Origin of the sequence: Calidifontibacter indicus, assembly GCF_003386865.1 — a bacterium.
In the GTDB taxonomy this organism is placed as follows: domain Bacteria; phylum Actinomycetota; class Actinomycetes; order Actinomycetales; family Dermatophilaceae; genus Yimella; species Yimella indica.
In genome coordinates this window covers 2,612,613-2,843,298 of sequence record NZ_QTUA01000001.1, presented here as the reverse complement: position 1 = coordinate 2,843,298, position 230,686 = coordinate 2,612,613, and the positions used below count along the sequence as shown (strand labels likewise).

The 230,686-nt window shown below is 68.7% G+C and carries 201 protein-coding genes, 1 tRNA gene, 2 pseudogenes and 3 riboswitches (2 of these 207 only partly in view); of the genes and pseudogenes, 126 read left to right on the top strand and 78 right to left on the bottom strand.

Features of this window, described 5'->3' with window-relative positions:
• The 6 genes and pseudogenes from DFJ65_RS13480 to DFJ65_RS13455 form a co-directional block, all read left to right on the top strand.
• On the top strand, positions 1-161 hold the final stretch of the coding sequence (locus DFJ65_RS13480; RefSeq protein WP_147301400.1) for a hypothetical protein. The gene continues 910 nt to the left of window position 1, outside the view; the window shows 161 of its 1,071 coding nt (coding positions 911-1,071); its start codon lies off the left edge, out of view; its stop codon occupies positions 159-161.
• 239 nt (positions 162-400) lie between these two features.
• A pseudogene (locus tag DFJ65_RS13475) lies at positions 401-685 on the top strand (heavy metal translocating P-type ATPase); the annotation flags it as partial.
• A gap of 127 nt (positions 686-812) precedes the next feature.
• Positions 813-2,459, top strand: a complete 1,647-nt coding sequence (locus DFJ65_RS13470) for an alkaline phosphatase D family protein (RefSeq protein ID WP_115923458.1) — start codon at positions 813-815, stop codon at positions 2,457-2,459.
• A gap of 21 nt (positions 2,460-2,480) precedes the next feature.
• Positions 2,481-3,431: a methyltransferase domain-containing protein gene (locus DFJ65_RS13465; RefSeq protein WP_115923457.1), complete on the top strand. Its 951-nt coding sequence runs from the start codon at positions 2,481-2,483 to the stop codon at positions 3,429-3,431.
• 22 nt (positions 3,432-3,453) lie between these two features.
• The gene (locus DFJ65_RS13460) at positions 3,454-4,098 is read left to right on the top strand and encodes a NeuD/PglB/VioB family sugar acetyltransferase (RefSeq protein WP_115923456.1); all 645 of its coding nucleotides are present in this window, start codon (positions 3,454-3,456) and stop codon (positions 4,096-4,098) included.
• A gap of 163 nt (positions 4,099-4,261) precedes the next feature.
• A complete protein-coding gene (locus DFJ65_RS13455) occupies positions 4,262-8,992 on the top strand; it encodes a DUF4082 domain-containing protein (RefSeq protein WP_211308448.1) in 4,731 nt (1,576 codons plus the stop codon).
• Between the two features lie 37 nt (positions 8,993-9,029).
• On the opposite strand, the gene DFJ65_RS13450 is transcribed toward DFJ65_RS13455, so the two are convergent.
• Entirely contained in the window at positions 9,030-10,031 is a 1,002-nt protein-coding gene (locus DFJ65_RS13450) for a TolB-like translocation protein (protein WP_147301399.1), read from the bottom strand.
• 5 nt (positions 10,032-10,036) lie between these two features.
• Positions 10,037-10,705 carry a hypothetical protein gene (locus DFJ65_RS13445; protein ID WP_211308447.1) on the bottom strand — a complete coding sequence of 223 codons (669 nt, stop codon included), beginning with the start codon at positions 10,703-10,705 and terminating at the stop codon, positions 10,037-10,039.
• Positions 10,706-10,982: 277 nt separating this feature from the next.
• On the opposite strand from DFJ65_RS13445, the gene DFJ65_RS13440 reads away from it, so the two are divergent.
• The 10 genes from DFJ65_RS13440 (at position 10,983) to DFJ65_RS13395 (ending at position 22,620) form a co-directional block, all read left to right on the top strand.
• Positions 10,983-12,032: a Gfo/Idh/MocA family protein gene (locus DFJ65_RS13440; RefSeq protein WP_211308532.1), complete on the top strand. Its 1,050-nt coding sequence runs from the start codon at positions 10,983-10,985 to the stop codon at positions 12,030-12,032.
• Positions 12,029-13,024, top strand: coding sequence for an SDR family NAD(P)-dependent oxidoreductase (locus tag DFJ65_RS13435; RefSeq protein ID WP_115923452.1), 996 nt, complete (start codon positions 12,029-12,031; stop codon positions 13,022-13,024). Before DFJ65_RS13440 ends, DFJ65_RS13435 begins: the two co-directional genes overlap by 4 nt.
• Positions 13,025-13,027: 3 nt before the next feature.
• Positions 13,028-14,173: a DegT/DnrJ/EryC1/StrS family aminotransferase gene (locus tag DFJ65_RS13430; RefSeq protein WP_115923451.1), complete on the top strand. Its 1,146-nt coding sequence runs from the start codon at positions 13,028-13,030 to the stop codon at positions 14,171-14,173.
• Positions 14,170-15,285, top strand: coding sequence for a DegT/DnrJ/EryC1/StrS family aminotransferase (locus DFJ65_RS13425; protein WP_115923450.1), 1,116 nt, complete (start codon positions 14,170-14,172; stop codon positions 15,283-15,285). The genes DFJ65_RS13430 and DFJ65_RS13425 overlap by 4 nt, the downstream gene beginning before the upstream one ends.
• Before the next feature lie 32 nt (positions 15,286-15,317).
• Positions 15,318-16,484, top strand: coding sequence for a glycosyltransferase family protein (locus DFJ65_RS13420; RefSeq protein WP_147301398.1), 1,167 nt, complete (start codon positions 15,318-15,320; stop codon positions 16,482-16,484).
• The gene (locus DFJ65_RS13415) at positions 16,481-18,004 is read left to right on the top strand and encodes a lipopolysaccharide biosynthesis protein (RefSeq protein WP_115923448.1); all 1,524 of its coding nucleotides are present in this window, start codon (positions 16,481-16,483) and stop codon (positions 18,002-18,004) included. Before DFJ65_RS13420 ends, DFJ65_RS13415 begins: the two co-directional genes overlap by 4 nt.
• A gap of 121 nt (positions 18,005-18,125) precedes the next feature.
• The gene (locus DFJ65_RS13410; RefSeq protein ID WP_245950264.1) at positions 18,126-19,526 is read left to right on the top strand and encodes a glycosyltransferase family 4 protein; all 1,401 of its coding nucleotides are present in this window, start codon (positions 18,126-18,128) and stop codon (positions 19,524-19,526) included.
• The gene (locus DFJ65_RS13405; RefSeq protein WP_115923446.1) at positions 19,514-21,103 is read left to right on the top strand and encodes an acyl-CoA ligase (AMP-forming), exosortase A system-associated; all 1,590 of its coding nucleotides are present in this window, start codon (positions 19,514-19,516) and stop codon (positions 21,101-21,103) included. Before DFJ65_RS13410 ends, DFJ65_RS13405 begins: the two co-directional genes overlap by 13 nt.
• On the top strand, positions 21,100-22,335 hold the full coding sequence (locus DFJ65_RS13400) for a pyridoxal-dependent decarboxylase, exosortase A system-associated (RefSeq protein ID WP_115923445.1): 1,236 nt from the start codon (positions 21,100-21,102) through the stop codon (positions 22,333-22,335). The genes DFJ65_RS13405 and DFJ65_RS13400 overlap by 4 nt, the downstream gene beginning before the upstream one ends.
• 51 nt (positions 22,336-22,386) lie before the next feature.
• Positions 22,387-22,620 (top strand): acyl carrier protein, encoded by a 234-nt coding sequence (locus DFJ65_RS13395; protein ID WP_211308446.1) that lies wholly within the window; start codon positions 22,387-22,389, stop codon positions 22,618-22,620.
• An 11-nt stretch (positions 22,621-22,631) separates the two neighbouring features.
• On the opposite strand, the gene DFJ65_RS17220 is transcribed toward DFJ65_RS13395, so the two are convergent.
• Positions 22,632-23,315, bottom strand: a complete 684-nt coding sequence (locus DFJ65_RS17220) for a hypothetical protein (RefSeq protein WP_147301397.1) — start codon at positions 23,313-23,315, stop codon at positions 22,632-22,634.
• Between the two features lie 60 nt (positions 23,316-23,375).
• Between DFJ65_RS17220 and DFJ65_RS17215 the strand changes: the two genes are divergently transcribed.
• Both DFJ65_RS17215 and DFJ65_RS13380 read left to right on the top strand, forming a co-directional pair.
• Entirely contained in the window at positions 23,376-24,191 is an 816-nt protein-coding gene (locus tag DFJ65_RS17215) for a hypothetical protein (protein WP_147301396.1), read from the top strand.
• 38 nt (positions 24,192-24,229) lie between these two features.
• Positions 24,230-25,573, top strand: a complete 1,344-nt coding sequence (locus tag DFJ65_RS13380; RefSeq protein WP_147301395.1) for an O-antigen ligase family protein — start codon at positions 24,230-24,232, stop codon at positions 25,571-25,573.
• On the opposite strand, the gene DFJ65_RS13375 is transcribed toward DFJ65_RS13380, so the two are convergent.
• Positions 25,529-26,410, bottom strand: a complete 882-nt coding sequence (locus tag DFJ65_RS13375; RefSeq protein ID WP_245950262.1) for a glycosyltransferase — start codon at positions 26,408-26,410, stop codon at positions 25,529-25,531. The genes DFJ65_RS13380 and DFJ65_RS13375 overlap by 45 nt on opposite strands.
• Positions 26,411-26,508: 98 nt before the next feature.
• Between DFJ65_RS13375 and DFJ65_RS13370 the strand changes: the two genes are divergently transcribed.
• Entirely contained in the window at positions 26,509-27,495 is a 987-nt protein-coding gene (locus tag DFJ65_RS13370) for a glycosyltransferase family 2 protein (protein ID WP_211308445.1), read from the top strand.
• Positions 27,496-27,578: 83 nt separating this feature from the next.
• Here the strand turns inward: DFJ65_RS13370 and DFJ65_RS18135 are convergent, their stop codons facing one another.
• Entirely contained in the window at positions 27,579-28,415 is an 837-nt protein-coding gene (locus DFJ65_RS18135; RefSeq protein WP_245950261.1) for a hypothetical protein, read from the bottom strand.
• A gap of 121 nt (positions 28,416-28,536) precedes the next feature.
• Between DFJ65_RS18135 and DFJ65_RS18130 the strand changes: the two genes are divergently transcribed.
• The gene (locus DFJ65_RS18130; RefSeq protein WP_245950259.1) at positions 28,537-28,737 is read left to right on the top strand and encodes a hypothetical protein; all 201 of its coding nucleotides are present in this window, start codon (positions 28,537-28,539) and stop codon (positions 28,735-28,737) included.
• 50 nt (positions 28,738-28,787) lie between these two features.
• Here the strand turns inward: DFJ65_RS18130 and DFJ65_RS18500 are convergent.
• The 4 genes and pseudogenes from DFJ65_RS18500 to DFJ65_RS13350 all read right to left on the bottom strand — a co-directional run.
• A pseudogene (locus tag DFJ65_RS18500) lies at positions 28,788-29,165 on the bottom strand (DUF4082 domain-containing protein); the annotation flags it as partial.
• 363 nt (positions 29,166-29,528) lie between these two features.
• Positions 29,529-30,182: a polysaccharide deacetylase family protein gene (locus DFJ65_RS13360; RefSeq protein WP_211308444.1), complete on the bottom strand. Its 654-nt coding sequence runs from the start codon at positions 30,180-30,182 to the stop codon at positions 29,529-29,531.
• Positions 30,179-31,024 (bottom strand): glycosyltransferase family 2 protein, encoded by an 846-nt coding sequence (locus DFJ65_RS13355; protein WP_115924314.1) that lies wholly within the window; start codon positions 31,022-31,024, stop codon positions 30,179-30,181. The genes DFJ65_RS13360 and DFJ65_RS13355 overlap by 4 nt, the downstream gene beginning before the upstream one ends.
• A 58-nt stretch (positions 31,025-31,082) precedes the next feature.
• Positions 31,083-32,018: an endonuclease/exonuclease/phosphatase family protein gene (locus tag DFJ65_RS13350; RefSeq protein ID WP_170144093.1), complete on the bottom strand. Its 936-nt coding sequence runs from the start codon at positions 32,016-32,018 to the stop codon at positions 31,083-31,085.
• Between the two features lie 142 nt (positions 32,019-32,160).
• Here DFJ65_RS13350 and DFJ65_RS13345 point away from each other — a divergent pair, with 142 nt between their 5' ends.
• Both DFJ65_RS13345 and DFJ65_RS13340 read left to right on the top strand, forming a co-directional pair.
• Complete coding sequence (locus DFJ65_RS13345; protein ID WP_115923438.1) at positions 32,161-32,811, top strand: acyltransferase; 651 nt, start codon at positions 32,161-32,163, stop codon at positions 32,809-32,811.
• Positions 32,812-33,209: 398 nt separating this feature from the next.
• Complete coding sequence (locus DFJ65_RS13340; RefSeq protein ID WP_342767522.1) at positions 33,210-34,031, top strand: hypothetical protein; 822 nt, start codon at positions 33,210-33,212, stop codon at positions 34,029-34,031.
• On the opposite strand, the gene DFJ65_RS13335 is transcribed toward DFJ65_RS13340, so the two are convergent.
• The 3 genes from DFJ65_RS13335 to mobA all read right to left on the bottom strand — a co-directional run bounded on the left by DFJ65_RS13335 (position 34,028) and on the right by mobA (position 36,309).
• Positions 34,028-35,164 (bottom strand): glycosyltransferase family 4 protein, encoded by a 1,137-nt coding sequence (locus DFJ65_RS13335; protein ID WP_115923436.1) that lies wholly within the window; start codon positions 35,162-35,164, stop codon positions 34,028-34,030. The genes DFJ65_RS13340 and DFJ65_RS13335 overlap by 4 nt on opposite strands.
• Positions 35,165-35,351: 187 nt before the next feature.
• On the bottom strand, positions 35,352-35,630 hold the full coding sequence (locus DFJ65_RS13330) for a DUF6457 domain-containing protein (protein WP_115923435.1): 279 nt from the start codon (positions 35,628-35,630) through the stop codon (positions 35,352-35,354).
• Positions 35,623-36,309: a molybdenum cofactor guanylyltransferase gene (mobA, locus tag DFJ65_RS13325; RefSeq protein WP_115923434.1), complete on the bottom strand. Its 687-nt coding sequence runs from the start codon at positions 36,307-36,309 to the stop codon at positions 35,623-35,625. The genes DFJ65_RS13330 and mobA overlap by 8 nt, the downstream gene beginning before the upstream one ends.
• Positions 36,310-36,380: 71 nt before the next feature.
• Between mobA and dapB the strand changes: the two genes are divergently transcribed.
• Both dapB and DFJ65_RS13315 read left to right on the top strand, forming a co-directional pair.
• A complete protein-coding gene (dapB, locus tag DFJ65_RS13320; RefSeq protein ID WP_115923433.1) occupies positions 36,381-37,127 on the top strand; it encodes a 4-hydroxy-tetrahydrodipicolinate reductase in 747 nt (248 codons plus the stop codon).
• Between the two features lie 65 nt (positions 37,128-37,192).
• Positions 37,193-37,939: a DedA family protein gene (locus DFJ65_RS13315; protein WP_115923432.1), complete on the top strand. Its 747-nt coding sequence runs from the start codon at positions 37,193-37,195 to the stop codon at positions 37,937-37,939.
• Here DFJ65_RS13315 and DFJ65_RS13310 read toward each other — a convergent pair.
• The 4 genes from DFJ65_RS13310 to DFJ65_RS13295 are packed head-to-tail and all read right to left on the bottom strand — an operon-like array spanning position 37,923 to position 42,476.
• Entirely contained in the window at positions 37,923-38,549 is a 627-nt protein-coding gene (locus tag DFJ65_RS13310; protein ID WP_115923431.1) for a LutC/YkgG family protein, read from the bottom strand. The two genes, DFJ65_RS13315 and DFJ65_RS13310, sit on opposite strands and share 17 nt — an antisense overlap.
• The gene (locus tag DFJ65_RS13305; protein ID WP_115923430.1) at positions 38,546-40,021 is read right to left on the bottom strand and encodes a LutB/LldF family L-lactate oxidation iron-sulfur protein; all 1,476 of its coding nucleotides are present in this window, start codon (positions 40,019-40,021) and stop codon (positions 38,546-38,548) included. Before DFJ65_RS13305 ends, DFJ65_RS13310 begins: the two co-directional genes overlap by 4 nt.
• On the bottom strand, positions 40,018-40,758 hold the full coding sequence (locus DFJ65_RS13300; protein ID WP_115924313.1) for a (Fe-S)-binding protein: 741 nt from the start codon (positions 40,756-40,758) through the stop codon (positions 40,018-40,020). Before DFJ65_RS13300 ends, DFJ65_RS13305 begins: the two co-directional genes overlap by 4 nt.
• Positions 40,755-42,476 (bottom strand): L-lactate permease, encoded by a 1,722-nt coding sequence (locus DFJ65_RS13295; RefSeq protein ID WP_115923429.1) that lies wholly within the window; start codon positions 42,474-42,476, stop codon positions 40,755-40,757. The genes DFJ65_RS13300 and DFJ65_RS13295 overlap by 4 nt, the downstream gene beginning before the upstream one ends.
• Before the next feature lie 155 nt (positions 42,477-42,631).
• On the opposite strand from DFJ65_RS13295, the gene DFJ65_RS13290 reads away from it, so the two are divergent.
• The gene (locus DFJ65_RS13290) at positions 42,632-43,363 is read left to right on the top strand and encodes a FadR/GntR family transcriptional regulator (protein WP_115923428.1); all 732 of its coding nucleotides are present in this window, start codon (positions 42,632-42,634) and stop codon (positions 43,361-43,363) included.
• A 34-nt stretch (positions 43,364-43,397) separates the two neighbouring features.
• Here the strand turns inward: DFJ65_RS13290 and DFJ65_RS13285 are convergent, their stop codons facing one another.
• Genes DFJ65_RS13285 through DFJ65_RS13275 form a run of 3 tightly spaced genes read right to left on the bottom strand, consistent with a single transcriptional unit; the run spans position 43,398 to position 45,068 of the window.
• The gene (locus DFJ65_RS13285; protein ID WP_342767521.1) at positions 43,398-43,706 is read right to left on the bottom strand and encodes an AzlD domain-containing protein; all 309 of its coding nucleotides are present in this window, start codon (positions 43,704-43,706) and stop codon (positions 43,398-43,400) included.
• Between the two features lie 2 nt (positions 43,707-43,708).
• Positions 43,709-44,482 (bottom strand): AzlC family ABC transporter permease, encoded by a 774-nt coding sequence (locus tag DFJ65_RS13280; protein WP_115923427.1) that lies wholly within the window; start codon positions 44,480-44,482, stop codon positions 43,709-43,711.
• Between the two features lie 25 nt (positions 44,483-44,507).
• Complete coding sequence (locus DFJ65_RS13275) at positions 44,508-45,068, bottom strand: GNAT family N-acetyltransferase (RefSeq protein WP_245950257.1); 561 nt, start codon at positions 45,066-45,068, stop codon at positions 44,508-44,510.
• Positions 45,069-45,133: 65 nt separating this feature from the next.
• Here DFJ65_RS13275 and fdh point away from each other — a divergent pair, with 65 nt between their 5' ends.
• The 3 genes from fdh to nrfD are packed head-to-tail and all read left to right on the top strand — an operon-like array spanning position 45,134 to position 50,522.
• Positions 45,134-48,448 (top strand): formate dehydrogenase, encoded by a 3,315-nt coding sequence (gene fdh / locus DFJ65_RS13265; protein ID WP_245950255.1) that lies wholly within the window; start codon positions 45,134-45,136, stop codon positions 48,446-48,448.
• Entirely contained in the window at positions 48,448-49,440 is a 993-nt protein-coding gene (locus DFJ65_RS13260) for a 4Fe-4S dicluster domain-containing protein (protein WP_115923423.1), read from the top strand. Before fdh ends, DFJ65_RS13260 begins: the two co-directional genes overlap by 1 nt.
• Positions 49,437-50,522, top strand: coding sequence for an NrfD/PsrC family molybdoenzyme membrane anchor subunit (gene nrfD, locus DFJ65_RS13255; RefSeq protein ID WP_115923422.1), 1,086 nt, complete (start codon positions 49,437-49,439; stop codon positions 50,520-50,522). Before DFJ65_RS13260 ends, nrfD begins: the two co-directional genes overlap by 4 nt.
• 10 nt (positions 50,523-50,532) lie before the next feature.
• Here nrfD and selD read toward each other — a convergent pair whose 3' ends face one another.
• Positions 50,533-51,522, bottom strand: coding sequence for a selenide, water dikinase SelD (gene selD, locus DFJ65_RS13250; RefSeq protein WP_115923421.1), 990 nt, complete (start codon positions 51,520-51,522; stop codon positions 50,533-50,535).
• A 64-nt stretch (positions 51,523-51,586) separates the two neighbouring features.
• Here selD and DFJ65_RS13245 point away from each other — a divergent pair.
• The 8 genes from DFJ65_RS13245 to paaE all read left to right on the top strand — a co-directional run bounded on the left by DFJ65_RS13245 (position 51,587) and on the right by paaE (position 58,782).
• Positions 51,587-51,682 (top strand) — tRNA-Sec (locus DFJ65_RS13245).
• A gap of 55 nt (positions 51,683-51,737) precedes the next feature.
• Positions 51,738-53,027, top strand: a complete 1,290-nt coding sequence (gene selA / locus DFJ65_RS13240) for an L-seryl-tRNA(Sec) selenium transferase (RefSeq protein ID WP_115923420.1) — start codon at positions 51,738-51,740, stop codon at positions 53,025-53,027.
• Complete coding sequence (gene selB / locus DFJ65_RS13235; protein ID WP_211308442.1) at positions 53,027-54,787, top strand: selenocysteine-specific translation elongation factor; 1,761 nt, start codon at positions 53,027-53,029, stop codon at positions 54,785-54,787. Before selA ends, selB begins: the two co-directional genes overlap by 1 nt.
• Before the next feature lie 193 nt (positions 54,788-54,980).
• Positions 54,981-56,021 carry a 1,2-phenylacetyl-CoA epoxidase subunit PaaA gene (paaA, locus tag DFJ65_RS13230; RefSeq protein ID WP_115923418.1) on the top strand — a complete coding sequence of 347 codons (1,041 nt, stop codon included), beginning with the start codon at positions 54,981-54,983 and terminating at the stop codon, positions 56,019-56,021.
• Positions 56,018-56,314: a 1,2-phenylacetyl-CoA epoxidase subunit PaaB gene (gene paaB, locus DFJ65_RS13225; RefSeq protein ID WP_115923417.1), complete on the top strand. Its 297-nt coding sequence runs from the start codon at positions 56,018-56,020 to the stop codon at positions 56,312-56,314. The genes paaA and paaB overlap by 4 nt, the downstream gene beginning before the upstream one ends.
• Positions 56,311-57,114 carry a 1,2-phenylacetyl-CoA epoxidase subunit PaaC gene (gene paaC / locus DFJ65_RS13220; RefSeq protein WP_115923416.1) on the top strand — a complete coding sequence of 268 codons (804 nt, stop codon included), beginning with the start codon at positions 56,311-56,313 and terminating at the stop codon, positions 57,112-57,114. Before paaB ends, paaC begins: the two co-directional genes overlap by 4 nt.
• Before the next feature lie 16 nt (positions 57,115-57,130).
• Entirely contained in the window at positions 57,131-57,667 is a 537-nt protein-coding gene (paaD, locus tag DFJ65_RS13215; RefSeq protein ID WP_115923415.1) for a 1,2-phenylacetyl-CoA epoxidase subunit PaaD, read from the top strand.
• Complete coding sequence (gene paaE / locus DFJ65_RS13210) at positions 57,664-58,782, top strand: 1,2-phenylacetyl-CoA epoxidase subunit PaaE (protein ID WP_115923414.1); 1,119 nt, start codon at positions 57,664-57,666, stop codon at positions 58,780-58,782. The genes paaD and paaE overlap by 4 nt, the downstream gene beginning before the upstream one ends.
• Positions 58,783-58,979: 197 nt before the next feature.
• On the opposite strand, the gene DFJ65_RS13205 is transcribed toward paaE, so the two are convergent.
• The 4 genes from DFJ65_RS13205 to DFJ65_RS13190 form a co-directional block, all read right to left on the bottom strand.
• Positions 58,980-60,944, bottom strand: coding sequence for an HNH endonuclease signature motif containing protein (locus DFJ65_RS13205; protein WP_115923413.1), 1,965 nt, complete (start codon positions 60,942-60,944; stop codon positions 58,980-58,982).
• A gap of 349 nt (positions 60,945-61,293) precedes the next feature.
• Positions 61,294-62,562 carry an LURP-one-related family protein gene (locus DFJ65_RS18285; RefSeq protein ID WP_115923412.1) on the bottom strand — a complete coding sequence of 423 codons (1,269 nt, stop codon included), beginning with the start codon at positions 62,560-62,562 and terminating at the stop codon, positions 61,294-61,296.
• A gap of 46 nt (positions 62,563-62,608) precedes the next feature.
• Positions 62,609-63,538 (bottom strand): dihydrofolate reductase, encoded by a 930-nt coding sequence (locus DFJ65_RS17540; protein ID WP_170144091.1) that lies wholly within the window; start codon positions 63,536-63,538, stop codon positions 62,609-62,611.
• Complete coding sequence (locus tag DFJ65_RS13190) at positions 63,535-64,347, bottom strand: thymidylate synthase (protein ID WP_115923411.1); 813 nt, start codon at positions 64,345-64,347, stop codon at positions 63,535-63,537. Before DFJ65_RS13190 ends, DFJ65_RS17540 begins: the two co-directional genes overlap by 4 nt.
• A gap of 188 nt (positions 64,348-64,535) precedes the next feature.
• Here DFJ65_RS13190 and dapA point away from each other — a divergent pair, with 188 nt between their 5' ends.
• Positions 64,536-65,423, top strand: a complete 888-nt coding sequence (gene dapA / locus DFJ65_RS13185) for a 4-hydroxy-tetrahydrodipicolinate synthase (RefSeq protein WP_115923410.1) — start codon at positions 64,536-64,538, stop codon at positions 65,421-65,423.
• Complete coding sequence (locus tag DFJ65_RS13180) at positions 65,420-67,102, top strand: ribonuclease J (protein ID WP_115923409.1); 1,683 nt, start codon at positions 65,420-65,422, stop codon at positions 67,100-67,102. Before dapA ends, DFJ65_RS13180 begins: the two co-directional genes overlap by 4 nt.
• A gap of 9 nt (positions 67,103-67,111) precedes the next feature.
• Here DFJ65_RS13180 and DFJ65_RS13175 read toward each other — a convergent pair whose 3' ends face one another.
• Complete coding sequence (locus tag DFJ65_RS13175) at positions 67,112-68,542, bottom strand: aminotransferase class V-fold PLP-dependent enzyme (protein WP_115923408.1); 1,431 nt, start codon at positions 68,540-68,542, stop codon at positions 67,112-67,114.
• A gap of 70 nt (positions 68,543-68,612) precedes the next feature.
• A riboswitch (SAM riboswitch) is annotated at positions 68,613-68,727 on the bottom strand.
• Positions 68,728-69,174: 447 nt separating this feature from the next.
• Here DFJ65_RS13175 and DFJ65_RS13170 point away from each other — a divergent pair.
• Both DFJ65_RS13170 and DFJ65_RS13165 read left to right on the top strand, forming a co-directional pair.
• Positions 69,175-71,715, top strand: a complete 2,541-nt coding sequence (locus DFJ65_RS13170; protein ID WP_115924311.1) for a DNA translocase FtsK — start codon at positions 69,175-69,177, stop codon at positions 71,713-71,715.
• Positions 71,716-71,967: 252 nt separating this feature from the next.
• The gene (locus DFJ65_RS13165; RefSeq protein WP_115923407.1) at positions 71,968-72,810 is read left to right on the top strand and encodes a hypothetical protein; all 843 of its coding nucleotides are present in this window, start codon (positions 71,968-71,970) and stop codon (positions 72,808-72,810) included.
• Here the strand turns inward: DFJ65_RS13165 and DFJ65_RS13160 are convergent.
• Complete coding sequence (locus DFJ65_RS13160) at positions 72,792-73,838, bottom strand: TlpA family protein disulfide reductase (RefSeq protein WP_115923406.1); 1,047 nt, start codon at positions 73,836-73,838, stop codon at positions 72,792-72,794. The two genes, DFJ65_RS13165 and DFJ65_RS13160, sit on opposite strands and share 19 nt — an antisense overlap.
• Before the next feature lie 20 nt (positions 73,839-73,858).
• The gene (locus tag DFJ65_RS13155) at positions 73,859-75,055 is read right to left on the bottom strand and encodes a dipeptidase (RefSeq protein ID WP_115923405.1); all 1,197 of its coding nucleotides are present in this window, start codon (positions 75,053-75,055) and stop codon (positions 73,859-73,861) included.
• A 72-nt stretch (positions 75,056-75,127) separates the two neighbouring features.
• Between DFJ65_RS13155 and rimO the strand changes: the two genes are divergently transcribed.
• From rimO to DFJ65_RS13135, 4 genes are all read left to right on the top strand, one after another.
• Positions 75,128-76,588 (top strand): 30S ribosomal protein S12 methylthiotransferase RimO, encoded by a 1,461-nt coding sequence (gene rimO, locus DFJ65_RS13150; RefSeq protein WP_115923404.1) that lies wholly within the window; start codon positions 75,128-75,130, stop codon positions 76,586-76,588.
• A complete protein-coding gene (gene pgsA, locus DFJ65_RS13145) occupies positions 76,585-77,349 on the top strand; it encodes a CDP-diacylglycerol--glycerol-3-phosphate 3-phosphatidyltransferase (RefSeq protein ID WP_115923403.1) in 765 nt (254 codons plus the stop codon). Before rimO ends, pgsA begins: the two co-directional genes overlap by 4 nt.
• A complete protein-coding gene (locus DFJ65_RS13140; protein ID WP_115923402.1) occupies positions 77,349-77,912 on the top strand; it encodes a CinA family protein in 564 nt (187 codons plus the stop codon). The genes pgsA and DFJ65_RS13140 overlap by 1 nt, the downstream gene beginning before the upstream one ends.
• A 197-nt stretch (positions 77,913-78,109) precedes the next feature.
• A complete protein-coding gene (locus tag DFJ65_RS13135) occupies positions 78,110-78,406 on the top strand; it encodes a helix-turn-helix domain-containing protein (RefSeq protein WP_115923401.1) in 297 nt (98 codons plus the stop codon).
• A 39-nt stretch (positions 78,407-78,445) separates the two neighbouring features.
• Here the strand turns inward: DFJ65_RS13135 and DFJ65_RS13130 are convergent, their stop codons facing one another.
• The 6 genes from DFJ65_RS13130 to DFJ65_RS13105 form a co-directional block, all read right to left on the bottom strand.
• Positions 78,446-79,210, bottom strand: coding sequence for an Fpg/Nei family DNA glycosylase (locus DFJ65_RS13130; RefSeq protein WP_115923400.1), 765 nt, complete (start codon positions 79,208-79,210; stop codon positions 78,446-78,448).
• 12 nt (positions 79,211-79,222) lie between these two features.
• Positions 79,223-83,926 carry an ATP-dependent helicase gene (locus tag DFJ65_RS13125; protein ID WP_115923399.1) on the bottom strand — a complete coding sequence of 1,568 codons (4,704 nt, stop codon included), beginning with the start codon at positions 83,924-83,926 and terminating at the stop codon, positions 79,223-79,225.
• A gap of 138 nt (positions 83,927-84,064) precedes the next feature.
• Positions 84,065-84,346: a carboxymuconolactone decarboxylase family protein gene (locus tag DFJ65_RS13120; protein ID WP_211308441.1), complete on the bottom strand. Its 282-nt coding sequence runs from the start codon at positions 84,344-84,346 to the stop codon at positions 84,065-84,067.
• The gene (locus DFJ65_RS13115) at positions 84,343-85,191 is read right to left on the bottom strand and encodes an SDR family NAD(P)-dependent oxidoreductase (protein WP_115923398.1); all 849 of its coding nucleotides are present in this window, start codon (positions 85,189-85,191) and stop codon (positions 84,343-84,345) included. Before DFJ65_RS13115 ends, DFJ65_RS13120 begins: the two co-directional genes overlap by 4 nt.
• Positions 85,192-85,287: 96 nt before the next feature.
• Positions 85,288-86,325, bottom strand: coding sequence for an agmatine deiminase family protein (locus DFJ65_RS13110; protein ID WP_245950252.1), 1,038 nt, complete (start codon positions 86,323-86,325; stop codon positions 85,288-85,290).
• Positions 86,318-87,283 (bottom strand): nitrilase-related carbon-nitrogen hydrolase, encoded by a 966-nt coding sequence (locus DFJ65_RS13105; RefSeq protein WP_115923397.1) that lies wholly within the window; start codon positions 87,281-87,283, stop codon positions 86,318-86,320. Before DFJ65_RS13105 ends, DFJ65_RS13110 begins: the two co-directional genes overlap by 8 nt.
• Before the next feature lie 67 nt (positions 87,284-87,350).
• Between DFJ65_RS13105 and DFJ65_RS13100 the strand changes: the two genes are divergently transcribed.
• The 3 genes from DFJ65_RS13100 to DFJ65_RS13090 all read left to right on the top strand — a co-directional run bounded on the left by DFJ65_RS13100 (position 87,351) and on the right by DFJ65_RS13090 (position 89,600).
• Complete coding sequence (locus DFJ65_RS13100; RefSeq protein ID WP_425452994.1) at positions 87,351-87,581, top strand: DUF3046 domain-containing protein; 231 nt, start codon at positions 87,351-87,353, stop codon at positions 87,579-87,581.
• 309 nt (positions 87,582-87,890) lie between these two features.
• Complete coding sequence (gene recA / locus DFJ65_RS13095) at positions 87,891-88,937, top strand: recombinase RecA (protein WP_425453028.1); 1,047 nt, start codon at positions 87,891-87,893, stop codon at positions 88,935-88,937.
• 117 nt (positions 88,938-89,054) lie between these two features.
• Positions 89,055-89,600, top strand: coding sequence for a regulatory protein RecX (locus tag DFJ65_RS13090; RefSeq protein WP_245950251.1), 546 nt, complete (start codon positions 89,055-89,057; stop codon positions 89,598-89,600).
• 22 nt (positions 89,601-89,622) lie between these two features.
• On the opposite strand, the gene DFJ65_RS13085 is transcribed toward DFJ65_RS13090, so the two are convergent.
• On the bottom strand, positions 89,623-90,027 hold the full coding sequence (locus tag DFJ65_RS13085; RefSeq protein WP_115924308.1) for a YccF domain-containing protein: 405 nt from the start codon (positions 90,025-90,027) through the stop codon (positions 89,623-89,625).
• Between the two features lie 219 nt (positions 90,028-90,246).
• Here DFJ65_RS13085 and miaB point away from each other — a divergent pair, with 219 nt between their 5' ends.
• The gene (miaB, locus tag DFJ65_RS13080) at positions 90,247-91,788 is read left to right on the top strand and encodes a tRNA (N6-isopentenyl adenosine(37)-C2)-methylthiotransferase MiaB (RefSeq protein ID WP_115923394.1); all 1,542 of its coding nucleotides are present in this window, start codon (positions 90,247-90,249) and stop codon (positions 91,786-91,788) included.
• A 37-nt stretch (positions 91,789-91,825) separates the two neighbouring features.
• Here the strand turns inward: miaB and DFJ65_RS13075 are convergent, their stop codons facing one another.
• Complete coding sequence (locus DFJ65_RS13075) at positions 91,826-92,686, bottom strand: LysR family transcriptional regulator (protein ID WP_115923393.1); 861 nt, start codon at positions 92,684-92,686, stop codon at positions 91,826-91,828.
• Between the two features lie 86 nt (positions 92,687-92,772).
• On the opposite strand from DFJ65_RS13075, the gene DFJ65_RS13070 reads away from it, so the two are divergent.
• On the top strand, positions 92,773-94,023 hold the full coding sequence (locus DFJ65_RS13070) for an MFS transporter (protein ID WP_115923392.1): 1,251 nt from the start codon (positions 92,773-92,775) through the stop codon (positions 94,021-94,023).
• Positions 94,024-94,054: 31 nt separating this feature from the next.
• Here the strand turns inward: DFJ65_RS13070 and DFJ65_RS13065 are convergent, their stop codons facing one another.
• The 3 genes from DFJ65_RS13065 to DFJ65_RS13055 are packed head-to-tail and all read right to left on the bottom strand — an operon-like array spanning position 94,055 to position 97,088.
• Entirely contained in the window at positions 94,055-95,896 is a 1,842-nt protein-coding gene (locus DFJ65_RS13065) for an FtsX-like permease family protein (protein WP_115923391.1), read from the bottom strand.
• Positions 95,893-96,573, bottom strand: coding sequence for an ABC transporter ATP-binding protein (locus DFJ65_RS13060; RefSeq protein WP_115923390.1), 681 nt, complete (start codon positions 96,571-96,573; stop codon positions 95,893-95,895). The genes DFJ65_RS13065 and DFJ65_RS13060 overlap by 4 nt, the downstream gene beginning before the upstream one ends.
• Entirely contained in the window at positions 96,570-97,088 is a 519-nt protein-coding gene (locus tag DFJ65_RS13055) for a PadR family transcriptional regulator (RefSeq protein WP_115923389.1), read from the bottom strand. Before DFJ65_RS13055 ends, DFJ65_RS13060 begins: the two co-directional genes overlap by 4 nt.
• A gap of 242 nt (positions 97,089-97,330) precedes the next feature.
• Here DFJ65_RS13055 and trpS point away from each other — a divergent pair, with 242 nt between their 5' ends.
• Both trpS and DFJ65_RS13045 read left to right on the top strand, forming a co-directional pair.
• Positions 97,331-98,479: a tryptophan--tRNA ligase gene (trpS, locus tag DFJ65_RS13050; protein WP_115923388.1), complete on the top strand. Its 1,149-nt coding sequence runs from the start codon at positions 97,331-97,333 to the stop codon at positions 98,477-98,479.
• Between the two features lie 35 nt (positions 98,480-98,514).
• A complete protein-coding gene (locus tag DFJ65_RS13045) occupies positions 98,515-99,186 on the top strand; it encodes a YdeI/OmpD-associated family protein (RefSeq protein ID WP_115923387.1) in 672 nt (223 codons plus the stop codon).
• Between the two features lie 10 nt (positions 99,187-99,196).
• On the opposite strand, the gene DFJ65_RS13040 is transcribed toward DFJ65_RS13045, so the two are convergent.
• Positions 99,197-100,366, bottom strand: a complete 1,170-nt coding sequence (locus DFJ65_RS13040) for an RtcB family protein (protein ID WP_115923386.1) — start codon at positions 100,364-100,366, stop codon at positions 99,197-99,199.
• Between the two features lie 309 nt (positions 100,367-100,675).
• Between DFJ65_RS13040 and DFJ65_RS13035 the strand changes: the two genes are divergently transcribed.
• Positions 100,676-100,960, top strand: coding sequence for an acylphosphatase (locus DFJ65_RS13035; RefSeq protein ID WP_115923385.1), 285 nt, complete (start codon positions 100,676-100,678; stop codon positions 100,958-100,960).
• Here DFJ65_RS13035 and DFJ65_RS13030 read toward each other — a convergent pair.
• The 3 genes from DFJ65_RS13030 to DFJ65_RS13020 form a co-directional block, all read right to left on the bottom strand.
• Positions 100,954-101,274, bottom strand: a complete 321-nt coding sequence (locus DFJ65_RS13030; RefSeq protein ID WP_115923384.1) for a hypothetical protein — start codon at positions 101,272-101,274, stop codon at positions 100,954-100,956. The two genes, DFJ65_RS13035 and DFJ65_RS13030, sit on opposite strands and share 7 nt — an antisense overlap.
• Positions 101,271-102,227 carry a DNA polymerase III subunit beta family protein gene (locus DFJ65_RS13025; protein ID WP_147301393.1) on the bottom strand — a complete coding sequence of 319 codons (957 nt, stop codon included), beginning with the start codon at positions 102,225-102,227 and terminating at the stop codon, positions 101,271-101,273. The genes DFJ65_RS13030 and DFJ65_RS13025 overlap by 4 nt, the downstream gene beginning before the upstream one ends.
• Positions 102,228-102,311: 84 nt before the next feature.
• Entirely contained in the window at positions 102,312-103,010 is a 699-nt protein-coding gene (locus tag DFJ65_RS13020) for a response regulator (protein WP_245950249.1), read from the bottom strand.
• Positions 103,011-103,167: 157 nt separating this feature from the next.
• Between DFJ65_RS13020 and DFJ65_RS13015 the strand changes: the two genes are divergently transcribed.
• The 5 genes from DFJ65_RS13015 to dapF all read left to right on the top strand — a co-directional run bounded on the left by DFJ65_RS13015 (position 103,168) and on the right by dapF (position 108,007).
• Positions 103,168-103,707, top strand: a complete 540-nt coding sequence (locus tag DFJ65_RS13015; RefSeq protein WP_147301392.1) for a hypothetical protein — start codon at positions 103,168-103,170, stop codon at positions 103,705-103,707.
• A 76-nt stretch (positions 103,708-103,783) separates the two neighbouring features.
• Positions 103,784-104,911 carry a sensor histidine kinase gene (locus DFJ65_RS13010; RefSeq protein WP_147301391.1) on the top strand — a complete coding sequence of 376 codons (1,128 nt, stop codon included), beginning with the start codon at positions 103,784-103,786 and terminating at the stop codon, positions 104,909-104,911.
• Positions 104,912-104,916: 5 nt separating this feature from the next.
• On the top strand, positions 104,917-106,047 hold the full coding sequence (locus DFJ65_RS18115) for a sensor histidine kinase (RefSeq protein WP_147301390.1): 1,131 nt from the start codon (positions 104,917-104,919) through the stop codon (positions 106,045-106,047).
• A gap of 37 nt (positions 106,048-106,084) precedes the next feature.
• Positions 106,085-106,993 (top strand): tRNA (adenosine(37)-N6)-dimethylallyltransferase MiaA, encoded by a 909-nt coding sequence (miaA, locus tag DFJ65_RS13000; protein ID WP_245950247.1) that lies wholly within the window; start codon positions 106,085-106,087, stop codon positions 106,991-106,993.
• Positions 106,994-107,143: 150 nt separating this feature from the next.
• Positions 107,144-108,007, top strand: a complete 864-nt coding sequence (gene dapF / locus DFJ65_RS12995) for a diaminopimelate epimerase (RefSeq protein ID WP_115923377.1) — start codon at positions 107,144-107,146, stop codon at positions 108,005-108,007.
• Here the strand turns inward: dapF and DFJ65_RS12990 are convergent.
• From DFJ65_RS12990 to DFJ65_RS12980, 3 genes are all read right to left on the bottom strand, one after another.
• The gene (locus tag DFJ65_RS12990) at positions 107,991-108,602 is read right to left on the bottom strand and encodes a class I SAM-dependent methyltransferase (RefSeq protein WP_245950245.1); all 612 of its coding nucleotides are present in this window, start codon (positions 108,600-108,602) and stop codon (positions 107,991-107,993) included. The genes dapF and DFJ65_RS12990 overlap by 17 nt on opposite strands.
• A 145-nt stretch (positions 108,603-108,747) precedes the next feature.
• A complete protein-coding gene (locus DFJ65_RS12985) occupies positions 108,748-109,386 on the bottom strand; it encodes a hypothetical protein (RefSeq protein WP_147301389.1) in 639 nt (212 codons plus the stop codon).
• 233 nt (positions 109,387-109,619) lie between these two features.
• Positions 109,620-110,117: a SigE family RNA polymerase sigma factor gene (locus DFJ65_RS12980; RefSeq protein ID WP_115923374.1), complete on the bottom strand. Its 498-nt coding sequence runs from the start codon at positions 110,115-110,117 to the stop codon at positions 109,620-109,622.
• A gap of 242 nt (positions 110,118-110,359) precedes the next feature.
• Here DFJ65_RS12980 and hflX point away from each other — a divergent pair, with 242 nt between their 5' ends.
• Positions 110,360-111,832, top strand: coding sequence for a GTPase HflX (hflX, locus tag DFJ65_RS12975; protein WP_115923373.1), 1,473 nt, complete (start codon positions 110,360-110,362; stop codon positions 111,830-111,832).
• A 64-nt stretch (positions 111,833-111,896) separates the two neighbouring features.
• Positions 111,897-112,322 (top strand): aspartate 1-decarboxylase, encoded by a 426-nt coding sequence (gene panD / locus DFJ65_RS12970; RefSeq protein WP_115923372.1) that lies wholly within the window; start codon positions 111,897-111,899, stop codon positions 112,320-112,322.
• A gap of 100 nt (positions 112,323-112,422) precedes the next feature.
• Here panD and DFJ65_RS12965 read toward each other — a convergent pair whose 3' ends face one another.
• Positions 112,423-112,998, bottom strand: coding sequence for a hypothetical protein (locus DFJ65_RS12965; RefSeq protein ID WP_211308440.1), 576 nt, complete (start codon positions 112,996-112,998; stop codon positions 112,423-112,425).
• Positions 112,999-113,067: 69 nt separating this feature from the next.
• Between DFJ65_RS12965 and DFJ65_RS12960 the strand changes: the two genes are divergently transcribed.
• Together DFJ65_RS12960 and DFJ65_RS17535 are read left to right on the top strand one after the other, a co-directional pair.
• Entirely contained in the window at positions 113,068-115,449 is a 2,382-nt protein-coding gene (locus tag DFJ65_RS12960; protein ID WP_115923370.1) for an ATP-dependent DNA helicase, read from the top strand.
• On the top strand, positions 115,446-115,619 hold the full coding sequence (locus DFJ65_RS17535; RefSeq protein WP_170144090.1) for a hypothetical protein: 174 nt from the start codon (positions 115,446-115,448) through the stop codon (positions 115,617-115,619). Before DFJ65_RS12960 ends, DFJ65_RS17535 begins: the two co-directional genes overlap by 4 nt.
• 39 nt (positions 115,620-115,658) lie before the next feature.
• Here DFJ65_RS17535 and purU read toward each other — a convergent pair whose 3' ends face one another.
• A complete protein-coding gene (gene purU / locus DFJ65_RS12955; protein WP_115923369.1) occupies positions 115,659-116,516 on the bottom strand; it encodes a formyltetrahydrofolate deformylase in 858 nt (285 codons plus the stop codon).
• Between the two features lie 162 nt (positions 116,517-116,678).
• Here purU and holA point away from each other — a divergent pair, with 162 nt between their 5' ends.
• Positions 116,679-117,635 carry a DNA polymerase III subunit delta gene (holA, locus tag DFJ65_RS12950; protein WP_115923368.1) on the top strand — a complete coding sequence of 319 codons (957 nt, stop codon included), beginning with the start codon at positions 116,679-116,681 and terminating at the stop codon, positions 117,633-117,635.
• Positions 117,636-117,834: 199 nt separating this feature from the next.
• Positions 117,835-118,098, top strand: coding sequence for a 30S ribosomal protein S20 (rpsT, locus tag DFJ65_RS12945; RefSeq protein WP_115923367.1), 264 nt, complete (start codon positions 117,835-117,837; stop codon positions 118,096-118,098).
• A 76-nt stretch (positions 118,099-118,174) separates the two neighbouring features.
• Here the strand turns inward: rpsT and DFJ65_RS12940 are convergent, their stop codons facing one another.
• Complete coding sequence (locus tag DFJ65_RS12940) at positions 118,175-119,413, bottom strand: geranylgeranyl reductase family protein (RefSeq protein WP_115923366.1); 1,239 nt, start codon at positions 119,411-119,413, stop codon at positions 118,175-118,177.
• 260 nt (positions 119,414-119,673) lie between these two features.
• Between DFJ65_RS12940 and leuS the strand changes: the two genes are divergently transcribed.
• The 4 genes from leuS (at position 119,674) to DFJ65_RS12920 (ending at position 127,003) form a co-directional block, all read left to right on the top strand.
• Positions 119,674-122,574, top strand: a complete 2,901-nt coding sequence (gene leuS, locus DFJ65_RS12935; protein ID WP_245950243.1) for a leucine--tRNA ligase — start codon at positions 119,674-119,676, stop codon at positions 122,572-122,574.
• Positions 122,571-123,455, top strand: a complete 885-nt coding sequence (locus DFJ65_RS12930; RefSeq protein WP_115923365.1) for a DegV family protein — start codon at positions 122,571-122,573, stop codon at positions 123,453-123,455. Before leuS ends, DFJ65_RS12930 begins: the two co-directional genes overlap by 4 nt.
• Before the next feature lie 95 nt (positions 123,456-123,550).
• Positions 123,551-124,666, top strand: a complete 1,116-nt coding sequence (locus tag DFJ65_RS17850) for a ComEA family DNA-binding protein (RefSeq protein ID WP_211308439.1) — start codon at positions 123,551-123,553, stop codon at positions 124,664-124,666.
• A gap of 6 nt (positions 124,667-124,672) precedes the next feature.
• Positions 124,673-127,003 (top strand): DNA internalization-related competence protein ComEC/Rec2, encoded by a 2,331-nt coding sequence (locus DFJ65_RS12920; RefSeq protein WP_115923364.1) that lies wholly within the window; start codon positions 124,673-124,675, stop codon positions 127,001-127,003.
• On the opposite strand, the gene DFJ65_RS12915 is transcribed toward DFJ65_RS12920, so the two are convergent.
• Entirely contained in the window at positions 127,000-128,136 is a 1,137-nt protein-coding gene (locus tag DFJ65_RS12915) for a winged helix DNA-binding domain-containing protein (RefSeq protein ID WP_115923363.1), read from the bottom strand. The genes DFJ65_RS12920 and DFJ65_RS12915 overlap by 4 nt on opposite strands.
• Positions 128,137-128,194: 58 nt before the next feature.
• On the bottom strand, positions 128,195-129,118 hold the full coding sequence (locus DFJ65_RS12910; protein ID WP_115923362.1) for a LysR family transcriptional regulator: 924 nt from the start codon (positions 129,116-129,118) through the stop codon (positions 128,195-128,197).
• A 47-nt stretch (positions 129,119-129,165) separates the two neighbouring features.
• On the opposite strand from DFJ65_RS12910, the gene DFJ65_RS12905 reads away from it, so the two are divergent.
• Complete coding sequence (locus DFJ65_RS12905; RefSeq protein ID WP_147301388.1) at positions 129,166-130,041, top strand: Sir2 family NAD-dependent protein deacetylase; 876 nt, start codon at positions 129,166-129,168, stop codon at positions 130,039-130,041.
• Between the two features lie 10 nt (positions 130,042-130,051).
• Here DFJ65_RS12905 and lexA read toward each other — a convergent pair whose 3' ends face one another.
• Positions 130,052-130,774, bottom strand: coding sequence for a transcriptional repressor LexA (gene lexA, locus DFJ65_RS12900; RefSeq protein ID WP_115923360.1), 723 nt, complete (start codon positions 130,772-130,774; stop codon positions 130,052-130,054).
• Positions 130,775-131,073: 299 nt separating this feature from the next.
• On the opposite strand from lexA, the gene DFJ65_RS12895 reads away from it, so the two are divergent.
• The 3 genes from DFJ65_RS12895 to DFJ65_RS12885 all read left to right on the top strand — a co-directional run bounded on the left by DFJ65_RS12895 (position 131,074) and on the right by DFJ65_RS12885 (position 135,395).
• Positions 131,074-131,454: a LysM peptidoglycan-binding domain-containing protein gene (locus DFJ65_RS12895; protein WP_147301387.1), complete on the top strand. Its 381-nt coding sequence runs from the start codon at positions 131,074-131,076 to the stop codon at positions 131,452-131,454.
• Between the two features lie 397 nt (positions 131,455-131,851).
• The gene (nrdR, locus tag DFJ65_RS12890; RefSeq protein WP_115924305.1) at positions 131,852-132,418 is read left to right on the top strand and encodes a transcriptional regulator NrdR; all 567 of its coding nucleotides are present in this window, start codon (positions 131,852-131,854) and stop codon (positions 132,416-132,418) included.
• A gap of 100 nt (positions 132,419-132,518) precedes the next feature.
• Positions 132,519-135,395 (top strand): vitamin B12-dependent ribonucleotide reductase, encoded by a 2,877-nt coding sequence (locus DFJ65_RS12885; protein ID WP_115923358.1) that lies wholly within the window; start codon positions 132,519-132,521, stop codon positions 135,393-135,395.
• A 170-nt stretch (positions 135,396-135,565) separates the two neighbouring features.
• Here the strand turns inward: DFJ65_RS12885 and DFJ65_RS12880 are convergent, their stop codons facing one another.
• A complete protein-coding gene (locus tag DFJ65_RS12880; RefSeq protein WP_170144089.1) occupies positions 135,566-136,681 on the bottom strand; it encodes a serine hydrolase in 1,116 nt (371 codons plus the stop codon).
• Between the two features lie 113 nt (positions 136,682-136,794).
• On the opposite strand from DFJ65_RS12880, the gene DFJ65_RS12875 reads away from it, so the two are divergent.
• The 6 genes from DFJ65_RS12875 (at position 136,795) to DFJ65_RS12850 (ending at position 144,640) form a co-directional block, all read left to right on the top strand.
• Positions 136,795-138,063 (top strand): esterase/lipase family protein, encoded by a 1,269-nt coding sequence (locus DFJ65_RS12875; protein ID WP_115923356.1) that lies wholly within the window; start codon positions 136,795-136,797, stop codon positions 138,061-138,063.
• Positions 138,064-138,072: 9 nt separating this feature from the next.
• On the top strand, positions 138,073-139,746 hold the full coding sequence (locus tag DFJ65_RS12870; protein WP_211308438.1) for an HAD-IB family hydrolase: 1,674 nt from the start codon (positions 138,073-138,075) through the stop codon (positions 139,744-139,746).
• Complete coding sequence (locus DFJ65_RS12865; protein WP_115923355.1) at positions 139,743-140,993, top strand: cytochrome P450; 1,251 nt, start codon at positions 139,743-139,745, stop codon at positions 140,991-140,993. Before DFJ65_RS12870 ends, DFJ65_RS12865 begins: the two co-directional genes overlap by 4 nt.
• Before the next feature lie 28 nt (positions 140,994-141,021).
• Entirely contained in the window at positions 141,022-142,221 is a 1,200-nt protein-coding gene (serA, locus tag DFJ65_RS12860) for a phosphoglycerate dehydrogenase (protein ID WP_115923354.1), read from the top strand.
• 266 nt (positions 142,222-142,487) lie between these two features.
• Entirely contained in the window at positions 142,488-143,234 is a 747-nt protein-coding gene (locus DFJ65_RS12855) for a DUF4352 domain-containing protein (RefSeq protein ID WP_115923353.1), read from the top strand.
• Positions 143,235-143,404: 170 nt separating this feature from the next.
• Positions 143,405-144,640: a DUF445 domain-containing protein gene (locus DFJ65_RS12850; RefSeq protein WP_342767519.1), complete on the top strand. Its 1,236-nt coding sequence runs from the start codon at positions 143,405-143,407 to the stop codon at positions 144,638-144,640.
• A gap of 58 nt (positions 144,641-144,698) precedes the next feature.
• On the opposite strand, the gene DFJ65_RS12845 is transcribed toward DFJ65_RS12850, so the two are convergent.
• The gene (locus tag DFJ65_RS12845; RefSeq protein ID WP_115923352.1) at positions 144,699-146,078 is read right to left on the bottom strand and encodes a bifunctional o-acetylhomoserine/o-acetylserine sulfhydrylase; all 1,380 of its coding nucleotides are present in this window, start codon (positions 146,076-146,078) and stop codon (positions 144,699-144,701) included.
• Between the two features lie 63 nt (positions 146,079-146,141).
• Positions 146,142-146,255, bottom strand: a riboswitch (SAM riboswitch).
• 242 nt (positions 146,256-146,497) lie between these two features.
• Between DFJ65_RS12845 and DFJ65_RS12840 the strand changes: the two genes are divergently transcribed.
• From DFJ65_RS12840 to DFJ65_RS12825, 4 genes are all read left to right on the top strand, one after another.
• Positions 146,498-147,364 (top strand): serine protein kinase RIO, encoded by an 867-nt coding sequence (locus tag DFJ65_RS12840; RefSeq protein ID WP_245950241.1) that lies wholly within the window; start codon positions 146,498-146,500, stop codon positions 147,362-147,364.
• 30 nt (positions 147,365-147,394) lie between these two features.
• Positions 147,395-151,324: an ATP-dependent RNA helicase HrpA gene (gene hrpA, locus DFJ65_RS12835; protein WP_115923350.1), complete on the top strand. Its 3,930-nt coding sequence runs from the start codon at positions 147,395-147,397 to the stop codon at positions 151,322-151,324.
• 31 nt (positions 151,325-151,355) lie between these two features.
• Positions 151,356-151,781 carry an HIT family protein gene (locus DFJ65_RS12830; RefSeq protein ID WP_115923349.1) on the top strand — a complete coding sequence of 142 codons (426 nt, stop codon included), beginning with the start codon at positions 151,356-151,358 and terminating at the stop codon, positions 151,779-151,781.
• 86 nt (positions 151,782-151,867) lie between these two features.
• Positions 151,868-152,779: a PAC2 family protein gene (locus DFJ65_RS12825; RefSeq protein ID WP_115923348.1), complete on the top strand. Its 912-nt coding sequence runs from the start codon at positions 151,868-151,870 to the stop codon at positions 152,777-152,779.
• A 2-nt stretch (positions 152,780-152,781) separates the two neighbouring features.
• On the opposite strand, the gene DFJ65_RS12820 is transcribed toward DFJ65_RS12825, so the two are convergent.
• The 3 genes from DFJ65_RS12820 to DFJ65_RS12810 all read right to left on the bottom strand — a co-directional run bounded on the left by DFJ65_RS12820 (position 152,782) and on the right by DFJ65_RS12810 (position 156,076).
• On the bottom strand, positions 152,782-154,404 hold the full coding sequence (locus DFJ65_RS12820) for a DNA polymerase (protein WP_245950238.1): 1,623 nt from the start codon (positions 154,402-154,404) through the stop codon (positions 152,782-152,784).
• An 89-nt stretch (positions 154,405-154,493) separates the two neighbouring features.
• Positions 154,494-155,582, bottom strand: a complete 1,089-nt coding sequence (locus DFJ65_RS17845) for a hypothetical protein (protein ID WP_211308437.1) — start codon at positions 155,580-155,582, stop codon at positions 154,494-154,496.
• An 83-nt stretch (positions 155,583-155,665) separates the two neighbouring features.
• Positions 155,666-156,076 carry a SufE family protein gene (locus tag DFJ65_RS12810; protein ID WP_115923347.1) on the bottom strand — a complete coding sequence of 137 codons (411 nt, stop codon included), beginning with the start codon at positions 156,074-156,076 and terminating at the stop codon, positions 155,666-155,668.
• Between the two features lie 99 nt (positions 156,077-156,175).
• Here DFJ65_RS12810 and DFJ65_RS12805 point away from each other — a divergent pair, with 99 nt between their 5' ends.
• Together DFJ65_RS12805 and DFJ65_RS12800 are read left to right on the top strand one after the other, a co-directional pair.
• Entirely contained in the window at positions 156,176-156,853 is a 678-nt protein-coding gene (locus tag DFJ65_RS12805) for an EcsC family protein (protein WP_115923346.1), read from the top strand.
• Positions 156,854-156,950: 97 nt separating this feature from the next.
• Positions 156,951-157,952, top strand: coding sequence for a DUF4192 domain-containing protein (locus DFJ65_RS12800; protein WP_115923345.1), 1,002 nt, complete (start codon positions 156,951-156,953; stop codon positions 157,950-157,952).
• On the opposite strand, the gene DFJ65_RS18360 is transcribed toward DFJ65_RS12800, so the two are convergent.
• A complete protein-coding gene (locus DFJ65_RS18360; protein ID WP_342767537.1) occupies positions 157,874-158,164 on the bottom strand; it encodes an acyl-CoA thioesterase domain-containing protein in 291 nt (96 codons plus the stop codon). The genes DFJ65_RS12800 and DFJ65_RS18360 overlap by 79 nt on opposite strands.
• Positions 158,165-158,300: 136 nt before the next feature.
• A riboswitch (SAM riboswitch) is annotated at positions 158,301-158,416 on the top strand.
• Between the two features lie 28 nt (positions 158,417-158,444).
• Between DFJ65_RS18360 and metX the strand changes: the two genes are divergently transcribed.
• The 3 genes from metX (at position 158,445) to DFJ65_RS12780 (ending at position 161,972) form a co-directional block, all read left to right on the top strand.
• The gene (metX, locus tag DFJ65_RS12790; RefSeq protein ID WP_115923344.1) at positions 158,445-159,605 is read left to right on the top strand and encodes a homoserine O-acetyltransferase MetX; all 1,161 of its coding nucleotides are present in this window, start codon (positions 158,445-158,447) and stop codon (positions 159,603-159,605) included.
• A 64-nt stretch (positions 159,606-159,669) separates the two neighbouring features.
• Positions 159,670-160,047 (top strand): universal stress protein, encoded by a 378-nt coding sequence (locus DFJ65_RS12785; protein WP_115923343.1) that lies wholly within the window; start codon positions 159,670-159,672, stop codon positions 160,045-160,047.
• 272 nt (positions 160,048-160,319) lie between these two features.
• Entirely contained in the window at positions 160,320-161,972 is a 1,653-nt protein-coding gene (locus tag DFJ65_RS12780) for an RNA polymerase sigma factor (RefSeq protein WP_115923342.1), read from the top strand.
• Between the two features lie 87 nt (positions 161,973-162,059).
• Here DFJ65_RS12780 and DFJ65_RS12775 read toward each other — a convergent pair whose 3' ends face one another.
• The 3 genes from DFJ65_RS12775 to DFJ65_RS12765 are packed head-to-tail and all read right to left on the bottom strand — an operon-like array spanning position 162,060 to position 166,510.
• Positions 162,060-164,318 (bottom strand): transglutaminase TgpA family protein, encoded by a 2,259-nt coding sequence (locus DFJ65_RS12775; RefSeq protein ID WP_115923341.1) that lies wholly within the window; start codon positions 164,316-164,318, stop codon positions 162,060-162,062.
• On the bottom strand, positions 164,315-165,547 hold the full coding sequence (locus tag DFJ65_RS12770; RefSeq protein WP_115923340.1) for a DUF58 domain-containing protein: 1,233 nt from the start codon (positions 165,545-165,547) through the stop codon (positions 164,315-164,317). The genes DFJ65_RS12775 and DFJ65_RS12770 overlap by 4 nt, the downstream gene beginning before the upstream one ends.
• Positions 165,548-165,556: 9 nt before the next feature.
• Positions 165,557-166,510: an AAA family ATPase gene (locus DFJ65_RS12765; protein ID WP_245950236.1), complete on the bottom strand. Its 954-nt coding sequence runs from the start codon at positions 166,508-166,510 to the stop codon at positions 165,557-165,559.
• Between the two features lie 500 nt (positions 166,511-167,010).
• Here DFJ65_RS12765 and mraZ point away from each other — a divergent pair, with 500 nt between their 5' ends.
• The 22 genes from mraZ (at position 167,011) to DFJ65_RS12655 (ending at position 194,327) form a co-directional block, all read left to right on the top strand.
• Positions 167,011-167,445 carry a division/cell wall cluster transcriptional repressor MraZ gene (gene mraZ / locus DFJ65_RS12760; RefSeq protein ID WP_115924302.1) on the top strand — a complete coding sequence of 145 codons (435 nt, stop codon included), beginning with the start codon at positions 167,011-167,013 and terminating at the stop codon, positions 167,443-167,445.
• Positions 167,446-167,634: 189 nt separating this feature from the next.
• Positions 167,635-168,648: a 16S rRNA (cytosine(1402)-N(4))-methyltransferase RsmH gene (gene rsmH / locus DFJ65_RS12755; protein WP_245950234.1), complete on the top strand. Its 1,014-nt coding sequence runs from the start codon at positions 167,635-167,637 to the stop codon at positions 168,646-168,648.
• Positions 168,645-169,385: a cell division protein FtsL gene (gene ftsL, locus DFJ65_RS12750; protein WP_115923338.1), complete on the top strand. Its 741-nt coding sequence runs from the start codon at positions 168,645-168,647 to the stop codon at positions 169,383-169,385. The genes rsmH and ftsL overlap by 4 nt, the downstream gene beginning before the upstream one ends.
• Before the next feature lie 211 nt (positions 169,386-169,596).
• Positions 169,597-171,537 (top strand): peptidoglycan D,D-transpeptidase FtsI family protein, encoded by a 1,941-nt coding sequence (locus tag DFJ65_RS12745; protein ID WP_245950232.1) that lies wholly within the window; start codon positions 169,597-169,599, stop codon positions 171,535-171,537.
• Positions 171,534-172,925 carry a UDP-N-acetylmuramoyl-tripeptide--D-alanyl-D-alanine ligase gene (locus DFJ65_RS12740; RefSeq protein WP_115923337.1) on the top strand — a complete coding sequence of 464 codons (1,392 nt, stop codon included), beginning with the start codon at positions 171,534-171,536 and terminating at the stop codon, positions 172,923-172,925. Before DFJ65_RS12745 ends, DFJ65_RS12740 begins: the two co-directional genes overlap by 4 nt.
• Positions 172,922-173,998 (top strand): phospho-N-acetylmuramoyl-pentapeptide-transferase, encoded by a 1,077-nt coding sequence (gene mraY, locus DFJ65_RS12735; RefSeq protein ID WP_115923336.1) that lies wholly within the window; start codon positions 172,922-172,924, stop codon positions 173,996-173,998. The genes DFJ65_RS12740 and mraY overlap by 4 nt, the downstream gene beginning before the upstream one ends.
• A complete protein-coding gene (gene murD, locus DFJ65_RS12730) occupies positions 173,995-175,500 on the top strand; it encodes a UDP-N-acetylmuramoyl-L-alanine--D-glutamate ligase (RefSeq protein WP_115923335.1) in 1,506 nt (501 codons plus the stop codon). Before mraY ends, murD begins: the two co-directional genes overlap by 4 nt.
• 2 nt (positions 175,501-175,502) lie before the next feature.
• Complete coding sequence (ftsW, locus tag DFJ65_RS12725) at positions 175,503-176,741, top strand: putative lipid II flippase FtsW (protein WP_115923334.1); 1,239 nt, start codon at positions 175,503-175,505, stop codon at positions 176,739-176,741.
• 4 nt (positions 176,742-176,745) lie between these two features.
• The gene (murG, locus tag DFJ65_RS12720; protein WP_115923333.1) at positions 176,746-177,834 is read left to right on the top strand and encodes an undecaprenyldiphospho-muramoylpentapeptide beta-N-acetylglucosaminyltransferase; all 1,089 of its coding nucleotides are present in this window, start codon (positions 176,746-176,748) and stop codon (positions 177,832-177,834) included.
• Positions 177,831-179,261, top strand: coding sequence for a UDP-N-acetylmuramate--L-alanine ligase (murC, locus tag DFJ65_RS12715; RefSeq protein WP_245950230.1), 1,431 nt, complete (start codon positions 177,831-177,833; stop codon positions 179,259-179,261). The genes murG and murC overlap by 4 nt, the downstream gene beginning before the upstream one ends.
• Before the next feature lie 160 nt (positions 179,262-179,421).
• Complete coding sequence (gene ftsZ, locus DFJ65_RS12710; RefSeq protein ID WP_115923332.1) at positions 179,422-180,771, top strand: cell division protein FtsZ; 1,350 nt, start codon at positions 179,422-179,424, stop codon at positions 180,769-180,771.
• An 18-nt stretch (positions 180,772-180,789) separates the two neighbouring features.
• Entirely contained in the window at positions 180,790-181,524 is a 735-nt protein-coding gene (gene pgeF, locus DFJ65_RS17840; protein ID WP_115923331.1) for a peptidoglycan editing factor PgeF, read from the top strand.
• 1 nt (position 181,525) lies between these two features.
• On the top strand, positions 181,526-182,251 hold the full coding sequence (locus tag DFJ65_RS12700) for a YggS family pyridoxal phosphate-dependent enzyme (protein WP_115923330.1): 726 nt from the start codon (positions 181,526-181,528) through the stop codon (positions 182,249-182,251).
• A 134-nt stretch (positions 182,252-182,385) separates the two neighbouring features.
• Positions 182,386-182,901 (top strand): cell division protein SepF, encoded by a 516-nt coding sequence (locus DFJ65_RS12695; protein ID WP_115923329.1) that lies wholly within the window; start codon positions 182,386-182,388, stop codon positions 182,899-182,901.
• Positions 182,902-182,959: 58 nt separating this feature from the next.
• Positions 182,960-183,238: a YggT family protein gene (locus DFJ65_RS12690; RefSeq protein WP_115923328.1), complete on the top strand. Its 279-nt coding sequence runs from the start codon at positions 182,960-182,962 to the stop codon at positions 183,236-183,238.
• A gap of 84 nt (positions 183,239-183,322) precedes the next feature.
• On the top strand, positions 183,323-184,426 hold the full coding sequence (locus DFJ65_RS12685; RefSeq protein WP_115923327.1) for a DivIVA domain-containing protein: 1,104 nt from the start codon (positions 183,323-183,325) through the stop codon (positions 184,424-184,426).
• Positions 184,427-184,664: 238 nt separating this feature from the next.
• Positions 184,665-185,600 carry a TraR/DksA family transcriptional regulator gene (locus DFJ65_RS12680; RefSeq protein ID WP_115923326.1) on the top strand — a complete coding sequence of 312 codons (936 nt, stop codon included), beginning with the start codon at positions 184,665-184,667 and terminating at the stop codon, positions 185,598-185,600.
• On the top strand, positions 185,573-186,184 hold the full coding sequence (gene lspA, locus DFJ65_RS12675; protein ID WP_115923325.1) for a signal peptidase II: 612 nt from the start codon (positions 185,573-185,575) through the stop codon (positions 186,182-186,184). The genes DFJ65_RS12680 and lspA overlap by 28 nt, the downstream gene beginning before the upstream one ends.
• On the top strand, positions 186,177-187,106 hold the full coding sequence (locus DFJ65_RS12670) for an RluA family pseudouridine synthase (RefSeq protein WP_115923324.1): 930 nt from the start codon (positions 186,177-186,179) through the stop codon (positions 187,104-187,106). The genes lspA and DFJ65_RS12670 overlap by 8 nt, the downstream gene beginning before the upstream one ends.
• A 7-nt stretch (positions 187,107-187,113) precedes the next feature.
• Complete coding sequence (locus tag DFJ65_RS12665) at positions 187,114-188,541, top strand: hypothetical protein (RefSeq protein WP_115923323.1); 1,428 nt, start codon at positions 187,114-187,116, stop codon at positions 188,539-188,541.
• Positions 188,542-188,613: 72 nt separating this feature from the next.
• Positions 188,614-192,186, top strand: a complete 3,573-nt coding sequence (gene dnaE / locus DFJ65_RS12660) for a DNA polymerase III subunit alpha (RefSeq protein ID WP_115923322.1) — start codon at positions 188,614-188,616, stop codon at positions 192,184-192,186.
• Complete coding sequence (locus DFJ65_RS12655) at positions 192,183-194,327, top strand: S9 family peptidase (RefSeq protein WP_245950228.1); 2,145 nt, start codon at positions 192,183-192,185, stop codon at positions 194,325-194,327. The genes dnaE and DFJ65_RS12655 overlap by 4 nt, the downstream gene beginning before the upstream one ends.
• Here the strand turns inward: DFJ65_RS12655 and DFJ65_RS12650 are convergent.
• Positions 194,299-194,760, bottom strand: coding sequence for an SRPBCC family protein (locus tag DFJ65_RS12650; protein ID WP_115923321.1), 462 nt, complete (start codon positions 194,758-194,760; stop codon positions 194,299-194,301). The two genes, DFJ65_RS12655 and DFJ65_RS12650, sit on opposite strands and share 29 nt — an antisense overlap.
• Before the next feature lie 291 nt (positions 194,761-195,051).
• Here DFJ65_RS12650 and DFJ65_RS12645 point away from each other — a divergent pair, with 291 nt between their 5' ends.
• A complete protein-coding gene (locus DFJ65_RS12645) occupies positions 195,052-195,294 on the top strand; it encodes a hypothetical protein (protein WP_115923320.1) in 243 nt (80 codons plus the stop codon).
• Between the two features lies 1 nt (position 195,295).
• Here DFJ65_RS12645 and DFJ65_RS12640 read toward each other — a convergent pair whose 3' ends face one another.
• Genes DFJ65_RS12640 through DFJ65_RS12630 form a run of 3 tightly spaced genes read right to left on the bottom strand, consistent with a single transcriptional unit; the run spans position 195,296 to position 196,475 of the window.
• Complete coding sequence (locus DFJ65_RS12640; protein ID WP_115923319.1) at positions 195,296-195,562, bottom strand: DUF4031 domain-containing protein; 267 nt, start codon at positions 195,560-195,562, stop codon at positions 195,296-195,298.
• Entirely contained in the window at positions 195,559-196,026 is a 468-nt protein-coding gene (locus DFJ65_RS12635; protein WP_281269875.1) for an HIT family protein, read from the bottom strand. Before DFJ65_RS12635 ends, DFJ65_RS12640 begins: the two co-directional genes overlap by 4 nt.
• A complete protein-coding gene (locus tag DFJ65_RS12630) occupies positions 195,987-196,475 on the bottom strand; it encodes a DUF4395 domain-containing protein (RefSeq protein ID WP_115923317.1) in 489 nt (162 codons plus the stop codon). The genes DFJ65_RS12635 and DFJ65_RS12630 overlap by 40 nt, the downstream gene beginning before the upstream one ends.
• A 91-nt stretch (positions 196,476-196,566) precedes the next feature.
• Here DFJ65_RS12630 and DFJ65_RS12625 point away from each other — a divergent pair, with 91 nt between their 5' ends.
• Together DFJ65_RS12625 and phoA are read left to right on the top strand one after the other, a co-directional pair.
• Positions 196,567-197,376 carry a DUF1206 domain-containing protein gene (locus DFJ65_RS12625; RefSeq protein WP_115924297.1) on the top strand — a complete coding sequence of 270 codons (810 nt, stop codon included), beginning with the start codon at positions 196,567-196,569 and terminating at the stop codon, positions 197,374-197,376.
• Between the two features lie 271 nt (positions 197,377-197,647).
• On the top strand, positions 197,648-199,090 hold the full coding sequence (gene phoA, locus DFJ65_RS12620) for an alkaline phosphatase (protein WP_115923316.1): 1,443 nt from the start codon (positions 197,648-197,650) through the stop codon (positions 199,088-199,090).
• A 128-nt stretch (positions 199,091-199,218) separates the two neighbouring features.
• Here the strand turns inward: phoA and glnA are convergent, their stop codons facing one another.
• Positions 199,219-200,643, bottom strand: coding sequence for a type I glutamate--ammonia ligase (gene glnA / locus DFJ65_RS12615; RefSeq protein WP_115923315.1), 1,425 nt, complete (start codon positions 200,641-200,643; stop codon positions 199,219-199,221).
• 156 nt (positions 200,644-200,799) lie between these two features.
• On the opposite strand from glnA, the gene DFJ65_RS12610 reads away from it, so the two are divergent.
• A complete protein-coding gene (locus DFJ65_RS12610; RefSeq protein WP_115923314.1) occupies positions 200,800-201,270 on the top strand; it encodes an RDD family protein in 471 nt (156 codons plus the stop codon).
• A gap of 116 nt (positions 201,271-201,386) precedes the next feature.
• Here the strand turns inward: DFJ65_RS12610 and DFJ65_RS12605 are convergent, their stop codons facing one another.
• The gene (locus DFJ65_RS12605) at positions 201,387-202,163 is read right to left on the bottom strand and encodes a DUF4191 domain-containing protein (protein ID WP_115923313.1); all 777 of its coding nucleotides are present in this window, start codon (positions 202,161-202,163) and stop codon (positions 201,387-201,389) included.
• 5 nt (positions 202,164-202,168) lie between these two features.
• Positions 202,169-203,194, bottom strand: a complete 1,026-nt coding sequence (gene lipA / locus DFJ65_RS12600) for a lipoyl synthase (protein WP_115923312.1) — start codon at positions 203,192-203,194, stop codon at positions 202,169-202,171.
• Between the two features lie 131 nt (positions 203,195-203,325).
• Here lipA and DFJ65_RS12595 point away from each other — a divergent pair, with 131 nt between their 5' ends.
• Entirely contained in the window at positions 203,326-203,679 is a 354-nt protein-coding gene (locus DFJ65_RS12595; protein ID WP_115923311.1) for a hypothetical protein, read from the top strand.
• Positions 203,680-203,717: 38 nt separating this feature from the next.
• On the opposite strand, the gene lipB is transcribed toward DFJ65_RS12595, so the two are convergent.
• On the bottom strand, positions 203,718-204,350 hold the full coding sequence (gene lipB, locus DFJ65_RS12590; RefSeq protein ID WP_115923310.1) for a lipoyl(octanoyl) transferase LipB: 633 nt from the start codon (positions 204,348-204,350) through the stop codon (positions 203,718-203,720).
• A gap of 146 nt (positions 204,351-204,496) precedes the next feature.
• Here lipB and DFJ65_RS12585 point away from each other — a divergent pair, with 146 nt between their 5' ends.
• The gene (locus DFJ65_RS12585; RefSeq protein ID WP_115923309.1) at positions 204,497-205,657 is read left to right on the top strand and encodes a citrate/2-methylcitrate synthase; all 1,161 of its coding nucleotides are present in this window, start codon (positions 204,497-204,499) and stop codon (positions 205,655-205,657) included.
• A 15-nt stretch (positions 205,658-205,672) separates the two neighbouring features.
• On the opposite strand, the gene DFJ65_RS12580 is transcribed toward DFJ65_RS12585, so the two are convergent.
• Complete coding sequence (locus DFJ65_RS12580) at positions 205,673-206,830, bottom strand: citrate synthase (protein ID WP_115923308.1); 1,158 nt, start codon at positions 206,828-206,830, stop codon at positions 205,673-205,675.
• Positions 206,831-206,869: 39 nt separating this feature from the next.
• Between DFJ65_RS12580 and DFJ65_RS12575 the strand changes: the two genes are divergently transcribed.
• Positions 206,870-207,901, top strand: coding sequence for a Gfo/Idh/MocA family protein (locus tag DFJ65_RS12575; RefSeq protein WP_115923307.1), 1,032 nt, complete (start codon positions 206,870-206,872; stop codon positions 207,899-207,901).
• Positions 207,902-207,939: 38 nt separating this feature from the next.
• Entirely contained in the window at positions 207,940-209,460 is a 1,521-nt protein-coding gene (locus DFJ65_RS12570) for a serine/threonine-protein kinase (protein ID WP_170144087.1), read from the top strand.
• Between the two features lie 128 nt (positions 209,461-209,588).
• Here DFJ65_RS12570 and sucB read toward each other — a convergent pair whose 3' ends face one another.
• Positions 209,589-211,472 carry a 2-oxoglutarate dehydrogenase, E2 component, dihydrolipoamide succinyltransferase gene (sucB, locus tag DFJ65_RS12565; RefSeq protein ID WP_115923305.1) on the bottom strand — a complete coding sequence of 628 codons (1,884 nt, stop codon included), beginning with the start codon at positions 211,470-211,472 and terminating at the stop codon, positions 209,589-209,591.
• A gap of 45 nt (positions 211,473-211,517) precedes the next feature.
• Positions 211,518-212,897, bottom strand: coding sequence for a dihydrolipoyl dehydrogenase (lpdA, locus tag DFJ65_RS12560; RefSeq protein ID WP_115923304.1), 1,380 nt, complete (start codon positions 212,895-212,897; stop codon positions 211,518-211,520).
• Between the two features lie 194 nt (positions 212,898-213,091).
• Between lpdA and DFJ65_RS12555 the strand changes: the two genes are divergently transcribed.
• Positions 213,092-213,274 carry a DUF5302 domain-containing protein gene (locus DFJ65_RS12555; RefSeq protein ID WP_115924296.1) on the top strand — a complete coding sequence of 61 codons (183 nt, stop codon included), beginning with the start codon at positions 213,092-213,094 and terminating at the stop codon, positions 213,272-213,274.
• 78 nt (positions 213,275-213,352) lie between these two features.
• Here the strand turns inward: DFJ65_RS12555 and DFJ65_RS12550 are convergent, their stop codons facing one another.
• Positions 213,353-214,849, bottom strand: coding sequence for a leucyl aminopeptidase (locus DFJ65_RS12550; protein ID WP_115923303.1), 1,497 nt, complete (start codon positions 214,847-214,849; stop codon positions 213,353-213,355).
• A gap of 94 nt (positions 214,850-214,943) precedes the next feature.
• On the opposite strand from DFJ65_RS12550, the gene gcvT reads away from it, so the two are divergent.
• On the top strand, positions 214,944-216,050 hold the full coding sequence (gene gcvT, locus DFJ65_RS12545; protein WP_115923302.1) for a glycine cleavage system aminomethyltransferase GcvT: 1,107 nt from the start codon (positions 214,944-214,946) through the stop codon (positions 216,048-216,050).
• Between the two features lie 33 nt (positions 216,051-216,083).
• Here the strand turns inward: gcvT and DFJ65_RS12540 are convergent, their stop codons facing one another.
• Positions 216,084-216,623: a bifunctional adenosylcobinamide kinase/adenosylcobinamide-phosphate guanylyltransferase gene (locus tag DFJ65_RS12540; RefSeq protein ID WP_170144086.1), complete on the bottom strand. Its 540-nt coding sequence runs from the start codon at positions 216,621-216,623 to the stop codon at positions 216,084-216,086.
• Positions 216,624-216,917: 294 nt separating this feature from the next.
• On the opposite strand from DFJ65_RS12540, the gene DFJ65_RS12535 reads away from it, so the two are divergent.
• Complete coding sequence (locus DFJ65_RS12535) at positions 216,918-218,066, top strand: NAD(P)-dependent malic enzyme (protein WP_115923300.1); 1,149 nt, start codon at positions 216,918-216,920, stop codon at positions 218,064-218,066.
• A gap of 77 nt (positions 218,067-218,143) precedes the next feature.
• On the opposite strand, the gene DFJ65_RS12530 is transcribed toward DFJ65_RS12535, so the two are convergent.
• The gene (locus DFJ65_RS12530; protein ID WP_115923299.1) at positions 218,144-218,764 is read right to left on the bottom strand and encodes a DUF937 domain-containing protein; all 621 of its coding nucleotides are present in this window, start codon (positions 218,762-218,764) and stop codon (positions 218,144-218,146) included.
• Positions 218,765-218,861: 97 nt separating this feature from the next.
• On the opposite strand from DFJ65_RS12530, the gene DFJ65_RS12525 reads away from it, so the two are divergent.
• Positions 218,862-219,050: a hypothetical protein gene (locus DFJ65_RS12525; protein ID WP_115923298.1), complete on the top strand. Its 189-nt coding sequence runs from the start codon at positions 218,862-218,864 to the stop codon at positions 219,048-219,050.
• On the opposite strand, the gene DFJ65_RS12520 is transcribed toward DFJ65_RS12525, so the two are convergent.
• Both DFJ65_RS12520 and DFJ65_RS12515 read right to left on the bottom strand, forming a co-directional pair.
• Positions 219,039-220,664 (bottom strand): class I adenylate-forming enzyme family protein, encoded by a 1,626-nt coding sequence (locus tag DFJ65_RS12520; protein WP_115923297.1) that lies wholly within the window; start codon positions 220,662-220,664, stop codon positions 219,039-219,041. The genes DFJ65_RS12525 and DFJ65_RS12520 overlap by 12 nt on opposite strands.
• Positions 220,665-220,694: 30 nt before the next feature.
• Entirely contained in the window at positions 220,695-221,837 is a 1,143-nt protein-coding gene (locus DFJ65_RS12515) for an acyl-CoA dehydrogenase family protein (RefSeq protein WP_115923296.1), read from the bottom strand.
• Between the two features lie 77 nt (positions 221,838-221,914).
• Between DFJ65_RS12515 and DFJ65_RS12510 the strand changes: the two genes are divergently transcribed.
• From DFJ65_RS12510 to DFJ65_RS12485, 6 genes are all read left to right on the top strand, one after another.
• Positions 221,915-223,639, top strand: a complete 1,725-nt coding sequence (locus DFJ65_RS12510) for an acyclic terpene utilization AtuA family protein (protein ID WP_115923295.1) — start codon at positions 221,915-221,917, stop codon at positions 223,637-223,639.
• Complete coding sequence (locus DFJ65_RS12505) at positions 223,636-225,234, top strand: acyl-CoA carboxylase subunit beta (RefSeq protein WP_115923294.1); 1,599 nt, start codon at positions 223,636-223,638, stop codon at positions 225,232-225,234. Before DFJ65_RS12510 ends, DFJ65_RS12505 begins: the two co-directional genes overlap by 4 nt.
• A gap of 8 nt (positions 225,235-225,242) precedes the next feature.
• Positions 225,243-227,255 (top strand): ATP-binding protein, encoded by a 2,013-nt coding sequence (locus DFJ65_RS12500; protein WP_115923293.1) that lies wholly within the window; start codon positions 225,243-225,245, stop codon positions 227,253-227,255.
• The gene (locus DFJ65_RS12495) at positions 227,252-228,040 is read left to right on the top strand and encodes an enoyl-CoA hydratase family protein (RefSeq protein WP_115923292.1); all 789 of its coding nucleotides are present in this window, start codon (positions 227,252-227,254) and stop codon (positions 228,038-228,040) included. Before DFJ65_RS12500 ends, DFJ65_RS12495 begins: the two co-directional genes overlap by 4 nt.
• 28 nt (positions 228,041-228,068) lie before the next feature.
• The gene (locus DFJ65_RS12490; protein ID WP_115923291.1) at positions 228,069-228,677 is read left to right on the top strand and encodes a TetR/AcrR family transcriptional regulator; all 609 of its coding nucleotides are present in this window, start codon (positions 228,069-228,071) and stop codon (positions 228,675-228,677) included.
• Between the two features lie 76 nt (positions 228,678-228,753).
• Complete coding sequence (locus tag DFJ65_RS12485; protein ID WP_115923290.1) at positions 228,754-230,190, top strand: HNH endonuclease; 1,437 nt, start codon at positions 228,754-228,756, stop codon at positions 230,188-230,190.
• Positions 230,191-230,202: 12 nt separating this feature from the next.
• Here DFJ65_RS12485 and DFJ65_RS12480 read toward each other — a convergent pair whose 3' ends face one another.
• Positions 230,203-230,421: a hypothetical protein gene (locus DFJ65_RS12480; protein WP_342767517.1), complete on the bottom strand. Its 219-nt coding sequence runs from the start codon at positions 230,419-230,421 to the stop codon at positions 230,203-230,205.
• Positions 230,422-230,524: 103 nt separating this feature from the next.
• Positions 230,525-230,686 carry the 3' portion of an acyl-CoA synthetase gene (locus tag DFJ65_RS12475; RefSeq protein WP_115923288.1) on the bottom strand. 1,398 nt of this gene lie beyond the right edge of the window, so only the last 162 of its 1,560 coding nucleotides appear in the window; its start codon lies beyond the right edge, outside the window — the gene reads right to left on this strand; the stop codon is at positions 230,525-230,527.

Here is a 230,686-nt window from a genome sequence, read left to right as displayed (position 1 = left end):
ACGTCGATGTGCCGGAGCCGCTGGCGAAGGTGACCGGGTTGTCGCCCGGGGAACACCGGTCGGTGCGGACCGCATCGGCGGTGCAGTTCGCGCTGGTCCTCCCCGACCGGGGCAAGCCGAGCATTGCCGGTTGGGACCTCAGGTGGCAGCTTCCGCGCTGATCGAGGGCCGGGGCGACGCCGTCCACAGGGGCCCCGGGAAGTACCGGTCAGGTCAGACTTGCCTTATGTTGCCGGGTTCATCGTGTGGACCGCGATCGACATGATCCGAGCGGTGCTGCGCGGCAACTTCGGGCTCGACATCCTGGCGGTGGTCGCCATGACGGACACCCTGCTCGTCGGGGAGTACGTCGCGGCGCTCGACGTGGTGCTGATGCTGTCGGGCGGGCAGGCGCTGGAGGACCAAGGTGGTCGATGCGGTGCGGATCGTCCGGCACACCCTGAAGGTGGCACAGACCGCGATCTGGATCGGCATCGCGCTGAGCGTCGGGTTGATGCTGACCGCGACCACCGGTGCCGTCCCGGCCGTCGCCGGGGCGCTCACCCAGGAGATCGTCGATCTGGCCACGATCCGCTACGCGCTGCGGGCGCTCGGCGCACCCAAGGGTGACGGGGTGAGCTCGGCCGGCGCGTTGTCAGCGCCGGCCGAGCTGGGGACCCCGGATTCGCTCCGGGTGGGTTCCTGAACGACGTCGCAGGTCAGTCGCCGCACCACTGCAGGCGGTTCTGGGCGACCTTGGAGGTCATCGGTCCGAAGCTGCCGTCGACGGGCCCGGGCGGTTGGCCCCGTACTGCGTCGGTGAAGATGGGTGCATGGCAGAACTCGTGCTCGGACCGCTGCTGCGCTACGTCGGCGAGACCCGTGCCACCATCTTCGTCGAGACCGACGCGTTCACCGCGGTCACCGTCCGTGTCGGCGAACATAATTGGACCGCACCGACATTCGCCGCTCACGGTCACCATTACGCGATCGTGATCGTCGACGGGCTCCAGCCGGCGAGCGTGCAGGAGTACACCGTCGACCTCGATGACCGCCGGGTGTGGCCCGAGGCCGACAGTGAGTTTCCGCCGAGTCGGATCGCGACGCTCGACCCCGACAAGGATGCGTCGTTCCTGTTCGGGTCGTGCCGCACGTCGGTGTCGCACGACAAGCAGGGCAACGACCTGCACGGTGTCGACGCGCTGCGTGCGTACGCCTACGAGATGGCGCGCAACCCCGACCATTGGCCCGATTTCGTGCTCTTCCTCGGCGACCAGTTGTACGCGGACGAAACCTCGGCCGCGATGCGCGACTTCATCGAACGACGTCGAGGGCTGGACGAACCTCCGGGGGAGGAGGTCAAGGACTTCGTCGAGTATGCCGAGCTGTATCGACTCGCCTGGACCGACCCGGCGAACCGTTGGCTGCTGTCGACCTTGTCGAGCGCGATGATCTTCGACGACCACGACGTGCGCGACGACTGGAACACCTCGGCGAGTTGGCACGAGGAAATGAACGCAACGCCGTGGTGGCACGACCGGATCGTCGGCGCACTCGGGTCGTACTGGATCTACCAGCACGCCGGCAACCTCGATCACGACACGCTGGCGCAGGATCAGATCTGGAAGATCATTGCCGCGCACCAGGATTCGACGGAGCTTGATCTGACGACCGTGATCGATCGGTTCGCCGAACAGGTCGACGACGACCCGACGACATACCGCTTCTCGTTCGTGCGCGAACTCGGTGGCACCCGTCTGGTCGTGATCGACTCCAGAGCCGCCCGCGACCTGCGACCCGACCACCGGGCGATGCTCGACGCCGACGAACTCGCCTGGGTCGACGAGCAGTTGCGCGGCGACACCGAGCACCTGTTCATCGGCACCTCCCTGCCGTTCCTGCTACCGACGGGAATCCACGACCTGGAGTCGCTCAACGAGACGATGGCCCAATCGGGCAAGCGGATCACCGGTGCGCTGGGTGAGAAGATCCGGCAGGCGGTCGACCTCGAGCACTGGGCCGCGTTCGAGAAGTCCTTCCGCGACGTGTCCAGGATGGTGTTCGAAGTGGCGCGCGGCGAGCGTGGCAGGGCGCCGGCCACGATCACGTTCCTGTCCGGAGACGTGCACAACTCCTACGTCAACGAGGTCACCGCGACGCCGATGCCGGTCGAGTCGCGCATCGTGCAGGCCGTGTGCTCGCCGATCCGCAACCCGCTGCCGCGCCACGTCCGCATGCTGCAGGGAACGCTGTCGGGCTGGATGGGCGCACCGATGCGCTCGCTGGTCAACCGGATGCCGAAGGTCAAGAAGCCCGATTTCGACTGGGCGACGACGCACGGCCCGTGGTTCGACAACAACTTGGCGCGGGTGGAGGTGCTCGGCTCCCGGCTACTGCTCACCTGGGCACGCGGCGACGTCCAGGGCGACAACTACGATGACCCGAAGCTGGTGCGGGTCGAAACCGTGCTGATCGACTGACCGTTTCGTTCTGAGGAATCCATGCGCCTGATCGTCACCTGCGCCGTCGGCCTGGAAGACCTGCTGCGCGGCGATCTGGCGCACGACGGCGCTCAGGTGACCGTCGGCGGCGACGGGGAGTTGCTCGTCGACGGAGCTGAGCCGGACGCTTTGCGCACCAACCCGATGGTCGATCGCGTGGCACTCCCGTGGGCCGTGGGTGACGATCTGTCCGGTGCCGAGTCTCTGTGTCGCGCAGGCGGTTTCGAGGAGCCGATCGCCTTTCGGGTGCACGAGCGGGATGCCTCCCGACGCGAGGTACTCGTCGAATCGGTCGAGGCAGCAACAGGATGGACCAACGACCCGTCGGGATGGCAGGTGAACCTCGTTCCGCAGGCGGGGCGGGCGGAGATCGGCCCGCTGGCCTGGGCGTCTCGCTTCGGCGCGATGGAGCGGTTGCCGGCAACGACGCCGCCCGCGGTCGCGGCCGGTGTGCTGCGGCTGGCGAAGCTGCGGCCGGGGATGCGCTTGCTGGATCCGTGCGGGGGAGTGGGCACCATCCCGATCGTCGATGCCCTCGTGCGGCCCGGGTCAGGGCTTGTGGTCGATCTGTCCACGGAGTCGATCGAGTTGGCACAGAACAATATTCGCTCGCTCTCGCTGGAGGATCGCGTATTCGCGGAGGTGGGCGACGCCACCGACCTCGACCTCGCCGACGGGTGCGTCGACCGGGTGGTGTCCGACGTCCCCTTCGGCAAGAAGATCGGCTCCACGAAAGCCAACGACACGCTCTACCCCGGACTCGTCGCGGAGCTGGCACGGGTGCTCGCCGACGACGGTCGAGCCATCCTCATCACCGACGACAAGCGTCGCTTCGCCGACGTCGTCGCTCGCAACCGGTCGCTCAAGATCGTCAAGGAGACACCGCTGCGCTACAACGGTGTGACCCCGACGGCTTTCTCGATCAGTCGCGTTCGCGCTCGGCGGCGCTGAGGTCGCCACTACCCTCGACAGGGTGAGCAGCAAGCTTGTTCTTCTGGCCGCGAGCGGGCTCGCGCTCGAGGCGGCGCAGGCCGCTCGGGCGGCCGGACGCGAGGTGCTCGGCTGCCTTGACGACGATCGGTACCTCTGGGGCACCGCGCTGCGCGGCTGGTTGCCGGTGCTGCCCGGGGGGATCAACGCGTTGGGAGCGCTGCGTGCTGAGCACGAGGTCGAGCAGGTGGTCTGTGCCGGACGCGGGCAGGTGCGGCGCGCGATCGTGCAGCGCCTCGCTGCCGCTGGCGTCCAGGACGGCTACGCGTCGGTTGTTCATCCGTCGGTGGCGGTTCCCCCGTCGTGCGACGTCGGCGGTGGCTCAATTCTGCTGGCGGGATGTGTGCTGACGGCTCAGGTGACCGTGGGTGCGCATGTCGTCTGTATGCCGAACGTCGTGCTCACCCACGACGATGCGATCGACGACTATGCAACGTTGTGCGCCGGCGTTGTGCTCGGCGGCTCGGTGCAGGTCGGCGAGGCCGCGTACGTGGGCATGGGAGCGAGCGTACGAGAGAACCGAGTCGTCGGCGCCGGCTCGACGCTCGGCATGGGGAGTGTCCTCGTGCGCGATCTGCCCGCCGGGCAGACATGGGCCGGTGTACCAGCACGTCTGATGGAAGTCTGAGAGCTTTTCCGATTTTGCTGCGCGGTTCACGCCCACGGCGGGACACTTCCAATCGGGGCGGCTGAGTCGGCCAGTTCCCGTGGGGGCAGTTGCAGAGTGGGGTCGGAACATGCGTGGTGTGTGGCGTTCTCTCGGTACGTCTGTGCGGCGACGCATGTTGGCGATGGGAGTTGTGCTTGCCCTGATGCTGACGGCGGTTGCAAGCGCAGCTCCAGCACCGGCGGCGGCCGGGCCATGTGATGGCACGTACAACAAGATCGCCTGCGAGAACAGCAAACCGGGCAGCCCAGAGAGCGAGTGGGACATCCAAGGATCCGGGGATACGACGATCCAGGGTTTCTCGACCGACATCAGTGTGAATATCGGGCAGCGGATCGACTTCAAGGTCGACACCACGGCGTCGGCCTACACCGTGACCATCTACCGCATCGGCTACTACCAGGGCAACGGCGCGCGCAAGATCGCGACGGTCACGCCGTCGGCCAGCCTGCCGCAGAAACAACCGCAATGCATCACCGACGTCACCACCGAGCTCTACGACTGTGGCAACTGGGGAGTCTCGGCGTCCTGGAATGTGCCCAGTGATGCTGTTTCCGGTGTGTACATCGCGCTCCTGAAGCGCACGGACAACGGCGACTCCAGCCACATCACTTTCGTTGTTCGCGACGACTCAAGCCACTCCGACATCACCTTCCAGACCTCTGATCCGACCTGGCAGGCGTACAACACCTACGGTGGCTCGGGCTTCTACCAGGGTGCCGCGAACGGTCGCGCCTACAAGATCAGCTACAACCGTCCGGTGTTGACGCGAAGCTGGGTCAGCGGACGCGACTTCTTCATGGCCAACGAGTACCCGGCAGTTCGATTCCTTGAGCGCAACGGCTACGACGTCAGCTACCAGTCCGGGGTCGACACCGACCGCTACGGCAGCCTGTTGGTCAACCACAAGGTGTTCCTGTCGGTCGGTCACGACGAGTATTGGAGTGGTGCGCAGCGAGCCAATGTCGAGGCCGCCCGCGATGCCGGCGTGAACCTGCAGTTCCTCAGCGGCAACGAGATCTACTGGCGCACCCGGTACGAACCGTCCGCGGACACGAGCCACACCGCCTACCGCACGTTGGTGTCGTACAAGGAGACCTGGGCAAACGCCAAGATCGACCCGTCGAGTGAATGGACCGGCACCTACCGCGATCCGCGGTTCGCGCCGACGAGTCAAGGTGGTGGCAAACCGGAGAACGCACTTTCTGGAACGATCTTCATGTCCAACTACACAGACGCTCCTGTGACCGTGACGAAGGCCCAGGGAACCCTGCGGCTTTGGCGCAACAGCGGGTTGGCATCCATGACGGGCACCAGCACGCCGTTGGCGCCGCACACGGTGGGGTATGAATCCGACGAGGATCAGGACAACGGAGCCAGGCCGCCGGGTCTCATCCGGTTGTCAACCACGACGGCGGCCAGCGATTCGTATATGCAGGACTTCGGATCGGCGGCGACATTGGCTGGAACGACCACCCACAGCGTGACGCTGTACCGGGCTCAGAGTGGCGCTTTGGTCTTCGGCGCGGGAAGCGTGCAGTGGACCTGGGGCCTTGATTCGAACCATGACTCAGCGTTCGCTCCGTCTGCCGCGGATGCACGAATGCAGCAGGCGCAGGTCAACCTGCTGGCGGACATGGGTGCGCAGCCGACGACGCTGATGGCAGGAATGGTGCCCGCGACGAAGTCGACCGACACCGTCGGCCCCACCGTCTCGATCACGAGCCCCGGGGCGGGGTCGAGCCAGGCGAACGGCGCGTCGGTGACAGTGACCGGCACCGCCGCCGACACCGGCGGTGGGGTTGTCGCTGCCGTCGAGTACTCCGCAGACGGCGGCGCCACCTGGCATCCCGCAGCCGGCACCACCTCGTGGGCTTTCACGTACACCCAGCACGGCAGCGGCACCCAGACGATCAGGGTGCGCGGGGTCGACGACAGTGCGAACATCGGCGCAGTCGCGACGCGTGACTTCGCGGTCAGCTGTCCTTGCAACGTCTTCGGCACAGCCACCCCGTCGACGGCACCGATCTCGACCGCGGGCGTAACCAGCCTTGCAACGACCGACCCGTCCGCGGTCGAACTCGGCATGCGGTTCACCCCGACCACCGACACCTTCGCGACGGGCGTCCGCTTCTACAAGGGCACGGGAAACACCGGCACCCACATCGGACGTCTGTGGAGCTCGTCCGGGCAGTTGCTCGCCTCCGTCACCTTCACCGGCGAGACGGCAACCGGGTGGCAGACCGCGCAGTTCTCCTCGATCGTGCCGATCACGGCGGGCTCGACCTACGTCGTCTCCTACACCGCACCGAACGGGCACTACGCCGCCCAGCCCGATGCCTTCTCCTCTGCTGGTCTGGTCGCACCACCGTTGAAGGTCGACGGTGGGTACGGCGCGATTCCAGCGGGGGTGTACAGCAACCCGGGATCGTTCCCGAACCAGAGCTACCAGAACACCAATTACTTCGTCGACGTGCTGGTCAACGGCACGGACACCACACCTCTCACGGTCACGAACCAGTGGCCGCTGCCTGGGTCGACGAGCGTCGCCGGCACGACCCCGATCACCGCCAGCTACAGCAAGTCGATCGCTGCCGGAAGTCAGAAGGTCGTGGTCACGGACCAGCTGGGCAACACCGTGACCGGCACGACCACGTACGACACCTCCACCCGCACCGTCACGTTCCAGCCGAGTCAGGTGCTCAACGGTTTCGTGAAATACACGGTGACCGTGACGGGAACGGACGCCCTCGGTAACCCGGTGAGTTCGGGTGGTTCATGGTCGTTCACGAGTGCGAAGCCGGACGCTGTCGTGGGCACCTGCCCGTGCTCGCTGTTCAACGACTCCACGGTGCCGTCGATCATCGATACCGGTGCGACACAGCCAGTTTCGGTGGGTGTGCGGTTCGCGCCGACGCAGGACGGAACGATCACCGGCATGCAGTTCTACAAGGGCCCGGGCAACACGGGCACCCACACCGGCACGCTGTGGTCGGACAGCGGGACGGTGCTGGCGACCGGCACCTTCGCCGGGGAGTCGACCGCGGGGTGGCAGACCCTGACCTTCACCCAGCCGGTCGCCGTGACGGCTGGATCCAACTACGTGGTGTCGTATCGGTCGTCGACGGGGTCGTACCCGGTGACGCCCGGCGATTTCGCGACCGCCGACAGGTCTCGCGGGCCGCTCAGCGTGACGTCGACCGCCGGCCGATACACCTACAGTGACGCGTTCCCGACCCAGGCGACGTCGACGAACTACTTCGTCGACCCGATCTTCGTCAAGCAGGCGCCCAGCATCGCCGTCACCGCGATGAGCCCGGCGTCCGGCGCCACCGACGTGCCGACGAGTTCCAATGTCACGGCTTGGTTCTCGTCGTCGATCATCCCCGGTGCGACCTTCACGGTGGCGCAGGGTGCGACGTCGATCGCCGGATCGACTGTGCTGAGCGCCGACGGCACTCAGCTGACCTTCACACCGTCGGCCGCGCTGCCGGCCGACAAGGACATCACCGTGACCCTGAGCGGCGTGGTCTCCACCCAAGGTGCCAGCCTGCCGACCCAGACGTGGACCTTCCACACCTCGGCACCGGGCAACACCGTGACCCAGTCGCTGTTCAGCAACCAGACACCGACCGAGGTTTCGTCCTCGGACAACGCGGCGGTCGAACTCGGCACCGTGTGGACGCCGGGCGTCGACGGCACGGTCACCGGGGTCCGCTTCTACAAGGGCACCGGCAACGGCGGCACTCACACCGGTTCGCTGTGGTCCATGTCCGGGCAACGGTTGGCGACCGTCACCTTCGCAGGTGAGACGCCGACCGGGTGGCAGACGGCGAGCTTCAGCTCACCGGTGCAGGTGTCGGCCGACACGTCGTACGTCGTGAGTTACCTTGCGCCGCAGGGGCATTACTCCGACACCCCGGGATTCTTCAACAGTCCGTTGGTCAACGGCGACCTCTCGGCGCCAGCTGGCCAGAACGGGCGGTACCTCTACGGTGCCGCCGGCGGATTCCCGCTGTACACGTTCAACTCGACCAGCTACTTCGTGGATGTCGTGTTCGCTGCGCCGACCCCGGTCATGGCCGTCACCAGTCAGACACCGGCGCCCGGAGCGACCGGTGTGTCGACCGCGACGAAACCGTCGATCACCTTCTCGGCGCCGCTGACGACAGGATGGGCGATGTCGGTGAAGGCCGGGGCCACCCCCGTCCCGGGCAGCGCGAGCTTGTCGACTGATGGTCGAACGCTGACGTTCACGCCGACGGCGGCGTTGCCGACCACCACCGCGCTGACCGTGACCGTCACCGGCATCAACTCGACGACGGCCGGAGCGTTGGCCGATCAGACCTGGTCCTTCCAGACCGGGTCGGCCACAACGGCGCTCGTCTCGATGTTCCCCACCCAGACACCGGTGACACCCTCCGACTCGGACACGACCGGCATCGAACTCGGCACCGCATTCACACCGTCCGTCGCAGGCTCGGTGACCGCCATCAAGTTCTACAAGGGCAGCGGAAACACGGGCACCCACACCGGCAGTCTCTGGACGTCGACCGGCACGAAACTGGCGTCCGTCACCTTCACCGGGGAGAGCGCGAGTGGCTGGCAGACAGCACAATTGGCGACTCCTGTCGACCTCACAGCCGGCCAGACCTATGTGGTGTCGTACTTCGCGCCGAAGGGTCATTACTCGTCGACGGGTGCGTTCTTCAACACCCCCGTCACCAACGGTCCGTTGACCGCCGTGTCGACGAACAACGGCCGATACCGGTACGGCAGCACGAGCGGTTTCCCGACGAGTTCGTGGAACGCGACGAACTACTTCGTCGACGTGGTGTTCCGGTACGCACCCTGATCCCGAGGTCGTCAGCCGGACGGGTCGACGCGTCGGCTCAGCGGACGACCGCCGGCGACCACGCGTTCTCGATCAGCAGTCGCGGCGACGACTGGGCATCGACGGAGAGCGCCCAGACGTCGTCGACGCCGGCCAGGTCGGCGCGGGGAAGGCCATACAGAATGGTCGTGTGGTCGAGCCATTCGATCTGGTCGTCGACGCTGCGGGGCTCGCCAGTGAGGACGGTTTGACGCCCGCTCGCGAGATCCAGCACGGCGGGCGTCCAGTGTTTGGCCGTGCCGTCGTCGCTCACCACGACCTTGTACGCCACCTTCCGGCCGTTCGGTGACAGCGACGGACACTCGGCGTTCGTGCGGATCGAGGTGAGGGTCTTCGTCTGCAGGTCGCCCTTCACCAGATAGGTGCGGCCGCCGGTCGCTGCGGTGGCGAAGAAGGTGCGATCGTCGGCCGCGAAGGTGACGCCCCAGATGTTGCGGTCGGTGGCGGTGGAGGTGCGGCCGTCGATCACCAATGTGAAGGTCTCGAGATTTCCGTGCGAGTTTCCACCGACGTCTCGGATCTCGGTCACGGTAGAGAACGCCGTCTGCTGGTAGGAGTGCCCGGTGACGAAAACGGTCGAGGCGACCAGTTTGCCGTCAGGGGAGAGCCGGGTGCGGTTGGGCACCCCGCCGAGCGGCACCTGCTGAATCTGGTGCCACGAGTTGTCGGTCTCCACCCACCGGTAGCTGGTCGTGGCGCCGCGGACCGTCTGCAGGCAGGACACTCGGGTGCGGGTGGCGTCGACCCTGTCGCAGGCCAGGTCGGTGAACGTGCGTGCGCCGTGTGGTGCACTGAGCGAGACAATCGCGACTGTCCCGTAGTGGTCGTCAAGACCTGTGTGTCGGAACATGATTCGCGGCGCATCGCCGGTGACGGTCGGGTCGGGCGTCGATGTCTTGGACGGCGCGTTGCAACCGACCAGCGCCGACGAGACCGCGAGACCGACGGCGATGCCGGCCGCCAGGCGAGAACCCGCCGGCCGCACTCCGGAGCGGAACAAGCCGATCAACCGGTTGTGTGCAGCAAGCCGAAGACGGCGTAGTCGGTCTGCTTCCCGGCGCTCTTCGCGCTCACCGTCACCACGTCGTCGTCGCGGGTGAACCGCACCGCCGATGCACCCTCCGCCGCGTGTACGGTGCGCTCGGTGAAGCCCAACGGAGCGAGCTTCGCCCGGTAGGCGGCAAGCACATCGGTCGCCGATCCCGCACCGACCGCGCTGAGGCCGACCTGTAGCTCATTGCCGGCCGGGCTCACCGAACTGACGATGACGGTCGATCCGGTCAATTGGCCGAGCAGTGTGGGGTGACCCGCCGCAAGCCGGCCCTTGGCGCTCGCCTGCTTCGGCAACGGAGATCGCACGAGCGGGGTCCTTGCGGTCGACGATGCGTTCGCCTTCGCAGCGCTCGCGGAGGCGGTGGCGCTGCTGAGGCCCGGAAGGCGAGTTGCCTTCGCACCGGTGACGGGGTGAACCCTGACACCGCCCTTCACCGTGGCACGGGTTCCCGCCGGGTCGAGATTTGCCTTCGGCAGCGTTTCCTTGCCCGGCGAGCCTTCTGCCGTGCTTGCCGCGCCGTTCGCGGCACCCGGCGCCCCCACCAGGTTCGGCTGCGACGCCGTCGTGCCGGCACAACCGGTCAAGCAGATCACCGTGAACGCAGCGATCGAGAACCCCACGATTTTCATGCGATGCCCCCATCTGCCGACCCGAGAGGGCCGGACAGATTCATGCTAGTGCCGCGGAATCACGCCGGTACGGGGTTTGCCGAATGCGGATCGGTGCGGTTCAGGCGGCGTCCCATCTCACCGGAACGACGGATTTTCCGAATCTCCTGCGGGATGTGTCCTGGACCGAAACAATCTTCGATGGGGGCGGCCGACTGGCCGTTTGAAGAATGTGGTACAAGCACTGGTTCATTCCGGTGGTGCCACGAAGCGGGGAGGCATTGTGCCGATCGGAATTGCAGTAGTGGGGGCGGGTTACTGGGGGCCGAATCTGGTCCGGAACCTGTACGCGAGCCAGGACTTCGACCTCAGATGGTTGTGTGACCTGGACCAGGAGCGGGCCCACCGGGTTGCGGATCGGTACTCCGGGGTGCGGGTGACGACTGAGTTCGAGGAGGTCCTCGCCGACGAAGGTGTGGAGGCGGTAGCGATCGCGACGCCCGCCTCCACCCACGCACCGATCGGGCGTGCCGCCCTTCACGCGGGGCGGCACGTCCTACTGGAGAAGCCGCTCGCCGCAAGCACGGAGGAAGCAGCCGAACTGGTCCGGCTCGCCGACGAGTACGGCCGCACCCTGATGTGCGACCACACCTTCTGTTACACCCCGGCGGTGCAGTACCTGCGTGACCTGGTCGCCGGCGGCGACCTCGGGGACGTGCTGTTCGTCGACTCCGTGCGGATCAACCTCGGTCTGGTGCAACCCGACGTCGACGTGTTCTGGGACCTTGCACCGCACGACCTGTCGATCCTCGACTTCGTGCTGCCCGGCGGGCTGCGACCCATCGGCGTTGCTGCTCACGGGGCCGATCCGATCGGCGCAGGCGTTGCCTGCCTGGGCTATCTGAGCCTGCCGCTGCCCGGTGGCGCGATTGCGGGGGTTCACGTGAACTGGTTGAGCCCCACCAAGATTCGCCACATGGTGATCGGTGGGAGTCGCCGCACCGTCGTGTGGGACGACCTGAACCCACAGCAGCGGATCTCGGTCTACGACCGTGGCGTGGACCTCTCGCCGATGGGCGGCGTGAGTGCTGACACCAAACGCAAGGTCAACGTCAGCTACCGACTGGGGGACATGCACGCTCCAGCCCTCCCGGAACGGGAGGCGCTGATGGGCATGGTCACCGAGTTCGCCGCCGCGATCAGGGAGAACCGTCCACCGTTGACCGATGGACGCGGCGGCCAGCGGGTGCTCGAGGTGCTCAGCGCAGCGAGCCGAAGTCAGCAAGCCGGTGGCGCGTTCATCGACATGGGCACCCGGCCGATGGCGGTGGCGCAGTGAGCCGGTTCGAAGGCGCCACCGCGCTGGTGACCGGCGGTGCCGGCACGATCGGTTCGACCATCGTCGACCAGCTGCTCGATGCCGGCGCGGCACGTGTCGTGGTGCTCGACAACCTGGTGCGCGGGCGACGGGCGAACCTCGACGACGCGATGGCCACCGGCAAGGTGGAACTGGTCGAGGGCGATATTCGCAGTCGCGACACCGTCAACGACCTCGTCGCCGGCACCGACCTCGTCTTCCACCAGGCAGCGATTCGCATCACGCAGTGTGCCGAGGAACCACGCCTGGCGCTCGAGGTGTTGGTGGACGGTGCTTTCAACGTGATCGAAGCGGCCGCCGACCACAAGGTCGAGAAACTGATCTTCGCGTCGTCCGCGTCTGTCTACGGCATGGCCGAGCAGTTCCCGACGGACGAGCAGCATCACCACCACAACAACGACACCTTCTACGGTGCGGCGAAGTCGTTCAACGAAGGCATGGCACGCAGCTTCCGTGCGATGCACGGCCTCGACTACGTCGGCCTGCGTTACTTCAACGTCTACGGACCGAGGATGGACGTCCACGGCCTCTACACCGAGGTGCTCGTGCGATGGATGGAACGCATCGCCGATGGGCAACCGCCGCTCATCTTCGGCGACGGTCAGCAGACGATGGACTTCGTCGTCGCCGGTGACGTCGCCAGAGCCAACATCCTCGCCGCAGCGAGCGACGTGCGCGAAGGAATCTACAACGTTGCGAGCGGCACCGAGACCAGCCTGCTCGAACTCGCTCAGGCCCTGTTGTCGGTGATGGGCTCCGATCTGGGCGTAGAGCACGGACCGGAGCGTGCGGTCAACGGGGTGGTGCGCCGCCTGGCCGACACCCGTGCGGCCGAGCGCGACCTGGGGTTCCGCACCGAGATCGGACTCCAAGAGGGGCTGCGCCAATTGGTCGAGTGGTGGCAACCGCTGCGCGCGGAGATCTCTGCCGGGCGCAGCGTGGGGGCGGTCTGAGCGATGTCTCGCATCAACGTCATGCAGCCGTGGATGGGTGCGGACGAGATCGCCGCGGTCACTGCCGTCATCGAGTCCGGGTGGGTGGCGCAGGGGCCGAAGGTTGCCGAGTTCGAGACCGAGTTCTCCGCCCGCATGCAGGCGGAGCACGCGGTCGCCACGTCGAGTTGCACGACCGCGTTGCACCTCGCGTTGATCGTCGCGGGGGTGCAGGCGGGCGACGAGGTGGTCGTTCCGTCGTTCTCGTTCATCGCCACCAGTAACGCGCCGACCTACGTCGGTGCCAGGCCGGTGTTCGCCGACGTCGATCCGTGCACGGGCAACCTGACGGGTGACACGGTCAAGGCAGCGATCGGGCCGCACACGACGGCTGTCATCGCCGTCGACCAGGGCGGGGTTCCGGTCGACCTCGACGGCATCCGCCAGGTGTGTGACCCGCTGGGCATCGTCGTGGTCGAGGACGCCGCGTGCGGGGCCGGTTCCACCTATCGGGGGCGACCGGTCGGCGCGGGCGCCGAGGTGGCGGCGTGGTCGTTCCACCCGCGCAAGATCGTCACCACCGGCGAGGGCGGGATGCTGACGACCTCCCGGCCGCAGTGGGCAGAACGTGCGAAACGGCTTCGCGAACACGCGATGAGTGTGAGTGCGGCACAACGGCACGGACGGGTGCTCGCGCCTGCCGAGGAGTATCTCGAGATCGGCTACAACTACCGCATGACCGACCTGCAGGCGGCGGTCGGGATCGTGCAACTGGGCCGGCTCGACGAGGTCGTGGCACGACGGCGCGGGCTCGCTGCCCGCTACGCGGCGGCGTTGTCCGATCTGGCCGGGGTGCGGTGTGTGCACGACCCTGAGTGGGGGACGAGCAACTTCCAGTCGTTCTGGATCGAGCTGCTGCCGGATGCGCGGGTCGATCGGGACGCCTTGCTCGCGGCGTTGGCCGACACCGACATCTCGGCACGTCGGGGAATCATGTCCGCTCATCGCCAGCCCGCCTACGCGGGCATGGCGCACGCCCAACTTCCGGTGAGCGAACGGCTCACGGGCAACACCCTCATTCTTCCGCTCTTCCACCAGATGACCGACGCGTCGCAGGACCGGGTCATCAGTGCCATCCGCACTGCACTCACGACGGAGACCGATCGATGACAACCAGCACGTCCACGACCGTCCCGTTCCTCGACCTCGTCGCGCAGCACGCCGAAGTCGCAGAGGCGGTCAACGCCGACCTCGCGCAGGTCTTCGCAACCGCCGGTTTCGTCGGCGGTCCGCATGTCGCGGCGTTCGAGCAGGCGTATGCACGGTTCTGCGGCGTCGACCACTGCGTGGGTGTCGGCAACGGAACCGACGCGGTGGAACTCGCGCTGCGCGCCCTCGGCATAGGCCAGGGGGACGAGGTGATCACCGCAGCGAACACCTTCGTCGCCACGGTTGAGGCCATTGTCCGAGCCGGGGCAACACCGGTGCTGGTTGACGTCGACGACGAGACCCTGCTCATCGATCCGCAGGCCGTCGCGGCGGCGATCACCCCTCGGACCGCTGCCGTCGTGCCGGTGCACCTTTATGGTCAGATCGCACCGGTGGAGCAGATCGCCACGGCTGCACCGGGGATCGCGATCGTCGAGGACGCGGCGCAGTCACAGGGTGCGACGCGTTTCGGAGCGGTGTCGGGCGGCCTGGGCACGATTGCCGCGACGAGCTTCTATCCGGGTAAGAACCTCGGGGCGGCCGGCGACGCGGGGGCGGTCACGACGAACGACGCCGAACTTGCCCGGCGGGTGCGGATGATCGGCAACCACGGGTCGGAGCGCAAGTATGAGCACGACGTCTTCGGAGTGAACTCCAGGCTCGACGCGATCCAGTCAATCGTGTTGCGGCACAAGCTCGCTCGCCTCTCCGACTGGAACGACGCGCGGCGGGACGCAGCAGCGCTCTACGCAGAGTTGCTCGGCGACGTCGACGAGGTGCGTCTCCCGGTCGTGGCTGATGGCAACGAGCACGTCTGGCATCTGTACGTGATCCGCGTCGACGAGCGGGATCGGGTGTTGGAGCAGCTCCACCAGACGGGAATCGGCGCCGCACTGCATTACCCCCGTCCGGTTCATCTCTCGGCGGCCTTCGCCGGCCTCGGTTACGGCCCGGGTGCCTTCCCGGTCACCGAACGCGCAGCAGACCAGATCCTGTCTCTGCCGATGCATCCGCATTTGAATGCGGGGCAGCAGGAGCGGGTATGTGCCGCCCTTGAGGATTCGGTTAGGTGACGCCTATGCGGGTTGCCCGCCAGCGAGTCCTCGTGCACCTCAACAGTCTTGAGTTGGGCGGCACTCAACTGAACGCGCTCGATTTGGCCCGCGAGGTTGCCAACCACGGGTTCGAGTCGGTGCTGATCGGCGATTCCAAGACGCTACCGTCGGGGCCGAGTCTCTTGGATGTTGCGCGCAAGCACGGGACGCGGATCCACGTTTACGATGCGAGTGACTCGATGGTGGTCCGAGCGCGCCAGTTGGATCGGCTTGCGCAGGAGCACTCGGTAGACATTGTCCACGTTTACGGTACGTGGGACAGCGGGGCGCGATCCACCTACTGGGGTCCCGCGCGGTTTGGGCGCCGTCCTTGGCTGCAAACCGTGTACGAGATGGAAGTGCACCCCACCGTCAAATGCCACATGCCGCTCGTGATCGGGACGGAGTATCTGCGCGACGAGCTGCAGGCTCGGCCGGGAGGCACGGTTCTGGTTCGCCCGCCGGTTGACATGGCGGCTGACCGGCCATGCACACGGGCCGGAAACCGGTTCCGGCATGAGCAACGGCTCTCCGGGTTGTTGATTGGTGTGGTGTCTCGCCTTGATCCGGTGATGAAGGCGGTACCCATCGAGGTGGCGATGCAGACGGTCGAGCAACTCAATGTCGAGGCGACCTTGGTCGTCGTCGGCACAGGCCGAGACGCCACCAGACTGGAGCGGCTCGGCGATGCCGTGAACCACCGCGTCGGGCGCCGCGCGGTCGTCTTTGTAGGTGCGATGGCCGATCCACGACCCGCCTACCAGGCGGCGGACATCATGCTCGGGATGGGCGGTTCGGCTGCCCGATCATTGGCCTTCCACAAGCCGCTCGTCGTCCAAGGTGAGTCCGGTTGGTCGTGCCGGTTCGACGAGAGCAGTGCTGCGATGCTCGCCCGCAACAGCTACTGGAGCTCGACCGTCGTGACCGACGCAGTTGGCATGCTGGCGAGTCAGCTTCAGCCGCTGATCGACAGGCAGGAGTATCGCGCACGCTTGGGTGACTTCGGCCGCCGCTTCGCTGAGGAAACCTTCGGGCTCACCGCGATGGGTCAGCGCTTGGCAGAGACTTACCGCGCAGCGGGGCGATATGGGGTGCTTGATTGGGCCAGTGATATCGGGCCCGAACTGCGTTCCGTGGTGCGCAAAGTGGTTGGTCATCGCGGCCAGGACGCCCGATGACAGAGGTCCGGCCGCCCCAGGAGGCGACGCGGGAGACACCCGCGCCGCCAGAAACCGATGTGGTGGGCGCGGCTGCTTCCGGCGTCCTGTGGCTCACTGCGCAGAAGTGGATCATTCGACTCACCGGATTCGTCACCATTGCATTCCTCACCCGACTGCTGGTGCCTGAGGACTTCGGAACAGTGGCTGCAGCAGGCACCTTGCTGCCTTTCTTCTATCTTTTCGCCGATCTGGGGTTCTCCGCCTATATCGTGCAAGCCGATCGAGCCGACGACCGGATGCTGAGCACGGCAGTGTGGTTCTCGTGCCTCGCCGGAATCATCCTGTGCGGCGGTCTCTGGATATTCGCCCCGTTCATGGGTGGTGTGTTCAAAGCTCCTGGAGTTGTCGATGTCCTTCGGGCACTGTCGATGTGGGTCGTGATCACCTCTGCTGGCGCCGTCCCCCTCGCGATTCTTCGCCGTAGAATGCAGTTCAGGGTCATTGCCCTGCAAGCGACGGTCGCAGCGTTCGGTGCGCAGGTTGCAGCGATTGTTCTCGCGCTGCGGGGCGCCGGCGTCTGGGCGCTTGTCGCCCAGGTGTTGGTTTCTGCGTTGCTCACGACTGCGATGTCATGGGTAACCGTCCGCTGGCGTCCACGTTTTCAGTTCGACTACCGCGAACTCGCAAGCATGACAAGGTTCGGTGGTTTCGTTGTTGCCGTCGAAGTGGTCGCTCTTGGACGAGCATGGGGTGAGGCAGCAGTCACTGCGGCAGTTCTTGGAACCGCTGCGCTAGGTCTTATGACCGTCGCGCAGCGTCTCGTACAAATGGTGCAAGACCTGAGCGGAAGCGCGATTGTTCCGGTGACGAATGTTGCTTTCGCCGCTGTTAGGTCCGACTCCGAGCGGCTGCGTGCGGCGTACTTGCGGTCATTGCGGATGGTCATCTTGGCACTGTCGCTCCCGCTCACGGTTGTCGCCGTTGCAGCCCCGGTCCTCGTGCCGCTCATGTTCGGACCGGGCTGGACCGGAAGTATCGGTGTCACTCAGATCCTTGCTCTCGCGGGCACTCTCACGACCGCTGCGTGGCTCGATCACGGCCTGTTCTACGGTCTAGGTCGCCCTGGCACATGGCTGTGGTACGCGGTCGTCACCGATGCGGTGACGCTTGCGACGACGATGGCACTGGCCAGCCACGGGTTGACTGCGATCGCCTTGGGTTTCCTCGTCGTTGCGATAGTCGCGACCGTCGGCAGAACGGCGATGGTCCGGGCTGTCATGTGTGTTGGGTGGCGCTCGCTCGCCGGTCCTTACTGTGCGGTCGTGCTCGTCGTCATGCTGTCTGGGACTGCAGGCTGGCTCACTTTGCGGTGGATCACCGGCTCCATGTGGTTGACCCTCATGACCACGGCAGCCGTGGTGACGGCGGCCCACTTGGTCGTTAGTTCGCTGGTCGCGCGGGAGACACTTACCGATTTCGTCGGTGTCGTCCGTCGCGCGATCAGATCCCTACGCTCACGGCAGGCGATCGCGCGATGAACATCACGAGGTGGCCAGATAATCGCTCGGTCGGTCAACAGCTTCGCGAAGAAGCTGTTCGGTCGCAATGCGTGGATTCGGGTCGCAGCAGTCAAAGAAACAACAGGGGAATGGGGGCAGCGTGACCACTGAAGTGGATAACCACTATCGACGTTCGATGGAAGAGCCATCGGTGCACCGTGACGACCAAGATGATCGTGCGACGGGACCACATGTGCTGATTGTGGTGCAGAATCTGCCGGTGCCGCTGGACCGTCGGGTGTGGCTGGAATGTGCGGCGCTGACTAACCGAGGCTACACAGTGAGCGTCATCTGTCCCAAAGGCCCGCACGACCCGTCGTACGAACAGCTCGAGGGTGTGCACATCTACAGGTACAAGCCCGCGCCTGAAGCGGAGGGTCTGGCCGGATATGCGTGGGAATTCGGTTATAGCTGGGTCCGTACGGCCGCACTGTCGGTGAAGGTGTGGCGACGCGACCGATTTGACGTGTTCCAAGCGTGCAACCCGCCGGACACCTATTGGTTGCTTGCTCAGTTGTGGCGACTTCGACGGGTGCTGTTTGTCTTCGATCACCATGACCTCAATGTCGAACTTTTCGTATCGCGCTTTGGTGAACCGCACGGGCTCCTGAAGAAACTCGAGTACCGTGGTCTCCAGTGGTTGGAGCGGCGGACACTGCGGTCCGCCGACCGTGTCATTTCGACCAATGACTCGTACCGGTCGATTGCGATGGAACGCGGGGGCCGTCGACCGTGGGAAGTCACCGTCGTTCGTAGCGGACCTGATACTGATCAGATGCGCCCGATCTATCCGGTCAGTCCACGCCGTCCAGATCAGATTCGGTTGGTCTACCTCGGCATCATGGGCCCACAAGACGGGGTCGACCAAGTGCTGCTCGTGATGGACGAACTGGTGCACCGGCGTGGAAGAAGCGATATTCGGGCGACGCTCATGGGCTTTGGCGACTGCCTTCAGCAACTCCGGGCTCAGGCCACGGAGCTTCGGCTCGACCCATACGTCACCTTCACCGGGCGCGTCGACAAGGTCGCAATTGCCGAGCACCTCAGCGGCGCAGACATCGGTCTTGGCCCTGACCTCTGCACGCCGCTGAACGACCTGTCGACCATGAACAAGACCATGGAGTACATGGCGTACGGCTTGCCGTCAGTTTCCTATGACCTCACCGAGACGAGGATCTCCGGCGGAGAGGCAGTGTCTTACGTGCCATCGGGAGACATTCTTTCGTTCGCCGACGCAGTTGAAAAACTTGCGGACGATCATGTGTTGCGTCGGCAGATGGGCCGGACCGCACGCCTACGGGTGGTCACGTCGTTGGACTGGCGCCCGTCGGCCGAGGCGTACGTTCACGTTTTTGACGAACTGACCGGGTTCTGCCGACCGGGGCCGGCGGTTCCCATGAGCCGGCGTCTTCCGGACCGTGACCCCCACGGACGCGAGTTCGTCTCTCTCGATGACAAAGCGGAGTTCAACAGGTACCTGTCCGAACGGTGCGCACCGTGATACGGATTGGTTTCCATGACCTGCTCAGGACAACGGCTGCGGCAACGCCTTCGGCCCCTGCACTGAGCTACAAGCAGGAGACACTTCACTACGGTGAAGTGTGGAATGCGGCACAGGCGATCGCTCGTGACCTGCAGGATGCAGGGCTCCGCCGCGGCGACCGGGTCGCAATCTACCTCGAGAAGCGGCTCGAGACGGTGATCGCGATGTTCGCGGTCTCAGCTGCCGGTGGTGTGTTCGTGCCGGTCAACCACGTGTTGAAAGTGGCACAGGTTGAGCACATCCTCGCCGACAGTGGCGCTCGCGTGCTGTTCACGTCCCCGGAACGGTTGAGCCTGCTTGCACCCGCAATGGCCCGATGCGCAGTTGAGCGAGCTGTGCTTGTCGGACGGCACTCAGACGCGGCGATCGGGGCAGACGCCGGCCTCGACGTGCGCCCGTGGAAGGTGGGCTTGGGGCAGCAGACAGAGGCCTTCGGGGCGGTGCCGGTGATCGACAACGACCCGGCCGCGATCCTCTACACCTCCGGCAGCACCGGTCGACCTAAGGGCGTGGTGCTCAGTCATCGCAACCTCATTGTCGGAGCGGAAAGCGTCAGCTCCTATCTGGGCAACACAGCGGACGATGTGATACTCAGCGTGCTGCCCCTGAGTTTCGACGCCGGGCTGAGTCAGATCACGACGGCGTTTGCTGTCGGGGCGCACTGCGTCCTGATGAACTTCCTGCTTCCGGCCGAAGTGCCGAAACTATGTGAACAATATGGCGTCACGGGCCTCACCTGCGTCCCCCCACTGTGGGTGCAACTTGCCGATGTGGCATGGCCTGCCCAGACCGCTGCCCGATTGCGCTACTTCGCCAACACGGGCGGGCGGATGCCGCGGCCACTTCTGGAACGGCTGCGCGCCGAATTCAGTTGCGCCAGCCCATATCTGATGTACGGGCTGACTGAAGCCTTCCGGTCGACCTTCCTTGACCCGGCACAGGTCGACATACGACCGGACTCGATCGGTAAAGCGATTCCGAACGCAGAGGTGCTCGTGCTTCGCCCGGACGGGACGCAGTGCGAGCCCGGCGAAGAGGGTGAGCTCGTCCATCGTGGGCCACTCGTCGCACTCGGGTACTGGAATGACCCAGCCCGCACAGCCGAGAGATATCGACCGATCATGCGCCCGGGCCAGGAATGGCGCGCACACGAGCTGGCAGTGTGGTCGGGCGACACCGTCGTCGCCGACAGCGAGGGATACCTCTACTTCGTCGGTCGGGCAGACGAAATGATCAAGACATCTGGGTACCGAGTGAGTCCGACTGAGATCGAGGAAGCGGCATATGCCAGCGGTTTGGTTCGCGACGCAGTGGCCTTGGGGATCCCGGACGACACCCTCGGCCAGCGCATCGCGTTGGTCGTGGCTCCGGTGGCTGGTGCCCTCGACCCGGACGATCTCGTGGCTGCATTGCGCAGGCGTGTGCCGCTCTACATGGTGCCAGGGCGGGTAGACGTGCGTGCCGACCTCCCACGATCTCCGAACGGCAAGTTTGACCGCGCACTCATCCGGTTGGAGCTCGGGGAGCGAACATGATGCCCTTGGAACACGTCGCAGCCTTCGGCACTGTCGACGGACAGCTCCGAGTCGGGGGTATGCCGCTCGACCGGCTGGCCGCACGGGTCGGAACGACTCCGTTCTTCGCCTACGACCGAGGGCTCCTCGACGCCCGACTTACGTTGCTCCGGGCCACGCTTCCGCCCACCGTGCAGCTCAGTTACGCGATGAAGGCCAACCCGATGCCTGCGGTCGTGCAGCATGTTGCGCGCCTCGTCGATCGGCTCGATGTTGCGAGTGGGCTTGAGCTTCGAACCGCACTCGATACGGTCGTGAAACCCGGACGCATAAGTTTCGCGGGCCCTGGAAAAACCGAAGCCGAGGTGCGGCAGGCTGTCGCAGCGGGCGTGCTCATCGAGGTCGAATCCCGGACAGAGATGATTCGCGTCATTGCGGCTGGGGACGAACTCGGGTTGATCCCGGCTGTTGCTCTCCGGGTGAACCCAGACTTTGCCGTCAAGGGCTCGGGGATGCGGATGGGAGGAGGACCCCAGCAGTTCGGAGTCGACTCTGAGATCGTCGGCGATTTGCTCTCGGAGTTCTCGACCTCCGGCGTCGATGTGATTGGCTTCCATGTGTTCGCCGGTTCGCAGAACCTGCACGCTGAGGTCATTGCCGCGGCACAACGGAGCACAGTGGAACTGCTCGCGGGATTTGCTGACGCGCTCCCTCAGCCAGTGCGATATCTGAACTTGGGCGGCGGCTTCGGAATTCCGTACGTCGAGCGCGACCGTCCCTTGGATCTCAACGTCGTCGGCGAAGCGCTCACCGCCTTGGTCGACGGGTCCATTGCCGAACGCTTCCCGGAAGCGGTCCCGGTGATCGAACTCGGTCGCTATATCGTTGGCGAGTGCGGCGTCTACGTGACTCGAGTGGTCGACGTGAAGTGGTCACGGGGTCGAAAATATGTGGTCGTCGATGGGGGTATGCATCATCAGCTTGCGGCATCGGGTAACTTCGGTCAGGCGATTCGCCGAAACTACCCACTTGTGGTCGCCGACCGCCTCGACACGGATTCGCTTGCGGGGGCGGAGAAGGCGACCGTCGTCGGCTGCCTGTGCACCCCACTCGACATGCTTGGTAACGATGTGACGATCCCAGAGGCGAGAATTGGCGACATGATCGCAATATTCCAAGCCGGCGCCTATGGGCTCACGGCCAGCCCTACTGCTTTCCTCGGTCATCCGGCGCCCGCCGAGATCCTTGCCTGATTCACGAACGGAGCACCAATGAACCACCCATCAGCCTCGACTCTCGACGCCGTGCGAGACGTCGTCGTGCAAGCCCTTGAGCTGGATGTTCACCCCAGTGAGTTGACCGCCCAAACCATAATGTTCGGCGCCATGCCGGAGCTCGACTCGCTTGGTGTGGTCGCCTTGGTAGCAGCTCTGGAGGACCATTTCGGGATTCTTGTCGAAGACTCGGAGTTCGGCGAGGATATCTTCGAAACAGTTGGCGCCCTCGCTGAGTTCGTGGACCAGCACATTCCGGAATGAGCGGGCGCGGTCTAAGTTCTCGCTTGAACGGACCTGTGCACGGCTCTGCGTTTCGAGGTGGTGCGGATCATGATGTTTTCCGTGACCACGACAGCACACAAGGTCGCGCTGCCGCCGAGGAGCGCGAGCACGGCAAGGGTCCGGTGACGATCGCCTGTGACGGGATATGTGACAGCGTCGTCGGGAGCTTCGATGACAGATATGCGGTTGACGCCGGAGACACCGAAGCTGTCCTCCAGACTCGTCAGTTCGGTGCGAATCCGCGTTACCAGCGCCTCCTGGCGGAGTTTCACGGCATGCGACGTCGGGGCAACCACTTCGAGGATCAGGAGTTGCGATGTGAAGTTCGGCCGCCACTGTCCTCCGGTGTCGGGTAGGCGAAGCCACCATCCGTCACGCGTCCCCAGACCGACGAGCGTCGCGTCCGGTGAGGCCAATTTCGGGGGCGGAGCGGGCCCATTCACGCGGCGTGCGACCACACCGGCCGCCATGATGACCGAACTGGATCTCGTTCGGATCGCGTTCGGGTTGATTGAGCTGCTGGGCGCCAAGAACACAAGCTCGGTCCTGCTGTAGACCACAGAATCGCTGCGGAGTGGCCCTCTCGCGAGCGCTGCTGTCACGGCCACGCCGACGAGGACTACCAGCCAGCGTCGGCGCAGCATGCGCACGATCTCCCAAACGGTCAACAGCATCGCCTCCGAGAGCTACAGTACGAGACGTGGGCAGTGGGGACCCCGCCGAAGGAGAAATCCGTGGTTGTTGACGTAGTTCGTGCACTAGTTCGAAGGTGGTACATCTTCCTTCTAGGCCTCGCCATCACGGTGGGGCTGGTCTTCGGCGCGCAGGCCGCCAGCCCGCCGAAGTACGAAGTTCATGGATCGGTGCTCATGCTGCCATCCAAGGTCGCGGTCGGCAAGGGCGGAAATCCACTGCTCCAACTCGACGGCTTGGAACAACCGGCGAGCATTGTGGTCGCCTATTTTGTCAGCACTCCAGCCCACGAGGCGGTGGCAAAGATCTCGCCGACGGCGCAATTCACCGTTCGCCGAGACGACACGATCATCGGCCCTGTCATTGCTGTATCGGTGGAAGACGCGTCGCCCGAGGCTGCCATCGCGGTACTCAAGCATCTGGTGGCGGAACTCCCGAAGCAACTGAAGCTGTTACAACGACAGGTGCAGGCGCGCAGTGATTCCTACATGTGGTCAACTACGCTCGGAGTTGATGCGGTTGCCAAAAAGAATATTTCAGCCACGCGTCGCCTGATGGTCGTCGCCTTCATTCTCGGCGTGATTGGAACAATCATGGCGACACTTGCTGCGGACACCTTCCTGCAGGGTAGGAAGGAAAGGCGTGCAGGCAAGGGGCCCGCCGATCCGGGTCCAGATGATCATGAACCAATCGATCGACTGCCGGATGCCGATTCGACGCTCGGGAACTCACCGGAGGGTGTCGGCGACAGCTCGGCCGTTCGGTCGACATCGAGCCGGCGGACTCGTCGAGGGGGAGCGCGGCAAGTTGACGATGAGAGGACCGTGGGCGAGCAGGTAGTGGCCGGATCGTCGTGACGATCGGAGTGCGGCGGGCCATCAGGGACGCGGACGCGGTGGCGTGGATCACGCTCTACATTACTATGCTGTTGCTTATACCCGCGAGGCTCACCATCGACTCCCTTGGAAGCGCTGGCGCCCCGTCGATGTTGGTCGGTCTTGTCAGCTTGTTTTTTTGGGTCTTGCTGCACTTCAGGCCGCGACCTGCAGCGCTTAACCGTCGGCGCCCGGTCAGAATTGCAGTCTTCGTGTTCCTTTTCAGTGCGGGCATTTCCTACGTGCACGCAATGTCGAGGCCATTGCTGGGGGATGAGCGCAGTCCCGCAGACGTTGCGATTCTCACGTTGCTCTCGTGGGCGGGTGCGTTCTTGCTGACTCAGGACGCCGTCGACGCCCGCAGCCGATTGGAGTTGCTCGTCTGGCGACTCGCACTGTGTGGTGGAGCCATCGCGGTACTGGGCTTGGTCCAGATCATCACGCGCAGACTATGGGTGGATGAGATCGCGATTCCCGGGCTCAGTGGAGGTCCAACTTTCGGGCTCGGATCGCGAAGTGGTTTTCCACGCCCCGCTGGCACTGCGACCCATCCAATTGAGTACGGTGTGATCCTTGCGATGTTGTTTCCCCTCACTTGGCATGTCGCGTTCTTCCACGTCGAACGGTCAAAGTGGTTGCGCTTCGCTCCGGCGGTGGCACTCAGCGCAGTGATTCCGCTGACGTCGTCCCGATCAGCCTACTTGGGCTGTGCGATCGCGCTTGTCGTCTGCATGATCGGATGGCCACAGCGACGTCGATTTGCGATGCTGGGTTTCATCGCCCTGGGGGTCATGTTCATGATGGTCGCGACGCCACACTTCGTAACCTCGGTCACAGAGCTCTTCACAGGAGCACAGAACGACCCGAGTATCCAGTCCCGTACGGATAGCTATGGGGTGGCGGCGGAATTCATTCGGGTGAATCCCTGGTTTGGGCGAGGCTTGGGTACGTTCCTGCCAAAGTATTGGATATTTGACAATCAATATCTGGTGCTCTTGGTTACGGTCGGCGTGGTCGGCGCGGTCGCTTTTCTCATGCTAGGAGTCACTGCCGTCGTCGTTGCGGCAGGTGTCCGGAGGAGGTGCGATCCGGAAGGTCGAGACCTGGCAATGTCACTGCTGGCGGCCGTGCTGGCCGGATTCGTATGCTTGTTCATGTTTGATGCCTTTGCCTTCCCGATGACGATGGGAACACTGTTTCTGCTTCTCGGAATGGTTGGTTGTCTACATCGTGTCGAGAGTGCGACCCGGGTTATAGGAGGGTGCGACGGCCAAGCGGCGGGTCTGCCGATCCCCGAATTGTCTCCAGTTGTCCCGTCCTCAGGCGGTGGAGCGATGGCGGAGCCGGGATCTGGCCGCGTGTAGTGCGGCCTTCGACGCACCGTAGCGTTCCTTCCCAAGAACGCGGAGCGCTGCGCTGCGAGCAACTGCCCGCCCTCTGTCTCGCCCCACCCGCAGCGGAGACTTCAATGCACGATCGATCAGCAGGGCCTTGCGGTTCGGTGTCGGCACGTCGAGCCGTACGGCGAAAGCAGCGCGATATGCGGCAGGGGAAACCATCACCCCCCGTATCCGATTGCTCACGTTGTTGCCGTGGACGACTTGCAACCAGCCAGGTGCCCCGCCGAGTTCGATCGTCGGCATCACCCTGTGCAACTCGTTGTGGTACTCCGACCAGCTGGTCACCGGAGAGTCCCAGGACTCCCGCACCGAGCAGAAGGCATTGCGGCGATCACGGATCCGGAACAGTGAGTCCCCGGCCAGAACGAGCCCGTTGGTCACATAGACGGCGGCTCGCGGGTGCTCCGTCGTGACGGCAGTCAATCGGCTGCAGAAGTCGACGGCTAGACCATCGTCATTGTCGAGGTTCGTCGTAAGCAGCACTTCTCCGCGGTTGGTCACGACGGAGGCGAGATCCTCCCGCAGCTCGCGAAGGCCGACCTTCTCGCGCAGGATGGGGTGGAGCAAGCCGCTGTCGGCATGTGTCTTCATCCGATCGAGGAGCCATTGCGGGCTTGCCGGATCGAGGTACACGATCCAGGTCACGCGCGCACCCTCCTGGGCCGCAACCGATGGCGCGCAATACCGATCGAACAGCTCCGTCCGCTCGCGCAGCCAACCCTCGCGTGCACGGACCAAGCTTTCGACTCCGGCGGTCGGCAGGTTGAAACGGGTGAGGATCACGTGGTCGACGCTGGACACAGAACCGAGCATGTCAGGAGGCGCGTCCGTGCACATGGCATTCGAAAGAAGTCGGAAAATCGGCGCGAACGGGCTGGAAACCTGCGACGCTGACTCCCGTGGCCGGGACCGAGCTCAGCGGTGGTGTGATGCGGCGCGTCGCGGTTGTCGTGGTCACGTTCAACAGCGCCCCGCTGCTAGAAGAACTGATCGCTTCTCTGCCGGACGGTTTGGCGGGTCTTGAGTGGGAGCTCGTCATCGCTGACAACGGATCCTCCGATGGAACCATCGACTGTGCCCGCGCGCTGTTCCCGGCAGTGACCGTGGTTGAGACAGGCGGAAACCTTGGCTACTCCGCCGGCATCAACGCAGGAGTCGCCGCAGCCGCACGCCACGACGCGGTGCTCGTGCTGAATCCAGATGTGCGACTGGCGGCGGGCTGCGGCGTTGCCCTCATGGATGCCCTCGACGGTCAGGGGGTAGGGGTCGCTGTGCCGCAGCTCACCGACGGAGCCGGTCGGTTGATCTGGTCGATGCGTCGGGAGCCGACACTCTTGCGAGGCCTTGGCGAAGCGCTGGCTGGCGCCACCCGAGCCGGGCGGAGCGCAGTGTTCGGTGAAGTGGTGAGCTCCGCGGTCGACTACGAGTCGGTGCGCGATGTCGACTGGGCAGAAGGTTCGACCCAGCTCATCAGCACGCGCTGCTGGGCTGAAGTCGGAGAGTGGGATCCTTCGTGGTTCCTTTTCTCCGAGGAGACGGATTTTGGACTTCGGGTCCGTGACGCGGGCTTACGGACGAGGTTCGTGCCAACAGCGCGAGCTGTCCACTTGGAAGGTCCGTCCGGAACGCATCCCGGTCTCCGTGCACTTTTGCTCTGCAACCGCGTTCGGCTGGTGGCAATGAGACGTGGACGACCTGCCGGTTGCGCGTTCTGGGTGCTTACTGTCACGCGGGAGACGATCCGGATAGTGACGGGTCGTGCCGGCACGGTACTGGCGCTACGCGCGCTGGTCACCCCCGGGCTCCTTTTCGGAGCTCGTGGGCCCGAATGGGTTGCCGCGGCGGCCCGAGGCGCTCGGGGCGGAAGCAGGACTCGGCGAATATGACACAGCGGAACCCCCGGGCACAGTGGCTCCGGGGGTTCCGCTGTCGACCAATCAACGGCGGTACGGATCGCTCGCTGGGTCGGTCACTGCTCGACTCGGGAGATGACCTGACCGTCGTTGTAGGTGTTGTTGGTCCAGACGTTCCCGTTCGGGACGCCGACCTTGTTGAGGCTGTTCGTCGGGCCGAAGACGCCGCACTTGCCGCTTCCGCCTCGGGCGAACACGTTGTCGGTCACCGTGAGATTGCGAGTGTCCGGATAAGGCTTTCCGGGGTAGTGGCCAGGATTGAGACAGTATCCCGCCTGGCGGTTGATGCCCGCCGACGACACATCGAACGTTGAGGCGAGATAGTTGCGGTTGATCGTGATGTTCTGAATCGGCCCGAAGTCACCGTAGAAGCCGATGACAGCCGAGCATCCCGCGTCACCACCCGGGTTGGACGTCGCCGACCAATCGCCGCAGGTCGCGTAGTTGTGATCAATGCGGAAGTTGTCGGTGCCGTTCCCACCAAATGCGTTGTAGTGGTACTGCCCACCAAGGTTCATCCCGTGAACCCAGTTGTCCTTTGCCTCGCAGTTCGTGTCGCACTTGATGACGCCTTGGCCGCCGTGCGAGTTCACCCGATACGCGAACACGTTGGCGCGGCCGATGTTCTCCCACCACGGAAGTTCCGGGGGCGCAACCTCGGTGTCCTCGATAAGTGTGGGGCCGTAGGTTGACTTCTCGGAGTAGATGACCCCCTTGACAAGCGAGTTACGGATCGTCACGCAGGGCGTCGCCTTCGACTTGGTTCCGTTTCCCGCCTCGATGATGATCGTCTCGTTCACGACCTTGGAGTCGATGACGACCCCGCAGTTGCGAATGGTCGTGGGACCGGTGTAGGCGGTCAGGGTAACCGGCTTGCGGGTGTCGCCGGGCAATCCATGCGGGTAGCCGGTGTTCTGAGGTCCGGGCCAGCAGCCACCCCACGGGTCAGCGCCACCCGGCGTGTTGGCAGCGCCGACGCACTGGGCTGCACCGACTGGCGTCGTCGGGCTCGCCGTGGGCTTCGCAGCGGTCGTGGTCGTCGTCGTGGTGGTCGGCTTCACCGTGGTTGTCGACGACGCGGTGGGCTGCACCGTGGTGGTCGAGGTCGTGGTCGGCTTCGCAGTAGCGGTCGTCGTGGTCGATGGCCTCACCGTGCTCGTGCCCGTCGTCGCGGCCGAGGTCGTCGACGGCGAGTACACCACGTCAACCAGGTAGTTCGTGCCCTTGTAGGTCGATATGGGGAACCCACCGGTCGGGGCGTACCTGTAGACACCGGCACCTGCCGGCAGTTGGAACCCCGCAACCGTCTTCGTGGTCGTGAGGTTGTTCTCGATCGTCGGGTATCCACCCTTCGGTGCGAAGTACGACGCCACATAGGTCTGGCCGGCGGTGAGCTTCACGGGCGTGCTGAGTGGAATGGTTCGCCAGCCGGTCTTGGTTGTGACGGGGAAGGTGACCTGGGCGATCGCCTTTCCGGTGGAGGACCACACGGTGGCGCGGTTCACGCCGGTTGCCTGAGCACTCTGGTAGTACTGCACGGCCGTCAGCGCACCGGACTGCCGCGGGGTGAACTTCACGCCGAGTTCGACGGGGACACGGTCGGTGTCGGCGACGATGCTCGGTGCGAGGTTGTCGGGGAACATGCCGATCGGCGCGACAGCCGTGGCGGCGCCTGCGGACCCGCCCGACAGAGTCTGAACGGCTGCGAATCCGAGAACACCGACAGCCGCTGCCAGGGGAAGCGCGAGCCGTCGACTTGATCGGGATTTGGTCGGGGGAGGGGCGTAGTTCTGGATCATAACACATTTCCGTCGGGAGGGGGCCCTTGAGAGTGTGCCGGTGAACACGCGTTCAACCAAATTCGCGGGTCGAACAAATGGTAAAAACCAGGCAAAACTATCGGAGATCTGCTATGTGATCTAGAACTGTGTCAGGACGCGATCAATTGTGCACCACAACAATTCCAGTACAACGGAAATTGCGTGCCGCAACAATAGGGGAGTTGGTCAGCGCATTCGCTTGACCGAAGATGAGATGACGTTGCGCATCTCGCGCGCGCCGGCGTGATTCGTCAGAATCCGCCGCACCGAGCCGACGTCGTCGCCGGCTCCCACGCTGTAGCGCGCGCTCAGCCACGCCCGGTCGCGAGCCGGGTGTCGGTCGCTGCTGTAGACCGTGCGGTAACCCTCGTGACGTAGACGTTTCAGCGTACGACGGTCGTACTGACCGAGCGGCAAGGCAACCGTGGTGATGGGTGCACCGGCCGCTTCCTCCAGGACGTTGCGTGACTCGACGAACTCCCGGTGAGCGTCTGCCGGGCTCAGCCGGCGCCATGGGACGTGGTCCCACCCGTGATTGCCGATGGTCATCCCCTCGTCACGCAGTAGGCGAAGGTCATCCGACGCAAGGCTCAGCGGGTCGAGGAGACGGCCCGCTAGTGGGAAGAAGGTTGCGGTCAGGCCGCGCTCCTTGAGCGCGGGGAGCGCCACGTCGACGTCCGAGCGATTCCCGTCGTCGAAGCTCAGCGCGACTCCGCCGTGGCTCGCGACGTCGTCCAGGATGCGCAGGAACTCGTCGCGGGCTACCCAATAGCCGGACTCTCCGGGTTCGCGCTCGCGCGCGCACCGGCCGATCCCGTGGAAGCACAGATGGACGTTCACACCCTCGCCCCCGCGCTGCTCCTGGTGCTCCCATCGCGACCCCAGTCGATGGAGTTTCGCCGGGCCAGCACAGCTGCCAACATGGTGATCACGACATAGGGGACTGCGGCCGGGGCAAGTTCTGGGTTCGGGCGCACGACAGACCTCCACCAGGCCCAACGGTCGGTCGCGCGCAGCGAGCTACCGGCGAATTCTGCGTTGGCACGTAACTCGGAGTTTCCTCGGCGCACCCGCACCAGTCTGTTCAGCAGCTCCTTGGTGCTGTGTGGTGCTGCGATGAGCACTTCGACTTCGGGCACCACCACGCGCTCGGACGCTGTGAAGAGGGAGTCGAGAAAGAGGTCGTCCGCGATCACAGTCGGAAAGCGGTCGAACCGGGCCCGTGCGGGGGCAGACAGACAGATCGTCCCGCGCCCGAACAACGCATCTCGAAAGATCGGAAGCCGGGAGTTCACTGCGAAGTACGACCGCACGAGGATTGGCCGCCCGCGGGTGTCGATCCGCCTGGACGGCACTGCAACGATGCCCCCGGGTGAGTCGTTCAATGATCCCACCAGCCGATTGACGGCATCCGGAGCCAGCACGATGTCAGCGTCCAGATAGATCCGAGGGAAGGTGGAGACGGCATCCTCTGCTGCGTTGAGCGCGCCGGTCTTGCCGGGTTCGGGCAGATCAAGGACCTTGACCCCGTAACTGCGAGCCACTGCTGCGGTCCGATCAGCACAGCCGTTCGCACAGACCACGATCTCAAGAGGATGGACATGGCGCTGCTCCAGCAGTGCCCGCAGGCACTGCCCGATGACGGCTTCTTCTTCGTGCGCGGCAATGACGACGCTGACCATTGATCCCCCCAGTGCCTTCAAGGAATTGTCCCTCAACGCATGCTGTTGCGCCCACGTTTCACGGATTCCGCCGACCAATCGTGGTGACCAGGCCGCGGTGATCGGCGCCAGCCAGACTGATGGTTCGCAGCTGCGTCACGGCCAGGTCCTTGGACGTCAGCACGTGGTCGAGTGTGAAGACCGGCGGGACGCGCAGGCCGGCGACGGACCGGTTGTCCGCGGGCCACGTGAACTGCAGCCCTGACCTGACCTGCGTCGCTGCGTCGGCATAGCCGTTGGAGATGAGTCGGCGTAGCGGGGCGTTGTCGGCAGTGGCGTTCAGGTCGCCGGCGATGATCGAGTTCCGCGCAGGCGCGGCCCCGATGACTGCGTTGATCTGGCGGTAGTCCGCGCCCCATTTTGACGCGTTGTACCCAGGCGTGGGGTGAAGTGCGTACACGGTCAGATCTCCGATGGGAGTGTCGCGAACCAGAACGGTCCGGGAACTACCTCCGGCGGAGATGCGAGTGGTTTCAACGATCGGGAAGCGGGAGAAGACGGCCGAGCCGCCATCGGTGACCTGGTAACGCAGGCCGGCTCGATCGGCCAAGCGTGTCGCGGCTGCCCGCTGGGAGGATCCGGTGTCGCATATGACGAGAATGTCGACGACCTGCGCCCGCACAGTGCGCTCCAAAGCTGCAGCGTTGCCCGTCTCGAAATTCTGTGTCATCAGCACGATCCGTCCGGTGCCGACACCCTGAGCACGTTGTCCGATGTAGAGCGGTGCCAGCCAGGCCAGATGCAGAGCAAGCATCGCCCCGGCTGCCAGACAGATTGCCTGCGCCGCGTTCCCGGCGTACCCGGCGCGTCGAACCAGCGGCGCAGTCGCGGCCAGGGTAAGCAGCGCAGTGACTACGCCGAATGGCGCGAGTGCCGCGAGGAACACGCCGTACGCCGTGTCGGTGTCGAGCAGGCGAGGGACGGTGAGCACCAGCGTGGTGAGGGCGAGAACCATCGCCGGAAGCGTGGTCCACCCGGGTGCACTCGCCCGTTCGCGGTTCGAACCCGGCACAGGCGCAGCGGGTTCCTGCAAAACCGTCTCCACCTGTGCCCACCCCCGCTTAGCATCGATGTACGCCTTGGACGAGGAGCTGTGAATGTCCGCAACTGCAGTCGAATCTAGCGAGCCGAACGCACCGCTGATCGCCGAATCGGCAGATGTCGATTCCCGTGCCACCCTCGGATTGAGCACCCGCATCTGGCACTTGGCGCAGGTGCGTGAGGATGCTGTGATCGGCGATCGCTGCATTATCGGTCGCGGTGCCTACATCGGACCGGGTGTCCGAATGGGTGACGACTGCAAGGTGCAGAACCATGCACTCGTCTATGAACCCGCTGTGGTCGAGGACGGTGCGTTCATCGGCCCAGCGGTGGTGTTCACCAACGACCAGTTCCCACGGGCTGTCACCCCGGCAGGGCTGCTGAAAAGCTCCCACGACTGGGATGCAGTCGGCGTGACCGTCCGCTATGGAGCGGCAGTCGGCGCTCGGGCAGTGTGCATCGCCCCCGTGACAATCGGTCGGTGGGCAGTGGTAGCTGCGGGCGCGGTGGTCACCAAGGATGTCCCCGATTTTGCGTTGGTTGCAGGTGTTCCGGCGCGGCGGATCAGATGGGTAGGCCGCGCGGGCGTGCCATTGCACCCCGCGGGTGGTGGAGAATTTCGGTGCCCCCGGACCGGAAGCCTCTACATCGAGCGAGACGGTGTGCTGTCCGAGGCGGACGGCACGGGCTTGCCTGAGGACCGTTGATCGTGCGCCAAGCGACCGACGGCACGCCGAGCGCTGGAAACCCGAGTCTTTCGTTGGTTTGTGTCTACAACGACATCGCGGTCCGTCGCCACTGTCTGGATCGATCACTCGGGGAATACAGCGGAACAGTCGATGTCGAGTACATCCCCATGGACAATCGCGAGCATCGATACGTCTCGGCTGGGGCCGCCCTTAACGCTGGCGCTCGCCGAGCGCACAACGAGGTCGTCGTCCTCGTCCATCAAGACGTGTACCTGCACTCGCTGGACAGGTTGGCCGAAGCAGCGCGTGCGCTCCTCGAAAGCCCTTCGGACGGTGGACCACGTTGGGGTCTGCTCGGGGCGAGTGGGGTGACTCACGCAGACCGAGCAGTCGGTCGTATCCGAGACCGTGTTCGCTTGAACGGTGACGCGGCGGTCGTGCCGATCGAGGTGGATAGCGTCGACGAGGTGCTGTTCATGATCCGTCGCGACACCCTGCTGGAGTACCCCCTCACCGAAGACCCAGACCTGGCGTGGCATGCGTATGCCGTTGAGTTGGGGCTTCGACTACGCCGCAACGGTTATCGGGTAGGTGCTACGGATTCGGCGCTCACGCACAACAGCATGAGCACCAACATGCGGGGTCTTGCGGCGGCACATCAAAAGGTCCGTTCGATGTACCCAGAGTTCGAGGATGTTCGGACGACGTGCGGAATTCTGGGCTCGAGGAGCCGTCGGTGGCGGCGTTTACCTCTGGTCAGCGACCATGGCTGGCGGTTGCGCTGGTTACGCGAGTCACGTCGTGCACGTGCGCTTCGACGATTGGTGGATCGTCAAGTGGTGCTCAGCGAACTCATCGAAGAGGTCGATCATCTCGCATTCAGTCCCACGCAGCCTCTCCACCTGTTCAATCTTGACCGTGCTGGCGACTTTGCCGGGCACACGCCAACACCGACGACCCTCGAGCGCGGTGGCCGTCCAGTGATCATGTCGACATGCGGGTCTGTCGATGACCTTTGTCGACGACTGGCGAGCCTCGACGCTGGGTCGAACATCGTGATCGAGGATCTCGACGACGACGGCCTTCTCCAACTGCGGTCAGCGTTTTCGGTAGAGCACCCGTGGATCGTCGGCGTTCAACCGAGCGACACTTGGGTTGTCGCAGGCCCCAATGCGGTTGAGTTGCCTGACCACTGGAGGCGCCGTCGGGCACGCCCGTTGGGATTCACTCCGATCTAGAGGGCCATGTTGGCTTGGTCGCGAGTAGCGGTCGGCGTGGGACGCAGTACTTGCAGCAACTTTGTGCTGAACGCAGACCGCGTATAAAGGACTTCGGCTCTTTCCGCTGCGGCACGGCCGAGTTCGTCACGTCGCGTCGGATCCTCGACCAAGCTGACGACCGCTCCTACCAAAGCGTCGACGTCGCTCGCCGGCACGACTACACCCGCGTCGCCCAACTGATCGCGTACGCCGCCGACGTCGAAGGCCACGATGGGTCGAGCGAGCAGCATGGCTTCCATCACCACCAGTGGAAACGGGTCATCGCGCGACGGCAGCACCATCACATCGAAGCTTCGCAGGACAGGGTAGGGGTCTGACCGGACGCCCATGAAGTCGATCGGGGAACCCGCCTCCCAGCGGGCGCGATCGGCGCTGTCCACCGAGCCGACCCACGGGAACGACAACCGGCGTTCAGGCAATGCGGCTTGGATTCGCGTTGCCGCATCCACCCAGAGGTCGACACCTTTTCGAAGCTCTGCGGTGCCGCAGCATCCGATCGTCAAGACATCGACGTCATCGGCCGCCCCCGGCGGGAGCGGCTGGCTGCGTCGCACCTCGCGGTCATCCGGCACGGAGAGCAACAGGTGGATTGAGCTTTCCGGGACCTCGAGAAGCACGCCGAGTTCTTTTCGAACGCTGGGCGAACACGCCACCAGCCGAATATCGCCAGACGTCAGGGTCAGGCCAGCTCTTCGGATGAAGAAGTCACTGTTCGTGCCGGACTCGTGCACATGAAGGATATTCGTCGGTCGTTTGGTGAGTCTCGCCGCACGTGAGTAGATCGCGGCTGACGTCGAGTTGACGTACACGATGTCGGGGCGGTGCCTGAGCATGGTCGCGGTGGCGAGGATCAGGTCGACTGTGAGGGCGACCCTGCGCGGTGCATAGCTCCACAGCCGCCTTCGCCAACGGTGGGCGAACTCGAGACGGGTCCTCGATTCAGAGGCGAATTCTTGGAGCATTGGACCATCGGTCCGGCTCACGACATCGACATCGTGCCCCACATCGCGAAGTACCCGGGCGACGAGTAGTGCCACCCTCGGCGCGCCGCTCAGGGTCGCCTCGTGGGTCACGAGCAGAACCCGGCTCATCCGATGGCCCGTTGCGTGCACGCATCGTCGGGCCCCGTTGCACCGTCAAACATCACCCACCCACCCCCTCGGCACCATTCTGGACGACCTACCACGCCCCGTCTGCCATTCGTCGAAAGTAGGGCTTTCGGGCCGGACGATCGAGGCATACCTTCGCCCAAGGCGATCGATCGTCTTGTAGATGAGATCAATCCTTCTGCGGCGGAAGGGTTTCCACAATCCGCTCCACCAGCGCACGCTGGTCGACCGGCCCTTCTGCAGCCGCCGAGAGACCCACTGCGACACCCAACGCGTACGCCGACACCGGCGCCATCGGGCGCACGAATCGGTGCGCCACCTGCTTGGTCAGCTCGAGCACGAGAGAAACGTCGAGCAGCGAGTAGTCGACACCGATGGCCGCGCAGGCCTCCTGGAGCCAGGCTTCCTGTTCCGTACGGGTCGGCTCCGCCATGTTCTTGTCACTCATTCGCGCTGCGCTCCTCGGGTTCGTCGTCCGCGGACGACTCGTCGGCGTCCTCGCCGTCGATGAAGTAGTCGTTCCATTCCGACACCTGGTCCCACGTGTCCACGTCGTCACCGACGCGTCCCGGTGCCGCGAGCGCTCGGGTGGACAGGCGTCCGAGCAGGGCGCGCAGCGGACGGTCGGTGGCGTCGCCCAGCGACTCGGCCGCCGCCACGAGCGCGGATGTCGAGTAGACCCCGGCGACCCACTGGGCGTGGCCCTCGCCATCGGCGAGCACGCACCCTTCGCCGCGGCGTGTGGCCAGCAAGAGCGGCACCGCTTGGCGCGCGAGTGGCAGGTCGCACCCGAGCACGATCGTCCAGGGTGCGGCGCCGTCCGCGCCGGATTCGGTTGGCAATGCGTGCAAGCCGGTGACCACGGCGGCAGCTGGGCCGCCGAACACGGGTTCCTCCCGCACCTGGTGGATGTGGGCGGGCAGGTCACGTGGGGGCCCGACCACCACGACGTGGCGCGCAGCGGCGACCGCCTCGAGCACCCCGGCCAGCAGCGGTCCGTCACCGACGTCGAGCGTCGCCTTGTCGACCAGTCCGAGCCGCGACCCGCGTCCGCCGGCCAGCACGATCGCGTCGTACGGATCGTCGGCGGCTGCCCCTTGCAGCTCGGTGTCACCCTCGACCATCATCGCCTTCCCCTTGGACCACGGAAGTGGACAGTCTTGCAGATGCGGCCCCGCCTCGGCCTAGGGTTGGCCGGGTGACTGAGCGGATCAAAGTGGCAGTGATCGGGGCCTCGGGCCGGATGGGCTCGCAGGCCGTGCAGGCGGTGCAGGAGGCAGACGATCTGGAACTCGTCGGCACCTTCGACGACGGCGACGACCTCGGCGATCTCGCCGGCGCGCAGGTGGCGATCGAGCTCACCGTGCCGTCGGCGTCGCCGCAGAACATCGCCCACTGCGTCGAGCAGGGCGTGCACGCCGTCGTCGGCACCACCGGGTGGGACGACGATCGCCTCGCGACCCTGGAGAAGCAACTCGCGCAGCGTCCGGAGGTGGGCGTGCTCATCGCCCCGAACTTCGCCATCGGGGCCTTGCTGATGATGTCCTTCGCGCAGCAGGCGGCCCGCTTCTACGAGTCGGTCGAGGTCGTCGAGACCCACCACCCCGACAAGGTCGACGCGCCGTCCGGCACGGCCGCGCGCACCGCGCGACTCATCGGCGAGGCCCGGCGCGACGCCGGTCTCGGCGCTGTGCCCGACGCCACCGAGCACGACCCGGACGGCGCCCGCGGGGCGCTCGTCGACGGTGTGCCCGTGCACGCCATGCGGCTGCGCGGACGCGTTGCCCACCAGGAGGTCAACTTCGGGGGAGTCGGCGAGGCACTCACCATCCGGCACGACTCGTTCGACCGCATCAGCTTCATGCCGGGCGTGCTCGCCGGGGTGCGCGGTGTGTCCGACCACCCGGGGCTCACGGTGGGCCTGGAGCGTTACCTGGGGTTGTAACTCCCGTCACAGTTCGTTCAGCGTCAGGTCGCCTGCGCCGGTTACCGTCCGCGCATGGGAGCACGATGTTCGACGGGCTGCTGACGTCCCTCGGCGAGCTCATGGACTCGCCGTGGATCTACCCGCTCATCGCCGTCATCTCCCTGGTCGACGCCGTCGTGCCGGTCTTTCCCAGCGAGGCCCCGCTGATCATGGCGGGCGTCTATGCCGGGTCGACCGGTTCGCCCAACCTGCTGCTGATCCTTCTCGCCGCGGGAGCGGGAGCGATGGCCGGCGACCACCTTGCGTATCTGATCGGGCGCAGCGCGGCCGGTCGCATCGAGGCGATCCCCCCCGACTCCCGGCGGGGACGCGCGATCGCCGGCGCCAAACGGTTACTTGAGACCCGCGGCGGGATGGCGCTGGTCATCGGCCGGTTCATCCCGTGGGGGCGCATCGCGACCACGATCGTCTTCGGCGCCATGCGCTACCCGCGGGCGCGGTTCACGGTGTTCGACGCGATCGGTGTCAGTGCTTGGGCGCTGCACGGCACGTTGATGGGCTACATCGGCGGGCATGCCTTCGAGCAGGACCCGCTGAAGGGCCTGGCGCTCGGGTTGGGGTTGGCGATCCTCGCCTCGGCGCTCATCGAACTCGTCCGGTGGTTGATCGCCCGCAGGCGCGGTTCGGGCCGAGTGGAGGTAGCCGCCGAAGCTGGGGCGGATGAAGAGGCCGACGAAGATGCCGACGACACGACCGACGGCGCCGTGCGCGAAACCGCACACGACGCCGTCGACGAACCCGATCAGGACCGGCTCAACGCACGAGGATGACCTCGAGATTGCGGGGGCCGTGCACCCCCTCCACCCGGTTCAGTTCGATGTCGGAGGTGGCGCTCGGGCCACTGATCCAGGTGAGCGGGCGCCCCTGCTCGACCGACGGCCGCAGCACCGCGGTGGCCTGGGGCACCGACGTCACCACCTGGTCGGCCCTGATGACGCACACGTGCACGTCGGGCACCAGGGACAGGGCACGCCGCGCCTGACCGTCGGTGTGATCGAGCACGATCGTGCCGGTGCGCGCGATACCGACCGCGCTGGTGGTGACCACCGCGTCGAGCTTGTCCAGGTCGTACGCGGACAGCCCGTCGTCGACGGTGGGGTCGAGTTCACCGGGGCGGACGTCGTCAGGCAGGTCAGGCGAAATCACCACGCTGCGGCAGTCGTGGTTGCGCAGGATCTCGTCGACCTTGCCCGCGACCTCGCCGGCACCGACCTGGTGCACGACCGCCCGGTAGTCGACGAGGTTCTCCACGAACAACTCGAGCATCGGCTGCGTGTCGAGGGTTTCGGGAGCCGGCGCCTCGTGCACCGAAACCGTTGCGGCGGAGTCGGTCTGGGCGCGCCGGATGCGGTCGAGGATCTCCTCGCGGGCGGTGCTCATTCGTTGCCTCCGTTCGTGCGGTCCCACCATTGCCGGAAGGTCTCCTTGGGCGGCACCGGCACGTCGCGTGCTCCGCTCCACGCCGCCGCCGGACCGGGGATGGCCCCGAGCGCGGTGCGTTTGCCGAGCAGCTTCGACCCGAGGGTCGCCGCCTTCTGCGCCTTGGTCAGGTGGCTGCTGTCGGAGAACATCCAGGCCGCGGCCTTCATCGCGCGCGCCTCCACCGACGGCCGTCCGTCGCGATGCTCGTCGACCACCTGCGTCCGCAGTTTGACCAGCAACGTCGGGATGTCGATGCGCACCGGGCAGACCTCGTAACACGCACCGCACAGGCTGGACGCGTAGGGCAAGGACTGATCGATCGCGCTGGAGGTGCCGCGCAGTTGCGGGGTGAGCACCGCACCGATCGGGCCCGGGTAGACCGACCCGTACGCGTGCCCACCGGCGCGTTCGTACACCGGGCACACATTGAGGCAGGCCGAGCAGCGGATGCACCGCAGCGCCTGCCGCCCGACCGGGTCGGCGAGCACGTGCGTGCGGCCGTTGTCGACGAGCACGACATGAACGTTCTGCGGCCCGTCGTCGGCGGCAGGACCTGTCCACATCGTCGTGTACGGGTTCATCCGCTCGCCGGTGCTCGACCGGGGGAGCAGTTGCATGAACGTGCCGAGGTCTTCCCACTTCGGCAGCACCTTCTCGATGCCCACGACCGAGATGAGGGTCTCGGGCAGGGTCAGGCACATGCGTCCGTTGCCCTCCGACTCCAGCACCACGAGGGTGCCGGTGTCGGCGACTGCGAAGTTGGCACCGGAGATCGCGACCTTGGCCCGCAGGAATTTCTCCCGCAGGTGCAGACGCGCGGCTTCGGCGAGTTCGCGGGGTTCGTCGGTCATGTTGTCCGGCGCCGGCCGGCCGACTTGCCCCATCCGGGTGCGGAAGATCTCGCGGATCTCCGCGCGTCCGCGGTGGATCGCGGGCACGAGGATATGGGAGGAGCGGTCGTCACCCAGTTGCACGATGAGCTCGGCGAGGTCGGTCTCCCAGGCGTGGATGCCGGCGGCCTCCAATGCCTCGTTGAGCTCGATCTCCTGGGTGGCCATCGATTTGACCTTCACCACCTCGTCGACGCCCTGGGCCTTCACCAGATCGAGCACGATCCGGTTCGCCTCCTCGGCGTCGCGCGCCCAGTGCACCGTCGCGCCCTGCTCGGTGAGCTTCTGCTCGAGTTGCACGAGGTACTGCTCCAGGTTGGCGAGCACCTCGTCCTTGGTGTCGGCACCGTTGCGGCGCAGGTCCTGCCACTCGGGCACCTCGTCGACCACCGCGGCGCGCTTGGCCCGGATGGTGTGTGTGGCGTGCAGCAGGTTGCGTCGCTGGCGGGTGTTGGCCAGGGCATCCTTGGCCATCGTCGGAAACTTCGGCATGCCGACGAAGGTGGCCGTGGTGGTACCCAGCGGGTTCGGGTTGCTCATGTCGTGCTCCCGTCGGTCGAGGCGAGCACCTCGGCGAGGTGCATGGTGCGGACGCCGGACCGTTGCCGGCCGAGCACCCCACCGATCTGTGCGAGGCAGGAGTTGTCGCCGGCGACGACGACCTCTGCCTCGGTCTCGCGGATGTGGCGGGCCTTGTCGCTGCCCATGGCCACCGAGATGTCGGCGTTCTTCATCGCGAAGGTGCCACCGAACCCGCAGCATTCGTCGGCCGCGGGCAGCTCGACGAGGTCGATGCCGCGCACCGCCCGCAACAACTGCAGCGGCCGGTCACCCACCTTGAGCATCCGCAACGAGTGGCAGGTGGGGTGATAGGTGACGCGGTGCGGGAAGTAGGCACCGACGTTCGTCGTGCCGAGCACATCGACGATGAACTCCGACAGCTCGTACGTCTTGGGAGCGACCTTCGTGACCCCGTCGACGAGGGCGCCGTCGCCGGAGCGACGGGCCAACTCGTCGTACTGCTCGCGCACCGAACCGGTGCACGAACCACTAACCGACACCACGGCGTCGTACGGCTCGAACACGTCGACGAACTTGCGCGCCAACGGAATTGCCTCATCGGCGTAGCCCGTGTTGGTGAACATCTGACCGCAGCAGGTCTGCTCCGGCGGGAACTCGACGTCGACACCGAGGCGGCGCAGCAGGCGCACCGTCGCCTTGGGGGTCTCCGGCCACATCGTGTCGTTGAAACAGGTGGCGAACAGCGCGACTCTCATGACGGCAGCATCCACGAGAGCACGGTGGCCTGCAAGCCGACGAGCAGACACATGACGGCCAGCAGTCCGATCGACCACAGCACGACCTTGCGGAAGATGTCCGACTCGCGGCCGAGCAGACCGACCGAGGTGGCGGCGATGGTGAGGTTCTGCGGGCTGACCATCTTGCCGACGACGCCGCCTGAGGAGTTCGAGGCAACGAGCAGGGTCGGGTCGATGCCGGCGTTGTGCGCCGCGGTCTGCTGCAGCGTCGCGAACAGCGCGTTGGCGCTGGTGTCGGAACCGGTGACCGCGGTGCCCAACCAACCGAGGATCGGCGACAGGAACGCGAACGCGGTGCCGGCCCCGGCGATCCAGGTGCCGATGGTGATCGTCTGGCCCGACAGGTTCATCACATAAGCCAGGGCGAGAACCGATGCGACCGTCAGGAAGGCGAACCGCAACTTGACTGCGCTGGAGGTGAACTCGTGCAGCCACTTGCCCGGTGACACCTTGTAGACGAGCGCGACGATCAGTGAGCAGATGAGCAGCAGCGTGCCGGGAGAGGAGAGCCACTGGAAGTTGTAGATCGTGGTCGACGACACCTTGCCGGCGGCGTTGACCACCTCGCCGTGCAGGCCAGGCCATTCGATCTTGCGGTCGGTGTCGGCGAGGGCGTTCTTGATCGGGTCGATGAGCTTCGCGGCAGCGAAGACGACGATGATCAGCAGGTAGGGGAACAACGCCATTCCGATGCGTCCCGGGGAGAGCGAGCGCGCGTGGGCGTCGAGTTCCTCGGCGCTCTGGGCGGTGTCGGCCTCGTCGGTGCCGACATCACCGGCGTCACCGGAGCCACCGACGGTGGCCAGCTCGCGCTTACGGGCGAGGGCGAGGTCGGCGAGGGCTTCGTCGCGTCCGACCGGCTTCCAGAAGCGCAGCATGATGACGGCCACGGCGAGGGCGGCGAGAGAAGCGATGACGTCGGTCAGCTCGACCGAGATCCAGGTGGCCGAAACCCACTGGGCGACGCCGAACGCAAGGCCGACGACGATCGCGATCGGCCAGGTCTGCTTGATGCCGCGCTTGCCGTCGACCAGGGCGACGAGCATCAGCGGCACGAAGATGGCGAGTACGGGGGTCTGGTGACCGACATAGGCGCCGATCTCGTTGTAGTCGATCTTGGTGAGCGTGCCCGCCGTGATGATTGGGGTGCCGACGGCGCCGAAGGCGACCGGCGCGGTGTTGGCGAGCAGCGCGACCGCGGCCGCGCGCAGCGGGGAGAACCCGACTGCCATCAACATCACGCCGGTGATCGCGACGGGCGCGCCGAATCCGGCGAGTGCCTCCAGCATCGCGCCGAAACAGAAGGCGATGATGATGGCCTGGATGCGCGGGTCGTCGGAGACCAGGTGGAAGGTGGCGCGCAGGTCGTCGAAGCGTCCACTCACCACCGTGATCTGGTAGAGCACGATCGCGCAGAACACGATCCACATGATCGGGAAGAGCCCGAAGACGGCGCCCTCGGTGGCGGACAGCACGGCGAGGTTGGCCGGCATGTCGAACGCCATCACGGCGACGACGATCGAGACGGCGAGAGCGGTGAGGCCGGCCCAGTGCGCCTTCCAGCGCAGCGCGCCGAGGGTCACGAACACGGTCAGCAACGGGAGCATCGCGACGATCGCCGACAACCAGAGGCTGTCGGCCACCGGCGCGAGCGGTGGGGTGTAGGTGGTCGTCATCGGGGGGCCTTTCGAGGAGGTGTCGAATGGTCAGACCATAATTGTGATGCACACCATAGTGGTAATCCGCGGGTTACCGGCGAGTTCACCTCTCGGGTCTGCGCGTGTCGGCCGGTGCTGTCGTGCCAGCACGCGGTGGGCCTAGAGTTCGAGGGGTGAGCGAAGACGTCGAACGGGCGGCCGGAACCAAGGCGTGGGAGCTCGTTGTCGCCTGGATCGAACAAGGGATCCTGGACGGCCGACTGGTACGCGGTTCGACCCTGCCCGCCGAGCGTGACCTGGCCGCTCAACTCGGGGTGAGTCGGGCGGTCGTTCGCGAGGCCGTGCGCACCTTGCAGGCGAACGGAGTGCTGCGCTCGAACGTCGGCGCCGGAGCCACCGGGGGCACGATCGTGGAGGGGGAGCCGCACGTCGCGCTCACCCGGATGCTGCGCATGCACGTGGCGCTTGCCAACTTTCCCGGACGCGATGTCACCGAGGTGCGGGTCGTGCTCGAGCGACTCTCGGTGGCGTTGGCCTGCGCCCACGCCGACGACGACGCCCGCGCGGCGATGCGTGCGGCCCTGGAGCTGATGGACGACGACGACCTCACCCGCGAGGAGTTCAGCAGGTTCGACACCGAGTTCCACGTCGCGATCGCCCGGTCGGCGGGCAACCGTCTGGTGACCGATCTGACGGTCGCGATCCGGGAGGCGATGAACCTACCGATCGGCTGGGGCTTCGGCGAGCTTGCCGAGTGGACGCAGGTGCGCACCCAGTTGCGCGCGCATCACCACGCGATCATGGCGGCGATCGAGGCCCGGTCGGCCGACGAGGCGGCCGAGTTGGTCGACCAGCACATCTGGTGGGCCTACGAGGCGATCCCGCGGCTGCAGCGGGCGCAGTAGCGCCCGACGGATCGGTCCCGAATCTTGTTGTCTCTCAGCCGATCCCGAACGCCCGCAGGATTGCGGCGGTTGCTGCAGCCACGATGATGACCACCAGGAAGGGCGCCCGCAGGCAGAGGGCGACGACCGCCGCCGCGAGCCCGGCCGCTCGCGCATCGATTGTCACCGATCCGCCCGAGCCACCGAAGGTCTGCACCGCCACCAAGGCGGCGAGCAGCGCGATCGGCAGATACTTCATGATCCGGCTGACGAGTGGGCCGTCGAGCCATTCCTGCGGCACGACGAATCCGGCCAGCTTGGTCAGCAGGGAGAGCACACCGGCCAGCAGCACTGTCGTCCACATGCTCACGGCGTGGGCCAATCGCTGTGCCTGCCGCGTTCATGATGCGGGAGATCTTCGTCGATGATGTGCGTGCCGTTGTTGCCTTCGCTCTTGTCCGGCAGCGCGCCGGCGACGACCGCCGCCAGCGCGGCGATGAGAATGGGGGTGCCAGCCGGCGCATGGGGTGAGGCGATCAGCGCGATAGCGCCGGCCGCGACGGCGCTCGATCGAGTGCGGATCGTCGTCAATCGCGGCCACAGCAACGCGATGAAGGCGCCGGAAGCAGCGGCGTCCAGACCCCACTGCTTCGGGTCGCCGAGGGCGTTGCCGACGAGTACGCCGAGGACGGTGAACGCGTTCCAGAAGATGAACACCGCGATGCCCGTCCACCAGAAGCCGACCGTTGTGCGCTCGCGATCGGGCTGCGCGACAGCGACGGCGGTCGACTCGTCGATGGTGAGGTGTGCCGCGAGCAGTTTGCGCCATCCCCTCGCCTGCAGCAGCCGGGAGACCTGGAGTCCGTAGAAGCCGTTTCGCAAGCCGAGCAACGTGCTGGTGGTGACCGCGGCGGCACCCGTGCCGCCCGACGCGATCACGCCGACGAGCGCGAACGGCGAGCCGCCGCTGAACAACAGCGCAGACAGCAGCACTGCCTGCCAGAGGTTCAGGCCGGCGGCGGACGCCAGGGCTCCGAAACTGATCGCATAGAGGCCGGTGGCGATGCCGATCCAGAGGCCCTGCAGAGCAACGGGTTTCGCGTTGTCCGCGAGGCCCGGTGCGAGACGGTCGATGAACATGGCAGTGGTCGACCAGGGGTCGTGATCAGTGGTGGTGGTTGTGGTCGTGGTCTTCCTGCTCGGCGGACGCGCTGGAGTCGGTGTGCAACTCGATCTCCCGCACCGTGCCGCCGGTGGAGGTGACGACCCGGTCGGCGTAGCCGCCGGTGGCCGCGAACCCGGCGACGGCCAGGAAGCGCACCAACGGGGTGTCGCTTTCGACGATGCGCACGCGCACGTGGTGGACGTCGTTGGCGGCGAGGGTGTCGATCGCAGCGTTCAGCAGACGCGACCCGTGGCCGCGACCGCGGCGGTCCGGGTGTACTCCACCGGAGAGGATCTCGCCGCCGGTCGGTCGGTCGGTCGGGCCGAGCGCGACGAACCCGACGACCTCGTCGAGTTCGGTGGCCACCAGGAGCCGGTGCACGGGCGACGGCGGTGTCTGCAGCGACTCGCGCCAGGCCGCTTCGAACGCCGCAGGGGTGAACTCCGCGAGAGTCTGCGGCTCGACCAGCTCGCCGAACGCGTCCCGCCAGACCTGCGCCTGCACCGCACCGATCGCGGGGAGGTCTTCGGGTCGGGCGGTCCGCACGCTTGCATCACTCACCCGGCAGATTCTGGCAGCCGGGGCTTGCTGGGCATGCAGCGCCCGTCCGCGCTAGGTTGGGCACCATGGCAGCCTGGAGTCCGCTGGAGTGGCCCGTGGTGCGGCAACTGCGCACCGGGGACACCTTCGGCCGTGGACCCGCAGCCACTTCCGCGAAGACCCGCGCGCTCCAGCCGCGCACTGCCACCTCCGACCGTGTCGTGCAGAGCGTGTGCCCGTACTGCGCCGTGGGGTGCGGTCAGAAGGTCTACGTCAAGGACGAACGCGTCGTCCAGATCGAGGGCGACCCCGACTCGCCGATCTCACGGGGACGCTTGTGCCCCAAGGGTTCTGCGAGCGAGCAGCTGGTCAACTCGCCGGGTCGGGTCACGCAGGTGCTGTATCGCGCGCCGCACGCGACCGACTGGACGACGCTCGACCGCGACGAAGCCGTCGACATGATCGCCCAACGGTTCGTCGAAGCGCGGCGCCGCGGCTGGCAGGACACCGACGAGCACGGCCGTCCGCTGCGCCGCACGATGGGCATCGCCTCGCTCGGTGGCGCCACGCTGGACAACGAGGAGAACTACCTCATCAAGAAGTTGTTCACCGCCGCCGGTGCGATCCAGATCGAGAACCAAGCCCGTATTTGACACTCCGCCACGGTTCCCGGTCTGGGGGCCTCGTTCGGGCGCGGCGGCGCCACCCAATCGCTGCAGGACATGGCCAACGCCGATTGCATCGTGTTGCAGGGCGGCAACATGGCCGAAGCACACCCGGTGGGGTTCCAGTGGGTTGCCGAGGCGAAGGCGCGCGGAGCCCGGGTCATCCATGTCGACCCGCGCTTCACCCGCACCGGCGCGGTGGCCGACCGACACATCCCGATCCGAGCCGGATCCGACGTCGCCCTGCTCGGCGGCCTGATCAACTACGTGCTCAGCAACGACCTCTGGTTCCACGACTACGTCGTCGCCTACACCAACGCCGCGACCGTCGTGAACGAGGACTTCCGCGACACCGAGGACCTCGGCGGACTGTTCTCCGGGTTCGATCCCGACAGCGGCAAGTACGACCCGACGACCTGGGCGTACGAGCAGGGTGAGCCCGACGACCCCGGACGCCGGGTGATGCACGGTGCCCACGCGTCCGACCAGGCGGCCGGAGACCAACTCGGGTCGGGCGGCGCGGCGAGCGGCACCCACGAGCCGGTGCGCGACGACTCCTTGCAGCACCCACGATGCGTGTTCCAGATTCTCAAGCGGCACTTCGCGCGGTACACCCCGGAGATGGTCGCGCAGGTCAGCGGCATCGAGCCCGACGACTTCGCCTACCTGGCCGAGTCGATCACGGCCAACTCCGGGCGCGAGCGCACCACCTGCTTCGCCTACGCCACCGGCTGGACCCAGCACACTCTCGGTGCGCAGTTCATCCGCTGCGCCTCGATCCTGCAACTGCTGCTTGGCAACATCGGTCGGCCCGGGGGCGGCATCATGGCGCTGCGCGGGCACGCCAGCATCCAGGGATCGACCGACATCCCGACCCTGTTCAACCTGTTGCCCGGCTACCTGCCGATGCCGAAGGCGGGCTTCCAGGACACCCTCGGCGACTACCTGCGCACCGTCCACACCAAGCAGGAGAAGGGTTTCTGGGCGAACGCCGACGACTACCTGGTGAGTCTGCTGAAGGCGTGGTGGGGCGATGCGGCGACCGCCGACAACGACTTCGCGTACGGCTACCTGCCCCGGCTCGACGAACCAGCCGGCACCTACCAGACCGTGCAGAACATGCTGGCCGACCGGGTGGATGGCTACTTCCTGCTGGGGCAGAACCCCGCGGTCGGGTCGGCCAACGGCCGCATGCAGCGCACCGCGATGAACCACCTCAAGTGGTTGGTGGTGCGTGACCTGCAACTGATCGAGTCGGCCACCTGGTGGAAGGACGGCCCGGAGGTCGTCTCCGGGGAGATCAGGCCGGACGACATCGGCACCGAGGTCTTCTTCCTGCCGGCGGCCACCCACGTGGAGAAGGCGGGGTCGTTCACCCAGACCCAACGGATGCTGCAGTGGCGTCACCAGGCCGTGCAGCCGCCGGGTCAGGCGCAGAGCGAGTTGGAGTTCTTCCACGAACTTGGGGTGCGCATCCGCGCGCTGCTGGCCGACTCCACCGACGAGCGCGACCGTCCGCTGCTCGACCTCACCTGGGACTACCCGAAGGACGCGCACGGCGAGACCGACCCGGAGTCGGTGCTGGCCGAGATCAACGGTCGCCACCTCACCGGCGACGACGCAGGCAAACCGATCTCGTCCTACACCCAACTGCGCGCCGACGGCTCCACCATCTCGGGCTGCTGGATCTACGCCGGGGTCTACGCCGACGGCGTCAACCACGCCGCCGACCGGGTGCCGCACGGCGGCGACGGCCCGGCTCAGAACCAGTGGGGCTGGGCCTGGCCGGCCAACCGGCGCGTGCTCTACAACCGCGCCTCGGCCGACCCCGACGGCAAACCGTGGAGCGAGCGCAAGAAGTACGTTTGGTGGGATGCCGAGCAGGGCAAGTGGGTCGGCGACGACATCCCCGACTTCCCCGAAGACCTCCCGCCCGACGCGCGCCCGGAACCGGGAACCGGTGGGCCACAGGGACTTTCCGGTGACGACCCGTTCGTCATGCAGACCGACGGCAAGGGCTGGTTGTTCGCGCCGAGTGGTCTGGTCGACGGCCCGCTGCCCACCCACTACGAGCCGCCGGAGTCGCCGGTGCCCAACGCGCTCTACCCGCAACAGCAGAGCCCGTCGCGGGTGGTGCTCGACGACGTCGACAACCTCGCCGCCGTCGGTGCGAACGCCGCCGAGGTGTATCCGTACGTGTTCACCACCTACCGGCTCACCGAGCACCACACCGCAGGCGGCATGAGCCGCTTCCTGCCGTTCCTCTCCGAGCTCCAACCGGAGATGTTCTGCGAGGTGTCGCCGCTGCTGGCCGCCGAGCGCGGGCTCGAGCCCTACGGCTGGGCCACGATCGTGTCGGCGCGCGCCGTGATCGAGGCGAAGGTGCTCGTCACCGACCGGATCACGCCGCTGCAGGTCGGTGGGCGCACCGTCCACCAGATCGGACTGCCCTATCACTGGGGCGTCGGGTCGAACGCGCTGGTCACCGGCGACGCCGCGAACGACCTGGTCGGCATCTCACTCGACCCGAATGTGCTCATCCAGGGGTCGAAGGCCGGGCTCGCCGACATCCGCCCGGGACGCCGTCCGCGCGGGGAGGAGGCGGCGGCGTTGGTGCGCAGCTACCAGGAGCGCGCCGGCAGCGCGCCGGAGGACGCTCGGCACCGGATCAGCGACCCGTCCCGTGAGACCGTGTATCCGCCTGCTGACCAAGACGATTCGCGCAAGGAGGGGTGATGGGGCAGTTCTCCGGACCGACCGACCCGGCGGTCGACGCCCGCTGGGACAAGCACGAAGCGCGCAAGGGTTTCTTCACCGACACCTCGATCTGCATCGGGTGCAAGGCCTGCGAGGTGGCCTGCAAGGAGTGGAACCACAACCCGGCCGACGGCGACCTCACGCTGCTCGGGTCGTCCTACGACAACTCGGGCCAGTTGGGCGCCGACACCTGGCGGCACGTCGCGTTCGTCGAGCAGGGGGCGACCGAGATCGCGCAGGCCCGTGCATCGGGGCGCAAATTGGTGTCGCTCGGGATGCCGACGGTGCGCGCGGTCGAGCAGGCGCCCGATCTCTCTGTGCCCGATCCCTCGCCGATTCCCGGCGACACCCCCGACTTCCGGTGGCTCATGGCGTCGGACGTCTGCAAGCACTGCACCCACGCCGGCTGCCTCGACGTCTGTCCGACCGGCGCGTTGTTCCGCACCGAGTTCTCCACCGTCGTGGTGCAGGCCGACGTCTGCAACGGATGCGGCACATGCGTGGCCGGCTGCCCGTTCGGAGTGATCGAGCGACGCTCCGACGGCATCGTGTCGGCGCCCGCCGACCGTGCCGAACGCAACCCCAATCACGGTGTCGCACAGAAGTGCACCCTGTGTTACGACCGGTTGCTCGACGACCAGACCCCGGCCTGCGCGAAGACCTGCCCGACCACGTCGATCAAGTTCGGCGACCACGACGAGATGGTGCGCATCGCGCGGGAGCGGGTGGCCGAACTGCACGCGCAAGGACGCACCGAGGCGCGGTTGTACGGCGCGAATGAGCACGACGGTGTCGGTGGCACCGGCTCGGTGTTCCTGTTGCTCGACGAACCCGAGGTCTACGGCCTGCCGCCCGACCCGCGGGTGCCGACGGCCGACCTCAACGCGATGTACCGCCGCGCCACCGCGGCGGCCATCGGCATGGTCGCGGCGTCGGCGCTGGTGTTCGTGAAGGGAATCGGTCTGCGTTGAGCGACTTCGACGAACTGCGTCCGCCCCAACCGACTCGACGTCGGCGCCGGCGGGACGGCAAACGGGAACGCCGCGGCTGGCGGGACGGCGGCGACGGCGCCCGCGAGATGTCGATGGTGCCCGACGTCGAATTCACCTCCTACTACGGGCGTGCCGTCGTCAAGGCACCGCCGTGGAAGCACGAGGTGCCGGCCTACCTGTTCCTCGGTGGGGTGGCCGGCGGGTCGGGCCTGATCGCACTCGGTGCGCAACTGACCGGGCTCGACGCGCTGCGCCGCAACGCCCGCCTCGGCGGACTCGTCGCGATCGGTCTCGGCGGCGCGGCGCTGGTGCGCGATCTGGGCCGCCCGGAGCGTTTCTACAACATGCTGCGCACCTTCAAGGTGAGCTCGCCGATGAGCATGGGCTCGTGGATCCTCACCGGCTACAGCGTCGGTGCGGGTGTCGCCGGGGCCGCCGAGGTCGACCGGCTCAGCGGCGACCGCCTGCCGCTCGGACCGCTGCGTCCGGTGCTGCGCGCCGTCGAACCCTGGGCCGGGCTCGAGGCCGCCGTCTTCTCCCCGCCGCTCGCGTCGTACACGGCAGTTCTGTTGTCCGACACCGCGAATCCGACCTGGAACGACGCCCATCGACACCTGCCGTTCGTGTTCGTCAGCTCCGCGACCCTGGCGGCCTGCGGCCTGGCGATGATCACCACCCCGACCCGGGAGACCGGCCCGGTGCGTGCCCTCGCCGCGATCGCCGTCGTCGGCGACATCGTGGCGACGAAGGTCATGGAGCACGGCATGGACCCGACCGTCGTCGAGACCTTGCACAACGGCACGGCCGGTCGCCTGCTTCGCACTGCCGAGCGGCTCGCGGCCGTCGGGGGAGCAGCCGCGCTCTTCGGCGGACGCCTGCGCCCGGTGGCCGCCGCGTCCGGCGTCGCGCTGCTGGCGGCGTCGGCCTGCACCAGGTTCGGGGTGTTCGACGCCGGCATCGAATCGGTGAAGGACCCGCGGTACGTCATCGAGCCGCAGAAGCGCCGACTCGCCGCCCGCAGGGCCGCGGGGGAGACCGGCGACTCGATCACCACCGCCTGACCGGACTCCGTCAGCGGACGGTGATGCCCGCGCCGACCACCGTGTGACCGATCACCGGATACCCGGGCACCTCGCCCACCACCAGGAGGCCGCCCGAGGTCTGGGCGTCGGCGAGAAACAGCAGGTCGTCCTGCGTGACACCGGTCTCGGCGGTGAGGTGCGGTCGCACCCAGTCGAGATTGCGACGTGTGCCGCCGGAGACGAAACCGTCACGCAGGGCCTCGAGCGCGCCGTCGACCGCGGGCACCGCCGATCGCTCGATCATCGCGCCGACACCCGAGGCGCGCAGCATCTTGTGCAGATGCCCCAGCAGGCCGAAGCCGGTGACATCGGTGGCGGCCCGAGCGCCTGCTTCGAGGGCGGCGACCGACGCGTCGCGGTTCAGCATCGTCATCACCTCGACCGCATGAGCGAAGACCTCACCGGTGCGCTTGTGCCGGTTGTTGAGCAGACCGACACCGAGCGGTTTGGTCAGCGTGATCGGCAGGTCTGCCGTCGCGGAATCATTGCGCAACAGCCGTTTCGGGTCGGCAACGCCGGTGACGGCCATGCCGTACTTCGGCTCCGGGTCGTCGACGCTGTGACCACCGAGCACCGGGCAACCGGCCTCGCCGGCGACCGCAAGACCACCACGCAACACCTCGGTCATGAGCTCCATCGGCAGTACATCGCGGGGCCAGCCGACCAGGTTGATCGCCACGACCGGGCGACCGCCCATCGCGTAGACGTCGGAGAGGGCGTTGGCGGCCGCGATGCGTCCCCAGTCGTAGGCGTCGTCGACCACAGGGGTGAAGAAGTCGGCGGTCGAGAGCACCGCGAGGTCGTCGGCGATCCGCACCGCCGCTGCATCGTCGCCGGCGTCGAGCCCGACGAGGATGTCGGGGCCGCTCTGGCCGGTGAGCCCGCGGACGGCGTCCTCCAGCTCGCCCGGCGGGATCTTGCAGGCGCAACCCCCGCCGTGGGTGTAGTCGGTCAGCCGGACGGTCGGTGTAGTCGTCACTCTGCGAGCGTACGCAGACGATGCGAGGACCGGCGATGGAGGTCGGGCGGCTAGGGTCTGCCACGGAGGCGTCAGGGTTCCTGGTGGGCCCCCCGGTCTTCAAAACCGGTGAGGCCGAGTAGCTCGGCCTGGCGGGTTCGATTCCCGTCCGCCTCCGCCAAGTCGTTCGTTCGCTTCGCCAAGCAGATCGTCACTCGAGGGCCGGAGGTCGCAGGATGGATCCGAGACGTCGCATCCCGCGCACCGACGTGCTGCTCGCGTCGGCGCCGGTGGTCGAGGCCCGCACGCGCCTCGGTGAGCGTCGGGTGCGCGCCATCGTCGACGGTGTGCTCGACGACGCCCGCTCGGGTGCGCTCGAGCCCGAGGAGGTCGTCGACGTAGTAGCTGATCGTCTGGCCCGACAACGCAGTTCGCAACTTCGGCCGGTGCTCAACGCGACCGGTGTCGTGGTGCACACCAACCTCGGTCGGGCGCCGCTGTCGACTGCGGCGATGGCTGCGGTGCACGACGCGGCCGGCTATGTCGATGTCGAACTCGATCTCGCCACCGGCACCAGGTCGAAGCGTGGCGTGGCCGCTCGACAAGCGCTCCTGGCGGCCTGCCCGGCGGCCGAATCGGCGCTGGTCGTCAACAACGGGGCGGCCGCGCTCGTGCTCGCCACCACCGCGTTGGCGACCGGGCGCGAGGTGGTGGTGAGCCGCGGAGAGCTGATCGAGATCGGTGCCGGCTTCCGATTGCCCGACCTCATCGCGTCGACCGGGGCGCGTCTGCGCGAGGTCGGCACCACCAACCGCACCCACCCGCGCGACTACGCCGACGTGATCGGTCCGCTCACCGGGTGCCTGTTGAAGATCCACCCGAGCAACTTCCGGGTCGAGGGATTCACCAGTGGTGTCGACCTGACGCAGTTGCGGGAGCTGGCGGGCGGACTCCCCGTCGTCTACGACCTCGGGAGCGGGTTGCTGCACCCCGACCCGTTGCTGCCCGATGAGCCCGACGCCACCACGGCGCTGACCGAGGGCGCCGACCTCGTGATCGCCAGCGGTGACAAGCTGCTCGGTGGTCCGCAGGCGGGCATCCTGCTCGGCCGCGCCGACCTGATCGACCGACTGTCCCGTCACCCGTTGGCCCGCGCGGTGCGCGTCGACAAGCTGACGTTGGCTGCGCTCGAGGCGACCCTCACCGGTCCGCTCGCGCCGGTCACGGCGGCACTGCACGCCGACGCCGACGAGCTGAGAACCCGTTGCGAGCGGATCGCCGTGGAGTTCGGGCTCGACGTCGTGCCGCACGACGGACGCGTCGGCGGTGGGGGAGCGCCCGGAGTTCCGTTGCCCGGGTGGGCGATTCGTCTGCCGGAGCGGCTGGCGCCGGTGCTGCGTGCAGGGGATCCGGCAGTGCTCACCCGGGTGCACGACGGCGCCGGCCTGCTCGACCTGCGATGCGTCCCGATCGGTGACGACGAACGCGTGGCAGCGGCCCTGCGGACGGCGCTGGCGGAAGTCTGATGCACGTCGTCGCGACCGCCGGTCACGTCGACCACGGCAAGAGCACCCTCGTCCGCGCACTCACCGGCACCGACCCCGACCGGCTGGCCGAGGAGAAGCGGCGTGGTCTGACGATCGACCTCGGGTTCGCCTGGACGACAACGACATCGGGGGAGCAGGTGGCGTTCGTCGATGTGCCCGGGCACGAGCGATTCATCGCCAACATGCTCGCCGGCCTCGGACCGGCACCCAGCGTGATGTTCGTGCTGGCCGCCGACCAGGGGTGGCAACGGCAGTCGTCCGACCATCGTGACGCGATCGCGGCGCTCGGCATCGAGCACGGTCTGCTCGTGGTGACCCGCTCGGATCTCGCGCCCGAGCGGGTGGACGAGGTGATCGCGCGGGCGCGTGAGGAACTCGCCGGCACCGGGTTGGCTGATGCGCCGTCCGTGGTCGTCAGCGGCACTCGGGGCACCGGGCTCGAGGAGTTGCGAGCCGCGCTGGACCTGTTGGTGCGCACCGCCCCGCCGCCGGATCCTGCGGCGCGATTGCGGATGTGGATCGATCGGTCGTTCACGGTGAAGGGGTCGGGCACGGTGGTGACGGGCACGCTCGGCGCCGGCACCATCGCGGTGGGCGACCATCTCCGGGTCGGCGGCCGACCGGTGGTCGTGCGCGGCCTCGAAAGCCTTGGGCAACAGCGGGATCGGGTGGTGCCGACGAGCCGGGTGGCGGTCAACCTGCGGGGCGTCAAGGCGGACGAGGTCGGACGCGGCGTGGCGCTCGTGCGTGACGATTGGCCGGCGACCGGCGTGGTCGACGTCCGGCTGGTCAGCGGCGAGTCGCCCGCGGATATGCCGGCTCACCTCGTCGCACATGTGGGCACGGCATCGGTGCCGGTGCGGGTGCGTCCGCTCGGCGATGAGCACGCGCGACTCACCTTCGACCAAGCGCTGCCGCTGGTCGCCGGTGACCGGGTCGTGCTGCGCGACCCGGGGCAGCGGATCGTCGGCGGGGTGCAGGTGCTCGACCCGGATCCGCCGCCGTTCCACCGGCGCGGTGCCGCCACCCGCCGGGCCGACGACCTCGCGCAGGTGCGTGACCTACGCGACCCGGCGGTTCAGGTGGAGCGGCGCGGCGCCGTCCGGCCCGCACATCTCGCCGCGCTCGGGTTCGCCGTCGACGCGGTTCCGCCCAGTGTGCGCGCCGTCAGTGAGTGGTGGGTGACAGACGCGACCTGGGCGCGGTGGGTCGACGCGCTGCGTTCGCAAGTCGCGGCGTCAGAAGCAGCCGATCCGCTCGGCGGCGGGCTTTCGGTCGGTGCCGCGGTCGATCTGCTCGACCTGCCCGATGATGCGCTGCTGGCACCGGTCGCGCAGGCGGCGGGAGTGCGGTCGGACGGCGGGCGAGTCACCGGCGAGCAGGACCCGCTGGCGCCGATCGCTGGGGCGCTCCAGGCGCTCACCGATCGGCTGCAGGAAGCGCCGTTCGATGCGCCGACTGCCGCAGACCTCGACGAACTCGGTTTGGGTGCAAGAGAACTCGCGGCTGCCGAGCGGGCAAGTCGCATCGTCCGATTGCCCGGCGGGGTCGTGCTCCTGCCGAATGCGCCGGCCCTTGCGATGCGCGCCTTGGCCCGACTCGAGCAGCCGTTCACCGCGAGCCAGGCTCGCCAGGCGCTCGACTCCTCGCGCCGTGTGGTGATTCCGCTGCTGGAGTTGCTCGACGCGAAGGGTTGGACCCGACAGGTTGAGAAGGGGCTGCGCGAGGTGCGCCGATAGCGGAGGGCGTTGGCGACGGGCGACCAACTCGCGTCTGGCGCGACTTACTGCCAGGTATTCGACGGAACCAGGGAGTAACCCACGTCTGGCGCGACTTCGTGCGCGGGGTGCGTGCCACCGGGCGGGACTGCGAGGCTTATGACACTTTGTGTGCAAGATTGCAATTGGGTGTAATGCCCGTCACACTGAAGCCATGTACGGCAACGACTTCGGCGACCCTGACGAGCCCCTCAACGCTGCCGAGGGTGATGCGCTCGACGAGCTGCTCGCATCGGCCACCCAGCGCGGTGACGGCGGAAACTTCGACGAGCTCATCGAGGCAGACCTGCGCATCGAGCCGCGCGACCAGATGCCGGACGATTACCGGCAGACCCTGATCCGGCAGATCGCGCAGCACGCGCACTCCGAGATCATCGGCATGCAGCCCGAGGGCAACTGGATCACCCGCGCTCCCTCGTTGCGCCGCAAGGCGATTCTCATTGCGAAGGTGCAGGACGAAGCCGGTCACGGCCTCTACCTCTACTCCGCGGCCGAGACCCTCGGGGTCGATCGAAGCGAGTTGCTCGACAAGCTGCACTCGGGCAGGCAGAAGTACTCCTCGATCTTCAACTACCCGACGCTCACCTGGGCCGACGTGGGCGCGATCGGCTGGCTGGTCGACGGCGCGGCGATCATGAACCAGGTGCCGTTGTGCCGTTGCTCCTTCGGTCCGTACGCGCGGGCGATGATCCGCGTGTGCAAGGAGGAGTCGTTCCACCAGCGGCAGGGGTTCGAGTCGCTGTACACGATGTCGCGGGGCAGCCAGCGGCAGAAGGCGATGGTGCAGGACGCCGCGAACCGGTGGTGGTGGCCGGCGCTGATGATGTTCGGCCCGCCCGACACCGGTGAACACGCCGGCGATGGTCGCACGGCACAGTCGATGGCATGGGGCATCAAGCGTTTCGCCAATGACGAACTGCGTCAGAAGTTCGTCGACATGACCGTGCCGCAGGCTCAGAAGCTCGGCATCGAGTTGCCCGACCCCGACCTGAAGTGGAACGAGGAGCGCGGCCACTGGGACTTCGGCGCGATCGACTGGGACGAGTTCTGGCGGGTGCTCAAGGGTGACGGCCCGTGCAACGAGGAGCGCATCAACCACCGGGTGCAGGCGCATGAGGACGGCGCATGGGTGCGCGAGGCGGCCGTCGCCTACCACGAGAAGCAGCAGGAACGGCAGCAGGGAGCAGTGGCATGAGCGGGGTCGACAAGCGGGAGTGGCCGCTGTTCGAGGTGTTCGTTCGCAGCAAGCGCGGGTTGTCGCACGTGCACGCCGGTTCGCTGCACGCGCCCGATGCACAGATGGCGCTGCGCAACGCGCGCGACCTCTACACCCGCCGCCAGGAAGGCGTCTCGGTGTGGGTGGTTCAGGCGTCCGACATCACGGCGTCGAGCCCCGACGAACGCGAGAGCTTCTTCGACCCCGCCGGTGACAAGGTCTACCGGCACCCGACGTCCTACGACGTGCCGAAGGATGTCGAGTACCTGTGACATCTGCAGCTGAGACTCCGACCGATCTCGTTGAAGCACAGGGGAGCCCGGCTGTTGCCGACTATCTGCTCGGGCTCGCCGACGACGCCCTGATCTACACCCAGCGCCTCGGCGAATGGGTGTCGCGTGCCCCGCAGATCGAGGAGGACATGGCGCTGGGCAATATCGCCCTCGACCAGCTCGGTCAGGCACGTGCACTGCTCACCTATGTGGGCAGCGTCGACGGCACCGGCCGTGACGAGGACGCGCTGGCCTACCTGCGCGACGAACGCGAGTTCCGCAACGTCCACCTCGTCGAGCAGGAGCGCGGCGACTTCGGCTTCGAAATGGCTCGGCTGCTGTGGTTCTCCAGCTACCAGTACGAGCTCTACGCGCGCCTGGTCGACAGTGCCGACGACCAGGTGGCCGCGATCGCCCGCAAGGCGATCAAGGAGGTCGCTTACCATCGCGACCACGCCACCCAGTGGGTGTTGCGACTCGGTGACGGCACCCAGCAGTCGCACGAGCGGATGCAGGCCGGCCTCGACGCGGTCGCGACCTACGTCGCCGAACTCTTCGACGACAGTGAATCTGCCCGTGCCGCAGCAGAATCCGGCGTCGGCGTGCTGCCGTCGTCGCTCGCCGACGGCGCGAAGGCCTACGTGCGTTCGGTCACCGACGAAGCGACGCTCGATTACGTCGACTCCGCTCGTGCCACGGCCCGCGGCGGGCGCATCGGCGTTCACTCCCAGGTGATGGGTTACCTGCTCGCCGAGATGCAGCACATCCACCGCTCCCACCCCGACGCGACGACCTGGTGAGGAGGTGGTGACGCCCATGGTGACCACCGTCGACCGGATCACCGAGCTCGAAGCCGCCGTCCGGGCGGTGCCCGACCCCGAGATCCCGGTGATCACGCTCGACGACCTCGGCGTGATCCGTTCGTTCGAGGCCGATCTCGACACCGGAGTCGTCCGCGTCGTCATGACACCGACCTACTCCGGCTGCCCCGCGATGGAAGCGATGACGACGGCCGTCGCGTCGGCCATCGAGCGCCGCGGCTGCACGCCGCAGGTCGAGATCGCTCTTCACCCGGCCTGGACCACCGACTGGATGTCGCAGGCTGGACGGGATCGGCTGCGCGAGTTCGGAATTGCGCCTCCTGGCCAGGCCGCGCACGGCTCGGATGGATCTCGCGGATCGCATGGATCGGCGGGGCCGATCGGGGTCAGCCTGGGACGCCGCGTCGTCACCTGCCCGCTGTGCGGCGGCACCGATTCCGAGGTCGTGTCCGAGTTCGGTGCGACCGCGTGCAAGGCTCTGCGTCGCTGCCTGAACTGCAAGGAACCGTACGAGGAGTTCAAACCGCTGTGACCGCACTCATCTCCACGCCGACCCGACGTCGCGCGCAGTTCCACGAACTCGAGGTCGTCGAGGTGCAGCGACTCACCCCGACCGCCGTCGCACTCACGTTTGCGGTGCCGGACGAACTCGGCGACGAGTTCGCCTTCCGGCCCGGACAACATCTCACGCTGCGCCACACGATCGACGGCCAGGACGTGCGCCGGTCGTACTCGATCTGCATGTCGCGGCCGGAAGCGCTGCGCCGCAAGGTGATCCGGGTCGGTTCTGCCGAGGTGGACGGTGGGCTGATGTCCACCTGGATCAACCGTGAGGTGAAGGTCGGCGATCGCATCGACGTGATGACGCCGCTCGGCTCGTTCGTCACTCCGCCGTCCGAGGTGGGTGCCCGGCACCACGTCGCGCTCGCTGCCGGCTCGGGCATCACCCCGGTGCTGTCGCTGCTCACCTCCGCTTTGGAGGAAGAGGAGGGCTCGCGCGTCACCCTCGTCTACGGCAACCGGCGCACCGAGTCGATCATGTGCCTCGAGGAACTCGAAGACCTCAAGAACGCCTATCCCGGCCGCGTGCACCTCATGCACGTGCTGTCCCGGGAGCCGCACGACGTCGAATGGCTCAACGGGCGCATCGACGCCGAGAAGCTCGAACTGCTCTTCGGCAGTGTGTTGCCGATCGAGACCGTCGACGAGTGGTACCTCTGCGGACCGTTCGAAATGGTCGAAGGCGCCCGAAAGTTGTTGGCGGACAAGGGAGTCAGCGAAGACCACGTGCACCACGAAGTGTTCCACGTGACCGAGGACGGCAGTGCGCCGCCGCGTCGGGTCGAGGTCGACACCTCAGCCCCGGCCGAGGCGATCGTCACCGTCAACCTCGACGGCCGCACCACCCGCGTCGAGATGCCGTCGAAAGCGGAGACCATCCTCGACGCGACGTTGCGGGCCCGCCCGGACGCGCCGTTCGCCTGCACCGGCGGGGTCTGCGGCACCTGCCGCGCCCGTGTCGTCTCAGGTGAAGTCACGATGGAGCGCAACTACGCGCTCGAACCCGACGAGGTTGCCGCCGGCCTCGTGCTTGCCTGCCAGTCCCACCCGGTCACGGACGAAGTCACCCTGGACTACGACAGCTGAGTTGCCGGCGGCTGGCCGTCTGCTGGTCATCCTCTGCTTGTCGACGGTGTGCGTCTGCTTGGCGGTGGTGGGTGTCTGACCGATCGGCACCTCAACTCGACCAGTCACCTGACTCGGCGGAGTCGGACGGCTCGGCCAGCGTGGTCAGGCGGGCTCCGTGGTCAGTCGGGCTCCGTGATCAGTCGCGCGCGGGCGGTTCAGCGTGGCTCGGGTGGATTCTTCTCGGTGCGGCCGCTGTCGCTGTCGGGGTACGTGGTGTAGCGGCGGCCGGTGCGGCTGATCCAGGTACAGATGCCGTCGTCGGTCATTTCGACGTCCCAGTGGCCTTTGGTCTTGGCGTCGTGGTGGTGCCGGCACATCGCGGCGAGGTTGGCGCCCTTGGTGTCGCCGGTGGGCCATTCCTGCACGTGGTCTTCGTCGCAACGGATCGCGGGACGGCTGCATCCGGGGAACCGGCACGACCGGTCCCTCAACTGCACGAACTCCCGGACCTTCGGTGGCGGCTCGTAGCGTGCCGACGCTGTCTCTGCGGTGATGCCGGTGTCGGTGTCGAACAGCACCCGGGTCAGCCGGCACCCGAACCGTTCGACCAGCGCATCGACGGTGTCCGGAGCGACCAACCCGATGCCGGGGATCTCGGCCCAGTCGGCAGCTGAGCCGCGGCCGACACCATCCGATGGCGCGTTCCCGTCGTCGTGCTGGTCGTGCTGGTCGTGCTGGTCGTCTGGTGCGCCTCCAAGTGGCCTGGGCGGCGCTGGTGATCCTGGCGGTCCGGTCGAGGGTTCCGACCCGGGCCATCCGTCCGACCCAGGCGATCCGTCTGTGGTCCAGTTGTTTTCGGGAGGGCCTGCAGTGTCGGTGGGTGGGCGATCGTCGTCGCATCCATCGGTTGCCGGCGCCTGCGTGCTCCTTGCGCCGTCGCTGGTGCCACCAGTGCCACCAGTGCTGCCGTCGGCGCGACCGGACTGAGCCGCGGGCCGGGCGCTGTCGCTGTCGTGAGCGTCGCTGTTGTTCTGGCGTTGGAAGGGGACGTGGATGACGAGGTGGACCCCGATGTCGCAGCCTTGGGTGACGAGGTCGCACAGTGCGTCGAGGCGTAGCTGGCCGAGCGTCGGTTTGACCGTCGGTTTGAACGCTGACCCTGGCTCCGAACCCTGCTCCGAACCTTGCTGCGGATCCTGCGGGTAGTGCTCGGGGTGCGCTTCCGCATGTTGTTCGGGGTGTTTACGCCAGGTGTCGGCCAACTGGTCGAGCGCGGCGTGGATCTTCGCGATCTGATCCGCCGGACCCACCGCACGCAGTTCGGACAACCCGGGGATGTCGGAGCCTTCCGCCCAGACCCCGGTCGCTTCCCGCGCGGTCCGCTGCTTCGATTGTTTCGCGGCGTCGGCCTCCCACCGGGTCACCAAGGCCCGCACGGTCGACTTCAGTTTCTGGAACCCCCACGAGGCGAACCCGCGCGAACCCAACAACTCGGCCTCGACCATCGCCGCCGTCGTGGAGGTGGCGTCGGCCAGTTCGGCCGCAACGAGGCTCACTTTCCAGAACGGCACCCCACCCGCGACCGCGGCCTCGACCAGCCGCGGCGCTTTCGTACACGCGGTGACCGCGGCACCCAGACGCGTCGACGCCGTGCGTGGCGCAAACTGGCAGGCGGCGGCCAAATCGGTGTCGGCGAAGTCGGCCTGATGCCCGATGGGCCGCTCGACCGGCACCGCGAACCCGGTGTCGGTATCGATCACTTCGCGGTCGATCGCGGCGTACCTCGCCATCGCGATCGCCGCAGCACCTTGCACCACCGAACCGGTGACCGCGGCCGCACGGATCGTCTCCTCCAACGACCGCAACTCCTCCACCGAGGAGAGCCGGCTCAACGGGTGCCCGTCGCTGAGGCGCGCACCGTCGCCGGCCGCACTGTCGCCGGCCGCACTGTCGCCGGCCGCACTGTCGCCGGCGGGACTGTCGGTGGCGCGGATGGTGTCGGTGTCGATCTTGGCGAACGCGTCCCGACACAGCTGCGCCGCCGCAGCCAGCATGTCGGTGGGCGTTGAGTGTTCGGTGATGACCGGCCGCACCCGGTAGGTTTTGCGGCTCAGCACGGATTCGAGCAGCTCGAGTTCGACCTCGCTCAGAGGCTCGTCGATCTCGTAGCTGGTGGTCATGAATCAAACATATGTGCGACCACCGACACCCACCATCAGTCGCAGAAGAACTGTGGAGAAACGACACCGACCCGAGGGGCTGTGGATCAAATCCCGTTGAGAATCAACTGGTTTCGACTCGGTGACCAACGAATGCTTGTCAATGCCGGTGGTGGCACCCGCCGGACCACAGACCGAGGCTCACGCAGCCGGGACGGCTGAGCCCCGTAGCAGGAACGAAGTGACTGCTACGGGGCTCAACGCCGAAGGAGGCTGCAGAAGAGGCAGCGCAAGGCTCACGCAGGCGGGACGACTTGTGCGGGCAGCGACGAAGGAGCGCCCGGCAGAACGCCGACGGAGCCTGCAAAGGTCATCGATCGTCCTGCTTGAGGGCGGTGTCGATGGTGAGCGCTCCCGCGATGCACAGGCTGCGCAGCGGCTCGGGCAGGTCGTAGTGGATGTTCACCGCGTAGTTGTCGGCGGTCGTGAACATCGTGGTGAGCAGGCCCTCCCAGGTCTTGGTCACCCGCGCCACCTCGGTGCCCTGGCCGTCGAGCACGGCGAAGTTCCAGGCGCGCCAGTTCTCGGCATTGAGCGAGCCGATCTCCTGACCGTTGGCCTCCAGCCCGAAGCGGATCTTGCCGAACACATTGCGCTGGATGAGCCGGCCGATCTCGCGCCCCTGCGGGTCTTGCACGATCACCGACGACTTCATCACCTTGGCCGGACGGGTGAGCTGCAACAGCACCTGTCCGTGGTTGTCGCGCACCTCGAGCCGGTGGGTGAGGAACTGGTCGTAGTTGGTCATGACGCGCAGCACCTTGCGCATCGAGCTCTGACCGACCTCGACGACGGCGCCCAGGGTGGAGCCGTCGGCCGCGTAGATGGAGTACTCGTTCGTGACCTCGATGATCTTGCGCTTCTGACTCACGATGAGCGTCTTCTCGGTGAAGACGCTCCGGCCCGACTCGGCCTGCCGATGTCCGGCGGGCCCGGTCATCTGGCCGCCGAACGACTGATCGCCGTAACCCTGCGCGATGCGGTCGTTGAATCCGTGCACCTGTCCGGCGAAACCGTCCGGACGCGGTGCCTGCTGCTGCACATAGGACGGCTGCGGGCCCTGCTGCTGGCCGCCCTGCTGCTGGCCCTGCTGCTGGCCGGGCTGGGCGTACGGGTCGTGCGGCGCGTTGCCGTACTGCTGACCCTGCTGACCCTGCTCACCGGTCTGCGGGCTCTGCTGCTGAGGCGGTGCCGGCGTGCCCCAGTTCTGCGACGGCGCCGCCTGCGCGGGCTGCTGGCTGTAGGGATCCTGCGCGCTCGGAGCCGCCGCGGCGTACGGGTCGGGCTGCTGCGCCTGGGCGTACGGGTCGCGGGGCGCGTTCGGCTGACCGGGCTGCTGACCGGGCTGCTGACCCTGTGCACCCTGGTTGGAACGGCCGGGCAGGCGCACCTGCCCCGGGGGCTGCGACTGACCGAAGCCCGATGGCTGCGAACTCTGGGGCTGTGACGACGATGGCGGTGGCGCGGCAGCCGCGGACGCGTCCGGGTTCGGCTTGGTGAAATCGGTCCAGCCGTTGCCATCGCGGAAACGCAACTTGCGGGGGTCGTTCGGGTCAGGCTGCCAGCCCTGCTCAGTCATTGCGCCATCGTGCCACGCCGTTGAAGTGGCGGGCGGCAGCCTCGCCTCAGACGAACAGCGTGGGCGCGTCGGCCGGATCGAACGCGGCCCGCACCAACTTGCGGTGCAACGGGATGAACGGCAGCCGGGACGCCTCGTCGGCGTCGACCCACGCCACCTCGGTCACCTCGTCCGACAACCCCGGTGTGCCCGAGATCAGCCGGGCCCGAAAGCACACGCCGTACGTCTGCGTGAGTTTCGCGCCGTCGCGCGAGCGCACCACCACGTCGGGATCGGTGTAGACGGCGAGCACCGACTCGACCTCCACCTGAATTCCCGTCTCTTCCAATGCTTCCCGTGCCGCGGCTTCGGCGAAGGTCTCGCCGGGGTCGATTCCGCCACCGGGCAGACACCACAGCGAGTTGTCCTCGCGGCGGGTGACCAACAGCCGTCCGTCGTGCAGTACCGCCACCGAAGACCCGATCTTCTGGCCGGCTTGGCGCCCGACCCGGTCGCCGAGCACGAGCGTTGCCCGAGGCACGGCTCGTTCGTAGGTCACCCACGCGAAGCCGCTCTGCTGGTCCCGTGAGCTCTCGAGCCACCGGTCTGCGGCGAGCTCGAGAAAGAAGGTGTCGCCCTCGACCTCGCGGTCGATCTCGGTCAACAGGATCTCGTCGGCGAAGGGGAGAGCCTGGGCGTAGATCTGTGCGCCGCCGACCACGAAGACGTCGTCGTCGCCCACCAGCGCCAGTGCGTGATCGAGGCTGCTCGCGACTTCGACACCGTCGGCGTGCCAGTCTGGCTGCCGCGTGATGACGATCGAGCGGCGACCCGGCAGGGCACCCATCGAGTCGAAGGTGCGCCGTCCCATGATCATCGGGTGGCCCATCGTGGTGCGCTTGAAGTACTTGAGGTCTTCGGGCAGGTGCCACGGCATGTCGCCGTCGCGACCGATGACGCCATTGCGCGATCGCGCGGCGATGAGGCGGATCGTCATACCGCGATCGGCGCCTTGATGGACGGGTCTGCCTGGTAACCCTCCAACGAGATGTCGTCGAGCTCGAACGCATCGATCTCGCGCACCTCGGGGTTGAGGCGCAGCGTCGGAAGCTGCTTGGGGGAGCGGGTCAACTGTTCGCGCGCCTGGTCGAGGTGGTTGGAGTAGAGGTGGGCGTCGCCGAGGGTGTGTACGAAATCGCCGACGCCGAGACCGGTCACCTGGGCCACCATGTGGGTCAACAACGCGTAGGACGCGATGTTGAACGGGACACCGAGAAAAACGTCGGCCGACCGCTGGTACAGCTGGCACGACAGCCGCCGCTCACCCGATTCGTCGGCGGGCGACACGTAGAACTGGAACATCGTGTGGCACGGCGGCAACGCCATCTGGTCGACCTCGGCGACGTTCCAGGCGGAGACGATGTGGCGCCGCGAATCGGGGTTGGCGCGGATCGACTCGATCACGTTCGCGAGCTGGTCGACATGCTCACCGGACGGCGTGGGCCACGACCGCCACTGGTGCCCGTAGACGGGCCCGAGGTCGCCGTCGGCGTCTGCCCACTCGTCCCAGATCGTGATGCCGCGATCGTTGAGCCACTTCACGTTGGTGTCGCCGCGCAGGAACCACAGCAGCTCCCCGAAGATCGATCGCAGGTGCAGCTTCTTGGTGGTGAGGACCGGAAAACCCGCGCTGAGATCGAAGCGCATCTGGTGACCGAAGACCGACAGGGTGCCGGTGCCGGTGCGGTCGTCCTTGCGGGCGCCCTCAGTCAGGATCCGGTCGAGCAGATCGAGGTATTGCTGCATGGCCGGGACGCTATCAGCGGCTTCCGATAGCCGCGGGGTCGACCATGACGGCAATGTGCCCCAGATCACATTGAACGCTTGTAACAGATCCGAGGCGGCGCCGATGTATCCCGTGATCGCGTTGCCACCCGGACCCCCGAGCGGGTGGCAACGCGATCACCATTTCCGGCACCGATAGCCTGGGAGCCATGACGGACAACCCCTTCGGCCGCATGATCACCGCCATGGTGACGCCGATGAAATCCGACGGCAGCATCGACTACGACGCAGTGCAAGCGCTCGCCGCACATCTGGTCGACAACGGACACGACGGACTCGTGGTCAACGGCACCACCGGTGAGTCGGCCACGACCACTGACGAGGAGAACGTCGCCACCATCAAGGCCGTCGTTGAAGCGGTGGGCGACCGCGTGCCGGTCACCGCAGGTGTCGGCACGAACGACACCGCCCACTCCGTCGCCGCAGCAAAGGCGCTGGTGGGAGCCGGCGCCGACAACGTGCTGGTCGTGACGCCCTACTACAACAAGCCGCCGCAGGACGGCATCGTCGAACACGTGCGCGCGATCGCGCAGGCTGCCGACGTGCCGGTCATGCTCTACGACATCCCGGGGCGCAGCGCGATCCCGATGGAGAGCGCCACCATCGCCAAGATGGCGCAGATCCCGCAGGTGCGGGCGATGAAGGACGCCAAGGCCGACCTCTACGCCTCCAGCAAGCTGATCGCCGAGACCGATCTACTGTGGTTCTCCGGCGACGACGTGCTCGCCTTCTCCTGGTTGGCGCTCGGGGCCGTCGGCCACGTCGCCGTCACCGGCCACGTCGCGGGCAACGAGTTCGCCGCGATGATCGCCGCGATCGACAAGGGCGATCTCGCCGAGGGGCGTCGCATCCACCAGAAGTTGATCCCGGTGATGGACGCGATCATGGGAGTCACCCAAGGCGCGATCATGGCCAAGGCCGCGCTCGCGATCCAAGGCGTCATCCCGTCCGACTTCTGCCGGCTGCCGCTGCTGCCCGCGACCGACGAGCAGCGCACCATCGTCCGCGACGCACTGACGAAGGCCGGTCTGCTGTGAGCCACCCGCACCCCGAACTCGGCGCGCCGCCGGCACTGCCGAAGAACGGCGTCCGCATCGTCGCCCTCGGTGGGCTCGGCGAAGTCGGCCGCAACATGACCGTGCTGGATTACGACGGCAAGCTGCTCGTCGTCGACTGCGGCGTGCTCTTCCCCGAGGACCACCCCGGCGTCGACCTGATCCTGCCCGACTTCGACTACCTGCGTGACCGGCTCGACGACATCCAGGCGATCGTGCTCACGCACGGCCACGAGGACCACATCGGCGCGGTGCCTTACCTGCTCCGGTTGAAGCCCGACATCCCGCTCATCGGGTCGACCCTGACCCTCGCGCTGATCGAGGCGAAGCTCAAGGAGCACAAGATCACCCCCTTCACCATGTCGGTGAAGGAAGGCGACCGGGAGCCGATCGGCGGCTTCGACTGCGAGTTCGTCGCGGTCAACCACTCGATCCCCGACGCGCTCGCCGTCTTCGTGCGCACCCCCGGTGGCACGCTGCTGATCACCGGCGACTTCAAGATGGACCAGCTGCCGCTCGACGGCCGCATCACCGACCTGCGTTCCTTCGCCCGGTTCGGTGAAGAGGGCGTCGACCTCTTCCTCACCGACTCCACCAACGCCGAGGTGCCCGGCTTCACCACCCCCGAACGCAACATCACGCCCGCGATCGAGCGGGTTTTCGCCGGGGCGGAGCGACGCGTCATCGTCGCCTGCTTCTCCTCGCACGTGCACCGCGTGCAGCAGGTGCTCGACGCCGCGCGCGTGCACAACCGCAAGGTCGCGATGGTCGGACGCTCGATGGTGCGCAACATGGGCATCGCCGCCGACCTCGGCTACCTGAAGGTGCCCGACGGCATCCTCGTCGACGCCAAGAAGCTGGGCGACCTGCGCGACGAGCAGATCGTGCTGATCTGCACCGGATCGCAGGGCGAGCCGATGGCGGCGCTGTCGCGCATGGCCAACGGCGACCACCAGATCGACATCGGTCCCGGCGACACCGTGCTCATGGCCAGCTCGCTCATCCCGGGCAACGAGAACGCCGTGTACCGGGTGATCAACGGCCTGATGCGGCGCGGGGCCAACGTCGTCCACAAGGGCAACGCGCTGGTGCACGTCTCCGGCCACGCCAGCGCCGGCGAACTCCTCTACTGCTACAACATCGTGCGGCCGAAGAACGTCATGCCGATCCACGGCGAGTGGCGTCACCTCGTGGCCAACGGCGACCTCGCCGTCGCAACCGGCGTGCCCGAGCGCAACGTCATGTTGGCGGAGGACGGCGTCGTCGTCGACCTCGTCGACGGACAAGCGTCGATCACCGGCGTCGTGCCGTGTGGCTACGTCTACGTCGACGGCTCGCTGGTCGGCGCCACCGACGAGACGATGCTGAAGGACCGCCGCATTCTGCGCGACGAAGGCTTCGTCACGATCATCGTGGTCATCGACTCCGCCACCGGACGCATCGCCGCCGGCCCGGACATCCGCACCCGCGGATTCGCCGAGGACGAAGCGGTGTTCGACAAGGTCGTGCCCAAGATCGAGGACGCCCTCGAGCAGGCACGCGCCAAGGGCGTGAACGACACCCACCAGCTGCAGCAGGTCATCCGACGCACCGTCGGCGGGTTCGTCGGCGGCAAGCTGCGCCGTCGTCCGATGATCATCCCGATCGTCATAGAGGCATGAGTTAATCCGTCACCAGGGGAGAGGCTCGGCCAGGTCGCGCGGGTCGGACGGCGCGCTCCAGCCCTCGCCGGGCGTGTGCACGTACTCGAGGGTCGGGCCCTGCTCCACCAGTCGTCGGACGGCGTCGATCAGGCGCTCGACGTGGTGCGGCTGGGTGGCCAGGCCGATCGATGCACGGACGGCGCACCCGCCGACGACCTGGTCGCACAGGCGGTGGGCGCAGAACTTCCCGTCGCGCACCGCGATGCCGTGCTCGTCCGACAACACCTGCGACACCAGCGAGCAGTCGAACCCGTCGACGGTGAAGGTCACGACACCGACGTTCGGGCGCTCCGGGCCGAGCACACTGACCAGGCGGACGCCGGGGATCGCGGCCAAGCCGCTGCGCAGGCGCTCGTGCAGCACCGCCTCGTGTGCGGCGATCGCGTCGTGGTGCTTGCGCAGGGTCGAGCAGGCCGACGCCAGGGCAATGGCGCCGACAGCGTTCGGGGTGCCGCCCTCGTGGCGGGCCGGTCCGACATTCCACTCCACGGCGCGGGTGCCGACCGCGCGGGTCGCGCCGCCGGCCGGCAGGTACGGGTTGGCCTCGTCGAGCCAGTCGCCGCGGCCGACGAGCGCACCGGCGCCGTACGGCGCGTAGGTCTTGTGGCCCGACAGGGCGACGTAGTCGACGCCGAGCTCGTCGATGTCGACCGGGTGGTGCGGCGCGAGCTGGGCCGCGTCGAGCACCGTGCGGGCGCCGAATTCGGTTGCGATAGATGCGAGTTCGGCAACCGGCCAGACTTCGCCGGTGACGTTGCACGCGCCCGTGATCACGACGAGCTTCGACTCGGCGGTGCTCGACTCGAGGGCCTGGGTCAACAGGTCGAGGGCGTCCTGGGTGCTCGCCGGAATCGGCAGCCGGTGGATCGAGCGACCCGCCCAGGCGAACTGGGCGGCGTGGTGCGCGGAGTCCCAGGTGAACACCTGGGTGCGGCGCGGAAGAGCGTTGGCCAGCAGGCGCAACGCGTCGGTGGTGTTGCGCGTGAAGACCACGTAGTCGTCCTCGCGTGCACCGACGAACGCGCCGACCTCCTTGCGCGCGGCCTCGAACCACTGGGTGGTCTGCCGGCTGGTGTGTCCGGCACCGCGGTGCACCGAACCCGAGACGCGCTGCACGGCAGCCACCGTCTGCTCGACCGTACGCAGTGCGGGGCTGGTGGCGCCGTGGTCGAAGTTGGCGAAGTCGACGACCGTGCGGTGCACCGTCGGCACGCCGAGTTCGTGGTGGGCGGTGAGCGGAATGCCCTGGTGCTGGAGCGCGGGCGGGGGAGTGAAGTCGTCCGGCACCAGGTGGAGGCGGCGGGCGGCGGTCTCGACGACCGGGTCGAGACCGGTCTCGGTCGATCGGGTGACTTCGCTGACGTCGGTGACTTCGGTGACTTCGGTGGCTACGGACATCGGGCCTGCTCCTGTCGGTCGTTGGACCGACACAGACCCACCCCGAAAAACCCGGGGCGAACGCTGCAGCGATCCGCGCTTGCCGCCGCCCGGTCGGGCAACGGCCCGGTCGTCACCCGGAGCACCCCACCGCGGTGGAGGGTTGCCGCTCAGCAAGCCGGGGCTTGACGCTGAGACTCATGACCTGGTCGCGACCATATCCACCTCGGCGCGCCGCGCGCCAGCTACCTCGGCCGTCATCTCACGATGCGAAAGTGCCCAATCCGCGCCCGCCCCACAACCCGGCCCGCAACCGGCCCCTCCCCACCCCGCACACGCTGCAGTACCCGGCAGTCGCTGCGGTTGCAACAGCGGCGGCTGCAGGTAAGCGCAGCGTTTGCGGTCTCCAGCGTGTGGCGCGTGTGACTGGAGTGGTTGTCGCGTAGTCTGCGACGGTGGCCCCCCGTCAGTCCGCACCGAAAACCGCGTCGAAGTCCAGCTCACGCGGCCGCTCGTCGACCTCCCGTCCAGCAGCGAAGTCCACCTCCTCGCGTCCCGCCGCCCGCAAGACCTCTGCGTCGGCCAAGGGACGCCAGCCCGCCCGTGGCGGGGGAGGACCGTCGCTGCCGGTGCGCGCGCTGCGCGGCACCTGGATGGGCGTAGCGCACGTCGCCGGTGGCACCGCCCGCCGCGTCGGCACCAGCGCGCGTGACCTCGAGCCGGAACTGCGCCGCGACGGAGTGGGCTTCACCCTGATCGCGGTCGCGATCGTCATCGCCGCCGTCGAGTGGTGGGGCATCGCCGGCGTGTTCGGCGACGTCGTGCACACCATCAGCGCCGGCACCTTCGGACTCATCTCGCTGGCGCTCCCGGTGGTGCTGCTCGGCCTCGGCCTGCACATCCTGCGCACCCCGCGCGGTCACCACGCCACCAACCGAATCAGCATCGGCCTCGGCCTGCTCGCCTTCGGCGTCTGCGGACTCACCAGCATTGCCAAGGGTCTGCCCGACGCCCAGCCGCGCGAGGGCCTGGAGGCGGCCGGCGGCATGATCGGCTTCCTTGCTTCCAGCCCGACCGTCGCCGCGGTCACGACGTGGGGCGCGGTCGCCCTGTTGTTACTGCTCTGCTTCTTCGCGCTCCTGGTGATCACCGCGACGCCGGTGCACGAGATCGGCGATCGGGCGCGCCACGTCCTCGACCGCCTGTTCTACGGACGGATGCTCGACGAGCACGACGAGGACGGTCCGGTCGACGCGGTCGCGCTCGACCTGCACGGCGAGCACATCGACGGCGGACGCCGCAAGCCCCGCGGCCGTAGGGCGCGCCAGGACGATGGCCTCGACGCGCTCGACGGCGACGACCCGTTCGAGCAGGCCGCCGAGGTGGTGCCGCGCAAGGGCCGCGGTTCGCGACCGAAGCCGTCCGCGCCCGCACCGTCCACCACCTCGACCACCTCGGGCGAGCCGGACGAGGTCCACGACGGCGCCGCGGAACCGGCACCGGCGCCCGCCGCCGACAAGCGCCCCGAGCCGAGCCGCAAGCCCGTTCAGTTGCCGGGCGCGCCGGTCGCCAAGATCGAGGCGCCGCCGACGACTCCGTTGCCGCAGCGCACCGAGCAGTTGCTCCTCGCGGGCGACGTCACGTACACCCTCCCGGCGAACGACCTGTTGAAGGCCGGCCCGCCGCACAAGACCCGTTCGGCCGCCAACGACCGCGTCGTCGACGCGCTCGGCGGCGTGTTCGAGCAGTTCGACATCGACGCACAGGTCACCGGCTTCACCCGTGGCCCGACGGTCACCCGCTACGAGGTCGAACTCGGCTCGGGCACGAAGGTCGAGAAGGTCACCGCGCTGAGCAAGAACATCGCCTACGCGGTGGCATCGGCCGACGTGCGCATCCTCAGCCCCATCCCGGGCAAGTCGGCGATCGGTATCGAGATCCCGAACACCGACCGTGAGACGGTCAGCCTCGGCGACGTGCTGCGCAGCCAGGCGGCCCGCGGCAACGACCACCCGATGGTGATGGGTGTCGGCAAGGACGTCGAGGGCGGTTACGTCATCGCCAACCTGGCGAAGATGCCCCACCTGCTCGTCGCCGGTGCGACCGGTGCCGGTAAGTCGAGTTTCGTGAACTCGATGATCACCTCGATCATGATGCGCGCCACGCCCGACGAGGTGCGCATGGTGCTGGTCGACCCCAAGCGGGTCGAGCTCACTGCCTACGAGGGCATCCCGCACCTGATCACGCCGATCATCACCAACCCGAAGAAGGCCGCCGAGGCGCTGCAGTGGGTCGTGCGCGAGATGGACACCCGCTACGACGACCTCGCCGCGTTCGGGTTCAAGCACGTCGACGACTTCAACAAGGCGGTGCGTGCCGGCAAGGTGCAGCCGCCGCCCGGGTCGGAGCGCGTCGTACAGCCCTACCCGTACCTGTTGGTCGTGGTCGACGAGCTCGCCGACCTGATGATGGTCGCCCCGCGTGACGTCGAGGAGTCGATCGTCCGCATCACCCAGCTGGCGCGTGCCGCCGGTATCCACCTGGTGCTCGCGACCCAGCGTCCGTCGGTCGACGTCGTGACCGGTCTGATCAAGGCGAACGTTCCGTCGCGCCTGGCGTTCGCGACGTCGTCGCTCGCCGACTCGCGCGTCGTGCTCGACCAGCCCGGTGCAGAGAAGCTCATCGGTCAGGGTGACGCGCTGTTCCTGCCGATGGGTGCCAGCAAGACGATGCGCGTGCAGGGCGCCTGGGTGGCGGAGTCCGAGGTCAAGGACGTCGTGGCCCACATCAAGGGGCAGCTGCAACCGAACTACCGCGACGACGTCGCGGTGTCGGCTCCCAAGAAGGAGATCGACGAGGACATCGGCGACGACCTCGACCTGCTGCTCCAGGCGGCCGAACTGGTCGTCAACTCGCAGTTCGGCTCGACCTCGATGCTGCAGCGCAAGCTGCGTGTCGGGTTCGCCAAGGCCGGCCGGTTGATGGACCTCATGGAGTCGCGCGGCATCGTCGGCCCGTCGGAGGGTTCGAAGGCTCGCGACGTGCTGGTCAAGCCGGACGACCTGCCCGACACCCTCGCCCGCCTGCGTGGCGACGAGGTGCCCGGCGACGCGGCGTACGACCAGGACGACCTGCCGGTCGAGGAGAGCTCGGGCGAGGACGCCTGGGAGCTCACCCAGCACGGCCGCGCCTGAGCCTCGCCGGGCCGCCAGGCCCAGCGGGCCCGAGGCGCTCCCGACGGGGTGGCCGGACGCCGGTGGGTCAGCTCGCCGGCGCTTCCTGGTGCAGACAGAGCATGTTGCCGTCGGCGGTCCTTGAACCACGCCGCCCGCTCCGCACCGAGCGCGCAGACGTGGTCGACGGTCTGCAACACCGATCTACCCCGCACCGCTGCGTACCCTGCCAGCAGAGAACCATCGCCCGACCGGCGCAAACCAGGAGTGACGATGACCGACCACGACCGTTCCGCCGGAGTGCCGCGTTGGGGCGCCGGCGCCGACGACACCAGCGAGCTCCCCACCGCGAACACCCCGCGGGTCGACGGCAGCGACCGGACGCAGGACTTCGGTGCGCGTCCCACTGGTCCCGACCTGTCGAAGCAGGCAGCGCAGCCCTCGCCGGGCGAGCGTCAGAGCGGGTATCAGAGCGGGTATGCGGGCGGCGCCGCATCGGGTGGTTACGCCTCTCCGACGCCCGGCTACGCGCAACGTCCGGCGGGTCGGATCGGCACCGAACCTGTCCCGGGGCCGTACGCGGCGAACACGATGCGCAGGTACGGCGCGTTCCTGCCCGCGCTCGCCGCGGCGGTGGTTGCTGTCGTCATCGCCGCGATCCCGGGGATCATGTCGCGCAACGGCGCTCGGCCGCCGCGCAGCCGGTTCGCCTGGGACCTCTGGTATCACGCGAGTTTCTACGACTACTACGGCCTCATGCGCACCTTCCGGGCCGACGGCACCAGCCAACTGGTGGGCGGTCTGCTCACGCTCGGTGTCGTCGTGTTCGTGCTGACGCTCATCGCGCTGACGACGCAGCGGCGGCACGCGGCGCGCGGCTTGACCTTCTTTGCGGTGTGGGGCATCACGACGGTGGCCGGCGCTGTCGCCTCCGCGGTCGCCGTCTACGCCACCGACTCCGGCCTGATGACCAGCAGTGCGCGGGGCATCCAGGTGGTGTCCCAGTACGCCGACATCGGAGCCGGTTTCGGCCTGCGGTTCGGCTGGTTGGTGGCGCTGGCCGCGGTGCTGCTGCGCATCGGACGACGCGTGCCGGGTCAGCCGATCGGCTCCTGAGCCGCGTACGCCGCCGCGGCTTCGTCCATCTCGGCGGCGATGTCGTCGAGGAACTGGTCGATCTCGTCGCCGTGCACCGGTCCGCCGGCGAGCATGCCGTTCATGCCGAACAGCACGGCTGAGGGGTACCCGAGGCCGAGCGTCCGCACGACCGCGCTGTCGGGGTCGGTCATCCACTCGACGTCGGGCCCGAGATCGGGCGCATTGTCGGCCGACGCGCCGTACGGCACGAGCACGACCCGGATGAGCTGTTGCCGCGCCGCCCACTGCGGCATCCGCGCCATCACCCGCTCGCAACTGCCGCAGCCAAGGCTGACCGAGATTAGCAGCACCGGACGCGGGTGGGGCAGTTCGCGCAACGGGATCGTGCCACCGCGGGAGTCGACGAGTGCGCCGTAGGGGATGGGCTGCTGCACGTACTCCAGCTCGTCATCCGCGTCGGAGGGTACGACTGCCGGGGCGGCACTGGACGCCGCAGCGGAATCGGAGGGCCGGCCCCCGCCGTACACGACCATCCCCGTCAGCGCGATCGCGGCGAGAACGCCTGCGGTCCACCCCCATTCGGTGCCGCCGAAGTCGGTGAACCGTTCGATCATCGAGCCGCCGCGCACACCGTCGACCAGTGCGAGCACGGCGGCGACGAGCAGCAGCACATTGCGCACCACCGTGCGGCGGTCGATCTCACCGAGGCCCAGCTTGCCGAAACAGTTGCAGTGCACGGGCTCTGCGAAGCCGAGCGCCCGGGCGACGACGATCAGGTAGGCCGCGAACAGCACCACCGCCAGCGCCGCGGCCACGACGTACCACCCGCCGGGCAGCACCAGCAAGGCCGCCGCCAGCACGAGTTCGCCGTAGGGCAGCAGGATCGGCGCGCCGGAGAAGCGCAGGAACGACGGCAACCGCAGGCTGACGAACGCGTCTTGGGTGGTCTGTGGCGAACGCACCTTGAACAGCGCGCTCACCACCAGCGCCAGCACGATCAGCAGCGCGGGGACGATCCACGGGGCAGCGGGGACGGAGGCGGGCATGGGATGAGGATAGGTGGCCGTCAGCCGTCGAGTTCGGCGATCGTCGCCAGCGACGGCCCACGGGTCTGCTGCTCGTCGCGGGCCACGGCCTCGACGTCACGCATGACCCGCAGCACGTTGCGGCCAGCGACCTTCGCGAGGTCGTCGTCCGACCAGCCGAGGTCGGCGAGTGCACCGAGCAGTGCCGGGTAGGTCGAGACGTCCGCCAGGCCCTCGGGCAGCTTGTCGACGCCGTCGTAGTCGCCGCCGACGCCGATGTGGTCGATGCCGGCCACCTCGCGCAGGTGCACGAAGTGGGCGACCACGTCGGCGAGGGTGGCGACCGGCTTGGGCTGCTGCTCGGCGCGCTGCTTGTTGTACGCGGTGAACGCGACGTGGTCCTTCGGGTCGACACCGTCGGCGATGGCGGCCTCGCGTGACTCGGCGCGCCAGTCGGCACATGCCTGCGAGACGAAGTCGGGCACGAAGGTGCCCATGATCACGCCGTTGTTGTCGCGCAGGGTCTCCAGCACGTCGTCCGGGGCGTTGCGCGGACTCGAGCAGACGGCATAGGCGCTGGAGTGGGAGAAGATCACCGGCGCGGTGGATGCGGCCAGCGCGGCGCGCATGGTGTCGGCCGAGACGTGCGAGAGGTCGACCATCATGCCGATGCGGTTCATCTCGCGCACGACCTCGACGCCGAACCGGGTGAGGCCGCCGTGCGCGGGTTCGTCGGTGGCGGAGTCGGCCCACGGGTTGTTGTCGTTGTGGGTGAGGGTCATGTAGCGCACGCCGAGCACGTACAACATCCGCAGGGTCGCCAACGAGCTGTCGATCGACTGACCGCCCTCGGCGCCGAGCAGCGAGGCGATGCGGCCCGAGGCGAAGACCCGCTCCACCTCGTCGGCGGTGCGGGCGAGACCGAGGTCGGTGGAGTAGCGCGCGACCATCTGGTGCACCGCGTCGATCTGCTCGAGGGTTGCGGTCACGGCTTTGCCCGCGGGCAGGTTCGACGGCACGAACACCGACCAGAATTGCGCGCCCACCCCACCGGTGCGCAGTCGGGCGAGGTCGGTGTGGCCGCGTCCGGTGAGGTCGGTGGCGATGTCGAGCTTGTCGAAGTCGTAGCCGGCCTCCGCCCGGGCGTGCCAGGGCAGGTCGTTGTGTCCGTCGATCAGTGGGTGCTCCCGCAACAGGGCGCTGATGCGGTCGGACGTGGTGGGGCTGGAAGTCGACATGTCGTCATGCAATCACGTCGCTCGCCCCGGCGGGTCGGTGGCCGACGGCGCGGGGCCAACTAGAGTGAGCGCATGTCTTCTCGCAGCGTGGCCGTGGTGACTCTCGGGTGCGCCCGTAACGAGGTCGACTCCGAAGAACTCGCCGGACGTCTGTCCGCCCAGGGCTGGACCCTCGTCGACGACGCGGCCGCCGCCGACGTGGCCGTCGTCAACACCTGTGGCTTCGTCGAGCAGGCGAAGAAGGACTCCATCGACGCCCTGCTCGAAGCCAACGACCTCAAGCAGACCGGCCGCACCCAGGCGGTCGTGGCCGTCGGGTGTCTCGCCGAGCGGTACGGCGAACAACTCGCCTCCCAGCTGCCCGAGGCCGACGCTGTGCTCGGCTTCGACAGCTACCAGGACATGTCGTCCCACCTCACCGCGATCCTCGCCGGTGAGCGGCCCGCGTCGCACACCCCGGGCGACCGTCGCAAGCTGCTGCCGTTGTCTCCGGTCGACCGGCAGGGCGTGGCAGTCGCGACCCCGGGCCACGGCCAGGCGCAGGAGATCCGTCCGCCCGGTGATGTCACCGTCGAGTCGCCGGTGGCGGCCCAGCGGGTCATCCGGGCGCGCCTCGACGGACGGCCGTGGGCGCCGCTGAAGATCGCGAGTGGGTGCGACCGTCGCTGCGCGTTCTGCGCGATCCCGATGTTCCGTGGCGCGTTCGTGTCGCGCCGTCCGTCGGATGTGCTCGCCGAGGCGCGCTGGCTCGGCCAGCACGACGTGCGCGAGATCTTCCTGGTCAGCGAGAACTCCACGTCCTACGGGAAAGACCTCGGCGATCTGCGGCTGCTCGACACGATGCTGCCCGAGCTCGTCGCGGTCGAAGGCATCGAGCGGGTGCGGGTGTCGTACCTGCAGCCGGCCGAGATCAGGCCCGACCTGCTCGACGTGATGACGTCGACTCCCGGAGTCGTGCCCTACTTCGACATCTCCTTCCAGCACGCGTCCGGCCCGTTGCTGCGCCGGATGCGCCGCTTCGGCGACTCGGAGTCGTTCCTCGACCTGGTCGACCGGGTGCGCGAGCGCGCGCCGGAGGCCGGCATCCGTTCCAACGTGATCGTCGGGTTCCCCGGCGAGACCGACGACGACGTGCAGGTGCTCGCCGACTTCCTGTCGGCGGCGCGGCTCGATGTGACCGGCGTGTTCGGTTATTCCGACGAGGACGGCACCGAGGCCGAGACCTACGGCGAGAAGCTGCCGCAGGACGAGATCGACGACCGGGTGGAGCAGATCCGCGCGCTCGTCGAGGAGCTCAACCACCAGCGGGCTGCGGAGCGCATCGGCCAGACCGTCGAGGTGCTTGTCGAGCAGCTCGAGGACGAAGACACTGGTGAGGTGCAGGTGCGCGGTCGCGCCGGCCAACAGGGCCCGGACGTCGACGGCGAGACCCTGCTGAGCATCGACGGCGAGTTGCCGGCGATCGGCGACATCGTGCGCGCCCGGGTGGTCGACACCATCGGCATCGACCTGGTGGCGGAGCCGATCCGATGACCCACGAGCACCTGCCCGGCCCGCCCGACGGTGAGCCGGACCCGGGCCGGCGACGTCCGCGGGCGGCACGCGAGCAGCGTGAGACCCGCCCGCGTGAGCCACGGGAGCCCCGTGAGCCGCGCGTGTTGCGGCACGCCGACGGCACCCCGATCCGCATCCACGCGCCCGAACTGCGTCCCGACCCGGCCGACATCCCGAGCCAGGACGTCAGCAACTGGAACATCGCGAACGTGTTGACGATGCTGCGCATCGCGCTCGTGCCGTTGTTCGGTTGGCTGCTGCTCGCCAATGGCGGTGACGACGACGCCTACCGGTACGGCGCATTCGCGGTGTTCTTCATCGCGTCGATCACCGACCGCATCGACGGCGACATCGCCCGCGCGCGCGGGTTGGTCACCGACTTCGGGAAGATGATGGACCCGATCGCCGACAAGGCGCTCATGGGCATGGCGCTCATCGGGCTGTCGCTGATCGACCGGGTGCCCTGGTGGGTCACCGTCGTCATCCTGGTGCGCGAGATCGGGGTGACGCTGCTGCGCCTGTGGGTGATCAAGTACGGCGTGCTGCCGGCCAGCCGCGGCGGCAAGTTGAAGACCTTCCTGCAGGCGATCGCGATCGGGCTGTTCGTGCTGCCGTTCGGTGGTGTGTTCGTCGTCGTGGCCTGGATCGTGATGGCGGTCGCCCTCGTGATCACGGTCGCCACCGGTGTCGACTACGTCTTCCGGGCGCTGTCGCTGCGGCGCCGTCCGGCGAAGGCCTGATGTTCCCCGCGGAGGCCCAACTCGTCGCCCGCCTCACCGGGCTGGGGCGCACCGTCGCCACGGCCGAGTCGCTGACCGCCGGCCTCGTCGCCGCGACCATCGCCGACGTGCCCGGTGCCAGCGCCGTGCTGCGCGGGGGAGCGGTCACCTACGCGACCGACACGAAGGCGTCCGTGCTCGGGGTCGACCCCGACCTACTGGCGGCCGGTGGCCCGGTGCAGGCCGAGGTGGCCGAGCAGATGGCCGCCGGTGCCCGCCGCGTGTTCGGCGCCGACTACGGGGTGGCCACGACCGGTGTCGCCGGCCCCGATCGGCAAGGTGACGCGCCCGTCGGGCTGGTGTTCGTCGCGGTGGCCGGGCCCGCCGGCGTGCGCAGTGTGCGCCTCGAACTCAGCGGTGACCGCGACCGCATCCGACGACGCAGCGCGCTCGAGGCGATGCGGTTGGTGCTCGTGAGCCTGTCGACGGAGCCCACTGTCGACCACGCCGGAGACCACACCGAAGACCACGCCGAAGGCTCGCGCGAAGGCGGGCAGCACGGCACTGCGGCAGCGGCGGAATGACCCGCTCGGCCGCCGCGTTGTCCTACTCGTGTACCGATCCGAACGGTTCCGAACGTTGCGGCCCCCGGCACACACGAACATGTTCCGAACACAACTCGGGACGCACTCCGTGGATATGGCGGGCACGCCGTCGGTGGTGGCCGTTATCGTGGAGCAATCGTCGGACCGTCCGGCGCATCGACAGACCAGGAGGCGTCATGATCTTGCTGCGTGAAGAGCTCGGCGACGTCCTGCGGGAGTTGCGTCAGGAACAGGGCCGCACCCTGCGCGAGGTGTCCTCGGAGGCGAAGGTCTCCCTCGGCTACCTCAGCGAGATCGAGCGGGGCGAGAAGGAAGCGTCGTCGGAGCTGCTCGCATCGATCTGCGACGCGCTCGGCATGCCGCTGTCGACGACGCTCACGCTGGTCTCCCAGCGCGTCGCCGGTGCCGAGGCGCTGACCGCTCCTGTGCCGCTGCCGGTCGCTGCCGACCGTGCGGTCGTCTCCGCCGCCTGACCTCGGAGCCGTCCTCAATCGCCGGCCCGCAAGTGGCCTTCAATTGCGTTGGCACCCGGGGCAATAGGTGACCAGTCGGTCGTTCGGCGCTGTGCCGATCTCCTTGCGCACCAGCGGCGTGCCGCAGCGCGGGCACGGCCGACCGTGTCGCCCGTACACCTGCATGCGGTGCAGACGATGGACCACCGAGTCGCCGAGCATCCGATGCGCCACCTCGAGCAGGCCGCGCAGGGTCGGCTCGTCGATTTCCTCGACCGGCCGCCAGGGGTCGATGCCGCACTCGTGCAGGGGCTCGGAGGTCCAGATGGTGCCGAGCCCGGCGAGGTTGCGTTGGTCGAGCAGCGCCGCGCCGATCGGTGTCGGGCCGGTCGAGCGCAGCCGGCGTGCCGCTTCGCTGGTGTCCCAGTCGTCACCGAGCAGGTCAGGGCCGAGGTGCCCGACCAGGCTCGGCTCGTCGCGGGTGCGGACGACGTCGAGCATGCCGAGCCTCCACCCGATCGCGGCCTGCTCGGCGGTGGCGACGATGGCCCGGATGTCGGGGTGCCGCGCGGTGCGTGGCGTCACCTTCGCCGTCGGCATCGTGCGCCACGAACCGTCCATTCGCAGGTGTGAGTGGATCGTCCACCCCGATTCCACCCGGTGCAGGATGTGCTTGCCGCGCGGGCGCACCTCCAGCGTCCGCAGGCCGTGCAGTTCGACCGCCGGCAACCGACTCCAGCGCAGGTCGACGCCGACCAACGGCTGCCCGGCGAGGGCGTCGTGCAAGCGGCGGGCCGTGCGCCACACGGCGTCGCCCTCAGGCATCCGCCCGCCACCTCATCGCCGCAACCTCAAACCCTTGGGCGTGGTGTGGAAACCGTTGTCCTTCAAGGCTGCTGCCAGCGGATGAGGTGAGGTGAGGGCGGGCACGCCGTCGATCGAGTGCACGCTCAGATCGGCCAGACGACCGGCGCGGACGGTGGCGGCCAACGCCCGCGCGACCGCGTCGGCACGCTCGGGGCTGTCGTCCCAGGTGAGCACGGAGCGGCCGCCGCGCTCGATGTAGGCGACCAGTTCACCGTCGACGAGCGCGACCAACGAGCCCGACTTGCGGCCGGGTCGGTGACCGCCCTCGTCGGGTCGGCTTGGCCAGGGCAGCGCGGCGCCGTAGGCGTTCGCCGGGTCGGTGGCGGCGAGCACCAGCGCCTCGACGGCGCCCTGGGGCACGACATCCCAGGGGTTGCGCGGCGCGGCCTCGACCGGACGTGCCCGCAGCCGGTCGATGGCGCCGGCGCCCGCGAACTGTGCCGCACCCAGGCCCTCGACGAAGTAGCCGCGGCGCACCTTGCCGCGTTCCTCTGCGGCGGCCAGCACCCGGTAGGTCTCGGCGAAACCTCCCGGAATGCCTTCTGCCACCACGCTGCCGCGGGTGACGACGCCGTAGCGGTCGAGCAGCACCTCGGCCGTGGCCAGCGACCGGAGTGTGGGGTCGGGGCGCAGTTCGCCGAACAGCCACCAGCGGCCCACCACGGTGGGGGTCGCCGGTGCACGGATCGCCGAGGCCGGGCGGGCGAGGCCACTGCGCAGGCCACCCTGCAGTCCGACCGCGCGTCCGTACCGGGAGCGACGCGGACCGGTGGCCCGCGTGCGGTGGGTGCTGCGTCCGCCGGACAACAGGGCACGCAGCGGTGCGAGCGTGTCGCCGGTGACGCGTCCGGCCCACGCCAGCCGCCACAGCGCATCGGCCACCTGGGTCTCGCCGGCCTCGTGCTCGGCGCGCACCGCGGCGCTGATCGCACCGAAGAAGTGGGCGCCGCCGCCCGCCATCGCCGCGAGCACGGCCTGCTCGAGCTCGTCGGATGTGTCGGCGTCGTCGGGTGGCTGAAGGGTGGCTTCGAGTTGGTCGCCGAGGTGCAGGCTGATCCAACCGTCGTCACCGGGCAACGAGCCGTGCCCCTGCCAGACCACGTCGCCGGCGGTCATCAGCTCGTCGAGCATCGCCGGGTTGTAGCGCTCGACGCGGGCGGGCAGGATCAGCGGTTCGAGGGCGGAGGCGGGGAACCGAGCCCCGGCCAGTTGCTCGACCGCGCGCAACACACCGTCGGTGCCGCGTTGGCCGGTGCCGACCCCCTGCCAGGCCGGCAGGAAACGGGCGAACGCCGTGGCCGCCACGGGTTCGACCTCGGAGCGCAGCGCCGCCAGCGACCGCCGCTTGACCACCCGCAGCACCTCGGCGTCGCAGTAGTCGCTGCCGCCGTCGCCCTGCCCCAGCGGACGCAACTCTCCCTCGACGATGCGGCCCCGGTGCACCAGGCGCTGCAGTCCGTCGTGCACCACCGCTCGGCCGAGCGCAAAGGTGTGGGCGAGTTGCGACGCGGTGAACGGACCGCGAGTGCGGGCGAAGCGGGCGATGAGGTCGACCAGCGGTTCGTCGACCGGCTCGGTGAAGGTGGCCGGGATGCCGGTGGGCAGCGCCACCCCGAGCGCGTCACGCAGGTGGCCGGCATCTTCGATCGCGGCGAAGCGGTCGACGTCGCCCCACCGCACCTCGATGAGGCGCCGGGCCGCGACCAACTCGGCCAGGACGGCGTCGAGCGCGGGGTCGTCGATGTCGTCGCGGGTGCGCTTCCTGATCTCGTCGCGCGACAGCGGGCCGAGCACGCGGACGAGGTCGGCGATGTCGTCGGCATGCCGGGCCTGGCGGCTGGGTGCGAGGCGTTGCAACTCGGCCTCGGTGTCGGCCACCACCTGCGCATCGAGCAGGTCGCGCAGCGCGGCGCCCTCGCCGTGGCCGAGCAGGTCGGCCAGCAGCGACGGGTCGAGCGACAGGGCCGCCGCGCGTCGTTCGGCCAGCGGCGAGTCGCCCTCGTAGAGGAACTGCGCAACATAGCCGAACAACAGACTGGTGGCGAACGGCGACGCGGACGCGGTCTCGACGGTGACCGTGCGCACCGTGCGTGCGGCGATGTCACGCATCAACGTGGTGAGGCCCGGCACGTCGAAGACGTCCTGGACACATTCGCGCACCGCCTCGAGCACGATCGGGAACGACGGATACTGCGAGGCGACCTCGAGCAGTTGGGCCGAGCGTTGCCGCTGCTGCCAGAGCGCCTGCCGACGGCCGGGCCGCTGCCGCGGCAGCAGCAGCGCGCGGGCCGCGCATTCACGGAACCTCGACGCGAAAAGCGCTGAGCCACCGATCTGTTCGGTGACCATCGCGGCAACCTCCTCGGGGTCGAGCACGATGAGGTCGGTGATGTCGAAGGCGCCAGCGGGCCGACCGTTAGCCTCTTCGCCGAGCCCGCCGTCGAACTCGCTGCCCATGTCGAGCAGACGCAACACGATGCCGTCGTCGGCGTGCATGGCCTGCACCTCGACGCCGTAGCGCTCGCGCATCCGAGCCGCGATGCACAGTGCCCACGGTGCGTGCACGGGTGCGCCGAAGGGGGAGTGGATGACCACCCGCCAGTCGCCGAGCTCGTCGCGGAACCGTTCGACGACGATCGTGCGGTCGGTCGGCAGGTGGCCGGTGGCCTCCTGCTGCTCGCGCACGTAGCCGAGCAGGTTGTCGGTGGCCCATTCGTCGAGCCCGGCCGCGCCGACCCGGTCGCGGGCGGCCTCGTCGGGCAGGGTGCCCACCTCACGCACGAAGCGTCCGACGGCCTGCCCGAGCTCGGCCGGTCGGCCGAGTGTGTCGCCGCGCCAGAACGGCAGCCGTCCCGGTTGCCCCGGAGCCGGCGTGACCAGCACCTGGTCGTGGGTGATGTCCTCGATGCGCCAACTGGTGGTGCCGAGGGTGAACACGTCGCCGACGCGCGACTCGTAGACCATCTCCTCGTCGAGCTCACCGACGCGGCGCCCGGGGCCGTCACCCCCGGCGAGGAAGACGCCGTACAGGCCGCGGTCGGGAATCGTGCCACCGCTGATCACCGCGAGTTGTTGCGCGCCGCGACGGGCGCTCAGGGTGTCGGTGACGCGGTCCCAGACGATGCGCGGACGCAACTCGTTGAAGTCGGTACTCGGGTAACGACCGGCGAGCATGTCGAGCACCGCCTCGAGCGCGGTGCGGGGCAGCGCCGCGAACGACGCCGACCGGCGGACGAGTTGTTCGAGGTCGTCGACGCTCCAGTCGTCCATCGCGCACATCGCGACGATCTGCTGGGCGAGCACGTCGAGCGGGTTGGCCGGAATCTTCAGCTGCTCGATGGTGCCGGCCCGCATGCCCTCGACGACCACGGCGGTCTGCACGAGGTCGCCGCGGTACTTCGGGAAGAGCACGCCGTGCGACGTCGCACCCACCTGGTGGCCGGCACGTCCGACCCGCTGCAGACCGCTGGCGACGCTCGGCGGCGACTCCACCTGGATCACGAGGTCGACGGCACCCATGTCGATACCGAGCTCGAGCGAGGACGTGGCTACCACCGCGGGCAGTCGGCCCGCCTTGAGGGCATCCTCGATCTCGGCGCGCTGTTCCTTGCTCACCGAGCCGTGGTGGGCGCGGGCCAGCACCGCGGCCGCGCCGTGGCTGCTGCCCGCCTGCCCCATGAGCTGTGCGGGAGCCGATGAACTCGACACGGGCACAAGCTCGTTCGCCCGCTCGGGGTCTTGGCGGTCAGCCCAGATCTCGTTGAGGCGTGCGGTGAGCCGCTCGGCCAGTCGCCGCGAGTTGGCGAAGACGAGGGTCGAGCGGTGCTGCGCGATGAGGTCGACCATGCGCTCCTCGACGTGTGGCCAGACCGACGCCGATCGGGTGGGGTCGTCGTCGGGCTCACCGGGCTGGTTGGCCAGATCGGCGAGGTCGGGCACGGGCACCACCACCTGGAGGTCCCACTGCTTGGTCGACGGCGGCTGGACGATGCTCACCGGGCGCCCACCGGTGAGGTAACGACCCACCTCCTCGACCGGCCGGACGGTGGCCGACAACCCGATGCGCTGGGCCGGCCGGTCGAGGAGCGCATCGAGGCGGTCGAGCGAGACCGCGAGGTGGGTGCCCCGCTTGGTGCCGGCGACGGCGTGCACCTCGTCGACGATGACGGTCTCGATGCCGCGCAGCGCTTCGCGCGCCGCGGAGGTGAGCAACAGGAACAGCGACTCGGGTGTGGTGATCAGGATGTCGCTCGGGCGCCGCGCGAAGGCGCGCCGGTCGGCCGCGGCGGTGTCGCCGGAGCGGACGGCGACCGACACCTCGGGTTCGGTGAGCCCGAGCCTCGTGGCGGCGTGCTTGATACCGACGAGCGGGGCCCGCAGGTTGCGTTCGACATCGACGGCGAGCGCCTTCATCGGCGAGATGTAGAGCACCCGGCAACGCATCAAGGGGTTGTCGGGCACCGGTGTCGACGCCATCTTGTCGATCGCCCACAGGAACGCCGAGAGCGTCTTGCCCGAACCGGTCGGGGCAACCACGACCGTGTGCTTGCCGGAACTGATCGCGTCCCATGCTCCGGCCTGGGCGGCCGTCGGCTCGCTGAAGGATCCCTCGAACCACGCGCGGGTGGCGGGGGAGAAGCGCTCGGTGATGCGAGCCGGCGTCGGTGCGTTCATCGGCGTTCAGCCTGCCACGTCGCACCGACAAGCCCACCGACAAGCCGTCAGCGTGCCGGATCGGGAGTGACGCGCAGCGTGTGCAGTGTGGTGGCGAGCATGTCGTAGTGGCCGACCAGGAGCAGGAACTCCACCGACTCACGCTCGTCGAGGTGGGCCCGCAGCCGTGCCCACTCCCCGCAGAATTGCCAACTCGCTCTCCCGGCGGGGCAGCGACCCGAAGGGCATGAGCCGTCCGGCGAAGTGCAGCCAGCCCCAGTAGAGCCCCTTCGCGCGACCGAGTGTGGTGAAGATCGCCGGCGGACGCGTGCCGGTGACCTTGCCGGCCACCCGGCTCATCGCGTACGCCGGGAGGCCGAGTTGGCGCAGTGACCCGGGTGCGATGCGCGCGGACGCTCGCTTGGTGACCTCGGTAGTCACTTCGAGATCCGTTGCGGCTGAACGGTGGTCAGGTCGGCGCCCTCCTCGCGGGCGATCTGCAGTGCGAGCGTCAACTGCGGGAATCCGCGCAACTCCATCACCCGCTGCGCGACCATGCGGGCGGGCAGGATCGGGGCGATCCAGCGCGGTGCGCAGATGCGGCGCGACCGCTTGCGGATGCCGCGGTCGAGCGCGTCGATCGCGCTCTCCAGCGGCGCCACGCCGAGGATCGTGCCGCCGCCGGTGAGCATCGTCGCGGCGCGGGTGCCGAAGCCGCGTGAGGTCATGTCGGTGTCGATCTCGGCGAAGTAGGCGACCCCCACCTTCGCCCCGGTCGGCGCGAGTTCGATGCGGAAAGTGTTGCCGAGGGCCTCGACGGCCGCCTTCGAGGCGTTGTACGCGCCCATGAGCGGTGCATGCGCGGCCGCGGCGAGGGAGGCGGTGGCCACGGCGTAACCGTCCGGATGACTGATGTGCGGCGCGGCGGCGCGCAACGTGCGGTAGCACCCCATCACGTTGACCTCGAGGTGCGCCCGCATCACCTCCGGGTCGCCGCCGTCGAGCGCGAGCTGTCCGGCCACGCCGGCGTTCGCCACCACGACGTCGAGACCGCCCCAGAGGGTCGCGATCTCGTTGACGACCTCGTCGACCCGGTCGCCGTCCGTCACGTCGACCTCGCGCCACAGCGAGCCGGGACACCGCTGCGACACCTGCTTCAACAGCTCGGGCTCGAGCCCGAGCAGCGCGACCTGGGCTCCCTGACCGGCGAGCCGTCCGGCCAGCGCGGCGCCGATGCCCCGGGCCGCGCCGGTGATGAGCACCTTCTTGCCGTCGTGAGAAGTCATGCGCGCCACGCTAGTTGACCTCCGAACGCTGCACTTGTTCGCAGAAGCTGCTGTTGCAACAGCAGCGTGTGTCGGGAAGCGAAGCGTTTGCGGGCGTCAGCCGGCGACGGACGGTTGCTGCTGGGTGATGCAGTGGATCCCACCGCCGCGGGCGAACAGCTCGCGGGCGTCGACGCCCACGACCTCGCGGCCGGGGTAGACCCTGCGCAAGACCTCGAGCGCGCGTTGGTCGTGCTCGTCGGCGAACGTGCAGGCGATCACGCCGCCGTTGACGACGAGGTGGTTGACGTAGCTGTAGTCGACCGGTCCGTCGTCGTCGAAGAGGGTCGCGGGCGCCGGGATGCGCTCGACGCGCAGTCGGCGCCCGGCGGCGTCCGTGGCCTGTTCCAGCAGCGCGATCACCTCCGCGCTCACGGCCTGGTCGGGGTGGTCGGGGTGCTCCTGGTCGTGCACCAGCACCACGCCCGGCTCGGTGAACGTGGCCACGATGTCGATGTGGCCGCGGGTGCCGAACTCGTCGTAGTCGCGGGTGAGACCGCGGGGCAGCCAGAGGCACTTCGTCGCGCCGAGGCAGCGGGCCATCTCCGCCTCGATGTCGGCCTTGGTGGCGTCGGGATTGCGACCCGGGTCGAGTTGCACGGTCTCGGTGAGCAGCACGGTGCCCTCGCCGTCGACGTGGATGCCGCCGCCCTCGTTGACGATGGGTGAGGGCACGATCACGGCCCCGGTCAGAGCGCCGATCCGGGCGGCGACCAACGCGTCCTTGTCCCAGCTCGCCCACGACTGAGCACCCCAGCCGTTGAACACCCAGTCGACCGCGCCGAGTTCGCCGTCCGCACCGAGCACGAAGGTGGGGCCGATGTCGCGCATCCACGCGTCGTCCAGTTCGGCCTCGTGCAGTTCGACGGCGGCATCGACGAGTTCGCGCGCGATCGGGAGATCGTCGGCGGTGACCAGCATGTGCACCGGCTCGAACCGCGCGACCGCGTTCGCGACCGCGGCCCACGTGCGACGGGCCGCGTCGGCCTCCTCCTCGGTGTCGCCGAGGGTGTAGCCCTGGCTCGGGAACGCCATCCAGACGCGGTCCTGCGGGGCCCACTCGGCGGGCATCCGCCACGACATGGTGTCAGGCATTCGGGTCGACCCGGACGTGCTCCGGACGCACCGGCTCGGCGAGCGCGGCATAGGTGTCCGGACGGCGGGTCGACAGGAACGGGAACAGGTCGATCCAGTCCTTGCCCTGGGCGAGGTCGAGGTCGGTGACCAGCACCGCCTCCTCGTCGCGCGGGGCCTGCACCAGCACGCGACCGTAGGGGTCGGCGACGAAGGAGGAGCCGTAGAAGGTGATGAGGCCCTCGCTGCCGATGCGGTTGGGCACGACCACGAACAGGCCGTTGGCGATGGCGTGCCCGACGATGGTGTGCTGCCACAGCGGCTGGGTGTCGAAGTCGGGGTGGTCGGGCTCGGAGCCGATCGCGGTCGGGTAGACCAGCACCTGCGCTCCGCCCAGCGCGTAGGAGCGGGCGACCTCCGGGAACCACTCGTCCCAGCAGGTCGGCAGCCCGAGCTTCACCGCGGGCTCCTGCAGGTCGACGACCGGGTAGGCGCCTTCGGCCGGGCCCGGACGGAAGTACTTGTCCTCGTAGTAACCGGCGGTGACCGGGATGTGCGTCTTGCGGGTGCGTGCCACGAGTTCACCGGCGGGGGAGACGAGGATCGCGGTGTTCAGCCCGCGTCCGTCGGCCTCGGGTGCCTTCTCGAACAGCGAGGCGTGCACATGCACGCCGAAGTCCTTGGCGGCCTGCGCGGCGAAGGTGAAGGTGGGGCCGTCGGTCAGCGACTCCGCGGTCGCGTCGGGCTCGCCCGCCGGCAGGGTGTCGGCGGGGTACCGTGACAACGTCAGCTCCGGCAGGAACACGATGGTGGCGCCGGCCTCGGCCGCTTGCCGGATGCCGTCGCGCAGTGCGGCGACCAACTCCTCGGCGTTCTCGCGCCAGTGGTGCTGCACCAGCCCGACACGCACCGGCCCGGACGTGGGTTCCTCGACCCGGGCGTACGACGTGGGGACCTGGGTGGATGTAATCAACCGCATAGTCGCCAAGTATGGCCGAGTCGCCCCGAGTTGCACATCGAAGGTTTGCGACACTGGCGCGGTGCGGATGAGCGAGTTCTGGCGGCTGGTCGAGGAGGAGTTCGGCAGCGGCTACGGTCGCGTGCTGATCGACTCGCATGTGCTGGCCGAAGTCGGCTACCGCACGGGCGGCGAGGCGCTCGCGGCCGGCGTCGCCCCGCGCGAGGTGTGGCGGGCGTTGTGCGTCGAGATGGAAGTGCCCAAGGAGCGCTGGCTCGGCAAGGACCGTCCGATCCGTGACGGCGGCCGGGCCGACTGAACGACGGCGCGCGACACGCGACACGCCTGCGCCGATGCTCGTACGAATGTTCGATCTGGTGGCGTAGGCTCATCCCCAGGTGCCACACCAGGGCCATTTCGTCCCCAGGCGTGGAGACGGCAGCGGTGGTTGTCGGTGGTGGCCCCTAGCGTCTGACCTCAGTCGAACCCACACGCAGGTTCGCACCGGTCGCCGGTAGGCGCGTTCACCACGAGACCCATAGGAGCATCGCTCATGGCAGCTGCAACAGGCACCCGGAACGTCCCGGCAGCCGACAACGCCAACAAGATCAAGTCCCTCGACGCCGTGATGGCGCAGATCGAGAAGGCCCACGGCAAGGGTTCGGTCATGCGGCTCGGCGACGACGTCCGTCCGCCGATCGACGTCATCCCCACCGGTTCGATCGCGCTCGATGTCGCGCTCGGCATCGGCGGTCTCCCGCGTGGCCGCGTGGTGGAGATCTACGGTCCGGAGTCGTCCGGTAAGACCACCGTCGCGCTGCACGCGGTCGCCAACGCCCAGAAGAACGGCGGCATCGCCGCGTTCATCGACGCCGAGCACGCGCTCGACCCCGAATACGCGAAGAAGCTGGGCGTCGACATCGACTCGCTGCTGGTCAGCCAGCCCGACACCGGTGAGCAGGCGCTCGAGATCGCCGACATGCTGATCCGCTCCGGGTCGCTCGACATCATCGTCATCGACTCGGTGGCCGCGCTCGTGCCGCGCGCCGAGATCGAGGGCGAGATGGGTGACAGCCACGTCGGTCTTCAGGCCCGCCTGATGAGCCAGGCGCTGCGCAAGATCACCGGTGCCCTCAACTCCACCGGCACCACCGCGATCTTCATCAACCAGCTGCGCGAGAAGATCGGTGTGATGTTCGGTTCGCCCGAGACCACGACCGGTGGAAAGGCGCTGAAGTTCTACGCCTCGGTGCGTCTCGACGTGCGTCGCATCGAGACGTTGAAGGACGGCACCGACGCGGTCGGTAACCGCACCCGCGTCAAGGTCGTCAAGAACAAGGTGTCCCCGCCGTTCAAGCAGGCCGAGTTCGACATCCTCTACGGCCAGGGCATCTCCCGCGAGGGCGGCCTGATCGACATGGGTGTCGAGCACGGCTTCGTGCGCAAGGCCGGAGCCTGGTACACCTACGACGGCGACCAGCTGGGGCAGGGCAAGGAGAACGCCCGTAACTTCCTCAAGGACAACCCCGACGCCGCCGACGAGCTCGAGCGCAAGATCAAGGAGAAGCTCGGGGTCGGCCCGAAGGCGGCCGACGCCGAGACCGGCGAGCCCGACGGTGACGTGGCCGGTGGCGCTCCGCTCGCCGCCGTCAAGGAAGTCGCCGTCGACTTCTGATCGGGATGACTCCCAGTGACCAATCCCTTTGATCGGCAGTCGAGTCCGCCGGATTTCGTTGATCCGGCGGACTCGACGCCCCTCGAGACACGCGAGGCTGCGACGTCCGCGAAGCCGGTGAAACCGGCCCGCGAACGCAAGAAGAAGCGTGCTGCGCCCGCGCCGGAGCAAGACCGCGACGCCGACCCCTACGAGGTGGCGCGCACGATCGTGCTGCGCCAGCTGACGATGGCGCCGCGCAGCCGAAAGCAGTTGTCCGACAAGCTCGCTCAACGCGGATGTGACCCCGACATCGCCGACGCCGTGCTCGACCGGATGACCGAGGTCGGCCTCATCGACGACGAGGCCTACGCGCGGATGCTCGTGCGTTCCCAGCAGGCCGGCCGCGGTCTCGCCAAACGGGCACTCGCTCAAGAGTTGCGCAAGAAGGGCGTCGACGACGACATCACCCGAGCGACCCTCGACGAGGTCGACCCGGAGGACGAGAAGGAGCGTGCTCGCGCGCTCGTCGCCAAGAAGATGCGCTCGATGCACGGACTCGACGCGACCGTGCAGACCCGTCGCCTCGCCGGCATGCTCGCCCGCAAGGGCTACTCGTCGTCGGTCTCGTGGTTGGTGATCCGCGAGGCGATCGCCGACGCGCCCGAGCACCAGCGCGACTGAGCACTTTCGACCTGGCGCCGGCTCACACCCGGTAGTACGCCCCGGCGCGCAGCGAGTCCTCGTCGACGATCTGCTTGCCGAGCGGGAAGAGCGCGGCCGGGATCATCTTGAGGTTCGCCCAGGCGAAGGGGATGCCGATGATCGTGATCGCGAGGCCGACGGCGGTGACGACATGCGCGATCGCCAGCCAGATACCGGCCAGGATGAACCACAGCACGTTGCCGATCGCCGACCCGACGCCCGCGGTCGGCTTGTCGATCACCGTCCGCCCGAAGGGCCACACCGCGAAGTTGCCGAGTCGGAACGAGGCGATCCCGAACGGGATCGTCACGATCAGGAGGCACATGATCACTCCGGCCAGCGCGTAGGCGAGCCAGAGCCAGAAGCCGGCGAACACGAACCAGACGATGTTGAGCAGTGTCTTCACGTCGCCCATTCTCACCTGTGGCCGCTTGCTCGCACCTATGGTGCGGTCATGGCAGTTCGAAATCCAGCGGCAAGAGCGGGGTTCGCCCTTGCCGGCGTGCACGTCTGCGTCGGAGCATTGCTGGTCATCGGCTGGTTGGGCATGTTGGGGCTTGCCTTCTTAGCGGGGCAACCCGGGCAATTCGGCGCCTCCGCGCTGACGCCGTACCCTTGATCGGTCATGACGAAGGCGGCCGGTGAAGCGATGAAGACGTACGAAGTGCGCACCCACGGATGTCAGATGAACGTCCACGACTCCGAACGGATCAGCGGGCTCTTGGAGTCGGCGGGCTACGTCGACTCCGCGTCGTTGTCCCCGGGCGATCGCCCGCAGGTGCCCGACGTCGTCGTGTTCAACACCTGCGCCGTCCGCGAGAACGCCGACAACAAGTTGTACGGCTCGCTGGGCCACCTGCGTCCGTGGAAGGACATCAACCCCGACCTGCAGATCGCCGTCGGTGGTTGCCTCGCGCAGAAGGACCGCGCATCGATCGTCGAGCGGGCGCCGTGGGTCGACGTCGTCTTCGGCACGCACAACGTCGGCGCGCTGCCGGTGTTGCTGGAGCGCGCCCGGCACAACGCCGACGCGCAGGTCGAGATCGTCGAGTCACTGGAGACCTTCCCCTCGACGCTGCCGACCCGACGTGACTCCGCATACAGCGGCTGGGTGTCGATCTCGGTCGGCTGCAACAACACCTGCACGTTCTGCATCGTGCCGGCGCTGCGCGGCAAGGAGAAGGACCGCCGTCCGGGCGACATCCTCGCCGAGGTGCAGGCACTGGTCGACCAAGGCGTCGTCGAGATCACGCTGCTCGGTCAGAACGTCAACAGCTACGGCGTGGAGTTCGGCGACCGGCAGGCGTTCAGCAAACTGCTGCGGTCGTGCGGCGAGATCGACGGCCTCGAGCGGGTGCGCTTCACCTCGCCGCACCCGGCCGCGTTCACCGACGACGTGATCGAGGCGATGGCCGAGACCCCGAACGTGATGCCCTCGCTGCACATGCCGCTGCAGTCGGGCTCGGACAAGGTGCTGCGCGAGATGAAGCGCTCGTACCGTTCGGCGAAGTTCCTCGGCATCCTCGATCGGGTGCGTGACCGCATCCCGCACGCCGCGATCACCACCGACATCATCGTCGGGTTCCCGGGCGAGACCGAGGCCGACTTCGAGGAGACCATGCGGGTCGTTCGCGAGGCGCGGTTCTCCTCGGCGTTCACCTTCCAGTACTCCATCCGTCCGGGCACCCCGGCCGCGACGATGCCCGACCAGTTGCCGAAGGCCGTCGTGCAGGATCGCTTCGACCGGCTGCTCGAACTGCAGGAGGGCATCTCCTGGGCCGAGAACCGCACGATCGAGGGCCGCACCATCGAGGTGCTCGTCGCACCCACCGAGGGCAAGCGCGACAACGAGACCGGCCGCATGTCGGGTCGTGCGCAGGACAACCGCCTCGTGCACTTCGCGGTGCCGACCGGTGACGGTGTCGAGCTTCCGCGGCCCGGTGACTTCGTCAAGGTCGACGTCACGTACGGCGCCGCGCACCACCTGATCGCGGACGGCGTGCTCGATGGCGGCACCTTCGAGGTGCGCCGCTCGCGTGGCGGCGACGCCTGGGAGGCCTTGCAGCCGGGTCGCGCCGAGGGAGCGACCGCGAAGCCGAAGGTGTCGCTCGGCATGCCCTCGATCGGCAAGCCGGCTCCGGTCGAAGCTCCCGCCTGCGGGATCTGAGCGGGCATCTCGCCCGACGCCTCGACCAGCACACAGGCTAGGTGCGCGCGAGGTCGCGCACCGCGGCGATGTGGTCGGCCAACACCGCACCGCGTCGCCACACGATGCCGATGTCGCGGTGAGCATCGTTGTCGCGCAACGGGATCAGTCGGATGCCTTCGGTATTGTTGGTCTGATCGTCGTCGGGCAACAGGCCGACGCCGATGCCCGCCGACACGAGCCCGGCGACCGTCGCGAGTTCCTGGCACTCCAGCGCGATCGTCGGGGTGAAACCCGCCGCCGAGCACACCTCGTCGAGCACGTGCCGGATGCCGAAACCGTGGGCCATGCTGACGAACGTCTCGTCACGCAGTCGCTCGGCCCAGATGGTGCGCTCACCGGCCAGCGGGTGATCCAGTGGCACGGCCAACTGCACGCGCTGGCGCTGCAGCAACCGCCAGGCGAGTTGGTCGTCGTCCGGGCGGGGTGCCACCACGCCCAGGTCGAGTTCGCCGCGCCGCACCCGCGAGGTGACATCGAGCGAGGCGCCCTGGAAGAGTTCGAATCCGATGCCGGGGTCGGCGTCGCGGGCACGGCGGATGAGGCGCGGCACCAGCCACGTGCCGAAGGAGTGCAGGAAGCCGAGCCGCACGATGCGTAGTTCGTCCGCGTCGTGCAGGCCGAGCTCCGCGCGGGCGAGTGCGGCGTCGGCGACGCGAACCTGCTCCACGAACGCGCGCCCCTTGTCGTGCAACGAGATACGACGTCCGTGCCGGTCGAACAAGGTTGCGCCGAGGTCTGATTCGAGCCGAGAGAGACGACGGGACAGCGTCGGTTGGGGGATGCCGAGCAGGTCGGCGGCGGCGCTGACGTTCTCCTCGTCGGCGAGCACGACGAGCCATCGGACGAGATCGCGCATGGTCTCGACCCTAATGTCAGAACTGCATGAGCGGGAGTTGTGTTACGCATTTCCATCATGTGCGCCCGTCGGCCAGGCTGGTTCTCATGAGTCTTGCTGAGCGCGCGGAGGCGAAACCGTCCGTCGGCGCAACGCCGGGGGAGCGGGGGTATCGGCGCGGGGAGCCGGGCTATCGCGACATCACCCTGGCGCTCTTCGCTGCCGGCATGGCCACCTTCGTCGCGATGTACGCCGCGCAGGCCGTGTTGCCCGACCTCACCAGCGACTTCTCGGTCGGTCCGGCCACCGCGGCGCTCGCCGTGTCGGCGACCACCGGATTTGTCGCCTTTGCGATCATCCCCGGCAGCGCGCTGTCCGAGCGATTCGGACGCGTCCGCGTCATGGCGATCGCGGCGTTGGCGTCGGCGCTGCTGGGCTGCCTGGTGCCGCTCGCGCCGTCGATGGAGGTGCTCATCGTGCTGCGCGCGCTGCAGGGCATCGCCCTCGCCGGCGTGCCCGCGACCGCGATGGCCTACCTCGCCGAGGAGGTCGACTCCGAACATCTCGGTGGTGCGATGGGGAAGTACATCGCCGGCAACACCATCGGTGGCTTGTCCGGACGTCTGCTCGCCTCGCTCGTGCTCGACCACGCCAGCTGGCGCATCGCCCTCGAGGTCGTCGCCTTCGCTGCGCTCGCCTTCACCGGGCTGTTCCTGTGGCGTGCCCCGAAGTCGCGGTTCTTCCGGCCCTCGCCCGTCGGTTTCCGGTCGACCACAGGCAACCTGCTGGGCCACCTCGGCAACGCACGGTTGGTCGCGCTCTACCTGACCGCGTTCCTGCTCATGGGCGGGTTCGTCGCCGTCTACAACATGCTCGGATTCCGTTTGCTCGCAGAGCCGTTCGGGCTGCCGAAGTCGATCGCGGGTCTGGTTTTCATGCTCTACCTCGCCGGCACCGTGTCGTCGGCGTGGGCCGGACAACTGGCCGACCGGTTGGGTCGCAAGCAGGTGATGGTCGCGGGGGAGGTGCTCACGTTGGGCGGGTTGCTGCTCACCCTGCCGGGCAGCCTGCCGTTCGTGATCGTCGGTGTCGCGTTGTTCACGGCAGGCTTCTTCGCGGCCCACTCGGTGGCCAGCGGCTGGGTCGGCGCGATCGCCACCGAGCACCGCGCCGAGGCGAGCGCGCTCTACCTGTTCTCCTACTACGCCGGCAGCTCCGTGCTCGGCGCCTGCTCCGGTCTGTTCTTCACCTCGGCCGGTTGGAACGGCGTCGTCACTTACGTCGGCGTCTTGTGCGCGGCGGCCATCGCGCTCGCTGCCCTCATGCCGTTGCTGCGCCGGCGGCGGGCAACCCCCTGAGTCACCCGCCGCCGACGCACCTCACCCGGCATCACTCCCTGCGCACGAGGTCGGCGCTGAGCGGGCGTCCCAGCCCGGGCAGGGTGAGCGCCGCGACGGCGACCGCGCCGAGGCACGCGCCGCCCCACAGCAGGAGAAGCTGGGTGCCGGGGAACGATCCGAGCGCATCGCCGAAGGCGAGGTAGGTGCGGCCGGTGACCCAGCCGGCGACCACCGCAACTGTGACGCCTGCGAGCAGTGGCAGCACCACGCCGAGGAACTGCGCGTGTCGCAGCACCCGCACGTCGGTACCGAGCACGCGGGTGGCTGCCACCGACCGGCGCCGTTCTGCGGCCCGGTCGATGACGTTGATGACGACGGTGAGCAGTCCGACCGCGATGACCGCGGCGATGAGGGTGTAGGTCATCGTGCGGTAGACGGCGACGTTGTCGTAATTGTCCCAGTCCTCGCTGCTGGCGACAGGAAGATCTGAGGTCCACGGCAGGCGCGCCCCTGGGGCGATGCCGAAGACGATCGCGTCGGGTCGCACGCCGGCCCGCTGCATGACGCCGGGCGGCACGACGACGGTGTTGCTCCACGTGTCGAACCAATAGGGGCCGTTGCCGCCGGCAGCCACGGCGTCGAAGTGCACCGACCCGGTGGACACCGCTCGCAACCGGACGCCGTGAGTGGAAACCGTCGGCAGCGCCTTCGGCCGGCTCGAGTTGCTCGGAACGAGCCACGCCGAGTCGTCCCGGCATCCGGAAACTGTTGCCACTGAACGTAACCGGGCACACGAGATCACTGTGGTCGAGACACCGTCGACATCGGTCGACTGCGTCGTCGTCCAGCCGGCATCGGCCCACGTCACCCCCGGGGTGCGGCGAACGCGTTCCAGCATCGCCGCGTCGGGTGGCGCCTGCAGCTGTGTCATGTCCACGGTCTCGTGCTGCATCGCCCACTGTGCGCTGCGGTACTGCGGGGTGGTCGTGAAGATGGTGAACACGGACAGTCCGAACGCGGCGGCGAAGGTGGCGATGACGAGTCCGGCGAGCGCTCGGGAGGTGGCGGAACGGTCGGCCTCCATCCGCCGTCCGGCGAGCAGCGCGGTGGCACCAGGAATGCGGCGCAGGGCGCGACCGAGGAGCGTGGTGAGCGATGAGCCGGCGAGCACCAGGCCCGAGATGCTGGCGAAGAAGCAGAACGCGAGGGGGAGCACCGACGGCGGCTGGTCGTTCTGCCCGCGGTAGGCACTCGTTGCCAGGAGTCCGACGACGAGAGCGACGACGAGCAGCGCCAGTGGCCACCACACGTGCCGCGCGCGGCCGACGGTGCGAGCCTGCGACAGCGCCGAGCGCGCCGATCGCAGCGCCGGGGCCACCGATGACAACCCCGCCGCCAGCAGCACCCCGACCGTCGCGGCCACGGCCCAGGTGACGTGAGCCGGCGGAACGGTCTTGGCGCAGCCGTGCTCGACGAGCAGGTGCAGCAGCGTCCATCGCATCGTCAGCCACGCGGCGAAGCCGAGGGCCGCACCCACGGTTACGAGGGCGAGTGTCTCCACGAGTGCCACGACCGCCGCATTGCCCCGCGACAGCCCCATGAGGCGCAGTCGGGACAGTCGCCGGTCACGGCCCGCCGAACTCAGTCGGCTGGTGGTCAGCATCAGCACGACGACCGGCGCAGCGACGACGGCGGACAGGATCAGGTAGGCGATCTTGTCGTCGCGTTGCAGGAAGGTCTCCGGGTTCCGCAGCGCGTACGGCAGGTCGAGACTGAGCAGCAGCACCAGGAGCCCGCCGGCGGCCGACGCGACCACGGTGACGGCCCGCGCACGTCCGGCGCGCAGTGCGAGGCGTAGCCCCAACGCGGCCCCGGTGGAGACGGCCGTCATCGCATCGAGGTCAGGTCGGCGGCGCGCACTCGTCCGTCGCGCATGGTCACGTTGCGGTGCGCATACGACGCCACCCGAGCATCGTGCGTCACCAGCACGACGGCCGCACCACGGCTCTGTGCGGCGGTGACGAGCGAGTCCATGACGAGTTCACCGGCCGCCGAGTCGAGTGCGCCGGTCGGCTCGTCGGCGAAGATCACGGCCGGCTCGTGCACCAGTGCGCGGGCCACCGCCGTCCGCTGCGCCTGACCGCCGGAGACGACGCCGACTGTGCCGTCGGCGACATCGCCCACCTCGAGTTCGTCGAGCATCGTGCGCGCCCGGTCTCGGGCTTCGGAGCGCTTGGTGCCGAGGAGTTGCAGTGGCAGCATGACGTTCTCGACCATCGTCAGTTCGGGAATGAGGTCGCCGAACTGGAAGACGAAGCCCATGCGCTGCAGCCGGATTCGGCTGCGTTCGGCGTCGCTGCTGCGGGTGAGATCGGTCGATTCGAAGAGCACCGATCCGGAGTCGGGCACGAGCACTCCGGCCAGGCAGTGCAGCAGCGTCGACTTCCCCGAACCGCTGGGGCCCATGATCGAGACGACGTCCCCGGGGGAGAGGTCGACCGAGACGTCCTGCAGCGCCTGGGTCGTGCCCAGCCGGAGGGAGAGGTCGCGGGCCTGGAGCAGTGTCATGACAATTCCTTCGTGAGGTCGCCGAGTCGACGTCCGGCGGTCTCGATCCAGTCGAGGTCGGCGCTGAGGTGAGCTATCTCGTAGTCACCGGCGAGTCGGTCGACAACGTCACCGGCCCGCCGCGCGGCCGTGATCTCGCGCATCCGTGCGAGGTAGAGGTCGCGGTGGCTGTCGAGCACGTCGCGTGGATCGAGCCCTGCGACGAGTGCGAGCACGACCTTGGTGAACAGTTCCGTCGGGCGTCCGACCGGAAGGGACGGGGTGCGGATCCAGTGGTGCACGGTCGTCACCCCGGAGTCGGTGATCGCGTACAGCCGCTTGTCGGCCGCGCTGCCCTTCTCGAACCCGAGATCGCTGAGGTAGCCGTCGCGTTCGAGGCGGGTGAGTGTCGAATACACCTGTGCCGGACGCAGATCGCGCTCCTGGCCGAACAATTCGTCGTATCTCTGTTTGAGCGCGAAGCCGTGGTTCGGCTGGTGCTGCAGCAACGCGAGCATCGTCATCGGGACCGTCATGTCCGCCAATATAAACCCAGTGTATGCACCGAGTGCATATTGGGTGGTCGGAGTGTCGTCTACCGTGGAGGCGTGATTTCGCGACAGCAGCAGTGGTGGTGGCCGACCTCGTAGGCGGCCACCGATATCGAGACACCCATCCCAAGAATCGCCGCCTCGTCACAGGCGGCGTTCGTCGTTCCCGGGCTCGGGAGACGGGCCGGGACACGCAGGTGACGGGGCTCCCACCAAGGAGCAGACCGATGAACATCACCACTTCCACCGTCGAGAACCCTGTTGACAACACAGTCGACACCACAGTCGAGACCACCGACGACGTCTCGTTCGACGGTTCGTTCGAAACCGCCCGCGTGCGCAGCGACACCTTGCGCGCCGTGATCGACGGACCCGACTCACCCAGCCGTCGCCGCCTGCGGGTGTTGACCGGAGACCGTCCGACGGGTGCCTTGCACATCGGCCACTATCTGGCCTCGCTGCGGCAGCGGGTCGAGTTGCAGGACAAGGGAATCGACAGCTTCGTGGTGATCGCCGACTACCAGGTGATCACCGACCGTGACGCCGTCGGGGCCATCGACGACAGCGTGATGGGGTGCGTGCTCGATTACCTAGCGGCCGGCATCGACCCCGCTCGATCGACGATCTTCACCCACTCCGCGGTGCCTGCGCTCAACCAGCTGATGCTGCCCTTCCTGTCGCTGGTGACCGACTCGGAGTTGCGCCGCAACCCGACGGTCAAGGACGAACTCGCCGCCACCGACGGACGACCGATGTCGGGGCTGTTGCTCACCTATCCGGTGCATCAAGCCGCCGACATCCTGTTCTGTCGCGGCAACGTCGTGCCGATCGGCAAGGACAACCTGCCGCACGTCGAGCAGACGCGGGTCATCGCGCGGCGCTTCAACCGGAGGTACGCCGGTGGCGAGACGGTCTTTGCCGAGCCCGACGCGTTGCTCACCAACACGCCGCTGCTGCTCGGGCTCGACGGCCACAAGATGAGCAAGTCGCGCGGCAACACGATCACGCTCGGCATGAGCGCCGACCAGACCGCGCGCGCGATTCGCAAGGCACGCACCGACGGCGAGCGCGCCATCACCTACGACCCCGTCGGCCGCCCGGAGGTGGCGAGTCTCCTCAAGGTCGCTTCGGGTTTCACCGGGCAGTCACCGGCACTGATCGCGCAGGCGATCGGCGCCGGTGGGGCGGCCGAGCTCAAGCGGGTCGTCACCGACGCGGTCAACGAGGGGCTGGCCGAGCATCGCCGCCGACGCGCCGAACTCGCGGGCGATCCCTCGTATCTGCGCCGGGTGCTCGCCGAGGGCAACGCCCGCGCGAACGACGTCGCGGACGCGACGCTGGCCACCGTCCGCAGCGTGATGGGCATGTCGTACTGAGCCGGCTTGTCGGCGGACGGTGGCAGGCTGGGGCCATGGCAGCGATCGGCACGCCCGGGGGATCGACCGAACGTCCCGCGCTCTTCTTCGACGACGCGGCGCAGTTCCGGCACTGGCTCGAGGTCAACCACGAGACCGCCACCGAGCTGTGGATGGGCCTCTACAAGCGACACGTGCCCACGCGCGGCCTCACCTGGCACGACGCCGTCCCCGAGGCGTTGTGCTTCGGCTGGATCGACAGCGTGGTGCAACGCATCGACGACGACGCCGTGCGGCAGCGGTGGACCCCACGCAAGTCCACGAGTGTCTGGAGCGCGATCAACATCGCCCATGTCGAGCGGGTCACCGCGGCCGGTCTGATGCACCCGGCGGGCATCGCCGCCTTCGAGCGCCGCAAGCCCGAGCGCAGCGGCATCTACGCCTACGAATCGGGGCAGACGCTGAGCGGCGAGCAGTCGGCGCGGTTGCTCGCCGACCCCGCGGCGGCAGCGTTCTGGGCCGAGACGACGGCTTCCTACCGGCAGAGCGCCGAGAACTGGGTGGCCTCGGCCAAACGCGAGGAGACCCGCGAAAAGCGGTTGCTGCAGCTCATCGACGACAGTGCCAACGGGCGGCTGATCCCCACCCAGCGCTACGGCAAGATGCCGAAATGGGTGGAGCGGGCGGCGGCCGCTGCGCATGCAGCAGCCACCGCCCGCCCCTCCTGAGTACCCGTCGTCAGTTGCCCTTCACGTTGACGATCTGCCGCAGCGTGTGCCGCACCTCCACCAGGTCGGCGGCGTCCGCCATCACCTGGTCGATGTCCTTGTACGCCTGCGGGATCTCGTCGATGAACGCGTCGGTGTCGCGGTACTCGATACCGACCATCGCGGCCTGCAGTTGCTCCCGGCTGAAGGTCTTGCGCGCCTTCGACCGCGAGTACTCCCGACCGGCACCGTGCGGAGAACTGTTGAGCGACAGCGGGTTTCCCTTGCCGACCACGACGTACGACGCGGTGCCCATCGAACCGGGGATCAGGCCGTCACGACCCGCCTCGGCGTTGATGGCGCCCTTACGGGACAGCCACACCTGCTTGCCGAAGTGGGTCTCCTGCTCGGTGTAGTTGTGGTGGCAGTTGATCCGCTCCTGCTGCTGCACCGGCGCGCCGATCCAGTACTCCAGCTGGGTGATCACCCGGTCCATCATCTCCTCCCGGTTGAGCAGCGCGTAGTGCTGCGCCCACCGCAGCTCCCGGATGTACTTCCAGAACTCGTCGGTGCCCTCCACCAGGTACGCAAGATCGTTGTCGGGCAGCGGAATCCACCACTGCTCGGCCAGCTTCTGCGCGACCTTGATGTGATGTGCGGCGATCTTGTTGCCGACACCGCGAGAGCCGGAGTGCAGGAACAGCCACACCCGGTCGAGCTCGTCGAGGCTCACCTCGATGAAGTGGTTGCCGGAGCCGAGCGTGCCCAGCTGCAGCTGCCAGCGTCCGGCGTACTGCGACGGGTCGAATCCCGCTTCGGCCGCCATCGCCGACAGCTCGTCGAGCCGGGTCTGGGTGTGCTCGCGGGAGATCCGCCGGTTCGCAGCACCCGCCGACAGCGGGATCGACCGCTCGATCTGCTGCCGCAGCTGCGCCAGATCACCACTCATGTCGGTCTTGGTGAACTGCGTCCGCACCGCGATCATGCCGCAGCCGATGTCGACTCCGACGGCGGCCGGAATGATCGCACCGAGCGTCGGGATCACGGACCCGACCGTGGCGCCCCGTCCGAGGTGGGCGTCGGGCATCAGCGCCAGGTGCGGGAAGACGAAGGGCATCGACGCCGTCTTCTCCGCCTGCTCACGGGTGTTGTCCTCGAGGATGCTGGCCCAGTTCCAGAGCCGGTCGTTGATCTTCTGCATGGTCGAACCTCCCTTGGTCCGTCTTCGATGGTGCGTGAATGGTGTTGTCGGGCAACAAGAAACGCCCGGTGAACAGACCACCGGGCGTTCGACGTCGCGTCGATCTCAGTCGATCCGTGACGGTTGAGCAGCGGTGGTGAGCGTCGGGTGGCGACGCTCGTCCAGGCAGCGCAAGCTGCCTTCCGGCTTGGCGCCGGAAGGGCAGAGAGTCCCCTCGTGGGACACCGCGTGGATCGACATGACTTGGAGTCTGCCGACCGGCGCACCTGCGCCGCAACCGGATTACCGCCGGGCTCTACGCTGTCTGCCATGTTGCGCGCGGTCGAGATCCGGATCACCGGGAAGGTGCAGGGCGTCTTCTTCCGTGCGTCGTGCGCCGAATACGCCCGCCAGCTCGGCGTGCGCGGGTGGGTGCGCAACGAGCCGGACGGTTCGGTGCGTGCACACATCGAAGGCGGCTGGACGTCGGTCGAGGAGATGCTCGCCTGGTGCCGCCGGGGGCCGCGGCGGGCGGAGGTCACCGACGTCGAGGTGACCAAGGTGCCGGCGATCGACGCCGAGGGGTTCGTGGTCGACCGGTCCACCGATCACTGACGCGCGAAGTCGGGGTGCTCGCGCGGGCTCGAGTTGGCCGTGCCGCCGGTGAGGCGCGCGTACGTCTCGTGGCAGCGCTCGCAATCGCAAGACGTCGTCGTGTGCATCGTCCCGGAGTTCCGTGCCGAGCCGGGTGGGTAGAGCGGCTCGAGCCGATGCCCCGGCAACGCGAAGGTCTCGATGAGCGTGGGTGCCGCGTCCGGACGTCCGGCCGAAGTGTTGCAGCACGCGCAATCGGTGTAGCCGCGGCTGCGGGCGTCGTGGATCGAGATGCGGTGCGCGCACTCGAGACACAGGTGGTCCAGCACGCTCACTGAGCTGCCGCCTTCGGTTGCTCGGCACGGTCGGTGTCGGCAGCGCTGTCGGGGCGGATCGGCATGATGAGGTTCAGGTAGCCGTCGTTGCCCAGCACCACGACCGGGGCGAGGGGGCCGTCGAGGTGCAGTACGGCCTCCGAGCCGGCCGAGCCGAGCGCGTCGAGCAGGAACTCGTTTCGCACCCGAACTGCGCCGAGGTCCGGGTAGGTGTCCGGCGCGGGGGTGAGGCGCACCATCCGATCGAGTCGTTCGGAGCCCGGAAGGATCAGGTCGACGTCCGGGTACTCACCCGCGAGCGCGCTGGTCACCGTGTCGAATCCGTTGCCGCGCAACGTGATCCGTTGGTCCGCGACGCTGATCTGCACGTTCGGCGAGGAGTCGGCGAGGAGGTCGTCGACCAGCGGGCACGACAGCACCACGCTGCCGGCGCCGGTGTGGTCGAGCATCGTCAGCGGGGCGCGGGCGAGGCGGTGCCGGTCGGTCGCGAGCACGTTCGCACCATCGCCGGTCAGCTGCAGGCGCACCCCGTGCAACATGGGGAATGCGTCGTCGTCGCAGACGGCGAACCGCACCCGGCGCAGCGCGCTGCGCAACTCGTCGCCGGCCACCGACACGCTGAAGCTCAGCGTGCTGCGGCGCTCGCGGATGCGGTCGACCTCGCTGCGTGCGGCCTCGACCGCCACCTCCAGCCGGCGAAGATGTTCGTCCAGCAGTTCGTCGACGGCCTCGTCGTCGGTGCGTAGGTCGAGGGCCACACGAAGATCGTTGACCGGCATGCCGATTCGGCGCAGCGAGGCGAGGAGCACTGCGTCGGCGACCTGAACGCCCGAGTACCGGCGATAGCCGGTCGACGGGTCCACGGCGGCGGGGACGAGCACGCCTTCACGGTCGTAGAAGCGAAGGGCGCTCACCGTGAGGCCGCAGCGGCCGGCCAGGGTTCCGATGGTCATGAGGTCTTCCACGCCGATCACCCTGCACCCTCAAGCAGGTCGAGGGTCAACACGGCGGTCGTGCACCCGTCGCTGCCGACGCGATCACTCACCGGTTCTCGACACGAACCCGGTCTCGTAGGCGGTGACCACGGCCTGCAACCGGTCGCGTACCCCGAGCTTGGCGAGGATCCGCGCCACATGGGTCTTCACCGTGGTCTCGGCGACGACCAGCGCGGCCGCGATCTCTGCGTTCGACAGGCCGCGGGCCATGAGCCGCAGGGTTTCCTGTTCGCGGTCGGTGAGCGAGCGGAGGTTCTCCGGCAGTTGCGTGGCAGGTTCGGGGCCGGCGAACCGTTCGACCATCCGGCGGGTGATCGCGGGTTCGATGAGCGAATCGCCGCTGGCCGCGGCCCGAACGGCCGCGAGCAGCCTCGTCGACGGCGCGTCCTTGAGCAGGAAGCCGGCCGCGCCTGCGCGCAGCGCCCGGTAGACGTACTCGTCGTGACCGAAGGTCGTGAGCACGACCACCGTCGGCGGCTCGGGCCGGCGCAGGATCTGCTCGGTGGCCGCCAGCCCGTCGGTGCCGGGCATGCGGATGTCCATGAGGATGACGTCCGGCCGAACCAGTGCCGCCTGCCGGACGGCGTCGTCACCGTCCACCGCCTCTGCCACCACCCGCAGGTCGGGCTCGGCCTCGAGGATCACTCGGAAACCGGTGCGCACCAGTTCCTGGTCGTCGGCGATGAGCACCGTGATGAGCGGCGTGACCTGCGACGTGATGAGGGCAGTGGGATCGTCCACCCCTCCATTGTGCTGGCGCACCACCGTCCGGGCAGTCGTTCTCGAGGATGACTCGCTCGGCCGAAGATCCTTCCTGCAGACGATGCCGGGCGGTGCCGAGCGGCGGCAGGCTTCGAACACGGTCCTGTGGGGGGACCTCATCACGGAGGAGAGATCGATGGAACTGCTCAAGAGGGTGCGTCCGATGGACTACCTGCTCACCGGCGCACTGGTGGTCGTCGCGATGCTGATCGGACTCGAGAACGTCAACGCCAAGAGCGCGGACGACGTGGCGCACGTGATCGAGTCGCACTCGACCTGGATCATCCCGGTCTTCGTGCTCGCTGTGCTGCCGGTGTTGCTTCGGCGCAGCGCGATCGTCGCGGCGATCTGGGCGTCGGCCGCGGTGGTTGGTGCGAGCGTGCTGATGTTCGGCTGGATCGTGCGGTGCGGGTTCGGTCTGCCGCTGTCGTTCGTGCTGGCCTACTCGCTCGGGCGGTTCGCGAAGAACCGGTCCGAGTTGGGTGCCGGGTTGCTCGGTCTCGTGGCCCTGCAGGTGGCCGTTCTGATCCGCGACTCCGCCACCGACGGCGCCGGGATCATGGTGGCGACCGTGCCGATCGCCATTGTGCTGACGGCGGTCGGGCTGTTCGTCCACAATCGGACGAGGACGGTCGCGGCGCCGGTTCAGCCGCAGGCCGAGCGCGTTCACGCATAGGGGGCAGGTCATGGGTGAGAGCCGCCGCGACAGGTCAGCTGGGTCCTTCGGTGGGGTCTTCCGGGGGATCCGTCGGTTGGACTGGGGGATCGCTGCGGCTCTCACCCTGCTTGGCACGGCGCAGATGTACATGAACGTTTCGGTGACGGACGCCGAGGTCTCTGCCGAGATCGCGCACGACTCGATGGCGCACGTGATGACCAGTCATTCGGTCTGGATGATTCCGGTGTGGTGGTTCGCGACGGTTCCGGTGCTGTGGTGGCGCCGGAATGTGGTTGCGGTGCTTGCGATTTCGCTGGGTGCGATGGTGGCGCACGACCTCATCTTCGGGTGGGTCGGACGCTGCGGCGCGGGCCTTCCGCTTGCCTTCGTGCTCGCCTTCCTCGGAGCGCTCGACAGTGATCGGGCCCGGCGCTGGTGGGCCCTCGGACTGTCCGTGGTGCTGGCGGTGGCGGTCGTCGCCGTCGATGCCATCACCGGGTCGGGGCTCATTGCTCCTGCCGCTTTGGTGACCCTCCTGATCTTCGCCGTCGGCCGGGCGGTGCGCCAGCGCAGTCGACTGGCGGGTGACCTGCGCGAGCGCACTCACGAACTGCACCGCCTGCGCGACGAGCGTGCCGGCCTCGAGGTGGCCGCCGACCGCGCCCGAATCGCGCGCGAACTCGACGAACTGCTGCAGGTGCGGCTCGACCGGCTCGCGCTCGCAGCCGAGACGGCCGACGTCGCGGATCGTGCCGGCGCCACCGCCACGCTGGAACGCATCGAGACCGACGCCCGCGAGACGCTCGACCGGATGCGCACCCTCGTCGGGGAACTGCGCGACGGCGAGGTCGCCCTCGCACCCACCCCGACGATCGCCCATCTCGACGCAATGCTGGTGCGGCACACCGGAGCACCGCCCCGACTCACCGTCACGGGCGATCCGCGCGGCCTGACGGCGGCCGTCGAACTGTCGGCCTACCGCATCGTCGAACACCTGGTGCAGGTGCTCGCCGGACGGTCGCAGGAACCGGTCGAGGTCGACGTCCGTTTCGCCGACGACGCGTTGGAGATCCGGGTCGCCGGCACCGTCCCGAAGGGCGTGAACGTGCGTGCCGCGGCCGCTCGGGCACGCGAACGCGCCCAGGTCGTCGGCGGATCCGTCGACCTTCGGGTCGCTCGTGGACGGGCGCAGGCGACCGCATCGCTGCCGATGGCCGGCTGATCGTCGTGTCCCGCCTGCGGCGTGTGGAGGCGGTCGCGATCGTGGTCGCGGTGCTGCTGCTCGTCGTCGCGCCGCCGGCCGTTTCGCGTGCGCGGATCGGGCCGGCGGATTTCGCCGTGCTCGCCCTCGTGGTGCTCAGTGGTGTGACGCTCGTCGGCTGGCGGAGGCATCCGCGCGCGGTTGCGGTCGTCGGGCTCGGCCTCTCGTTCGGCGCGACGGTCGTCGACGGATGGGCGGCGCACACGAGCGTGGTGCCCGACTCGGCGATGCTGATCGTCACCGCGCTGTGCACCGTGGCCGGAACCGCATGGCACGGGCGCGAGCTGTGGTGGGTGGTCGGCGCCGGGATCGTGCTGCTGGAACTGTCCCTCGTCGTGCAACCGGAGAGCCCGGTGGGGCTTTTGATGTTCACGGTGCCCGGCTTCGTCGTCGGCGCCGTCTATCGGGCCCGCAACGAAACCGCCCGCGAACTCGCTGTGAGGGCAAAGGAACTCGAGGACGAGCAGGAACTGTTTGCGCAGATTGTCCGGCGTCACGAACGCGCGCGCATCGCCGCCGAGTTGCACGACATCATCGGCCACGCGATGAGCGTCATGGTGATCCAGGCCGCGGCCGGGCAACGGCTGAGCACGGTCGACGCCGATCGCACCGAGCAGGTGTTCGCCGCGATCGCCGAGTCGGCCCGGCAGGGACGGCGCGAGCTGCGGCGGCTGGTCGAACTGCTCGGCGGCGACAACGTGCCCGGCCCCGACCTCGCCCTGATCGACGAACTCGTGGACCGGGCCTGCGACAGCGGGCTGAAGGTGTCGTGCGTCGTCGCCGCCGAGCGCGACGCCGTCGACACCGCGACCGCTCACGTCGCCTTCCGGGTGGTGCAGGAAAGTCTCACGAACGCGCTGCGTCACGCTCCGGGCGCCGAGGTCAACGCGTACGTCGGTCTCGACGGCGACGCGCTCGCCGTGCGGGTGGAGAACGATGCGTCGTCGAGCCCGACACTGTCCCTGGTGGGCACGCGCACCGGGCTGGACGGGCTGCGGCAACGGGTCGAGCAGTCGGGTGGCCGCCTGCGCAGTGGTCCGACGGCGCGCGGCGGGTGGCTGGTGGAGGCCACCATCCCGGTGTCGCGCGCGGGTTGAGTGCTCGGAGCAGCGTCGTGTGGTCGACAATGGAGCCGTGCACCCCATCGTCGCCGTCGTCGGACCGACCGCCACCGGAAAGTCCGACCTCGCAGTGGCGCTCGCCGAACGGCTCGGGGGAGAGGTCGTCAACACCGATGCGTCGCAGCTGTATCGGGGCATGGACATCGGCACGGCGAAGCTCACGGTCGCCGAACGCCGCGGTGTGCCGCACCATCAGCTCGATGTTCTCGAAGTCACCGAGGAAGCGAGCGTCGCTGCGTACCAACAGCTTTCGCGCGCAGACATCGAGGCGATCCGCTCGCGCGGAAACGTGCCGGTGCTCGTGGGAGGGTCGGGTCTCTACGTGCGCGCCGCGACCGATGTGCTCGAGATCCCACCGACCGACGCCGCCGTCCGGGGCCGGCTCGAAGCCGAGTTGGCTGCTGCCGGAACGACTCCCATGTACGACCGGCTGCGCCTCGCCGACCCGGAAGCTGCCGCGAACATCCTGCCGAGCAACGGACGCCGCATCGTGCGTGCGCTGGAGGTCATCGAGCTGACGGGACGCCCGTTCAGCGCCACCATGCCGCGCCGGGAGTTCCTCGAGCCCACCGTCCTGATCGGTCTCGACGCCGACCGCGACGTGGTCGACGAACGGATCGCCCACCGCACCCGGGCGATGTGGCAGCTGGGTCTGCTCGACGAGGTGCGCGGGCTCGAACCGCTCGGCCTGCGTGACGGTCGCACCGCGACCCGCGCCATCGGATACGCGCAGGCCCTCGGCCAACTCGAAGGCGAACTCACGCAGGACGAGGCGATCGAGAGCACCGCGCAGGCCACTCGCCGCCTGGTACGCCGGCAGCTCTCGTGGTTCCGCGCCGACCCGCGGGTGATCTGGCTGCCGCACGACGCTCCTGATCTGCTCGACCGCGCGCTCGAGGTAGTGCAAACCGCGGTTCGGTGACCTCCGGTAGTGCAAACCGCGGCGTATGCCCCGCGGTCTGCACCACAAGGGCCGCCCGAACCGCGGTTTGCGCTACACCGCGCCGCCCAATCCGCGGTTTGCGCTACACCGCGAGCGGCGGTTGCACCCGTAGGTCGGCACAATGGAGCGGTGACCACCATCGACTTCGTCAAGGGCCACGGCACGCAGAACGACTTCGTCCTCGTGCCCGACCCCGAAGGCCGCCTCGCCCTGACCCCGCGCGACGTCACCTATCTCGCCGACCGCCGCGCCGGCATCGGTGGCGACGGCGTGATTCGGGTCGCCCCGCTGAGCGCCGCCCCCGACGAAGTGCGCGAGCAGTGCCCCGACGCGAAGTGGTTCATGGACTACCGCAACAGCGACGGATCGGTTGCCGAGATGTGCGGCAACGGCACCCGCGTGTTCGCCCGCTACCTCGTCGAGCAGGGCCTGGAGACGTCCGACACCTTCGCGATCGCCACCCGGGCCGGTCGCAAGGAGATCACAGTGGTGGCCGACGGGTTCGCCACCGACCTCGGCCCGTGGCGCCTGGCTCGCGAAACCGAGGCGAACGAGCGCGGCATGGACTCCGTGGTGCAGGTGCACGGTGCGCCCGACCCGTTGCCGGCCCTCAGCCTCGACCTCGGCAACCCGCACACCGTCGTCGCGCTGCCGCCGCAGATCGACCTCAGCGCCCTCGACCTGCACACCGCACCGAAGGTCGACCCGACGCCCGAGCACGGCACCAATGTCGAGTTCGTGCGCGCCATCGAGCACGCACACATCTCGATGCGGGTGCACGAGCGCGGCGTGGGGGAGACGCGCAGCTGCGGCACCGGAGCGGCCGCGGCGGCGCTCGCCACCTGGTGGTGGGGCGGACGGCCCGAGGATCAGCTCGACTGGATCGTCGACGTGCCCGGCGGACGCCTCGGGGTGCACATCGCTGCCGACAAGGTCGCTCTCTCCGGGCCGGCCGAGCTCGTGGCCCGCGGCACGGTCAGCCTGCCCGGCTGACCCGCAGGATTCGGAATCCGCGCACGCTGGTGAACCGCTCGGTCACCAGATCGGGCAGCTGCTCGCCCAGCCACTTCTGCAGCGAGTCGGATCCGAGGTTCTTCTGCACCACCAGGTAGGCCTCGCCGGTGGCGCTCAACCGCGGCAACCAGGTCGTCATCAGGTCGTGCAGCACCTTCTTGCCCACCCGGATCGGCGGGTTCGACCAGATGAGGTCGAACCGCAGCTCGGCCGGCACCTGCTCGGCGGTGCCCACGTGCACCCGGTCGAGCCCGAGGGAGGCGGCATTGCGGCGGGCGAGGTCCATCGCCCGCTCGTTGACGTCGACCGCCCACACCTCGGCGTCCGGTGACTCCAGGCCCAAGGTCAGCGCGATCGGCCCCCAGCCGCAGCCGAGATCGAGGAAGGTGCCCGACGCCGGTGGCGCCGGGGCGTGCCGCAACAACACGGTCGTGCCCTGGTCGATGCGGTCGGGGGAGAAGATGCCCGGCGCCACCTGCACCGTCCGCGTCGCCCCGGCCAACGGCACGTTGATGGTGCGGCGTTCGTCGGCGCTGGCGGGCTCGGCGGTGAAGTAGTGGTCGTGCTCGGTCACGGCGGTGACGCTACCCGAGAGCACCAGCTCGCGTCGGACGCGACTTACTCGCCGGTTCGGGCCGATACGCCCGAGTAACTCGCGCCTGACGCGACTTGGTGCCCCGCCGCGGCATCTGACCTCGCAGGCGCACGTCGAAACTGCCTCACTGCGCATGCACCGCCGCGATCGGCCAGACCGTGCCGTCGAGCAGGGGGCGCGATCCGAGCGGCGCGGACAGCGTGACCGTGACCACCTGCAGTCTGGCCGCGCCGACGCAACCCTCGCTCGTCCGGCGTTCGGTCGGGTAGACGGTCACCGCAGTGGTGGTCTCCACGAGCGTGGTCAGTGGTGGTTCATCGGTGCAGAACGACCCGATCACATTGAGCTTGATCGTCTTGCTGCTGCGGGACAGCAAACCCGCTGTGCCGCCGGTCGACACATCCACCCAGGACCGCGTCGATACCGAGGGCACGGTCCGCAGATTCCGGCAGCCGCCCATCCCGCTGACCTTCCATCCGCTCCCGGACTTCTCGAACGAGAACGTGGTCGGGTTGTTCACCGCGCCGAACAAGATGAGTGCCGTGTGTTCGGAGACTGCCGCCACCCGCCAGTCGGCGCGCGCGATGTCCGCAGCGCGACGCAAGGTCTCGGGCATGCTCCACGCCTCTGCGGCCGCGTGCTGCTGCATGGCCGGCACGAAGTCGACCGGGTTCTCGCGAGGCAGGCCGTTGCGCGCGACGCTCGGAGTGAATCGATCCGGCGTATTGCAGGTCAACAACGGCTGGCCGTCCTCCAGCAGCACCGGACCCGATGGCCACCCACCCGAGATCGGCCCCGGATCCGGACGAAGCGCGACTGTTACGGCGACAACGGTGCCGACGGCGACAGCAGGCAGCACGACCGATGCGGTCACGGCACGACGACGGCGGCGCCGCCCACGCCGAGTCGCCGTCCGGGCCAGCGCTACCGGGTCGACGCTCACTTCGTCGACCGCTGCCGTGAGCTCGTCGTGGAGGCGTTCCTCGATCGACGACATCAGCGAACTCCCTTCGAACTGTCCAGTTCGGTGCGAACCACCTGCAGCGCGCGAGCCGCTCGCTTGCGCACTGCACCATCGGAAATCCCCAACATCGCCGCGACCTCACCGGAGGTGTAGCCGTCGTGGTACCGCAGCACCAGAACGGCACGGTCGAGTCGCTGCAGACGGTCGAGCGCTTGCCATAACGTCAGGTGGTCGTCCACAACCGATGTCGGGGACGAGTGTTCGCCGGTGCGGTCGTCGATCGCGATCGGGGTTTCGTGCGATCGACGCAACCTGCGCGAATCGAGGTGCAGCCGGGCCATGGTCGTGCGCGCATAGGCCAGCGGACGATCCGCGCCCCGCACGCGCGGCCACTTTGTCCACAGGCGGATCAGCGTCTCTTGCAGGAGGTCGTCAGCCGACCCTGGTTCGCCCGTCAGCAGCCGCGCCGAGCGTGCCAGCGCCACCGCGTGTGTTGCAACGAACTCGTCGAAGCCGTCCCGGTCGGCCATTTCCACCTCCTACCGTCTTAGACGGGTCGAGTTAGTCGAACTGTCCCACCGCTCGTCCACCCGAACGCACGAACTCGCGTCGGACGCGACTTACTCGCCGGTTGGGGCCGATACGACCGAGTAAGGCGCGCCTGACGCGACTTGGTGTCCCGCCGCGGCATACGACTTGGTGCCCCGCCGCGAGACGAGCAAGGCATAAACGACTCGCCCGCCTCGTTGAATCTTGCGAGACTAAGGGGAACATGACTTCGCAACACGACTTCTTCAACCGCCGCGCCGACGCGCTCGCCGACTCCGACATCGACCTGCAGTACGACGACGACGGCTTCCTGATCGACGACGGCGACTCTGCCGACGGTGACCAGCTCGACCGCGCCGAACGCGCGGCACTGCGTCGCGTCGAGGGGCTGTCGACCGAACTGCAGGACGTCACCGAGGTCGAGTACCGCCAGCTGCGACTCGAGCGTGTGGTGCTGGCCAATGTGTGGACCGAAGGCACCGTCGAGGACGCCGACAACTCGCTGCGCGAGCTCGCGGCGCTCGCCGAGACCGCCGGGTCGACCGTGCTCGCCGGTGTGACCCAGCGACGCAGCCGTCCCGACCCGGGCACCTGGCTCGGCTCCGGCAAGGCGGCCGCGCTGCGCGACATCGTCATCGCCGAGGGCGCCGACACCGTCATCGCCGACGGTGAGCTCGCACCCAGCCAACGGCGCGCCCTGGAGGACGTCGTCAAGGTGAAGGTCATCGACCGCACCGCGCTGATCCTCGACATCTTCGCCCAGCACGCGAAGTCGAAGGAGGGCAAGGCGCAGGTCGAGCTCGCCCAGCTGCAGTACCTCCTGCCGCGCCTGCGTGGTTGGGGTGAGTCGATGTCCCGGCAGGCCGGTGGCCAGGCCGCCGGTGGACAGGGCATGGGTTCGCGTGGTCCGGGTGAGACGAAGATCGAGCTCGACCGTCGTCGCATCAACTCCCGCATCGCCAAGCTCAAGCGCGAGATCGCGTCGATGAAGACGATCCGCGACACCAAGCGACACGGCCGCAAGGTCAACGAGGTGCCGTCGGTCGCGATCGCCGGCTACACCAACGCCGGCAAGTCGTCGATCCTCAACCGGCTCACCGGCGCCGGCGTGCTGGTGCAGAACCAGTTGTTCGCCACGCTCGACCCGACGGTGCGTCGCGCCGAGACCGCCGACGGCCGTCCGTACACGCTCGCCGACACCGTCGGTTTCGTGCGCAACCTGCCGCACCAGTTGGTCGAGGCGTTCCGCTCGACCCTGGAGGAGGTCGGCGACTCCGACCTGCTGCTGCATGTCGTCGACGGCTCCCACCCCGACCCCGAGTCGCAGATCTCGGCGGTGCGCGAGGTGCTCTCCGACGTCGGTGCCACCGACGTCAAGGAAGTCATCGTCATCAACAAGGCCGATGTCGCCGACCCCGAGGTGGTCGACCGGCTGCTGCGCACCGAGAAGCACGCGATCGCCGTATCCGCCCGCACCGGAGCCGGATTCGACGAGTTGCTCGCCCTCATCGACCGCGAACTGCCGCGCCCGGAGATCCGTGTCGAGGTGCTGCTGCCCTACGACCGGGGCGACCTGCTCAGTCGCCTGCACCAGGAAGCCGACGTCATCAGCAGCGAGCACACCGGCGACGGCACCCACGTGCACGCCAAGGTGAACCCGTCGCTGGAAGCGGCCCTCGAGGCGTACGCCGTCTGACCGGTGCCGCGGGCGCCGGCCCGACCGCCGACCATCGCTGCATGGTGCGCCACAATGGCGCACCATGCAGCGATTCATGCTCCACAGCAAGATCCACCGCGCCACCGTCACCCAGGCTGACCTGCACTACGTCGGCTCGCTGACGATCGACCGCGACCTGATGGACGCCGCCGATCTGCTGCCCGGCCAGCAGGTCGACGTGGTCGACGTCGACAACGGCAACCGGCTCACGACGTACGCCATCGAGGGGGAGCGCGGCAGCGGCATCCTGTGCATCAACGGGGCGGCCGCTCGGCTGATCAGCCCCGGCGACACCGTCATCGTCATCGCCTACGCCGCGATGGACGATGCGGAGGCGCGGTCGTTCGAGCCGCAGGTGGTCTTCGTCGACAAGCACAACCGCATCGTGCAGATCGACCACGACGCCGGTGACGTGCCCGAGGGTTACGGCCTGGCGACCTCCGCGGTCACCAAGCGCGAACACGGCTGAGCCGCAGGCGAAGGCCGTACGCTGCGTGCGTCACCGGCACACCAGAGCCCACCCGCGCGCCCACCCCAGAGCCTGACCGGCGCGCTGAGTGCGAGGAGTTCTATGCCTCGGTCATCCCGCGGGCACGGACGAACAGGACACCCACATCGCGCGGCGCGCGTTCGCGGGGCTGTTGTGGAACAGCCAGCTGTACCGCTACCCGATCGCCGAGTGGCTCGACGGCGACTCCGACTTCCCGCCGTCCGCGCAGCGCCGCGAACCCGGCGCCCGCAACGTCAACCGAACCCACCTCGACCTCGCCGACGTCATTTCGATGCCCGACGAGTGGGAGTACCCCCTGGTTCGCATCCTGGGACCTCGCCTTCCACGCCGTGCTCGGGCGTGCACCGTCACGCAGCCAGAACATCGACACCAGACGGTCGCGCAATGCTTCGGCGACCTGCGGCAGCGGCAGGGTGCGGCCCGAGTGGGTCGGGAACTCCACGTCCAGCTCCGGCTCCGCGGTGGCGTAGGCACGCAACGCGGACCCCAGGTGGCTGCCGACGGGACCGCTGTGGGACGAACACATCACCTTCAGCGAGTACTTCCACGGCGACACCGGTGCCGGCCTCGGCGCCACCCACCAGACGGGGTGGACGGCGCTGGTCGCCGACCTGATCTGCGCACCCCTGGGCACCCGCGACTGATCTCCACAGGCGGCCCGGTCGGTCGGGCGATGCCGGGCCGACCCACGTAGTCTTGCGGGATGCCGCCCACCCCATCGACGTCCGCCTCGACGAGCATCGACTCCCTGATGGCAGCGGCGGTGGCCGCGGTCGGTGGCACGCCCCGCCCGGGACAGCAGCGGATGACCGAGGCGGTCGCCAAGGCGTTCGACGAGGGCAACCACCTGCTGGTGCAGGCCGGCACCGGCACCGGCAAGTCGCTCGCCTATCTGGTGCCCTCGATCGTGCACGCGCAGCAGACCGGCAAGCCCGTGATCGTCGCTACCGCGACGCTCGCCCTGCAGAACCAGATCGTCGGACGCGACCTGCCGGTGATCGCCGACGCTCTGCGTCCGGTGCTCGGCCGGCGACCCACCTACGGGCTGGTCAAGGGCCGCCGCAACTACGTGTGTCAGCACAAGCTGGTCGGGGGTTACCCGGCCGACGACGAGGACAGCCTGTTCGGCGTGGGTGCGGTCGACCAACAACTCGGACGCCTGGAGAAGGAGATCGTGCGCCTGCGGGAGTGGGCCGACGAGACCGACACCGGCGACCGCGACGATCTCGTGCCGGGCGTGAGCGAGCGGGCCTGGCGGCAGGTGAGCGTGTCGGCGCACGAATGCCTCGGGTCGACCTGCCCGATGGTGTCGGAGTGCTTCGTGGAGAAGGCGCGCGCGGAGGCCAAGGACGTCGACGTCGTGGTCACCAACCACAGCTTCATGGCGATCGACTCCTTCGAAGGGCGCCAGATGCTGCCCGAGCACGACGCGCTCGTCGTCGACGAGGCGCACGAACTCGTCGACCGGGTCACCTCAACCATCACCGACGAACTGACCCCCGGCATGGTGTCCGCCGCCGCGAAGAAGGCCGGTCGTTACGCCGACACCCACGAACTCGCCGAGACCGGGGTCTTCTTGGGCTCGGTGCTCGACCAGGCCACCGAAGGGCGACTGCTCGGGTTGCCCGACAACCTCGCGCTCGCCGTGCAGCGCATCCGGGACGCCGCGCGCGGTATCGCGTCCGACATCAAGCCCGACAAGCCCGCCGACAACGACGGCCCCCGGCAGATGGCGCGTGCCGCGGTCGACGAGGTGCTCGAGAACGCCGAGCGCCTGCTGGAGGAGCGTGAGCTCGACGTCGCCTGGGTCAGCCACAGCGAGTACCGCGGCTCCGCGCTCAGCGTCGCGCCGATGAGCGTGGCAATGCTGGTGCGCGACAAGATCTTCGGCGATCGCACGGTCGTGATGACGTCGGCCACCCTCGAGCTCGGCGGCACCTTCGACTCGGTGGCCGGCACACTCGGGCTGCGCGGCGAGGGCTCGCCCGCCTGGGAAGGGCTCGACGTCGGGTCGCCCTTCGACTACCCGCAGCAGGCCATCGCCTACGTCGCCAAGCACCTGCCTCCGCCGGGCCGCGACGGCACCTCGCAGCAGGCGATGGACGAGATCGAGACGCTCATCCGGGCCGCCGGCGGCCGCACCCTCGGGCTGTTCTCCTCGATGCGGGCGGCGAAGGCCGCCACCGAGGCGATGCGCGAACGCTTCGGCGACGAGTTCCCGGTGTTGTGCCAGGGCGACGACCAGATGGGCACGCTGGTCAAGGCGTTCGCCGCCGACCCGCGCACCTGCCTGTTCGGCACCCTCACCCTCTGGCAGGGCGTCGACGTGCCCGGGTCGGCCTGCCAACTGGTGATCATCGACCGCATCCCGTTCCCGCGACCCGACGACCCGATCACCTCCGCCCGCTCACAGGCGATCGCCGAACGCGGCGGCAACGGGTTCATGTCGGTGTCGGCGACGCACGCCGCGCTCCGCCTCGCGCAGGGCGCCGGACGCCTCGTGCGCCGGTCGACCGACCGCGGCGTCGTGGCCTTCCTCGACAACCGGATGATCACCGCGCGGTACGCCGGCTTCCTGCAACGTTCGCTGCCGCCGTTCTGGCCGACCACCGATCGCGAGCTCGTGCTGCGCGCGCTGAAGCGGCTCGACGAGACCGCGGCCCCGCCGACTCCGGTGGGTAGACCCGCGCCGGCTGCGCCGAAGTCGACTGTCGCACAGCAGAACCCGGCCGAACGCTTCGATGCTGCGGCGGGTCGGATCAGCACCGAGAGCACCAGCAGCTACGACGCGCTGGAGTTCGCCGACGAACCCGCGGGTGCTTCCGGCGCGGTCAATGCGGTGCCCGATGAAGTGCCCGACGCCACCGAGGCACCCGAGCGCGCCGCCGCCCTCGGCGAGCAGGACCACCCGGCGCCGCCGGTGGACGAACCCGGGGAGCACACGGACGCGTCCGGCTGGAGCGCCGAGGACGACGAGGAACTCACCGACGGTGTGAGCCTCGGACTCGACCCCGACGAACTCGCCGACCACCTCGACCGCCCGGTCGAGCAGGTGCGGGCCCGCATCGCCGAACTCGGGCTGTGACACGGCGGCTGCTCGCCGGCGCAGGGGTGCTCGTCGTCGTAGCGATGCTGCTTTCGGCCGGCACCTCACTGCTCGTGGTCGCCGCACTGGTGCGGATGGGTGTCATCGACCCGGTCCAGGATGCGGCGTGCAAACCGCTGTCGGCCGACGCCCGAACGTCCGAGAGCTGAGTCGGGCGGGTTCGTTCGGCGGTCCGTTCCGCCGTTCGGTCAGCGCAGGACGACCGTGCTCGACCCGTTGAGGAACACCCGGTGCTCGGCATGCCAGGCGAGGGCCCGGGCGAGCACTTGGGTCTCCACGTCGCGTCCGGCCACCACCATGTGCTCGGGGGAGTAGGTGTGGTCGATGCGGGCGACGTCCTGCTCGATGATCGGGCCTTCGTCGAGATCGGGTGTCACGTAGTGGGCCGTCGCGCCGATGAGCTTCACACCCCGGTCGTGCGCCTGGTGATACGGGCGGGCGCCCTTGAAGCTGGGCAGGAACGAGTGGTGGATGTTGATCGCGCGGCCCTGCAGGGTGCGGCACAGATCGTCGGACAGCACCTGCATGTAGCGGGCGAGCACCACCAGTTCGACGTCGTACTCCTGCACCAGTTCGAGGATGCGCGCCTCCGAACAATCCTTGGTCGAGGCAGTGATCGGCACGTGATGGAACGGGATGTCGTGGGTGGCGACCGTCTTCTGGAAGGTCAGGTGGTTCGATCCGACGGCCACGATCTCGAGCGGCAAGGAGCCCACCTGCTGACGGAACAGCAGGTCGTTGAGGCAGTGCCCGAGCTTCGAGACCAACACCAGCGTGCGCATCGGGCGACCGGCCGGCCACAGGCCCCACTCCATCCCGAATTCGGTTGCGACATCGGCGAACCCGTCGCGCAGCGCGTCCTCGTCGTGCAGCTCGCAGCGGAAGACGAGCCGGATGAAGAACCGGCCGGTCGAGGGGTCCTCGAACTGCTGGCACTCACTGATGTTCGCGCCCTGGCGCACCAGGTAGCCGGTGATCGCGTGCACGATGCCGGGCCGGTCGGCGCAGGTGGCGGAGAGAACGAAATCGGACGGGTCGGTCGGCACGCTGGTGGCTCCTGGTTCTGCGTGTGCTGCGGCGGGTCCGGGCACCGGGTCCGCCGGGCTCGCACACTAGGCCATCCGGCGCCCGCTCGCCCCTTCCCCCGCCGCAAACGCTGCAGGTGCAGCGTTTGCGGGAGTGTCGGCGGGGGATGGGAGAGTGTGCACATGGCCATTCCGTCGCTCGTGCTGATCAGCGGACCTGAGCAGTTGCTCGCCGACCGCGCGTTGCGCAGCACCGTCGACCTCGTGCGCGAGACCGAACCCGACGCCGAGACGATCCGGGTCGACGCCGCCGCCTACGAGCCCGGCGAGCTGATGCTGCACACCAGCCCGAGCCTGTTCGGCGGGCTGAAGATCGTGGTGGTGCGCGACCTCGACGAAGGTGGAGACGCGCTCGTCGACGAGGTGACCACCCTGGCCAAGAGCCCTATCGATCAAGCGGTTCTCGTCGTCATGCACAAGGGCGGCAACCGCGGTAAGCGCGCACTCGACGCGCTCAAGAAGGGCGGCGCGCGGGTCATCGACGCGCCCTCGATCAAGTCCGACCGCGACAAGGCGTCGTTCGTCACCAACGAGTTCCGTTCCGCGCGACGCAAGGTCAGCCCCGACGCCGTCCAGGCGCTGCTCGACGCCGTCGGCAAAGACCTCGGCGAACTCGCCGCCGCGTGCGCCCAGCTCGTCGCCGACACCACCGGCGTCGTCGACGTCGAGCAGGTCGACGAGTACTACGGCGGCAAGGTCGAAGCCACCGGCTTCCGGGTGGCCGATATGGCGGTCGCGGGCAATGCGGGGGAGGCGCTGCGGCTGTTGCGGCACGCGCTCGCGTCGGGCCTCGACCCGGTGCCGATCGTGGCGGTGCTCGCCGGGCAGTTGCGGCAGATCGCGAAGGTCGCCTCGGCAGGGCAAGGCTCGTCGGGGGCTGTCGCCCGTGACCTCGGCATGGCGCCCTGGCAGGTCGACCGCGCCCGCCGCTCGGCCCGCGGCTGGGACGGCGACCGACTCGGCCGCGCCATCCAGGCCGTCGCGGCCGCAGACTTCGACGTGAAGGGCGGCGGACGCGACCCCGTCTTCGCCGTCGAACGCGCCGTGCTCACCATCTGCAGAGAACGGCACGGCCGGTAACTCCGGGCTAGGCGGCGCGACGATTTGGGGGCCGTTGGTCGGGGAGTGTAGATTTACTCCTCGCGTGCGCGCTCTGGTCGTGCGCGCTCGCTGCAGTACCAACGCACCGAACTCGCCAGGGTCGTCCCCACGCCCCATCCGTTCCGGTGCGTCGTCGCCCTCTACGACAACATTCAGACCGAACCAAGGAAGTTACTTCGTGGCAAACATCAAGTCGCAGATGAAGCGGATCAAGACCAACGCGATCCGCACCGAGCGCAACAAGGCTTACAAGTCGGAGCTGCGCACCTGGATCCGCAAGACCCGCGAGGCCGTCGCCGCCGGTGACGCCGAGAAGGCGCAGGCAGCGCTGAAGACCGCTGGTCAGAAGCTGGACAAGGCCGTCTCCAAGGGCGTCATCCACAAGAACCAGGCTGCGAACAAGAAGTCGGCCCTGACCAAGCAGGTCAATGGCCTGAGCTGAACTTTTCAGCTTCGCTGACAAAGCCCCGCAACCGAAATCGGTTGCGGGGCTTGGTCATTGCCTCAAGTGGAGTGGGTCAGCTGAACGGCGGGCGGGAGTCGAGGCCGACCGAGCGGCGTCCGGCCCAGCGCCACACGCGGGCGGCGCGGTCGCGGTCGTCGTCGGTGACCAGGTTGCCCATCCAGCGCAGCGCGAGGGTCATCAGCAGGTCGGAGCGCATGCCGATCGGGCCGAGGGCGGTGAGCAGCTTGGGGTTGCTGAACAGGCCGGCCAGGCGGCGCGCCACCGAGAAGGCCTCGCCGTAGTGGTCGGTCAGCAGCGCAGGCCACGCCGTCTGCAGGTCGTCTCCGGCCAGCAGCATGTCGGCGACCAGACGTCCGGTCTCCAGCCCGTAGTCGATGCCCTCACCGTTGAGCGGGTTGATGCAGGCGGCGGCGTCGCCGATGAGCGCCCAGTTGGGGCCGGCGACGTTCGAGACGGCTCCGCCCATCGGCAGCAGCGCCGACGCACCCATCCGCAACTCACCGGATAGACCGAAGTCGTCCCGGATCGTGTCGGCGTAGACCTGCATCAGCGGTTTGATCGCGATGTCGGCCGGACGCTTGGCGGTGGCGAGCGTGCCCGCGCCGAGGTTCACCGAGCCGTCGCCGAGTGGGAACACCCAGCCGTAGCCGGACAGGATCTGACCTTCTTCGCCGCGCAGTTCGAGGTGGGAGGAGATCCACGGGTCGTTGCTCATCGTGGAGTCGATGTAGGAGCGGCCCGCCACCGCGTAGACGGTGTCGCGGTGCCACTCGCGGCCGAGCACCTTGCCCAACGGCGAACGCACACCGTCGGCGACGACGACCCGCTCGGCCTCGATCTCGAAGGTGCCCTCGGCGCCGCGGAAGGTGACGGCCCGCACCCGTCCGCCCTCGACCCGGGCGTCGACGGCGCGAGCGTCCTCGACGCCCACGGCGCCGGCCTTCAGCGCGTGGGTGCGCAGGTGGTCGTCGAGTTCGGTGCGGGGCACGGCCGAGCCCCAGTCGGGAAGTCCCTCGACCTGGGGCCAGCGCAACTCGAGGCGTTGGCCGAAGCCGTGGGCGCGCAGGCCCTGGTTGACGGTGTGTGCGCGCACCCAGTCGGTGAGGCCGAGCCGGTCGAGTTCGCCGATCGCGCGCGGGGTGAGGCCGTCGCCGCAGGTCTTGTCGCGGGGGAAGGTGGCGGCATCGGCGAGCACGACATCGAGGCCGTGGCGGGCCGCCCAGGTGGCGGCGGCCGAGCCGGCGGGGCCGGCTCCGACAACAAGAACATCGGTACGGGTCGGAGCGGGCATGGGGGCATTCTCTCAGGGCCTGAGCGGGGGACGAAATCCGCCGGGGGATCGCCGATCCGGTGGGCGGACAGGGCCGGTGACCGGCTGCGATATTCTGAACGACATGCATCGCCTGCTTCTGCTTCGAACGCCGCGCTGAACAGATCGGACCTCGGCGCGGCCGCCCCTAGCCCTGATCGGCGGGGGCTTCTTCATGACAGACGAACGGGCACGTCCGGTGCCGCGGCATACACCAGCAGACGACACGACGTGAGGGCACGATGACTGACACGACGAGCATGACCGGCGCGACCGGAAACTCGGACACCCCGAAGCACCGCTACACCGCCGCACTGGCCGGTGAGATCGAGCGCCGTTGGCAGGACAACTGGCAGGAGCAGGGCACTTTCCACGCCCCGAACCCCAGCGGTCCGTGGTCCGGCGACGACGCGGCAACCGTGCAGGCCATGGAGAAGTTCTTCCTGCAGGACATGTTCCCGTACCCCTCGGGCGCCGGCCTGCACGTCGGTCACCCGCTGGGTTTCATCGCCACCGACGTCATCGCCCGCTACCAGCGCATGACCGGCAAGAACGTGCTGTACACGATGGGCTTCGACGCCTTCGGTCTGCCGGCCGAGCAGTACGCGGTGCGCACCGGGCAGCACCCCCGCAAGACGACCGAGGAGAACATCACCACCTACCGTCGTCAGCTGCGCCAGTTGGGTCTGTCGCACGACGACCGCCGTTCGTTCGCGACGATCGACCCCGACTACTACAAGTGGACCCAGTGGATCTTCCTGCAGATTTACAACGCCTGGTACGACGACGCCGCCGGTAAGGCCCGTCCGATCAGCGAACTGGTCGACGCGTTCGCCGCCGGTGAGGTCGCAACGGCCGACGGGCGTGCGTGGGCCGAGCTGACCGATGCGCAGCAGCGCGCCGAGATCGACGGCCGCCGGCTGGCCTACAAGTCGGCGTCGCCGGTCAACTGGGCGCCCGGCCTGGGCACCGTGGTGGCCAACGAGGAGGTCACCAACGAGGGGCTGACCGAGGTCGGCGACTTCCCGGTCTTCAAGCGCAACCTGCCGCAGTGGATGATGCGCATCACCGCCTACGCCGACCGGCTGATCGACGACCTCGACCGCCTGGACTGGCCGGAGTCGATCAAGGCGATGCAGCGCAACTGGATCGGTCGGTCGACCGGTGCCGCGGTGGAGTTCCCCGTGGAGCGCACCGGTCAGCTGATCGAGGTGTTCACGACCCGACCCGACACCGTCTTCGGTGCGACCTTCATGGTGTTGGCTCCCGAGCACCCGCTGGTCGACGAGTTGGTGCCGGACGCGTGGCCGGAAGGCACCAAGCCGGTCTGGACCGGTGGGGCGGCCACCCCGGCGGACGCCGTCGCCGCCTACCGGCTGGAGGCGTCGCGCAAGAGCGACGTCGAGCGGCAGGCCGACGAGAAGTCCAAGACCGGTGTCTTCACCGGTGGTTTTGCACGAAACCCGTTGACCGGCACCGCGATTCCGGTCTTCATCGCCGACTACGTGCTGATGGGCTACGGCACCGGCGCGATCATGGCCGTGCCCGGCCAGGACGCTCGTGACTGGGACTACGCCAAGGCGTTCGAGCTGCCGATCATCCGCACGGTGCAGCCGTCCGAGGGCCACGACATGGACACCCCGTTCACCGGTGACGGTCCGGCGATCAACTCCTCGAACGACGCGATCTCGTTGGACGGCATGGGAGTTGCCGACGCGAAGGCCGCGATGATCGCCCACCTGGAGGAGCACGGCATCGGCCGCGGCACCATCAATTACAAGCTGCGCGACTGGCTGTTCAGCCGGCAGCGCTACTGGGGCGAGCCGTTTCCGATCGTCTACGACGCCGACGGTGTCGCCCACGCGCTGCCCGAGTCGATGCTGCCGGTCGAGCTGCCGGAGGTGGCCAACTACTCGCCGAAGACCTACGAGCCCGATGACGCCGACTCGATGCCGGAGTCGCCGCTCGACCGCGCCACCGACTGGGTCGAGGTCGAGCTGGATCTGGGTGACGGTCCGAAGACCTACCGCCGCGAGACCAACGTCATGCCGCAGTGGGCCGGATCCTGTTGGTACGAAATGCGATACACCGACCCCGACAACCACGACCGGTTCGTCGACCCGGGGTGCGAGCAGTACTGGATGGGTCCGGGACGTGGCGCCGGCGCCGGTGTCGCGAACGACCCGGGCGGCATCGACCTCTACGTCGGTGGCGTCGAGCACGCCGTGCTGCACCTGCTGTACGCGCGCTTCTGGCACAAGGTGCTGTTCGATCTGGGGCAGGTCAGCAGCGAGGAGCCGTTCCGTCGCCTGTTCAACCAGGGTTACGTGCAGGCCTACGCCTTCCGCGACCACCGCGGTCAACCGGTGCCGGCCGCCGAGGTCGTCGAGCACGTCGACGGCGACACGACCACGTACACCTGGGAGGGCCAGAGGGTCACCCGGGAGTACGGGAAGATGGGCAAGTCGCTGAAGAACGTCGTCACGCCCGACGAGATGTGCGACCAGTACGGCGCCGACACCTTCCGCGTCTACGAGATGTCGATGGGTCCGCTGGACCAGTCCCGCCCGTGGGAGACCCGAGCGGTGGTCGGCTCGCAGCGGTTCCTGCAGCGCCTGTGGCGCAACGTGATCGACGAGGAGACCGGCGACCTGCGCGTCACCGACGACGCGCCTGACGCCGACACGGCAAAGCTGTTGGCCAAGACCGTCGACGGCGTGCGCCGCGACTTCGAGCACTTCGGGTTCAACACCGCGGTCGCGAAGCTGATCGAGCTGAACAACGCTGTCACCCGGTTGGCCGCCCCGCCGCGCGCGGTGGTGGAGCCGTTGGTGCAGATGGTCGCGCCGCTGGCGCCGCACATCGCCGAAGAGCTGTGGCACCGCCTGGGGCACGAGCAGACCGTCACCTTCGAGGCCTTCCCGGACGCCGACCCGGCGCTGGTGGTCGACGACAAGGTGACCTGTGTGGTGCAGGTGCTGGGCAAGGTGCGCGACCGGCTGGAGGTGGCCGCCGACATCAGCGACGCCGACCTGGAGGCCGCCGCGTTGGCCAGCGAGCGGGTGCAGTCGGCGATCGGCGACAAGCAAGTTCGCAAGGTGATCGTGCGCGCTCCCAAGCTGGTCAACATCGTCGCCGGATGACCGTCGCCGTCGTCACCGACTCTTCGGCCTGCCTGCCGCCCGGACGGGTGGTGCGCGGGCGGGTGTTCGTCGTGCCGTTGCACGTCGCCATCGACGGCACGTCGTACGACGAGGGTGTCGACGTGACCCCCACGCAGGTCGCGGCGGCGTTGCGTGACCACCGTCAGGTGACGACGTCCCGCCCGTCGCCCGGCGCGTTCCTGCAGGCCTACGAGGATCTCCTCGAACGCGGCATCGACGAGATCGTGTCGGTGCACCTGTCGGCCAAGTCGTCGGCGACGGTCAGTTCGGCCGAGATCGCCGGCCAGAGCTGCGCGGCGAACGTGCGCGTCGTCGACAGCGGATCGATGGGCATGGCGATGGGGTTCGCGGTGCTGGCGGCCGCGAACGCGGCCCAGGAAGGCGCGAGCGCGGACGAGGTCGAGCAGATCGCCCGTGCGGTCGCCGACCGTTCGCGCAGCTTCCTCTATGTCGACACCCTCGAGCATCTGCGCCGCGGCGGCCGGATCGGGCGCGCGTCGTCGGTGCTGGGTTCGGCGCTGGCGATCAAACCGCTGCTGACGATCCAGGACGGCGCGATCGAACTGCTGGAGAAGGTGCGCACGTCGGGCAAGGCGCTGACTCGACTGCAGGCGCTCGCGGTCCAGGCCGCCGCCGAGATCGGCGACGAACCCGACACCGACGGCGTCGACATCGCGGTGCAGCACCTCGATGCCCAGCAGCGGGCCGAGGTGCTCGCCGAGCAGCTCGCCGCCGACGTGCCCAACGCGCGCCAGATCGTGCTCGTCGAACTCGGCGCGGCGCTGGGTGCGCACGTGGGGCCGGGCATGCTCGCCGTCGCCGTCGCGCCGCGTCTTGCCCGGGGCACGGCACGCGGCTGACGGTCCAGGCCACAGCGTCCGGTTCGTCGGACGGTTGTCCACAGGCGGCGCCGAGCACCGCCCACGCAGCGGTTGCCGCACCTACCGTGCGGGTCATGTCACGTCAGCAGCCACCCGACCGGCTCGCCGCCATCCTCGCCGAACTCGACGAGGGCCGGCGTACGCCCTGGCTGCCCGACGAGGACGAACTCATCGACCGGCGACCGGTCTTCGGTTTGCGCAGGCGGCGCCGCACGCCGCAGGAGGGCGGTCTCGCGGCTCTCGGGTTCGACGACCTCGAGGACGACCGCGAGCGTGACTCCATCGATGACCAGCACGCCGGCTACGACGATCCCGACGACGACCCGGACGTCGACGTGCCCTGGCCCGAGCAGGAGCCGCACACTCGTGCCGAGCGCCGGTCGCGCGGGCACACGTCGCCGGCGCCGATCCGTCCACACACCCCGTTGTTCCGAACACCCTTGCCCGACACCGATATCGAGACCCGTCCCGGCCGCTCCGCACTGCTGGGTGCCTTGGTCGTGCTCGTGGTGGTGGCGATCATCTTCGGTTTCCGGGTGTGGTCGGCTCGCCAACAGGCGACCCCCACTCCGCTCGCCGTGCCGAGCACGGCTGCCGCGAAGCCGGGCGGTTCGACCGCCGCCGCCGGCTCCGCCTCACCGAACGCCTCCCCGAACGTCTCCCCGAACGCGGCCACCGGGCTGGCCCGTGGCGCCCAGGCCACCGCCACCCAGCCGACAGGTTTCGTGCTGGTGCACGTCGTGGGTCAGGTGCGCCGTCCGGGGGTTGTGCGTCTGCCCGCCGGGTCGCGGGTCGACGACGCGATCAAGGCTGCCGGGGGAGCGACGCCGGCTGCCGACCTGTCGGCGGTCAACCTCGCCCGACCCCTCGGCGACGGCGAACAGGTGCACGTGCCGAAACCGGGCGAGACGCCGTCGGTCGCGCCGGCGCCCGCAACAACGGGCGGCGCAACAACGGGTGGTGGCGGCAGCGGCGGGTCGGGAGGCCGAGACACCGCGGGGCCGGTCAACCTCAACACTGCCTCCGAGGCCGATCTCGACGGGCTGCCCGGCGTCGGGCCGGTGCTCGCAGCCCGCATCCTGCAATGGCGCACCACCAACGGCCGCTTCAGCACGGTCGACGACCTCGGCGAGGTCGCTGGCATCGGCGACAAGCTGCTCGAACAGCTGCGGCCGCTGGTCACCGTCTGAGCGCCGATGACGCCGCTGCGGGAGCGCGCGAACCTCGACGTCCGCCTGCTGGTGCCGGCCCTCGTCGCCTGGGCGACCACCGCCGCGCTGATCCAGTCGCCCACGAACCTCGTGCTCGGCGTGCTCGGCACTGCAGTGGCCACGGTGCCCGTCGGGTTCTCGAGCCGCCCGGGATGTCGAGCGATCGGCCTGATCGCGCTCGCGACCGCGACCGCCCTCGTCGGGGTGCTCGGTCACCGAGCGGTCGCCGATGCCGGGCCGATCGCCGCGCTCGCCGAGCGTGGGTCGAGCGTGCGGGTGGAGGCGAAGGTCGCCTCCGATCCGATGCCGGTGCGCGCCCGTCCGGGGAGCCCGCCGACCTGGCGAGTGCGCCTGCAGGTCAACCGAATCGATGCGCGCGGCAGCACCACCAGGGTGCGCACGCCGGTGCTCGCGTTCGGCGGGGAGGAGTTCACCGCGCTGCGCTGGCACGAACGCGTGGTGCTGGCCGGTCGCCTCCAGCCCCCACAACGCGCCGGTGACGTCGTCGCGGTGCTGCGGGCCAACCGCGTCGCGCGGGTCAGCCCTGCCGGACCGGCCGAGCGGGTCGTCGAACACCTGCGCACCGGTCTGCGCACGGCCACCTCCGGCCTGCCCGCCGACCCGGCCGGTCTGGTGCCGGCACTGGTCATCGGCGACACCACTCGGATGCCGACCCAGTTGGAGGACGACATGCGGGCGACCGGCATGACCCACCTCAACGCGGTCTCGGGTTCGAACGTCACCGTGGTGCTGCTGTGCATCCAGTGGCTCGCCGGTGCGTTACGGGTGCCCCGCCGCTACCGCCTCGTGTTCGCGCTGGTCGGTCTCGGGTTGTTCGTGCTGCTGTGCCGCCCGGAACCCTCGGTCATCCGGGCCGCGGCGATGGGCGTGGTCGGGCTGCTGGCGTTGCGTTCGGGCGCGCGCAAGGTCGGGGCGCCCGCGTTGGCCGCGGCCGTGCTGGTGTTGCTGCTCGTCGACCCGCACCTCGCACGGTCCTTCGGCTTCGTGCTGTCCGCGCTGGCCACCCTCGGCCTGCTGTTGTTCGCGCGGCGTTGGGCCGACGCCATGGCACGGCGGCTGCCGCCCCGGCTGGCGCCTCTCGCCGAGGCGACCGCGGTGCCGCTGGCCGCGCAGGTCTTCTGTGCACCGATCACGGTGCTCCTGCAATCCAGCGTGAGCCTGGTCGGGCTGCCGGCCAATGTCGCCGCCGCGCCGCTGGTGCCGATCGCCACCGTGGCCGGCGTGCTCGTGGTCTGCACCGCGCCGCTGCTGCCACCCGCCGCCGTGGCGCTCGCGTGGGTGGCAGGCCTCCCGGCGTGGGGGATCGCACTGATCGCCCATGTCGCGGCCGCGCTGCCCTACGGCTCGTTGCCCTGGCTGCCGGGTTGGCCGGGCGTCGTCACGCTCGTGCTCGCGATCCTGCTTGCACTCACCACCGCGCCCTGGTGGCTGCACCAACTGACCCGCCGCCGGTGGAGCGCCGGTGCGGCCGGCATCACCGCGCTCGCGCTCGTCGTGCCGGTGCCGTCCCCGTCGCCCCCACCCGGGTGGTTCGTCGCGATGTGCGATGTCGGTCAGGGCGACGCGACCGTCGTACGTGACCCGGGCGGGGGCGTGCTCCTGGTCGACACCGGTCCCGACCCCGACGCCGTCGATGCCTGCCTGTCCCGCCTCGCCATCGGTCACATCGACACCATCGTGCTCACGCACTTCCACGCCGATCACGTCGACGGTCTTTCCGGCGTGCTGCGGTCGGGGCGCACCGTCGGGCAGGTGCTGACGACGTCCGTCGATCAGCAGGACGCAGCCGGCAAGGGGGAGGAGGCCTCCCGGCGCGAGCCGACGATGGAGCTCATCGCCCGGTCGCGGCTGCCGGTGCGTGCGGTGGTTGCGGGGGAGAACCTCGTGATCGGTTCGGTGCGCGCCCGGGTGCTGTGGCCGGCGCGCACGCTCACCGACGGATCGGTGCAGAACAACGGCTCGGTGGTGCTTGACGTACACGCCGGCGGTGCCCGGCTGCTGTTCACCGGCGACATCGAACGCGAAGCCGGCGCGGCGGTGCGCCGGGAGCTCGTCGACGGACGCTTCGACGTGCTCAAGGTGCCGCACCACGGATCGGCCAATCAGGACGCCGGACTCATCGCGGCCGTCGCACCCCGGGTCTGTCTCATCGGCGTCGGGGCCGACAACGACTACGGGCACCCGGCGCCGCGCACCTTGGGTTTGCTCGCCGGATGCGCGGTGCTGCGCACCGACCGCGACGGCACGATCCTGTTGTTCGGGTCGGGTGACCGGTTGCGAGTCGGGGCGGTCTAGCTGAAGTCGAGTCGGAGCGGCCGGTCGTGGAAGTCGGCCAGGAACTGCGCGGCGTGCGCAATGGCGTCGCGCGCGTCGGCGCTCAGGTTGACCTCGGCGCGGATGGTCACGCGCACGTCGTGCGGGCCGATCGTGCGACCGAAGGTGCCCACGTCGCTGCCGTCGACGATGATCACTCCGCGTGCGGCCTGGGAAAGCATCCGGACTCGATCGGCGCCGGCGTCGCGCCGGGGGAAGCCCGAGGCGGGGTAGGTGAGCGCCGCCTCGTCGAAGGTCGACAACAGGTACGCGCTCTGTCGGCGGGTCGTGCGGGCCGGCACCCGCGGATCGAACCACAAGGTGTCGCCGTCGAGCTCGACAGCCTCCAGCGGGTGCGTGTCACGCAGGGTCGGCGACGACGTGAGTTCCGCTGTTGCGGAACGAATTTCGGTGAGCGTCAAGCCGCTCCACCGCTGAAGGTCACGTTCGGATGCGGGGCCGTGTCCGGCGTAGAACCGGTGGGTCAGCATGCAGGCGGCGTGTTCGCGTGGCCACGAATCGGCCTCGACGGCCGGGATCACCTCGGCGACGAGTGCGTAGGTGTGCTCGGCGGTGTTGCCGGTGAGCCGCGGGGCGCCCGAACAGATCACGGCCCGCACCTCGGCCACGATCAGTTGATGCGCTATCGCTTCGCCCGGGCCGGGCAGACCGCGCTCGGCGAAGATCGGCCCGAGCTCGGCGCGTGAGAGCGCCGCGCCGTCGGCGAGCACCTCGCGCAGGAGATCCAGACCGGCGTCCATCACGTCGGCGGTGATGCCGAGCTGCCGCAAGCGTGCCGCGTCGGAGCGCTCCACCTTCGGGCCGGTCAGCGCCTGAATCCAGCGCAGGTCCTGCGGCGCGACGAAGTGCCAGGTCGGTCGCAGGATGTGGGTGCGCACCCAGTCTCCGCGCGCCTGCGCAGCCACGACCTCGGCGTAGCGCGTGTCCCGTGAGCGCATCGCGAGCGAGTGGGCGGCGAGAGGCGCGTCCTGCGACTGCACACAGGTGAGCAGGCGGACGGCGTCCGCCGCGTGCGGCAATGGGGTCGACGACAACCGTTGGACGGCGAGCCGGCGCCGGTTCACCCACTGCCGGTCGACCACGCGCGCCGTCACGGTGCCTTCACGAAGTTGTCAGCTTGTCGGCACCGGCGAGGCTGGTCGGCGAGGCGGCTCAGGCCGGAGCACCGACGCACGACTGGTCGTGTGCCGCCTCGACGAGCGCGTCGATCATGGCGGCCACGGCGGGCACCCGGGTGAGGTCGGGCGTGGTGACCGCGAAGACCCGGCGGTGCGACGGCGGGTCGATCGGGAGCACCTTCACCCGCGCGTTCGGGGCGGAACGCAGGATCAGGTCGGGCACCAGTGCGACTCCCAGACCCTCGGCCACGAGTCCGAGCACGGCCACGTAGTCCTCGGTCTCGAAGGCGACATCGGGGGCGAACCCGGCGCCGTCGGCCAACGCGAGCAGGTGGCCGCGACAGCGGGTGCAGCCCGCGATCCACGGCGCCTGGGCGAGGTCGGCGAGGTCGACACTCTCGTGGGCGGCGAGCGGGTGGTCGAGGGGCAGCGCGATGCGCACGTCGTCGAGCAACAGCTCACGCACCTCGAAGTCGTCGAGCTGGTCGGTCGTGAGCTCGAGCCCCTCGTAGGTGAACGCGACCGCGACGTCGCACTCGCCCGCGCGCAGCGCGGCCAACGATTCCGGCGGCTCACCCTCGGCGAAGGTCACCTGCACCTGCGGGAAACGCTTCTTCACCAGCGACAACGCCTTCGGCACCAGGGTCGACGACGACGACGGGAAGGCCATCAGCCGCACCCGGCCCGAACGCAGACCGGCGATCGCGGCCACCTCCGACTCGGCCGCGCTGATCGCGCCCAGGACGGCGCCGGCATGGCGGGCGAGCACCTCACCGGCCTCGGTGAGGCGCACGTTGCGTCCGAGTCGTTCGACCAGGGGAGTGCCCAGCCGCTCCTCCAAGCGGCGCACCATTTGGGAGATGGCAGGCTGGGAGTAACCCAGCGACGACGCGGCCGCGGTGAAGCTGCCCTCGTCAGCGATGGCACGAATCACCCGGAGTCCGGCAGCGTCGATCATGCCTACTAGCGTACGTGCGACGCGCCGAACGACCAGCGAAGGACCCGATGGACGACCGCAGTTACCTGGCTCATCGCCTGCGTGCGGGCAAGGTGCTCGTGATGACGGGTGCCGGGTTGTCCACGGATTCCGGTCTGCCCGACTACCGCGGCCCGGACGGCGTGCGCCGCGTGCAACCGATGACCGTGGCCGAGTTCCGTGCGGGTGCGGCTGCTCGGCAGCGGTACTGGAGCCGCTCCTATGTCGGCTGGACGCGGTTTCGCACCGCCGAACCGAACCCGGCACACGACCATCTCGCCCGGTTGGAAGGCGCCGGCCTGCTCGCCGCGACGATCACCCAGAACGTCGACGGGTTGGCGCAGCGCGCAGGATCCCGAACGGTGATCGAGCTGCACGGCAACCTCGGCCGCGCGATCTGCCTCGACTGCCGCAGCACCGTCGACCGCGAGTGGGTGCAGCGCGAGTTCACCCGGCTCAACCCGGCGTTCGCGGCCGATGCCGAGCGTGCGCGCAACCTTCCGCTGCGCCCCGACGGCGACGTCGACATCGACGAATCGCTCATCCACGACATCACGCTGGTGCACTGCCCGACCTGCGGCAGCGACCTGCTGAAGCCCGACGTCGTGATGTTCGGGGAGTCGGTGCCCAAACCGCTCGTCGACCACTGCTTCGACCTCGTCGCCGCAAGTCGCACGTTGCTGGTCGTCGGCTCGTCGCTCGGGGTGATGTCGGGCTACCGCTTCGCCCGCCGGGCCGCCGCGCTCGAGGTGCCGATCGTGCTGATGAACACGGGCTGGTCACGGGCCGAGGAGATCGCCACCCGACACGTCCACCGCCCCCTGCGCGAGGTGCTGCAGGAGGCGGTGTGGGACGTGCTGGGTGATGTGCCCGGGACTGACTCCGGGTCTGAATCCGGGGACTGATTCCGGGAGCTCAGACCCGGCGTAGCACCGCGGTCACCTTGCCGAGGATGACGGCGTGGTCGCCGTCGATCGGGTCGTACGCGGGGTTGTGGGGCATCAGCCACACCTTGCCGTCGCGGCGCTTGAAGGTCTTCACGGTGGCCTCGTTGTCGAGCATCGCCGCAACGATGTCGCCGTTGGTGGCGGTCGGCTGCTGACGCACGACGACCCAGTCGCCGTCGCAGATCGCCGCGTCGATCATCGAGTCACCGACGACCTTCAGCAGGAACAGATCGCCCTCACCGACGATCTGCTTGGGCAGCGGGAAGACGTCCTCGACGACCTCCTCGGCGAGGATCGGGCCGCCGGCGGCGATCCGCCCGACCACCGGCACGTAGGACGCGGCCGGCCGCTGGTCGCCGGCGCCGGTCTCGTCGACCGTGGACTCGTCGGCCGAGGTGACGCTGGAACCACCCCGCACGCCGCGCTTTTCGGCGTTGTGATCGGGGGAGATGATCTCGATCGCGCGCGGCCGGTTGGGGTCGCGGCGCAGGTAGCCCTTGCGCTCGAGCATCGACAACTGGTGAGCGACCGAACTGGGGCTGGTGAGACCGACCGCCTCACCGATCTCGCGCATGCTCGGCGGGTAACCGCGGCGGTCGACCGAGTTGCGGATGACCTCGAGCACCTTCCGCTGGCGGGTCGTGAGCGCGGTGCCGCCCTCGTCGTCGGGCAACTGGTGGATCTTGGCCATGTCGTCTGCGTCCTTCGTCGTCTCGCCGGGGCCGTGCTCGTGTCGTGCTCGTGTCGTGCTCCAGCTGCGGTGCTGGTGCCTGCGGTCAGACAGTCGGCCGACGGAGGTTGTCGGTGGTCGCTGCCAGGCTGCGAAGCATGGAAAGAGGCTATGCCGCTCGCACACAGTTATCAAACATTTGTACGACGCGTGTCTCGTTTATTTCGAACAACCGTGCTATACATCGTACAGGCGTTCTATCGCACGCGTGTGCGAGCGAACATTGGGACGACGCTCAGGCGTCGGGGATGGAGAACATCATGAGTGCAGTCGCTCACTGGGATGCACCGGTCGTCGGGCGCGAGCCGCGCACGCGCCGCCACCTGCACCTCGTGCCCGCCCAGTCTCAGGTGTCGGCGGCCGGCGAGGGCGCTGTGCGCCTGACGATCCGTGGTCGGCGCCTGGTGGCCGCCCTGGTCCTCGCGGCCATCGTCGGTGGCGGGTGGGGAGTTGGCCAGGCGTTCGCCGGCGGCTCCTCGAGCTCCGAACTCGTGGTCCGCTCGGGGCAGACCCTGTCCGAGGTGGCCCACGCTGCCTACCCGCAACTGCCGGTCGGCGAAGCCGTCTACCGCATCCAGCGCGCCAACGGCCTCAACAGCCTTCAGGTGAGCGAGGGTCAGCGTTTGGTGGTCCCGCGCTGAGCCTGCGCTGATCACGTGCATCTCGTGGCCCGGTGTCGACCTGATCGGTCGACGCCGGGCCTCGTCGTTCGGTCGGTCGCGGAGGCGTGTCCCGATCGATTTCGAGGTGTTGCAAGTCCGTGACCTGCGCATTTGCGGGCTCGGCCGGAGCGGGCCGAATTCGCCACGCCGGGGCTGTTGCATCTTGGGGTCGGACCGGAATAGCATCCCTACATCTAGTAGTTACACCGTTGTAAGTTGTCCACATGTAGGTCCCCAGCTAGTCAACAGGATCCACGGACTTCTACACCGGTTTTCCACAATCGACCCCCAGATCGATCCGAAAAGGCCTCGCGGCCCGGGCATTCCTATGCCCATCGCGGGCTCTGATCGATCGTGACGCCACCCGGAGGTGACCATGCACTGCCCGTTCTGCCGACACGACGACTCGCGGGTCGTCGACAGCCGCAGCAGTGACGACGGCACCTCGATCAAGCGGCGTCGCCAGTGCCCGTCGTGCGGGAAGCGGTTCTCCACCTTGGAGACCGCGAGCCTGACGGTGGTCAAGCGGTCCGGCGCGAGCGAGCCGTTCTCCCGGCAGAAGGTGCTCGTCGGCGTCCGCAAGGCCTGCCAGGGGCGCCCGGTCAGCGAAGACCAACTCGCGTTGCTCGCCCAGCAGGTCGAGGAAGGCATCCGTTCGGCGGGAGCCGCCGAGATCGACGCCCACGACGTCGGTCTGGAGATCCTCGGCCCGCTGCGCTGCCTCGACGAGGTCGCCTATCTGCGGTTCGCCTCGGTCTACCAGGCGTTCGACGACCTCGACGACTTCGAGGCGGCGATCGCATTGCTGCGCAGCGAGCGAGACCTGCAGCAGACCGACGCCGGTGACAGCGACAGCCACGTCGACGGTGATGCGGGTGGAGCCGAAGACACCGGCGAGGTTGTCGGTGGTCGCGGCAAGACTGGTCGCACCACCACCAGCTGAGCCGCGCGGCCGACAGCACGCACAGCACCAGCACGCACGGCACCACGAGTAAGTCACACAGTCGAGAAATCCAGTCGAGAAATCACGGAGGAGCAGGAACATGACCGAGACGACCAACGCGCGCGCCAAGGCACGCCGCGGCGGCAAGGGCGTGAAGGTGGAACGCATCTTCACGACGCCCGGAGTGCACCCCTACGACGAGGTCACCTGGGAGCGTCGCGATGTCGTCCAGCAGAACTGGAAGACCGGCGAGACGATCTTCGAGCAGCGTGGGGTCGAGTTCCCCGACTTCTGGTCGCTGAACGCCTCCACCATCGTCACCACGAAGTACTTCCGTGGTGCGCTCGGCACCGACGCCCGTGAGTCGAGCCTCAAGCAGCTGATCGACCGCGTCGTCCTCACCTATGTGAAGGCCGGCAAGGAGTTCGGTTACTTCGCCAACGACGACGACGCCACCCTGTTCGAGCACGAGCTCACCTGGTCCCTGCTCCACCAGGTGTTCAGCTTCAACTCGCCGGTGTGGTTCAACGTCGGCACCAAGAGCCCGCAGCAGGTTTCGGCCTGCTTCATCCTCGCGGTCGACGACTCGATGGACTCCATCCTCAACTGGTACAAGGAAGAGGGCTTCATCTTCAAGGGCGGCTCCGGTGCCGGCCTCAACCTCTCCCGCATCCGTTCCTCCAAGGAGCTGCTGTCCTCCGGCGGCACCGCGAGCGGCCCGGTCTCCTTCATGCGCGGCGCCGACGCGTCCGCCGGCACCATCAAGTCCGGTGGCGCCACCCGTCGCGCGGCGAAGATGGTCGTGCTCGACGTCGACCACCCCGACATCGAGGAGTTCATCGAGACCAAGGCGCGCGAAGAGGACAAGATCCGTGCGCTGCGCGACGCCGGCTTCGACATGGACCTCGGCGGCAAGGACATCACCTCCGTCCAGTACCAGAACGCCAACAACTCCGTCCGCGTGAGCGACGAGTTCATGCGTGCGGTCGAGGAAGGCAAGCAGTTCGGTCTGCGCGCCCGCGGCACCGGTGAGGTCATCGAGCAGGTCGACGCCCGTGAGCTGTTCGACAAGATCAACAAGGCCGCGTGGGAGTGCGCCGACCCGGGTGTGCAGTACGACGACACCATCAACGCGTGGCACACCAACCCCGAGTCGGGGCGCATCACCGCGTCCAACCCGTGCTCGGAGTACATGTCGCTCGACAACTCCTCCTGCAACCTCGCGAGCCTCAACCTGCTGAAGTTCCTGAAGGAGGACGACACCTTCGACGTGCCGACCTTCCAGAAGGTCGTCGAGATGGTCATCACCGCGATGGACATCTCCATCTGCTTCGCCGACTTCCCGACCGAGGCGATCGGCAAGACCACCGTCGACTACCGCCAGCTCGGCATCGGTTACGCCAACCTCGGTGCGCTGCTGATGGCCACCGGCCACGGCTACGAGTCCGAGGGTGGCCGCAGCCTCGCCGCTGCCATCACCTCGCTGCTCACCGGTGCGGCCTACAAGCGGTCTGCCGAGATCGCCGGTGTCGCCGGTTCCTACGCCGGCTACGCCCGCAACGCCGAGGCGCACAAGAAGGTCATGCGCAAGCACCAGGCCGCCAACGACCAGGTGCGCACGCTCGGCACGATGGACGCCGACATCCACCGCGCCGCGACCAAGGCGTGGGCCGATGTCATCGAGCTCGGTGAGAAGAACGGTTACCGCAACGCGCAGGCCTCGGTGCTCGCGCCGACCGGCACCATCGGCTTCATGATGGACTGCGACACCACCGGTATCGAGCCCGACTTCTCGCTGGTGAAGTTCAAGAAGCTCGTCGGTGGCGGCTCGATGCAGATCGTCAACCAGACCATCCCGCGGGCGCTGAAGAAGCTCGGCTACCAGGGCGAGCAGATCGAGGCGATCGTCGAGCACATCGCCAACAACGGTCACGTCGTCGACGCCCCGGGTCTGAAGACCGAGCACTACGAGGTCTTCGACTGCGCGATGGGCGAGCGTGCGATCAGCCCGATGGGCCACGTCCGCATGATGGCGGCCTGCCAGCCGTTCCTGTCGGGTGCGATCTCCAAGACGGTCAACCTGCCGGAGACGGCTACCGTCGAGGACATCGCCGAGGTGCACATGCAGGGCTGGAAGCTCGGCCTCAAGGCGATCGCGATCTACCGCGACAACTGCAAGGTGGGTCAGCCGCTGTCCGACGCGAAGGCCAAGGAGAAGCCGGCCGCCGCTGAGGTCGAGCCGGAGAAGGTCATCGAGTACCGCCCGGTGCGTCGCCGTCTGCCCAAGCGTCGCAGCAGCCAGACCACGTCGTTCGCGGTCGGTGGCGCCGAGGGTTACCTCACTGCCTCCACCTACGACGACGATCAGTTGGGTGAGCTGTTCCTGAAGTTCGGCAAGCAGGGTTCGACCCTCGCCGGCGTGATGGACGCGTTCTCGATCGCTGTCTCGGTCGCCCTGCAGTACGGCGTGCCGCTGGAGACCTACGTCGAGAAGTTCACCAACATGCGCTTCGAGCCGGCCGGTATGACCGACGACCCCGACGTGCGGATGGCGCAGTCGATCATGGACTACGTGTTCCGTCGTCTGGCGCTCGACCACCTCGACTTCGAGACCCGGTCGTTCATGGGCATCCACTCCGCCGAGGAGCGTTCTCGTCAGCTCGAGACCGGTTCGTACGCGCCGACCGAGCAGGACGACGTGGAGGGTGAGCTGGAGAACTTCTCCCAGTCCGCCGCCACCAGCCAGGCGCCCAGCAGCCAGGCACCGCGGGTGCAGGCCGAGCAGGTCGTCTCCGGCGCCGGTGCGGCCGACGTGCGTGAGGTTTCGGCCGAGATCCACTCCTCGGCCGAGCTGATGGAGAAGTTCCAGGGCAAGGCTGCCGACGCTCCGATGTGCATGACCTGCGGCACGAAGATGCGCCCGGCCGGTAGCTGCTACGTCTGCGAAGGCTGCGGCAGCACCTCCGGCTGCAGCTGATAGCCGGCCGTCGAAGGCCCCGGCACCCCACAAGGGCGCCGGGGCCTTTGCGTTGCACAAACGCGCGGGTTATCGAGATCTGCGCGCGTCCCGACCCGCGCAGATCTCGATAACCCGCGCATCCGTCACCGAGGCGAAAACTGCTGCTGTCCAGGACGCTTCGGAGCGCTTCAGGGTGTCGCGTAGCGCTCGAGCTGCGCCGCCGCCGCACCGCCGATCGCGGCAACCCCCGATTCGCCGGGACCGTCGGCGGCGAGCACGACAACCACACGGCCGTTCGGCGACCTCCCCGAGGCCGGTGCAAACCAGGTGCCGGCGCGCACGCTGTCGAGGGCGCCGCTCTTGAACCACACCGTCGACCACCCGGTCGGCCGGGTGAACCCGGGCGAGGGCACCGTCATCACCGACGCTGCACCTGTGGACCGCAGGGTGCGCACGCGGTCGGCGATCACCGCCCAGGCCCGGGCGATGTCTTCGGCACTGGCAACGTAACCGAGGCCGGCGCGCCAGGCGGGTGCACCGTGGAACGCGGCGGGGGATTTGGTGGCCGGCGAGATGAGCCGGGTGCGCTCGGCGGGGCTGGCTACCGCCCACTGCGACCGGGCACCCGCGGCCCCGGCGGAGTAGAGCAGCCAGAGGTCCTCACGCACGGTGAGGAACGGGGTCATCCGGTCCGGCGCGCAGTGCCCGGTCTCGCGTAGTGCGGTGGCCATCGCAGGTTGGCCGAGGGTGCGGATCAAAGCGCTGGTGGCGGTGTTGTCGGATTCCTGAAACATCAGGCGGGCCGCCTCGAACACCGTCACCCGGGCTCCGACGCCGCGTCCGGCGAGCGACCCGCTGCCAGCCGAGATGTCCTGGCTTCGAACGGTGATGGCGGTGTTCCACGTCAGTTTTCCGTCGCGCAGGGCGTCGAGCAGGGCCACCATCACGTAGAGCTTGGCAACCGACGCGATCGGGCGGAGGTCGGTCGAGCCGGTGCGGTGCACCACCCGCACCTGTCCGGACGGCGACACGACGGCCGCGAGCAACGCCACGATGCCGCCCGCCCGCCGCGCGCTCGCGTCGACCGCCGTCCATGCCTTCGGGTCGACGCCGTCGGCCGTGACCACCGGGGGTGACGCGTTGCTCGAGGTCGAGGTGGTGGTCGAGGAACTCGTGACGGACGCCGGAGAGGAAGCATCGGTCGGTGCGGGCGCCGGACTGCCGGTGCAGCCGGCCAATGCGACGGGGAGGGATGTCAGCGCGGACAGGACGGCGGCGCGGCGTGGCGCCGTAGGTCGCTTCATTCGTCGGCCTCCTCCCGCACGGCACCTTACTGGCCACATCGGGGTGCTACTGGGAAGTAGCATCGGGGTGCAGTTCGGCGCTGCCGAACTGCACGCCCGGCAGGAAGGACACCATGCCAGCCACTCGCAACACCACCACAAGTGGAGCAGGAGACACGCGGCGCGCAGCCGTCGCCGGTGAGGACGCCCGCGGCGTCATCGCCACGCTGTGCGACGCCCACGGCGCCGCGGCCACCAAGGTGTTCGGTAAAGCGCGCACCGTCTTCGGGCCGGTCACGACACCGGTCGAGTTGGCCCACGACCTGGTCGTGCGCAGCACCTACAACACGTTGGGCGCCGCCCTCGATGCGACCGGCGCGATCGTGCGACCGGCCGCCGACACCATCGCCCAGCAGACTCCGAGCCGCGTCGTGCGCAAGCGTGCCGTCTCGGTGGCCGCGTTCGTGCAGGGGTTCACCGGCGACCGACTCGCCGACATCGACCTGCCGATCTCCTACCCGATGACCCTGCGCCGCTCGGGCTACGACGTGCCGGTGACCAAGGCCGGTCTGGCCAACGCCTACCCCGATGCGGCGTCGAACATCGTGGTGTTCGTGCACGGGTTCGTCGGCACCGAGCAGATGTGGAAACGGCGCGCCAGTCGCGACGACGAAGGTCGGCGGCTGTCCTACGGTCGCCGACTGGAAGCGCACGGTGACTGGTCGGCACTGTGGATGCGCTACAACACCGGCCAACGCGTCTCGACCAACGGACGCGATCTGGGCCGGTTGCTCGCCCGACTCGTGGCACGGTGGCCGGTGCCGGTCGACCGGGTGGTGCTCGTCGGGCACTCGATGGGCGGCCTCGTCGTGCACAGTTCGCTGCTGCAGGCCGCCCCGGGCGCGCCCTGGGCGGGCCTGGTGACCGACACGATCACCCTCGGCACGCCGTACCACGGTGCGTTGTTGGAGAAGGGGGTCAACCTCGTCGCCGGCCGGCTGACCGAACACACCGCCACCCGCTGGGCAGGCGATCTGCTGCGCTTCCGCAGCCAGGGCATCAAGGACCTGCGGCACGGCAATCTCGTCGAGGCCGACTGGAAGGGCTACGACCCCGACGACCCGCACGACCATCGCTCCAGCGAACGACGCCATCACCACCCGATCCGGCACCTCGCGGTCGTCGGGATGATCGCGCCGCAGCCGAAGGCGTGGTGGGGACGACCGTTCGGCGACGGCATGGTGTCGCGCTCGTCGGCCGCCGGCCTGGGTGGCGACACGTGGGCGGTCGAGTACGTCGGCGGCGTCAACCACCTCGATCTGCTCAACGATCCCCGGGTGTTCAACGTGATCGCCCGGCGTCTTGAGGTGGAGCCGCTGCCGACCGCGGCCGCCAACCACTAACCTCGCGTCATGGCCGGCGCTGCTTTCTTCGACCTCGACCGGACGCTTCTGCGGAAGGCGTCCGGTCCCGCTCTGTCCCGTGCGATGCGTGAGAGCGGGGTGGTCAGCTCGAAGTTGCCGGGGGAGTCGGTGCTCTTCTGGTGGATGAACGCGTTCGGCGAGACGCTGGGTTCGATCGCGCTGGCGCGCCAGGCCGTGTTGGTCGCGGCCGGCAAACCCGGCGGCGCGTTCGACGACGCGGCGCGCCGGGCGGCGCAGTCGCTGGTCGACCAGATCGGTCCGTTCGCCAAGATCCTCATCGCGCAGCACCACGAGGCCGGGCGCAAGGTGGTGATGGCGACGACCACACCGCACCACCTCATCAAGCCGCTCGCCGACGCGCTCGGGTTCGACGACGTGATCGCCACCCGCTACCAGGTGGGCGACGACGGGTTGTACAACGGCAAGCAGGACGGCCGGTTCGTGTGGTCGTGGGGCAAGCTGGCGAGTGTCAAGGAGTGGGCGCGCGAGCACGACATCGACCTGTCCGAATCGTTCGCGTACTCCGACTCCATCTACGACGTGCCGCTGCTCGGCGCGGTCGGCAACCCGGGCGCGGTGAACCCCGACCCGCGGCTGCTCGTGGTGGCGATCGCGAAGCGGTGGCCGATCCTGTCGTTCGAGGCACCGCCCGGCACGCTCACCTTCCCGGTGGTCAACCTCGAGGCCCGGCGGTTGGCGATGATGCTGACGCGGCCCGAGACCTTCCCTTACGTCCGGTTCGAGATCAACGGTCTGGAGAACATCCCCGCTGAGGGCGCGGCCATTCTGGCCGGCAACCACCGCAGTTACTTCGACATGGCCACGATGGCGGTGGTGATGGGGCGCACCGGCCGCGGGGCAAGCTTCCTCGCCAAACGCGAACTGTTCGACGTGCCCTTGCTCGGCCCGGTGCTTCGGATGCTCGGTGGGGTGCGGGTCGACCGCGACAAGCGTGACCCCGACGCGGCCGACCCGCTCGAGGAGGCCGCGGTGGCGCTCGCCGGCGGCGACCTCGTGGGCGTCATGCCGCAGGGCACCATCCCGCGCGGACTCGACTTCTTCTCCGACACGCTCGAGGGTTACCCGGGCACCGCCCGGTTGGCGGCGATGTCGAAGGCGCCGGTCATCCCGTTCGCGGTGAGCGGCACCGAAGTGGTCTGGCCGCGGTCGTCGTCGACCCCGAACGTGTTGAGCTTCCGCAACCCGCCCAAGATCACCGTCAACATCGGCACGCCGGTCGACCTCGCCTACGACTCCGAGGAAGCCGACACCGAGCGGATCATGGCGGCCATCTCGCGGATCCTTCCCGACGACGCCAAGGGTCTGAAGGCGACGAGCATCGACCAGGTCGCCTCGACCTACCCGGGCGGACGGATCCCGCAGCAGGATCTGCCCGACATCGAGCGGGCGATCGCGGCGAACACCGCCAAGGGGCGCAAGGCGACAGCCAAGAAGGCAACCGCGAAGGCCCCGGCGAAGAAGGCGACCGCCAAGAAGACGACCGCCAAGAAGACGACCGCCAAGAAGACGACCGCCAAGAAGACGGCTGCGAAGACCCCGGCGAAGAAGACGACCGCCAAGAGGACGGCTGCGAACACCCCGGCGAAGAAGACGACCACCAAGAAGACATCGACCAGAAAGACCACCGGAGACGCCTCGTGACCGACGCAGCTGACCTCGGCTTCGCCCCGTCCGACCCGGCCTTCATCGCCGATCCCTACCCGGTGCTCGCCGGGTTGCGGGACGCCGGACGTGCCATCCCGTACGCCGAGCGCGGCGTCGTGCTGCTGCCGCGGTTCGCCGACGTGCACGCGGCCCTGCGCAACCGATCGCTCGGGAGAAGCTTCGAACACCGTTACACCCCAGCTGAATTCGGACGTCCGGGGTTGGCTGACCTGGAGCAGGAGTTCCCGCGGTTCGTCGAGTCGGAGCGGTGGTCGCTGCTCAACCTCGAGCCGCCGGACCACACCCGGATCCGCCGGTTGGTGACGAAGGTGTTCACGGCCAAGGCGGTGCGCGACTTCGAGCCCCGCATCGGCGAGTTGGCCGACGCGGCCCTCGGTGCGGTGCTCCAGCGGCCGTCGACCGATGTCGTCGCCGAGCTCGCGCAACCGTTCTCGATCTCGGTCATCTGCGAGTTGCTGGGCGTGCCCCAACAGCATGGCCCCGACCTGCTGCGCTGGTCGCACGCGATCGTCAAGATGTACGAGATCGCACCCACCGATCAGCAGCGGGCCGACGCGGAGCAGGCGGCGGGGGAGTTCGTCGATTTCGTCCGCGAGCTCATCGACGACCGGCGGGCACACCCCGGCACCGACCTGGTGTCGGAGCTGGTGCAGGTGGCCGACGACGGCGACCGGCTCAGTGTCGACGAGATCGTCTGTACCGTGATCGTGCTGCTGAACGCCGGCCACGAGGCCACGGTCAACACCCTCGGCAACGGCCTCAACGCATTGCTGCAGCGGCCGGACGAGTGGCGTCGGGTGACCGGTGGTGAGGTGGAGCCGACCGTGGTCGTCGAGGAGATGCTGCGTTTCGACCCGCCTTTGCAGATGTTTGAGCGTTGGGTGCTCGAACCGGTCGAGATCGCCGGTCGCACCTTCGAGGTGGGGGAGCGGATCGCGATGCTGTTCGGTTCGGCCAACCGAGACCCGGAGCGGTTCCCCGGCGCCGACACCTTCGATGCCGCGCGTGGGGAGAGCACCCACATCGGCTTCGGCGCGGGCGTGCACTTCTGTATCGGCGCACCGCTGGCTCGTGCCGAACTGTCGGCGATGATCACCCGCATCGCCCGGCAGGCCCCCGAGGTACGGCTGATCGAGCGCCCGACCTACCACCCGACGTTCGTGATCCGCGGGTTCGAGCGGGTCGACGTCGACTTCGGCCGGGCGCCCGCATCACGGACCTGAGCGGGGCCGCTCGCGGCGCACTGTCACAATGGCCCGCGTGAAGGCACTGTTGTTGGAGAACATCCACCCGCTGGCCGAAGCGCTGCTGCGCGACTCCGGGATGGAGGTCGTGACGCACGCCGGTGCGATGGACGAGGACGAACTGATCGAGGCGCTCAAGGGCGTCGACCTGCTCGGCATCCGGTCGAAGACCGAGGTGACCGCCAAGGTGATCGAGTCGGCCGACAGCCTGCAGGCGATCGGTGCCTTCTGCATCGGCACCAACCAGATCGACAAGCACGCCGCGGCCCGCCGCGGCATCGTCGCGTTCAACGCGCCGTTCTCCAACACCCGCAGCGTCGTCGAACTCGCCATTGCCGAGATCATCGTGATGGCCCGCCGGCTCACCGAGAAGGACACCGCGCTGCACGCCGGGGTCTGGGACAAGAACGCCAAGGGCAGCCACGAGATCCGCGGTCGCCGCCTCGGCATCGTCGGTTACGGCAACATCGGCAGCCAGTTGTCGGTCGTGGCCGAGATGCTCGGCCTGCAGGTCTACTTCTACGACACCGACGACAAGCTGGCACTCGGCAACGCCAAGCGCTGCGACTCGCTGGACGAACTGCTGGAGATCGCCGAGGTCGTCACGCTGCACGTCGACGGTCGCGACGGCAATGCGGGCTTCTTCGGTGCCGAGCAGTTCGCCAAGATGCGGCCGCGGTCACTGTTCCTCAACCTGTCCCGCGGCTTCGTGGTCGACTACGACGCGCTGCGCGAGCAGTTGCAGGCCGGTCACATCGCCGGCGCATCGGTCGACGTCTTCCCGGTCGAGCCGAAGGCGCGAGGCGACCGGTTCGAGTCGCCGCTGCAGGGCATCCCCAACGTCGTGCTCACCCCGCACATCGGCGGTTCGACCGAGGAAGCCCAGGAGGACATCGGCCGGTTCGTGGCGACCAAGCTGCGCGACTTCGTCGAGCGCGGCACGACGACGCTCAACGTCAACCTGCCGGCGCTCACCCTCGAGGGGCACCCGGGCGACCGCCGCATCCTGCACTTCCACCAAAACACCCCCGGTGTGCTGGCCACCGTCAACGGCATCCTCGCCGGAGCCGGCGTCAACATCGAGGGCCAGTTGCTCGGCACGCTGGGCCACACCGGATATGTGGTCACCGACGTCCGTGACCTGCCAGAGGCCGCCGTCGCGGAACTGCGCGCGCTGCCGGAGACCATCCGACTGCGGGTGATCTGACACCGATCCGACGCGGATCCGACACCGATCCGGCCTCGGCCCGACACCCATCCCGCATCTGGGCAAATCGGTGGGAACCGATCGGGCCGCAGCGGGGTCGGAGGAACGAACATGCGACGGAAGGTACGGGCCCACTTCATACCGACCGGAGCGATTCGAGCCGCAACCGAAGCGATGCACCACGTCATGCCGTCGTTAGGATGCGCACCGATACAGGAACGCCGGGCGTGTTGCACGGGGGAACACGAAATTCAGGAGGAAACCACATGAACACCATGCGTCAGCGCACTCTTGCCGCGGCGGTCGTCGCCGTCGCGACGCTCGGTCTGACCGGCTGCCAGGACAGCGCACCGCCGGTCGCCAAGAGCACCGCCAGCAGCACCTCAAGCACCGACGGTGGTTCGAGCAGCGCATCGAGCTCCACCAGCTCCGACACCCCGAGCCCCACCGAGTCGAGCTCGTCGTCGAGCGAGTCGAGCACTAGCTCGTCCTCGTCGACCGGCGGCGCGGTCACCCAGAGTTCGCAGGCGGGGGCCTGCAACAACACCAGCTCCTACTTCATCGTCAAGGGCGGCAACACCAAGGTTGCGAAGTACGGCGCTACCCAGTCGGTGCAGGGTGACACCGGCAACGCGACGCTCGACCTCACGGTCTCCAAGGGCGAGGCCAAGGACGGTGGTTCGGACTACCCGTACGACGCCGACACCCAGGCTCTGGTCTTCGACGTGAAGTTCAAGCGCACCAGCTCGGACGGCTTCTACGTCGCGACCCCGCTGGCGTTCTCGCTCGTCGACGAGAGCGGCCGCAACTGCGCCCGCGCGTCGAGCGGCTCGAACAACGTGGTGCTCGGTAAGGACATGATCGATGTCGAGTCGATCAACGACGACAAGACCGAGTACGGCGGCAAGGTCGTCTTCGTGGTGCCGAAGAACAAGGACTACAGCAAGTACACCTTCCTGTGGAACGGCGACTACAAGGGCGGCACCGAGGCCGGCTACGGCTGGCAGGGCTGACGCCCGATCGTCCACGGACCGGAATGATCGGCCCGCTCCCGTCGTTCGGGAGTGTGGCCGATCATTCGTGTGTCGGCCATGAACTCGCGGCTGAATCCGCGAGTTGACCCCGTGACCTGCCCCAGGAGGCGGCCATAACCACCGAACCCACCACCGCACCCACAGGTCCCGTGCTCTCCGCGGGTGATGAGGAGCGCCGCCGCGGCCTGCGCCGGATGCGCGCCGTGGCGTTGGGGCTGCTCGTCTTCGCGGCGGTCGTCTTCGTGGTCACCCACGGGCGGGACGGCGTGTGGGGCTATGTGAACGCGGCCTCCGAGGCCGCGATGGTCGGTGCCGTCGCCGACTGGTTCGCCGTGACCGCGTTGTTCCGGCACCCGCTCGGGCTCCCGATCCCGCACACCGCGATCATCCCCAAGCGCAAGGACTCCATCGCGACCAGCCTGGAGGACTTCGTCACCGAGAACTTCCTCACCGAGGAGAACGTGCGCACCCGGCTCGACAGCGCACAGGTGCCCCGGCGGCTCGGGGTGTGGTTGCAGCAGCCGGGCAACGCCGAGCGGGTGGTCGCCGAGGCGTCCCCGGCCCTGGCCAAGGCCGTCGCGTCGATCAAGGACGACGAGGTGCGGCACCTGCTCGACAGCATCCTGTTGCCCCGTCTCGGCCGCGAACCGGTGGGCCCGCTCGCCGGTCACCTGCTCGAAGGCATCGTCGAGGACGGTTCCCATCGCGGACTGGTCGACATCGGGGTGCGCGAACTGCACGACTGGGCGCTGGCCAACGAGGCGACGATCACGGCGCTGCTCGGGCAGCGGGCGCCGTGGTGGTCGCCGAAGTGGCTCGACGACACCGTGACCGCGCGGGTGCACGTCGAGATCGTGAAGTGGCTCGCCGATGTGCGCGACAACCCGCACCACTCGGCCCGCGTCGCGCTCGACAACCTGCTCGCCACGCTGGCCGACGACCTGCAGCACGACGATGACACGATCGCCAAGGCCGAGGCGCTCAAGGAGCGCTTCCTCACCCACCCGTCCGTCGGCAACTCGTTGGTGTCGCTGTGGGGTTCGGTGCGACGGGCCGTCATCGACGCCCTCGACGATCCGGACGGTGAACTGCGCGCCCGCTTGGTGGTGGCGCTGCGCGACCTCGGCGCCCGCGTCGAGAGCGACGACGAACTGCGCGCCTCGCTCGACCGCCGCCTGGGGGAGACCGTCGGCTACGTCGTGCGCACCTACGGCCGGGAACTGTCGACGGTCATCTCGCAGACCATCGACCGGTGGGACGGCAACGAGGCCGCCCAGCGGATCGAGTTGCACGTCGGACGCGACCTTCAGTTCATTCGCATCAACGGCACGATCGTCGGCGGCCTCGTCGGCCTGCTCATCTACAGCCTGAGTCAGCTGCTCTAGGGGTCGGAAGTTTGTTTGCGAGGGGTGGGGGCCGGGCGGAGGCCCCGGAGCCGCGAGATTACTTCGCCGCGATGAAGCCCAGGTCGAGGTCGGCGAGGATGTCGTCGATGTGCTCGATGCCGACGGCCAGTCGCACCAGGCCGGGCGTGACGCCGGCGGCGAGACGGTCCTCGTCGCTGCCCTGGCTGTGCGTGGTCGAGGCCGGGTGGATCACCAGCGAGCGCACGTCACCGATGTTCGCGACGTGCGAGTGCAACTGCAGCGCCTCGACGAACTTCTTGCCCGCCTCCACGCCGCCCTTGATCTCGAACGAGACGACCGCGCCCGACCCCTGCGGCGTGTACTTCTGCGCCAGGTCGTAGTACTCGTTGTCCGGCAGCGACGCCCACACCACGCGCTCCACCTGGTCGTGCCCGAGGAGGTAGTCGGCGACCTTGCGGGTGTTCTCCAGGTGGCGTTCGATCCGCAGGCTCAGGGTCTCGATGCCCTGGGCGATGAGGAACGCGTTGAACGGCGAAACCGACGCACCGAGGTCGCGCAGCAACTGCACGCGGGCCTTGAGGATGAACGCGAGGTTGGCGCCGAGCGGGCTGCCGACACCGAGGTCGCGGGCGTAGACGAGACCGTGGTAGCTCTCCTCCGGGGTGTTGTAGTTGGGGAAGCGCTCCGGGTCCTTGCCGAAGTCGAAGTTGCCGGAGTCGACGATGACGCCGGCGATCGAGGTGCCGTGACCGCCGAGGTACTTGGTGGCGGAGTGCACGACGATGTCGGCGCCGTGCTCGATCGGGCGCAGCACGTACGGCGTGGCGATCGTGTTGTCGACGACCAGCGGCACGCCGGCCTCGTGGGCCACCTTCGCGATCGCCTCGATGTCGAGGATCTCCGCCTTCGGGTTCGACACGGTCTCGGCGAAGAACAGCTTGGTGTTCGGGCGCACCGCGGCACGCCACTGCTCGGGGTCCTTCGCATCGTCGACGAAGGTCACGTCGATGCCGTACTTCGGCAGCGTGAACTTCAGCAGGTTGAACGTGCCGCCGTAGAGCGCCGGGCTGGCCACGATGTGCGACCCGGCCTCGGCGATGTTGAGGATCGCGAGGGTCTCGGCGGCCTGACCGGACGCCACCAGCAGGGCGCCCACACCGCCTTCGAGGCTGGCGATGCGCTGCTCGACGGCGTCGGTCGTCGGGTTCATCAAACGCGTGTAGATGTTGCCGAACTCGCTCAGCGCGAAGAGGTTCTTCGCGTGCTCGGTGTCCTTGAAGACGTACGAGGTGGTCTGGTAGATCGGCAGCGCGCGGGCGCCGGTGGTCTCGTCGACCACCTGGCCGGCGTGGATCTGCCGGGTCTCGAACGACCAGCCGGCACGCGGGTCCTGCGGGGTCTGCTCGGCGGTCTGATCGGTGCTCTGCTGTGACTGGGTGGTCTGCTCGTCGCTCACGGGCGTCTCCTCCTGGTGCAAGGGTGCAGGCGGATGACCGCCTGCGGCGGCGCGACCTCTTCGCGTCCGCGCTTGCCGAGATGATCTGCACCTCGGCCAGGTCTTCACCCGGGGCACCCCACCGCGGCGGAGGGTTGCCGGCCAGCGAGCCGGGGCTTCGCGCTGACACTCATGACCTATCGCGATTGTAGGCCGACGACTGTCCGAACCCTGAAGTGTCGTCTCCCCATTCGGACACGCCGATGGGTGCCGGAAATTCGGTTGCGGCACCCGCCGGCCGGTGGGCACCCTGGAGCCACACCGCACGCTCCGCGACGAAGGGGCGTGCCCGTTCGAAGGAGGAGACCGATGACTGTCGCCGTCCTGCGCGCCTGCCGCGCCCAGCGCTTCACCACCCTTCCTCGAACGGAGAACCCGTCGTGTCGAACGACCCGCTCAACCTCACCCCGACCGTCCACGCACTCGAACTGCCGGACTTCCTGACCCCGAACGACCTGGACGAAGGTCAGCGCTGGTCGACCTGGAGCAGCATCGAGCGCCTGCAACGCGGCCCGCAGCCGCGCCCCGACTGGGTCGTGACCCAGGACGAATCCATCGACACCGAACTCGGTGTGCTGAAGACCGGCAAGGAAGCCGACGTCTTCGTCATCGAGCGCGCCGCCCTGCCGACAGCCGGCGGCGCACCGGTCAAACGGGCGGTGATGGCCGCCAAGCGCTACCGCGACGCCGAGCACCGCTCGTTCCGTCGCCACGCCGGCTACACCGAAGGCCGCCGGATCAAGGACTCCCGCGAGGCCCGCGCGGTCGCGACGAAGACCCGGTTCGGCCGTCAGGTCGCCACCGGGGTCTGGGCCCAGGCCGAATGGTCGGCACTCGTCGACCTCTGGACCAGCGGCGTGCCCGTGCCCTACCCGGTGCAGATCGACGACCGCGAGATCCTGATGGAGCTCGTCGTCGACGCCGACGGCTCGCCGGCGCCCCGACTCGCGGCCACGCGTCCGTCGCGTGATCAACTCACGCAGTGGTACGACCAGCTGAGATCGGCGCTGATCGTGCTGTGCGGCAAGGGAATCGTGCACGGTGACCTGTCGGCCTACAACATCCTTGCCGGACGCGACGGCATCGTGCTCATCGATCTGCCCCAAGTGCTCGACCTCATCGCCAACCCCAACGGCACCGACTTCCTGCACCGCGACTGCGTCAACGTGTGCACCTGGTTCAGTTCGAAGGGGCTGGAGCGTGACGGCGACGAGTTGTTCGCAGAACTGCTGGCGTACGCCTTCTGAGGCGCGGGGTGAGAGACTGGGGCGATTCGTATGACGACCGACCAGAACGCCACGCCCGCAGACCGCCGATCAACTCAACCCGGTCAACCCGGCCAACCCGGTCGATCCCACCGTCGAGGAAGGTCGCGCCGCCCGGCGTCCGCGCAGCGCCGTCCGGCGGGTCTCACCCCGCAGCAGATCGAACACCGCCGTTCGATCGTGCCGACGGTGACCTATCCCGACCTGCCGGTGGTCGCCGCGAAGGACGAGATCGCCGAGGCGATCCGCGACCACCAGGTGGTCGTCATCGCCGGCGAGACCGGCTCGGGCAAGACCACGCAGCTGCCGAAGATCTGCCTCGAACTCGGCCGCGGGGTGAACGGGGTCATCGGCCACACCCAGCCGCGCCGACTCGCCGCCCGCTCGGTCGCCGAGCGGATCGCCGAAGAACTCGACACCCCGCTCGGCGAGGCCGTCGGCTACCAGGTGCGGTTCACCGACACCTCCAGCGCCGACACCCTCGTGAAGGTGATGACCGACGGCATCCTGCTGTCGGGGCTGCAGCGCGACCGGATGCTCAGTCAGTACGACACCCTGATCATCGACGAGGCCCACGAGCGGTCGCTCAACATCGACTTCATCCTCGGCTACCTCAAGCAGCTGCTGCCGAAGCGCCCCGACCTCAAGGTGATCATCACCTCGGCCACCATCGACCCCGGACGCTTCGCGGAACACTTTGCGACACAGGGCAACCCGGTGCCGATCATCGAGGTCTCCGGGCGCACCTACCCGGTGGAGGTGCGCTACCGGCCGCTGGTGCGCGAGGTGCCCGGCAAGGGCGCCGATGCCGCGCCGACCCTCGTCGACGTCGACCAGGTCGCCGGCATCGTCGATGCCGTCGAAGAACTGTGGAGCGAGCCCGACTCGGACACCGGGCCGAAGGACATCCTGGTGTTCTGCTCGGGGGAGCGGGAGATCCGCGACGCCGTCGACGCGCTCGAAGGCATGAAGCTGCCGAACACCCAGGTGGTGCCGCTGTTCGGCCGGTTGTCGGCCGCGGAACAGCATCGGGTGTTCTCCCGCCACGACGGACGCCGCATCGTCGTCTCCACGAACGTCGCCGAGACCTCGCTCACCGTGCCGGGCATCCGCTACGTCATCGACACCGGCACCGCCCGCATCTCCCGGTACAGCCAGCGCACCAAGGTGCAGCGACTGCCGATCGAACCGATCTCGCAGGCCAGCGCGCGACAGCGTTCGGGGCGATGCGGGCGCCTCGCCGACGGCATCGCCATCCGGCTCTACTCCGAGGACGACTTCGAGCAGCGTCCGGAGTTCACCGACCCGGAGATCCTGCGCACCAACCTGGCATCGGTCATCCTCGCGATGATCTCGCTCGGGCTCGGCGACATCGCCCGGTTCCCGTTCGTTGAGCCGCCGGACAGTCGGCAGGTGGCCGACGGCCTGCGGCTGCTGGAGGAGCTCAACGCCGTCGAGACGGACGGCGCCCGTCGCCGGCTCACCGCCGACGGGCGCGCGATCGCCACCCTGCCGGTCGACCCGCGCCTCGCCCGGATGATCGTCGAGGCCGCGCGCAACGGGTCGCTGCGTGAGGTGCTCCCGATCGTCGCGGCGCTGTCGATCCAGGACCCCCGTGAGCGACCGGCCGACGCCAAGGCGCAGGCCGACCAGCAGCACGCGCGGTTCAAGCACGACAGCAGCGACTTCCTCACCGTGCTCAACCTGTGGAACTACCTACGTGACCAGCAGAAAGCGTTGTCCGGCAGCGCTTTTCGGCGCATGTGCAAGAGCGAATACCTGCACTACCTGCGGGTGCGGGAGTGGCAGGACCTCCACGGACAGCTGCGCCAGATCTGCAAGCAGCTGAAGCTGACGCCGAGCGACAACCCGGCCGCCGACGACACCGTGCACCGGGCGCTGTTGACCGGTCTGTTGTCGCACATCGGGCTGCGCGACCGCGACTCGCGCGACTACCTCGGGGCGCGCCAGGCACGATTCGCGATCCAGCCCGGGTCGGTCCTCTTCCGGGCGCAACCCGACTGGGTGATGGCCGGCGAACTCGTCGAGACCAGCCGGTTGTGGGCTCGCACCAACGCCCGCATCGACCCCGCCTGGGTGGAGGTCGCCGGACAGCACCTGCTCAAGCGCAGCTACTCCGATCCGCGCTGGGAGAAGAAGCAGGCCCAGGCGATCTGCAGCGAACGGGTGACGCTCTACGGGGTGCCACTCGCCGCGGGGCGCCCGGTGTCGTTCGGCCGGGTCGATCGCGAGTACGCGCGGGAACTGTTCATCCGACACGCACTGGTCGAGGGGGAGTGGCAGACCCACCACCGCTTCCTGCGCGACAACCGTGCGCTCCTGCGCGAAGTGGGCGAACTCGAGGAGCGCACCCGCCGCCGCGACCTCGTGGTCGACGACGACGTGCTGTTCGACTTCTACGACGAGCGACTCCCGGACGACATCGTCTCCGGTGCGCACTTCGACCGCTGGTGGAAGGGGGTCGGTCGACAGACCCCCAAGCTGCTGACCTTCACCCGTGAACTGCTGCTCACCGACGACGCCGCCGACCTCGACGTCTCGCAGTTCCCCAAGACCTGGCGACAGGGCGATCTCGCACTGCGCCTCAGTTACCAGTTCAACCCCGGGTCGGACGCCGACGGAGTCACCGTCCACCTGCCGGTGGAGCAGCTGAACCAGGTGCACGACGTCGGCTTCGACTGGCTGGTGCCGGGAGTGCGCGAGGAGTTGGTGACCGCGCTGCTGAAGTCGCTTCCGAAGGCCACCCGAAAACACTTCGTGCCGACACCGAACCATGCGAAAGCAGCTGTGGCACAGCTGGACCCGTCCGACGGACGCGACCTGGTGGACGCGCTCGCCGACGTGCTGTTCGCGCGGTCGGGGGTGCGGGTCGGGCACGACGAGTGGGACTGGTCGCGCGTGCCCGACCACCTGCGGATGACCTTCCGGGTGGAGGGCAAGGGCGGGCGGAAGCTGGCCGAGGGCAAAGACCTGTCTGTGCTGCAGCAACAGCTGCAGGGGTCGGTGCGGCAGGCGATGTCGAGCGTTGGAGCCGCGTTGGAGCGCAAGGGAATTCGCTCCTGGGGTGACCTTCAGCTGCAGGACCGCATCGAGCAGAAGAACGGCGGCCGCACCGTCGTCGGTTACCCGGCGCTGGTCGATCAGGGCGACTCGGTCGCGGTGCAGGTGCTGCCCGATCCGTCCGAACGCGACCACGCGACCCATTTCGGGGTGCGGCGGCTGGTGTTGCTCAATACCGACGTGCCGTGGAACCGCATCCTCGGGCTGCTCGACAACCGGCAGAAACTGGCCCTCGGCAACCACCCGCACGAGAGCCGAGAGGCGCTGCACCAGGACATCCTCGCCGCGGCCGTCGACGCGATCATCGCGCGAGAACTGCCCGGCGGACGCGTCCGCGACCCGCAGCAGTACGAGCGCGCGTTGCACGTCGTGAAGCAGCAGGTCGTGCCCGAAGTGATCAAGGTGGTCGACCTCGTCGGGCCGGTGCTCGACCTCGCCCGGCAGGTGCGGCTCGTGCTCGACCGGATGACCGCCCCGTCGGTGGCCGGTCTGCGTGCCGAGCTGGAGAAGCAGTACGGCGACCTGATCCACCCCGGCTTCGTGGCGGACACCGGTGCCGACCGGTTGCCTCGGTTGGCTGTCTACCTGCGCGCGATGCTCGAACGGGCGCAGAAGGCACCCGGCGACCTGGCTCGCGACGAGCAGCGCCAGGACGACGTCGACCACGTGCGCACCGAACTCGACAAGCTGCTCGCCGGCCTGCCCGCCGGGCGCCGCACCGACCCCGACGTCGTCGCGCTGCGCTGGATGATCGAGGAGCTGCGGGTGAGCCTGTTCGCGCAGAAGCTCGGCACCGCCGGTCCGGTCTCGATCAAGCGGATCTTCAAGGCGATGGACGAGGTGGAGGACGCCACCGCCTGAGCCCGACGCGGGTGCCGGATAAATTGGCCGCATGGCGACCTTGTTCACGAAGATCATCGACGGCGACATCCCGGGTCACTTCGTCTGGAAGGACGACCTGTGCGTCGCCTTCCTGGTGATCGACCCGCTCACCGACGGGCACACGATCGTGGTGCCGCGCGAAGAGATCGACCACTGGCTCGACGCGTCCCCCGAACTGTTCGACCACCTCACCGCCGTGGCGCGCGCGGTCGGGCAGGCGCAGCAGGCCGAATGGGACAGCAAGCGGGTCGGACTGCTGGTGCAGGGCTTCGAGGTGCCCCACCTGCACGTGCACGTGTGGCCGGTGAACGAGATCGCCGACTTCGACCTGCGCCATGTCACCCGCGGCGAAGACCAGGGCGTGCTCAAGGCCAACGCCGACCGGCTGCGGGCGCGACTGCGTGACCAGGGGCACGGCGAGAACGTCCCCGACTGACGTCGCACCGGGAATGACCTTCGCGGCGCGCGCGTTGATCATCGGCAGAGACCTTGACCATGCTTGATTGCCAGGAGTGACCCGATATGCGGGACCCGTTGGAACTGATCCGTTTCGAGTCGGACGCCCACGCCAGTGAGCTCGGCGCCCGCACGATGGTCGTCGCCCTCGGCGGCCTGGTCGACGCCGGCAACACCCAGCGTCTGCTCGTGCAGCACCTGCTCGCCAACAGCAACCCGGTCGTCGTCGCGTCGTTCGACATCGACCAGTTGCTCGACTACCGCGGTCGGCGTCCGCTGATGACCTTCGACCGCGACCGGCTCACCTCCTACGAGGACCCGTCGCTGAACCTCTACCGACTCACCGACGACGAGGGCACGCCGTTCCTGCTGCTCGCCGGACCCGAGCCCGATTACCAGTGGGAGCGCGTCTGCGAGGCCGTGCTGTTCCTCACCCGCCGGCTCGGCGTGCAGATGGTGATCAGTGCCCACGGCATCCCGATGGCCGTGCCCCACACGCGTCCGGTGGGCATGACCCGGTACGCCACCGACCACTCGCTCATCCCCGAGAACGAGCCGGTGTTCGGCACCGTGCAGATCCCGGGCAGCCTCGAGCAGCTCCTGCACTTCCGCCTCGGCGAACACGGTGTCGACGCCGTCGCATTCGCCGTGCACGTGCCCCATTACCTCGCCGCGATGGACTTCGGCGACTCCGCCGTCGCCGCGCTCGACGCTATCGTCGGGGTGAGCGGGCTGTCTCTTCCGGTGAGCGAGTTGGCGATGCAGGCCGAACTGCATCGTCGCGAGATCAGCCGCCAGATCGAGGCCAACCCGGAGATCCGCGACGTCGTGCACGGCATCGAGCAGCAGTTCGACGCCTTCCAGGAAGGTCGCCAGCGGCAGAACCTGCTCGCCACCGAACTCGCCGAACTCCCCAGCGCCGAGGAGATCGGTGCCGAACTCGAGGAGTTCCTGCGCACCGAGGGCGGCGAGGAGTAGACCTACCCCTTCGCCTCACTCCACCGGTGGAAGGCACCGGTGTCGGAGACAAAACGCACCGGAGCGCCGCCCGACCAACGTCGGGCGGCGTTCTGCAATGCGGAGTCGACCGCTTCCACGGCTGCGTCCGCCGCCTCCCGGGGCACGTGCACGAGCAGTTCGTCGTGCAGACACAGCACGATGCGACCGCGCAGCGGCGCCACCTCGGCGCGCACGGTGAGCGCCCACGCCTTGAAGAACTCCGCCGCGGCGCCCTGCACGACGGCGTTGCGGGTGAACCGGCCGCGGCCGCGAGCCTGAGCGGTGGTGTCGTCGGGGCCGACGTGCACCGGCACCAGGCGTCCGCCGTAGGTGAGCACCGGCTCGCCGCGCTCGCCCGCCTCGGCGGCCGACCGCAGGAAAGCCATCGCGGTGGGGTAGGTGCGCTCGAGCCGGCCGAGCACCTGCCCGGCGGTGCCGCTGGTCTGGCCGTACATGGCGGCCAGCATCGCCACCTTCGCCGTCGGACGGTCGACCGACAGGTCGGTGGCGATCTCGGCGTAGAGGTCGTCCGACCGGGTCGCCTCGGCGAGGGCCGGGTCGCGCGACACGACGGCCAGCACCCGCGGCTCGATCTGCCCCAGATCGGCTCGCACCAGCACGTGGCCGGGCTCGGCGGCGATGCCTGGACGCAGCGGAGCCGGCAGGCTGTGCAGCCCCGAGCCGGCCGTCATCCGGCCCGCGCCGCCGTCCGAGGCATCCCACGCCCCGCGCAGTCGGTCGTCGGGCCCGACGAACTCCGCCAACCACGACCAGCCGTACGTCGTCGCGATCCGCTCCGCCTTGCGCCACGTCAGCAGCGCATCCACCAACGGTGACCCCGCGCGGTACGGCTCGAGATGCCAGGCGCGGGTGTCGTCGACGACCACACCGGCCTGCCGCAGCATCTCCCGGACGGCGCCCGGGTTGCGCAGATCGACCGGGCGCCCACCGGGCACCTGCCGCCAGACCAGTTCGTCGCGCACCCGCCGCGCCCGCACCGCGTCATCCTCGGTCTGCGGCCGCGCACCGGCCGACGCCGCGATCAACTCCTCGAGCACCGGTCGATCGACCGGCAAGCCGTCGAGCCCGAGTTCGACGCACAGCATCGCCGCACCCGACTCCGCGGTCGCCGCGGAGAAGGGTCCGCGGCGCTCGGCCAACCGGTCGTGCTGCCAGCAGGCGATGTCCAGCGCATGCCTGGCCCACAGGGCACGATGCTCCGTCGAGCGCAACCAGTCGGAGGTGCCGGCGGCGCGCGGCAGCGCCACGCCTGAGCGAACCTCATCGGGCTCAAGGGCCGCGAACAGATCAGGCAGACCCGCATCCGCTCGCGCAGCCGGGGCAGCCCGGGCCGCTTCGAGGCCTTGGCGCGCGGCCCAGATGGCGTGGTCGTCGTCGCGCGACCCGCCCATCACCAGACGGTGCACCGCTGCGAGATCCCACACCCGCGGCGGCGGCTGCCGCGCAATGAGCGGCACCATGGCAGCGGCCCGCCACCAGACGACGCGGCGGCCGTCGAGCAGCCCACTCGCGACTGCCTCGTCGACCGAGGCGAAGTCGACGGACACCGGCGCGGACGTCGGCTCGGACGAACGGTCGGTCACGACCGTGCACCGTCCGTCGGGGGAGAGCACGACAGCAGACAACGAACCCCGCAGCGGATGCTGCGGGGTCGCTGTCTGATCGTGGTCGGTCAGTGCTGACCGTCCCGCGGAGGCTCCCAGCCGGACTGACCCTGCTGACCACCCTGCTGACCGGGCTGCTGAGCCTGGGTCGGCGCGTCGTCACCGGCGGCACCGGCGGCACGTATGTCGTCGCGGTTCACGGCCTGCGTCGCGGCGTCGGAGACGTCACCACCCTGCTGACCCGACTGCTGACCCGACTGGCCGTAGCCGCCCTGCTGGGGCTGCTGGCCGTAGCCGCCCTGCTGCGGTTGCTGGCCGTAGCCCTGCTGGCCGTAACCACCCTGCTGGTGCTGTTGACCGTAGCCCTGCTGGCCGTAACCGCCCTGCTGCGGCTGCTGACCATAGCCCTGGCCCTGCTGGCCGTAACCACCCTGCTGGGGCTGCTGGCCGTAGCCCTGCTGACCGTAGCCCTGCTGGCCGTAACCACCCTGCTGCGGCTGCTGACCATAGCCCTGGCCCTGCTGGCCGTAGTTCTGGTTGCCCTGGGCGGGGGTGTGCGAGCCGGACGAAACCCCGTACGAACCCGGGGTGCCGTAGCCGTCGCTGTAACCCTGGCCGTACTGGTAACCGGAGTTGTCGTAGCCGCTGTTCTGGTTGTTCGAGGCGGCCTTCTTGCCGCGCATGAACATCAGCACGGTGCCGATGATGCCGCCGAGCAGGAGCAACAGGCCGACGATCAGCACCGGGGTGCGCCAACCGCCACCGATCTTGTCGGCGCGGTTGCCGGCGAACAGGTCGCCCTTGGTGTTGGCGCAGCTGGTTGCATATTCAGCCTTGGCGAGACCGTCGGGGGAGCGACCGATCTCCCAGTACTTCTTGCCTTCGGCTTCCACCGAGAAGTCGGCGGACGGCTGGTCGAACGACGTGGTCTTGCCGTTGTTGACGACCGAGCAGCTCGCGGCGGCCCGGTCGCTCTGGTCGGTGCTGTAGACCGAGAAGCCACTGTCGCTCGCGTTCACGAGGTCGCCGTTGGAAAGGCCCGCGAGGTTCACCTTCGGACTGAACAGCATGCTGACCAGCAACAGGATCAGACCGAGCACAGCCGCAGCGGCCGGGACGGCCAGGAGCGCATTCTTGTTGCCGGAAGAGTTGGACATGGCAGACAAACTACTTCATCCGGTTCGTTCGTCCAGGCGCACGTCGCCGGTGGAGGCACGGTTTTCTGAGCGAAACCTGAAGCTCACCCGACGGTGACCGGCAGCCGCACCTTGGACCACAACGCCCGCAGGCCGTTCAACCGCAGCTCGGAGACCGTGCCCGACAGGTTCAGTCGATCGACCAGATCGGCCGGCAGATCACGCACCTCGTCGACCGGTCGGGTGTCGAGCACCGGCACGACGAGCCCGGCGAACCCGCGCACGACCAGCGCGCTCGGTGGCGCGGTGACCGCCAGCAGATAGCGGTCGCCGTCGACCCGCGCGGCCCACGACACCGGCGACTGGCACTCGGGCAGGCGCTGCAGTTCGCCGGCTTCGCCGTTCGGCGCCGGCAACTCGTCGCCGAACTCGACCAACCACTCAAGGCGCTGCCTGGGCGGGATGGACTCGGCCTCCTCCAGGAGTTCCTCGAGACATTCGCGCGCGGTCTGCATCCGTCCATCATCACCCGCACGGGTGCCGGTGCGGGAATCGCCGGTCGGCGCGGGCGGGAAGTGCGCTCGGCGGGCAGTTCGGCTGTCATGATGTGCCGCATGTTCGGAATCGGTCGTGACAAGAAGGACAAGAACCTCCCGGTGAAACTCGACAGCGGCCCACTCGGCTCGACCGCCCTCGGTCTCGCCGAGCGGATCATGCAGGTCGGCATCGACGGCAAGGGCAGCTTCCACTCCGCGGAACAGATCGCGGCGAAAGCGCTGCAGGAGAGCAAGGGAGACCGCGAGAAGGCGGTCAAGGAGATCATCTCCGACACCCGTCGCCTCGCCGCTGCAAACGGGTTCGTCACCGGGCTCGGCGGGTTCGTCACTATGGCCGTGGCGCTGCCGGCCAATGTCGCAGGGTTCTATCTGATCTCCACCCGGATGGTCGCCGCGGTCGCCAAGGTGCGCGGCTACGACCTGCGTGACCCCGCCCTGCGCTCGGCGATCCTGCTCACCCTCGTCGGCGCCGACGCCGACGACATCCTCAACAAGGCCGGCGTCGTGTCCACCGGACGGTTGGCCAACCTCGCCACCCAGCAACTCCCGCCGCCGGTGATGATGGTCGTCAACAAGGCCGTCGGATTCCGGCTCATCGGCCAGGTCGGCGAGAAGGCGACCACCCGGCTCGGCAAGGCGATCCCGTTCGCCGGCGGTTTCGTCGGTGCCGGCATCGACAGCTGGATGCTGCACAAGGTGGCCGACAACGCGCGCAACCAGTTCCCGGCGCGGTGAGCCGGTAGCCGTCCACACCCTGCTCCTTCGGCCGGTTCGATCCACAGCCGGGATGAAGCCGTCCCCGCACGGGGTGCGCATGCGCTGAGGTCGGCCCATGAGACCGACTCGATCGCTGCGCGGCCAGGGCGAACTGCTGGCGCATGTGCCCTATCAACTGGGCATCACCCCGACCGACAGTGTGGTGGTCGTCGGCTTCGACGAAGCGCACACGATCGTCGTCACGCTGCGGCTCGACCCGCCGGGCAGCGACCAGAAGTCGGCGGTCGCGGCACTGTTCGCGCAGGGCCGTCTCAGCCGGCTCGCGCACGCGACGCTGATCGTCACCGGACCGGACGAGCAGGTGCTCACCGGCGCCCTCGTGGTGCGAGATGCTCTGGAGGTCAACGGAATTGCCGTGGGTCACGTGCACTCCGTCGACTATCGCGAGCGCACCTGGCAGACCGAACGCTGCGACTGTGGCCAATGCCCCCAGGGCGCGGAGCGGTTACCCGAGGCACACGGCATCGGCGCGGTGCTGGACGCGGCCGTGCGCGGCATCGACCCGTCGGTGACCCGCGCACAGCTGGAACAGGGGTGTCGACCGACGCCTGCGGAGGAGGAGATCGCGCTGCTCGTCGGTCGCCACCGAACGACGCCGCTCGAGGCGGCCGTCCGCGAATGTGCGCTGGCCGAACTGGTCGACCCGGGTGCCGCGCTGCCGACCGATCCGCTGACGCTGGCGGCCGCGACGCAGGCCGTCCAGCAGGTCGGCGTGCGCGACGGCCTCCTGCACTGGGTGCGTCCCGACACCTTCCCGCCGCCCACCGGCCGTGACCGGCTGCTGGGTCGCGACGGCCCACCGTCGCCGCCGGCTCACGTGCGCCCCGCGATCGTGGCCCGGCTCGTCCGCTGGGCCTGCCGGGTGCCCGACCAGGACGCGGTGCCGATCTGGGCGTGCGTCGCGGCGCTCGAATGGGCTCGCGGTGGCGGCCCGCTGGCCACCATCGCGCTCGAAGCGGCGTTGGACGCCGACCCGGACTACCCGCTGGCGAACCTGGTGTACGAATGCCTCATGTTCGGGGTGCTGCCGACACCGTGCGACCCGCCCGCGGCGTGAGCTCGGCGTGAGCGCGGGCGTGAGGGCAGACGAGCACTCACCTCCGGGGCCGGACTCAGCCGGACCGGGATCGGGCCGGGGATGTCGAGGCGCACGCCGGCCAGCCGGGTGCCGGGCATCGGTTCGTGTTGCTCCATCGCACGTGACAGCAGGGCGGCCGGCGGTCCGGCGTGCTGCGACTGCGCACTCCACGGACCCGCCGTTGCCGGCAGCGACTCGAAGGTGGACTCGTCGATCTGGCGTTAGAAGGAAGCCACGGGCCGATGGTAACCAGCGGTCGGCGACCGCCCTCGTCCGTATGGGGAACAGCCGGTTCTCGTGCCGGGGCGGCTGCGGTATCGTCCAAACGGTCAAGAGTCCCAGCGACAAGCCCCGGCTTGCTGGGCGGCAACCCTCCACCGCGTGGGGTGCCCCGGGTGAGGACAAGGTCGCCGACCCCATCGGTCGTGCGGCAAGCGCGGGGCCTGCTCGGCCCCCTGATCGGGAGAGGCGATGAGCAGCATCCAGACCACCGGCACCCCCACCGGCACACCCACGGTCGACGACGACCCGTTCGCCAACGCGGCGCTACGCCGGTTCGACGCCGGTCGCATCGCGCTTGAGTCGGGCCGGGCGATCGACGATGTGGTCGTCGGCTATCAGACCTGGGGCACCCTCAACCGGGACGCGAGCAACGCGATCCTCGTCGAACACGCGCTCACCGGCGACGCCCACGTGGTGGGGGAGAAGGGCGCCGGACAACCGACCGCAGGGTGGTGGCCGGGGGTGATCGGTCCCGGCCGACCGCTCGACACCGACCGCTACTTCGTCGTCGCCGCCAACGTGCTCGGCGGGTGTCGTGGCACCACGGGACCGTCGTCGACCGCTCCCGACGGTCGGCCGTGGGGCTCCCGATTCCCGCAGGTCAGCATCCGCGACCAGGTGCGACTGGAGGCGGCGCTCGCCGATCACCTCGGGGTGCCGAGTTGGCGGCTCGTGCTGGGCGGGTCGATGGGTGGGATGCGCGCCCTCGAGTGGCTCGGCAGCTACCCCGACCGGTGCGAGGCGGTGCTCGCCATCGCCACCACCGCCTGCGCGACCGCCGACCAGATCGCCTGGGGCCAGGCCCAGGTGCTGGCCATCACGTCAGACCCGGATTGGGCCGGCGGCGACTACCACCCCGGCGAGGGGCCGCGCGCGGGCCTCGGGATCGCGCGCCGGATCGCGCACACGACGTACCGCTCGGCGCAGGAACTCCAGGACCGTTTCGGCGTCGACGCGCAGGCGAGCGAGAACCCGCTCGACGGCGGCCGGTTCGCCGTCGAGAGCTACCTCGACCACCAGGCCGGCAAACTGGTCAACCGCTTCGACGCGGCCAGTTACGTGCATCTCACCCGCGCGATGGCCACCCACGACATCGGTCGCGGACGCGGGGGAGCAGCCGCGGTCATCGCCCGCTACCCGGGCCGACTGCACGTCGCGGCCGTCGACTCCGACCGGCTGTTCCCGCCGCACCTGTCCCACGACATGGCGGCGGCGGCCGGCGAACGGGTGCAACTGATCCGATCGGCCAGCGGCCACGACGGCTTCCTCATCGAGACCGACCAGATCGAAGCCATTGTCCGATCGGCGTTGGTCGAGGTCGAGCACCGCCGGGTGCTGCAGGTCGGGTAGCGTCACCGATGGTGCCGATCTTGCCGATGTCGCCGGACGTCGGCCCGGAGTTTCTGGAGGTCTGATGACGATCGTGGTGGCGCTGTTGGCGAGCCCGGAAGGCGAGGCCGCCTTCGCAGAAGCCGTGCGGGTCGGCGCCGTCGAGAACGTGCCGGTCACGGTCGTGCCGCTCGATGAGTCCGCCGCCGCACGCGCACAGGAACTCGTCGGTGCTCTGGCCCCTGATGCCGCCACGCCGAGCGTCGACGAACCGTTGCGCGGCACAGACTTGGTCGAGGCCTTCCTCGAGCGGGCCGAGCAACTGTCGGCGAGCCTGATCGTGATCGGCCTGCGCAAACGGTCGACCGTCGGCAAACTGATCCTCGGATCGAACGCCCAGCGAATCCTGCTCGATGCCCCAGTGCCCGTGCTCACGGTGAAACCTGCCGACGACCGGCGGTGATCCGCCGATCTCCTTGGGATGCAAGGAAATCGAGCGCGCCGATCGGCTGATGCACGGCGCCGCCGCGGGGTCGGAGAATGCCGCCGATTCGGTTCCGGTCGTGGCGTAGTTTTATAATGGTGATTAAGTACGCGCCGCCTTCGGGCACGAACCGAAGAGTGACCGCGAATTGCTTGCAATCCCTACTGGTGAGCCGCCCCTGGCGGTGTGTCGTGCTGCCCAGGCAGCACGATGCGCACCCCGCTCCGATTGGAAGGTAGTCCGTGACTTCCGTGTCGAAATCCGCTGAGGCGAAAGCGCTTCCGGCTGAGTTCTCCCACCCCGCCCTGCAGCAGCTGCTGGAGAAGGGCGCGGCAAACGGTTCCGTCGACGGCAACGACGTGAAGGCTGCGCTCGAGCAGGCTTCGCTCGAGCCGCGTCGGATGAAGGCGGTGCTGAAGGCGCTCGACTCCCAGGGCATCACCGTCGAGGTCGCGGCCCCGGAGCCGGTCAAGAAGACGGCCGCGAAGCGGGCGACCAAGAAGACCGCGGCGAAGACCACCACGACCCGCACCGCCGCCAAGAAGGCGGCGTCCGCCGACGACGACGCACAGGCCCCGGCCAAGAAGACCGCGGCGAAGGCTGCGACGAAGAAGGCTGCCGCCAAGACCGTCGCGTCCGCCGAGCAGGAGCAGGACGAGCAGGCTCCGGCCGCCAAGAAGGCCGCCGCGAAGAAGGCACCCGCCAAGAAGACCGCCACCAAGAAGACCGCCGCGAAGAAGACGGCTGCCAAGGCCGGCGACGACACCGGGGCTGACACCGCGTCCGACGAGCCCGACGAGACCCAGCTCGACGACGCCGACGTCGAGGTCGTCGACCTCGCCGCCGCGACGGCTGACACCGACGCCGACACCGACGGTGACGACGAGGGCGAGGAGAAGGCGGCCAAGCCCGCCGAGGAGTCCGAGGGTGGCGCGTTCGTCATCCGTCAGGACGACGAGGACGACGCTCCGGCCCAGCAGGTGGTCACCGCCGGCGCGACTGCCGACCCGGTCAAGGACTACCTGAAGCAGATCGGCAAGGTCGCCCTGCTCAACGCCGAGCAGGAGGTCGAGCTCGCAAAGCGCATCGAGGCCGGCCTGTTCGCCGAGGAGAAGCTGAACTCCGGCGACAAGATCGACATGACGCTCAAGCGTGAGCTGTGGTGGATCGCCCAGGACGGCAAGAAGGCGAAGAACCACCTGCTCGAGGCCAACCTGCGTCTGGTGGTCTCGCTCGCCAAGCGCTACACCGGCCGCGGCATGCTCTTCCTCGACCTGATCCAGGAAGGCAACCTCGGTCTGATCCGCGCGGTCGAGAAGTTCGACTACACCAAGGGTTACAAGTTCTCGACGTACGCCACCTGGTGGATCCGCCAGGCGATCACCCGTGCGATGGCCGACCAGGCACGCACCATCCGCATCCCGGTGCACATGGTCGAGGTCATCAACAAGCTGGCCCGTGTGCAGCGCCAGATGCTGCAGGACCTCGGTCGCGAACCCACCCCGGAGGAGCTCGCCAAGGAGCTCGACATGACCCCGGAGAAGGTCGTCGAGGTGCAGAAGTACGGTCGCGAGCCGATCTCGCTGCACACCCCGCTCGGCGAAGACGGCGACTCCGAGTTCGGTGACCTCATCGAGGACTCCGAGGCCGTCGTCCCCGCCGACGCTGTGAGCTTCACGCTGCTGCAGGAGCAGTTGCACAGCGTGCTCGACACGCTGTCCGAGCGCGAGGCCGGCGTCGTCTCGATGCGCTTCGGTCTGACCGACGGTCAGCCGAAGACGCTGGACGAGATCGGCAAGGTCTACGGCGTAACCCGTGAGCGGATCCGTCAGATCGAGTCCAAGACGATGAGCAAGCTGCGCCACCCGTCGCGTTCCCAGGTGCTTCGGGACTACCTGGACTGATCGCCGCAACGATTGCGAAGGCGCCCCCTGCGATGTGCAGGGGGCGCCTTCGTCGTCCGTACCGGGGCGGTGCCCAGGTGTCCATGTTCAGTCGCGCCGCCAGAACCGCAGCTTGCGCAGCAACCACCGGCGTCCGCTGCGCGGCGCGAGTCGGTGCTGCACCCGGTTGCGGAACGCGGCGTTGCGGCGCACCGAGTCGATCACCGTCTCGCTGTCGATGCGAAGGTCGAGGGTGTCGTCGGGACGCCCGTACCGCGCGCGTTCGAGCGTGGCCGTGGCCCGTCCGAGGGCGGCGGCCGACTCGCCGCTGAGGGCGCCGGCGCGTTGGTAGTGCTCCTGCTGGGCCCTGGGGGAGACGTCGGGCGGCGGCGGCACGCCCAGGTCGCTGAGTTCGTCGCGCATGTTGAGCCAGTCGCCCTCGACCTGGTCGCCGACCGTGCCGCGCTTGCGTCGGTGTTCGGCCTCCCGGCGGGCGGCGAAGGGCAACAGCGACCCGAGCAGGCCGAGCACCAGCGCCGCGAGCACCAGCCAGCCGAGGTACTTCAATGCGGTGCCGACGATCGTCGGGGTGTTGTTGTTGCCTCCGGTCGACGCCGGCGTCGAGGAGGTGGCAGCGCTGCTCGAGCTGGTCGTGGAACCCGTCGACGTCGTCTGCTCGGGCGACTCGCTACGGGTCTGCACGTTCTGCGGAACGGTGTACTCCGGCACGCTGCCCGAGCGGCTGCCCGGGGTGGGCTCGAAGCGGGTCCAGCCGAGACCCGGGAAGTACAGCTCCGGCCAGGCGTGCGCGTCGGACTGGATCACCGTGTACTGGTTGTTCTGCACCGACGCAGTGCCGGCGAGGAACCCGATCGCCATTCGGGCCGGGATCCGCTCCAACCGGGCGAGCATGATCATCGCGGTCGCGAACTGCACGCAGTAGCCCTGCTTGGTGAGCAGGAAGTTGGTCAGCGGGTCGACGCGTGCGCCGTTGACCGTGGTGCGCGTCGGCGCGAGGGTGAGGGAGTAGCTGAAGCCGCCCGTGCCACGCAGGTAGTCCTGGATCGCGACGGCTCGCTCGAACGGGGTGTTCGCGGCGGGGATCTGCGCCAGAGTGCGTCGTAGCTCGCTGAGCGATCGGGGGTCGAGGGCGAGATCGGCCTCGAGCCCGGACGGTGTGGTGTTGGAACTGGGACGAGCGGACGGGCCGAGGCGGGCGTAGGTGACGCTGTAGTTGGCGGTGGTGCGTCGAGGAGTGATCACCGAGCTCGTCGGGTCGTACGTCCACGAGGTGCCGGACAGATCGGCCCGCAGGGTCGGAGTGGGCGCGGCGAGCAGCCCCGACTGGAGCGTGCTGGCGGTGAACCGGGCGGTCTGTTCGACATAACCGGCGCGTTCGGCGAGGCCGGCCGGACCCTGCATGCGGGCGCCGTTGCTCCCGGCGGTCTGTTCCTGCGGATCGCTCGCGTTCCAGGTGCCGTCGTCGTAGGCCGAACTGGTCATCACCCGCAGCGGCGGCGGGGTCGGGTCTTCGGTGGTGTACTGCAACACCGGGGTGCGGTCGTTGCTCACCAGGCTGCGTCCGACATCGAGGGTGTTGGACAACCCGACCGTGCCGACGGTGCCCTGTGGGCTGCGGCCGAGTCCTTCGCCGAGATAGCGCTGGGGCGCGGTGGGAATCACGTTGGGCAGCACCAGCGCACCGACCAGAGCCACCACCCCGAGAGCTCGTGCCACCGACGCGAACCCGCCGAGTCCGAGACGGTCGCCGAGCAGCGTCGGCGCCGTCGCCCGCGCGGTGGTGTTCGACCACTCGTCGACGTCGTCGCGGGCCGTCACACCGACCATCAGCAGCCAACACGTGGCGGCCGCGAGGAAGTAGCGGGCCGGCAGGCCCTCGGTGGTGTTCGCGGCACTGATCAGGTAGATGCTCATCGCCGGCAGCCCCGCCAGCGCGGGTGCCCGCAGCCCGACGGCCAGCACGTCGACGAGCACGGTCAGCATCGACACGAGCCCGACGATCGCGAACTTCAGACCCGTGGTCTCCGGCGCGGGCGCCGCGAACTTGCGGATCGTGTCGTCGGCCTCCTGCACCAGGGTGCGCACGGTGTCGACGGTCGACTCGTCGCTACCCCTGACGTAGAGGAACCACAGCAGGGTGGCGATCGCGAGGGTCTGCAACAGGATGACGATCGGTTCGGGCACCCGCACCCGGCGCGCCACGATGCCGAGTCCGATCGCGATGGCGACCGCGAGTACGGTCTCGCCGATCCAGTGGCCGTCACGGATGAGGGTGGTCAGCGGCCACGCCGAGACCAAGCCGGTGACTCCGGCCAGCACCGACAGCAGCGGGTCGCGGTTTCTCACAGGGCACCGACCCGGATCAGCGAGCGACGGGTGATCGACGACCACGCCCGCTCGATGGTCGTGTCGGCGTCGACCTGCTCCACCCGCCAGCCGAAGTCGGCCAGCGGTGCCGGCACGGGCACGGTCGCCCCGCCGAAGGTCGCGCTGTTCAGCACCAGCCCGAGCGCCGACGCGCCCGGTTGCCGCAGCGATCCGAGACTCTCCTCGAAGCCCGACAGGTCGTCCGCGACCGCGGCCACCACCACGGCACCGCTGCCGGCGACGTCGTGCGCACCCTGGAGCACGGCGTCGAAGTCGGAGTCCTCGCCGAGCCGGGCGCGGGCGAACCACAGCTGGGTGGCGTCGGGCGGCAGGTCGACGAGGTGGTGCCCACCGGCGACCGTCTCGGCGCTGACCAGGTGCACCAGGTAGCCGAGTTCGTACATCCGGACGGCGATCGAGGCGAGCGCGCTCACCGCCCACTCGAACGACGAGTGCTCGCCGTGGCCGGCGTGTGCCGATCCGCGGGAGTCGAGCACCAACACACACGACCGGCGCGCGGGCCGGTCCAACTGACGCACCATCAACTCCCCGCGGTGCGCGGTGGCCGGCCAGTGCACCTTCCGCAGGTCGTCACCGTCCTGGTAGGTGCGCAGACTGACGTCCTCCTCGCCGTGCAGCGCGATCATCGCCGGGGTGGTGCCTTCATGCCCCGCACCGGCGCCCGGCGGGTGGCTCGCCCCGAGCGGGACGATGCGGGGAAGCACGAGGAGTTGATCGAGCGCGTCGACCGTGATGTGTCGACGGGTGAGTCCGAACGGGTCGCGGACACTGATCTCGACCGGCCCGATGCGGTGCTCGCCACGGATGCGCGGCGCGACGGTGTAACTCACCACGCGCGACTCACCCGGAGCGATGCCCGGCAGCACGAAGCGGGGCGGCTCGCCGAGCGCGTACGCCAAGGACTCCTCCGCCAGGCCGTATCGGGAGCGGCGCCGATCGCTGTTGCGGAACTCCATGTCGATCACACACCGCGACCCGGCGGTGACGATCGACGGACGCAAGGAACGGTGCACCTCGACCGTGCGGTCGCGGCGCAGGGCCATCCACCAGGTGGCACCCACCAGCACGATCAGCAGTCCGCCGAGCCGACTGATGTCGGGAAAACCGAGCAGGGCGCCGCCGATCACCAGGGTCAGCCCCGCGGACAGGAACGACCTGCCGCGGGTGGTGAACCGAGCCTTGCGCATCGGTCGTCCTCAGCGTTCGGAGGGCGCCGGCACCCGGACGCGTTGCAGCAGCTGGCCGAGCACCTCACCGGCGCCGCCGCGCAGGTGCTGCTGGTCGGCGCTCAGGATGACCCGGTGGGAGAGCACCGGCAGCGCGATCGTCTGCACGTCCTCGGGGATGACGTGGTCGCGCCGCTCCAGGGCGGCGTTCGCGCGGGCGGCCCGCAACAGGCTGAGCGCGGCACGGGGCGAGGCACCCAACCGGAGTGCGGCGGTGTTGCGGGTGGCGGTGACGATGTCGACGACGTACTGGCGCAGGGCCGGGCTGGCGTAGATGTGCGCAACCCGGGCGATGGCAGCGGCGACGGTCTCGGCGTCGGTGACCGGCGCCAACCGGTCGAGCGGGTTGCTCTCGCCGTGGGTGTCGAGCATGGCCAGTTCGGCGTTGGCGGTGGGGTAGCCCATCGAGATGCGTGCCATGAAGCGGTCGCGCTGCGCCTCCGGCAGGGGATAGGTGCCCTCCATCTCGATCGGGTTCTGCGTCGCCATGACCATGAAGGGGCGAGCCAGCCGGTAGGTCGTGCCGTCGACGGTGACCTGGGCTTCCTCCATGCACTCCAGCAACGCCGACTGGGTCTTGGGGGAGGCGCGGTTGATCTCGTCGCCGACGACGAGGTTGGCGAAGACGGCACCGGGGCGGAACTCGAACGTGCGGGTGTCCTGGTTGAACACGCTGACGCCGGTGATGTCGCTGGGAAGCAGGTCGGGCGTGAACTGCACCCGTCGCATCGTGCCGTCGATCGACTTGGCGAGCGATTTGGCCAGCATCGTCTTGCCGACGCCGGGCACGTCCTCGATGAGCAGGTGCCCTTCGGCCAGCAACACGATGATCGCGGTGCGGACGGCGTCGGACTTGCCCTCGATCACTCTCGACACCGCGGCATGGATGCGACCGGCCAGGTCGTGCACCTCGTCGAGGGACATCTGGGGCTGTGCATCGTTCGAGCCGGTGGCGTGCCGACCCGCAGGGGGTGCCGAGGTCGGAGGGGCATCGGTCCGTTGCGGCGCGTCGTGCATGCATTGATCCTGCCTGATGACCCGCCGTTGCGTAGGCCCCACCCATCAGAAAGCTCCCAGCCGAGCACCGGGTGACCGGCCGGGAGCATCCGTCGCGGCCCCACACTGCTCCGCCACCTTCCTCCACCACTTTCCTCCACCGGGCGACCTCGACGCCGCCGACGCCGGCGCCGGCCCCCGGATTTCCGCGGAGATCCGGAACCGCCTCGGGTCTCGGCGGACTGGCTGGACGACCGATTGGCCAATTTCTGCTCCACTCGGCTCCACGGCCTCTGACCTGCAGAAATATCCAAAAGCACCCAAGATTTCGGCGCTGGGTGGATGACTGGTGGGGTTGAGTGGAGTAAAGTGGAGGACACAGGAGCACGGTGCGATCGAGTGGAGCGGGAAGGGGTGCCGGCATGACGCTGTTTCTCGGCACTCACCAGCCGCGCCTCGACGACAAGGGCCGGATGTTCCTGCCGGCGAAGTTCCGCGACAAGCTCGCCGGTGGCCTGGTGATCACCCGTGGCCAGGAGCGCTGCCTCTACGTGTTCGCCCTCGCCGACTTCGAGAAGTTGGCCGGCGAGATGAGCCGCACCCCGGTCACCAACAAGGCGGCCCGCAACTTCCAGCGCGTCCTGCTGTCGGCGGCGTCCGACGAGATCCCCGACAAGCAGGGACGAATCACCATCCCCGCGATCCTGCGCGAGTACGCCGGGCTCACCAAGGCGTGCACGGTCATCGGCGCCGGCAACCGCGTCGAGCTGTGGGCGACCGAGGCCTGGAACGAGCTGCTGGCCAGCACCGAGGACGAATTCGCAGACCAGGCCCAGGAGGTGATTCCTGGCGGCCTCTTCTGACCTGCGGCCTCCATCCGCTACCCGCGGACGGCGTCGACATCACTTCCCCGGTGTCGACCCCGACCCAGCGGCTGGGGACCGGAGCTCAGAAGAGGCGACACCTCAGGAATCACCAGACCAACAGCTACCCCCGACCACCGACAGCCACCCAGACAACCGGCACCACCCGACCCCCGAGAGGCGACCCGCATGAACGACGACCAGGCCGTGGCCGACCGCCATGTCCCGGTCATGCGCGACCGCATCGTCGAGTTGCTGGCTCCGGCTCTGGACGGCGCTGGGCAGCCCCGGGTCTACCTCGACGGCACGCTCGGCATGGGCGGCCACACCGAGGCGATCCTGCGGGCCTGCCCCGACGCGGTGGCGTACGGCGTCGACCGCGACACCGAGGCGCTCGAACTCGCCGGCCGTCGCCTGGCCGCGTTCGGCGACCGGTTCGTGCCGGTGCACGCGCGTTACGACGACGCGGTCGCCGAGTTGGCCGATCGGGGAGTGGCGAGCATCGACGCCGCACTGTTCGACCTCGGCGTGAGCTCGCTGCAGTTGGACGAGACCGAGCGCGGGTTCTCCTACAGCCGCGAGGCGGCCCTCGACATGCGGATGGACCAGACCCAGGGCCTCACCGCGGCCGACGTGCTCGCCGACTACGACGAGGCCGACCTGCGCCGCATCCTGCGGGACTACGGCGAGGAGCGGTTCGCCGGCAAGATCGCCAAGGCGATCGTCCGACGCCGTGACACCGACCCGATCCGCACCTCCGAGCAATTGATGGAGTTGCTGCGAGCCACCATCCCGGCCGCGTCGCAGCGCACCGGCGGACACCCGGGTAAGCGCACCTTCCAGGCGCTGCGCATCGAGGTCAACGCAGAACTCGACAGCTGGCAGCAGGCGCTCCCGGCCACGGTCGACGCGCTCGCCGTCGACGGCCGCATCGCGGTGTTGTCCTATCACTCGCTCGAGGACCGAATCACCAAGCGGGTGCTCACCGCTGGGGCCCGCTCCACCGCGCCCGCCGGACTGCCGGTCGAACTGCCCGAACACAAGCCCTACCTCGAACTCCTCACCCGGGGCGCCGAATCCCCCGGCGAGGACGAGGTGCGCACCAACCCACGCGCGGCGTCCGCGAAATTGCGCGTCGCCCGCCGCCTCCGTCCGACCCCCCACCGAGCCGCCGAAACAACCCAGAAGGGGAACCGCCGATGAGCCAGGCCACCGCCGCCCGTCCCGCACCGGTCCGCCGCGCACCCCGCGGCACGAACCCGACCGCCACCCGGGCGCGCCTCAAGCTCGTCCAACCCACCGAGGCGGCCAGCTCCGGTGTCGGTTTCGTGGTGCTGTGCGCGGCGCTCCTGATCGGTGGCCTCATCACCGTGCTGTTGCTCAACACCGCCCGTGCACAGCAGCAGTACACGATCAGTGACCTGCAGAACGCGTCGTCGCGGCTGTCGGCGACCCAGCAGGACCTCGACAGCCGGCTGACCTTCGCCCGGGCGCCGCAGCAACTGGCGCTCAAGGCCCAGGAGTACGGCATGGTGCCGGCCACCGACATCCGGTACGTGCGGGCGTCCGATCACCGCCTCGTCGGCGTGGCGAAGGGCACCGGCTCGACCGACCCGTTTACCGTGAGCACGTTGCCCAAGACTCCGGCCACGCCGGTGGCGAACCTCGCCGTGACCACGGCCGACCTCGCCCGACTCGTGGAGAAGCCGAAGGCGAAGGCGACGTCGCAGGACCCGAAGAAGGACGCCAAGTCGAGCACTACGCCCAGCAGCAAGCCCAGCACCACCGCATCGGCCAAGGCCACCGCCCCGGCGAGCAGCAAGGCCGGCAGCACGACGAACGCGAAGACGAACACCGGGACGAACACCAAGACCGAGACCAAGACCGACAGCCAGAAGCAGAAGAACACGACGTCGCCCAGTGCGACGTCCGCGAGGTGACTTTGTGACGCAGTCCCGTCGACCGGGTTCGCGCCCCACGACGACGCCCACCCCCGCTGCACGGGCTCCCCGAGGAGCCGCGCGAGCCGGAGGCAAGGCGCCGGGCGGGGCTCGTCGGTCTTCCACCGCGGCGGCCACGGGGGCGAAGAAGCCCGCTGCGGCCTCGACATCACGACCGACCGCGGGGCGTCGTACACCCCCGCGGTCGCCGGTGCGGGAGCGTAGTTCGGCCACGATCGACCTCGACTCGGTGCGCGCGCGCAACGCCGCGAAGTCCCGCAAGGCCGTCGGTGGCGGCGGGTCGGGACGTGGTCGTGGCGGCGGTTCCAAGCCGCGCCTTCCGGTGCAACTCGGCGTGGGTCACCCGCGCCGGCGGGCCCGCGCCCTGCTCATCGCGTTCGGGATGGTGCTCACCGTCTTCGTCGCCCAGTTGCTGCGGGTGCAGGGCCTCGACGCCGCGTCGGTGTCGCAGAAGGCACTCAGCGAGCGGGTGGCGCGCGCGACCATCCCGGCCAAGCGGGGCGACATCGTCGACGCGTCCGGGGTGACCTTGGCGCGGTCGGTCGAGCGGCGCAATGTGACCGCCGACCCGCTGGCGGCCTCGACGTACGCGCGCTACGACAAGCAACCCGACGGCACCCGCAAGAAGGTGAAGCTGGGCCTCAAGGGTGCCGCGGACGCCATCGCACCGATCGTCGGCGACGATCCGGCGACCCTGTTGAAGACGCTGCAGGACGCCGCCGCCAAGAGTCGCCGGTTCGTCTACCTGGCCAAGGACATCTCGCCCCAGCAGTGGGTGCAGATCAGCGACCTGGGCATCCCGGGGATCTTCAGTGAGCGCACGGTGAAGCGGGAGTACCCGCAGGGCACCGCGCTCGCACCGCTGCTCGGCTGGGTGAGCGCCGACGGCAAGCCCGGTGGTGGTGTCGAGGTGGTCGCGCAGAAGCAGTTGAACGGCACGCCCGGCACGCACGTCTACGAGCGAGCGGCCGACGGCACCACGATCGCCACGGGCAACAACAAGGACACCCCGGCGGCCGACGGGCGTCCGGTGCAACTGACGATCAACAACGACCTGCAGTGGACCGCGCAGAACCTCATCGCCGCGCAGGTGAAGAAGACGAAGGCGCTGTCCGGCGAAGCGGTGGTGATGGACCGCAAGGGCAACATCATCGCGGCCGCGAGTTACCCCAGCTTCGACAACAACCAGATCGCGACCGCGCAGGGGTCGATGCTTTCGCGTCCGTTCGCCGACAGCTACGAGCCGGGCTCGACGAACAAGGTCGTGACGATGGCTGCGGCCCTCGCCGAGGGCAAGGTCACCCCGACGACGACATTCACCGTGCCCTACGGCCTGCCGCGTGCGGACCAGACCTTCACCGACTCCCACCACCACCCGACGGAGACGATGACGACGGCAGGCATCCTCGCCGACTCCTCGAACACCGGCACCATCCAGGTGGGGGAGAAGATGTCGGCCGCGACGCTGCGCAACTACATGACCCGCTTCGGTCAGGGCCAGCCGACCGGCACCAACTTCCCGGGTGAGAACGTCGGAAGCATCCCGACCGCTGCGCAGATGACGGGTTCGCGGCGTTACACGGTGATGTTCGGCCAGGGTCTGTCGAGCAACACGATGCAGCAGATCTCGGTCTTCCAGACGATCGCGAACGGCGGCGTGCGTGAGCCGATCAAGCTGGTCAAGGGCATCGGCGACGGGTCGGGTGGTTTCACCGCACCGGCCGACGACCGTGTCGCGGTGCAGGTGGTGCCCGCCTCGGTGGCCACCCAGATGACCCGGATGATGCAGGCCGTGCCGACCAAGAACGGAACGGCTCCCAAGGCCGTCGTCGAGGGCTACAACGTGGCCGGCAAGACCGGTACCGCCGCCCGTTACGACGAATCGCTCGGACGGTACAACGGGTGGACCGCCTCGTTCATCGGCTTCGCCCCGGCCGAGAACCCGCAGTACATCGTCTCGGTCGCGTTGCAGCGTCCGACCGCGGTGAGCATCTACGGCGGTGAGGTCGCCGCGCCGGTGTTCTCGCAGCTCATGGCCGCGGCGCTGCGTAACGGCCACGTCCCGCCGAGCACCGTCAAGCCGAGCCTGTACGACCTGAAGTACGACCCCAGCAAGGACCGCAAGCAATGATCCCGATGACATTGGCCGAGATCGCGGACGCGGTCGGTGGCCGACTCGAACCTGCCGACGCCGGCGCCGTACTGGTCGACGGACCGGTGGTGTCCGACTCGCGTCAGGCCGACCGGCGGAGCCTGTACGTGGCCCGGATCGGCGAGTTCGCGGACGGCCACGACTTCGCACCGAACGCCGCGGCGGCCGGTGCCGTGGCGACCCTCGGCAGCCGGGCGATCGACGGCATGCCGACCGTCGTCGTCGACGACGTGCAGACCTCGTTCGGACGGCTCGCACGCGCCGTCGTCGACCGGGCGCCCGAACTCACGATCGTCGGCATCACCGGTAGCTCGGGCAAGACGTCGACCAAGGATCTGCTCGGGCAGGTGCTGCTCCCGCTCGCCGAGACCGTGGTGCCCGAGGGCTCGCTCAACTCCGAGATGGGCGTGCCGCTGACCGTGTGCCGGGTCACCTCCGACACCCGCTACCTGGTGGCCGAGATGGGCGCCGACGGCGTGGGCCACATCGCCTACCTCGCCGGGATCGCCCCGCCGCAGGTCGGCATCGTGCTCAACGTCGGGCGGGCGCACGTCGGCGAGTTCGGCTCGGTCGAGGCGATCGCGCAGACCAAGGGCGAACTCGTCGAGGCTCTACCCGACGACGGCCTGGCGATCCTCAACGCCGACGACCCACGCGTCGCCGCGATGGCCGGCCGGGCGCGCTGCACGGTGCAACGCGTCGGCACCGGCGAGTCGGCCGACCTGCGCGCCACCGACATCGAACTCGACGACCGGTCGCGCGCCACCTTCACCCTCGTCGGTGACGGGCCGCCGCGCCGTATCCGACTGGGACTGTTCGGCTCCCACCACGTAGGCAACGCCCTGTCGGTCTACGCCGCTGCCCGTCACCTGGGTGTCGACGCCGACCACATCGTGTCCGTCTTGGAGCGGGCCGGAGCGGTCAGCCGCTGGCGGATGGAGATCCACGAACTGTCCGACGGAGTCACGATCGTCAACGACGCCTACAACGCCAACCCCGACTCGATGGGCGCCGCGTTGCGCGCCCTGCAGACGATGCGGGCCGAGCGCAAGGTCGCGGTGCTCGGGCAGATGCTCGAGCTGGGGAAGTCGTCCGTCGCCGAACACGAAGCGGTGGGTCGAACCGTCGCGACCAGCGGCGTCGACCTGCTCGTCACCGTCGGCGCGGGAGCCGACGCGATCGGTCGCGCGGCGGCTGCGGACGGGGTCGAGTGGCAGCATGCCGCCGACACCGACACGGCCTACGACCTGTTGCGCTCGATGTTGCGCACCGGCGATATAGCCTTGCTCAAATCAAGTCGTGACTCTGGCCTGCGCTACCTTGGCGACCGGCTCGTCGAAGCGGACGGAAAGGTTGCCGGGCAGTGAAGGCCATTCTGATCGGTGCGTTGATCGCACTCGTCACCGGACTCGCCGGCACCCCTGCGTTCATCAAGTTCCTGGTGCGGCGTGGCTACGGCCAGTTCATCCGCGACGACGGACCCACGACCCACCACACCAAGCGTGGCACGCCCACGATGGGTGGCGCCGTCATCATCATCGGATGCGTGCTCGGCTACTTCCTGGCCCACCTGGTGCTGTGGACGGCGCCGTCGGTGTCGGGCCTGCTGGTGATGTACCTCATCGTCGGTCTCGGCGCGGTGGGCTTCGCCGACGACTGGATCAAGATCAGCAACCAGCGTTCGTTGGGTCTGCGGGCCTGGCAGAAGCTCGTCGCGCAGACCTTCGTCGGTGTGTCGTTCGCGTTGCTCGCGGTCAACTTCCCCGACCAGGGCGGTCGCACCCCGGCGAGTTACCGCGTCTCGTTCGTGCGCGACACGTGGTTCGACCTCGCCTTCGCCGGCACCGCGCTCGGCATGGTGCTGTTCGTGCTGTGGGCCAACCTGATCATCGCCGGCACCTCCAACGGCACCAACCTCACCGACGGCCTCGACGGCCTGCTCACCGGCGCCTCGGTGATGGTGTTCGCCGCCTACGTGCTCATCTCGATCTGGCAGTTCAACCAGAACTGCGAAACGATCGGCAGCAACAAGTGCTACGACGTGCGCGACCCGCACGACCTCGCGCTGGTCGCTGCCTGTGTGATGGGCGCCTGCTTCGGCTTCCTGTGGTGGAACGCCACCCCCGCCAAGATCTTCATGGGTGACACCGGCTCGCTGGCCCTCGGCGGCGCGCTGGCCGGGCTGGCCATCATGACCCGCACCGAGTTGCTGGTCGTCATCCTCGCCGGCCTGTTCGTGCTCGAGACCCTGTCGGTGATCATCCAGGTCGGATCCTTCAAATCGCGCGGCAAACGGGTGTTCCGGATGGCGCCGATCCATCACCACTTCGAGATGGTCGGGTGGAACGAGGTGACGGTCGTGATCCGCTTCTGGATCATCGCCGGGCTATGCGTCGCTCTCGGCCTCGGACTCTTCTACGCCGAATGGGTGACCGGATGACGGCCGAGACCCCCCGGCCGATCGACCCGAGTTACGAACCGCGCGGCGGCGACCGCGACCTGACCCATCGCGACGCGGACTGGTCGGGCCTGGACATCGTCGTGATGGGCCTCGGGGTGTCGGGTTATGCCGCCGCCGACGCGCTGCTCGAGCGCGGCGCGAAGGTCACCGTGCTGTCGACCGACGCATCGCCGACGGTGCAGGAACGCGCCAAGATCCTCGACATCCTCGGTGCCCGTGTGCTGTTCGGCGCCGAGCACCAGCAGCAGGTGCCCGCCGGCACCGAACTCGTCGTCACCTCGCCGGGGGTTCGCCCCGATCACCCGTTCATGCTGTCGGCCGCAGCCGCCGGTGTGCCGGTCTGGGGCGAGGTCGAGTTGGCCTGGCGGATGCGTCCGCGCACCGGCGCGGCGCCGTGGCTGACGATCACCGGCACCAACGGCAAGACCACCGCGGTGACCATGCTCGAGCAGATCCTGCGCTCGGCCGGCCTGCGTGCGACGGCCGCCGGCAACGTCGGTCTGCCGATCCTGGAGGCCGTGCTGCACCCGGAGCCCTACGAGGTGCTCGCCGTCGAACTGTCGACCTTCCAGTTGCACTGGTCGCGCAGCCTGTCGCCCTACGCCTCGTGCCTGCTGAACGTCGCACCCGACCACATCGACTGGCACGGGTCGTTCGAGGAGTACCGCCGGCAGAAGGGGCGGGTCTACGAGCAGACCCAGGTGGCCTGCATCTACAACGTCGACGACCCCACCACCGAGCAGTTGCTCGAGGACGCCGATGTCGTCGAAGGCTGCCGCGCGGTCGGTTTCACCCTCGGCCTGCCCCACCCGTCGATGCTCGGACTGGTCGACGACGTGCTCGCCGACCGGGCGTTCGTCGACGACCGCACCCACCAGGCTGCGGAGCTCTGCCAGTTGAAGGACCTCGGGCAGGACGGGTTCGCCCCGGCACCCCACTACGTCCAGGACGCGCTCGCGGCCGCGGCGCTCGCTCGCGCCTTCGGGGTGCGTCCGCTCGCCGTCCGTGACGGCCTGCGCGCCTACCACCCGCAGCCGCATCGCACCGCGACCGTGATCGAGGTCGACGGCGTCCGCTACGTCGACGACTCCAAGGCGACGAACCCGCCGGCCGCGCAGGCCGCGATGGGGGCCTTCGACTCGATCGTCTGGATCGCCGGCGGTCAGCTCAAGGGCGCCGACGTCGACGAACTGGTCGCGGCGAACCACGCGAAGCTGCGTGGTGCGGTGCTCATCGGGGTCGATCGGGCACAGATCGCACAAGCAATTGCACGACACGCGCCGGATGTGCCGGTCGTCGTGCTCGACGAGACGGACACTGGCGTCATGGATCACGCAGTTCGCCGCGCAGCCGCGATGGCCGCCCCGGGCGACGTGGTTCTGCTCTCGCCGGCAGCGGCCTCGCTCGACATGTACGCCTCGTACGGAGCCCGCGGTGATGCCTTCGCCGCTGCGGCCCGCGCCCTGGCGTCGACCGACTGACGATGACGACCCAAGCACCGGTCCACACCGGTCGGTTCGACGTGCGCGCCACGCTGCGCCGCATGGAGTCACCCACCGCGCCCTACTACCTGTTGCTCGGCGCCACCTGCGGGCTGACGATGCTCGGGCTGGTGATGGTGCTGTCGGCGTCCAGCGTCACCTCCTACCAACAGTCCGGCTCGTCGTTCACGGTGTTCAAGAGCCAGGCGATGTTCGCCGCGATCGGCACCGTGGGTGCCATGATCGCCGCACGAATCCCGGTGCGGGTGTGGAAGGTCGCCGGTTGGCCGGCATACATCGTCGCGGTGTTGATGCAGGGACTCGTGTTCACCTCGCTCGGTGTCAGCGTGCTCGGCAACACCAACTGGATCAGGGTCGGCGGCTTCACCATGCAGCCCTCCGAGCTCGGCAAGCTCGCCCTGGTGCTGCTCACCGCCGGCGTGCTGGCGATGAAGCGCAAGCTTCTGGCCGAGTTCAAACACGTGCTCATACCGATCATTCCGTGCGCGCTGTTCTTCATGGCGCTGGTGATGGCCGGTCACGACCTCGGCACCACCTTGGTGCTCGCGATGATCGTCGGCGCGATGTTGTTCGTGGCCGGGGTCAAGTTGCGCATCTTCGGCATCTCGCTGGCGCTGGCCGCCGCCGCCGTCACCGTGCTGGTGTGGACCTCCGGCAACCGGATGGGTCGCATCAGCACCTGGCTCGGCGGCTGCCCGCAGGGCGCGCTGCAGGACGGCTGCTGGCAGCCGGTGCACGGTGAGTACGCGCTGGCCGACGGCGGCTGGTGGGGCGTCGGGCTCGGGGCCAGCCGGGAGAAGTGGGGCTGGATGGCCGAGGCCCACAACGACTTCATCTTCGCGATCCTCGGTGAGGAGCTCGGCCTGCCGGGCACCCTCGTCGTGCTCTGCCTGTACGCCGCGATCGGTTATGCCTGCTACCGGCTGATCGCCACCAGCAAGGACTTCTTCGTGCGCATCGCCACCGCCGGTGTGATGACCTGGATCCTCATCCAGGCGACGATCAACATCGCCTCGGTGCTGGGGCTGCTGCCGATCATCGGCGTGCCGCTGCCGCTGGTCTCCGCCGGCGGTTCGCAACTGGTCACCACACTGATCGCCCTCGGCATGCTCATGTCGTTCGCACGCAACGAACCCGAATGCAAGGCAGCCCTCGCGCAGCGACCCAAGTTGGTCGGTCGCACCCGCGCGATCCTGCCGACCTCCCGACGCGGAAGATGAACCCATGAGGATCGAACGAGTTGTCCTGGCCGGCGGTGGAACCGCCGGCCATGTGTCGCCCCTGCTCGCGACCGCCGACGCGCTGCGCGCACGCTTGCCGAAGATCGAGATCGCGGTGCTGGGCAGCGAGGGCGGACTCGAGGAAGACCTCGTGCCGGCACGTGGTTACGAGCTCACGATCATCCCGAAGGTGGCCTTTCCGCGCCGGCCGAACGGCGCCGCCGTGCGTTTTCCCGGCGCGTTCCGCGAAGCGGTGGCGCGCACCAAGGACCTGCTGGACGAGCGTGACGCGCAGGTCGTCATCGGCTTCGGCGGACACGTCAGCACGCCCGCCTACCTGGCGGCGCGCCGCCGCGGCACGCCGTTCGTGATCCACGAACAGAACGCCCGGCCGGGCCTGGCCAACAAGCTCGGTGCGCGGATGACGCCGTACGTCGCGACCACCTTCTCCAGCACGCCGCTGCCGCACGCGCAGGTCATCGGGCTCCCGCTGCGCCGCGAGATCACCGACCTCGACCGGGCCGGGATGCAGGCACAGGCCCGCACGCAGTTCGGGCTCGAACCCGACCGTCCGACGCTGCTGGTGACCGGCGGGTCGCTCGGTGCGCTCTCGCTCAACGAGGCGACGTGGGCCGCCCGCGAGACCCTCGCCGACGCCGGGGTGCAGGTGCTGCACGTCACCGGGCGCGGCAAGGCCTTCGACGCTTCCGAGGCGCGCGCGCCGTACACCGTGCTCGAGTACGCCGACCGGATGGACCTCTGTTACGCGGCCGCCGACCTCGTCGTCACCCGATCGGGTGCCGGAATGGTGTGCGAGACGAGTGCCGTGGGCCTGCCGTCCGTCTTCGTGCCGCTGCCGATCGGCAACGGCGAGCAGCGCCTCAACGCGGCCGACACCGTCGCCGCCGGGGGAGCCCTGCTCGTCGACAACGACGACTACACCGCCGACTGGGTGCGCGACCAGCTCGTGCCGCTGATCACCGACCGCGCCCGGCTGGCCGCGATGGCCGCCGCGATGCGCGCCCAGCAGCATGCGAAGGCCGCCGAGGCCCTGGTCGACCTCGCCGAACGGGCCGTGGAGGAGCAGGCGTGAGCAACGGCGTCAACGAACGCTTCGACTTCTCCGCCGCGCTGCCGCGGGTGGAAGACCTGACCCGGGCTCACTTCATCGCGATCGGCGGGTCGGGGATGTCGGGCATCGCCCGGTTGATGCGTGCCCGCGGCGTCGAGGTCAGCGGATCGGACAACGCCGAGTCGGCTGCGGTCGACAAGCTGCGCAGCGAGGGCATTGCGGTCACCATCGGCAACCGGGCCGAGAACATCGACCCGCTGCCCGACGGCACCGTCGTCGTCGTGTCGTCGGCGATCACCGAAGACAATCCGGAGCTGATCGAGGCCAGGCGCCGCGGCCTGAACGTGTTGCACCGGGCCCAGGGCCTCGCGATCGTGCTCGCCGGCCGGGCCGGGCTCGCCGTCGCGGGAGCCAACGGCAAGACCACCACCTCCGGGATGGCCACGACGGCCCTGCGCGCACTGGGTCGTGACCCGTCGTTCGCCACCGGCGCCGAGATCGCCGGCATCGGCGCCAACTCCGGCGTGGGAACCGGTGCTGAGTTCGTCGTCGAGGCCGACGAGAGCGACGGCTCGTTCGTCGTCTACCACCCCAAGATCGCGATCGTCACCAGCGTGAAGGACGATCACTTCGACTTCTACGGCACGACCGACAACCTCGTCGCCGCCTACCGCCGGTTCGCGCTCACGGTCGCAGCGGACGGCCTGCTCGTCTGCTGCGCCGACGATCCCGGCAGCGCCGACCTGGGTCGGTGGGCCGCGGAACAGGGCCGGCGGGTCGTCACCTACGGCACCTCCCCGGAGGCCGACGTCCGCTTCGAACGCCCGGTCGAGGACGGCTGGTCGGTGCGGGCAGATCTGCGGATCAGCGGGGGAGAAGTGCTTAACCTTCAACTCAACGTTCCAGGTTTTCACAACCTGGAGAACGCGTCCGGTGTGGTGGCCGCGCTGGTGTTCGGGCTCGAGGTCGCCCCGTCCGATGCGGTGGCCGCGATGGCGTCCTTCCGAGGCACCTCACGTCGGGTTGAACTCAAGGGTGAGGCCGGTGGGGTGCGAGTGGTCGACGACTACTCCCACAACCAGGGCAAGCTCGCCGCGTTGGTGCGCACCGGCCGTCAGCTGCGCGGCTCGGGTCGGCTCGTCGTGGTCTTCCAGCCGCATCTCTACAGCCGCACCCGCGACCAGGCCATCGGCATGGCGGAGGCACTCGACGGCGCCGACGTCGCGGTGTTGATGGACGTCTACGGCGCCCGCGAGCAACCGATGGACGGCGTGAGCAGCGACCTGATCGCGCAGGCGATGCGCCGTCCGTGCACCCGCACCCACTCGGCGCAGGAGACTGTCGACCTCGTGGTCGCGACCGTTCGCCCCGGCGACCTGCTCATCACCGTGGGGGCGGGGGACGTCACCAAGCTGGCCCCACGAATCCTGGAACGTCTGCAAGGCTGATCGAAGTGCGGCCGAGCGCTCAACCTGAAGTCGACCTTGACAGTCGCGAAGGGGTGCCCTCACCGCGTACCATGCGGCGGAAGTACCGTTGGGTTGCCCGAGGCACGACGTCGCCCATCGACTGAAGTCCATCGATCTCGACAAAGGAAGGCCAACGTTCGTGGCATCTCCGCAGAACTACCTCGCAGTGATCAAGGTCGTCGGTATCGGCGGCGGCGGGGTCAACGCCGTGAACCGGATGATCGAGCAGGGGCTCAAGGGAGTCGAGTTCATCGCGATCAACACCGACGCCCAGGCGCTGCTCATGTGTGACGCCGACGTGAAGCTCGAGGTGGGCCGTGAGCTCACCCGTGGGCTCGGCGCCGGAGCCGACCCCGAGGTCGGTCGCAAGGCCGCCGAAGACCACGAGGAAGAGATCGAAGAGGTGCTCAAGGGCGCCGACATGGTCTTCGTCACCGCCGGCGAGGGCGGCGGCACGGGCACCGGCGGTGCGCCGGTCGTCGCGAAGATCGCCAAGAACCTCGGCGCGCTGACCATCGGTGTCGTCACCCGTCCGTTCACCTTCGAGGGTCGCCGCCGCGCCGGTCAGGCCGACCTCGGCATCAACGCGCTGCGCGACGAGGTCGACACCCTCATCGTCATCCCGAACGACCGACTGCTGTCGATCAGCGACCGCAACGTGTCGATGCTCGACGCGTTCCGCAGCGCCGACCAGGTGCTGCTGTCCGGTGTCCAGGGCATCACCGACCTGATCACCACCCCGGGCCTGATCAACCTGGACTTCGCCGACGTGAAGTCGGTCATGCAGGGGGCGGGCTCCGCGCTCATGGGTATCGGCTCGGCCCGCGGTGAAGACCGCGCCGTGCAGGCCGCGGAGTTCGCGATCTCCAGCCCACTGCTCGAGGCGAGCATCGACGGCGCCCAGGGCGTGCTGCTGTCGGTGCAGGGTGGCAGCGACCTCGGTCTGTTCGAGATCAACGAGGCGGCCCGCCTGGTGCAGGAAGCCGCGCACCCCGAGGCCAACATCATCTTCGGTGCGGTCATCGACGACGCCCTCGGCGACGAGGTGCGTGTCACCGTCATCGCGGCCGGCTTCGACGGCGGCGCCCCGACCAAGCGCACCGACGACCGCGCGCTCGGCCAGATCCAGGGTTCGCAGCGGGCCAACCAGGTGCCCGCAGGCAACCAGCAGCGGGTGCAGTCGCCCGCCGAGGCCGCCGGCGCCGTGTCGGGTCAGCAGCGCGCCCCGCAGGGTGCCCCGGCCGGTCAGCAGGGTGGTCAGGGTGCACCGCAGCAGGCGGCGCGTCCGGTGCAGCAGGGTCAGCCGCCCCAGCAGGGCGCCCAAGCCCCGCAGCGCGACGACCAGCCGCAGCAGGGCCAGCCGGGTGGCCAGCAGGGCCGTCCGCAGCAGCCGGGCCAGGTTCAGCCGACGTCCACCTCGCGCCCGCCGCGTGAGGTCACGTTCGACGACGGCGACGACGACCTGGACGTGCCCGACTTCCTGAAGTGATCGAAGGACTGCACACCGGTGTTCTGGTGGCGTGACGAACGCGAGGTCGGCGACTGGGTCGTCGACCTCGCGTTCACCGATTCCGAGGGTGGTGTCAGCCGCGGCGGCTACGCCGGGCTCAACCTCGGCGCTCACGTGGGTGACGACCCAGAGGCGGTGGCGACCAACCGGGAGCGTCTGGCGCAGGCGGTCGACACGACCGACCTGCGGTTCATGGCGCAGGTGCACGGGGCCGATGTCGCGGTGCTCGAGCAGCAGTCCGACGGCGCACCCGCCCCGACCGCCGACGGCCAGGTGACGTCGGCGTTCGACCGCACCCTGGTGGTGCTGGTGGCCGACTGCACGCCGGTGCTGATCTACGACCGGGAACAACCCCTCGTCGCGGCCGTGCACGCGGGCCGGCCCGGCATGCTCGCCGCAGTGGTGCCCGAGACCGTCCGCACCATGCGGGAGCTCGGGTCGGGTCGGTTGGGTGCGGTGGTCGGGCCGTCGGTGTGCAGCCGGTGCTACGAGGTGCCCGCCCAGATGCGTGACGATGCGGCGGCCCGGGTGCCGGCGTCGTACGCCGTCAGTTGGACCGGAACGCCGGCGATCGACGTCGCCGCCGGTGTGGTGTCGCAGCTGCGGGCCGACGACGTCGAGCTCGACTGGATCCCCGGATGCACCCGCGAGGAGGGTCGGCTCTACTCCCATCGCCGTGACCCCGGTGCCGGACGTTTCGCCGGCGTGGTCACCTTGCGCCGGAGGGCCTGAGATGACCGAGCTCGACGATCGCTCCCGGGAGTTGCGGGACAACCTCGCCGCCGTCCGCGCCCGCATCGCCGACGCGGCGCGGGCCGCCGGCCGCGCCGCCGACGACGCGACGCTGATCGTCGTCTCCAAGTATTTCCCGGTCGCCGACGTCCGCCGGCTGATCGACCTGGGCGTCACCGACTTCGGGGAGAACAAGGACCAGGAAGCCTCGGCGAAGTTCGCCGAGATCTTCGAGGGGGCGAGCGAGCAGGAGCGGGCGGCGCTCCGCCTGCATTTCGTCGGGCAGTTGCAGTCGAACAAGGCGGGGCATGTCGCCGCCTACGCCGACGTCGTGCAGTCGGTCGACCGGGCGAAGATCGCCTCGGCGCTGGCCAAGGGTGCCGAGCGCCACGGTCGCACCCTCGAGGTGATGGTGCAGGTCGACCTCGACGGTTCCGATCCCGGACGCGGAGGAGCCCTGCCCGAACAGATCGCCGACCTCGCCGCACACGTCGCGGGTCTCGAGCAGCTGCGGTTGAGCGGTTTGATGGCGGTGGCTCCGCGCGGCGCCGACCCCGATGCCGCGTTCGCCCGGCTGGCCGAGTTGTCGCGCGACCTGCGGGCCGCGCATCCCTCGGCGGACCGGATTTCGGCCGGCATGAGCGGTGACCTCGAGCAAGGGGTGCGCCACGGCGCGACGCACGTGCGCATCGGCAGCGCCGTGCTCGGGCCCCGGCCGGCGGTCTGACCGACCGTGTCCGGCCCGGCACATCAAAATGTGGCGTGTCGGATTGGTAATCCACGGGATTCGACGCCCGCGCCGGTAGCGTCGGCGGCGACCACACCGGACCACAGCGGATCGCCGCACCCAAGGAGCAAGAGATGGCAGGCGCACTGCGCAAGACCATGGCGTACCTCGGACTCGCCGAGGAGGACAGCCGTTACAAGGACGAGTACGACGACTACGGTCACGACGGCTACGACCACGACGGTTACGACGACTACGCCGACTCCGGTTTCGACGAGGTCGAGCACGTGGCCGACAACCCGCCGGCCCCGGTCACCCCGCTGCGCAAGAACAACGTCGCCGCGGTGGCGGCACACCCCAAGGCAGGCGACATGAGCCGGATCAACGCGATTCACCCGCGCACCTACAACGAGGCCAAGGAGATCGGGGAGAGCTTCCGCAGCGGCATCCCGGTGATCATGAACCTCTCCGACATGGACGACACCGACGCCAAGCGTCTCGTCGACTTCGCCGCCGGCCTCGTGTTCGGGCTGCACGGCACCATCGAGCGGGTCACCGCCAAGGTGTTCCTGCTGTCGCCGGCCGGCGTCGAGGTGGCGACGACCGGCACCGACAGCAAGGGCTCGCGCGGCCTGTTCAACCAGAGCTGAGAAGATATCGGGACGAGCCTCGGTGTGGGGGCTCGTCCCGATCTGTCTGGAGTGAAGCGTGGATCAGTTGAGAACCGTCCTCGGGGCGCTCCTTTACCTGTACTTCATCATCCTGCTGGCGCGTCTGGTCTTCGACTGGATCCAGGTCTTCGCCCGCGACTGGCGGCCCAAGGGGGCCGTTCTGGTCGTCGCCGAGGGTGTGTATTCGCTCACTGATCCGCCCCTCAAAGCGCTGCGAAAGGTGTTCAAGCCGCTGCGGATCGGGCAGGTGCGACTCGACATCGCCTTCCTGATTCTGATGCTGGGTGTGAGTTTGCTGCTGGGTGTCATAAGCTGACCGGCGACATATTTACAAGCGTCGCTGCGTCGCGCCCTCGAACAGGTGGCCGGTGCGCGACCCGTAGGCCGCAGAGGTGACCACATGGCGTTGACGCCTGAGGACGTAGTCAAGAAGGAATTCACCAAGCCGAAGGGCTTCGGTAAGAGCGGCTATGACGAAATCCAGGTGGACGACTTCCTCGACGAGATCGTCGTCGAGCTGCGCCGGTTGAACGCCGAGAACGAAGACCTCGCCGCCCAGCTGGCCGATTGCCGCCGTGCGTCGGGCAAGCCGGCGAACCTCGGCAAGACCGACGCCGCAAGCACCGTCTCCGCCGAGGCCCCGACCCAGGCCACCCCGGTGCTGACCCCGGCCGCGTCCGCCGAGAAGCCGTCCGCAGACGACTCGGCGGTGCGCGGACGCATCGCCGACGCCGAGCGCGAACTGAAGGACGTCGAGGGCCGGCTCACGAGCGCCCGCGAGGAGTTGGCGAAGGCGCAGCAGGACACCAGGACCGAGCAGTCGAAGCTCGCCGACCTGAAGTCGCAGGTCGCCAAGGCCGAGAGCGACCTCAAGGCCGCTCAGGACGGCGCCGCAGCGGCTGCCGCCCAGCCGGCCGCGGGCGGCGAAGCGCACGCGCTGGCCGGTGCCGGCGCGGCCGGTGGCGCGGCCGGTGTCATCGCACTTGCGCAGAAGCTGCACGACGAGCACGTGCGCGAGGGCGAGACGACCCGCGACAAGCTCATCCGTGACGCGCAGGCCCACCACGACAAGGTGGTCGGTGAGGCCACGGCCAAGCGCGACGACCTGCTGAAGACCGGACAGTCGAAGTACGACGAGTTCGTCAGCACGGGCCAGGCCAAGCACGACGACCTGGTGAAGACCGGTCAGGCGAAGCACGACGACCTGGTCAAGACCGGTCAGGCGAAGCACGACGAGCTCGTCAAGACCGGCCAGAGCCGACACGACGAGTTGATCAACACCGGTCAGACCCAGCACGACGACCTGGTGCGCACGGCCAACGAGGAGCGCACCTCGGTGCTCACCGACCTCACCAATCAGCGTGACGGCCTGAACACCAAGATCGAGTCGCTCAAGGGCTTCGAGAGCGACTACCGCAGCAAGCTGCGCGGTTACATCGAGGGTCAGCTGGAGCAGTTGAAGTCGGTCGGACTCGACGACGTCAAGAGCGACAAGCACCAGTAGTCGCCGACCGGCCCGGGGCCGGTCGAGACGATCGAGGCGGTCACCCCTGCGGGGGTGGCCGCCTCGCGGTTTCTCCGGTTGTTTCGAACCGAACATCGAACCGAGAGAATTCCGTTGAATTTCCGGCGTTTTGGCACATGGGGCCTGCCTTCGTCGCTTATCCTCAGGCAGTCCGTCGCTGTGACGGGCATCTCCTTTCCGTCCGAAGCGACGGTTTTTTCCACGAAAGGGCACCCGCATGGCGGCGAAGGGCAGTCCGAAGTCCGACGAGCAGCGGCGCTCGCGCGTCGGGTCGCTGCTGCGCACGGCGACCGGTGCCGTCGGGGCGGTCGGACGGGTGGCCGGCGTGACGCGCGGTCGTGGCGACGAGGCAGCGACCGACAGCGCCGCAGCCAAGAAGGCACCTGCCAAGAAGACTCCGGCGAAGACGGCTGCCAAGAAGACGGCCGCCAAGAAGACACCTGCGAAGAAGACAGCTGCCGAGAAGACGAGCGCGACGAAGGCAGTTGCGAAGAACGCTGCGCCGACGAAGAGTGCTGCGGCGAAGGCGCCCGTGCAGAACGCACCTGCACGCAAGACCGCTGCCAAGAAGGTCGCACCGACGAAGAAAGCGGCCGCCAAGACCACGGCAGCCAAGAAGACCGCAACCGCGAAGAAGACCAGCACGTCGGCAACCGCGCCGGCGCCGAAGAAGGAGACGACGGTGAGCACTGCTGCCGCGCCGAAGAGCACCGCCAAGAAGGCGCCGTCCCGGGCACGAAAGAGCGCCGCGCAGGCGGCCGCAGACCTCGTCGTCCGTGAGGACGAATCGCCTTGGACCCCAGAGGAACTCACTGAGGTGCACGGTGAGCTCTCGGCCGAGATCGAGCGGTTCCGCACCGAGCTGAAGTCGATCGAGGCCGACATCGCCGGGCTCATCCATGACGACAACGGTGGCGCCGGCGACGACCAGGCCGACGTGGGCTCGAAGGCGCTGGAGCGGGAGTACGAGTACTCCCTGGCGCAGAACAACCGGGCGTCGATGGAGCAGGCGATCCGCGCGCTGGCCCGCATCGACGACGGCACGTACGGCATCTGTGAGAGCTGCGGCAACCCGATCGGCAAGCTTCGGCTGCAGGCGTTCCCGCGTGCGACACTGTGCGTGCAATGCAAACAGAAGCAGGAACGCCGCTGAGTCCGTCCACCCGTCCGTCCGGTGTGACTCGTCGCGGGTCGATCGGTGTTCTCGTGCTGGTCGCGGTCATCGGTTACGCGCTCGACCAGTCGACCAAGGCGTGGGCGGTGTCCGCCCTCACGCCCGGCGAGCCCAAGGAGTTGGTGGGCAGCCTGCTTCGGCTGCGGCTCACCTTCAACCCGGGTGCCGCGTTCTCGATCGCGACCAACGCGACGTGGGTGCTGACGATCATTGCCACCGCGGTGATCGCGTTCACCATCTTCTCGGCGCGCAAGCTACGCAGCCGGGCGTGGGCGCTCGGCCTCGGCCTGCTGATCGGCGGGGCGCTCGGCAACCTCACCGACCGATTCCTGCGCGAGCCGTCGTTCGCGAAGGGGCACGTCGTCGACTTCCTCGAGCTGCCGCACTGGCCGATCTTCAACGTGGCCGACATCTGCGTCGTCTCGGCGGCCTGCCTCATCGCGCTGTTGTCGATCCGAGGCATCGGGTTGGACGGTTCGCGGCTGGAGTCGTCCGGCACGAACGCCGAGTCGACCGCTGACATGAAGACCGACGCGAAGAACGAGGCCGACACCGATGAGTGATCTCAAGGCGCTCGCCGTCCCGGAGGGGTTGGAGGGCGAGCGGGTCGATGCCGCCATCGCCCGGGTGCTGGGCCTGTCGCGCACCCGCGCCGCCGAGCTCGCCGCGTCCGGAGCCGTGCGGCTCGACGGCTCGCAGGTGGGCAAGTCCGAGCGGGTCAGCGCGGGGCAGTGGCTGGAGGTCGACGTGCCCGCGCAGGTCGACCGCACGCCGCAGGTGAAGCCGCAGCTCATCGACGATCTGCGGATCGTGCACGACGACACCGAGATCGTCGTCGTCGACAAACCCGCCGGGGTCGCCGCCCATCCGAGTGTCGGTTGGGACGGTCCGGACGTCGTGAGCGGACTGGCCGGGGCCGGCTACCGTATCTCCACCTCGGGTGCTCCGGAGCGGCAGGGCATCGTCCAACGCCTCGACGTCGGCACGTCCGGTCTGATGGTCGTCGCCAAGTCGGAGCGGGCCTACACGGTGCTCAAGCAGGCGTTCCGTGACCGGACGGTCGACAAGACCTACCACGCGCTGGTGCAGGGGCTGCCCGACCCGGTGGTCGGCACCATCGAGGCCCCGATCGGTCGCCACCCCAACCACGACTACAAGTTCGCGGTCATGCAGTCGGGCCGCGCGAGCGTCACCCACTACGAGCTCGTCGAGGCGTTCCGCTCGATGTCGCTGCTGGAGATCCACCTGGAGACCGGTCGCACGCACCAGATCCGGGTGCACTTCTCGGCCCTTCACCACCCCTGCGTCGGTGACCCGCTGTACGGGTCCGACCCGAAGTTGGCCAAGAAGCTCGGCCTCGACCGGCAGTGGCTGCACGCCGTCGAGCTGGGCTTCGAGCACCCGGGGTCGGGGGAGTGGATCACCTTCGAGAGCCCGTACCCGAAGGATCTGCAGCACGCGCTCGACATCGCGCGCGCCGGCTGACGCACCTGTGCTCGAATTCCTCCTGCTCGCCGGAGCGGGCCTGTCCGTGTCGATCTTCGGCTACTACCTGAAGTTTCGCCTGAGGTGGGCATTGCACCGCCGCCGGGCGCGGCGGGTGAAGGTGGGCCGAGCGTTGTCGTTCCCGGCGAGCGTCACGGTCGCTGGCGGGCGGGAGCGGCGAGCCCGCGTCTTCCGTTCCGGTGACCAGATGTATGTCCGGCTGTTCATCGGTGGATTCGTGTTCGACGCGTTCGGTGCCGGGCGCGGGATGGTCACCGAGCCCGGCTGGATCGCCGGTCGGGAACTGGCGGTCGACCGTGTCCGGTTCCGCGCCGACGACGACAGGACGGTGCAGGTCGGCCTGCCGCCGGACGACGTCTCGTTGCTGGTCGACGTGATGGCCGGGCCGAGCCGTGACCGGCCGAGGTTCGCAGCGCCGGCGTTGGCCCTTGCCATCGTCTTCGGTGTCGTCGCCTTGGCGCCAGGGGTCTTCGCACTGGCGAGCTACGACGCCCGCGCCCAGGTCGTGTCGACCGACGCAATGAACTACTCCTGCCAAGTGCGGTGGACCCACGGCGGGCACACGCACGTCACGGGGGTCGACTGCACGGACGATTCCGGCTACCCCGCGCCCGTCGGCACCTGGATCGACATCACCGCCCAGTACCCGCCCTTCGACGGGCAGGCGGTCGCCGGGCCCCGGAGCGACGCGATCCCGTTCATGGCGGTGCTCGCGCTGCCCGCTCTGGCGAGTCTGGTGGTGGCTGCGTGGCGAGCGAGGGGACCACGCCGTCCGGTGCGCTTGACGCCCGTTGCGCAGCAGACCGACGTCGGACCGGTCCGGCTGGAGCCCGCCACAGGGTTGCCCGATCTGGTGCGGGTGGTCCAGGACCGGTATCGGTTGGCCCCAGGCGGTTCCACGACGCCAGACCGACCCTGGACGGGTGCGGTGACCCTTTGGCGTCTCACCCCGGGAGCAGGCTGGGTGTGGGCCGGCGCTTTCGTGTCGGGTCTTCTCGTCCGCGTTGGCCCCGACGAGGGCAGCTTCTGGATCTGGATCCCGGTGCTTGCGGGGATCGCCTACTACCTGCTGCGACTGCTCACCACCTACCGGGCCGTGCGTGCGCTCGCGACCGCGCCGGCCACCAGCGAATGGGACGGCCTCGCGGTCACCGACGACATCGGTGCGTGGATGCTGTTGCTCGTCCTCGGCGACCACGTGCACTGGCTGGTTCCGTGCCGTCGGCAGCCGCCGATCCGCGACCGCTGGACGATGTTCGGGGAGCCGGGCGACGGGCTGGTCCGTCTCGTCGCGCAGAGTGACGGCCGCAGCCGCACTGTCGTCGTCGAACGGGTCGACGACGCGCTGGCCGCGACGATCCGGCGCGATCTGACCAGCCGTCTGGACGGCGCAGCGGTTGACCGAGCCACGTAACACAGGCCTCATCCGTCGCATCCGGCGCGCTGAGGAGGCGGTTGTCGGCGGCGCGACCTAGACTCATCGGCGATGTCCAGCGAAACCTTCACCCGCAGCGATTTCGTCCACCTCCACGTCCATACGGAGTACTCCATGCTGGACGGCGCGGCTCAGGTGAAGCCGCTGTTCAAGGAGGTGCAACGCCTCGGCATGCCGGCGGTTGCGATGAGCGACCACGGCAACATGTTCGGGGCTTACGACTTCCAGAACGTCGCCCGCGACTTCGCCGACGTCAAGCCGATCATCGGCATCGAGGCCTATGTCGCGCCGTCCGACCGGCGCAACCGCAAGCAGGAGTTCTGGGCGACCTCGGGCCAGCGCGACAACAACGTCGACGGTGAGGGCGGCAAGGACATCTCCGGTGCCGGGCGCTACCTGCACATGACGATGTGGGCCAAGAACGCCGCCGGCCTGCGCAACCTGTTCGCGTTGAGCTCGCTGGCCAGCTTCGAGGGTTTCTACGGCAAGCCGCGCATGGACAACGAGATCCTCGCGCAGCGCGCCGAGGGCATCATCGCGACCACCGGCTGCCCCTCGGGTGCGGTGCAGACCCGGCTGCGGCTGGGGCAGTTCGAGGAGGCCTGCGCGGCGGCTGCCGAACTCCAGGACATCTTCGGCAAGGACAACTTCTACCTGGAGCTGATGGACCACGGCGTCGACATCGAACGTCAGGTGCGCCAAGACCTGCTGCGCGTCGCCAAGCGGCTCGACCTGCCGCTGCTGGCCACCAACGACTCCCACTACGTCACCGAAGACCAGGCCGACAGCCACGACGACCTGCTCTGTGTGGGTGTGGGCCGCAACAAGGACGACGCCAACCGGTTCCGGTTCAACGGGTCGGGTTACTACATCAAGTCGGCCGACGAGATGCGCGAGCTGTTCAGGGAGTTGCCGGAGGCGTGTGACAACACGCTGCGGGTGGCCGAGCAGATCGAGTCCTACGCCGACGTGTTCGCCCACGTCGACCGCATGCCGCAGTTCCCCGACGTGCCGGAGGGGCAGACCCAGGGCGAATACCTGCGCGAACAGATCAAGCTCGGTGTGATCGAGCGCTACGGCGACGACGTGCCCGAGGGTGTGTGGGAGCGGATCGAGACCGAGATGGCGGTCATCGAGCCGATGGGATTCAGCTCCTACTTCCTCGTGGTCGCCGACATCTGCAAGCACGCCCGCGACAACGGCATCCCGCTCGGTCCCGGACGTGGTTCGGCGGCCGGTTCGTTGGTGGCCTACCTGACCCGCATCATCGAACTCGACCCGTTGGAACACGGGCTGCTGTTCGAGCGGTTCCTCAACCCCGAGCGAATCAGCCCGCCCGACGTCGACCTCGACTTCGACGACCGCCAGCGCGACAAGATGGTGAAGTACGTCACCGAGAAGTACGGCGCCGATTACACCGCCCAGGTCAACACCTTCTCCACGATCAAGGCGAAGGCCGCGATCAAGGACGCCAACCGCATCCTCGGCTTCCCGTTCAGCCTCGGTGACCAGATCTCCAAGGCGATGCCGCCCGACGTGCAGGGCAAGGGTGTGCCGCTGGCGGCCACCTACGACAAGGAACACCCGCGCTACAACGAGGGTGTCGACTTCCGCGCCATGATCGAGGCGCAGCCCGAGGTGAAGAAGGTCTTCGAGACCGCCCGCGGGCTCGAGGGCAAGATCCGCGGCACCGGCGTGCACGCCGCCGCGGTCATCCTGTCGTCGGCGCCGCTGCTCGACCTCATCCCGATGCACCGTCGCGACAAGGACGGCACCATCATCACCGGCTTCTCCTACCCGCAGTGCGAGGAGATGGGCCTGGTCAAGATGGACTTCCTGGGGTTGCGCAACCTCGGCATCATCGACCAGGCGTTGAAGAACATCGAGGCCAACCGCGGCGAGAAGATCACCACCGAGACCATCCCGCTCGACGACCCGAAGACCTACGAACTGCTGGGTCGCGGCGACACCCTCGGGGTGTTCCAACTCGACGGCGGCGGCATGCGCACCCTGCTGCGACAGATGGCCCCGACCGGGTTCGAGGACATCACCGCTGTGCTCGCCCTGTACCGCCCGGGTCCGATGGGCGCGAACGCGCACACCGACTACGCCGACCGCAAGAACGGCCGCAAACCGGTCATGCCGATCCACCCGGAGTTGAAGGACGCCCTCGACGACATCCTCGGCGAGACCTACCACCTGCTCATCTACCAGGAGCAGATCATGGCCATCGCCCGGAAGCTGGCGGGTTACACCCTCGGTGGTGCAGACCTGCTGCGCCGGGCGATGGGTAAGAAGAAGCCCGAGGTGCTGGCCAAGGAGTGGGACAACTTCTCCGCGGGTATGGCCAAGAACGGCTACTCCGCCGACGCGACCAAGGCATTGTGGGACGTCATGCTCCCGTTCGCCGGCTACGCGTTCAACAAGTCGCACGCCGCCGGTTACGCCCTCGTGTCCTGCTGGACGGCCTACCTCAAGGCCAACTACCCGGCCGAGTACGCCGCCGCGCTGCTCACCTCGGTGGAGGACTCCAAGGACAAGATGGCGATCTACCTCGCCGACACCCGCAAGCTGGGCATCAAGGTGTTGCCGCCCGACGTCAACGAGTCGATCGACGACTTCACCGCAGTCGGTGAGGACATCCGGTTCGGGCTGGCCGCCGTCCGCAATGTGGGTGGCAACGTCGTCGACGGCATCGTGCAGGCACGTCAGGAGAAGGGCCGGTTCACCAGCTTCGAGGACTTCCTGCGCAAGGTGCCGGTTGTCGTCTGCAACAAGCGCACCATCGAGTCGCTCATCAAGGCCGGCGCGTTCGACGACCTGCAGCACAAGCGGCAGGGGTTGGTGCACGTGCACGAGACGTACGTCGACTCGCTCGTTGAGGAGAAGCGCAACGAAGCCCACGGCCAGGACAGCCTGTTCGGCAGCTTCGGCGACCAGGAGGCCGTCACCTTCGCGGCGCTGCCGCCGATCCCCGACATCGAGTGGGACAAGCAGACGCTGCTGGCGTTCGAGCGCGACATGCTCGGGCTCTACGTCTCCGATCACCCGCTCTTCGGCGTCGAGCACGTGCTCGCCCAGCACGCCGACACCTCGATCGCGAAGCTACTCGGTGAGGACGCCCCCAAGGACCGCTCGATGGTCACCATCGCCGGTCTGGTCACCAGCCTGCAGCTCAAGCGCAACAAGAAGGGCGAGCTGTGGGCGATCGCCGAGGTGGAAGACCTCGAGGGATCGGTCGAAGTGCTGTTCTTCGCCAAGACCTACATGACGGTCTCGACGATGCTCAACACCGACGTCGTGTGCGTGATCCGCGCACAGGTGATGGCCCGGGAAGACTCCATCAGCCTCAACGCTCAGGAACTCACGATTCCGGAGCTGAAGTCCGACCTGCGCGGCCCGATCGTGCTGACGATGCCGCTGGCCCGGGCGAACAACGGACTTGCCTTGAAACTCAAGGGTGTTCTGGCCGAACACCCCGGCGGCACGGAGGTGCATGTGCGACTCACCCAACCCGGGCGACAGGTCACGGTCAAACTCGACGACGCGTTGCGGGTTGCCGCGTCTCCAGCGTTGTACGGCGACCTCAAGGCGCTGCTCGGCCCGACCTGCCTCACCGCATGAGCACCCCGATGAACAACCCCACGATCCCGCCGCGCGCCGACCGAGAGCCGAAGGAGCGGGTGTTCCACGGCGACGTGTTCGTCGACGACTTCGCCTGGATGCGCGATCACGACGACCCGCGGTTGCTGCCGTTGGTCGAGGCCGAGAATGCCTACACAGCAGCGCGTACAGGTCATCTGCAGGAGGCGACCGACACGATCTTCGCCGAGATCAGGTCGCGGGTCGTCGAGGACGACGTGTCCGTGCCGGTGCGTCTCGGCGACTGGTGGTACTTCTCCCGCACCAGCCAGGGTGCGCAGTACGAGGTGCACGTCAGGGCGCCGTTCGTCGCCGACGAATCGCGACCGCAGCCGCAGCCCGGTGTGGCGCTGCCCGGCGAGCAGGTGCTCGTCGACGGCAACGCGGAGGCGGAGGGCGCCGAGTTCTTCGAGTTGGCTGCGCTGGAGATCGACCGATCGGGCACCCGGATGGCGGTGCTCGTCGACCGCACCGGGGGTGAGCGCTACGACCTCGAGGTGCGCGACATCGCCACCGGTGCGGTGCTCGATGCCGCCGTCACCCAGGTCGGCCACGACCTCGCGTGGTCGTTCGAGGGCACGCACCTGTTCTACGGGCGCCGCGACGACGCCTGGCGCGCCCACCAGATCTGGCGACACGAACTCGGCACCCCCGCCGACGCCGACGTGCTGGTGCTCGACGAGCCCGACGAGCTGTTCAATCTCGGGTTCGAGGCATCGCGTGACGACCGTTGGCTGGTGATCCACTCCGGGTCGCAGCTGACCACCGAGGCCCACCTGCTCGATCTCACCGCGCCGACCGGTGACCTGGTGCTCGTCGAGCCCCGTCGCCACGGCCTCGACTACAGCGTCGAGGTCGACGACGACCGCATCCTGGTGACCCACAACGAGACCCATGCCGACTTCGAGCTGGCGTGGGCGCCGCTCGCTACGCCGGGTCGTGCTCATTGGCGCACGGTCCACGCGCCGGCGCCGGGGGAGCGGGTGCTCGGTCCGGTGCCCTTCGCCGGCTTCGTCGCGCTGTTCATGCGCCGCGGTGGCCTGGCCACCGCCACCTTGCTGAGCAAGACGGACGGCGATCGCCCGTACGGCGCGCCGCGAGACATCCCGACCGCGTCAGCGCTCGCGGTGCTGAAGCCGGGTTCCAACCCGAGCTACGACGCCGACGCCGTGCAACTGGTCGCCACCTCGCTGCTGACGCCGCGCACCGTTCTCGACGTGCGTCCCGACGGCTCGAGCACCGTGTTGAAGACACAGCAGGTGCCCGGTTTCGACGCCGACCGGTACGTCGAGGAGCGGGTCTGGGTGCCCGGTCGCGACGGCACCCGGTTGCCGCTGGACATCGCCCGCCGGGTCGACGTCGAGCCCGACGGCTCCAACCCGGGCTACCTCTACGGTTACGGGTCGTACGAGGTGAGCATCGACCCGGCATTCTCGGTGCTGCGGCTGTCGATGCTCGACCGGGGCGTCGTCTATGCCCTGGCCCACCCGCGCGGCGGCGGTGAGATGGGGCGCGCCTGGTACGACCAGGGCAAGCTGCTGGACAAGCACCACACCTTCGACGACTTCGTCGACTGCGGCCGTTGGCTCGTCGAGCAAGGGTGGGTTTCCTCCGATCGCCTTGCCGCAGAAGGTGGTTCGGCGGGCGGGCTGCTGATCGGTGCGTCGATCAACCAGGCGCCGGAACTCTTCCGGGCGGTGCACGCGGCGGTGCCGTTCGTCGACGCGTTGACCACGATCCTCGACCCCACGCTGCCGCTCACGGTGGGCGAGTGGGAGGAGTGGGGCAACCCGATCGACGACCCGCAGGTCTACGCGGCGATGAAGGCGTACAGCCCCTACGAGAACATCGCCGCGGTGCAGTACCCCGCGGTGCTCGCGACCACCAGCGTCAACGACACCAGGGTGTCGTTCGTCGAGCCGGTGAAGTGGGTGCAGCAGCTGCGCGAGACCGTCACCAACGACCCGGCCGCGCGTCCGATCGTGTTGCGCACCGAGATCGTCGCCGGTCACGCCGGCAGCAGCGGACGCTACGACGCGTGGAAGCAGGACGCCTTCGAGATCGCGTTCCTGCTCGACCAGATCGGGGTGGCCGTCAGGCCGTCTGCTCCGCCTCGTCCTTGATCCGCACGAGCGTCTGCTTCATCCCGGTCAGCAGGTTCGCCTCGAAGCTCGGCTCGCCGCCGAGCATCTTTTCGACCAGCATCTTCGACACCGCCGTGGTGCCGTGGGTGACGTCGCGGGTCTGAGTCACCCGGGTGCCGCCGTCGCCGGTGGGTTCGAGGTCGAAGCTCCACACGCTGTGGTTCTCGCGCACCTTGAACGCGATGCGGCGGTTCGGTTCGAAGTCGACGACCTCGCTCTGGGTCGGCCACACCTTCCACCCCTGGCGGTTGATGTTGACGGTCGTGGTGCCCTGCTTCACCTCGCCGCCGCGCACGATCACCTTGCGGGTCTGGGGGCTCCATTCGCCCATCCGGCCGAGGTCGGAGACGACCGTCCACACCCGCTCGGGGGTCGCGGCGATGACGATCGAGGTCGTGAGGTTCGCGGGCATGGGCTACTCCAAGGTCGGCGGCGATAACAAAGGCACCCTATGTCGTGTCGGAACGCCGTCGGCGGCCTGAACCGCATGATTCGCAACCAAATTCATAGCCCCGAACTGCACCGCGACGACGAAGGTCGGCGGCGCCGCCGCCGGACTCCTTCCAGGGTCACGCCGGCGCCGAGTTGGCCGACCACATCGACGCGGAGCAGGTGCTCGCCGGCAACGACGTGATCAACGCGCTCGGTGGCGAGAAGGTCTTCCCGAAGAACCTGCTCGACCTGCTGACTCGGGCTCGACGACCTGCTCTACGAGATCACTGCGCCGACCGTCGACCTGATCCAGGAGACCGCGCGGGCGGCCGGTGCGGTGGGTGCCCGGATGACCGGTGGCGGCTTCGGCGGCAGCGTTATCGCGCTCGTCGAGGCGGGCAGCGCCGACGAGGTGCTGGCCGCCTGCGTGCGGGCCGCGCAGGCAGCAGGACACCCGGTGCCGACCGCGTTCGTGGCGCACGCGGGCGACGGCGCGCGCCGACTCGACGACTGAGTCAGTGCTGCCGGTCGCGGGCCGGGATGCGCAGCCCACTGGCGATGAGCCGGCGGATCAGCTGTCCGCCGCTGACCTGCGTGGCACCGGCCGCGACCACTTCGGCGTAGCGCTCCTGCGGGATGTCGTAGTGGTCGCCGTCGAACGCCCGACGGGGCAGGCCGAGGGCGTCGGCGAAGGCGTGCAGCTCCGCGTAGGACTCATCGCTGACCAGGTGCGACCAGATGCGTCCGTGCGCGGGCCAGAACGGCGGGTCGATGAGGATCACGCGAGCGCCTCCCGCAGCTTCGCGGCGTAGGCCTCGGCCTCGCCGTCCGCGTATTTCGTTCTGGGCCAGAAGAATCCGCGGAGGCCGTCGCCCTTGGTGCGGGGCACCACGTGGCAGTGCAGATGGGCCACCGACTGCGACACGACGTTGTTCATCGCCACGAAGCTGCCTTGGGCCCCGAGGGCCGGCGGCAGCAGTCGCGACACCGACTGCACCTGGTCGAAGAACGGCGCGAGTTGCTCGGGCGCGAGGTCGGGCAGGGTGACGACATGATCGGTGGGCACGACCAGGACGTGTCCCTTGAACACCGGCCGCGTATCGAGGAAACAGACGGCCGCATCGCTGCGGCGGACGATGTGGGCAGGAGTCGTGCCGGCGATCACGTCGCAGAACACACACCCGGCCATCGGGCCAGTATGCCGCCTCAGACGGTCTGTTCCCGACGCAGCGCGATGTTGTTGCACGCCTCACAGGTGTCTTCCGGCACGACGCCCCAGCGCATGAGATGGCCGAACACGTAGCAGCCGGCGCAGAATCCGAGCACCGCTTCCAGGGTCGCGAAGACCAGCAACACGGCCAGCAACACCAGCCCGAGGGTGTGCGCATCGAACACCAGCCAGGCGAGCGCGGCCGCCGTCGTGAAGGCCAACCCGATCGCCTGGGCGAAGCGCTTGGGCGGCCCTGCGGTCGGGATCGTCGTGCCGAGCCGGGGTGCGATCACCTGCGCGGCGAGGCGCCCGAGTGGGCTGAACCGGGGCCCGGCGGCCACCCGCAGCGCGAAGCCCACCGCCATGAGGGCCGGTAGCCAGCGCCATCCGGTGACGAGGGCGACCACTGCAAGCAGCACGACACCGCCCGCGACCGTGCGGGCCGCCTTCTCGTTGACCTCACGCGGGAATCCGATCAATGCCATAACCGTGAATTATGCAGCACCAAAGTCGTCGTGTCGTTCGGGTCCTGACTGACGGACACGAGGCGGGACACGGCAGGATTCCCCGATGGACATGGACGGGGTACAGGATCGTGCGGAGGGTGCGGCGCGTGAGGTCGGCGACTCCAGGATCGTCGAGTACGGCGCACGCACCGGGTTCGCCGCGAGCGGGGTGCTCCACCTGCTGATGGCATGGATCGCCGTCCGGATCGCGTGGTCGAAAGGCGGCGGCAGCGCCGACCAGTCGGGCGCCCTCGGCGACCTCGACGATCAGCCCGGCGGGCGGGTGCTGCTGTGGGTGGTGGTTGCCGGATTCGTGCTGCTGGCGGTGTGGCACCTCACCGAGGCGGTGACCGGATCTCCCGGTGCCGACGCCAAGGATCGCGCCTTCGACGCGGTCTCCGACACCGCCAGGGCGATCATGTTCGTGGCGCTCGCCTGGGCGGCGTACAAGTTCGCGTCCGGCGGCAGCTCGTCGTCGGGGCAGGGCACCCGCGACTTCACCGGCACGCTGATGGAACAACCGTTCGGGCGCGTGCTCGTCGCGGTGGTGGGACTGGTGATCCTCGGGGTCGGGGTCTATCACGGTTACAAGGGATGGACCGAGGGGTTCCGGGACGACCTGCAGGAGCACCCGGGCGCCACTCTCATGACGATCGGCCGAATCGGCTACATCGCCAAGGGAATTGCGCTCGGCATCGTGGGTGCGCTGTTCGTCGTCGGTGGTGCCAAAGGCAGCACGAAGGACACCACCGGGCTCGACGGCGCGCTGCGCACGCTGCTGGAGCAGCCCTTCGGGCAGGGGCTGCTCACCGTGGTCGCCCTCGGCATCGCCTGCTACGGCGTCTACTCGCTGGCGTGTGCCAGGTTCGCGAAGGTCTGACCGCCGGTCGCGCGCCTAGGCTGGACGCATGTCCGTCCAGGGCGCCAAGGTGCGTCCTCCGCGGCCCCGCCGGGAACTCCTCACGCGCGAACGGCCGGCCCGCCTGCTGCAACTGGTCGACTGCAGTGAACAGGAACGGAATTCGCGAAGAAGACACCTTCCGGACACCTGGGTATCCCCCGAAATCAAGGCCTCCTGGATTTGATGATCGACGGCTGCGACCGTCTCCACAGCCATCGAAATGCAGTGTTTGAATTCACGGAGGATCCCCATGTTCAATGCACGAACCCGGCGCGCGACCGTTGCCGGCGCCGCCACACTCGCCCTTCTGGGTGTCGGCACCTCCGCCTACGCCGGTGGCGGTCATCTGCCGCTGCTCGACCGCACGGCGAAGGGTGTCCTGGACGTTCACGGTGGCGCGATGCGCGAGGCCGGCGACCAGACGAAGATCATCGACTCCAGCGTCAAGAAGGGGCCGGCCAAGAACGTCATCCTGATCATCGGTGACGGCATGGGCGACTCCGAGATCACCATCGCGCGCAACTACCTGCTCGGCGCCGGCAAGGCGTTCAAGGGCATCGATGCGCTGCCGATGACCGGCCAGATGACCCACTACAGCGTGCGCAAGAACGACGGTCTGCCCGACTACGACCCCGACTCGGCCGCCACCGGCACCAACTGGGCGACCGGCACCAAGACGTACGACAACGCGATCTCCGTCGACCGCCACGGCAAGCCGCAGAAGACCCTGCTCGAGCTGGCCAAGGCCAGCGGGATGGCGACCGGCAACGTGTCGACCGCCGAGATCGAGGACGCCACCCCGGCCGTCCTGGTGAGCCACATCAGCGCCCGCTCCTGCTACGGGCCGGTCAAGACCTCCACCACGTGTGCGTCGGAGGCCAAGGAGAACGGCGGCCTCGGTTCGATCGCCGAGCAGATGCTCGACACCCGTCCGGATGTGACGATGGGTGGCGGTTCGGCCACCTTCGACGAGGTTGCCAAGGCCGGTAAGTGGAGCGGCAAGACCCTGGCCCAGCAGGCCAAGGACCGCGGCTACCAGTACCTTACCGACAAGTCGCAGCTGGCCGGAGTCAAGTCGGCCGACCAGAAGGCTCCGTTGATGGCGCTGTTCTCCAAGAACAACATGCCGGTGAAGTTCGCGCCGAGCACGACCGCTCAGGGCACCCTCCCGCCGGCCGAGAAGTGCCAGACCAACCCGGAGTTCTCCTCGGTGCCGACCCTGAAGGAGATGACCGACAAGTCGATCGGGCTGCTGACGAAGAACGCGGCGTCCAAGAAGAACGGCTTCTTCCTGCAGATCGAGAGCGCGTCGATCGACAAGCAGGACCACGCCGCGAACGCCTGCGGCCAGATCGGTGAGACGGCTCAGCTGGACGACGCGGTGCAGTCGGCCCTGAACTTCGCCAAGGCCGACGGCAACACGATCGTGATCGTCACCGCCGACCACGCTCACACCAGCCAGATCGTCGACGGTGCCACCCCGGGTCTCAACACCCAGCTCACCACGGCCGACAACGCCCCGATGGTCGTTGCCTACGGCACCTCGGCGGCGGGCGGCAGCCAGCAGCACACCGGTTCGCAGCTGCGCGTCGCGGGTTACGGTCCGGGTGCAGCCAACCTGGTCGGCCTCATCGACCAGACCGACCTGTTCCGCATCATGGGCGAGTCGGTCGACCACCGCGCCAAGAAGTAACACACTCACACCAAGGCGGCCCGGGGATCTCACCGGGCCGCTCTCGTGTCTGTGCCGGGTGCCGCTCGCTCGACCGGACGGCGGAAGCCGCGCCCCTCGGCGAGGGACGCGGCTTCCGGACGGACCGATCAGAGGTCGTAGTACATCTCGAACTCGTGGGGGTGCGGACGGAACCGGATTGGGTCGACCTCGTTGAGGCGCTTGTACTCGATCCAGGTCTCGATGAGGTCCTCGGTGAACACGTCGCCCTCGGTGAGGTAGTCGTGGTCGGCCTCGAGCGCGTCCAACACCTCGGGCAGCGAACCCGGCACCTGCTGGATGTTCGCGTGCTCCTCCGGGGGCAGCTCGTAGAGGTCCTTGTCCACCGGCTCCGGCGGCTCGATGCGGTTCTTGATGCCGTCGAGGCCGGCCATCAGCTGGGCCGCGAAGCACAGGTAGGGGTTGGCCGACGGGTCGGGGATGCGGAACTCGATGCGCTTCGCCTTCGGCGAGGTGCCCGCGATCGGGATGCGGACGCAGGCCGAACGGTTGCGGGCCGAGTAGACCAGGTTGACCGGAGCCTCGTAGCCCGGCACCAGACGGTGGTAGGAGTTCACCGTCGGGTTGGTGAACGCCAGCAGCGACGGGGCGTGCTTGAGCAGACCGCCGACGTACCAGCGGGCGATGTCGGACAGACCGCCATAGCCCTTCTCGTCGTAGAACAGCGGCTCGCCGTCCTTCCACAGGGACTGGTGAGTGTGCATGCCCGAACCGTTGTCACCGAACAGCGGCTTCGGCATGAAGGTGGCCGAACGACCGGCCTCGAAGGCGGTGTTCTTGATGATGTACTTGAACTTCATCAGGTCGTCGCCGGCGCCGAGCAGGGTGGAGAAGGTGTAGTTGATCTCCTGCTGGCCGGCGGTGCCGACCTCGTGGTGGGCGCGCTCGACGTTGAGGCCGACCTTCTCCATGTTGAGCACCATCTCGTCGCGCAGGTCGGCGAAGTGGTCGACCGGCGGCACCGGGAAGTAGCCACCCTTGAAGCGGGTCTTGTAACCGAGGTTTCCGCCCTCCTCCTCACGGCCGGAGTTCCACGCCGCCTCGACCGAGTCGATGTAGTAGAAGCTCGCCTGGGGAGAGGTCTGGAAGCGGATGTCGTCGAAGATGTAGAACTCGGCCTCGGGACCGAAGTAGGCGGTGTCGGCGATGCCGGTCGACTTCAGGTAGGCCTCCGCCTTCGACGCGATGTTGCGCGGGTCGCGGCTGTACGACTCACCCGTGAACGGGTCGACGATCGAGAAGTTCATGATGAGCGTCTTGTGCTTGCGGAACGGGTCGATGTAGGCCGACTTCGGGTCCGGCACCAGTTTCATGTCGGACTCGTGAATCGCCTGGAAACCGCGGATCGACGAACCGTCGAACATCGCACCGTTCTCGAAAGATTCAGCATCGAACGTCTTGGCAGGCACGTTGAAGTGCTGCATCACGCCCGGAAGGTCACAGAAGCGGACATCGACGAACTCGACGCCCTCGTCCTTGATGTACTTCAGGACCTCGTCGGCGTTGTTGAACATGGAGCCTCCATCTCGGAATGTCACGGTCGCGGGCAGCTTCGGGCCGCTCGACCTGGTGACGACCTTATCGGGGTGCCGTTTCCCGGCAATGACCCGATTGTTTCGGCAGTGTTACGTCCTTCGGTGGGATCAGGGCGGTGACATAGGCTCTGGCACGTGGTTGATCGTCGTGACATCGGTAGCTGGCTCGAGGGTCCCGGGGCGGTGCGCACGACCGCCGAAGGGGACTACCCGGGCCGTGATCTGGGCCTTCCGGAGAGCGGCCCCGGGTCGATCGCCCGCACCGGCATCCGGGCGCTCGCGATCATCGTCGACTGGGCGCTGTGTTCGTTGATCGCCGCGGCTGTGCTGGGCTACCACCTGGGCGAGCCCGGGCTCGGCAGCTTCAAACCGCTGCTGGTGTTCGTCGTCGAGAACGTGCTGCTGGTCGGCACCCTCGGCAGCACGCTGGGGCACCGCCTCTTCGGGCTGCGGGTGATCGGTGTCGACCGCACGCCGGCCGGTCTCGTCCGCGCCCTGGTGCGCACGCTGCTGCTCGCGATCGTGTTGCCCGCGGTGATCTGGGACAAGGATCAGCGCGGATTCCACGACCGCATCGCCGGCACGATGATCCTGCGCACCCGCTGAGCGGACACCCGCGCTGCAACTCGCGGCGCGCATCGAACGAAAACCGCGAAGTCCCGCGACCGAATCGGTCGCGGGACTTGGAGTTGCAGCGCGGGTGTCCGCTGCCAGGTCGCGGATCAGCGGCCGCGCAGGCCCCGACGGTCGGCACGCGCATTCTTCGGGTCCATGCCGGCCGGGATCGGCGGACGCTTCGACCCGAGCGCGCGCAGGCGCTTGTTGACCGACGACACCTCGGCGGTGGTGAGCTTCTTGTCCAGCTTGCCCATCTTCTTGGTGATGTCGCCGACGGCGATGGCGTCGTCGCCCTGGCCGACGCGGTAGATCGTCACCGGCACCTCCGGCCCGACGACCCGCTCGACCCGCTTCTTCTCCGAGTTCAGCAGCTTGGTCGCGTTGCCCCTGGGACCCTCGCCGATGAGCACGACGCCGGGCTTGCCGACCGCACGGAACACCATCGCGGCGGCGGCCATGTCACGCACGTTGCGGGCCCGTCCGGCCTCGGCGGCCACCGGCTCCTGCTCGACGAACCAGCCACGGCGCAGCGCACCGAGGGCGGCACCGGAGGCACCGGGCTGACCGTCCAGCTGGCTGTAGGCGGCCCGTTCGGCGAGTCGGCCGAACAGGATCATCGCCAGCAGCAAGCCGATCATGATGCCGATGAAACCCAGGTAGTACGGGTGTCCCCAGGCGACGCCGATCAGCAGCAGCGGCACGAAACCGACCGCGAACGCGAGTGCCATCCACAACGGAATCTGCGGGTTCTGCTTGACCGCGCCCTTGTATAGCGTGGAGATCTGGCTGAACCGACCCGGCTTGTTCGGGTCCTTGGGCTTGCGACCGGGCTTGTTACCGCGGCGCGACTTCTTGGGCGCCTGCTCGGAGGAAGTGGACATGAGGTTCAGGATACTTGCGCCTGCGCCTTGGCCACGAGCGACGCCGCCTCCTGGCGGGCCGGCTCGTTCGCCGCGGCGGCGAGGTGCTGCAGGTGCTCGGGCACCTCACGACCGAGCGCCGCCATCGCCTGGGAGTACAGGCGTCCGGCGCGGTAGGACGAACGCACCAGCGGGCCGGCCATCACGCCGACGAAACCGAGGTCGCGGGCGACGTCGGACCAGTGCACGAACTCCTCGGGCTTCACCCACCGGTCGATCGGGTGGTGCAGCGGCGACGGACGCAGGTACTGCGTGATCGTGATGATGTCGCAGCCCGCTTCGTGCAGGTCGGTGAGCGCCTGCTCGATCTCGTGGTCCTCCTCGCCCATGCCCAGGATGAGGTTGGACTTGGTGACCAACTCCTGCTCCTTGGCCATCGAGAGCACCTTGAGCGACTTCTCGTAGGTGAACGCCGGACGGATCCGCTTGAAGATGCGCGGCACCGTCTCCAGGTTGTGCGCGAACACCTCCGGGCGCGCGTCGAAGACCCGGCCGACGAGTTTGGGTTTCGCGCCGAAGTCGGGCGGGAGGATCTCGACACCGGTGTTCGGGTTGAGCTCGTGGATCATGCGGATCGTCTCGGCGTACAGACCGGCGGCGCCGTCGGGCTGGTCGTCACGGGCAACACCGGTGACGGTGGCGTAGCGCAGGTTCATCTGCTGGATCGACTCGGCCACGCGGCGCGGCTCGTCCATGTCGAGCTCGGTCGGGCGACCGGTGGCGATGTCGCAGAAGTCGCAACGACGGGTGCAGACGTCACCGCCGATGAGGAACGTCGCCTCGCGGTCTTCCCAGCACTCGAAGATGTTCGGGCAGCCGGCCTCCTGGCAGACGGTGTGCAACCCCTCGGACTTCACCATCGAGTGCAGCTTGGTGTAGGCGGGGCCCATCTTTGCGGTGGTGCGGATCCACTCCGGTTTGCGCTCGATCGGCGTCTCGGCGTTGCGTGCCTCGACGCGCAGCAGGCGGCGTCCCTCCGGTGCGACGGTCATCCTCGAACGACTCCCTCGATTGTCATGAACAGGTCACGCCGACAGCGTGCGGCACAACGGCCTCCAGCGTACGCGGCCAGTTCGACGAGGTCACAGCGGAACCGGCTACCGGGGCGTAGCGTCGACGCCCCGTGAACTCAGATCCCCGCACCGCGCCCGAGCCGGCCGCACAAAACTCCGGTTGTGCCATCTCCGCCCTCCTGCTGCTGGACATCGTGGCCGCGGTGGCCGTCTGCATCTTCGCCGGGCTGCTCCAAGCATCGCTGGCGGGCGGGTGCGACGAACCGCGCACGGGACTGTGCCGCGAGGGTCGCTTGGTCTTCTCGACCAAGGTGCTGCTCGGTTACCTGGCCGTGCTCGACGTGGGCCTGCTGATCTGGTGCTTGCGCGTCCCTGACGAGCGCCGGCAGATCCGGGCAGCCCTGCTGGTGTTCATCGCCATCCTGATCGGCGCCGTTGTCTTCAGCATCTACGTGCACAGCTGACAGGCGGTGAGCCGCGACCGTCGGCACTGCCGGCGACGCTACGCGAGGATCGAGTCGAGCCGCTTCTCGATGTAGGGCACGACCTCGGCGACGGTGACGTCGCGGCCGAGTTCCTGGCTGAGCGTCGTGACACCGGCGTCGGCGATGCCGCAGGGCACGATCGTCTGCGCCCACGACAGGTCGCAGTCGCAGTTGAGCGCGAACCCGTGCATCGTGACGTCGCGGCTGACCCGGATGCCGATCTGTCCGATCTTGCGCTCCGGTTTGCCGGCGCCCGCCTCGAACCACACGCCGCTGCGGCCCTCGACGCGTCCGGCTCCCTCGACCCCGAGGTCGTCGCAGACGTCGATCATCAACTGCTCGAGCCGCCGCACATAGGCAACGACGTCGATCGGGTCGGGCAGCCGCAGAATCGGGTAGCCGACGATCTGACCCGGCCCGTGCCAGGTGATCTTGCCGCCGCGGTCGACGTCGATGACCGGGGTGCCGTCGAAGGGGCGCTCGTGCGGCTCGGTGCGCTTGCCCGCGGTGTAGACCTTCGCGTGCTCCAGCAGCAGCGCGGTGTTCTCGCGCGTGCCGGCAACCACCTCGTCGTGCACCTGGCGTTGCAACTCCCAGGCCTGCTGGTAGTCGACGAAATCCGGGTCGAAACCGACGTGTTCGATGCGCATTCACCCAGGCTATGCCCGCCCCGGGGTTACGGGGGAGTACCCCCGATCGGGGCGGGTGGTCGCGAGCCTGCGGATGTGGACGGATGTGGACGGATGTGGACAGCGTCCATATAGGACGCCGACACCGACGCGCGGACGCTGAGGCCATGAACACGCTCAACACTCTCATCGCTGCGCCCGGCCTCGCCGGAGTCGTCGTCGCCGACACCGCCATCGGTGATGTCCGCGGCGACGAAGGCTTCTTCCACTATCGGCAGTACGACGCGACCCAGCTCGCCGAGCACCGCACCTTCGAGCAGGTCTGGCACCTGGTGCTGTTCGGCGACCTGCCGGCGGCTGACGGTGCCCAAAGCACCGAGGACGCCGCCTGGACGGCGCGCACCCAACGGGCGCTCGCGGTCGACGAGACGATCCGGACGGCCGTCACACAGGTCTTGCAGGTGACCCCGCAGGCCGACGTGATGACCATGCTGCGCACCGGTGTGTCGGTGCACGGCTCGCTCGTCGGTGACGCCGCGCTGTGGGACAGCGACGAGCCGGCGAAGGAACAGATCGCGCTGCGCACGGCGGGTTTCCTGCCGTGGCTGGTCGGTGCGGCGTACGCCGTCCGCACCGGTGCGCAGCCGCGCACCCCGCGCCCCGAACTCGGCTACGTGGGCAACTACCTGTGGCTGGTCACCGGCGCCGAGCCGTCCGCGGACGCGGTGCGCGCCCTGAGCCGTTACCTCTGCCTCACCGTCGACCACGGTTTCAACGCCTCGACCTTCACCGCCCGGGTCGTCGCCTCGACCGGCGCCGACCTCAGCGGATGTGTGGTCGCGGCCCTCGGTGCGTTGTCGGGGCCGCTGCACGGCGGCGCCCCGAGCCGGGCGCTCGACGCGCTCGACGAGATCGGCAGCGCCGATCGTGCCGAGCAGTGGGCGCGTGACCGGTTGGCTGCGGGGGAACGGCTCATGGGTTTTGGTCACGCGGTCTACCGCGGTCTCGATCCGCGCTCGGAACTGTTGAAGCGCACCGCCGCCGAACTCGGCGGCGCGACAGCCGAATTGGCGCTCGCGGTGGAAGACACGGTGGTGGCGGTGCTCGATGAGCACAAGCCCGACCGTCCGTTGCGGGCGAACGTGGAGTACTACGCCGGCGTGGTGATGGAGTCGTGCGGTCTGCCGCGCGAACTGTTCACCCCGACGTTCACGATGAGTCGCACCGTCGGGTGGACGGCGCACATTCTCGAGCAGAGCCGGGGCACCAAGATCTTCCGGCCGAGTTCGCGGTATGTGGGTCCGCCTGCACCGCAACCACTCCCGTAGCGATTCTGATGTGCGTCACTCGGGGCCGACGTACTCCGCCCGTGCCCGGAAGCGCAGCGGTTGGCCGAGCTCCTCGGCCATGTGCGCGACGAACCCGGCGATCCGCGCGATCGTGAAGATCGCTTCGCCGGAGCCGGGCGCGAGCCGGAGGCCGACCTCGAGGGCGCCGAGTGCGAGATCGATGTTCGGGTGCTGCCCGGTGGCACGCAGCGCTTCGACGATGACGGCGTCGGCCAGGTCGACCGTGTCGGGTGCGAGCTCGGCCAGGAGGTCCAGCAGCGCCGTGGCGCGAGGGTCGGGCGCGGCGTAGACGATGTGCCCGAAGCCGGGCAGCCGGCCGTCCCACACCGCCGTGGCCGCGCGCGGACCGTCGTCGGCGCACCGCTGCAAGTAGCGCACGACCTCCCGCGACACCTGCCCGTGGCGTGGGCCCGGCATGGCCGACAGGCCCGCGGTGACGACGTCGAAGACGCCGGCTCCGGTGCTCGCTGCGACCCTGGCGGCGACCGTCGACGTGGCGAGTTCGTGGTCGGCCAGCAGCACCATCGCGGCGCCGACCAGGTGCCGTTCGGCGGGGGAGCGCGCACCGAGCGCGTGGGCCAACCGCGTCGACGCGGGGCCGGCGCCGTCGGCTTCGTCGACGGGTGCGGTGGCGGCTGCGGTGGCGTCGACCGCCGCGTTGACGGCCGCTACTCCCGCGCTCGGCAGATCGTCGGACGGCGTCTCGGCGGCGGCGAGGGTGGCCACCGCGAGCCGGGCTCGCGCGGCGGGCGACGACGTGGCCGCCGACTCCCGGGCGACGCGCGCGGCCTGCGCGGAGGCAGCGTTCGGTGACCAGTCGAGTTCGGTTGTCTCCCAAAGGATCTCGGCGGTCCGTGCGAACGTCGAGTCGCGGGCGAGTTCGGTGACGTCGTGCCCGCGGTAGAACAGTCGCCCGGCCGGGTCGATGCGGGTGATCGCCGTGTCGATGCTCACCTCGAAGATGCCGGAGCGTCGCCGGATCCGGTTGTCACGCAAGGCGATCACGTCGGCTCTGCGGAACAACGACCCGTCGTGACGGCTGGCCGAGCCGGCCCGGGTCAGCACGCCCCGGCTGACGTAGGAGTAGATCGTCGCGGTGCGCACGCCGAGCAACTCGGCCGCCTGTGCGGTGCTGAGCAGATCGGACCTCACCGTTCCACCGTAGTGAGGCGATCTGGCTACGGTGAGGCCATGGCGCAGCGACTACGGGTGGCACTGGCCGGTTACGGCATGGCGGGCCGAGGCATCCACCGTCCGCAGCTGGTGGCCGCAGGATTCGAGATAGCGGCGATCTCGACCTCGTCGCCCGCACGCGTCGAACAGGCACGCAGCGACGAGCCGGCAGCGCAGATCGTGCCCGACCTCGACGCGCTGCTCGAGGTGCCAGACCTCGACCTGGTCGTGCTGGCCACCCCGAGCGGCTCCCACGCCAACCATCTGACTGCCGCCGTCGCGGCCGGCGTGCCGACCGTCGTCGACAAACCGATCACCGTCGACGCCCCGTCGGCATGCAAGGCGGTCGATGCCGCGGCGCAGGCCGCGACCCCGCTCACGGTCTTCCAGAACCGCCGCTGGGATTCGCCCCATCTGGCCGCCCGGAAGCTGCTCGACGAGGGCCGGCTCGGCGACCTGGTGCGGTACGAATTCCGTTGGGAGCGTTGGCGACCCGAACCGAAGCAGCGGTGGCGTGAGCAGGCGACTGCCGCCGAGGGTGGCGGGTTGCTGCTCGACCTCGGAACCCACCTGGTCGACTCCGCGGTCGACCTCTTCGGTCCTGTGCGCAGCGTGTTCGCCACGGTCGAGGCGCACACCACGGTCGCCGAAGATGCGGCCGTGCTCATCTGTCGCCACGCCGGCGGTGCGGTCAGCGAACTGTCCACCACCTCGCTCGCCGGCGCCCCGGGCCCACGGCTGCGAGTCACCGGCACCCGGGGCACCTTCCTGGTCACCGAGTTCGAGAGCGAACCGAACGGATTTCCCGGATTCTCCGCCGAACCCGGCTGCGTCGGGTGGCTGGTGCGCGGCGACGACCGCACACCGGTGCCGACCGTGCGTGCCGAGCGCACTTTCTACGAGCAGGTCGCGATCGCGTTGCGCAGCAACGACATCCAGGCTGCGCTTCCGGTCGACCCATGGGACGCGGTGCACACCGCCGAGGTGATCGATGCCGCCCGTGCGTCGGCCCGATCCTGGCAGGCGGTCGACATCAGCGTCTGTGGATAACTCTCGGGCGTCTGCGCGATCGGTGGCACCGTGTCGCCATGAGCAACGACAAGCCGGTGATCCCGGGGTACGAGGCGCTCGAACTCCTCGGAGCGGGCGGCTCGGGTGAGGTGTGGGCCGTGCGTCGCGCCGACGGTATGCGGCTGGCGGCCAAGCTCGTTCACCCGTCCGCCGTCGGCACGGTGGCCGAGTCCGACCTGCTGAGCAGGCTCGATCACGACCATGTCGTGCGCCTGCGGGAGGTGCTGCGCGAAGACGGCGACGCGGGTCGTCAGGTGCTGATCCTCGATCTCGCCGAGGGCGGTTCCTTGGCCGACGCGATCGCCGCTCGGGGCACGTTGACGGCCGGCGAACTCGTCACCGTGCTCACCCCGATCGCCCGCACGCTGCACGACCTGCACGGTGCCGGGCTGGTGCATTCCGACATCTCCACCGGCAACATCCTGTTCACCGACGCGGGCAAGCCCCTGCTGGCCGACCTCGGCGTGAGCCGACTCGCCGGTGTCTACGACGACCAGGTCTGGGCCACCGACGCATGGGCCGCGCCCGAGGTGCTCGCCGGCGGTGCCGCCGCACCCGCGTCCGATGTCTGGTCGCTCGGTGCGGTCGCGTGGGCCTGCGTCACCGGCACGCCGCCGCCCCCGGCGGTGCAGCGTCCGGAGTTGCCCGAGGTCGCTCCACACATGAGCGCGGCGGTGCTCACGCTCATCGACGACGCGATGAGCTTCGACGCCGACCGACGCCCGAGCGCAGGGGAGTTCGCGCTGCGGCTGTGGCGGTGCGCGACCGCCCAACCGGCTCCCGTCGCCGGCAGTGCCGGTGCCCGTCGGCGCGCCGTGCCCGACGCACCGCACGGGGACGAGGCGCAGAGTCCGCGCGTGGAGCCCGGGTTGCTCACCCGCCGGATGATCCGGGCGGAGAAGGAGGCCGAGCAGCAGGCCGAACCCGCCGACGGCGGCATCCGCGCGTTCGCCCGCCGGGTGCGGTCGGCGTTGTCGTCGGCGCTCTCTTGGCGGCGGGTGCTCGCACCGACCGCCGGTGCGCTCGTTGCCACCGTGCTGGTGCTGCTCGCGACCAGCGTGCTGCCCGGGCGCCCGACGTACGCGGTCGGTGCGGTCACCGGCCCGCCGAGCACCCCGGCAACCACTGCGGCCAGCAACCCAGCCACACCGACGACTTCACCGGCAGCGCCGGTGCAGACCCCGTCCCGGATCGTGACCGATCTGGTGGCGGCACGGGCGAGGGCGTGGAACCAGGAGGACCCCCAGCTCCTGGCCCTCGCCCTCGCCCCCAATTCGCCTGCCGACAAAGCCGATCGGGCGGCGCTGCACTCCGCCCGTCAACAGGGCGTCGACTACCAGGGCCTGTCGTTCGTGCCGGGACAGGTGTCGGTCACGGCGCGTGACACCGACCGGATGACGGTGGTCGTGCCGATCCGACGATCCGACTACGTCGTCACCGTGGCGGCCTCGACCCGCAGCCAACCGGCCGACAGCCGACGGGTGACCCTCCACCTGGTGAAGGTCGGCGACCACTGGCGCATCCACTCCTGGACCTGACAGCCCGGCCCCGCAAGTTTGCGCATCCGAGCACTTCCATCGCGTGTTGCGCAAACTTTCGGTGGGGAGGAGACGACGAAGCGGGCCGCCCCGAGGGGGGACGGCCCGCTTCGTTCGGTGGGGGTCTGTCAGACCTCGAACGCACCCTCCTCCAGACGCTGCTTCATGTGCGTCAGGAAGCGGGCCGCGTCGGCACCGTCGACGATGCGGTGGTCGTACGACAGGGCCAGGTAGACCATCGAACGGATCGCGATCGTCTCGCCACCGTCGCCGTCGTCGACGACGACCGCGCGCTTGACCACCGCACCGGTGCCGAGGATGCCCACCTGCGGCTGGTTGATGATCGGGGTGTCGAACAGCGCACCACGGCTACCGGTGTTGGTCAGCGTGAAGGTGCCGCCACCGAGCTCGTCCGGGGTGATCTTGTTGGTGCGGGTGCGGTCGGCCAGGTCGGCGATCTTGCGCGAGAGGCCTGCGATGTTGAGGTCGCCGGCGTTCTGGATGACCGGAACGAACAGGCCCTTCTCGGTGTCGACCGCGATGCCGAGGTTCTCCGACGGGTGGTAGACGATCGAGTCGTCCTGCACGCTCGCGTTGAGCTGCGGGTAGGCCTTGAGGGCCTCCACCGCGGCCAGCGCGAAGAACGGCATGAAGCTCAGCTTGACGCCCTCACGCTGCTGGAAGTCGCTCTTCGCGCGGTCACGCAGTCGGGCGATCCTGGTGACGTCGACCTCGACCACGGTGGTCAGCTGGGCCGAGACCTGCAGCGACTCGACCATGCGCGTCGCGATCAGTTTGCGCATGCGGCTCATCTTCTCGGTGGTGCCGCGCTTCGGCGAAACGGCCGCCGGAGCCGCCTGGCCACCACCGGAGGCGGCGGGAGCAGCATCCGCGGCGGGAGCTGCCGGTGCCTCCTGCTGCTTCGGGGCCTTGGCAGCCTCGGCGGCAGCCTGGATGTCCTGCTTGCGAATCCGGCCACCGACGCCGGTGCCCTTCACGGACGAGAGATCGACACCGGCCTCTTCAGCGAGCTTGCGCACCAGCGGCGTGACGTAGCCCGCCTCACCGGCGGTCGAAGCAGGCTTCGCGTGGGTGCTCTCCGGCTTCTTGTCCTCCTTCGGAGCCTGCTTCTGCTGCTGAGCGGCGTCATGCTCCTGCTCCTGCTTCTCGCCCTCCTTGCCGGGTGCAGCCTCGGGCTCAGGCGACTCCTGCTTGTTCTCGGCAGCAGCGGTGGCCTTGTCCTGCACGTCGCCGGACTTTTCCTTCGCAGCCGGCTCCTCGGATGTGTCCTCGGACTTCTGCTCGTCCTCGGGGGCGGCGTCGTCCTGCTTCGGCGCTTGCTTCGACCCGGCGGCCTCACCACCGACGATCGCGAGGTCAGCACCCACCGGCACCGTCTCGTCCTCCTGCACCAGGATCTTCGTCAGCTTGCCGGCGACCGGCGACGGCACCTCGGTGTCGACCTTGTCGGTCGAGACCTCGAGCAGCGGCTCGTCGACCGCGACGTCGTCGCCCTCGGCCTTCAGCCACCGGGTGATGGTGCCCTCGGTGACCGACTCGCCCAGCGCGGGCATCGTGATCGTCTCGCCGCCGGTGACCTCACCGGTGCTCGACGAACCCGACGAACCCGACGCCTGCTCCTTCTGCGTCTCCTCGGAGGCCTGCTCCTGAGCGGGCTCCTCCTGCTCCGCGGCCGGCTCCGGCTGCGACTCCTGCGCCGGCGCCTCGTCCTGCTGCGCAGCGGCGTCGGAGCCGTCGGAGCGACCCGACGCGGCGCCGTCGCCGATGACGGCGAGGTCGGCACCGACAGGCACCGTCTCGTCCTCCTCGACGAGGATCTCCTGCAGGGTGCCGGCGACCGGCGACGGGATCTCGGTGTCGACCTTGTCGGTCGAGACCTCGAGCAGCGGCTCGTCGACCGCGACCTCCTCGCCGACCGACTTGAGCCATCGGGTGACGGTGCCTTCCGTCACGGATTCGCCGAGTGCGGGCATCGTCACGCGTTCAGACATGTTGTGCAGTCTCCTTGTTGTGGGTGGCTCAGGTCCAGTGTGGTCTCATGCATGCGCATGCAGGGGCTTTCCGGCCAGCGCAAGGTGCGCTTCGCCGAGGGCTTCGTTCTGCGTCGGGTGTGCGTGGATCAGGGAAGCGACATCGTCGGGCAGAGCTTCCCACCCGACGATCAGCTGGGCCTCACCGACCTGCTCACCCATCCGCGCACCGATCATGTGGACGCCGACGACGGCGCCGTCCTTGGCACGCACCAACTTCACGAAACCCTGCGTCTGCAGGATCTGGCTCTTGCCGTTGCCGCCGAGGTTGTACTCGTAGGTGCTCACTTCGCCGTGCACCTTCTCCGCCTGCTCCTGGGTGAGCCCGACGGAGGCGATCTCGGGGTCGCAGTAGGTGACCCGCGGGATGCCGCTCTCGACGATCGGTGCGGGCTCGAGCCCGGCGATGTCCTCGGCGACGAAGATGCCTTGGGCGAACCCGCGGTGGGCCAGTTGCAGACCCGGCACGATGTCGCCGACCGCCCGCACCGACGCGACGTTGGTGCGGCACCGCTCGTCGGCGAGCACGAACCCGCGGTCGACGTTCACGCCGGCCTCCTCGTAGCCCAGGCCGTCGGTGACCGGGCCGCGTCCGACGGCGACCAACAGCAGGTCGGCCTCGATCGTCTCGCCCGATTCCAGACTCACGGTGACGCCGGTGTCGGTGCCCTGCGCACCGGCGAACTTCACGCCGGTCTTCGCGGTGATCTTGCGCTTCTTGAACGAACGCTCCAACTGCTTGGAGATCGCTTCGTCCTCGGCGGCGACCAGGCGGGGGAGCGCCTCGACGATGGTGACGGCGGCACCGAAGGAGTTGAAGACGGAGGCGAACTCGACACCGATGACCCCGCCGCCGAGCACGACGACCTTCTCCGGCACGAAGTCGAGGGTGAGGGCCTGGTCGCTGGTCATGACGCGCGGCCCGAGTTCGAGACCCGGCAGCGACTTGGCGTACGAACCGGTGGCGAGCACGACATTGCGGCCGGTGAGCACGCGGTCGCCGACGGTGACGGTGGTCGGGGAAGACAGGCGTCCCTCGCCCTCGACGTAGTCGATCGCGGCCGACTTCACCAGGCCCTGCAGGCCCTTGTACAGGCGGGAGATCACTCCGTCCTTGTACTTGTGCACGCCGACCATGTCGATCGACTCCAGTGAGGTGTTGACCCCGAACTTCGCGCCTTCACGGGCGGAGTCGGCGACCTCGGCGGCGTGCAGCAGCGCCTTGGTCGGGATGCAGCCACGGTGCAGGCAGGTGCCGCCGAGCTTGTCCTTCTCGACCAGCGCGACGGTCAGCCCGAGTTCTGCGGCGCGCAACGCGCACGCGTAGCCACCGCTGCCTCCGCCCAGAATGACAATGTCGTAGGTCTGGTCGGTGGTCTGCACCATTGCAGGCAACTCCTAGGGCTCGGTCGGTGGCCGAGATCGTCGGCCTCGCCAATCTTGGCACTTCCCGCGCGTGTCGCGTGAAGGTGGCTCACAACTCGCCGGTATCGGCCGGTTGCCGAGCGCTAATCGGTGGCTCCGGGGCGCGCGACGTGCAAGAGTGACGGCACCCGGTCACCCCAGCAGAAGGAGTGGACATGTCATCGAACAAGCCGTCACCCAGTGACGAGATGAAGGCGAAGTTCCGCGAGGCGCTCGACAAGAAGAAGGCGCACGGCGGCCGCGACGTCTCCGATCACTCGGAGCACTCGAAGGTGCACGGCGCTCACGACGCCGAGACCTCCGGCACGCAGCAGATGTTCCGGCGCAAGTCGGGCTGACCGACGGCAGGACCGACGCAGACGAGACAACGGTGCCCCGCGAGATGTGATCTCGCGGGGCACCGTTCGTTCGTGCGGTCAGGCGCGCGCTTCGGCCAGCGCCACCAGCGTGCGGACGCTGTGACCCGTCGCCCCGGCCGGGGTGTAGCCGTAGGCGCCTGCCTCGTTGAACGCCGGGCCGGCGATGTCGAGGTGGGCCCACGGCAACTGGGCCCCCGAGTTGTCGTCCCCGACGAACTCGCGCAGGAACAGCGCGGCGGTGATCATGCCGCCCATGCGCTCACCGGTGTGCTTCACGTCGGCGACGTTGGACTTCATCGACGGACGCAGTTCGTCCAGCAGCGGGATCGGCCACATCGCCTCGCCGGCGGTGCCGGCGGCGGCGAGCACCTCGTCGCGCAGCGCGTCCTGGTTGGACAGCACCGCGGTCGTGCGCGGACCGAGCGAGAGCACCGCGGCGCCGGTCAGCGTCGCGACGTCGATGACGAGGTCGGGGTCGACGGTCGAGGCGAAGCAGAGGCCGTCGGCCATCACCAGGCGTCCCTCGGCGTCGGTGTTGATGATCTCGACCGACTTGCCGTTCGGCATGGTGACGACGTCGCCCGGACGCTGCGCGTCGGCGCCGGTGAGGTTCTCGGCCAGGCACAGGTAGGTGGTGACGGCGATCGGCAGACCGAGCGCCGCGATCGCGGCGGTCGCCGCGGCGACGGCGGCCGCGCCGGCCATGTCGCACTTCATCGTGACCATGCTCGCGCCGGGCTTGATGCACAGGCCGCCGCTGTCGAAGGTGATGCCCTTGCCGACGAGCGCGATGTGAGCCTTGGCCTTGGCCGGCTTGTAGGTGAGGGTGACCAGACGCGGCGGGCGCGCCGAGCCGCGTCCGACGCCGATGAGGCCGCCGCAGTTGGCCTTCGCCAACGCCTTCTCGTCCTGCACCTGCACCTTCACCTCGGTGCCGGCGAAGTACTTCTTCGCGGCGTCGGCGAACGACGCCGGGTAGAGGTCGAGCGGCGGCTGGTTGACCAGGTCGCGGGCCCACGCCTGCGCGTCGGCGACGACCTGCGCGCGCTTCACGCCGGTCTTGGTGGCCGACGCCTTCGCCACGGACGACGACACGGTGGCCTTCGTCAGCGGCTGCGGCTTTGGACCGGTGGCGCGGTAGGCGGTGTACTCGTACGCTCCGAACCGGACACCCTCGACGGTCGCCACGGTGAGCGCGCTGGAGTCGCTGGGGAAGCCGAAGCAGGCGTGCGCGGTGTCGGTCAGCGTGCGCGCGGCGGCACCGGCGGCGCGACGCACGGCCTCGGTGTCGGCGTCCGTCGGCTCGTGATCGAGACCCGAACCGGTGGCCACCACCAGACCCGTAGCCCCCGGGATGCCGGCGAGCTTGACGACCTCGTCCGCAGTGCCGGTGGCGCCGAGCACTTCCAGGGCGCCGTTGACGGCCTCCGCGACGGCGGGGTCGATGTTGCCGGACGCGACGGTCGCCTTGCCGCCGGTGGCAAGGGTCATCACGACCAGAACGGGTGCCGACACCTTGTCGGCGGGGCGGTCGGTCAGGGTCACATTGGTCACGGGGTGAGCGTCCTCTCGGGGTGATCTCGGGTGTACTCGCGGGTTTGGCCCACCGGCGACAATACGCGGGTGTCGGACTGTAGGTTCGGCTCTCATGAGCGATGCATCACTGAAAGCCTCCCCGCTGCACGACCGGCACACGGCGCTCGGGGCGAAGATGGCCGACTTCGGCGGTTGGCAGATGCCGATCGAGTACCCGGGCGCAGGGGTGCTGCGCGAGCACACCGCCGTGCGCGAAGCGGTCGGCATCTTCGATGTCAGCCACCTCGGCAAGGCCCTGGTCAAAGGCCCGGGTGCGGCCGACTTCGTGAACAGGTGCTTCACCAACGACCTGCGTAAGGTGTCGCCGCCGAAGGCGCAGTACACGATGTGCTGCGACGAGGCCACCGGCGGCGTGGTCGACGACCTGATCCAGTATCTCCACGGCGACGACGAGGTGTTCCTGGTGCCGAACGCCGCCAACACCGCCGAGGTGGTGCGCCGGATGAACGAGAAGGTGCCCGACGGCATCACCGTCACCGACCAGCACACCGAGTACGGCGTGATCGCGGTGCAGGGTCCGAAGTCGTTCGAGGTGGTGCAGGCGCTCGGGCTGCCGACCGACCTGGAGTACATGTCGTTCACCGAGGCCGACTGGAACGGCCGTCCGGTCATCGTGCTGCGGTCCGGTTACACCGGGGAGAAGGGCTTCGAGCTCGTGCCGCGCTGGGACGACACCCCGGCAGTGTGGGATGCGCTGGTCGAGGCCATGCAGCCGTACGGCGGTCTGCCCTGCGGCCTGGGCGCCCGCGACACGTTGCGCACCGAGATGGGCTACCCGTTGCACGGCAACGACCTGTCGATGCAGATCACGCCCAACATGGCGCGCTCCGGCTGGGCCGTCGGTTGGAAGAAGGACGCCTTCTGGGGCAAGGAGGCGCTCGAGGCGCAGAAGGCGGCGAAGGACTACCGACTCACCTGGGGTCTGCTGGTCACCGGCCGCGGCATTCCGCGGTCGCACTGCGAGGTGAAGAACGCCGCCGGTGACGTCATCGGCGAGGTCACCTCCGGCACGATGTCGCCGACCCTCAAGCAGGGCATCGCACTCGCGCTGCTCGACCGCGACGCCGCCGAGGGCGACGAGGTCGTCATCGACGTGCGCGGCCGCGCGGCGGAGGCGAAGGTCGTGAAGCCGCCCTTCGTGAAGGTCGAGACCGACTGAGCCGCAACGCGGTTCAGTCAGATCACTGAGTAATCAGCGCACCACCGGTGCGTTCGACAGGTCGAGGATCCGGCCGGCGATCACCACATGGGTTCGCCGGCTGGCCTCGGAGATGATCGCGTTCACCCGTCCGAGCGTCTCCTGGTAGACGCGGGCCCGCGGTTCGACCGGCACGGGGGAGAAGCTCACCTCGTGTGACACCGCGACGGTGTCGAACGGCGCATCGGCCCACAGCGCGGCCAACTCGTACGTGACGTCCTCGACGCGTTTCAACGAGCCGGTGAGGTCGTCCCACGACTGCCATTCGTCGAGCAGACCGACGACCCAGGTGCCGAGGCAGTCGACCAGCACGGGGTTGCGCGAGCGCAGGATCGACCGGGTCACATCGAGCGTGCGCACGACGTTCTTCTCGGCGCCGGTGACGACGTCCTCCCGGGGACCGTGCACACCGTCGTTGTGGTCGTGGCCGTCGGCCGAAGCGTCGATGACCGTGTAGGCCCCGGTGGGCAACAACGATCGTGCGTGTCGGGTCTTCCCGCTGCGCGTGCCCCCGAGCACCAGGGTCGTCGCCATCCGTCCAGCCTCCTGCAGCACCGATTCCGCCGTCACGACCATGACACCGGCCGCGCCGTACAGGGTACTTGGCCGACCCGCGGACCGAATGGCGGACCAATGCCCCGTGTCGCCTCCTGCAGGGGCGGTGCGGTGTGCCAGACTTGGCCCACGATCGCGGGCAAACCCCGCCCGATACAGGAAGTACGCCTCCACCCTGGCGATTCGACCGATCACAGCGCCTGGCCCCATTGCGAACCGGGCGCCCATTCGTGAAGCCGAAACCGCCAATGGAGGTGGAGACCTTTGTCTGCCATGACTCACTCATCCAGCCCTGATACGTCCGGCCCGATCTTCGTCGCGCACGAGGGCGGCAAGCTCGAGTCGGTGCCGAGCAAGCCGCTGCGCGACCGCAAAGACCTCTCGATGCTGTACACGCCCGGCGTCGCCGACGTGTGCCGTGCCATCGCCCAAGACCCGCAGCTCTCGTTCACCTACACGACTCGCCGCAACACCGTCGCGGTCGTCACCGACGGCACCGCCGTGCTCGGTCTCGGTGACATCGGTCCGGTTGCCGCGCTGCCGGTGATGGAGGGAAAGGCGGTGTTGTTCAAGCACTTCGGCAACGTCGACTCCGTGCCGGTGTGCCTCGAATCGGGCACCGTCGAGGAGATCGTCGAAGCCGTCGTCCGCCTCGCCCCGACCTACGGCGGCATCAACCTGGAGGACATCTCCGCGCCGCGTTGCTTCGAGATCGAGCGGCAGCTCAAGGAGCGCCTCGACATCCCGGTCTTCCACGACGACCAGCACGGCACCGCGATCGTGGCTCTCGCCGCGCTGATCAACGCGGCGAAGGTGGTCGGGCGCGACATCGCCTCGCTGCGGGTCGTCATCGGCGGCGCCGGCGCCGCGGGTGTCGCGATCGCCAACATCTTCCGTCGGGCCGGCATCAAGGACCTCGTGGTCTGCGACTCCCGCGGCATCATCGAACCGCAGCGCAGCGACCTCACCGAGCACAAGCGCAAGCTCGCCGCCACCACCAACCCGTTGGGTCTGCGCGGCAAGCTCGGCGACGCGCTGCTCGAGGCCGACGTCTACGTCGGAGTGTCGGGCGGCACCGTGCCCGAGTCGGACGTCGCTAAGATGGCCGACAACTGCATCATCTTCGCGCTCGCCAACCCCGACCCGGAGGTGCACCCGACGGTGGCGCACAAGTACGCGGCCGTCGTCGCGACCGGACGGTCGGACTTCCCGAACCAGATCAACAACGTGCTCGCCTTCCCGGGGCTGTTCCGCGGTGCCCTCGACTCGGGCGCCCCGCAGATCACCGAGGCGATGAAGGTCGCTGCCGCCGAGGCGATCGCGTCGCTGGTCGACAACCCCACCGCGACGCAGATCGTGCCGAGCGTGTTCGACGAGCGGGTCGCCCCGACCGTGGCTCGAGCGGTGTCCGAACTCGCCTGAGTTTCAAGCGAACACGCGAAAGGGCCGAGGCGATCTGCGAGATCACCTCGGCGCTTTCGCGTGTGTCGGGGGTGCTGTCAGCGACGCCCTCCGCCGAGGATGCCGCCGAGGATGTCGCCCAGTCCGCCGGGCAGACCGCCCTGTGCGCCCTGGCCGCCGCCCATGCCGCCGAGGATGCTGCCGAGGATGTCGCCGAGACCGCCCGCGCCGGCGTCCTGGGTGGGTGCCTGGCCGGTGCTCTGGCCGGTGTTCTGGCCGGCCGGCTGCTGCGGTGCCGCCTGTCCAGTGGTCTGCCCGCCGGTCTGTCCGCCGCCGAGCACCTTGCCGGAGATGTAGCTGAGCACGATCGGCGCGAGGATCGGCAGCAGCTTCTTCAGGATGTCGCCGCCGGCGCCGCCGTCCATGCCGCCGAGCCGGTTGACGACCTCGTCCTGGTTGGCACCGAAGACGTGGCTGACGATCTGCTGGCCCTCCTGGGTGTCGACCTGGTCGAGCGCCGGCGTACCGCCCTGGTGGTCGCCGAGCGCGTCGAACAGCGACTGCGCCCCGGCCTCGTCCTGGGCGTTCGCCTGCAGGCCGCCGACCAGTGCGGGGATCAACTGCTCCGCGGCGGCGCGGGTGGTCTGCTCGTCCGCGCCGACCTGCGCGGCAAGCTGGTCCATCGGGATCCGGTCGAGGATGTCCTGTCGTGCGTCCATGGAAGCTCCTGGCTCGGGGGTTGGCTGGGTGTTGAGTTGGTGTCGTCCTCGCGGACGACCGCGCAATCACCCTACGGGTTTCGCCTACGGTGCAGGGATGAACGAGTGGACCTGGGCCTACACCGGCGGCGAGCCGGACGGATCGGCCGGTTTCCCGACGCAGGCGGACGCCGAGGCCTGGCTGTCGCAGAGCTGGGAGGAACTCGCCGACGCCGGGGTCAGGGCGGTCACCCTGCGGCAGGGCGACTTCGACGTCTACGGGCCGATGCCGTTGTCACCCAGCTGATTCGGCGGCCACCCGGGCCGCCGCCCGCACCTCGAACTTCTGGATCTTCCCGGTCGCCGTCTTCGGCAGCTCCTCGACCAGTTGCACGCTCTTGGGCACCTGGAACCCGGCGAGCCGGGTCTTCGCGTAGGCGATGACCTGGTCCTCCAGATCGGCCGGGTCGACGCTCCCGTCGGGGACGACGACCGCGCAGACCGCCTCGCCCCACCGGTCGTGCGGCACACCGACCACGCTGCACTCCGCCACTCCCGGTGCGCTGAGCAGCGCCGCCTCGACCGCGACCGACGAGACGTTCTCGCCGCCCGACTTGATGATGTCCTTGGTGCGGTCGGTGAACCACACAACGCTCTCGTCGTCGAGGTGCCCGACATCGCCGGAGTGGAACCAGCCGTGCGCGAAGGCCTCGGCGTTGGCGGTCGGGTTGTTCCAGTAGCCGAGGCCGACGTTCGGGCCGCGGTACACGATCTCGCCGGTGGTGTTGGGTCCTTGCACCGCGCCCGACACGGGGTCCATCGTCTTGGTCAGCACGGTCGGCACCTGCGGTCCCCACGACGCGGCCGCCGTGTGACGGTGCTCCGGCCACTGCATGACGGTCGCGGGCACCACCTCGGTCTGGCCCGAGCCGAGGATGACGCTCGCGTTCGGGTACATCGTGTCGACCTTGTTCAGCAGGTCTTCGGGCATCGGCGCCATCGCGTAGATCGCGCAGCGCACCGACTCCAGATTCCTCGCTGACCGTTGCTGTTCGGCGGCACACGCGGCGTGCATCATCGGCAGCATCATCAGGTGGGTGATCGAGCGCTGCTCGACGGCGTCCAACACCTTGGCGGGGTCGAAAGCGAGCGACGGCATGACGACCGTGCCACCCATCATCAGCACCGGCATCGCGAGGGTGTTCAACGCGGTCACGTGGAACAGCGGCAGCACCACGAGCATCACCGGCGCGTCCGAGCCCCAGCCTTGCCGGGTGACGATGGCATTGCTGAGCAGGGCGATCGTCACCGAGACGTGGCTGGTCAGCACGCCCTTCGGGTTCGACGTCGTGCCGGAGGTGTAGAGGCACTGCACCGGTGCGCGCTCGGGCACCTCGACCTCCAACGGCGCGTCGGACGCCGCGGCCAGGATGTCGTTCCACGACACCGTCCGGCGGTCGGCGACGGGCTCCGGGGCGTCGGAGGTCATGACGACGGTGCGGACGGCGGGGGAGCCGGCGACGACCGGTTCCAGCTTCGGACGCAGGGCCTCGTCGGCGACGATCGCCGTCGCCTCCGCATCGCCGACGATCCAGGTGAGCAGTTCCGGCAGCAGCACGATGTTGAGCGGCAACACCACCAGTCCGGCCCGCGCACACCCGTAGTAGGCGGCGAGCATCTTCCACGAGTTCGTCATCAGCAGCGCGACCGCGGTGCCGGGTTCGACGCCCTCGTCGAGCAGCGCACGGCCGAATCGATCTGCGGTGGAGGCGAGTTCGCGGTAGGTGATCTCGGTGTCGCCGTCGACGACCGCCACCCGGTCGGGAAACAGCGCCGCGCTCCGGGTGAGCATGTCGCCCACGTTCACGCGGGTGGCGAGGTGATGGTCCAGCGGGTCGACGAGGGACAGATCGGGCTGCATGGCGTACTCCTTCAGGTGAGCGGTAGCGGGTCAGGCGGGCAGGCCGTCGAGGCGGGCGAGCACCTGGAGCATCACCTCGTCGGCGCCGCCGCCGATCGAGCCCAGTCGGGTGTCGCGCATGAAGCGCGCTGTCCAGGTCTCCTCGATGTAGCCCATGCCGCCGTGGAACTGCATGCACGTGTCGGCGACCTCGCGCACCAGTCGTCCGGCCGTCAGCTTGCCGATCGACGCCATCCGGGTGATGTCCTCACCGGCGAGCAGCGTCTCGCAGGTCTGCAGGTTGTGGCTGCGCAGCAGGTCGACCTTCGCCTGCAGTTCGGTGAGCCGGAACGCGACGTACTGGCGCTCGGCCAGCGGCTTGCCGAACACGGTGCGCTGAGCGATGTACTCGCGGGTGCGCTCGAGGGCGTGGTTGCACTGCCCGATCGCGCTGTACGCGGCGAACATCCGCTCGATCACGAACTGCTTCATCTGTTGCTGGAACCCGCGGCCGACCTCGCCGATGGTGTTGGCCACCGGCACCCGCACCTCGTCGAGCACGAGCTCGGCGGTGTCGGAGCTGCGGTTGCCCATCTTGTCGAGCAGCCGGCTCACCGAGAACCCCTCGGACTTCGTCGGCAGGATGATCTGCGACATGCCGCGGTAACCGCCCTCGTCGGAGGTGCGGGCCAGCAGGCAGATCCAGTCGGCCTGGGAGCCGTTGGTGATATACATCTTGCGTCCGGTGATCACCCAGTCGTCGCCGTCGCGGCGGGCTCGGGTGCGCAGTCGTGCGACGTCCGAGCCGGTGTCGGGTTCGGTGACACCGATCGCGGCGACCGCCTCGCCGGCGATAGCGGGCGCGAGGAACTGCTTCTTCTGCTCGGGCGTGCCCAACTCGGCCAGTGACGGCGTAGCCATCATCGTCTGCACGCCCAGTGCCATGCTGATACCCGCGCTGTGCATCCGGCCGTACTCCTCGGCCGCGATCATCGTGAAGCTGTGATCGGCGCCGAGGCCGCCGTACTCCGGCTCGTACTCGATGCCGAGCAGGCCGAGTTCGGCCGCCTTGGGGAAGAGTTCGTGGGCGGGGAAGTGGGACTTCTCCCACTCGTCCACGTGGGGGTTCACGTCCCGGTCGACGAAGCGACGGACGCCTGCACGGAAGTCTTCGTGGTCCTGAGTGAGCCGCATGGCATCACCGTAGGAGCGGCCGAGGAAAAAAACAAGCATGCTTGCTTGTTTTTGTCGATTGTGGAACGCTGCGAGCCATGACCAACCCTCTTCGGGTGGGCAACTGTTCGGGCTTCTACGGCGACCGGTTGTCCGCGATGCGCGAGATGCTCGACGGTGGCGACCTCGACGTGCTGACCGGTGACTACCTCGCCGAACTCACCATGCTGATCCTCGGGCGAGACCGCATGCGCGACACCGAACTCGGCTACGCCCGCACCTTCGTTCGGCAGTTGGAGGACAGCCTCGGCACCGCCCTCGAGCGCGGGGTGCGCATCGTCTCCAACGCCGGCGGACTCAACCCGCGCGGCTGTGCCGACGCGGTGCGCGAGGTCGCCCGCGGGCTCGGTCTCGACGTGACCGTCGCGGTCGTCGAGGGCGACGACCTCACCGAGCGGTCCGAGGAACTCGGCCTCGGGAAGGTGCTCGCCGCCAACGCCTACCTGGGCGCCTTCGGCATCGCCGAGGCGTGCCGCTCGGGTGCCGATGTCGTCATCACCGGACGCGTCACCGACGCGTCCGTCGTCGTGGGCCCGGCGATCGACCGGTTCGGCTGGGGCACAACCGATTACGACCAGATCGCCGGGGCGATGGCGGCCGGCCACATCATCGAGTGCGGCACGCAGGCCACCGGCGGCAACTTCGCGTTCTTCAACCGCGCGGACGGCTGGCTCGACGACCTCGCGCGGCCCGGGTTCCCGATCGCCGAGATCCACGAGGACGGCTCGTTCGTCATCACCAAGCACGACGGCACCGGCGGTTTCGTCACCGTCGACACGGTGCTCTCCCAGTTGCTCTACGAGGTGCAGGGCGCCCGGTACGCCGGCCCCGATGCGGTGCTCCGGCTCGATTCGCTGCGATTGGAGCAGGAGGGCCCCGACCGTGTGCTCGTGTCGGGTGCCGAGGGTGAGGCGCCGCCGCCGCAGCTGAAGGTGTCGTGCACCTCGCTCGGTGGCTTCCGCAACGAGTTGACGTTCGTGCTCACCGGCCTCGACATCGACGACAAAGCCGCGTTCGTGCGCCGCCAGGTGGAGGACGCCCTGGCCGTGCGGCCGGCCGAACTCGACTGGACCCTCTCGCGCACCGACCACGAAGACCCCGACACCCAGGAGCGTGCGGCCGCCCGGCTCACCCTCGTCGCCCGCGACCCCGACGAGAAGACGGTGGGCCGCGCCCTGTCGGGCGCGGCCGTCGAGATGGCGCTCGCGACCTACCCGGGCTGCTTCCTCACGGCGCCGCCCTCGGGTGGCACGGCGTACGGGGTGTTCAAGCCCGGCTACGTCGACCAGGGGGTGCCGCGGCACATCGCCGTGCTCGACGACGGCTCCACGGTGCGCATCCCCGCGCCACCGCAGACCCAGCCGCTGGAGCCGACCACCGACGACGCCCCGGTGTTCCCCGAAGACTTCGGTGACACCGTCCGGCGCCCGCTCGGCACCATCGCCGGCGCGCGGTCGGGCGACAAGGGCGGCAACGCCAATGTCGGCGTCTGGGTGCACAGCGAGGACGAATTCCGCTGGCTCGACTCGTTCCTCACCGTCGAGAAGCTGCAGGAACTACTGCCGGAGACGGCGCCTCTGCGGGTCGAACGCACCCGGCTGCCCAACCTTCGGGCGATCAACTTCGTCGTCGAGGGTCTGCTCGGCGAGGGCGTGGCCTACGCCGCCCGGTTCGACGCACAGGCGAAGGCACTCGGTGAGTGGCTGCGCGCCCGGGTGGTCGACCTGCCGACCCGTTTCGATCAGGAAGGAACGAACCGATGACGTTGCTAGGCAGCGCATTCGACGCCGCATCGCCGGAGGCGACGACCAACCGGACGGCGATGCTCGAGCAGCTCGCCGAGATCGACGCCGTCGCCGCCGAGGTGGTGGAGGGCGGCGGCGCGGCCGCGGTCGAACGCCACCGCAAGCGCGGCAAGCTCACCGCCCGTGAGCGCATCGACCTGTTGCTCGACCGGGACGCACCGTTCCTTGAGCTCGCGCCGTACGCGGGCTACGGCAGTCAGTTCAAGGTGGGCGGCAGCGCGGTGGCCGGCATCGGCATCGTCGAGGGCGTCGAGTGCATGATCATCGCGAACGACCCGACGGTCAAAGGTGGCTCGACCAACCCGTCCGGGGTGAAGAAGACCCTGCGGATGCACGAGATCGCGATCCAGAACCGGCTCCCGGTGATCAGTCTCGTGGAGTCCGGCGGCGCGGATCTGCCGACGCAGAAGGACATCTTCATCCCCGGCGGCGCCACCTTCCGCAACCTCACGCGGCTCTCGGCGGCGGGCATCCCGACGATCGCCATCGTGTTCGGCAACTCGACCGCGGGCGGCGCCTACCTGCCCGGCATGAGCGACCACGTGGTGATGATCGAGGAGCGCTCCAAGGTGTTCCTCGCCGGCCCGCCGTTGGTGAAGGCCGCCACCGGTGAGGAGTCGGACGACGAGTCCCTCGGCGGCGCCGGCATGCACGCCCGGGTCTCCGGCCTCGCCGACTACTACGCCGTCGACGAGCCCGACGCGCTGCGGGTCGGGCGGCGCATCGTGTCGCGGCTGAACTGGCGCAAAGCCGGTGGGCCACGCAGCCATTCGCCGAAACCGCCGCGCTACGACAGCGACGACCTGCTGGCGATCGTGCCGCCCGACCTCAAGAACCCGTTCGACCCGCGCGAGGTGATCGCGCGCATCGTCGACGACTCCGATTTCGATGAGTTCAAGCCGCTCTACGGCAGCTCGTTGGTCACCGGGTGGGCGCAGCTGCACGGCTATCCGATCGGCATCCTCGCCAACGCCCGCGGTGTGCTGTTCAGCCAGGAGGCGCAGAAGGCCGCGCAGTTCATCCAACTCGCGAACCGGTCGAACACGCCGCTGCTGTTCCTGCACAACACCACCGGCTACATGGTCGGCAAGGAGTACGAGCAGGGCGGCATCATCAAGCACGGCGCGATGATGATCAACGCGGTCTCCAACTCGACCGTGCCGCACATCTCGGTGCTCCTCGGAAACTCCTACGGCGCAGGCCATTACGGCATGTGCGGGCGGGCGTACGAGCCACGGTTCGTGTTCACCTGGCCGAGCGCGCGTTCGTCGGTGATGGGTGCGACCCAGTTGGCCGACGTCACCTACAGCGTCTCGAAGGCGTCGGCGCTCGCGCAGGGCAAACCGTTCGACGAGGACGGCGCCCTGGCGGTGCGCGCGATGATCGAGAAGCAGATCACCGCCGAGGCCATGCCGCTCGTGCTCTCCGGTCTCGTCTACGACGACGGGATCATCGACCCCCGCGACACCCGCACCGTGCTCGGCATGGCGCTGTCCGCGATCCACACCGCACCGTACGAAGGCGCCGACTCCTTCGGCGTCTTCCGGATGTGAGGAAGCCAATGACCAACGTGAAGACCCAGACCATCACCAGCGTGCTGGTGGCCAACCGCGGCGAGATCGCCCGACGTGTGTTCGCCACCTGCCGTGCCCGCGGCATCGCCACGGTGGCTGTTCACTCCGACGCCGATGCGACCAGTCCGCATGTGCTGGAGGCCGATTCAGCCGTCCGTCTGCCGGGTGTCAGCTCCGCGGAGACCTATCTGCGCGGCGACCTGATCATCGAGGCGGCCCGCAAGGTGGGCGCCGACGCGATCCACCCCGGCTACGGGTTCCTGTCCGAGAACGCCGGGTTCGCCCGCGCCGTCCGGGAGGCCGGGCTCGTGTGGATCGGCCCCGACCCCGACGCGATCGACCTGATGGGCTCGAAGGTGGAGTCGAAGGCACGGATGGCGCAGGCCGGGGTGCCGGTGCTGGAGAAGCTCGCGGTCGACGACATCACCCAGGAGCACCTGCCGGTGCTTGTGAAGGCGTCGGCCGGTGGGGGCGGACGCGGCATGCGGGTCGTGCGCGAACTGTCCGAACTCACCGACGCCGTCGCCAGCGCCTCGCGCGAGGCCGGCAGTGCATTCGGCGACGACACGGTGTTCTGCGAGCAGTACCTCGAGGCCGGTCACCACGTCGAGGTGCAGGTGATGGCCGACGCCCACGGCACCGTCTGGGCGCTGGGCGAACGCGAGTGCTCCCTGCAGCGTCGCCACCAGAAGGTGATCGAGGAGGCGCCGTCCCCGCTGGTCGACCGGGTCGGTGGTGACATGCGCGAGCGGCTGCTCGCGGCGGCTCGAGACGCGGCGGCGTCGGTCGGCTACCGGGGCGCCGGCACGGTGGAGTTCCTCGCCGACGAACGCGGACGGTTCTGGTTCCTGGAGATGAACACCCGCCTTCAGGTCGAACATCCGGTCACCGAGTCGGTCACCGGTCTCGACCTGGTCGGTCTGCAACTCGACGTCGCCGAGGGGCGCGCGCTCACCGACGACGAGCCGACGATGAGCGGTCACTCCATCGAGGCGCGTCTTTACGCCGAAGACCCTGCCGCCGGTTGGACGCCCACCAGCGGCACCCTGGACGTGCTCGAGATCCCGCAGGTGGCAACCGAATTCGAGATCCCGCCGAACGGTGGGGTGCGCCTCGACGCCGGTGTGCGCAGCGGCGACGTCGTGTCGGTGCACTACGACCCGATGCTCGCCAAGGTGATCTCCCGCGCCGCCGACCGGGAGAGCGCCGTGCGGCTGCTCGCCTCGGTGTTGCGGCGCGCGCGCATCCACGGGTTCACCACCAACCGCGACCTGCTGGTGGCCAGCCTGCTGCACCCGGAGTTTCTCGACGGCACCGCCGACACCCGGTTCTACACCCAGCACGAGCCCGGCGAACTGCTCGACGGAACGGGGGAGGATCCGGCGCTCGCCGCGGTGGCTGCGGCGCTGGCGAACTCGGCGGCAGAACGCGCCACCAGCAATGCGGGCGTTCCCGCCGGCTTCCGCACCCTCGCGCCATCGCCCCAGTCGCGGCGATTCTCGCTGGGGGACAACGAGATCGAGGTCGTCTACCAGCACGGTCGCGACGGTGTGACCGTCGAGGCGCCGGCGTCGCCGTCCGTCGTCTCCGTCGCCCCCGGCGAGGTGCGTCTGGAGATCGACGGCGTGGTGCGCCGCTTCGAGATCACCCGGTACGGCTCGGCCGACGAGGGTGCGGTCGCCGTCGATAGCCCGCTCGGGTCGGTGCGGCTGGGGGTCGTGCCCCGGTTCGTCGACCCGTCGGTGCAGATGCACGCCGGCGCGCTCGTCGCGCCGATGCCCGGCACCGTCACCCGGTTGGCGGTCGAGGTCGGCGACGAGGTGAGCGCGGGACAGCCGCTGTTGTGGCTGGAGGCGATGAAGATGGAGCACTCGGTCACGGCCGCGACGGACGGCGTCGTGAGCGAGGTGTCCGTGCAGGTCGGTGCCCAGGTCGAACAGGGTGCCGTGCTGGTGGTCGTCGACGAGGAATCGCCGGAATCGCAGGAGGGAAGACAATGAGTGAAGACCGACGGGTGGCCGTCGAGACCGGGAACGGTGTCGCGACGATCGCGCTCGACTCCCCGCACAACCGGAATGCACTGTCCGACCAACTCGTGCGCGAACTGCGTGAGGCACTCGAGGGCGCGGCGGCCGACGACGCGGTTCGCACCATCGTGCTGACCCACACCGGCGGCACCTTCTGCGCAGGCGCCGATTTGACCGAGGCGCCCGCGGCGTCCGCCGATCCGGTGCGCGCCCGCGGCGAGCAACTCACCGACCTGCTCGAAGCGATCGTGCTCGTCGGCAAGCCGGTGATCGGACGCATCGACGGTCACGTGCGGGCCGGCGGGCTCGGGCTCGTCGCGGCATGTGATCTGGTGATCGCGGGGCCGAGAACCACCTTCGCGCTCACCGAAGCCCGGCTCGGGCTGGCCGCGTCGGTCATCTCGTTGACGGTGCTGCCGCGCCTGAGCGACCGTGCGGCGTCCGAGCTCTTCCTGACCGGCGACACCTTCGACGCCGCGCGTGCCGAGAGCATCGGGCTCATCACTCGTGCGGTCGACGACTCCGCGGACGTCGACGCGGTGGTGGACGGGTTCGTGCGTTCGTTCGCGGCCTGCTCGCCCCAGGGGCTGCGTGAATCGAAGACCTTGGTCAACCACGCCCTCGCGGCAGGCATTACTGCCGACCGCGACCGGGTGATCGACCAGTCGTCGCGTCTGTTCGCCTCGCAGGAGGCCGCCGAAGGTGTGCGGGCCTTCCTGGAGAAGCGTCCGCCGCGCTGGGCCGCCCCAGTGTCATGACCGGGCGATCTGGTTCGATGGTCTGCCGATGACCACTCGAGCAACCGAACCCAAACAGGACCGCAGTAGGCAGACCCGCCAGCGGATCCTGGAGGCCACCGTGGAGTCGCTGCGGTTGCGCGGTTGGGAAGGCACCACGATGGCCGCCGTCGCAGCCGACGCCGGCACCAGTCGCGGTGCTCTGCAACACCATTTCCCGACCCGCGAGGACCTCACCGCGGCCGCTCTCGACTTCATGTTCGAGCAACGCTCGGCCGGCCTCGATGCGATGGACGTCAAGGACCTTCGCGGGGTCGAGCGGGTGCGCGCGGTGACCGAGCTGATGGTCGACGTCTACATGAGCACCTTGTTCGACGCCGCGCTGCAGGTATGGACCGTGGCCGCCGTCGACGAGTCCCTGCGGGCACGGATCGAGCCGTTGGAGGGGAAGTTCGGCCGCGAGGTGCACAACCGGACGGTCGCGCTGCTCGGTGTCGACGGACGCGACCCGGTGGTGCGGGGTCTGGTGCAGGCCACCCTCGACCTCGGTCGCGGTCTGGCCCTTGCCAATCAGCTGAGCGACGACTCGAAGCGCCGGGCTGCGGTGTTGGACGCGTGGGCGCCGCAGCTGGCGGCCGGGTTGGGGTTGCTCGACTGAGCCAGTCGCCGAGTGCGGCCGCCTAGTTCTGCGGTGATCGAAGAAGGTTGTCAGACCCTCCTGGTTGACTGTGTTCATGGAGAACGCACCGCTCAGCGCCGTCGGCCATCTGGTCGAAGCGGTGGCCGAGATGCGTTCTGCCACAGACGATTTCGACAAGATCACCCAGCTTGAGGAGTTGCAGACCCTCCTCAATGCGACCGTGGGTGCGATCGCGAGGGTGTCGGTCGACTTCGAGGTCTCCCAACGCGAGGATCAGCGGCGCCGGCAGGTGCCCAGCCGCGAGCGCGGCCGCGGCATCGCCGATCAGATCGCTCTCGCGCGGCGCATCAGCCCCGCGCAGGCGTCCCGCGATCTCGGGTTTGCCCGGGCCATGCAACGCGACCTGGCCGGCACCGGTGAGTTGCTGTCGTCCGGGCTGATCACCGAGCGTGCGGCGCAGGCGGTGCATCGAGAGACCGACCACCTCGAGCCGTCGCTGCGGCGCGAGGTCGACCGCGAACTCGCCTCGGCCTTACCCGACCTCGGCGTCCGCGCCGCGGCGAACGCGGCGAGAAGGGCGGCGTTGGCCGTCGACCCGGAGGGTGCGGCGAAGCGGGCGCGGAAGGCGGCCGGGGATCGAGCGGTGTGGTTCAAGGCGGAGCCGGACGGGATGTGCAAGATCGTGGCGTTCCTGCCCGCTCCCGAGGGCACTGCGGCGTTCGGAGCGCTGAAGAAGGACGCCGCGACCGAGCAGGCGACGGGTGCGATCGACGGGCGCACCCGGCCGCAGGTGATGGCCGACATGTTCGTGGAGCGGCTCACCGGCCGCGCCGTGCGCGAAGGCACGCCTGTCGAGGTGCAGCTGGTGATGGGCGCCGACCAGCTGTTCGGTGACACCCCGCAGAGCCCATCCACCTCGCCGACTCCCGAGACGTCCGACCCCGACGGGCCGGCCTGGTTGGACGGCTACGGACCCATCCCGGCCGCGTTGGCCCGGGCGATCGTGGCAGGCCACCCCGGATTGTTCGGGCCGAGTCCGGCGGAGGCCGACCGCGCCCAGGCGTGGCTGCGCCGTGTCTTCACCGACCCGGTCACCGGGCAGGTCACCGCGGTCGACCCGCGGCGGCGCCGATTCGACGGCACACTGCGGCGCTTCATCCGGATCAGAGACCAGGTGTGTCGAACACCGTTCTGCGACGCGCCGATCGACGACACCGACCACGTCCATTCCTACGCCGAGGGCGGCCCGACCGAGGTCGACAACGGTGCCGGGGTGTGCCGGCGGTTCAACCTGGTGAAGGAGATGCCGGGGTGGACGGTGCGGGTGGTACACGGCGATCCGGCCGGCGACGGCGGAGTCGATCCGCCGCCCGGTCACGGACACACGATCAAGATCACGACACCGACGGGCAAGACCTATCGGTCGACCGCGCCACCCGTGCCCGGCGCCGTCATTGCGGCACCGCACACGAGCGGCAGCGTCGTCGAATTGATACTGGCCGAGCGACTCGACCTGCGGTGGAGCGCCTGACCGGCGAGTGCGCTAGTTGCCCGGCTGCGGCAAGACCGTCAGCACGCGCTCGACGAAGGTGGCGAACTCGGCCATGAAGTCACGCAGCAGCCACTCGAGTTCGTCGTCGCTGACCTCGCCGTCGGCGTTGATCGCACCCGGGACCAGTTGGATGTACGCCTCCGGGGCGTTCATCTGCGGGGCGGCGAGGGGGAGTTTGCCGATCTCGATCTCGTGGAACTCCAGCGACACCGGAGCGAGCCGGGTGAGGGCGTTGGCGAGGCTGCGGTTGATCGATTCGGTGGACAGGCTGCCGACGAAGTAGCCGATGCGGTGCGTCGTGCGAGACGCGATCTCAGCGGGTGACCTGGCTGCTGCTGCCGGTGTAGGTCACGCGAAGGTCGCGCTTGAGGATCTTTCCCGTGGCGTTGCGGGGGAGTGCGTCGACGAGGTGCACCTCCCGCGGGGCCTTGAAGTGGGCGATGCGTTCGAGCGTCCACTCGCGGAGGGCCTGGGC

Coding starts and splice junctions, on each gene's coding strand:
- DFJ65_RS17220 (WP_147301397.1), bottom strand. CDS start 23,315: ATGCTGTTGACCGTTTGGGAGATCGTGCGCATGCTGCGCCGACGCTGG.
- DFJ65_RS12650 (WP_115923321.1), bottom strand. CDS start 194,760: ATGCCCGCGAACCTCACGACCTCGATCGTCATCGCCGCGACCCCCGAG.
- lexA (WP_115923360.1), bottom strand. CDS start 130,774: ATGGCCAAGATCCACCAGTTGCCCGACGACGAGGGCGGCACCGCGCTC.
- DFJ65_RS12540 (WP_170144086.1), bottom strand. CDS start 216,623: ATGGCGACGACCCTGGTGCTCGGGGGCACGCGCAGCGGGAAGACCCGA.
- DFJ65_RS12905 (WP_147301388.1), top strand. CDS start 129,166: ATGGACGACCGCAGTTACCTGGCTCATCGCCTGCGTGCGGGCAAGGTG.
- DFJ65_RS12920 (WP_115923364.1), top strand. CDS start 124,673: ATGACGCCGCTGCGGGAGCGCGCGAACCTCGACGTCCGCCTGCTGGTG.
- DFJ65_RS12895 (WP_147301387.1), top strand. CDS start 131,074: ATGAGTGCAGTCGCTCACTGGGATGCACCGGTCGTCGGGCGCGAGCCG.
- DFJ65_RS12520 (WP_115923297.1), bottom strand. CDS start 220,664: ATGCAGCCCGATCTGTCCCTCGTCGACCCGCTGGACCATCACCTCGCC.
- serA (WP_115923354.1), top strand. CDS start 141,022: ATGGCCCGCGTGAAGGCACTGTTGTTGGAGAACATCCACCCGCTGGCC.
- miaB (WP_115923394.1), top strand. CDS start 90,247: ATGACGAAGGCGGCCGGTGAAGCGATGAAGACGTACGAAGTGCGCACC.
- DFJ65_RS12630 (WP_115923317.1), bottom strand. CDS start 196,475: ATGGCATTGATCGGATTCCCGCGTGAGGTCAACGAGAAGGCGGCCCGC.
- DFJ65_RS13025 (WP_147301393.1), bottom strand. CDS start 102,227: ATGACCATCGGAACCCTGGCCGGCCGCTGCGGCCTCACGGTGAGCGCC.
- DFJ65_RS12575 (WP_115923307.1), top strand. CDS start 206,870: ATGGCGCAGCGACTACGGGTGGCACTGGCCGGTTACGGCATGGCGGGC.
- holA (WP_115923368.1), top strand. CDS start 116,679: ATGGCCATTCCGTCGCTCGTGCTGATCAGCGGACCTGAGCAGTTGCTC.
- DFJ65_RS12940 (WP_115923366.1), bottom strand. CDS start 119,413: ATGCCCGCTCCGACCCGTACCGATGTTCTTGTTGTCGGAGCCGGCCCC.
- DFJ65_RS12910 (WP_115923362.1), bottom strand. CDS start 129,118: ATGATCGACGCTGCCGGACTCCGGGTGATTCGTGCCATCGCTGACGAG.
- lipB (WP_115923310.1), bottom strand. CDS start 204,350: ATGCGCATCGAACACGTCGGTTTCGACCCGGATTTCGTCGACTACCAG.
- selA (WP_115923420.1), top strand. CDS start 51,738: ATGGATCCGAGACGTCGCATCCCGCGCACCGACGTGCTGCTCGCGTCG.
- DFJ65_RS12825 (WP_115923348.1), top strand. CDS start 151,868: ATGCGGGACCCGTTGGAACTGATCCGTTTCGAGTCGGACGCCCACGCC.
- leuS (WP_245950243.1), top strand. CDS start 119,674: ATGACTGACACGACGAGCATGACCGGCGCGACCGGAAACTCGGACACC.
- DFJ65_RS13285 (WP_342767521.1), bottom strand. CDS start 43,706: ATGTGGACGACAGTGCTGCTGGCCGGTGTGCTCTCCCTGCTGACCAAG.
- DFJ65_RS12625 (WP_115924297.1), top strand. CDS start 196,567: ATGGACGGGGTACAGGATCGTGCGGAGGGTGCGGCGCGTGAGGTCGGC.
- DFJ65_RS13065 (WP_115923391.1), bottom strand. CDS start 95,896: ATGACGGCCGTCTCCACCGGGGCCGCGTTGGGGCTACGCCTCGCACTG.
- DFJ65_RS13470 (WP_115923458.1), top strand. CDS start 813: ATGGCAGAACTCGTGCTCGGACCGCTGCTGCGCTACGTCGGCGAGACC.
- rsmH (WP_245950234.1), top strand. CDS start 167,635: ATGAACGACGACCAGGCCGTGGCCGACCGCCATGTCCCGGTCATGCGC.
- DFJ65_RS13170 (WP_115924311.1), top strand. CDS start 69,175: ATGGGCGTAGCGCACGTCGCCGGTGGCACCGCCCGCCGCGTCGGCACC.
- DFJ65_RS13175 (WP_115923408.1), bottom strand. CDS start 68,542: ATGTCCGTAGCCACCGAAGTCACCGAAGTCACCGACGTCAGCGAAGTC.
- DFJ65_RS13430 (WP_115923451.1), top strand. CDS start 13,028: ATGTCTCGCATCAACGTCATGCAGCCGTGGATGGGTGCGGACGAGATC.
- DFJ65_RS13115 (WP_115923398.1), bottom strand. CDS start 85,191: ATGACTTCTCACGACGGCAAGAAGGTGCTCATCACCGGCGCGGCCCGG.
- DFJ65_RS12670 (WP_115923324.1), top strand. CDS start 186,177: ATGAGTGATCTCAAGGCGCTCGCCGTCCCGGAGGGGTTGGAGGGCGAG.
- DFJ65_RS13140 (WP_115923402.1), top strand. CDS start 77,349: ATGTTCCCCGCGGAGGCCCAACTCGTCGCCCGCCTCACCGGGCTGGGG.
- nrdR (WP_115924305.1), top strand. CDS start 131,852: ATGCACTGCCCGTTCTGCCGACACGACGACTCGCGGGTCGTCGACAGC.
- phoA (WP_115923316.1), top strand. CDS start 197,648: ATGTTCAATGCACGAACCCGGCGCGCGACCGTTGCCGGCGCCGCCACA.
- DFJ65_RS12655 (WP_245950228.1), top strand. CDS start 192,183: ATGAGCACCCCGATGAACAACCCCACGATCCCGCCGCGCGCCGACCGA.
- DFJ65_RS12930 (WP_115923365.1), top strand. CDS start 122,571: ATGACCGTCGCCGTCGTCACCGACTCTTCGGCCTGCCTGCCGCCCGGA.
- DFJ65_RS12570 (WP_170144087.1), top strand. CDS start 207,940: ATGAGCAACGACAAGCCGGTGATCCCGGGGTACGAGGCGCTCGAACTC.
- DFJ65_RS12960 (WP_115923370.1), top strand. CDS start 113,068: ATGCCGCCCACCCCATCGACGTCCGCCTCGACGAGCATCGACTCCCTG.
- DFJ65_RS13040 (WP_115923386.1), bottom strand. CDS start 100,366: ATGCAGAAGATCAACGACCGGCTCTGGAACTGGGCCAGCATCCTCGAG.
- DFJ65_RS12515 (WP_115923296.1), bottom strand. CDS start 221,837: ATGCGGCTCACTCAGGACCACGAAGACTTCCGTGCAGGCGTCCGTCGC.
- DFJ65_RS13165 (WP_115923407.1), top strand. CDS start 71,968: ATGACCGACCACGACCGTTCCGCCGGAGTGCCGCGTTGGGGCGCCGGC.
- DFJ65_RS12765 (WP_245950236.1), bottom strand. CDS start 166,510: ATGTCCCTCGACGAGGTGCACGACCTGGCCGGTCGCATCCATGCCGCG.
- DFJ65_RS13155 (WP_115923405.1), bottom strand. CDS start 75,055: ATGTCGACTTCCAGCCCCACCACGTCCGACCGCATCAGCGCCCTGTTG.
- DFJ65_RS12875 (WP_115923356.1), top strand. CDS start 136,795: ATGCCAGCCACTCGCAACACCACCACAAGTGGAGCAGGAGACACGCGG.
- paaB (WP_115923417.1), top strand. CDS start 56,018: ATGAGCGGGGTCGACAAGCGGGAGTGGCCGCTGTTCGAGGTGTTCGTT.
- DFJ65_RS18285 (WP_115923412.1), bottom strand. CDS start 62,562: ATGACTGAGCAGGGCTGGCAGCCTGACCCGAACGACCCCCGCAAGTTG.
- DFJ65_RS12980 (WP_115923374.1), bottom strand. CDS start 110,117: ATGGCCGACCGGGACGGCTTCGACGAGTTCGTTGCAACACACGCGGTG.
- DFJ65_RS12585 (WP_115923309.1), top strand. CDS start 204,497: ATGAACACGCTCAACACTCTCATCGCTGCGCCCGGCCTCGCCGGAGTC.
- DFJ65_RS12695 (WP_115923329.1), top strand. CDS start 182,386: ATGGCAGGCGCACTGCGCAAGACCATGGCGTACCTCGGACTCGCCGAG.
- DFJ65_RS12770 (WP_115923340.1), bottom strand. CDS start 165,547: ATGCGCAAGGCTCGGTTCACCACCCGCGGCAGGTCGTTCCTGTCCGCG.
- DFJ65_RS13130 (WP_115923400.1), bottom strand. CDS start 79,210: ATGCCTGAGGGCGACGCCGTGTGGCGCACGGCCCGCCGCTTGCACGAC.
- DFJ65_RS13160 (WP_115923406.1), bottom strand. CDS start 73,838: ATGCCCGCCTCCGTCCCCGCTGCCCCGTGGATCGTCCCCGCGCTGCTG.
- rimO (WP_115923404.1), top strand. CDS start 75,128: ATGTCTTCTCGCAGCGTGGCCGTGGTGACTCTCGGGTGCGCCCGTAAC.
- DFJ65_RS12785 (WP_115923343.1), top strand. CDS start 159,670: ATGACGATCGTGGTGGCGCTGTTGGCGAGCCCGGAAGGCGAGGCCGCC.
- DFJ65_RS13400 (WP_115923445.1), top strand. CDS start 21,100: ATGATGCCCTTGGAACACGTCGCAGCCTTCGGCACTGTCGACGGACAG.
- DFJ65_RS12805 (WP_115923346.1), top strand. CDS start 156,176: ATGTTCGGAATCGGTCGTGACAAGAAGGACAAGAACCTCCCGGTGAAA.
- paaA (WP_115923418.1), top strand. CDS start 54,981: ATGTACGGCAACGACTTCGGCGACCCTGACGAGCCCCTCAACGCTGCC.
- DFJ65_RS17540 (WP_170144091.1), bottom strand. CDS start 63,538: ATGACGATCCGCCTCATCGCCGCGCGATCGCGCAATGGCGTCATCGGT.
- DFJ65_RS13335 (WP_115923436.1), bottom strand. CDS start 35,164: ATGAGCCGGGTTCTGCTCGTGACCCACGAGGCGACCCTGAGCGGCGCG.
- DFJ65_RS13300 (WP_115924313.1), bottom strand. CDS start 40,758: ATGAGAGTCGCGCTGTTCGCCACCTGTTTCAACGACACGATGTGGCCG.
- DFJ65_RS12680 (WP_115923326.1), top strand. CDS start 184,665: ATGGCGGCGAAGGGCAGTCCGAAGTCCGACGAGCAGCGGCGCTCGCGC.
- DFJ65_RS13310 (WP_115923431.1), bottom strand. CDS start 38,549: ATGAGCACCGCCCGCGAGGAGATCCTCGACCGCATCCGGCGCGCCCAG.
- DFJ65_RS13425 (WP_115923450.1), top strand. CDS start 14,170: ATGACAACCAGCACGTCCACGACCGTCCCGTTCCTCGACCTCGTCGCG.
- DFJ65_RS17850 (WP_211308439.1), top strand. CDS start 123,551: ATGTCACGTCAGCAGCCACCCGACCGGCTCGCCGCCATCCTCGCCGAA.
- DFJ65_RS12530 (WP_115923299.1), bottom strand. CDS start 218,764: ATGGACGCACGACAGGACATCCTCGACCGGATCCCGATGGACCAGCTT.
- DFJ65_RS12855 (WP_115923353.1), top strand. CDS start 142,488: ATGAACACCATGCGTCAGCGCACTCTTGCCGCGGCGGTCGTCGCCGTC.
- ftsL (WP_115923338.1), top strand. CDS start 168,645: ATGAGCCAGGCCACCGCCGCCCGTCCCGCACCGGTCCGCCGCGCACCC.
- trpS (WP_115923388.1), top strand. CDS start 97,331: ATGAACATCACCACTTCCACCGTCGAGAACCCTGTTGACAACACAGTC.
- paaD (WP_115923415.1), top strand. CDS start 57,131: ATGGTGACCACCGTCGACCGGATCACCGAGCTCGAAGCCGCCGTCCGG.
- DFJ65_RS12500 (WP_115923293.1), top strand. CDS start 225,243: ATGACCAACGTGAAGACCCAGACCATCACCAGCGTGCTGGTGGCCAAC.
- DFJ65_RS17845 (WP_211308437.1), bottom strand. CDS start 155,582: ATGTCCAACTCTTCCGGCAACAAGAATGCGCTCCTGGCCGTCCCGGCC.
- DFJ65_RS12740 (WP_115923337.1), top strand. CDS start 171,534: ATGATCCCGATGACATTGGCCGAGATCGCGGACGCGGTCGGTGGCCGA.
- DFJ65_RS12605 (WP_115923313.1), bottom strand. CDS start 202,163: ATGTCCACTTCCTCCGAGCAGGCGCCCAAGAAGTCGCGCCGCGGTAAC.
- DFJ65_RS12810 (WP_115923347.1), bottom strand. CDS start 156,076: ATGCAGACCGCGCGCGAATGTCTCGAGGAACTCCTGGAGGAGGCCGAG.
- lspA (WP_115923325.1), top strand. CDS start 185,573: ATGCAAACAGAAGCAGGAACGCCGCTGAGTCCGTCCACCCGTCCGTCC.
- lipA (WP_115923312.1), bottom strand. CDS start 203,194: ATGACCGTCGCACCGGAGGGACGCCGCCTGCTGCGCGTCGAGGCACGC.
- glnA (WP_115923315.1), bottom strand. CDS start 200,643: ATGTTCAACAACGCCGACGAGGTCCTGAAGTACATCAAGGACGAGGGC.
- DFJ65_RS12700 (WP_115923330.1), top strand. CDS start 181,526: ATGACCGAGCTCGACGATCGCTCCCGGGAGTTGCGGGACAACCTCGCC.
- DFJ65_RS13295 (WP_115923429.1), bottom strand. CDS start 42,476: ATGACGACCACCTACACCCCACCGCTCGCGCCGGTGGCCGACAGCCTC.
- DFJ65_RS13330 (WP_115923435.1), bottom strand. CDS start 35,630: ATGAGTGACAAGAACATGGCGGAGCCGACCCGTACGGAACAGGAAGCC.
- panD (WP_115923372.1), top strand. CDS start 111,897: ATGCAGCGATTCATGCTCCACAGCAAGATCCACCGCGCCACCGTCACC.
- DFJ65_RS13070 (WP_115923392.1), top strand. CDS start 92,773: ATGAGTCTTGCTGAGCGCGCGGAGGCGAAACCGTCCGTCGGCGCAACG.
- DFJ65_RS13305 (WP_115923430.1), bottom strand. CDS start 40,021: ATGAGCAACCCGAACCCGCTGGGTACCACCACGGCCACCTTCGTCGGC.
- DFJ65_RS13415 (WP_115923448.1), top strand. CDS start 16,481: ATGACAGAGGTCCGGCCGCCCCAGGAGGCGACGCGGGAGACACCCGCG.
- DFJ65_RS13060 (WP_115923390.1), bottom strand. CDS start 96,573: ATGACACTGCTCCAGGCCCGCGACCTCTCCCTCCGGCTGGGCACGACC.
- DFJ65_RS13125 (WP_115923399.1), bottom strand. CDS start 83,926: ATGAACGCACCGACGCCGGCTCGCATCACCGAGCGCTTCTCCCCCGCC.
- DFJ65_RS12525 (WP_115923298.1), top strand. CDS start 218,862: ATGAACGAGTGGACCTGGGCCTACACCGGCGGCGAGCCGGACGGATCG.
- DFJ65_RS13015 (WP_147301392.1), top strand. CDS start 103,168: ATGGAACTGCTCAAGAGGGTGCGTCCGATGGACTACCTGCTCACCGGC.
- gcvT (WP_115923302.1), top strand. CDS start 214,944: ATGAGCGATGCATCACTGAAAGCCTCCCCGCTGCACGACCGGCACACG.
- DFJ65_RS12885 (WP_115923358.1), top strand. CDS start 132,519: ATGACCGAGACGACCAACGCGCGCGCCAAGGCACGCCGCGGCGGCAAG.
- DFJ65_RS12555 (WP_115924296.1), top strand. CDS start 213,092: ATGTCATCGAACAAGCCGTCACCCAGTGACGAGATGAAGGCGAAGTTC.
- DFJ65_RS13455 (WP_211308448.1), top strand. CDS start 4,262: ATGGGAGTTGTGCTTGCCCTGATGCTGACGGCGGTTGCAAGCGCAGCT.
- DFJ65_RS12800 (WP_115923345.1), top strand. CDS start 156,951: ATGAGACCGACTCGATCGCTGCGCGGCCAGGGCGAACTGCTGGCGCAT.
- DFJ65_RS13075 (WP_115923393.1), bottom strand. CDS start 92,686: ATGCGCGATCTCGTCCGATGGCTCGTCGTGCTCGCCGACGAGGAGAAC.
- DFJ65_RS13355 (WP_115924314.1), bottom strand. CDS start 31,024: ATGGTCAGCGTCGTCATTGCCGCGCACGAAGAAGAAGCCGTCATCGGG.
- dapA (WP_115923410.1), top strand. CDS start 64,536: ATGACGGACAACCCCTTCGGCCGCATGATCACCGCCATGGTGACGCCG.
- DFJ65_RS12880 (WP_170144089.1), bottom strand. CDS start 136,681: ATGAAGCGACCTACGGCGCCACGCCGCGCCGCCGTCCTGTCCGCGCTG.
- murD (WP_115923335.1), top strand. CDS start 173,995: ATGACGGCCGAGACCCCCCGGCCGATCGACCCGAGTTACGAACCGCGC.
- DFJ65_RS13110 (WP_245950252.1), bottom strand. CDS start 86,325: ATGCCTGACACCATGTCGTGGCGGATGCCCGCCGAGTGGGCCCCGCAG.
- DFJ65_RS13045 (WP_115923387.1), top strand. CDS start 98,515: ATGGCAGCGATCGGCACGCCCGGGGGATCGACCGAACGTCCCGCGCTC.
- DFJ65_RS13100 (WP_425452994.1), top strand. CDS start 87,351: ATGAGCGAGTTCTGGCGGCTGGTCGAGGAGGAGTTCGGCAGCGGCTAC.
- DFJ65_RS12830 (WP_115923349.1), top strand. CDS start 151,356: ATGGCGACCTTGTTCACGAAGATCATCGACGGCGACATCCCGGGTCAC.
- dnaE (WP_115923322.1), top strand. CDS start 188,614: ATGTCCAGCGAAACCTTCACCCGCAGCGATTTCGTCCACCTCCACGTC.
- DFJ65_RS12510 (WP_115923295.1), top strand. CDS start 221,915: ATGACCAACCCTCTTCGGGTGGGCAACTGTTCGGGCTTCTACGGCGAC.
- DFJ65_RS13135 (WP_115923401.1), top strand. CDS start 78,110: ATGATCTTGCTGCGTGAAGAGCTCGGCGACGTCCTGCGGGAGTTGCGT.
- ftsW (WP_115923334.1), top strand. CDS start 175,503: ATGACGACCCAAGCACCGGTCCACACCGGTCGGTTCGACGTGCGCGCC.
- DFJ65_RS13205 (WP_115923413.1), bottom strand. CDS start 60,944: ATGACCACCAGCTACGAGATCGACGAGCCTCTGAGCGAGGTCGAACTC.
- DFJ65_RS13055 (WP_115923389.1), bottom strand. CDS start 97,088: ATGACGGTCCCGATGACGATGCTCGCGTTGCTGCAGCACCAGCCGAAC.
- hrpA (WP_115923350.1), top strand. CDS start 147,395: ATGACGACCGACCAGAACGCCACGCCCGCAGACCGCCGATCAACTCAA.
- DFJ65_RS12870 (WP_211308438.1), top strand. CDS start 138,073: ATGGCCGGCGCTGCTTTCTTCGACCTCGACCGGACGCTTCTGCGGAAG.
- murG (WP_115923333.1), top strand. CDS start 176,746: ATGAGGATCGAACGAGTTGTCCTGGCCGGCGGTGGAACCGCCGGCCAT.
- DFJ65_RS13280 (WP_115923427.1), bottom strand. CDS start 44,482: ATGTTCATCGACCGTCTCGCACCGGGCCTCGCGGACAACGCGAAACCC.
- DFJ65_RS13190 (WP_115923411.1), bottom strand. CDS start 64,347: ATGCAGCAATACCTCGATCTGCTCGACCGGATCCTGACTGAGGGCGCC.
- DFJ65_RS13345 (WP_115923438.1), top strand. CDS start 32,161: ATGTCCGCAACTGCAGTCGAATCTAGCGAGCCGAACGCACCGCTGATC.
- mobA (WP_115923434.1), bottom strand. CDS start 36,309: ATGATGGTCGAGGGTGACACCGAGCTGCAAGGGGCAGCCGCCGACGAT.
- DFJ65_RS13260 (WP_115923423.1), top strand. CDS start 48,448: ATGGGGCAGTTCTCCGGACCGACCGACCCGGCGGTCGACGCCCGCTGG.
- selB (WP_211308442.1), top strand. CDS start 53,027: ATGCACGTCGTCGCGACCGCCGGTCACGTCGACCACGGCAAGAGCACC.
- recA (WP_425453028.1), top strand. CDS start 87,891: ATGGCGCAGATCGAGAAGGCCCACGGCAAGGGTTCGGTCATGCGGCTC.
- DFJ65_RS12685 (WP_115923327.1), top strand. CDS start 183,323: ATGGCGTTGACGCCTGAGGACGTAGTCAAGAAGGAATTCACCAAGCCG.
- hflX (WP_115923373.1), top strand. CDS start 110,360: ATGACTTCGCAACACGACTTCTTCAACCGCCGCGCCGACGCGCTCGCC.
- DFJ65_RS12485 (WP_115923290.1), top strand. CDS start 228,754: ATGGAGAACGCACCGCTCAGCGCCGTCGGCCATCTGGTCGAAGCGGTG.
- DFJ65_RS13035 (WP_115923385.1), top strand. CDS start 100,676: ATGTTGCGCGCGGTCGAGATCCGGATCACCGGGAAGGTGCAGGGCGTC.
- DFJ65_RS12490 (WP_115923291.1), top strand. CDS start 228,069: ATGACCACTCGAGCAACCGAACCCAAACAGGACCGCAGTAGGCAGACC.
- DFJ65_RS12535 (WP_115923300.1), top strand. CDS start 216,918: ATGACTCACTCATCCAGCCCTGATACGTCCGGCCCGATCTTCGTCGCG.
- DFJ65_RS13315 (WP_115923432.1), top strand. CDS start 37,193: ATGTTCGACGGGCTGCTGACGTCCCTCGGCGAGCTCATGGACTCGCCG.
- DFJ65_RS12495 (WP_115923292.1), top strand. CDS start 227,252: ATGAGTGAAGACCGACGGGTGGCCGTCGAGACCGGGAACGGTGTCGCG.
- DFJ65_RS13105 (WP_115923397.1), bottom strand. CDS start 87,283: ATGCGGTTGATTACATCCACCCAGGTCCCCACGTCGTACGCCCGGGTC.
- metX (WP_115923344.1), top strand. CDS start 158,445: ATGAGCAGCATCCAGACCACCGGCACCCCCACCGGCACACCCACGGTC.
- sucB (WP_115923305.1), bottom strand. CDS start 211,472: ATGTCTGAACGCGTGACGATGCCCGCACTCGGCGAATCCGTGACGGAA.
- pgsA (WP_115923403.1), top strand. CDS start 76,585: ATGACCCACGAGCACCTGCCCGGCCCGCCCGACGGTGAGCCGGACCCG.
- DFJ65_RS13465 (WP_115923457.1), top strand. CDS start 2,481: ATGCGCCTGATCGTCACCTGCGCCGTCGGCCTGGAAGACCTGCTGCGC.
- DFJ65_RS13350 (WP_170144093.1), bottom strand. CDS start 32,018: ATGGTTCTCGCCCTCACCACGCTGGTGCTCACCGTCCCTCGCCTGCTC.
- DFJ65_RS12505 (WP_115923294.1), top strand. CDS start 223,636: ATGACGTTGCTAGGCAGCGCATTCGACGCCGCATCGCCGGAGGCGACG.
- lpdA (WP_115923304.1), bottom strand. CDS start 212,897: ATGGTGCAGACCACCGACCAGACCTACGACATTGTCATTCTGGGCGGA.